Annotated in this window: 163 protein-coding genes and 2 tRNA genes (1 of these 165 running past the window's edge); 81 read left to right on the top strand and 84 right to left on the bottom strand. The window is 65.8% G+C overall.

Annotated elements, in window-relative coordinates; all coding sequences use genetic code 11:
• Nucleotides 1–17: 17 nt before the first annotated feature.
• Complete coding sequence (gene rpsT / locus BXU08_RS19415) at nucleotides 18–281, bottom strand: 30S ribosomal protein S20 (protein ID WP_077511832.1); 264 nt, start codon at nucleotides 279–281, stop codon at nucleotides 18–20.
• A gap of 91 nt (nucleotides 282–372) precedes the next feature.
• Complete coding sequence (gene mutM / locus BXU08_RS19410; protein WP_077511831.1) at nucleotides 373–1,182, bottom strand: bifunctional DNA-formamidopyrimidine glycosylase/DNA-(apurinic or apyrimidinic site) lyase; 810 nt, start codon at nucleotides 1,180–1,182, stop codon at nucleotides 373–375.
• Nucleotides 1,183–1,227: 45 nt separating this feature from the next.
• On the opposite strand from mutM, the gene BXU08_RS19405 reads away from it, so the two are divergent.
• The gene (locus BXU08_RS19405; RefSeq protein ID WP_077511829.1) at nucleotides 1,228–1,959 is read left to right on the top strand and encodes a class I SAM-dependent methyltransferase; all 732 of its coding nucleotides are present in this window, start codon (nucleotides 1,228–1,230) and stop codon (nucleotides 1,957–1,959) included.
• Nucleotides 1,960–2,092: 133 nt separating this feature from the next.
• Entirely contained in the window at nucleotides 2,093–3,628 is a 1,536-nt protein-coding gene (gene ubiB, locus BXU08_RS19400) for a 2-polyprenylphenol 6-hydroxylase (protein WP_077511827.1), read from the top strand.
• Nucleotides 3,629–3,658: 30 nt separating this feature from the next.
• Here ubiB and BXU08_RS19395 read toward each other — a convergent pair whose 3' ends face one another.
• From BXU08_RS19395 to BXU08_RS19385, 3 genes are read right to left on the bottom strand one after another with little or no spacing between them, the layout of a single operon-like run.
• Complete coding sequence (locus tag BXU08_RS19395; RefSeq protein ID WP_077511825.1) at nucleotides 3,659–4,696, bottom strand: sensor histidine kinase; 1,038 nt, start codon at nucleotides 4,694–4,696, stop codon at nucleotides 3,659–3,661.
• Nucleotides 4,693–5,142 carry a response regulator gene (locus tag BXU08_RS19390; RefSeq protein WP_077511823.1) on the bottom strand — a complete coding sequence of 150 codons (450 nt, stop codon included), beginning with the start codon at nucleotides 5,140–5,142 and terminating at the stop codon, nucleotides 4,693–4,695. The genes BXU08_RS19395 and BXU08_RS19390 overlap by 4 nt, the downstream gene beginning before the upstream one ends.
• A complete protein-coding gene (locus BXU08_RS19385; protein ID WP_077511821.1) occupies nucleotides 5,139–6,626 on the bottom strand; it encodes an ATP-binding protein in 1,488 nt (495 codons plus the stop codon). The genes BXU08_RS19390 and BXU08_RS19385 overlap by 4 nt, the downstream gene beginning before the upstream one ends.
• A gap of 101 nt (nucleotides 6,627–6,727) precedes the next feature.
• Here BXU08_RS19385 and BXU08_RS19380 point away from each other — a divergent pair, with 101 nt between their 5' ends.
• The 5 genes from BXU08_RS19380 (at nucleotide 6,728) to BXU08_RS19360 (ending at nucleotide 11,575) form a co-directional block, all read left to right on the top strand.
• Nucleotides 6,728–7,843, top strand: a complete 1,116-nt coding sequence (locus BXU08_RS19380) for a hypothetical protein (protein ID WP_077511819.1) — start codon at nucleotides 6,728–6,730, stop codon at nucleotides 7,841–7,843.
• Nucleotides 7,840–9,063, top strand: coding sequence for a bifunctional phosphopantothenoylcysteine decarboxylase/phosphopantothenate--cysteine ligase CoaBC (gene coaBC / locus BXU08_RS19375; RefSeq protein ID WP_077511817.1), 1,224 nt, complete (start codon nucleotides 7,840–7,842; stop codon nucleotides 9,061–9,063). The genes BXU08_RS19380 and coaBC overlap by 4 nt, the downstream gene beginning before the upstream one ends.
• A gap of 1 nt (nucleotide 9,064) precedes the next feature.
• Nucleotides 9,065–9,514, top strand: a complete 450-nt coding sequence (gene dut, locus BXU08_RS19370; protein ID WP_077511815.1) for a dUTP diphosphatase — start codon at nucleotides 9,065–9,067, stop codon at nucleotides 9,512–9,514.
• Nucleotides 9,511–10,314, top strand: a complete 804-nt coding sequence (locus BXU08_RS19365; RefSeq protein ID WP_077511813.1) for a HesA/MoeB/ThiF family protein — start codon at nucleotides 9,511–9,513, stop codon at nucleotides 10,312–10,314. Before dut ends, BXU08_RS19365 begins: the two co-directional genes overlap by 4 nt.
• 250 nt (nucleotides 10,315–10,564) lie before the next feature.
• On the top strand, nucleotides 10,565–11,575 hold the full coding sequence (locus BXU08_RS19360; RefSeq protein WP_077511811.1) for an NAD-dependent epimerase/dehydratase family protein: 1,011 nt from the start codon (nucleotides 10,565–10,567) through the stop codon (nucleotides 11,573–11,575).
• Nucleotides 11,576–11,596: 21 nt separating this feature from the next.
• Here the strand turns inward: BXU08_RS19360 and BXU08_RS19355 are convergent, their stop codons facing one another.
• Nucleotides 11,597–11,857, bottom strand: a complete 261-nt coding sequence (locus BXU08_RS19355; RefSeq protein WP_077511809.1) for a hypothetical protein — start codon at nucleotides 11,855–11,857, stop codon at nucleotides 11,597–11,599.
• Nucleotides 11,858–11,940: 83 nt separating this feature from the next.
• Between BXU08_RS19355 and msrB the strand changes: the two genes are divergently transcribed.
• Entirely contained in the window at nucleotides 11,941–12,390 is a 450-nt protein-coding gene (msrB, locus tag BXU08_RS19350) for a peptide-methionine (R)-S-oxide reductase MsrB (protein ID WP_077511807.1), read from the top strand.
• A gap of 183 nt (nucleotides 12,391–12,573) precedes the next feature.
• Here the strand turns inward: msrB and galU are convergent, their stop codons facing one another.
• On the bottom strand, nucleotides 12,574–13,434 hold the full coding sequence (gene galU, locus BXU08_RS19345) for a UTP--glucose-1-phosphate uridylyltransferase GalU (RefSeq protein WP_077511805.1): 861 nt from the start codon (nucleotides 13,432–13,434) through the stop codon (nucleotides 12,574–12,576).
• A gap of 103 nt (nucleotides 13,435–13,537) precedes the next feature.
• On the opposite strand from galU, the gene wecB reads away from it, so the two are divergent.
• Together wecB and wecC are read left to right on the top strand one after the other, a co-directional pair.
• Nucleotides 13,538–14,668 carry a non-hydrolyzing UDP-N-acetylglucosamine 2-epimerase gene (gene wecB / locus BXU08_RS19340; RefSeq protein ID WP_077511803.1) on the top strand — a complete coding sequence of 377 codons (1,131 nt, stop codon included), beginning with the start codon at nucleotides 13,538–13,540 and terminating at the stop codon, nucleotides 14,666–14,668.
• Nucleotides 14,652–15,947 (top strand): UDP-N-acetyl-D-mannosamine dehydrogenase, encoded by a 1,296-nt coding sequence (gene wecC, locus BXU08_RS19335; RefSeq protein ID WP_077511801.1) that lies wholly within the window; start codon nucleotides 14,652–14,654, stop codon nucleotides 15,945–15,947. Before wecB ends, wecC begins: the two co-directional genes overlap by 17 nt.
• A 9-nt stretch (nucleotides 15,948–15,956) precedes the next feature.
• On the opposite strand, the gene BXU08_RS19330 is transcribed toward wecC, so the two are convergent.
• The gene (locus BXU08_RS19330) at nucleotides 15,957–17,234 is read right to left on the bottom strand and encodes a M48 family metallopeptidase (protein ID WP_150125590.1); all 1,278 of its coding nucleotides are present in this window, start codon (nucleotides 17,232–17,234) and stop codon (nucleotides 15,957–15,959) included.
• Nucleotides 17,235–17,384: 150 nt separating this feature from the next.
• On the opposite strand from BXU08_RS19330, the gene BXU08_RS19325 reads away from it, so the two are divergent.
• The 6 genes from BXU08_RS19325 to BXU08_RS19300 all read left to right on the top strand — a co-directional run bounded on the left by BXU08_RS19325 (nucleotide 17,385) and on the right by BXU08_RS19300 (nucleotide 24,329).
• Nucleotides 17,385–17,567, top strand: coding sequence for a hypothetical protein (locus tag BXU08_RS19325; RefSeq protein WP_150125589.1), 183 nt, complete (start codon nucleotides 17,385–17,387; stop codon nucleotides 17,565–17,567).
• Nucleotides 17,568–17,889: 322 nt separating this feature from the next.
• Entirely contained in the window at nucleotides 17,890–18,648 is a 759-nt protein-coding gene (locus BXU08_RS19320) for a metallophosphoesterase family protein (RefSeq protein WP_253190449.1), read from the top strand.
• 161 nt (nucleotides 18,649–18,809) lie between these two features.
• Nucleotides 18,810–19,508 carry a polysaccharide biosynthesis/export family protein gene (locus tag BXU08_RS19315; RefSeq protein ID WP_171982582.1) on the top strand — a complete coding sequence of 233 codons (699 nt, stop codon included), beginning with the start codon at nucleotides 18,810–18,812 and terminating at the stop codon, nucleotides 19,506–19,508.
• Nucleotides 19,509–19,547: 39 nt separating this feature from the next.
• Nucleotides 19,548–21,743, top strand: coding sequence for a polysaccharide biosynthesis tyrosine autokinase (locus BXU08_RS19310; RefSeq protein WP_077511791.1), 2,196 nt, complete (start codon nucleotides 19,548–19,550; stop codon nucleotides 21,741–21,743).
• Nucleotides 21,727–22,968 (top strand): hypothetical protein, encoded by a 1,242-nt coding sequence (locus BXU08_RS19305; RefSeq protein WP_077511789.1) that lies wholly within the window; start codon nucleotides 21,727–21,729, stop codon nucleotides 22,966–22,968. Before BXU08_RS19310 ends, BXU08_RS19305 begins: the two co-directional genes overlap by 17 nt.
• Nucleotides 22,860–24,329: an O-antigen ligase family protein gene (locus BXU08_RS19300; RefSeq protein ID WP_171982581.1), complete on the top strand. Its 1,470-nt coding sequence runs from the start codon at nucleotides 22,860–22,862 to the stop codon at nucleotides 24,327–24,329. The genes BXU08_RS19305 and BXU08_RS19300 overlap by 109 nt, the downstream gene beginning before the upstream one ends.
• Here BXU08_RS19300 and BXU08_RS19295 read toward each other — a convergent pair whose 3' ends face one another.
• Complete coding sequence (locus BXU08_RS19295; RefSeq protein WP_077511785.1) at nucleotides 24,330–25,445, bottom strand: glycosyltransferase family 4 protein; 1,116 nt, start codon at nucleotides 25,443–25,445, stop codon at nucleotides 24,330–24,332. It abuts the gene before it with no gap.
• Nucleotides 25,446–25,595: 150 nt separating this feature from the next.
• Between BXU08_RS19295 and BXU08_RS19290 the strand changes: the two genes are divergently transcribed.
• The 3 genes from BXU08_RS19290 (at nucleotide 25,596) to BXU08_RS19280 (ending at nucleotide 28,324) form a co-directional block, all read left to right on the top strand.
• Complete coding sequence (locus BXU08_RS19290) at nucleotides 25,596–26,648, top strand: EpsG family protein (protein ID WP_077511783.1); 1,053 nt, start codon at nucleotides 25,596–25,598, stop codon at nucleotides 26,646–26,648.
• 117 nt (nucleotides 26,649–26,765) lie between these two features.
• Nucleotides 26,766–27,749, top strand: coding sequence for a Gfo/Idh/MocA family protein (locus BXU08_RS19285; RefSeq protein WP_077511781.1), 984 nt, complete (start codon nucleotides 26,766–26,768; stop codon nucleotides 27,747–27,749).
• Nucleotides 27,746–28,324, top strand: a complete 579-nt coding sequence (locus BXU08_RS19280; protein ID WP_077511779.1) for an acyltransferase — start codon at nucleotides 27,746–27,748, stop codon at nucleotides 28,322–28,324. The genes BXU08_RS19285 and BXU08_RS19280 overlap by 4 nt, the downstream gene beginning before the upstream one ends.
• Before the next feature lie 71 nt (nucleotides 28,325–28,395).
• Here BXU08_RS19280 and BXU08_RS20490 read toward each other — a convergent pair whose 3' ends face one another.
• Entirely contained in the window at nucleotides 28,396–28,974 is a 579-nt protein-coding gene (locus tag BXU08_RS20490; protein WP_171982580.1) for a serine O-acetyltransferase, read from the bottom strand.
• Nucleotides 28,975–29,148: 174 nt separating this feature from the next.
• Here BXU08_RS20490 and hisH point away from each other — a divergent pair, with 174 nt between their 5' ends.
• The 3 genes from hisH to BXU08_RS19260 are packed head-to-tail and all read left to right on the top strand — an operon-like array spanning nucleotide 29,149 to nucleotide 31,672.
• Nucleotides 29,149–29,766, top strand: coding sequence for an imidazole glycerol phosphate synthase subunit HisH (gene hisH, locus BXU08_RS19270; RefSeq protein ID WP_077511775.1), 618 nt, complete (start codon nucleotides 29,149–29,151; stop codon nucleotides 29,764–29,766).
• Nucleotides 29,760–30,533 carry an AglZ/HisF2 family acetamidino modification protein gene (locus BXU08_RS19265; RefSeq protein ID WP_077511773.1) on the top strand — a complete coding sequence of 258 codons (774 nt, stop codon included), beginning with the start codon at nucleotides 29,760–29,762 and terminating at the stop codon, nucleotides 30,531–30,533. Before hisH ends, BXU08_RS19265 begins: the two co-directional genes overlap by 7 nt.
• Nucleotides 30,530–31,672, top strand: a complete 1,143-nt coding sequence (locus BXU08_RS19260; RefSeq protein WP_150125587.1) for an N-acetyl sugar amidotransferase — start codon at nucleotides 30,530–30,532, stop codon at nucleotides 31,670–31,672. Before BXU08_RS19265 ends, BXU08_RS19260 begins: the two co-directional genes overlap by 4 nt.
• A 38-nt stretch (nucleotides 31,673–31,710) precedes the next feature.
• On the opposite strand, the gene BXU08_RS19255 is transcribed toward BXU08_RS19260, so the two are convergent.
• Nucleotides 31,711–32,964, bottom strand: a complete 1,254-nt coding sequence (locus BXU08_RS19255) for an oligosaccharide flippase family protein (RefSeq protein WP_077511769.1) — start codon at nucleotides 32,962–32,964, stop codon at nucleotides 31,711–31,713.
• A 45-nt stretch (nucleotides 32,965–33,009) separates the two neighbouring features.
• Nucleotides 33,010–34,008, bottom strand: a complete 999-nt coding sequence (locus BXU08_RS19250) for an NAD-dependent epimerase/dehydratase family protein (protein WP_171982579.1) — start codon at nucleotides 34,006–34,008, stop codon at nucleotides 33,010–33,012.
• Nucleotides 34,009–34,248: 240 nt separating this feature from the next.
• Here BXU08_RS19250 and BXU08_RS19245 point away from each other — a divergent pair, with 240 nt between their 5' ends.
• Complete coding sequence (locus tag BXU08_RS19245; protein ID WP_171982578.1) at nucleotides 34,249–35,490, top strand: glycosyltransferase; 1,242 nt, start codon at nucleotides 34,249–34,251, stop codon at nucleotides 35,488–35,490.
• On the opposite strand, the gene BXU08_RS19240 is transcribed toward BXU08_RS19245, so the two are convergent.
• From BXU08_RS19240 to BXU08_RS19220, 5 genes are all read right to left on the bottom strand, one after another.
• Nucleotides 35,483–37,276 carry a glycosyl hydrolase family 28-related protein gene (locus BXU08_RS19240; RefSeq protein WP_077511763.1) on the bottom strand — a complete coding sequence of 598 codons (1,794 nt, stop codon included), beginning with the start codon at nucleotides 37,274–37,276 and terminating at the stop codon, nucleotides 35,483–35,485. The genes BXU08_RS19245 and BXU08_RS19240 overlap by 8 nt on opposite strands.
• A gap of 134 nt (nucleotides 37,277–37,410) precedes the next feature.
• Nucleotides 37,411–38,547, bottom strand: coding sequence for a glycosyltransferase (locus BXU08_RS19235; protein WP_077511761.1), 1,137 nt, complete (start codon nucleotides 38,545–38,547; stop codon nucleotides 37,411–37,413).
• A gap of 50 nt (nucleotides 38,548–38,597) precedes the next feature.
• Nucleotides 38,598–39,557, bottom strand: a complete 960-nt coding sequence (locus BXU08_RS19230) for a Gfo/Idh/MocA family protein (protein WP_077511759.1) — start codon at nucleotides 39,555–39,557, stop codon at nucleotides 38,598–38,600.
• Nucleotides 39,554–40,057: an acyltransferase gene (locus BXU08_RS19225; protein ID WP_077511757.1), complete on the bottom strand. Its 504-nt coding sequence runs from the start codon at nucleotides 40,055–40,057 to the stop codon at nucleotides 39,554–39,556. The genes BXU08_RS19230 and BXU08_RS19225 overlap by 4 nt, the downstream gene beginning before the upstream one ends.
• 4 nt (nucleotides 40,058–40,061) lie before the next feature.
• The gene (locus BXU08_RS19220) at nucleotides 40,062–41,234 is read right to left on the bottom strand and encodes a DegT/DnrJ/EryC1/StrS aminotransferase family protein (RefSeq protein ID WP_077511755.1); all 1,173 of its coding nucleotides are present in this window, start codon (nucleotides 41,232–41,234) and stop codon (nucleotides 40,062–40,064) included.
• A 209-nt stretch (nucleotides 41,235–41,443) separates the two neighbouring features.
• On the opposite strand from BXU08_RS19220, the gene asnB reads away from it, so the two are divergent.
• Entirely contained in the window at nucleotides 41,444–43,453 is a 2,010-nt protein-coding gene (gene asnB / locus BXU08_RS19215) for an asparagine synthase (glutamine-hydrolyzing) (RefSeq protein WP_077511753.1), read from the top strand.
• A gap of 9 nt (nucleotides 43,454–43,462) precedes the next feature.
• Here asnB and BXU08_RS19210 read toward each other — a convergent pair whose 3' ends face one another.
• The 5 genes from BXU08_RS19210 to rpsU all read right to left on the bottom strand — a co-directional run bounded on the left by BXU08_RS19210 (nucleotide 43,463) and on the right by rpsU (nucleotide 48,961).
• Nucleotides 43,463–45,007, bottom strand: coding sequence for a hypothetical protein (locus BXU08_RS19210; protein WP_150125586.1), 1,545 nt, complete (start codon nucleotides 45,005–45,007; stop codon nucleotides 43,463–43,465).
• A gap of 17 nt (nucleotides 45,008–45,024) precedes the next feature.
• The gene (locus tag BXU08_RS19205) at nucleotides 45,025–46,305 is read right to left on the bottom strand and encodes a nucleotide sugar dehydrogenase (protein WP_077511749.1); all 1,281 of its coding nucleotides are present in this window, start codon (nucleotides 46,303–46,305) and stop codon (nucleotides 45,025–45,027) included.
• A 154-nt stretch (nucleotides 46,306–46,459) separates the two neighbouring features.
• The gene (locus BXU08_RS19200; protein ID WP_150125585.1) at nucleotides 46,460–47,764 is read right to left on the bottom strand and encodes a sugar transferase; all 1,305 of its coding nucleotides are present in this window, start codon (nucleotides 47,762–47,764) and stop codon (nucleotides 46,460–46,462) included.
• A 271-nt stretch (nucleotides 47,765–48,035) separates the two neighbouring features.
• Nucleotides 48,036–48,677, bottom strand: a complete 642-nt coding sequence (locus tag BXU08_RS19195) for an FKBP-type peptidyl-prolyl cis-trans isomerase (RefSeq protein ID WP_077511745.1) — start codon at nucleotides 48,675–48,677, stop codon at nucleotides 48,036–48,038.
• Between the two features lie 77 nt (nucleotides 48,678–48,754).
• Nucleotides 48,755–48,961 carry a 30S ribosomal protein S21 gene (gene rpsU, locus BXU08_RS19190; protein WP_019368605.1) on the bottom strand — a complete coding sequence of 69 codons (207 nt, stop codon included), beginning with the start codon at nucleotides 48,959–48,961 and terminating at the stop codon, nucleotides 48,755–48,757.
• A gap of 239 nt (nucleotides 48,962–49,200) precedes the next feature.
• On the opposite strand from rpsU, the gene BXU08_RS19185 reads away from it, so the two are divergent.
• The 4 genes from BXU08_RS19185 (at nucleotide 49,201) to BXU08_RS19170 (ending at nucleotide 53,681) form a co-directional block, all read left to right on the top strand.
• Nucleotides 49,201–49,938 carry a response regulator gene (locus tag BXU08_RS19185; RefSeq protein WP_077512657.1) on the top strand — a complete coding sequence of 246 codons (738 nt, stop codon included), beginning with the start codon at nucleotides 49,201–49,203 and terminating at the stop codon, nucleotides 49,936–49,938.
• Nucleotides 49,939–49,948: 10 nt separating this feature from the next.
• On the top strand, nucleotides 49,949–51,214 hold the full coding sequence (locus BXU08_RS19180; RefSeq protein ID WP_253190447.1) for an ATP-binding protein: 1,266 nt from the start codon (nucleotides 49,949–49,951) through the stop codon (nucleotides 51,212–51,214).
• 120 nt (nucleotides 51,215–51,334) lie between these two features.
• Nucleotides 51,335–52,237 (top strand): intradiol ring-cleavage dioxygenase, encoded by a 903-nt coding sequence (locus BXU08_RS19175; RefSeq protein WP_077511743.1) that lies wholly within the window; start codon nucleotides 51,335–51,337, stop codon nucleotides 52,235–52,237.
• A gap of 157 nt (nucleotides 52,238–52,394) precedes the next feature.
• Complete coding sequence (locus BXU08_RS19170; RefSeq protein WP_077511741.1) at nucleotides 52,395–53,681, top strand: MFS transporter; 1,287 nt, start codon at nucleotides 52,395–52,397, stop codon at nucleotides 53,679–53,681.
• 319 nt (nucleotides 53,682–54,000) lie between these two features.
• On the opposite strand, the gene BXU08_RS19165 is transcribed toward BXU08_RS19170, so the two are convergent.
• The 3 genes from BXU08_RS19165 to BXU08_RS19155 all read right to left on the bottom strand — a co-directional run bounded on the left by BXU08_RS19165 (nucleotide 54,001) and on the right by BXU08_RS19155 (nucleotide 58,192).
• Nucleotides 54,001–54,390 (bottom strand): response regulator, encoded by a 390-nt coding sequence (locus BXU08_RS19165; RefSeq protein ID WP_077511739.1) that lies wholly within the window; start codon nucleotides 54,388–54,390, stop codon nucleotides 54,001–54,003.
• Between the two features lie 68 nt (nucleotides 54,391–54,458).
• Complete coding sequence (locus BXU08_RS19160) at nucleotides 54,459–56,912, bottom strand: ATP-binding protein (RefSeq protein ID WP_150125584.1); 2,454 nt, start codon at nucleotides 56,910–56,912, stop codon at nucleotides 54,459–54,461.
• Complete coding sequence (locus tag BXU08_RS19155; protein ID WP_077512651.1) at nucleotides 56,909–58,192, bottom strand: bifunctional diguanylate cyclase/phosphodiesterase; 1,284 nt, start codon at nucleotides 58,190–58,192, stop codon at nucleotides 56,909–56,911. Before BXU08_RS19155 ends, BXU08_RS19160 begins: the two co-directional genes overlap by 4 nt.
• A 599-nt stretch (nucleotides 58,193–58,791) precedes the next feature.
• Between BXU08_RS19155 and BXU08_RS19150 the strand changes: the two genes are divergently transcribed.
• Entirely contained in the window at nucleotides 58,792–60,108 is a 1,317-nt protein-coding gene (locus BXU08_RS19150; RefSeq protein WP_077511738.1) for a UDP-glucose/GDP-mannose dehydrogenase family protein, read from the top strand.
• A 3-nt stretch (nucleotides 60,109–60,111) separates the two neighbouring features.
• On the opposite strand, the gene rfbB is transcribed toward BXU08_RS19150, so the two are convergent.
• Both rfbB and rfbA read right to left on the bottom strand, forming a co-directional pair.
• Nucleotides 60,112–61,173, bottom strand: coding sequence for a dTDP-glucose 4,6-dehydratase (gene rfbB / locus BXU08_RS19145; RefSeq protein WP_077511736.1), 1,062 nt, complete (start codon nucleotides 61,171–61,173; stop codon nucleotides 60,112–60,114).
• Nucleotides 61,170–62,051 carry a glucose-1-phosphate thymidylyltransferase RfbA gene (rfbA, locus tag BXU08_RS19140; RefSeq protein WP_077512648.1) on the bottom strand — a complete coding sequence of 294 codons (882 nt, stop codon included), beginning with the start codon at nucleotides 62,049–62,051 and terminating at the stop codon, nucleotides 61,170–61,172. The genes rfbB and rfbA overlap by 4 nt, the downstream gene beginning before the upstream one ends.
• A 186-nt stretch (nucleotides 62,052–62,237) precedes the next feature.
• Here rfbA and cysD point away from each other — a divergent pair, with 186 nt between their 5' ends.
• From cysD to BXU08_RS19120, 4 genes are all read left to right on the top strand, one after another.
• Nucleotides 62,238–63,137: a sulfate adenylyltransferase subunit CysD gene (gene cysD, locus BXU08_RS19135; protein ID WP_216352947.1), complete on the top strand. Its 900-nt coding sequence runs from the start codon at nucleotides 62,238–62,240 to the stop codon at nucleotides 63,135–63,137.
• Nucleotides 63,137–65,050: a sulfate adenylyltransferase subunit CysN gene (cysN, locus tag BXU08_RS19130; RefSeq protein ID WP_077511732.1), complete on the top strand. Its 1,914-nt coding sequence runs from the start codon at nucleotides 63,137–63,139 to the stop codon at nucleotides 65,048–65,050. Before cysD ends, cysN begins: the two co-directional genes overlap by 1 nt.
• Nucleotides 65,047–65,766, top strand: a complete 720-nt coding sequence (locus tag BXU08_RS19125; RefSeq protein WP_077511730.1) for a 3'(2'),5'-bisphosphate nucleotidase CysQ — start codon at nucleotides 65,047–65,049, stop codon at nucleotides 65,764–65,766. Before cysN ends, BXU08_RS19125 begins: the two co-directional genes overlap by 4 nt.
• A gap of 321 nt (nucleotides 65,767–66,087) precedes the next feature.
• Complete coding sequence (locus tag BXU08_RS19120) at nucleotides 66,088–67,227, top strand: SET domain-containing protein (RefSeq protein WP_077511728.1); 1,140 nt, start codon at nucleotides 66,088–66,090, stop codon at nucleotides 67,225–67,227.
• A gap of 88 nt (nucleotides 67,228–67,315) precedes the next feature.
• Here BXU08_RS19120 and BXU08_RS19115 read toward each other — a convergent pair whose 3' ends face one another.
• Both BXU08_RS19115 and BXU08_RS19110 read right to left on the bottom strand, forming a co-directional pair.
• The gene (locus tag BXU08_RS19115; RefSeq protein ID WP_077511726.1) at nucleotides 67,316–69,154 is read right to left on the bottom strand and encodes a CHASE4 domain-containing protein; all 1,839 of its coding nucleotides are present in this window, start codon (nucleotides 69,152–69,154) and stop codon (nucleotides 67,316–67,318) included.
• Nucleotides 69,154–71,025, bottom strand: a complete 1,872-nt coding sequence (locus BXU08_RS19110; protein WP_253190446.1) for a bifunctional diguanylate cyclase/phosphodiesterase — start codon at nucleotides 71,023–71,025, stop codon at nucleotides 69,154–69,156. The genes BXU08_RS19115 and BXU08_RS19110 overlap by 1 nt, the downstream gene beginning before the upstream one ends.
• 351 nt (nucleotides 71,026–71,376) lie before the next feature.
• Between BXU08_RS19110 and BXU08_RS19105 the strand changes: the two genes are divergently transcribed.
• The 3 genes from BXU08_RS19105 (at nucleotide 71,377) to BXU08_RS19095 (ending at nucleotide 74,819) form a co-directional block, all read left to right on the top strand.
• Nucleotides 71,377–72,249, top strand: coding sequence for a CoA ester lyase (locus BXU08_RS19105; RefSeq protein WP_077511724.1), 873 nt, complete (start codon nucleotides 71,377–71,379; stop codon nucleotides 72,247–72,249).
• Between the two features lie 72 nt (nucleotides 72,250–72,321).
• Entirely contained in the window at nucleotides 72,322–74,469 is a 2,148-nt protein-coding gene (locus BXU08_RS19100; RefSeq protein WP_077511722.1) for a PAS domain S-box protein, read from the top strand.
• Complete coding sequence (locus tag BXU08_RS19095; RefSeq protein WP_077511720.1) at nucleotides 74,466–74,819, top strand: response regulator; 354 nt, start codon at nucleotides 74,466–74,468, stop codon at nucleotides 74,817–74,819. The genes BXU08_RS19100 and BXU08_RS19095 overlap by 4 nt, the downstream gene beginning before the upstream one ends.
• A gap of 574 nt (nucleotides 74,820–75,393) precedes the next feature.
• On the opposite strand, the gene glmS is transcribed toward BXU08_RS19095, so the two are convergent.
• Genes glmS through glmU form a run of 3 tightly spaced genes read right to left on the bottom strand, consistent with a single transcriptional unit; the run spans nucleotide 75,394 to nucleotide 79,018 of the window.
• Nucleotides 75,394–77,217: a glutamine--fructose-6-phosphate transaminase (isomerizing) gene (glmS, locus tag BXU08_RS19085; protein ID WP_077511716.1), complete on the bottom strand. Its 1,824-nt coding sequence runs from the start codon at nucleotides 77,215–77,217 to the stop codon at nucleotides 75,394–75,396.
• Nucleotides 77,218–77,246: 29 nt separating this feature from the next.
• Nucleotides 77,247–77,660, bottom strand: a complete 414-nt coding sequence (locus BXU08_RS19080) for a hypothetical protein (protein ID WP_077511714.1) — start codon at nucleotides 77,658–77,660, stop codon at nucleotides 77,247–77,249.
• Nucleotides 77,657–79,018, bottom strand: a complete 1,362-nt coding sequence (gene glmU, locus BXU08_RS19075; protein ID WP_077511712.1) for a bifunctional UDP-N-acetylglucosamine diphosphorylase/glucosamine-1-phosphate N-acetyltransferase GlmU — start codon at nucleotides 79,016–79,018, stop codon at nucleotides 77,657–77,659. The genes BXU08_RS19080 and glmU overlap by 4 nt, the downstream gene beginning before the upstream one ends.
• 74 nt (nucleotides 79,019–79,092) lie before the next feature.
• Between glmU and BXU08_RS19070 the strand changes: the two genes are divergently transcribed.
• From BXU08_RS19070 to BXU08_RS19060, 3 genes are all read left to right on the top strand, one after another.
• Nucleotides 79,093–79,770: an HAD-IA family hydrolase gene (locus tag BXU08_RS19070; RefSeq protein WP_077511710.1), complete on the top strand. Its 678-nt coding sequence runs from the start codon at nucleotides 79,093–79,095 to the stop codon at nucleotides 79,768–79,770.
• Nucleotides 79,767–80,345 carry a manganese efflux pump MntP family protein gene (locus BXU08_RS19065; RefSeq protein WP_216352886.1) on the top strand — a complete coding sequence of 193 codons (579 nt, stop codon included), beginning with the start codon at nucleotides 79,767–79,769 and terminating at the stop codon, nucleotides 80,343–80,345. The genes BXU08_RS19070 and BXU08_RS19065 overlap by 4 nt, the downstream gene beginning before the upstream one ends.
• A 112-nt stretch (nucleotides 80,346–80,457) precedes the next feature.
• Nucleotides 80,458–80,883 carry a GAF domain-containing protein gene (locus BXU08_RS19060; RefSeq protein ID WP_171982577.1) on the top strand — a complete coding sequence of 142 codons (426 nt, stop codon included), beginning with the start codon at nucleotides 80,458–80,460 and terminating at the stop codon, nucleotides 80,881–80,883.
• 17 nt (nucleotides 80,884–80,900) lie between these two features.
• On the opposite strand, the gene BXU08_RS19055 is transcribed toward BXU08_RS19060, so the two are convergent.
• The 5 genes from BXU08_RS19055 to BXU08_RS19035 all read right to left on the bottom strand — a co-directional run bounded on the left by BXU08_RS19055 (nucleotide 80,901) and on the right by BXU08_RS19035 (nucleotide 84,480).
• Nucleotides 80,901–81,215 (bottom strand): hypothetical protein, encoded by a 315-nt coding sequence (locus BXU08_RS19055; RefSeq protein ID WP_150125581.1) that lies wholly within the window; start codon nucleotides 81,213–81,215, stop codon nucleotides 80,901–80,903.
• Nucleotides 81,216–81,578: 363 nt separating this feature from the next.
• Nucleotides 81,579–82,592, bottom strand: a complete 1,014-nt coding sequence (locus BXU08_RS19050; RefSeq protein ID WP_077511706.1) for a nucleotidyltransferase family protein — start codon at nucleotides 82,590–82,592, stop codon at nucleotides 81,579–81,581.
• On the bottom strand, nucleotides 82,577–83,437 hold the full coding sequence (locus tag BXU08_RS19045) for an HprK-related kinase A (protein WP_077511704.1): 861 nt from the start codon (nucleotides 83,435–83,437) through the stop codon (nucleotides 82,577–82,579). The genes BXU08_RS19050 and BXU08_RS19045 overlap by 16 nt, the downstream gene beginning before the upstream one ends.
• Nucleotides 83,434–83,703: an HPr-rel-A system PqqD family peptide chaperone gene (locus BXU08_RS19040; protein WP_077511702.1), complete on the bottom strand. Its 270-nt coding sequence runs from the start codon at nucleotides 83,701–83,703 to the stop codon at nucleotides 83,434–83,436. Before BXU08_RS19040 ends, BXU08_RS19045 begins: the two co-directional genes overlap by 4 nt.
• Before the next feature lie 387 nt (nucleotides 83,704–84,090).
• Nucleotides 84,091–84,480 (bottom strand): hypothetical protein, encoded by a 390-nt coding sequence (locus tag BXU08_RS19035; protein WP_077511700.1) that lies wholly within the window; start codon nucleotides 84,478–84,480, stop codon nucleotides 84,091–84,093.
• A 62-nt stretch (nucleotides 84,481–84,542) separates the two neighbouring features.
• On the opposite strand from BXU08_RS19035, the gene BXU08_RS19030 reads away from it, so the two are divergent.
• The 10 genes from BXU08_RS19030 (at nucleotide 84,543) to BXU08_RS18985 (ending at nucleotide 94,429) form a co-directional block, all read left to right on the top strand.
• On the top strand, nucleotides 84,543–85,745 hold the full coding sequence (locus BXU08_RS19030; protein WP_077511698.1) for an ATP-binding protein: 1,203 nt from the start codon (nucleotides 84,543–84,545) through the stop codon (nucleotides 85,743–85,745).
• 87 nt (nucleotides 85,746–85,832) lie between these two features.
• The gene (locus BXU08_RS19025; RefSeq protein WP_376787765.1) at nucleotides 85,833–86,852 is read left to right on the top strand and encodes a substrate-binding domain-containing protein; all 1,020 of its coding nucleotides are present in this window, start codon (nucleotides 85,833–85,835) and stop codon (nucleotides 86,850–86,852) included.
• Nucleotides 86,852–88,228, top strand: coding sequence for a phosphate ABC transporter permease subunit PstC (pstC, locus tag BXU08_RS19020; RefSeq protein WP_077511696.1), 1,377 nt, complete (start codon nucleotides 86,852–86,854; stop codon nucleotides 88,226–88,228). Before BXU08_RS19025 ends, pstC begins: the two co-directional genes overlap by 1 nt.
• Nucleotides 88,221–89,516, top strand: a complete 1,296-nt coding sequence (gene pstA / locus BXU08_RS19015; protein ID WP_077511694.1) for a phosphate ABC transporter permease PstA — start codon at nucleotides 88,221–88,223, stop codon at nucleotides 89,514–89,516. Before pstC ends, pstA begins: the two co-directional genes overlap by 8 nt.
• A complete protein-coding gene (gene pstB, locus BXU08_RS19010) occupies nucleotides 89,516–90,283 on the top strand; it encodes a phosphate ABC transporter ATP-binding protein PstB (protein ID WP_077511692.1) in 768 nt (255 codons plus the stop codon). Before pstA ends, pstB begins: the two co-directional genes overlap by 1 nt.
• Nucleotides 90,283–90,972, top strand: coding sequence for a phosphate signaling complex protein PhoU (gene phoU, locus BXU08_RS19005; RefSeq protein WP_077511690.1), 690 nt, complete (start codon nucleotides 90,283–90,285; stop codon nucleotides 90,970–90,972). The genes pstB and phoU overlap by 1 nt, the downstream gene beginning before the upstream one ends.
• Before the next feature lie 10 nt (nucleotides 90,973–90,982).
• Nucleotides 90,983–91,675 (top strand): phosphate regulon transcriptional regulator PhoB, encoded by a 693-nt coding sequence (phoB, locus tag BXU08_RS19000; protein WP_077511688.1) that lies wholly within the window; start codon nucleotides 90,983–90,985, stop codon nucleotides 91,673–91,675.
• A 77-nt stretch (nucleotides 91,676–91,752) separates the two neighbouring features.
• Nucleotides 91,753–92,139 (top strand): hypothetical protein, encoded by a 387-nt coding sequence (locus tag BXU08_RS19655; protein WP_150125580.1) that lies wholly within the window; start codon nucleotides 91,753–91,755, stop codon nucleotides 92,137–92,139.
• A 209-nt stretch (nucleotides 92,140–92,348) separates the two neighbouring features.
• Nucleotides 92,349–93,236, top strand: a complete 888-nt coding sequence (locus tag BXU08_RS18990) for an SDR family NAD(P)-dependent oxidoreductase (protein ID WP_077511684.1) — start codon at nucleotides 92,349–92,351, stop codon at nucleotides 93,234–93,236.
• A 71-nt stretch (nucleotides 93,237–93,307) separates the two neighbouring features.
• Complete coding sequence (locus BXU08_RS18985) at nucleotides 93,308–94,429, top strand: hypothetical protein (protein WP_077511682.1); 1,122 nt, start codon at nucleotides 93,308–93,310, stop codon at nucleotides 94,427–94,429.
• Between the two features lie 50 nt (nucleotides 94,430–94,479).
• Here BXU08_RS18985 and BXU08_RS18980 read toward each other — a convergent pair whose 3' ends face one another.
• From BXU08_RS18980 to epsC, 3 genes are all read right to left on the bottom strand, one after another.
• Nucleotides 94,480–94,842, bottom strand: a complete 363-nt coding sequence (locus BXU08_RS18980) for an ethanolamine utilization protein (protein ID WP_077511680.1) — start codon at nucleotides 94,840–94,842, stop codon at nucleotides 94,480–94,482.
• A gap of 113 nt (nucleotides 94,843–94,955) precedes the next feature.
• On the bottom strand, nucleotides 94,956–95,294 hold the full coding sequence (locus tag BXU08_RS18975) for a DUF2794 domain-containing protein (RefSeq protein ID WP_077511678.1): 339 nt from the start codon (nucleotides 95,292–95,294) through the stop codon (nucleotides 94,956–94,958).
• A complete protein-coding gene (epsC, locus tag BXU08_RS18970; RefSeq protein WP_077511676.1) occupies nucleotides 95,294–95,983 on the bottom strand; it encodes a serine O-acetyltransferase EpsC in 690 nt (229 codons plus the stop codon). Before epsC ends, BXU08_RS18975 begins: the two co-directional genes overlap by 1 nt.
• Before the next feature lie 156 nt (nucleotides 95,984–96,139).
• Here epsC and BXU08_RS18965 point away from each other — a divergent pair, with 156 nt between their 5' ends.
• The 4 genes from BXU08_RS18965 (at nucleotide 96,140) to BXU08_RS18950 (ending at nucleotide 100,524) form a co-directional block, all read left to right on the top strand.
• A complete protein-coding gene (locus tag BXU08_RS18965) occupies nucleotides 96,140–96,898 on the top strand; it encodes a sulfite exporter TauE/SafE family protein (RefSeq protein WP_077511674.1) in 759 nt (252 codons plus the stop codon).
• Nucleotides 96,899–97,158: 260 nt separating this feature from the next.
• On the top strand, nucleotides 97,159–97,722 hold the full coding sequence (ahpC, locus tag BXU08_RS18960; RefSeq protein WP_077511672.1) for an alkyl hydroperoxide reductase subunit C: 564 nt from the start codon (nucleotides 97,159–97,161) through the stop codon (nucleotides 97,720–97,722).
• A gap of 118 nt (nucleotides 97,723–97,840) precedes the next feature.
• Nucleotides 97,841–99,421, top strand: coding sequence for an alkyl hydroperoxide reductase subunit F (ahpF, locus tag BXU08_RS18955; RefSeq protein ID WP_077511670.1), 1,581 nt, complete (start codon nucleotides 97,841–97,843; stop codon nucleotides 99,419–99,421).
• Between the two features lie 203 nt (nucleotides 99,422–99,624).
• Nucleotides 99,625–100,524 (top strand): hydrogen peroxide-inducible genes activator, encoded by a 900-nt coding sequence (locus tag BXU08_RS18950; protein WP_077511668.1) that lies wholly within the window; start codon nucleotides 99,625–99,627, stop codon nucleotides 100,522–100,524.
• Nucleotide 100,525: 1 nt separating this feature from the next.
• On the opposite strand, the gene BXU08_RS18945 is transcribed toward BXU08_RS18950, so the two are convergent.
• From BXU08_RS18945 to pgsA, 3 genes are read right to left on the bottom strand one after another with little or no spacing between them, the layout of a single operon-like run.
• Nucleotides 100,526–100,972, bottom strand: coding sequence for a molybdenum cofactor biosynthesis protein MoaE (locus BXU08_RS18945; RefSeq protein ID WP_077511666.1), 447 nt, complete (start codon nucleotides 100,970–100,972; stop codon nucleotides 100,526–100,528).
• Nucleotides 100,969–101,220 carry a molybdopterin converting factor subunit 1 gene (moaD, locus tag BXU08_RS18940; RefSeq protein ID WP_077511664.1) on the bottom strand — a complete coding sequence of 84 codons (252 nt, stop codon included), beginning with the start codon at nucleotides 101,218–101,220 and terminating at the stop codon, nucleotides 100,969–100,971. Before moaD ends, BXU08_RS18945 begins: the two co-directional genes overlap by 4 nt.
• Nucleotides 101,220–101,774: a CDP-diacylglycerol--glycerol-3-phosphate 3-phosphatidyltransferase gene (gene pgsA / locus BXU08_RS18935; RefSeq protein WP_077511663.1), complete on the bottom strand. Its 555-nt coding sequence runs from the start codon at nucleotides 101,772–101,774 to the stop codon at nucleotides 101,220–101,222. Before pgsA ends, moaD begins: the two co-directional genes overlap by 1 nt.
• A gap of 152 nt (nucleotides 101,775–101,926) precedes the next feature.
• Between pgsA and BXU08_RS18930 the strand changes: the two genes are divergently transcribed.
• Nucleotides 101,927–103,219, top strand: coding sequence for an MFS transporter (locus BXU08_RS18930; protein ID WP_077511661.1), 1,293 nt, complete (start codon nucleotides 101,927–101,929; stop codon nucleotides 103,217–103,219).
• 32 nt (nucleotides 103,220–103,251) lie between these two features.
• Here the strand turns inward: BXU08_RS18930 and BXU08_RS20105 are convergent, their stop codons facing one another.
• The 6 genes from BXU08_RS20105 to BXU08_RS18905 all read right to left on the bottom strand — a co-directional run bounded on the left by BXU08_RS20105 (nucleotide 103,252) and on the right by BXU08_RS18905 (nucleotide 108,939).
• Entirely contained in the window at nucleotides 103,252–103,419 is a 168-nt protein-coding gene (locus BXU08_RS20105; RefSeq protein WP_171982576.1) for a hypothetical protein, read from the bottom strand.
• Nucleotides 103,420–103,524: 105 nt separating this feature from the next.
• Nucleotides 103,525–104,529: a LacI family DNA-binding transcriptional regulator gene (locus tag BXU08_RS18925; RefSeq protein WP_077511659.1), complete on the bottom strand. Its 1,005-nt coding sequence runs from the start codon at nucleotides 104,527–104,529 to the stop codon at nucleotides 103,525–103,527.
• A 121-nt stretch (nucleotides 104,530–104,650) separates the two neighbouring features.
• Nucleotides 104,651–105,052, bottom strand: a complete 402-nt coding sequence (locus tag BXU08_RS18920) for a DUF3325 family protein (protein WP_253190445.1) — start codon at nucleotides 105,050–105,052, stop codon at nucleotides 104,651–104,653.
• Nucleotides 104,992–106,485: a PepSY domain-containing protein gene (locus BXU08_RS18915; protein ID WP_077511656.1), complete on the bottom strand. Its 1,494-nt coding sequence runs from the start codon at nucleotides 106,483–106,485 to the stop codon at nucleotides 104,992–104,994. Before BXU08_RS18915 ends, BXU08_RS18920 begins: the two co-directional genes overlap by 61 nt.
• Nucleotides 106,482–106,787 (bottom strand): ketohydroxyglutarate aldolase, encoded by a 306-nt coding sequence (locus tag BXU08_RS18910; RefSeq protein WP_077511654.1) that lies wholly within the window; start codon nucleotides 106,785–106,787, stop codon nucleotides 106,482–106,484. Before BXU08_RS18910 ends, BXU08_RS18915 begins: the two co-directional genes overlap by 4 nt.
• Before the next feature lie 10 nt (nucleotides 106,788–106,797).
• Nucleotides 106,798–108,939: a TonB-dependent siderophore receptor gene (locus BXU08_RS18905; RefSeq protein ID WP_253190444.1), complete on the bottom strand. Its 2,142-nt coding sequence runs from the start codon at nucleotides 108,937–108,939 to the stop codon at nucleotides 106,798–106,800.
• A gap of 371 nt (nucleotides 108,940–109,310) precedes the next feature.
• On the opposite strand from BXU08_RS18905, the gene BXU08_RS18900 reads away from it, so the two are divergent.
• Nucleotides 109,311–109,802 (top strand): MucR family transcriptional regulator, encoded by a 492-nt coding sequence (locus tag BXU08_RS18900; RefSeq protein ID WP_077511653.1) that lies wholly within the window; start codon nucleotides 109,311–109,313, stop codon nucleotides 109,800–109,802.
• Nucleotides 109,803–109,850: 48 nt separating this feature from the next.
• Here BXU08_RS18900 and BXU08_RS18895 read toward each other — a convergent pair whose 3' ends face one another.
• Both BXU08_RS18895 and BXU08_RS19650 read right to left on the bottom strand, forming a co-directional pair.
• Nucleotides 109,851–110,186, bottom strand: a complete 336-nt coding sequence (locus BXU08_RS18895) for a hypothetical protein (RefSeq protein WP_077511651.1) — start codon at nucleotides 110,184–110,186, stop codon at nucleotides 109,851–109,853.
• A gap of 184 nt (nucleotides 110,187–110,370) precedes the next feature.
• The gene (locus BXU08_RS19650) at nucleotides 110,371–110,520 is read right to left on the bottom strand and encodes a hypothetical protein (RefSeq protein WP_171982575.1); all 150 of its coding nucleotides are present in this window, start codon (nucleotides 110,518–110,520) and stop codon (nucleotides 110,371–110,373) included.
• A 280-nt stretch (nucleotides 110,521–110,800) separates the two neighbouring features.
• Between BXU08_RS19650 and BXU08_RS18890 the strand changes: the two genes are divergently transcribed.
• The gene (locus BXU08_RS18890; RefSeq protein WP_077511649.1) at nucleotides 110,801–111,076 is read left to right on the top strand and encodes a DUF1488 family protein; all 276 of its coding nucleotides are present in this window, start codon (nucleotides 110,801–110,803) and stop codon (nucleotides 111,074–111,076) included.
• Nucleotides 111,077–111,726: 650 nt separating this feature from the next.
• Here BXU08_RS18890 and BXU08_RS18880 read toward each other — a convergent pair.
• A tRNA-Ala gene (locus tag BXU08_RS18880) sits at nucleotides 111,727–111,802 on the bottom strand.
• An 87-nt stretch (nucleotides 111,803–111,889) separates the two neighbouring features.
• Nucleotides 111,890–112,210 carry a TIGR02300 family protein gene (locus BXU08_RS18875; protein ID WP_077511645.1) on the bottom strand — a complete coding sequence of 107 codons (321 nt, stop codon included), beginning with the start codon at nucleotides 112,208–112,210 and terminating at the stop codon, nucleotides 111,890–111,892.
• A gap of 101 nt (nucleotides 112,211–112,311) precedes the next feature.
• Here BXU08_RS18875 and aroA point away from each other — a divergent pair, with 101 nt between their 5' ends.
• The 7 genes from aroA (at nucleotide 112,312) to BXU08_RS18840 (ending at nucleotide 118,850) form a co-directional block, all read left to right on the top strand.
• The gene (gene aroA / locus BXU08_RS18870) at nucleotides 112,312–113,637 is read left to right on the top strand and encodes a 3-phosphoshikimate 1-carboxyvinyltransferase (protein WP_077511643.1); all 1,326 of its coding nucleotides are present in this window, start codon (nucleotides 112,312–112,314) and stop codon (nucleotides 113,635–113,637) included.
• 9 nt (nucleotides 113,638–113,646) lie between these two features.
• A complete protein-coding gene (cmk, locus tag BXU08_RS18865) occupies nucleotides 113,647–114,270 on the top strand; it encodes a (d)CMP kinase (RefSeq protein ID WP_077512634.1) in 624 nt (207 codons plus the stop codon).
• A 253-nt stretch (nucleotides 114,271–114,523) separates the two neighbouring features.
• A complete protein-coding gene (rpsA, locus tag BXU08_RS18860) occupies nucleotides 114,524–116,236 on the top strand; it encodes a 30S ribosomal protein S1 (RefSeq protein WP_077511641.1) in 1,713 nt (570 codons plus the stop codon).
• 169 nt (nucleotides 116,237–116,405) lie between these two features.
• Nucleotides 116,406–116,684, top strand: a complete 279-nt coding sequence (locus BXU08_RS18855) for an integration host factor subunit beta (RefSeq protein WP_077511639.1) — start codon at nucleotides 116,406–116,408, stop codon at nucleotides 116,682–116,684.
• Nucleotides 116,685–116,762: 78 nt separating this feature from the next.
• Nucleotides 116,763–116,849, top strand: a tRNA-Leu gene (locus BXU08_RS18850).
• A gap of 103 nt (nucleotides 116,850–116,952) precedes the next feature.
• Nucleotides 116,953–118,416, top strand: coding sequence for an ABC transporter substrate-binding protein (locus BXU08_RS18845; RefSeq protein ID WP_077511637.1), 1,464 nt, complete (start codon nucleotides 116,953–116,955; stop codon nucleotides 118,414–118,416).
• Between the two features lie 23 nt (nucleotides 118,417–118,439).
• Nucleotides 118,440–118,850 (top strand): DUF4112 domain-containing protein, encoded by a 411-nt coding sequence (locus BXU08_RS18840; protein ID WP_077511635.1) that lies wholly within the window; start codon nucleotides 118,440–118,442, stop codon nucleotides 118,848–118,850.
• A gap of 178 nt (nucleotides 118,851–119,028) precedes the next feature.
• Here BXU08_RS18840 and nadC read toward each other — a convergent pair whose 3' ends face one another.
• Complete coding sequence (gene nadC, locus BXU08_RS18835; RefSeq protein WP_077511633.1) at nucleotides 119,029–119,874, bottom strand: carboxylating nicotinate-nucleotide diphosphorylase; 846 nt, start codon at nucleotides 119,872–119,874, stop codon at nucleotides 119,029–119,031.
• A 242-nt stretch (nucleotides 119,875–120,116) separates the two neighbouring features.
• Here nadC and dinB point away from each other — a divergent pair, with 242 nt between their 5' ends.
• The 3 genes from dinB (at nucleotide 120,117) to map (ending at nucleotide 122,454) form a co-directional block, all read left to right on the top strand.
• The gene (dinB, locus tag BXU08_RS18830; RefSeq protein WP_077511631.1) at nucleotides 120,117–121,223 is read left to right on the top strand and encodes a DNA polymerase IV; all 1,107 of its coding nucleotides are present in this window, start codon (nucleotides 120,117–120,119) and stop codon (nucleotides 121,221–121,223) included.
• A gap of 234 nt (nucleotides 121,224–121,457) precedes the next feature.
• Nucleotides 121,458–121,682 (top strand): ParD-like family protein, encoded by a 225-nt coding sequence (locus BXU08_RS18825; protein WP_077511630.1) that lies wholly within the window; start codon nucleotides 121,458–121,460, stop codon nucleotides 121,680–121,682.
• Complete coding sequence (map, locus tag BXU08_RS18820) at nucleotides 121,666–122,454, top strand: type I methionyl aminopeptidase (RefSeq protein ID WP_077511628.1); 789 nt, start codon at nucleotides 121,666–121,668, stop codon at nucleotides 122,452–122,454. Before BXU08_RS18825 ends, map begins: the two co-directional genes overlap by 17 nt.
• A gap of 10 nt (nucleotides 122,455–122,464) precedes the next feature.
• On the opposite strand, the gene nadA is transcribed toward map, so the two are convergent.
• From nadA to BXU08_RS18720, 20 genes are all read right to left on the bottom strand, one after another.
• On the bottom strand, nucleotides 122,465–123,493 hold the full coding sequence (nadA, locus tag BXU08_RS18815; protein ID WP_077511626.1) for a quinolinate synthase NadA: 1,029 nt from the start codon (nucleotides 123,491–123,493) through the stop codon (nucleotides 122,465–122,467).
• Nucleotides 123,494–123,539: 46 nt separating this feature from the next.
• Complete coding sequence (locus BXU08_RS18810; protein ID WP_253190443.1) at nucleotides 123,540–124,328, bottom strand: hypothetical protein; 789 nt, start codon at nucleotides 124,326–124,328, stop codon at nucleotides 123,540–123,542.
• Nucleotides 124,329–124,385: 57 nt separating this feature from the next.
• The gene (locus tag BXU08_RS18805) at nucleotides 124,386–125,084 is read right to left on the bottom strand and encodes a DUF4230 domain-containing protein (RefSeq protein WP_077511624.1); all 699 of its coding nucleotides are present in this window, start codon (nucleotides 125,082–125,084) and stop codon (nucleotides 124,386–124,388) included.
• Complete coding sequence (locus BXU08_RS18800; RefSeq protein WP_077511622.1) at nucleotides 125,066–125,923, bottom strand: MBL fold metallo-hydrolase; 858 nt, start codon at nucleotides 125,921–125,923, stop codon at nucleotides 125,066–125,068. The genes BXU08_RS18805 and BXU08_RS18800 overlap by 19 nt, the downstream gene beginning before the upstream one ends.
• A gap of 280 nt (nucleotides 125,924–126,203) precedes the next feature.
• On the bottom strand, nucleotides 126,204–127,691 hold the full coding sequence (locus tag BXU08_RS18795) for a M56 family metallopeptidase (RefSeq protein ID WP_077511620.1): 1,488 nt from the start codon (nucleotides 127,689–127,691) through the stop codon (nucleotides 126,204–126,206).
• Entirely contained in the window at nucleotides 127,688–128,056 is a 369-nt protein-coding gene (locus BXU08_RS18790; protein WP_077511618.1) for a BlaI/MecI/CopY family transcriptional regulator, read from the bottom strand. The genes BXU08_RS18795 and BXU08_RS18790 overlap by 4 nt, the downstream gene beginning before the upstream one ends.
• A gap of 565 nt (nucleotides 128,057–128,621) precedes the next feature.
• On the bottom strand, nucleotides 128,622–128,954 hold the full coding sequence (gene grxD, locus BXU08_RS18785) for a Grx4 family monothiol glutaredoxin (RefSeq protein WP_077511616.1): 333 nt from the start codon (nucleotides 128,952–128,954) through the stop codon (nucleotides 128,622–128,624).
• Nucleotides 128,955–128,958: 4 nt separating this feature from the next.
• Entirely contained in the window at nucleotides 128,959–129,198 is a 240-nt protein-coding gene (locus tag BXU08_RS18780) for a BolA family protein (protein ID WP_077511614.1), read from the bottom strand.
• 1 nt (nucleotide 129,199) lies between these two features.
• Entirely contained in the window at nucleotides 129,200–129,523 is a 324-nt protein-coding gene (locus tag BXU08_RS18775; RefSeq protein ID WP_077511612.1) for a DUF1476 domain-containing protein, read from the bottom strand.
• 173 nt (nucleotides 129,524–129,696) lie between these two features.
• Nucleotides 129,697–130,692: an NADPH:quinone oxidoreductase family protein gene (locus BXU08_RS18770; RefSeq protein WP_077511610.1), complete on the bottom strand. Its 996-nt coding sequence runs from the start codon at nucleotides 130,690–130,692 to the stop codon at nucleotides 129,697–129,699.
• A complete protein-coding gene (gene leuD, locus BXU08_RS18765) occupies nucleotides 130,655–131,284 on the bottom strand; it encodes a 3-isopropylmalate dehydratase small subunit (protein ID WP_077511608.1) in 630 nt (209 codons plus the stop codon). Before leuD ends, BXU08_RS18770 begins: the two co-directional genes overlap by 38 nt.
• Before the next feature lie 171 nt (nucleotides 131,285–131,455).
• The gene (leuC, locus tag BXU08_RS18760) at nucleotides 131,456–132,898 is read right to left on the bottom strand and encodes a 3-isopropylmalate dehydratase large subunit (protein WP_077511606.1); all 1,443 of its coding nucleotides are present in this window, start codon (nucleotides 132,896–132,898) and stop codon (nucleotides 131,456–131,458) included.
• Between the two features lie 66 nt (nucleotides 132,899–132,964).
• Nucleotides 132,965–133,804 carry a cytochrome c gene (locus BXU08_RS18755; RefSeq protein WP_077511604.1) on the bottom strand — a complete coding sequence of 280 codons (840 nt, stop codon included), beginning with the start codon at nucleotides 133,802–133,804 and terminating at the stop codon, nucleotides 132,965–132,967.
• A 58-nt stretch (nucleotides 133,805–133,862) separates the two neighbouring features.
• On the bottom strand, nucleotides 133,863–134,825 hold the full coding sequence (locus tag BXU08_RS18750) for an NAD(P)-dependent oxidoreductase (protein ID WP_077511602.1): 963 nt from the start codon (nucleotides 134,823–134,825) through the stop codon (nucleotides 133,863–133,865).
• 61 nt (nucleotides 134,826–134,886) lie between these two features.
• A complete protein-coding gene (locus BXU08_RS18745; protein ID WP_077511600.1) occupies nucleotides 134,887–135,567 on the bottom strand; it encodes a hypothetical protein in 681 nt (226 codons plus the stop codon).
• Between the two features lie 31 nt (nucleotides 135,568–135,598).
• On the bottom strand, nucleotides 135,599–136,486 hold the full coding sequence (locus BXU08_RS18740) for an alpha/beta hydrolase (protein WP_077511598.1): 888 nt from the start codon (nucleotides 136,484–136,486) through the stop codon (nucleotides 135,599–135,601).
• On the bottom strand, nucleotides 136,486–137,121 hold the full coding sequence (locus BXU08_RS18735; RefSeq protein ID WP_077511596.1) for a 3-oxoacid CoA-transferase subunit B: 636 nt from the start codon (nucleotides 137,119–137,121) through the stop codon (nucleotides 136,486–136,488). Before BXU08_RS18735 ends, BXU08_RS18740 begins: the two co-directional genes overlap by 1 nt.
• Before the next feature lie 16 nt (nucleotides 137,122–137,137).
• A complete protein-coding gene (locus BXU08_RS18730; RefSeq protein WP_077511594.1) occupies nucleotides 137,138–137,569 on the bottom strand; it encodes a hypothetical protein in 432 nt (143 codons plus the stop codon).
• Nucleotides 137,566–138,588 carry an HAD family acid phosphatase gene (locus tag BXU08_RS18725; RefSeq protein WP_253190442.1) on the bottom strand — a complete coding sequence of 341 codons (1,023 nt, stop codon included), beginning with the start codon at nucleotides 138,586–138,588 and terminating at the stop codon, nucleotides 137,566–137,568. Before BXU08_RS18725 ends, BXU08_RS18730 begins: the two co-directional genes overlap by 4 nt.
• Nucleotides 138,585–139,304, bottom strand: a complete 720-nt coding sequence (locus BXU08_RS18720; protein WP_077511592.1) for a CoA transferase subunit A — start codon at nucleotides 139,302–139,304, stop codon at nucleotides 138,585–138,587. Before BXU08_RS18720 ends, BXU08_RS18725 begins: the two co-directional genes overlap by 4 nt.
• Nucleotides 139,305–139,463: 159 nt before the next feature.
• Between BXU08_RS18720 and BXU08_RS18715 the strand changes: the two genes are divergently transcribed.
• Entirely contained in the window at nucleotides 139,464–141,116 is a 1,653-nt protein-coding gene (locus tag BXU08_RS18715) for a thiamine pyrophosphate-binding protein (protein WP_077511590.1), read from the top strand.
• Nucleotides 141,117–141,156: 40 nt separating this feature from the next.
• Entirely contained in the window at nucleotides 141,157–141,399 is a 243-nt protein-coding gene (locus BXU08_RS18710; RefSeq protein WP_077511588.1) for a hypothetical protein, read from the top strand.
• Between the two features lie 59 nt (nucleotides 141,400–141,458).
• Here the strand turns inward: BXU08_RS18710 and BXU08_RS18705 are convergent, their stop codons facing one another.
• Nucleotides 141,459–141,629 (bottom strand): CsbD family protein, encoded by a 171-nt coding sequence (locus BXU08_RS18705; protein ID WP_077511586.1) that lies wholly within the window; start codon nucleotides 141,627–141,629, stop codon nucleotides 141,459–141,461.
• A 92-nt stretch (nucleotides 141,630–141,721) separates the two neighbouring features.
• Here BXU08_RS18705 and BXU08_RS18700 point away from each other — a divergent pair, with 92 nt between their 5' ends.
• Entirely contained in the window at nucleotides 141,722–142,318 is a 597-nt protein-coding gene (locus tag BXU08_RS18700) for a class I SAM-dependent methyltransferase (protein ID WP_077511584.1), read from the top strand.
• Nucleotides 142,319–142,444: 126 nt separating this feature from the next.
• Here BXU08_RS18700 and thiS read toward each other — a convergent pair whose 3' ends face one another.
• Nucleotides 142,445–143,452, bottom strand: a complete 1,008-nt coding sequence (gene thiS / locus BXU08_RS18695; protein WP_077511582.1) for a sulfur carrier protein ThiS — start codon at nucleotides 143,450–143,452, stop codon at nucleotides 142,445–142,447.
• 42 nt (nucleotides 143,453–143,494) lie between these two features.
• Nucleotides 143,495–144,055, bottom strand: coding sequence for a hypothetical protein (locus tag BXU08_RS18690; RefSeq protein WP_077511580.1), 561 nt, complete (start codon nucleotides 144,053–144,055; stop codon nucleotides 143,495–143,497).
• A gap of 128 nt (nucleotides 144,056–144,183) precedes the next feature.
• Between BXU08_RS18690 and aroQ the strand changes: the two genes are divergently transcribed.
• The 12 genes from aroQ (at nucleotide 144,184) to bfr (ending at nucleotide 155,846) form a co-directional block, all read left to right on the top strand.
• Nucleotides 144,184–144,618 carry a type II 3-dehydroquinate dehydratase gene (aroQ, locus tag BXU08_RS18685; protein ID WP_077511578.1) on the top strand — a complete coding sequence of 145 codons (435 nt, stop codon included), beginning with the start codon at nucleotides 144,184–144,186 and terminating at the stop codon, nucleotides 144,616–144,618.
• A gap of 35 nt (nucleotides 144,619–144,653) precedes the next feature.
• Nucleotides 144,654–145,121, top strand: a complete 468-nt coding sequence (accB, locus tag BXU08_RS18680) for an acetyl-CoA carboxylase biotin carboxyl carrier protein (RefSeq protein ID WP_077511576.1) — start codon at nucleotides 144,654–144,656, stop codon at nucleotides 145,119–145,121.
• Nucleotides 145,122–145,123: 2 nt separating this feature from the next.
• Nucleotides 145,124–146,476, top strand: coding sequence for an acetyl-CoA carboxylase biotin carboxylase subunit (gene accC, locus BXU08_RS18675; RefSeq protein ID WP_077511574.1), 1,353 nt, complete (start codon nucleotides 145,124–145,126; stop codon nucleotides 146,474–146,476).
• A gap of 99 nt (nucleotides 146,477–146,575) precedes the next feature.
• Entirely contained in the window at nucleotides 146,576–148,507 is a 1,932-nt protein-coding gene (locus BXU08_RS18670; protein WP_077511572.1) for a S9 family peptidase, read from the top strand.
• Nucleotides 148,508–148,518: 11 nt separating this feature from the next.
• Nucleotides 148,519–148,857, top strand: coding sequence for an arsenate reductase (glutaredoxin) (arsC, locus tag BXU08_RS18665; RefSeq protein WP_077511570.1), 339 nt, complete (start codon nucleotides 148,519–148,521; stop codon nucleotides 148,855–148,857).
• Nucleotides 148,858–148,924: 67 nt separating this feature from the next.
• Nucleotides 148,925–150,328, top strand: a complete 1,404-nt coding sequence (locus tag BXU08_RS18660; RefSeq protein WP_077512628.1) for a phospholipase D-like domain-containing protein — start codon at nucleotides 148,925–148,927, stop codon at nucleotides 150,326–150,328.
• A 51-nt stretch (nucleotides 150,329–150,379) separates the two neighbouring features.
• A complete protein-coding gene (gene purL, locus BXU08_RS18655; protein ID WP_077511568.1) occupies nucleotides 150,380–152,599 on the top strand; it encodes a phosphoribosylformylglycinamidine synthase subunit PurL in 2,220 nt (739 codons plus the stop codon).
• Nucleotides 152,600–152,661: 62 nt separating this feature from the next.
• Nucleotides 152,662–153,087: a DUF3052 family protein gene (locus BXU08_RS18650; protein WP_077511566.1), complete on the top strand. Its 426-nt coding sequence runs from the start codon at nucleotides 152,662–152,664 to the stop codon at nucleotides 153,085–153,087.
• A 37-nt stretch (nucleotides 153,088–153,124) separates the two neighbouring features.
• Nucleotides 153,125–153,799, top strand: a complete 675-nt coding sequence (locus BXU08_RS18645; protein WP_077511564.1) for a nitroreductase family protein — start codon at nucleotides 153,125–153,127, stop codon at nucleotides 153,797–153,799.
• 8 nt (nucleotides 153,800–153,807) lie between these two features.
• Nucleotides 153,808–155,025 (top strand): DUF418 domain-containing protein, encoded by a 1,218-nt coding sequence (locus BXU08_RS18640; protein WP_077511562.1) that lies wholly within the window; start codon nucleotides 153,808–153,810, stop codon nucleotides 155,023–155,025.
• A gap of 76 nt (nucleotides 155,026–155,101) precedes the next feature.
• Nucleotides 155,102–155,272 carry a bacterioferritin-associated ferredoxin gene (locus tag BXU08_RS18635; RefSeq protein WP_077511560.1) on the top strand — a complete coding sequence of 57 codons (171 nt, stop codon included), beginning with the start codon at nucleotides 155,102–155,104 and terminating at the stop codon, nucleotides 155,270–155,272.
• 91 nt (nucleotides 155,273–155,363) lie between these two features.
• The gene (bfr, locus tag BXU08_RS18630; RefSeq protein ID WP_077512626.1) at nucleotides 155,364–155,846 is read left to right on the top strand and encodes a bacterioferritin; all 483 of its coding nucleotides are present in this window, start codon (nucleotides 155,364–155,366) and stop codon (nucleotides 155,844–155,846) included.
• Nucleotides 155,847–155,947: 101 nt separating this feature from the next.
• Here bfr and BXU08_RS18625 read toward each other — a convergent pair whose 3' ends face one another.
• From BXU08_RS18625 to BXU08_RS18595, 7 genes are all read right to left on the bottom strand, one after another.
• Entirely contained in the window at nucleotides 155,948–156,370 is a 423-nt protein-coding gene (locus tag BXU08_RS18625) for an Hpt domain-containing protein (protein WP_077511558.1), read from the bottom strand.
• Nucleotides 156,371–156,463: 93 nt separating this feature from the next.
• A complete protein-coding gene (der, locus tag BXU08_RS18620; protein ID WP_077511556.1) occupies nucleotides 156,464–157,837 on the bottom strand; it encodes a ribosome biogenesis GTPase Der in 1,374 nt (457 codons plus the stop codon).
• Nucleotides 157,838–158,005: 168 nt separating this feature from the next.
• Complete coding sequence (locus BXU08_RS18615; protein ID WP_077511554.1) at nucleotides 158,006–159,328, bottom strand: PQQ-like beta-propeller repeat protein; 1,323 nt, start codon at nucleotides 159,326–159,328, stop codon at nucleotides 158,006–158,008.
• Complete coding sequence (locus tag BXU08_RS18610) at nucleotides 159,325–160,035, bottom strand: tetratricopeptide repeat protein (protein WP_077511552.1); 711 nt, start codon at nucleotides 160,033–160,035, stop codon at nucleotides 159,325–159,327. The genes BXU08_RS18615 and BXU08_RS18610 overlap by 4 nt, the downstream gene beginning before the upstream one ends.
• A 78-nt stretch (nucleotides 160,036–160,113) precedes the next feature.
• Nucleotides 160,114–160,971 (bottom strand): 3-methyl-2-oxobutanoate hydroxymethyltransferase, encoded by an 858-nt coding sequence (gene panB, locus BXU08_RS18605; RefSeq protein ID WP_077511550.1) that lies wholly within the window; start codon nucleotides 160,969–160,971, stop codon nucleotides 160,114–160,116.
• A gap of 48 nt (nucleotides 160,972–161,019) precedes the next feature.
• Complete coding sequence (locus BXU08_RS18600) at nucleotides 161,020–161,460, bottom strand: hypothetical protein (protein ID WP_253190441.1); 441 nt, start codon at nucleotides 161,458–161,460, stop codon at nucleotides 161,020–161,022.
• Nucleotides 161,461–161,530: 70 nt separating this feature from the next.
• Nucleotides 161,531–161,760 carry the 3' portion of an ArsC family reductase gene (locus BXU08_RS18595; RefSeq protein WP_077511548.1) on the bottom strand. 118 nt of this gene lie beyond the right edge of the window, so 230 of the gene's 348 nt are visible here — the last part of the coding sequence; its start codon lies beyond the right edge, outside the window; the stop codon is at nucleotides 161,531–161,533.

Genomic DNA, 161,760 nt, shown 5'->3' with positions numbered 1-161,760 from the left:
TTACGGAAATGTGACGATTATGCCAGCGCTTGGACGCGCTTGTTGAGGCGCGAGAACTTGCGGCCGGCAGTATTCTTGTGGAGCACGCCCTTGGCGACGCCGCGCGCGAGCTCGGGCTGCGCAGCGGCGAGCGCGGCGGTTGCCGCGACCTTGTCGCCCGATTCGAGCGCCGACTCGACCTTCTTGATGAAGGTCCGGATACGGCTGACGCGCGTACCGTTGATTTCCGCACGGCGGTCGTTCCGCCGGATACGCTTCTTCGCTTGCGGCGTATTCGCCATGCCGTCTCGTTCCTGCTCAATTGGAGGGGCATGGGAACGGGCCCACGCCGGGAAAGGCGAGCCCCTTAACGTCTGGGGCGATTCGGGTCAATCATTTCTGGCATCTCGGACACCAGAAGGTCGATCGGCCGCTGTCGACGCGTCGTTCGACGAGGCCACCGCATGCGCAGGGCTCGCCTTCACGGCCATATACACGCCATTCCTTGGCGAAATAGCCAAGTTCGCCATCCGGCCGCGCATAATCCCGCAGCGTCGAGCCGCCGGCGCGAATCGCCGCCTCCAGCACTTCGCGAACCGCATCGACCAGCTTGGCCAGCCGCGCCCTGGTGATCGTCCCCGCCGCGCGGGTCGGGGCGATTCGCGCGAGGAACAGCGCCTCGCACACATAGATGTTGCCCAGCCCCGCCACCACGCGCTGGTCGAGCAGCAGCGCCTTCACCGGCGCGATTCGGTCCTTGAACACCCTGGCCAGATGCGCAGCGTCGAAATTGGGGCCGAGCGGCTCGGGGCCCAGCGCCTTGAACGCCGGCCATTCGTCGAGCGCCTCGGTCGGCACCAGGTCGATCGAACCGAATCGCCGCGCGTCGTTGAGCGCCAGCCGATGCTTGGCGGTCTCGATGACGAAATGATCGTGCTTGCCCAGTTCCTCGGGGTCGATCCGCCACCGCCCCGACATGCCGAGATGGAACACCATCGTGTCGCCGCGATCGGTCTCGATCAGCCCGTATTTGGCGCGCCGGCCGAGGCCCGTGACGGTGGCGCCGGTCAGCCGCTGGCCTAGGTCCTGCGGGAAGGGCCGGCGCAGGTCGCCGCGCCGCAAGGTCACGCGCTCGATCCGCGCACCCTCCAGCACCGGCGCGAGGCCACGGACGGTCGTCTCGACTTCGGGAAGCTCTGGCATGGCAAACCCCTAGCCGCGCTCCCCTGCCCCCGCTAGAGCGCACCCATGTCCGACACCGTCTCCTTCGGCTACGAAGACGTCGCCCCCGAGGAAAAGACCGCCCGCGTCCGCGAGGTCTTCTCCAACGTCGCCGCCAAATACGACCTGATGAACGACGCGATGTCGGGCGGGCTGCATCGGCTGTGGAAGGACTTGTTCGTCCGCCGCGTGAAGCCACGCGCCGGCGAGCATATCCTCGACATGGCCGGCGGCACCGGCGACATCGCCTTCCGCATGGCGCCTTCGGGCGCGCAGATCACCGTCGCCGACATCAATCCCGAGATGCTGGCGGTCGGCGTCGAGCGCGCCGCGGAGCGCGGCATCGACGGTCTGGTGTGGAGCGAGGCGAACGCCGAGACGCTGATATGGCCCGACAAGTTCTTCGACGCCTATACGATCGCCTTCGGCATCCGGAACGTCACCGACATCCCCAAGGCGCTCCGCGAGGCACACCGCGTATTGAAGCGCGGCGGCCGCTTCTACGTGCTCGAATTCTCGACCACCGAATGGCCCGGCTTCGGCCAGGTCTATGACGCCTATTCGCACCACCTCGTCCCCAAGCTCGGCCAGCTGCTCGCAGGCGACGCCGATTCGTATCGCTATCTGATCGAATCGATCCGCCGCTTCCCGCCGATGCCCGAATTCGAGGCAATGATCCGCGATGCCGGCTTCACCCAGACCAAGGTCGAGCCGCTGCTCGGCGGGCTTGTCGCGATCCATAGCGGCTGGAAGATTTGATGGCTTCTCTTCTGCTAAAGCTCCTCCCCTTCAGGGGAGGGGGTTGGGGGTGTGGCCCGTCCATCTCACCAGCCCATCGCACGTTGAAGGGCCCTACCCCAACCCCCTCCCCTGAAGGGCAGGGGCTAGAATAGTGACCGCCTCGCCCGTCCACCTCTGGCGCCTGCTCAAATGGGGCCGCATCCTCGCGCGTCACGGCGCGCTGCGCGGGATCGAGCGCGATCCCAATACGCCCAGGCCCGTCCGCCGCATCGCTCGTCTCGCCCGCTTCGGCGCGCGCGTGCCCGCCCAGCCGCGCTATGCCGACGCCTTCCAGGCGATCGGCCCCGCCGCGATCAAGCTCGGCCAGACTTTAGCCACCCGCCCCGATCTGGTCGGCGAGGAAGCCGCGAACGACTTGCTGCGTCTTCAGGATGCACTTCCCCCCCTGCCGTTCGCCGTGATCCGCCAACGGATCGAAGCCTCCTATGGCCGCCCGCTGGAGACGTTCTTCGCCAGCATCGAGGAAGCCCCGGTCGGCGCCGCCTCGATCGCGCAGGTCCACCGCGCGGTCACCACCGATGGTCGCCAGGTTGCAGTCAAGGTGCTCCGCCCCGGCATCGAGACCGAATTTGCCCGCGCGATCGAGACCTATGAATGGGCCGCGGCCCAGGTCGAGGGCATGGGCGGCGAAGCTGCACGTCTGCGCCCCCGCCTGATCATCGAGCATTTCAAGCGCTGGACCGCGCGCGAACTCGATTTCCGCCGCGAAGCCGCCTCGGCCTCCGAGCTTGCCGAGGGCATGACCGCCGAGCCCGATTTCTATGTGCCCGAGATCGACTGGCAGCGGACCACCGGCAAGGTCCTCGTCCTCGAATGGCTCGACGGCATCAAGCTGTCGGACCGCGGCGCGCTGATCGCTGCGGGGCACGATACCACTGCGCTCGCCGGAAAGCTGATCCGCGCCTTCCTGCGTCAGGCGATCGCCGAGGGCTTCTTCCACGCCGATATGCATCAGGGGAATCTCTTCGCGCTCCCCGACGGCCGCATCGCCGCGATCGATTTCGGCATCATGGGCCGGATCGACCGCCGTGCGCGGGTGTGGCTGGCGGAAATCCTCTACGGCCTGATCACCGGCAACTACAAGCGCGTGGCGGAAATCCATTTCGAGGCGGGCTATGTCCCCGCGCACCACAATGTCGCCGAGTTCGCCACCGCCCTGCGCGCCGTCGGCGAGCCGATGCGCGGCCAGCCGGTCAAGGACATGAGCGTCGGCGCGATGCTCGACGGGCTGTTCAACATCACCCGCGACTTCGACATGCAGACGCAACCCCATCTGCTTCTCCTCCAGAAGACGATGGTGATGGTCGAAGGCGTCGCGCGCGGTCTCGATCCCGAGATCAATCTCTGGGAGACTTCCGGCCCGTTCGTCGGCGAATGGATCCGCACCGAGCTCGGTCCAGAGGCCGCGGTCGCCGACCGGATCATCACCGACCTGCGCACGCTGGCGCGCCTGCCCCAGCTGATCCGCAACATCGAGCTGCGCTATCCTACACCCGGCGGTGCGCCCCCTACCCCGCCGCTGCGCGAGATCGAAGTCGTCCGCGTCGGCGGCGGCTGGCGCTATGCCGCGGTGGCGGTGCTGGCCGCGGCGGCGAGCGCGGCGGCGATGTGGATGGCGTTTCTCTAAACTCCCTCCCGTGCAGGGAAGGCAAGGAGCTCAGTACGGCACGCGCAGCGTCGTACGGACCCCGGCATGCGCGGGATCGAACTCGATCTTGGCCTGGAGGCTGCTCGCCATCGCGCGCACCAGCTTGGTGCCGAGCCCGGTGCCCTGGATGCGGCCGTCCTTGGGCATGCCGATCCCGTCGTCCTCGACGCTCAGATGGAAATGCGCGTCCGACGCGTGCGACAGATGGATGCGCACTTCGCCGCTGCTCGCGGGCCCATACGCGTATTTGCAGGCGTTGGTGACGAGCTCGTTGACGATCACGCCCAGCGATACCGCGCGGTCGGTCTTGAGCTTGATCGGCTCGGCCGTCAGTCGCAGCGTCCGCGGCGATGCCGGCGTCGACCAGGTTTGTTCGAGCTCGGCGACCAGCGCGCGCAGATAATCGTCCATCGAGACGAACTCGACATCGCCCGAGGTGTAGAGCCGGCGGTGCACCTGCGCGATCGCCTGGATACGCTGTTGGGTCTCGAGCAGCGCGCCCTTCGCAACCGTGTCGGAGAGGACCGAAGCCTGCATATGGACGAACGCCGAGACCAGCTGGAGGCTGTTCGAGACGCGGTGATTGACTTCGCCGAGCAGCGCTTCGAGCCGCGCGTTGCTGGCGCGCAATTCCTCTTCCACGGCTTCCTTGGCGCTACGCAGCCGCACCTTGTCGAGCGCCTGGTGGAAGCTGCTCGCCAGCAGGTCGAAGAAATCGTCGCCCACCGATTTGACGACATAATCGACCGCGCCGGCCTTCAGCGCCGCGACCGCGATCCGCGTCTCGTCCGATCCGGTGACATACACCACCGGCGGACAATTGGGCAGCGCGTGCAGCAGGTTGAGCGTCGCCAGCCCGTCCTGCCCGGGCATATAATGATCGATCGCGACCAGGTCGTAGCTGCCGGCGCGCACCATCTCGACGCCCTCGGCACCGCTCGCGGCAAGGCTCACAGCAAAGCCGCGGCGAGTCAGCGCGCGCTGGGCCAGCCGCCTCAGCCCCTCGTCATCGTCAACATACAGGATATGGGCGGATGCCGTGGTCAATCGGCCTCCGCGACGTCGGGCACCTGGATTACCGACAGGAACAGGCCGAGCTGACGGATCGCGTCGGCGAAATTCTCGTAGTTCACCGGCTTGGTGATGTAGACGTTGCAGCCCAGGTCATAGCAGCGCTCGATCTCGACCTTGTCGTCGGTCGTGGTCAGCACCACCACCGGCGTCCGCTTGAGCGGGCTGCCTTCCTTCTTGATGCGCGCCAGGATGTCGGTGCCGCTCATGTCGGGAAGGTTGAGATCGAGCAGGATCAGCGCCGGGCCGTTCTGCGCGGGCCCCTCGGGCGAATCGTACAGATAGTTCAGCGCCGAGGTGCCGTCGGTGAAATGGCGGATGAGGTTCGAGATGCCCGCGCGACGGATGTTCTTCTCGATCAGACGGGCATGGCCCTCGTCGTCCTCGATCATCACGATGTTAACGGGTTGATGATTCGTCATTTTAAGTCCCCCGGTCTCAAGACCCGCGGCATCGAAAGCCTGAAGGTGGAGCCGCGGTCAAGCTCTGATCGTACTTCGATGAGGCCGCCCAGCCGATAGGCGAGCGCGCGGACATGGGCCAGGCCGATGCCCTCGCCGGGCTGGTCCTGCATGCCCGATCGGCGGAACAGGTCGAAGATGCGCTCGTGATCGCGCGGATCGACGCCGCGGCCATTGTCGGTGACTTCCAGGATGACGCGCTCGCGCTCGACATGGCCGCGCACCTGGATCAGCCCCGGCCGGCCGGGCTGGAGATATTTGACGGCATTCTCGATCAGGTTCGACAGGATCTGCTCGACGGCCAGTCGGTCGCTCTCGATCTTGGGCAGCGGATCGGCGCGAACCTCGGCCCCGGCATCGCTAACCCGGTGCTGCAGGCTGTCGATGATCGATTGCACCAGCCCGTTGGTATCGATCGGTTCGATCGCCAGCGTGCGCCGCCCCTCGCGAGACAGCCGCAGGATCGCGTTGATCAGCCGGTCCATCTTCTGTGTCGAGGTGCGGATGAATCCGATCGCCTCGGGAAGGTCCTCGCGCACCGCCAGCCGCACCGGTTCCTCGACCAGCTCGGGCGCGCGTTCCTCGACCTTGTCGAGATAAGTCGACACCGTCTTGCGTGCCGCGTCCAGCTCGGCGGTGAACCCCATCACGTTGACCAGCGGCGAACGCAGATCGTGCGAGACGATATAGGCGAAGCGCTGGATCTCCTCGTTGGCGCGCTGCAGCTCGGACGTCCGCTCGTCGACCATCTCCTCCAGCCCCTCGTTGAGCCGGCGCAGCTCGACGCGCGAGGCGGCGAGATCGCGAGTGTAGCGCAGCATCAGCGACAAGGTCAGCGCCGCGACCAGGATCACCAGCGCGCCCGCCAGCGCAAGGATCAGATAGAAGACGCGCTGCGAATAGGCCTGGTCGGCCTGCCGGTCGGCCAGCAACTGGCGCTCGGTGGCGCCCATCGCCTCGGATGTCGTCCGGATCTGCCGGATCAGCAGGATCGCAGGATCATCCTCCAGCTTGCCCGCGCGGATCGCGGGTGCGCCTTCCAGCATCGCCGGCTGGCGATAGATTTGCTGCTTGGCGAGCAACGTCTCCAGCGCACGCACGCGTTGCTGCTGTAGCGGATTGTCGCGCGTCCGCCCGTCGATATCGCGCAGCGCCGCCGCCGCGACGTCCGCCGACTCCTGCATGCGCTGGCGGAACAGCGGACCACCGCCGAGCAGCACGCCGCGTCGCGCCGTCTCGGTGCGCTCGTTCGCGCTGGCAAAGGCGCCGAGCCGCGATTCCAGGTCGAGCGTATGTTCGACCCAGCGGGCATTGTCCTGATTGCGCATCTGCACCCAGGCGGTCGCGATCCCCGCGCCGATCAAAGCGAGGAAGCCGATCGCGACGAGCGCGATCACGCGGCGGGCAAAACTCGGCTGGAGCTTTTCGAGCGATCGGTTGGGCATCGCATGCGTCTCTAGGGGGCCCGTGCGATAGCCACAATGGCCGTGACGACGCGGCACGCCCCTCGACACCGAAGCCGCCGCGCGTGTAGTTCCCCGCCTGCATGGCGCGTTCCCCGTCCCTATGGCTCTCCGCCCCCAGCCGTTTCGCCGGGATCGGCAAGACGCGCGGGCGGGTCGTGCTCGCCGGGCTCGCGCTGCTGCTGCTCGCCTGCCTGACCGTGCTCGCCGTGCCCGATCCGGCCGCCGTCGCCACCGGTCCCGCCACCAGCCAGTCCGACCAGACCGATCTGATGGTCTATGAAAAGATCGTCGCGGGGGTGAAGGGCGGCGGCGACTATTACACCGTCGCCACCGATGCGCTGCGCGCCGGCGGCTACCCGCTACGCCCCTTCCTCACGGTGCGGATGCCCTCGCTCGCCGTGGTGCAGGCCGCGCTGCCGCCCTGGGGCCCTGCGGCATTGCTCTATCTGCTCGCCGCCTATGTCGGCATGGTCTGGGGACTGCGCCTCGGCGACGTGCTGCCCCGCGCGCTGCCGCGCCTCGCTGCCTTGCTGCTGCTGATCGGCTCGATGCTCGCCTTTCTTCAGGCCGAGCTCGTCGCCTTCCACGAGATCTGGGCGGGGCTGCTGATTGCCCTCTCGCTCGGGCTGCGCCGGCCCGGCCGCTGGATGGAATCGGTGGCGTTCGGGCTCGTCGCGATGCTGATCCGCGAGACCGCCGCGCTCTATGTGCTGGTCATGCTGGCGATGGCGTGGCGCGAAGGCGCGCGGCGCGAGGCGCTGGGCTGGCTCACTGCGCTTGTCCTGTTCGCCGCTGCGCTCGCCGCGCATGCCCATGCCGTCAGCGGGATGACGGGCCCGCTCGACGCCGCATCGCCGGGCTGGAGCGGGCTGCTCGGCTTCGGCTTCTTCGTGAAGGCGCTGAGCCTCGCCACCGCGCTCCAGCTCCTGCCGGTCGCCGCGGCGGCGATGATCGTCGGGCTGGCGCTGTTCGGCTGGGCGGCGTGGGACGATCCGCTGGGCCTGCGCATGGTCGCGCTGCTCGCCGCCTATGCCGCGCTGATCGGCATCTTCGCGCGCAGCGACACCTTCTACTGGGCGCTGATGGTGGCGCCGGTGTTCCTCGCCGGGCTCGTCTTCGTGCCCGATGGCCTGCGCGACCTGCTCCGTCCGAACCTCGACAGGCGCCGCATCACCGTGACAAGGGTAGCCCGATGAAGCGCATCCTGCTGATCGTCGGCGGCGGCATCGCCGCGTACAAGGCCTGCGAGCTGGTCCGGCTGTGCCGCAAGGCCGGGATCGGCGTGAAAGTCGTCCTCACCGAAGGCGGCAGCCATTTCGTCACGCCGATGACGCTCGCCGCGCTGTCGGAGAACCAGGTCTATACGACGCTCTGGGATCTCAAGGACGAGGCCGAGATGGGGCATATCCAGCTCAGCCGCGAAGCCGACCTCGTCGTCGTCGCCCCCGCCACTGCCGATCTCCTCGCCAAGATGGCCGCCGGCCTCGCCGACGATCTCGCGACCACGTTGCTCCTCGCCACCGACAAGCCCGTCCTCGCCGCGCCGGCGATGAACGTCCGGATGTGGGGCCACGCCGCCACGCGCCGCAACGTCGCCCGGCTGCGCGCCGACGGCGTGACAGTGCTCGAGCCCGACGAAGGCCCGATGGCCTGCGGCGAATACGGCCCCGGCCGCCTGCCCGAGCCCGAAGCGATCCTCGCGGCGATCCAGGGCGCGCTCTCCGCATCCGTTCGCGCTGAGCCTGTCGAAACGCAAACGGGCGGATTGAGCGGCCGACACATCCTCGTCACCGCAGGCCCCACTCACGAGCCGATCGACCCGGTCCGCTACATCGCCAACCGCTCCTCGGGCCGCCAGGGCTATGCCCTTGCCGAGGCGCTTGCCGGTTTGGGTGCGCGCGTCACGCTGGTCAGCGGCCCGGTCACGCTGCCCACGCCCGCCGGCGTCACGCGAATCGATGTCGAAACCGCGCAGGACATGGCCAACGCCGTCGCATCCGCGCTCCCCGCCGATGCCGCGGTAATGGTCGCCGCGGTCGGCGACTGGCGTGCCGAAGCCGCCGCGCAGAAGCTCAAAAAGGGCGAAGCGCCGCCGTCGCTCCAACTTTCTGAAAACCCCGACATCCTCGCGCTGCTCGCCCACAGCCCGCACCGCCCGGCGCTGGTGGTCGGCTTCGCCGCCGAGACCGAGCGCGTCCTCGATCACGCTACTGCCAAGCGCATTCGCAAGGGCGCCGACTGGATCGTCGCCAATGACGTGTCGGGAGACGTGATGGGCGGCGACGCCAACACCGTCCACCTCGTCACCGCCGACGGCGTCGAGAGCTGGGAGCGCCTGCCCAAGCCGGAGGTCGCTCGCCGCCTGGCCGGGCGCATCGCCGACGCGCTCCGCAATTCCTCTCCCCCGAAAGGCTGAAATGCTCTCCCCGATCCGCATCCAGATCCAGCGCCTCCCACATGGCGAGGATCTCCCCCTCCCCGCTTACGCCACGCAGGGTGCCGCGGGCATGGACGTCGTCGCGGCGGAGGATCTGACCCTTGCCCCCGGCGCGCGCCACGCCGTCGCCACCGGCTTCGCGATGGCGATTCCCGAGGGCTATGAGGTCCAGGTCCGGCCGCGTTCGGGCCTCGCGCTCAAGCATGGCGTGACTTGCCTCAACACCCCCGGCACGATCGACAGCGACTATCGCGGCGAAGTGAAGGTGATCCTCGCCAATCTCGGCGACACGCCTTTCCCGATCGCCCGTGGCGACCGCATCGCCCAGCTCGTCCCCGCCCCCGTCCAGCGCGCCGAACTCGCCGAAGTCGAGACGCTCGACGAGACCGCGCGCGGCGCCGGCGGTTTCGGCTCCACCGGAACGCGATGAGCCTCAGCGACGCCCAGCTCGACCGCTATGCCCGGCACATCGTGCTGCGCGAAGTCGGCGGGTCGGGCCAGGCCAGGCTGCTCGCCAGCCACGTCCTGCTGATCGGCGCAGGCGGGATCGGCTCGCCGGCGATCCAGTATCTCGCCGCCGCGGGTGTCGGGCGGATCAGCGTGATCGACGATGACGATGTCGCGCTGTCGAATCTCCAGCGCCAGACGCTCTACGGCACCGACCAGATCGGCATGCCCAAGGTAGATGCAGCGGCGCAGGCGGTCGCCCGGCTCAACCCCGATGTCCGCTTCGAAGCGATCGGCGAGCGCATCGGCCCGGCCAATGCCGCACCGTTGCTGCACGATCTCCAGCCCGACGCGATCCTCGATGGGTCGGACAATTTCGCCACGCGCCTCGGGGTCGCCGACGCCGCGCTCGCCGCGCGCATTCCGCTCGTCTCGGCGGCAGTGGCGGAATTCGAAGGCCAGCTCGGCACCTTCCGCGGCTGGGAAAGCGGCAAGCCCTGCTATCGCTGCTTCGTTGGCGCCGATCCCGAACGCCCAGAGGCTACCTGCGCCGAACAGGGCGTGCTCGGCGCGCTCACTGGAGTGATGGGAAGCCTCGCCGCACTCGAAGCCATCCGCGCCTGCGCGCCGTTCGGCGAGGACAGTGCGGGCAAGCTGCTGCTCGTCGATGCGCTGTCACTGCGCTTCCGCAGCCTGATCCTGCCAAAGGATCCCGGCTGCCCCGCATGTGGCGGTCTTCAGGCCGTTTCGAGCGGCACCATCGACCAGCCGTCAAAGGCATAAGCCTTGGGCTCATCGGCGAATTGCTCGGTCGGTACTGTGTCGGGCTCGCGGACATAATCGTCCACCAGATCCCCAATCCTCTCCGGCTCTTCCACGGCCGCTACTCCCTCAGTCGAGGCGATATCTTAGCGCATGTTTAACCATGGTGCGAGTCCGTGGCGGACCGGTTCGTCTTGACATGCCGATGCTGAGCCGCTGGTAGCCTTTCTCCGTTACCGCCCTGCATCGGGCACGATCGGACAGGAGCGATATGGCGAGCAACGGCAAGCGGGTTCTGGTCACGGGCTCGGCGGGATTCATCGGTTTCCACACCTGCAGCAAGCTGCTCCAGCAGGGCGCCACGGTGCTCGGCGTCGACAATTTCTCGGCCTATTACGATGTCGCGCTCAAGGAAGCGCGCACCGACATCCTCGGCAATCACGCCGACTATTCGCTCGCTCGCGTGTCGATCGAGGACCAGGATGCGCTCGGCGCGGCCTGGACCGACTTCAAGCCCGACACGGTGATCCATCTCGCCGCGCAGGCCGGCGTGCGCTATTCGATCGACGAGCCCGCCAGCTATATCAGCACCAACCTGGTCGGCACCCACAACATCCTCGAACTCGCACGGCACAATCCGGTCAAGCACCTGCTCGCCGCTTCGACCAGCTCGGTCTACGGCGCCAACACCCAGATGCCGTTCGAGGAAACCCAGCGCACCCAGACCCCGCTGAGCCTCTATGCCGCGACCAAGGGCGCGACCGAGCTGATGGGCCACAGCTACAGCCACTTGTTCGGCACGCCGATGACCTTTTTCCGCTTCTTCACGGTCTATGGCCCGTGGGGACGCCCCGACATGGCGCTGTTCAAGTTCACCAAGGCGATCCTCGCGGGCGAACCGATCGACGTCTACAACAACGGCAACATGGTGCGCGACTTCACGTACATCGACGATCTCGCCGAATCGATCGTCCGCCTCACCGATGCGATCCCCGGCCGCGAGCCGGTCGAGGGTGACAGCCTGTCCCCGGTCGCGCCGTTCCGCAGCGTCAACATCGGCAACGGCCAGCCGACTCCGCTGATGGACTATATCGGCGCGCTCGAATCCGCATTGAACAGGAGGGCAATCAAGAACCTCCTCCCAATGCAGCAGGGCGACGTTCCCGCTACCGAAGCCTCCTCCGCGCTGCTCAAGCGCCTCACCGGCTATGCGCCCTCGACTACGCCATCCGACGGCGTCGCGCGCTTCGTCGATTGGTATCTGGAGCATTATAAGGCCTGACCTGAAAGCCCGGCCCGATCCTCAGCCGGGCGTTTCGACCAGCTCGACGATCTCGAAATCATAGCGCTCCCAGCCGCGCTGTTTCGCCGCGTCGGCGGTGGCGGCCTTCTTGCCTGTCGCCTCGCGCAGCGATTTGGCGTGCCCCCAGAACACCTCGGTCTTCCCGCCGCCCAGATGCGCGACGATGCGCCAGTAATGCGTGAACGGCGCCGCGGTCGGCCCGATCGTCTTGACGTAGCCGTCCGACAAGGTCGCGGTGAGGATGCGTTTCTTCTTCGCCATGCCCGTGCCGATAGCCGATCGCGACGCGCCTGTGGAACCCGCGGCCCGGCATCCCCACATAGCTGCGCGAAACGGAGATCCGCATGACCCAATATCGCAAGACCGACGAAGCGCTCGCCGCCCTTTCGCCCGAGGAATTCTTCGTGACGCAGAAAAGCGGCACCGAACGTCCCGGCACCGGCAAATACCTGAACAACAAGGAGCCGGGCATCTACGTCGATATCGTCTCGGGCGAGCCGCTGTTCGCCTCGGCCGACAAATATGAGTCGGGCTGCGGCTGGCCGAGCTTCACCAAGCCGATCGAGCCCGCCAACGTCGCCGAACTGCGCGACGTCACCCACGGCATGGTCCGCACCGAAGTCCGCTCGGCCAACGGCGACAGCCATCTCGGCCATGTCTTCGACGATGGCCCGCGCGATCGCGGCGGCCTGCGCTATTGCATCAATTCGGCGTCACTGCGCTTCGTGCCGCGCGCCGAGATGGAGGCGCAGGGCTATGGCGCCTATCTCGACCAGGTCGAGCAGCCTGGCTGAACCATGTTCCAATGTAGGATTTGGTCTGCTTAGCTTGAGCGGCCGGTGCCCCCGGCCGCTCTTTGCATCGTCTACTTTGCGCGTGTGCCCACTATCGCCGAACGGCGTACGCACGACCCGCGTTTAGCGCTGGTTGACCGTCGCCACTCGCGCGAAATAGTCAACTTCGTCAACTTCGCCGCCTCAGCGCGTTGCGATGAACGCCCGCACCGCCGGCCCGATGTCCGCCCGCTCCAGCGCCACCGCGATGTTCGCCTGGATGAACCCGGCCTTGTCGCCGCAATCATAGCGCGTCCCGGCAAAGGTCACTCCATGGAAGGGCTGGTCGCCGATCATCCGCGACATCGCGTCGGTCAGCTGGATCTCGCCTCCTGCGCCCTTTTCCTGACTCTCCAGCACGCCCATCACTTCGGGCTGGAGGATATAGCGCCCGATCACCGACAGGTTCGACGGCGCGGTGCCGGCTGCCGGTTTTTCGACCAACCCTTTGACTTCGGTCAGCGCCCCGTCGCGCCCGCCGGGCGTGATGATGCCATAGCGATGCGTCTGGTCGTCGGGGACCTCCTCGGCACAGATCAGGTTTCCGCCGACCCTGTTATACGCGTCGACCATCTGCCTGAGACAGCCGGGTTTCCCGACCATGAAATCATCGGCAAGCAGCACCGCGAAGGGCTCGTCGCCGACGATGTCGCGGGCACACCACACGGCGTGGCCGAGGCCCATCGGCTCCTGCTGGCGGACATAGGCGACTGCGCCCGGCTTCAACCGCGTCGCGTCGAGCACGTCGAGCGACTTGCCCCGCAACGACATCGTCTTCTCGAGCTCATATGCGATGTCGAAATGGTCCTCGATCGCACTCTTGCCGCGGCCGGTGACGAAGATCATCTGCTCGATCCCGGCCTCGATTGCTTCATCGACGGCGTACTGGATCAGCGGCCGATCCACGACCGGCAGCATTTCCTTGGGCATCGCCTTGGTTGCGGGCAGGAAGCGGGTGCCAAGGCCACCGACGGGGAATACGGCCTTACGCAGGGGCTTGATCATGAAACTCTCCTCGGCCGCGGCCTTGCCCGTTCCAAAAGGCCCGATCAAGCATCGGCCCGCGCGCTTATATCGGTCTTAAGCCTCGGGCGCTAAGCAGTGCGCCATGTCTGCACCCAAGGTCCTCATCGTGTTCGGCACCCGTCCCGAAGCGATTAAGCTTTTCCCGGTCGTCCAGGCGCTTCAGGCGCATGGCGGGCTCCAGGTTCGTACCTGCGTCACCGCACAGCATCGCGGGCTGCTCGATCAGGTGCTGGCAATCGCAGGGATCGTTCCTGACGTCGATCTCGACGTGATGACGCCGGGCCAGTCGCTCGATGAACTCACGGCGCGGCTGCTCACCGGGCTCGGCAGGGTGCTCGATGCCGAGAAGCCCGATCGGGTCCTGGTCCAGGGCGATACGGCCACCGCGATGGTCGGAGCGCTCGCGGCCTATTACCGGAAGGTGCCGGTCGGCCATGTCGAGGCCGGGCTGCGCTCCGGCGACATCTACCAGCCCTGGCCGGAGGAAGTGAACCGCCGCATCGTCGCCCCGATCGCCGACCAGCATTTCGCCCCTACCGAGACCGCTGCCGATGCGCTGCGCCGCGAGAATATCGATACTGCGACGATCCACGTCACTGGCAACACGGTGATCGATGCGCTCCACGCCACCCGGGAGCGGATCGCCGCGGATACGTCGCTCGCCGCGGGCCTCGACCCGATTGCCGAGCGGTTCGCCGGCAAGCGGCTGATACTCGTCACAACGCATCGCCGCGAGAATTTCGGCGATGGCATGGCCGGGATCGCCGGCGCGATCGCCCGGATCGCCGACCGGTCCGACACTGCGGTGCTCTTCCCGATGCACCCCAATCCCAATGTCGTGTCGGTGATGGACCGCGTGCTCGGCGACCGGCCCAACATCTGCCGCATCGACCCGCTCGATTACCCCCATTTCATCCGCGCGCTGGGCATGGCTGAAATCGTCCTCAGCGATTCGGGCGGCGTGCAGGAAGAAGCCCCCGCCCTCGGCAAGCCGGTGCTGGTGATGCGCGAGACTACGGAGCGCCCCGAAGGCGTCGCGGCTGGCACCGCAAAGCTGGTCGGCACCGATCCCGACCGGATCGTTTCCGAAATCTCAACCCTCCTCGACGTACCCCATGCCTATTCTGCCATGGCACGCGCCCACAATCCGTTCGGCGACGGCCATGCAGCAGAGCGGATTGCAGGGATCGTCGCACATGGTTTCGGACTCTGAGCTCAAGGTCGCCGTTCTCGGCCTCGGCTATATCGGCCTTCCCACCGCCGCGGTGATCGCGCGCACCGGCGCCCGGGTGCTGGGCGTCGACGTCCATGAGCACGTCGTCGAGACCGTCAATTCGGGCAAGGTCCATATCGAGGAGATCGACCTCGACGGCCTCGTCTCGGGCGTGGTGGCACGCGGCAATCTGCGCGCCTCGCTGCATATCGAACCTTCGGATGTGTTCGTCATTGCCGTGCCGACGCCGTTCCGTGAGAATCATGCGCCCGACATCGGCTATGTCCTCAAGGCCGCGACCACCGTCGCGGTGGTGCTCAAGGCCGGCGACGTCGTCATCCTCGAATCGACTTCGCCCGTTGGCACTACCGAGAAGGTCGCCGCGCTGCTCGCACAGCTCAGACCCGATCTGAAGATCCCCGGCCACTGCACTGGCAGCGCGGACGTCGCCATCGCCTATTGCCCCGAGCGGGTGCTGCCCGGCCGCATCCTCGTCGAGCTGATCGACAATGACCGCGTCATCGGCGGCATCACCCCACGCTGCGCACGCAAGGCACTGCAATTCTATCGCCGATTCGTCCGCGGCGCCTGCGTCACCACCACTGCCAAGGCGGCCGAGATGACCAAACTCGCCGAGAACGCGTTCCGCGACGTCAACATCGCCTTTGCCAACGAGCTGTCGCTGGTCGCCGATCACATGGGCGTCGATGTGTGGGAAGTCATCCGGCTCGCCAACCGCCATCCGCGCGTCAACATCCTGTCGCCGGGCCCAGGCGTCGGCGGGCATTGTATCGCGGTGGACCCGTGGTTCCTGGTCAGCGCCGCGCCCGAGCAGACCCCGCTGATCCGCACCGCCCGCGAAGTGAACGACGGCAAGGTCGATCATGTCATCGCCCAGGCATCAGCGATGGTCGAGGCCGACCCCGCGGCGCGGGTCGCTTGTCTGGGCCTCGCCTTCAAGGCCAATATCGACGATTTCCGCGAGAGCCCGGCGCTCAAGATCGCAGTTGCGCTCGCGAATCGGTTCGGCGAGCGCGTACAGATCGTCGAGCCCTATGCCGATGCCCTGCCCGCATGCTTCGACGGCACCGGCGCGACGCTCATCGATGTCGATTCGGCGATCGAAACCTGTGCCAGCTTCGTGGTGCTGGTCGATCACGACGTGTTCCGCTCGATCCCGCTCGACGAGCGCGCCGAAAAGCAGGTCTATGATACGCGCGGCATATGGCCCGATCAGCCCGCGCCTGGCCGTAGCGAAGCGCTGCGACTCGCGAGCTGAGCCTTCACCTCAACGATTGCGGATGAGAAGCGACTGCCAGTCGCCGGTCAGCGGCTGGTCGCGCTCGGCCAGCCAGGACGGAATGACCGGACGCGCCGGCAACGTCTCGAGTTTGGCGATCTCGGCTTCGAGCGTCGCCACCCGGTCGCGCCAGTGCGGATGGGATCGACTGCGGAAGATGCCCCCCGCCTTGCTTGGCCCGAAGCTGCGCCAGAATGCGATCGACGCACCCGGAGAGTAACCCGCGTTCGCCAAGAGATAGACCGACAGAAGATCGGCGCGAATCTCGGTCTCCCGAAAATACTTCACGTTGGCGCCGAACCCTGAGAGCATTCCGAAATCCACGCCGCGCGCCTCCAGCCGCTCGCGGTGACGCAGGATGTTGTGTGAAAATTCGTGCGCCACGGCGGCCGCGACCTGCTCGCCGGTATAGGCTTCGAGGAACTTCGAGCTGACCTGGACCATCGTGCCGTCGGCGGAGGCGCTATAGTTTTGCGCGAGCCTTAGCTCGAACCGGGTACGGCATGCCGGAACCGGCCGGATGGTCAGCGTGACCGGTGATCCCGCGCGAATCGCTTGGACTTCGATCGGCTGGCCCTGGGGCAAGCCCGCGATAGCCAATTGGGCGGCGACGAGTCGCTGGGTCGTGCCGCTCTTCCCCTGGATCGCCGCGATATCGACCGAACCGACGCGAACCAGCGAATCGTCTGCGCGCAATCCCGCCTGCTCGGCCGGGCTGCCGGGGAGCACGCCTTCGATCCCCACCGGCGTCGCGAACTGGAAATGCGCCCGCGCCGCGTCGCGCGATGCCTGGTCGAATTGGTCGAGCGTATGGAGCTGAAAGCCGATTCCGGGCTCCAAACGGTCGCATAGCGGCGCATTGGCGACTGCCAGCCGCCAGCCGATCAGGGCGAGATCGAGGTCCGCCTTCCGAACCGCCTCGAAAACCTCGGCGCTCTGATTCGCCTCCGCCCGTGCGGCAATCGAACCGAAAAACAGCGGGATACTCGCCGCTACGCCTGCGAATCCCCGACAATATCGAATCGCGCGCCGGAGAAATCGAACCATGGCTTCTTTAGCCACGCCCGCCGGGCATTCACAATGTGGCAGGATGGGACGACAATCGTCTGCGCGTGGTCCTTGTGGCCCGAACCGCATGGGACTACCGTCCATTAACCCCTTGGCACTAATGCTGCAGCGCGTTATGAAAATGCGTGCGCTCGCAGCACGGGTCCACGTTGTGAGCAAAGAGTTCGGATATACCGGACCAGTGTTGCGTTCGAGCAACGGCAACGCTAAGTTGTCGTGAGCTTGAATTTTGAGGTGTTGCCGTGGGCGGACTCCTATGTCATAGGGTCGCCTGACGAGAGCACCGGAGCTCGAAGAGGGAGTAAAATAATGTTGTCTAAGCTTCTTACGGCGGCTGCAGTCATTACGATGGCAGCTACCCCGGTTGTGGCGGCTCCGGCCTCCAAGCTTTCGCTTTCGCGCGCCGCTACGGTGAGCGAGAATGACAGCGAGCTGGCGCCGGCCGTGATCATCGGTGTCCTTGCGACCGTCGCCATCATCGGCGGCGCAGTTGCACTCGCCAACAACGATGACGATCCCGAAAGCCCGTAAGCCTTCGGTATTTGAGTTTTGGATGGCGGCCTAACGGCCGCCATTTTTTTTGCCCGACGCGGGAACGTCGACTTCCCCGCGCATCGGGACGCTGCATTGCAGCCGCCCGGCCTTCTGACACGTCCGGCAACGCGATTTCCTACGGTCGCCTTGATCGGCCAAAGCCGGAGCGTCCTCCGTCCCCAAGGTCGCCGATCTCGGGATGGCAGCCCAATCCACACTCTCGGCGTTATTGACTTGCCGGGGATTGCGCACATTGGCAGATGGACGCGGAATAGGTCGATTTGGAATTGTCAGAAGCATGAGTTTGTGGGGGAAATTTGTGTCTGCGCTTGGCGGACCCCCCGCCCCGTCCGGACCCGCCGGCGCACGGGCCTACGCGATCGGCGACATCCACGGGCGCCTCGACCTGCTCCGCGAACTGACTGCGAAAATCGAAGCCGATCTGGCAGCGCGCCCGGTTGATCGCAACTACATCATCTTCCTCGGCGACTTCATCGATCGCGGACCGGACTCGGCCGCTGTCATCGAATTCCTGCGAAACTATCGTGGCCGCGGCAGCCGAATGGTTTTCCTCGCCGGCAACCACGAGGAATTCTTCCTCCGCGTCCTCAACGGCGAAACCGGAATTCTCGACAACTGGCTGGAATATGGCGGCCGCGAATGCGTCCGGAGCTATGGGTTGTCCCCCGATCGGCTGACGACTTTGGAAGAGCAGGATGCGCTTGAAACTCTTCGCGGCGCGATCCCGTCAGATCATCTGAAGTTTCTGAACGAGCTTTCCGATACGTTTCGTTTTGGCGACTACCTATTCGTGCACGCCGGAATACGTCCCGGGGTTGCGCTTGAAGATCAGAGCCGCCGCGACCTCCGATGGATTCGCGAGCCGTTTCTGAGCGATTCCATCGATCATGGCTTTGTCGTCGTTCATGGCCACACGATCGTAGAAAAGATTGTCGAGCGTAGAAATAGAATCGCGATCGATACCGGCGCTTACCGAACGGGCGTGCTCACATGCCTCGTTATCGATGCTGCCGAGAAGACATATCTTGGCACTTCGGGTGACAATATTTCGGCATAGCGCGATTTCAGCGCCACTGGCGCCATCCCGCGTCGAATGATTTGTGAGCGCTGTGGCAGCTAGTTTGCACCCCTTGCGCGTGAATAGGATTCGGTCCTATGGGCGGGGGAAATGAACATCCCGCGAGGCGGGCGACCACGGTCGATGGAGCATTCAATTTCATGAGCGTTCGAGCAGCCAAACCGGTCGCGATGATTGCATGCGTGCTTTTCAGTGCGCTGCTGGCGGGGTGCAACACCCGCGGCGGGCCCGTGCCCTATGACGTCGCCGATTTCGGCCCTCCCGATCAGCCCAAGATGTCGACGGGCGCCGATTATCGCCTCTCTGCAGGCGACACGCTTTCGATCATCGTGTTCCGCGTGGAAGAGCTTTCGCGGGACTATCAGGTCGATCCGGTCGGCAATATCGCGATCCCGCTGATCGGCGCGGTTCCCGTGGCCGGGCACACGACCGCGGAGATCAAGCAGACCGTCGTCGCCAAGTTGAACGAGCGCTATTTGCGCGATCCGGACGTGACTGTCGTGGTCAAGGAGGCCGCGGCACGCGTCGTGACGATCGACGGGTCGGTCAAACTGCCCGGCGCATATCCTGCGACGGGCGACCTCACGCTGCTCAAGGCCGTCGCGCTGGCGCGGGGCGTCGATAAGGACGCCAATCCCAAGCGCGTGGCGATTTTCCGCACCGTCGAAGGCAAGCGGATGGCGGCAGCGTTCGACCTCACCATGATTCGCCGCGGTGAAGCAGCGGATCCGCAAGTGTTCAGCGGCGACATCGTCGTGGTCGACGGATCGGGCTCGCAATCGGTGTTCCGCGATCTTCTCGCCACGCTGCCGGTCGTCGCCCTTTTCCGGCCCTTTTAATCATCGCCGACGCAGAAGTTCTGGGGACATATAGTAGCAATGGGTAAGAACGATCTGGAGCCCCGGGGTGTGGCGGCGGTCTGGCCGCTAACGCAGCAGCCCCGCAACCAGGACGCGCTGCTCGGCCTCAACCGGACCGAGGGCTCGGATCTGAACCTGGCCGCGCTGTGGCGGATCGCCTGGACGTGGCGCTGGCTGCTCCTTGGCGCCGTTGCGGCCGGAATAGCCGGCGGTGTGATCTTCACGCTGCTGACGACGCCGCTGTACCGGTCCGAAGCGGTGATCGAGATCAACCCGCCTTCGGTGGAGGTGATGGACGGCGGCAAGGCTGGCCCGGTTGCGCAGAACGATCAGGCTTTCGTGCAGACGCAAAGCGGCCTCCTTCGCAGCCGGTCGCTTGCCGCACGCGTGGTTCAGGATCTCAATCTCGCCTCCAACGAAGCGCTGGTGCCAGACCCGAATGCCGATCGCGCAACGCGTCAGCGTATCGCCACCAACCTGCTCAATGCCAATCTGAAGGTTGAATCGGACGAGCGCAGCCGGTTGATCAAGATTTCCTATTCGTCGGCAGATCCGCAGCTCGCCGCGAAGATCGTGAACGGTTTCGCCGACAGCTACATCCGCACCAGCCTCGAGCGGCGCTACCAGGCATCGTCCTATGCGCGCGATTTCCTGCAGAAGCAGATCGGCACCGTGCGCCGCGAGCTGGAGACGTCGGAGCGCCAACTCGTTGCCTATGCGCAGCAGCAGGGCATCATCCGCACCGGCGCCGGAGAAAGTGCAACGAGCGACACCGCCTCGCTCACGGGGACATCGCTGGTCGAGCTGAACAAGGCGCTCGCGGATGCGGAGACCAAGCGTATCGCCGCCGAACAGGCCTATCGGGAATCGACTGCCTCGAGCGCGACCGTCGAGATTTCCGAACGTACCGCCGACCTTCGTAACCAGCGTGCGAAGCTCGAAAGCGACTATCGCGAGAAGGCCACGATCTTCCGGCCGGATTACCCCGAGCTGCAAAGCCTGAAGGCCCGCATCACTGCGATCGACGAAGCGATCCGCACCGAGGCGGGAAGCGTGCGCGCCGGCCAGTCCGGCACACGCCGCGCCGATTATCAGGCCGCATTGTCGACCGAGAACACGCTTCGCTCGCGCGTCGAACAGCTCCGTGGTCAGGTCCTCGACCTTCGCGGCCGCAGCATTCAATATACGATCCTGCAGCGCGACGTAGACACCAACCGTTCGCTCTACGAAGCACTTCTGCAGCGCTACAAGGAAATCGGCGTCGCCGGCGGCGTCGGCGTCAGCAATGCCTCCGTGGTCGACAGGGGCGATGTTCCCTCGTCGCCGTACAAGCCGAATCTCATGGTCAATCTGCTGCTGGGCATGCTCATCGGCGCCGGTATCGGCCTGGGCACGGCGTTGGCGGTGGAGTTCATCAACGATACCATCAAGACGCCCGACGATGTCCGCGACGATCTGGAACTCGCCTTCCTCGGCGGGATCCCGGTATCCAAGGGCAAGCGCCCAACCGAGGCCCTGCGCGAAGCGAATTCGCCGATTTCGGAAGCGTATTTCTCTGCCGCGATGTCGCTCCAGTTCACTACGGACGGCGGAGTCCCGCGCGTCCTGCTCGTGACGAGTACCCGCCCGGCAGAGGGTAAATCGACCTCGACCTGGGCGCTCGCCCAGCATTTCGCCCGGTTGGGTCGTCGGGTGCTGCTCATCGATGCGGACATGCGCAAACCGGCATTCGTAACGGGACGCGAGAAGGAAGATGGTCTTTCCAACCTGTTGACGACCCACGATCTTCTCAACAACCACGTCCAGCAGACGGACGTCGAGGGCCTCTGGCTGCTGCCCTGCGGCCCGATCCCGCCGAACCCGGCCGAACTGCTGTCGTCACCGCGACTGCGCGCCATCCTGGCCGAAGCCACGAGCGCTTTCGATATGGTCGTGATCGACGGCCCGCCGATCCTCGGGCTTGCGGACTCCCCCCTGCTTTCGACGGTCTGCCAGGCGACGCTGATGGTTGTGGAAGCTGGGAAGACGCGGACGCGGGCAGCTGTCGAAGCGCTGAATCGCATCCGTTCGTCGGGCGGCAATGTGGTCGGCGCACTGCTCACCCGCTATCGCCATGAGGCGACGGGCTATGGCTATAATTACGAAGCCTATAGCTATCGCTCGGTCGAAAATCGCAACCGCGAGATTCGCGCAATCGGTGGCCGTGCGGAGTAAGTCCGGGCGGCGACTCCGTATCGAGTGGCCTGCAGTCGCGCGCCACGCGGTCGCGATCGCGGCGACGCTCGGTCTCGCGGCAATCGTCATCAAGGTCGATGCACCCGACGCGCTCTCGGCCCATAAGGCAGCGCTCGCCGCGATCGCGCCGGACAGTCCCGACCGCGCATTCGAGGCCGCCGGCGCGGAAATCGCCACCGGCGCGAAAAGCGTTCCTGCGGCGTCCCTGGCCCGCGTCAAGGACGCGGCCTCCGATGCTCCGCTATCGGCCGAGCCCTATTTCGTAACCGGCGTCGATGCCCTCTACCGCGGACAGGCGGCGAAGGGACAGGCGCTGCTGACGGAAGCGCGCCGCCGCAATCCGCGGCATCGCCTGGCACGCCTGTTCCTGCTCCAGGAAGACTTGCGCGCGATGCGGGTGCTCGAAGCTACCCGCGAGCTGAAGGTCCTGACTCGGCTGGTCCCTCAGGTCACCACGCTGATCGTGCCCGAACTGGCCAAGCTTGCCGTTGATCCGCGGACGCGCTCCGCCGTGGCCGGCGCCCTGCGCGGCGATCCGCTCCTGAACCATGTTCTGCAGCAGCTTGCCCAGAGCGGCGCCGAGCCCGGCGTAGTCCTCGAACTCGCGCGCGGCGCGCCGCCTCCCCGCGGACAGGACGATCCGGATTGGCGCAATGCGCTCGTTGCGCAGTTCGTCGAGCGCAAGCGATATGGCGAAGCATTCCGGCTATGGGCCGAGTTCAACAAGGCACCCGCGATGCCCGCCGGGCAACTGGTCTTCAATCCGCGCTTCGAGCGACGTCCGGAGCCTGCCCCGTTCAACTGGCTGTTGTCGGCGAACAGCGTCGGTGCCGCGGAAACGCAGCGCGCGGGAGGCTTAACCGTCGAATATTTCGGCCGGGAATCGGGCGACCTGACGTCGCAGCTCCTGCTGCTCGCACCCGGCCGCTACCGGATGCAGTTCAAGGTCGAAGGCAATGCCGACGGTCAGGGCAGTCTGCTGCTCTGGTCGGTATCCTGTGCCGGCGGCGGCGCGCGTCTGGCCGAGGCGCCGCTCAAAGGCGTCACCTACACGACTGAAACCAGGGCGTTCGACTTCACGGTGCCCGCTCAGGATTGCGGCGCGCAGATGCTTCGTCTCGAAGGCCGCGCCGGCGAATTCCCGGCGACGCAAGCCGTCACCATTCCGGCCCTCGCGCTGCGTCGTCTCGAAAGCACGCACTGATTATGCGTCAACTCTCCGTCCCCGCCTATCTGATGGCCTGCCTGCTGCTGGGAGGCGCGAGCGCCGCCGGCTACATGGCCAATCTGACGCTGCAGTTGGCTGCGATTCTCGTCCTTTACATCGCCCTGTTCTGGCGCCGGCGCGGCCCGATCTCGCCGCCAAGCCGGCAGCTCCTGGTCCTCGCGGCCCTTTTCGTGGGGCTTTTTCTGATCCAGATCGTGCCGCTGCCGCCGGCGCTTTGGACGTCGCTGCCGGGCCGCGAACCGATCCTGCGCGGCTTCGAGCTTCTCGGCGTGCCTGCGCCGTGGCTGCCGATCTCGCTAAATGCCCAGCATACGCTGGCATCGCTGTTCTGGATGCTGCCGGCGCTGGCGGTGCTGCTGGGGATCACATTGCTGGGCGGATACAAGGCCAGCTATCTTGCCTGGACGATATTGGCCGTGGCGGCAGTCTCCGTCGCAGTCGGCGGGATTCAGGTCGCGGGCGGCGAAAACAGCCCCTGGTATTTGTATCAGATCACCAACCGCGGCGTGGCGGTGGGCTTCTTTTCGAACGCCAACCACCTTGCCACGATGCTGCTGGCCGCCATTCCCCTGCTCACCGCCGTCGTCCTGTCCGAGCGCGGCCGGGGGAAGAACACTGCGCGAAGCTCGGGCATCGCTGTGATCGGTGCCGCGGTCTTCCTCGTCATCGCGCTCGGCCTGATCCTGAACCGCTCGCTCGCCGGATGGGGCCTTGCCCTTCCGGTACTCGGCGCGAGCCTCCTCCTGTTCCTCAGCCATCGCCGCAAGCTGCCGAAATGGGCGCTGGGCGGAGCCGCGATCGCGGCGGTCGGCGGCGTCGCGCTGGTGCTGACGGCGCCGCTCGGCAATAACCTGACTACGGACGAGGCGCGCACCAGTTCGACGTCACGCTACGCCTCGTTCGGCCGGACGCTGTCGGCGACCCCTGAATATCTTCCGACGGGCTCAGGAATCGGGACATTCGTCGACGTGTATCGCAGCCGCGAAGATCCGTCGCAGATCACCCGCTTCTACATGAACCACGCGCACAGCGACTTGCTGGAAGTTCTCCTGGAGACCGGCCTTTTCGGCGCGGCGCTGCTGCTGCTGTTCCTGATCTGGTGGACGCGGCGGGTCTTCGCGATCTGGCACGACGCGGAATCGGATTCGTTCACCAAGGCTGCTACAATCGTCTCCGCGACGGTGATGGCACACAGCCTGGTCGATTATCCGCTGCGCACCGTCGCGATCTCGGCGATTTTCGCGATGTCGATCGCGCTCATGGCCGAACCCCGCGCGCACTCGCGGCGATCGAAGGCAAAGACCGAATCCGATGTCCGCCATCTTTCGGCGGACTGATCAGATTTCCTGCAACGCCTCTAGGTAGCGGGTGACGACGATCCGTTCGTCGAACTCCTGCTCGGCTTTCTCACGGCTTCGGCGGCCCATCGCCGCGCGCGCATCGGCAGGCAGTTCGAGCAATGCCGTCATGCGCTCGGCGAGCGCGGCGGGGTCGCGCGGCGGGACGAGGAAACCATTGGCGCCGTCCTCCACGATCTCGCGGCAGCCCGGAACGTTCGAGGCGATCAGCGGCAGGCCGGCCGCTGCCGCCTCGAGCAGCGAGCGTGGCGTCCCCTCGGGATAGAAGGTGGGGAGAACGACGCAATCGGCGGCCGTGAGGAATGGCCGGACATCATCTGCACCGCCGGGGAACTCGATCGCGCCGCTGCGCTCCCATTCGCGAAGCGTCTCCAGCGTGATCGCACCCCTGCCCTCCTGGATCAGTCCGAGCAGTTGCACGCGCGTGTTCGGGTAACGGGACTTCACGATACGCGCCGCTTCGACGAGGTCGGCAACGCCTTTGGAATGGAGCAACCGACCGACGAAGAGGAAGGTGACGCCCTGCTCCGCCGATACCGTGCGCGCAGAGGGTTGGAACCGGCTGAGATCGACGCCTGATCCGGGAAGCAACCGGGTGCGTTCGGCGCGGACGATCTCCTTCTCGACGAACAGCGCTCGGTCGTCCGGGTTCTGGAAGAATATCACGGTCGCCCGGTCGAGCGCTAAGCGATATAGACCGCGAACGAGGCGGTTGATCAGCCCGCTGGCGAGAAATGTCTCGCCCAGTCCGGCGATGTTGTTGATCGTCGGCGTGCCCCGCAACCGGGCGGCGAGCGATCCGAAGACATTGGGCTTGATCGTGTAGCCCAGAAACGCCGCTGGGCGTAGTTTGCCCAGCAGGCGATAATAGTCGACGAACAACCGCAGATCGCGCAACACCGAGGTTCCGCGCGGATCCATTTCGATCGGGAAATACTCGATCCCGAACTCGGCAAGCCGATCGGAATATTCGTCCCGGGGGGCGATGGCGACGACCCGGTAGCCGGCCGCCTGAAGGCCGCGAACCAGCCCGAGCCGGAAGTTCAGGATATTCCACGACCCATTGATGGAAATTACGACGGTTTTATCGGCCATTTGCCCTCGCGCATTGGTCGGGGGGCATTATACATCCCCAACGGCATCGGGAAGCCCGCAACGCTTGCGTTGCCGGGTGGGTGAAGCTACCCGGCAGCGGGGCCAGCTCTTCCGCCTGGCGGGAAAACGCTACCCAGCGACGGAGACTCTGTGTTCCCTTATTGGCTGTTGTTTGCGGTGTTCGCGCTGGGCGCAGTGTCGTACAGCCTGAAGGGGCGCGACCAAAACAGGCCCTCGCCGCTTTTGCTCGCTGCCGCCGTGCTCATCGTGCTTGCCATCGGCCTGCGCCTGCGTGTCGGCGCCGACTGGCAGAATTACGTCGTAATCTTCGATTATGTGGGCGGGATGTCGTTCGGAGAGGCGATGGCGCTTCAGGATCCGGCGTACATGGCGCTCAATACGCTCGCCCATTACCTGAATGTCGACATCTGGCTGGTCAATCTGATCTGCGCGATGATCTTCACCTGGGGGCTTGTGGTGTTCGCGCAGCAACAGCCCAATCCCTGGCTCACCATCGCGGTTGGCGTCCCCTATCTGATCATCGTCGTCGCCATGGGATACACCCGGCAGGCGACCGCGATCGGGCTGGTCATGGCCGCGCTGATGCGGTTCGAGCAGGGCCGCTATGTCCGTTTCCTGTTCCTGTTCATCCTGGCGGCGGCGTTCCACAAGAGCGCCGTGCTGATCATGCCGCTGATCGTCGGCGCATCGATCCGACACCGCTTCGTGATCTACTCGATTGGCGCGGTCCTCGCTGGGTTGCTGTTCTTCCTGTTTCTCGAGACCTTCCTCGCTTCGATGTTCGCCAACTACTTCGATGCGGAGCGCAGCTCGCAAGGCGCTGGCATCCGAATCGCGATGAACATCCTGCCCGCCATATTGTATCTGGTAGCGCAGGACCGCTTTGCGGTGTCGGAGCAGGAAAAGCGGATCTGGCGCAACTTCGCCTATGCTTCGCTCGCCTGCTTCGTCGGGCTTCTCGTGATGTCCTCCTCGACGGTAGTCGATCGTTTCGCGCTCTATCTGATCCCGTTGCAGTTGTTCGTGCTGGGCCGCCTGCCTTATGCCTATCCCGCCCGCAGCATGCGGAACGGTCAGCTGGTCGCCTTCGTGCTGGTATACTCGGCATCAGTGCAGGTGATCTGGCTGATTTTCGCGCAACATGCGGAATATTGGCTGCCCTATCGCAATTACCTGCTCTGACGTTGCGGACATCGATGACGCTGCGCGGTTGCACTTCACCGACCAATGCCCTACCCCATCGCCGGGGGCTCCATGGGGCCATAAAATTTCACCAAGTGTCTGAAATGCGAGGATATAATGTCGTCTGACGTTCGGAACTTTGCGCTCATCGGCGCCGCCGGTTATATCGCGCCGCGCCACATGGCCGCGATCAAGGCGACCGGAAACCGGATCGTCGCCGCGATGGACCCGAACGACTCCGTCGGCATCATCGATAGCCATTTTCCTGAAAGCGCGTTCTTCGTCGAATTCGAGCGCTTCGACCGCCACATCGACAAGCTGCGCCGCAAGGACGACGGCCGCAAGGTCGAGTTCGTCTCGATCTGCTCACCCAACTATCTGCACGATTCGCACATCCGCTTCGCGCTGCGCGCCGGCGCCGACGCGATTTGCGAGAAACCGCTGGTCGTCAATCCCTGGAACGCCGAGGCGCTTCAGGACATCGAGCGCGAGAGCGGTCACAAGGTTCACACCATCCTGCAGCTGCGCCTGCACCCGAGCATCATTGCGCTGCGACAGCGCGTGGCGGACGCCGTGGCTGCCGACCCCAATGCGATGTTCGACATTGACCTGACCTACATTACCAGCCGCGGCGCCTGGTATTTCGCGTCGTGGAAAGGCGAGGATACCAAGTCTGGGGGCATCGCCGCGAATATCGGCGTCCACTTCTTCGACATGCTGCTCTGGGTCTTTGGTCCTGCGATCGAGAACAACGTTCATCTGCTGACCTGGGACGTCGGCAGCGGCGTGATCCGCTTCAAGAACGCGAATGTCCGCTGGTTCCTGTCGGTGAATGCCGAGTATCTTCCCGAGGCGGTGCAGGCGAAGGGCCAGCGCACTTATCGCAGCATCACCATGGACGGCGGCGAGATCGAGTTCTCGGAAGGGTTCACCGACCTTCACACCGACAGCTATCGCCACATCCTGAACGGCGGCGGCTTCGGGTTGGACGACGCGCTGCCGGCAATCCGGCTGGTGCATGAGATCCGTACGGCGCCGCAACTCAAGTTCGCCAGTTCGACGCATCCGCTGGCCGGCATCGCGAGACGCGCCGCCGGATGAGCTACACCAAGCACGATAGCGCGATCGTCGATGATGGCGCCCAGATCGGCGACGGCTCGCGGGTCTGGCATTTCGTCCATGTCTGCGCCGGCGCCCGGATTGGTGCGGGCGTATCGCTGGGGCAGAATGTGTTCGTCGGGAACGACGTAGTGATCGGCGACGGCTGCAAGGTGCAGAACAACGTCTCGGTCTATGATGGCGTGCGGCTGGCTGAGGGCGTGTTCTGCGGTCCGAGCATGGTCTTCACCAATGTCTACAACCCGCGCTCGCTGATCGTCCGCAAGGATGAATACCGGCAGACCCAGGTCGGGCGTGGCGCCACGCTGGGCGCCAATTGCACCGTCGTGTGCGGCGTGACGATCGGCGAATTCGCCTTCGTCGCGGCGGGCGCGGTGGTCAATCGCGATGTCAAGCCGTTCGCGCTCATCGCGGGCGTGCCGGGCCATCAGATCGGCTGGATGAGTCGCCATGGCGAGCGGCTGGCGCTGCCCGTGCAGGGAAGCGGCAACGAGACCTGTCCTCACACCGGCGACGTCTATCAACTTACCGACGGCATGCTGACGCTGGCTGCCTAGACCTCCCCTTTCCAGCACTTACTGCCAGCGCTTGACCGACCCGCCCGTCGCCAGGGCGGACGAGCTTGGCGCTAGGCGCCCTTCAGCACGCGTTCCCCTGCCCCGCCTTGGGCGATCACCTTGGCGGGCACCCCCGCCAGTGTCAGCCCGGGCTCCTCGAACGATCTGGTGACGACGGCGTTGGCGCCGATCACGCAATTGTCGCCGATCCGGATCGGACCATAGAGCTTCGCGCCGGGGCCGATATAGACGTTGTCGCCGATTCGCGGCGAGTATTTGTGCTCTTCGCCCGGCTCCACGAACTGCGCCGCACCGCCGATATGCGCACCCATGTGGATCCGGCAATTCTTGCCGATCCGCGTGGTCGGATCGATCACCAGCAGACCGTAATGGACGATCGCCACCCCCGGTCCGAAGATGTTCGGGCCGAGGCTGAACCCCAGCCGCACCGACATCCGCCGGAACAGCAGCAGGAACGGGATGCGGACCAACGCGGGCTTTCCGGTGTTGAGCAGATACTCATAGACCCGCATCGCCAGCGTGAAGCGCGCCACCGGATCGAGCAACAAGGTGCGCGCGCCGGGCCGCACGCCCATGCTGGCGAAATCGGCGCAGATATAGGCTTTCAGGCTCGCCCGGCTGTCGATCACTTCCAAACCTTTCCTGCTCCAGATGGCGCCGGCAACCCGTAAGGATCGCGAGCCCGTCTGGCCAGTCGCAACCCGGGGGTTGGCGGCTCGGCAGCGACCAGCTAAGCGACATGCCATGCATCGCTTGCCAAGCGCCCGCGCGGGCGGGAAGACCCTCTTTTGGAGCCTTCTCCAATGGACGTGACTATTGTCGATTGCGGGATCGGCAACATCAAGTCGGTCCAGCGCATGTTCCAGGCAGCCGACGGCAGCGCGGACATCGTCAGCGACCCCGCGGCGCTGCACGACTGCAAGCGCGTGGTTATCCCCGGCGTCGGCGCCTTCGACGCGGGGATGGCGAAGCTCAACCAGGGCTGGATCGAGCCGCTCAACCGGCTCGCGCTGGAGCGCAAGATCCCTATTCTCGGCATCTGCCTGGGCATGCAACTCCTGTGCCGCCGCAGTGAAGAGGGCGTGACGCCGGGACTGGGCTGGATCGAGGCCGATGTAATCAAGATCGACACCGGCGGGCATCGCGAGCTGAAGATCCCGCACATGGGCTGGTCGGTGGTGACTGCCGCCAGGCCAAACCCGTTAATCTCCTCGGACGAAGGCGAGCAGCGTTTCTATCACGTCCACAAATACCGCGCCGTCTGCGATAGTGCCGAAAACGTGCTCGCCACCGCCGACTATGGCACGACCTTCACTACCGCCGTCCACCGCGACAACATCTACGGGGTCCAGTTCCACCCCGAGAAGAGCCATCGTTTCGGGCTGGCGCTGATGCGGCGTTTCCTGGCGATGCCATGCTGACTCATCGCGTCATTCCCTGCTTGCTGCTCAGCGAAAGCCGGGGCGGCCTCGTAAAGACGATGAAGTTCGGCAAGCCGAAATATGTCGGCGACCCGATCAACGCCGTGAAAATCTTCAACGAGAAGGAAGTCGACGAGCTGATGATACTCGACATCGACGCTACGCGGGAGAACCGCGGGCCCGATTTCGATCTCATCGAACAGCTTGCGAGCGAATGCTTCATGCCGCTCTGCTATGGCGGCGGCATCCGCACCGCCGAGGAGGCGCTGAAGCTGTTCAGCCTCGGCGTCGAGAAGGTCTCGCTGCAGAGCGCCGTCGCGCGCAACCCGGGAATCGTGCGCGAAATCGCCGATCATGCCGGGGAACAGGCGGTGGTGGTCTCGATCGACGTAAAGCGCGGCTGGCTGGGCAAGCTGCAGGCGTTCAGCGCCACCGGGGTAAAGCCGGGTCAGAGCGACTGGCGCCAGGCCGTGCGCGACGCCGTCGCCAATGGTGCTGGCGAGATCCTGCTCAATGCCGTGGATCGCGACGGGACGCTTGCCGGGCCCGACCTGGAGCTGATCCGCGAGGCGAGCCAGATCGCGGACGTGCCGCTGGTGGCGGTCGGCGGCATTTCGTCACTGGCCGATATCAAGGCTGCCACCGACGCCGGCGCCAGTGCGGTTGCCGCGGGCGCATATTTCGTATTTCAGGGCCCGCACCGCGCCGTGCTCATCACCTATCCCCAATATGACCAACTACGCGCGCTTTGGAGTGATGCCGAGTGATACCCAACGTCCAGACCTGCTCGCGGTGCATCATGGACACCACCGCGCCGGACATCGTTTTCGATGAGCAGGGCATCTGCAACTATTGCTCGGATTTCCTGCGCAAGAAGGAAAAGCACCTTCCCTTCGACGAGAATGAGCGGCTGCGGCGGCTCAACGGCCTCGTCGCAATGGTCAAGGAAGCGGGCAAGGGCAAGAAATACGACTGCATCGTCGGGCTTTCGGGCGGCGTCGATTCGAGCTGGTCGCTGGTTCAGGCAGTGCGTCTCGGGCTGCGACCGCTGGCAGTCCACATGGACAGCGGATGGAATTCGGAGCTGGCGCAGAACAACATCGCCAATCTCGTGCGCGGCCTCAACGTCGATCTCTACACCCATGTCATCGACTGGCCCGAGATCCGCGGGCTGATGGAGGCTTTCTTCGCCTCCGACGTGATCGATGTCGAAGTGCTCTACGACAATGCGATGCTCGCGGTGAACTATCAGCAGGCGGCTAGGCACGGCCTGAAATATATCCTCGCCGGCACCAACATCGCCACCGAGGGTGTCGACATCCCCTCGACGTGGAATTGGCACAAGGCGGACAAGCGCAACATCATCGGCATCTCCAAGCGATTCGGCGGGCCCCGGCTGAAGTCGTTCCCGTCGCTAAGCACGCTGGACATGGTCCGCTACATCGGCGTGAATCGGATCAAATGGGTCTCGTTCCTCGACTATCTCGATTACCGCAAGAGCGATGCGCTGGAGGTTCTGCAGCGCGACTTTGGCTACAAGCCCTATGCCCATAAACACTATGAGTCGGTGTTCACGCGCTTCTACCAGGGCTATCTGCAGCCCTATAAGTTCGGCGTCGACAAGCGGAAACCGCACCTCTCCAGCCTGATCATGACCGGCGAAATGACGCGCGACGAGGCGCTCGAGCGCGCTGCCGGCATCGCCTATCCAAGCGAGAAGGATATGGAGGCGGATCGCCTCTACTTCATCAAGAAGATGGGCTGGTCCGAGGAGAAGTTCGCGGACTATATCGCGCGCCCGGAAAGACCCCATACCGACTATCCGTCAGAGGCGGCGTTCTTCCAGAAGCTGCTGGCGCTGTATCGCCGCATGAACCTCAAGGTCGGCCGTCTGGTCTGGAAATGATCGGGCCGGTCAGCCGGGAGCGCCGGCGGCCTAACGAGCTATAGCGCGACGACTTTGGGATGCGCGCCGCGGCGCGCCGCCCAGACGAGCCACAGCGTGAAGCCGACATATTCAACGAACAATAGCCCCGCGGTCAGCGTCAGGAAGGGGTATAGATCCAGATCGGCGAGCCGCGCGATGACGAATGCAGCGCCCAGCGCCGCGCAATTGGCGACATTGTGGATCAGCAGCCAATGCGCCTTGCGCAGCACGAAGACCGAAGTTGCGATCGACAGGCACAGGCTGCGCGCCGCCAGCATCGGCGCAAGGATGACGAGGATGTCCGCCGCTGGCTCCCACGACTTTCCGAGATAGATCGAGATGAATGGGCGGGCGAGCAGCCAGACGCCGACCACCACGCCGATCGAAAGCAGCCCGGAGGTCAGCAGATTGAACTTCATCTCGGGCCAGAAATGCCCGCGCTCCTCCTGCGCCCGCGCAGCTTTCTGGAAGAAAACCTGGCTCAGCGCGTCATTGAACAACTGGAGCGGCAGAATCGCGATGCGGTTGCCCAGCGAATAAAGGCCGACCACGTTCGCGCCGAACAGCCCGAGCAGCAGGAAGGTGAGCAGGTTGAGCGACACTGCCGCGATGAAGGTGCTGGGAATGTCGATCGCGACCTGGCGCTGATAGCGGCGGAACATCGCGCGCATCTGCGCCACGCGCGGCCGCTTGGGGGGCACATGCCGCCAGATCGCCCATGCGAGCAGCAGCGCCTGCGCCGCGAAGCCCAAGGTGAATCCGATGATGAGCGACAGGGGATGCCGCCAGACCAGTGCCAGACCGATCTGGATGGCGACGGTGCTGCCGGTACGCAGGAGCATCGACGCCGAATTGCTCCGATAGCCGTCGTGCCGCATGAGATAGAGCGCAGCGGCGGCGCAGAAGCCGGTGAGGAACACGCACAAGCCGAGCAGTGCCGGGATCACCGGCTGGACTTGGGCACCGGTCACGACCCAGTAGAGCGCGGAGCCGACTGCTGACAGCGCGCCCATTGCTGCGGCGATGGCGATGCATAGCCATAGGATAGCGAACCGCCCGGCTCTCGGCGCAGTCGGCACCGCCAGGTCGAAGCGGCCGCATGCGATCGCGCCCGGAATCGCCGAGACCGCGACGAACATCGCGAAGACACCGAAATCCGCGGGCGTGTAGAGCCGCGCCAGAAAGGGATAGCTCGCGAGGTTGACGAGCTGCGCCGCGGCCGTTCCGGAGAACAGCACCATGAAGTGGCGTAGATACTGGCGCCGGTCCATCAGCGCGCCTTGCGCTGTTGCTGACGGTGGCCGCCGAGCGGCTGGTTAGGCGGCAACACCCGTCGGCTCCGCCTTGCCGAGGAAGGCATCGACATCGGCGAGCGCAGTCTTGAGCGTGCCCCAGAAATCGGCTTCGAACTCGATGCCCAGGTCTTCGCGGATCGCAGCGTTCGAAACATCGAACTCCATGATGTCGCCGATCAGCGGCTCGCCATGTTCGACTTCAAGCTTGCCGGCCGGATCGAGGATCTCGAGCATGCCCTTGGCGAGTTCGTTGATCGTCACGCGGATACCCGAAGCGGCGTTATAGGCCCGGCCCGTCGCCTGCGGATCGGTCGCGGCGCGCAGATTGGCTTCAACGAGATCCTTCACCCAGGTGAACGACCGAACCTGCTCGCCATGACCGAACACGATCGGGTTCTCACCCTGCGTGATGCGGCGCAGGAAGATCGAGACCACCCCGCCGAACTCGTTCGATTCCTGGCGCGGGCCATAGACGTGGAAATAGCGCAGGATCGTCGTGTCGAGCCCGTAGAGCTTATGGAAGACGTCGACGTAACGCTCACCGGCGAGCTTGGAGACGCCGTAATAGGACACCGGCTCGAACGGATGCGCCTCGGTCGTCGGGAAAATCTGCGGCTCGCCATAGACCGATCCGGTCGATGCCTGGACGAACTTACGGACACCATGCTTCATCGACATCTTGAGCAGGTTGAGCGCGCCGCCCGCATTGACCTCCAGATCGCGGTGCGGGTTGATCAGGCAGATATTCTTCTTCGACGCCGCATTGTGGAAGACCGTATCGACACCCTCGAACGCCGCATCCATCGCCGGACCGTCGTCGCAAATGTCGAGCTCTACGAAGCGGAAGTTGGGGCGGTTCGACTTGCCTTCGAGATGCGCAACATTGCCGCGCTTGCCCGCGGAAAGATCGTCGAGGCAGATCACTTCGGCACCGACGTCGAGCAGCGCTTCGCACAGATGCGACCCGATGAACCCGGCCCCGCCCGTGACGATGACCTTGCGGCCTGCCAGCTGCGACACGACGCTTTCCACCACCACGATCCCCCAAAATTGTCTGGATACGGGCCCGGCGGGCCCAAGTGAGGCGGCTGTAGCGGCACGCGTGGCGAACGGTCAATGCAATAAGGATCGTTGCCCTGCCTCTGGCGCAACCCTAAGGGGCGGCACTGCAAAACGGGGTGGCAGCGCATGGAAGGCTCGCAAGAACAACCGCAAGCTGGGGTATCGGCGGGATATGACAGCGCTGGTCCACGGCCTGCGATGCTCGTGCTCGACGCATCCTATACGCTGGAGATGATCCGCGAGCGCGGTCTCAAGGATTCGGTAACATGCCGCGATCTGGACGGGTTCTTCCGCCATGTCTGGAGCGTTCATCCCTTCGCGACGCTGCTCACTTCGGAAAAATGGACGCCGAAGTTCGGCAAGCCGGTGTGGCACGAGCTTGCGCCGCGGCACACCTTCATCGAGGGCAAAGTCGGGCGGCTCGCTGCGTTGGCCCGCTTCTTCCCGATAAATTTCGTACTGAGCCAGCTCGGGCTGTTCTTCACGCTGCTTCGCCTGATCCGGCGCGAGAAGATCCGCGTCATCCGGGTCGGCGATCCGCTCTATCTCGGACTGTTCGGCCTCGCTCTCGCGCGGCTGAGCGGCATCCCCATGCTGATCCGCGTCAACGGCAACAACGACAAGGTCCGTGAAAGCACCGGCCAGCCGCTCTATCCCAAACTGTTCGGCACGGCGGCGCGCGAGAAGAAGGTCGAGCATTTCGTTTTCCCGCGCGCGGACTTGGTTGCCGCGCCGAACCAGGACAATGTCGACTTCTCGATCGCTAACGGCGCGCGGCCCGATCGCGTGACGATCTTCCGCTATGGCAATTTGCTGGCCGAAGCGCATCTCCAGCCGCCAGAGGCGCGCGGCTGCGATGCGGCGCTCTTCGCCGCGCTGGGCGTGACGCTGGGCGCGTATCTGCTGTGCGTCGGCCGGCTCCAGGCAGTGAAATTCCCCGACGATGCAGTTCGGGTTCTCGCCGAGCTGGTGCGGCGCGGACACGACCTCAAGCTGGTGATGGCCGGCGATGGGCCGATGCGCGACGAGCTTGCCGAACTGGCGGTTGCGGAAGGCGTCGGCGATCGCGTCGTCTTCGCCGGAAACCAGAACCAGCATGCCTTGTCCCAGCTCAATCCGCACGCGGCGGCGGTCATTTCGCCCCTCACCGGCCGTGCGCTATCCGAATCCGCACTGGGTGCGGCACCGATCGTCGCTTATGATCTGGATTGGCAGGCCGATCTCATCCAGACGGGCGAGACCGGTGAGCTGGTGCCCTTCCGCGATTGCACCAGGCTCGCCGATGGCGCCGAGCGCCTGATCCGTGACCGGCACTATGCGGAGGCGATGGGCAAGGCGGCCCGGGCCCGCGCACTTGAGATCCTGGATCCCGAGGCGCTCAACCAGCACGAGCGCGACGAATATGCCAAGCTGATGGGCCCACGCAGCCGGATCAGGTGAATGCCACCGCGTGCATGCTGAAATTGCACCGGGCCGCCTGGATGATGACCGACGGATCGCCGGACACTCCCAGCCAGACCTCGAAATAATCCCCCGGCACTGCCGAGATCGGCCCGGCCGTATAGCACAGCCCTTGCGACAGGGTGCCGTTCGATACGTTGGACGACAATACCTTGTTGCCGTTCTTGACGATGCTCATCTGCACCGACGCAGTCGTCACCATGTCCTGAACGAAGGTGTTGGCGTTGATCATTACTTTGCCGACGCCGTTCCGGACAGTCAGCCTTGTGGGTTTGGTCGGGTCGAAATAGCCGTCGGTGTCGTAATCAGCCGCATCCCAGGCGAAGGGCAAGCCGGCCGAGAGATCGGCGCCGGTACGGTTGGCGGTGACCACCAGATTGGCGGCGGAGAACGTTGCATTCGGCCCGTCTGGAACCTGCCGGGTGTCCGGCGTCTTGATCAGGACGCTGCCGGCAGAGACACTCGTCCAGAAGCGTTGTGCGTCGCCATGAGCCTCCAGACTCCCGCCGGACCAGCGCAGGTCGCTGTTGCCGGTGGCGACGATACCATAGGCGGCGACGCCAACCCCCTGCGCACGTCCGATCGACTTGCAATTGGTGAAGTTCATCGTCGCGCCCGACCAGTTCGAGCCGACCAAGCCGCCGTCGAACACGCACTGGACTGCGCTCCCCTCGACCAATGTCATGTCCGTGCTGGCGGCACCCCCCGCCGAGACGAAGCGGCTCGCCAGCAACTGCAGGTTGGTAGTTCGCGCGACGCCGCTCTGAACGAGCGCGGGCACGTTTCCGAGCATCTGGATAGTGCAGCCGATGATCCGGATATTGTCCATCGGGCCACTGGCATCGGCGATCAACTCGACTCCGGCAAAGGCGTTTCCGTACGCCGTACATGACAGATATGTGATGTTGCGTGACCGAGTGAGCGGATGGAAATAGGTGCCGATCAGGTCGCCATCGCCGTCACGCGCATGGCAGTTCACCAGCAGGACGCCGTCCGACGCGGTCTGTTCGAAGGCAATCTGGCAATTGTAGCTCCAGCAGTCGCGGAACGTGCCGGAAGCGTAGAAGAACCCGCCCGGATCCCCTTGGGCAAAATGCCCGTAGCCGGTGCAGTTGCGCGAGATTGTCCGCTCGACAAGGAAACTGGTGCCGCGCAACTGCAGGCCGGTGAGCCGGATGGTGCCCCCGCCCCTGACTTTCCCGCCATCGACCGCGAGATCTGAGACGACGACGGCGGTCGTCGCTGAGGCGCCATAGACGAGGCTATTGGTCGCAATGCCGCTGTCGAAACCGTCGAGCGCGACGAGCGATGTCAGGTTCCAGCCCGCGCCGCGCAGCGTCTTGCCGCTCTGCAGGACGATCGAGGACAGCAGACCGTAGGTGCCGGGCGGCAGCAGGACGACACCGTAATCGGAGTCGGCGAGTGCGGCGTTGATCGCCGGCGCAGCGTCTACCGCCGGATCGGTCGGCAGGCCGGGCGGGATGATGCCGAGGACGGCCAGTGGCGCAGTCGCGTCATCGACATAGTGTCTGGTGGCCGCATCGGCCGCGGCGGTCGGCGCGCCGAGGCCGGTGGCGCGGAAGCCGCCCAGATCGAGATCGGCGAGCATGCCGGCCTGACCATCGCGCGTCAGGCAATCGCTCAAAGCGCCCGCCACATCCAGGATGGTGGCGTTGTAGTCGAGCGCGGGTATCGGCAGCAGCGGATCGGCCGGAAACACGGGTGGGCCGGGCGGCGCATAGGTCCCTGAACCGTCGAATGGCATGCGCTGCTCCCCCTTTTGTAAGCCGCGAGACTTCCCTCGAAATGCACCAGGACCGCTGCCGGAAAATAGCGGGCAGCCCATGCCTCCGGATGGGAATATACCGGGTCTTCGCCCTGCTTCGATGGTCGAACGGCCTAGTCGATCACGGCCCGTGCCCGCGCGTACAAGTCTTCGTAAGCGTGCATCATATGGGCAGCGCTATGATGCGCAAGGACGTGCGCCTTCTGTCGCTGGCCGGTTGCCGCCCGGTCCGCACCGTCGCGGAGCAGGCGCGCCGCTTCCGCGCCAACCTGCGTCGGATCGGGGTCGGACCAGATCCAATCTCCGGGCGCGCGCCGATAGTCGGCAAGCGCCTGAACCGCGATCACCGGAACCCCCGCGGCAGCCGCCTCGAGCCCGGCAATGCCTGTGATCGGGCCGACATTCATGCTCACATAGACGTCCATCAACGCGAGCGCGAACCGCGGCTCGACCACCAGCCCCGGTAAATGCAGCCGGGCGCCAAGGCCGGCCGCGTCGCCCGCCGCGCGCACCTCTTCCAGCATCGAGCCGCTGCCGCCCATCAGGAAGTGGACATCGTCGCCGAGCAATCGCGCGGCCTCCGCGAACGCGGCGACGGTCGCCAGCGGATTGCGCTCGGGCAGGATGCGGCCGATCGTCCCGACGATCCATCGCGCCGACTCGGGCACACCGATCTGTTGACGATATGCCGCCACCGCGGCCGTATCCGGCACCGAACCGCTGATCGCGACGCCGTTGGGAATGATCGCAATCGGCAATGCTGGATTCCGTTCGGCGAAACGGGACCAATGCGAATCCTGCGCCATCAGCGCAAAACCGTCGCGCCCGCGGGCAAGCGCGGTCGTCAGCGCGAGTTGCCGCCACTTTATCGGCATGCCCACCCCGTGGAACGTCTCGACGACGACCGGCCGCGACGAACCGCTAAGCCGCCGCAGCCACCCGATGCCGGTGCCGAGGATTGCCGCGAGCGTCAGATGGCAATGCACCACGTCCTGCTCGCGAAGCCAGCGCCAGTTCCCCGCCAGCCAGACAGGCAGGCGTCCATACCGTGCCAGCTTCGAGAACGACTGGCTGATGAAGCGAATCCGCACGTCGGGCCGCAGCATCGCCTGCCCCAGCTCGGGCGCTACCGGCGCACCGAGCACCACCGTCACGTCATGGCCGGCCGCTGCTGCCTCGTTCGCCAGATCGATCAGCACACGCTCGGCGCCGCCCTTGGTGAGCGCGGGGATGATATGCGTGATCTTCATCGCCCCGCGCTCCGCTCAGACAAAAGTGACCGCTGCGCGCGCTGGGGTGGTCACGCAATAGTGCCCAATATGGCCTTCAGCACCTGATCGCAGACCACCATGGCGTCGACACCCTCGCGTGCGCCGGCGGCAGCGGCCACGGGATTTCCGCGGCAGGAGCCGAGAAACGCCTGGAGTTCGAGCTGGAGCGCCTCGCGCGGCTGGACCTCGATCTTTTCCTCGACCGCCATGATCCGGTACGGCTCGCCGGGACGCTGCTCGACTTCCGACTGGCGGCTCAGCGTGATCTCCTTGCGGAGCAGCTCGCAGTCGATGAACATGTCCTTGCAGGTCGCCTGGATGCTGCGCATCTTCTTGTCGGTGATGCGGCTGGCCTGGATTCGCGAGAAACGGCCATTCTCGTGGGTAAGCAACGCCGCTGCATAGTCGATCATCGGCCCCTCGGCGACACCGTGCGCTGACACCGCGATGGCAGGCCCGTTGAGATAGAGCGCCAGATCAATGTCGTGGATCATCAGATCGGTGACCACATCGACATCGGTAATGCGCGCGCTGAGCTTGTTGGTGCGCACGAAATCCACGCTGACAACTTGCTCGGAACGGTCGAGCAGACGCTTCATCTGATCGACCGCGGGATTGAAGCGCTCGATCAGCCCGACCTGGAAGTTGATCGAGCGGTCCTCGACGAACTCGCGGATCGCGAGGGACGACGACAGCGCGTCGGTGACGGGCTTCTCGACGAAGATGTTGGAAACATGTTCGGCGGCACGGCGGATATAGGCTTCATGCGTCGTCGTCGGGCTGGCGATGACGACGGCTTCGACGTCAGCGAGGGCGCGGTCGAGATCCTCGACCGCGGGCACATTGGCCGCTTCGCCGAGCCGCCGCGCATTCTCCACGTCGATGTCGTAGACGAAGCGCAGGTCCGCCCCCGCCAGAAGCGAGAGGACGCGCAGATGGTTCTGGCCCATCCGGCCCAGACCAATGATGCCGATGCGGACGGGAGTCATGGACGTTCCTCGAGACGGTTGCCGGCTTCGTCGACATAGCCGACGCACCGCGCGGGGTTGCCCATCATCAGTGCATGGGGTTCGACATCCTTGGTCACCACCGATCCGGCCGCGATCATCGCATATTCACCGATCACCGTGCCGCAGACGATCGTGGCGTTGGCGCCGATGCTGGCGCCGCGCCGAACCAGGGTCGGCGTGATCTTCCATTCCGGATTGTTGGCGCGCGGCACCTTGTCGTTGGTGAAGCTGGCGTTGGGGCCGACGAACACATCGTCCTCGATCGTCACGCCATCATAGACCGACACCGAATTCTGCACCTTGCAGCCGTCGCCGATGCTGACGGCATGATCGATATAGACATCCTTCGACAGGATGCAGTTGCGGCCGATCTTCGCCCCTTCGCGAATCTGGACGTTGATCCAGACCTTGGTGCCCTCGCCGATCTCGGCGCGGGCGTCGACGTTCGCAGTTGGGTGGATGAACACGTTGTCGGCCACGCGATCAGCCCTTCAATGCTTCGACGATCTCGTCGATCTGCGTGTCGGGGAGATACGGGTGCATCGGCAGGCTGAAGACGCGGTTGCCCAGCATCTCCGAAACCGGGAAGTCGCCTTCCGCATAGCCAAGATAGGCGAACGCCTGCTGCACGTGCAGCGCCTTGGGGTAATAGATCGCCGTCGGGATGCCCTTGGCCGACAAACGGCTCTGGAATTCGCTGCGCGCGGCATCGTCGGCGGCAATGACGGTGTATTGCGCCCAGGCGCTGACGAGATGCTCCGGCACCGCGGGAGCGACGAGATCTAGCCCGCTCGCCGCAATCGCGCGACGATAGCTTGCGGCGACGCGCTGACGCTGCTCCATCTCGTCGTCGAATATGTCGAGCTTGACCTGCAGAACGCCGGCCTGGATCGCATCCAGCCGGCCGGTGATGCCCAGGCGGACATTATCGTACTTGTCCGAACCCTGGCCATGGACTCGGATCGACTTCAGCAGATCGGCGAACGCCGGATCATTGGTGAAGATCGCGCCGCCGTCGCCATAGCAACCCAGCGGCTTGGCGGGGAAGAACGACGTGCAGCCTATCTCGGCGAGCCCACCTGCGCGGCTGTTGTTGGCGCTGGCGCCGAAGCTCTGCGCCGCATCCTCGATCACGAACAGATCGTTCGCATCGGCGATCGCGTTGATCGCCGAATAATCGGCAGGCAGGCCGAACAGGTCGACGGCGATGATCCCGCGCGGCTTGAGGCTCGCGATCTGTTCGTCCGAGAGACGCGGCAGCGGGTGGATCGAACGGTCGCCGGCGGCAAGCGCCTTGACTGCACGGTCAAGCGCACCGGTATCGATGTTGAAGGTGTCGGCTTCGATATCGACGAACACCGGCGTCGCGCCGACGGTCGCGATCGCTTCGGCGCTCGCCATGAAGGTGAAGGGCACGGTGAACACCGCGTCGCCCGGGCCGACGCCCTTCGCCATCAGCGCCATGACCAGCGCATCGGTGCCCGACGCACACGACACGCAGTGCTTCACGCCGACATAGCTTGCCAGCCGCTCTTCGAGCTTCGCCACTTCGGGGCCGAGGATGAAGGTGCCGCTGCGCATGATGCGCAGCACTGACTGCTCCACCTCATCCTGAATTCGCGAATATTGCGCCTGCAAGTCGATGAACGAAATCATGTCGGGGCTCTCATTTTCGTTGTGAGGGTCGCGCCACGGACGGGCGCGACTTGTCCGCGCGGCGCGCCGTAGCACGCACCCGCAACGAAAGAAAAGCCTCGGCGCCCGAACATTCATGGCCATCCACGCCACTGGCGTCCGCAGTCCCGCAGCGTTATCGCGATGGTGAACGACGGCCTGCGCCGTGGGTGCGTCTGGGAGTGAATGCGATGTGCGGAATTGCAGGCCTGCTTCAGCGGAGCGCCATAGCGCCCGGGATCCTGAGCAGCATGGGCAACGCCATCGCGCATCGCGGCCCGGACGATCAAGGAATCTGGCAGGACGACGATGCCGGAATCGGCCTCTCGCACCGGCGCCTGTCGATCGTGGACCTGTCGCCGGCGGGACACCAGCCGATGGAAGGCGCCGGTGGACGCTTTGTGATCGTCTACAATGGCGAGATATACAATCATCGCGAACTTCGCGCTGCGATCGACGCGAGCGCGAATGCGGGTGGCGGATCGGTCCAGTGGCGCGGAGAAAGCGACACCGAGGTGCTGCTCGAAGGCATCGCCCGCTGGGGCCTTGAGGAAACGCTGCGGCGCTCGGTGGGGATGTTCAGTCTTGCACTATGGGACCGCAAGGAGCGGATGCTGCATCTGGCGCGCGATCGGTTCGGCGAGAAGCCGCTCTATTACGGCTGGGTCGGCGGCGGCTTCGCCTTTGCGTCGGAGCTCAAGGCACTGCGCGCCATTCCAGGCTTCGACAATGCAGTCAGCCGCCACGCGCTCGGCCAACTCGCCTCGCGCGCGTTCGTACCCGCGCCGCTCAGCATCTACGAAGGCATCTTCAAGCTCTTGCCGGGTCATGTGCTGTCGCTCGGTGCCGCAAGCCTGTCGCGAGCATCGGCCACGCCGCCGATCGCCGGAACGCGCGAGGACGGGATGCTGCTCACGCCCTTCTGGTCCTATCATGACGTCGTCGATGCCGGCCTTCGCGATCCGTTCGCCAGCGAGGAGGATGCACTCGAAGCGCTGGAATCCGCGCTTGCCGACTCGATCCGCGGCCAGGCAGTCGCCGACGTGCCGGTCGGCGCGTTCCTGTCCGGCGGGATCGATTCCTCGACCGTGGTGGCACTCTACCGCAAATACACCACCGGCACGGTTCGCACCTTCTCCATCGGTTTCGAGGAGGCGGGCTTCAACGAAGCCGACCACGCGGCCATCGTCGCCGCGCATTTCGGCACCGAGCATCACGAGCATTATGTCTCGGTCGCAGCGGCGCAGGAGATCATCCCGCAACTGCCCCGGATCTATGACGAGCCCTTTGCCGACGCATCGCAGATCCCGACCCGCATCCTCAGCGGCTTCGCACGCCAATCGGTGACGGTGGCGCTGTCGGGCGACGGCGGCGACGAATTGTTCGGGGGCTATAACCGTCATGCCGCCGTTCCCCGGGCCTGGGGCATCGCGAAACGTGTGCCGCAGCCTTTGCGCAGGGTGATGGGGGGCGGCGTCGAGTTGCTGCCCGCGGCGATGTGGAACCGGCTGGCCCAATCGGTGCCCGGATGGGGCCGGCCGGAGGTTGGCGCCAAGCTGCACAAAGCCGCCCGGATGATGGCGCGCTCGAACGGCTTTGCCGACGCCTATGCCTCGTTCCTCGATCAATGGGATGGCGAACCATCGCCGATCCTCGACGCGGACGGAGCGCCCGCCCGATCCGGCATCGGCGCGGGGTGGCCGGATCCGGTGCGGGCAATGTACCTCGATGCGGTCAGCTATCTGCCCGACGACGTGATGTGCAAGGTCGATCGGGCGGCGATGGCAGTCAGCCTGGAGACACGCGCGCCCTTCCTCGATCATCGCGTCGCCGAAGTCGCCGCCCGCATCCCGATCGCAATGAACATTGCCGACGGCACGGGGAAGCGCGTGCTGCGCAATCTTCTGTTCCGTCAGGCGCCGCAGGCCCTGTTCGACCGGCCGAAGGCGGGGTTCGCAGTTCCGGTAGGCGAATGGATCAAGGGACCGTTGCGCGACTGGGCGGAATCGCTGCTCGACCCCCGGCGGCTTGCCGAACAGGGTCTGGTGGACGCGCACCGGGTGCGGGGCCGCTGGGCGCAGCATTTGAGCGGCCAGCGCAATTCGGAACAGGCGATCTGGACGATGCTGATGCTGCAGGCCTGGATCGACGCGCAGGAAACCGGGCTCGACGAGGCACCCGTATTGGGAGCCGCCGCCTGATCGGCTGCGCTACCCCTTTGCGGGCGGGCAGCGCGTGCAGGTTGCGGGATATTGTGTCGTCTTGCCGTTGCGGGTGAGGGTCCACGCGGCGGTTGCGTGACCGGCGTCGCGCGTGCCGGCGGCACCGCCCGGCAACGCCAGAATGCGCCCGCCCTGCTCGACGAAGCGGCATGCCCCCTGGAATCGGCCGTAAAGCGCGATCTCGCCCCGCGTCGCGCGGATCGTGACTCCGTCCAGCAGCATCTGATCATAATTGGCGTTCGCGCCGCCCGCGGCCGCAGCCTGGCGAATCTCCCCGCCGATGATCCGCACGCCCTTCACGCCGTCGGGGATGATGAACCCGCTCGGACTGTACGGTGTCGTGCCTCTCGGCGCTTCGGCGGGATCGTTGGTGAGCAGGCAATGGTCGAACAGCTCTCCCTGCGGTCCGCCCTGCAAATTCGTCACGGCGCCGACAAGCACGGTCCGCACGAACCGGACGTCCTTCGCGCCCGAGCTGTAATAGGACCAGGTGGTCGTGCCCACCAGCCGGCACTCCGTGAGCGTGATGTCGCTGACTTTGCCGCCCCCGTGGAGCAGCGCTGGGCCGGCATTGTCGGTCATTTCACAGCGTAGGAACCGCGTGCCACGAACCAGCTTGCCGCCTTCGGCCTCCAGATCGACGCCCGCGCCCGGCGGGCTGACGACGGCGGTATTGCGGCGCGTCCGGCGGAACTTGGTGTCTTCGAAATAATGCCCGATGCCGCCGACGATGCTCATCGCCTGCCTGCCGTTTTCATAGAAGTCGCACCCGGTGGTGCCCGATCCCGACGCCGGAGTCTGCGGCGTGCCGGGATCGTCGACCATGATGCCGTCGAGGGGATGCTGGAAGGCGCGGACGTTGACGACCCGCCAGCGGCCGCTGTTGTTGCGAAAGACGAGCCCGCACCCGGGGAGCTGGGTTCCGGCGTCGCCCCAGCCGCCGCCCAGCCGGGCGCGGCCGATATTGCCATCCAGCGTCAGATTCTCGATCAGAACCGTCCCCGAACATCCCTCCACATCGATCATCGCGCGATAGGCGGCCGCCGCCTCCGGTCCGTAGAACGGCAATTTGTTGCGCGTCGGCCGACCATCGCGCCCGAAGGTCCCGAAGCGATAGCCGGGCATCGCACGCAGCGTGGCGCCGTTCCCTTGCAGCACGACTGCGCCGCGACAGCCGCGGAGTTTGAGGACGTCGACGGGCAAGAAGGTATAGCCGCTCGGCTTGGGGTCATCGGGCTGGCTCTGGCCGCCGACGACATAGACTGCGCCCTTGCGCAACGCGATGCTGCCGCCCCCGGCCGCATTGATCGCTGCGGACAGCGCGCCGAACGCCGCCGTGTCGTTGGTCTGGCCATCGCCTTTCGCGCCGAACTGCTCGGGTGTCAGCTGGGATCCGGTTTCAGGCGAGCTGGCCAGGAGTTCCCGGACGCCGACCAGCGCCGCAGCGGCGCCGACGGCAAGTCCGCCCGCAAGCACCTGTCGGCGAACCGGCGACGATCGTCCCGCTGATACTCGCCGCCTGCCGTCAACCATCGTCACACGCTCCCGTGTCAGAGCGTCCAGCGCCTGACGTTCGTTCCAAAGTCCCGGCCGGCATAGAGGTTCTTGAGGTCGGCGAGGAGCCCGCCGGTATCGACCAGCGACGCGACGTCGGCATCGGCCAGCGCGCGATAGGCATCATGCGCGACCGCGACGACGACGAGATCGTAGCGCGCCGACAGCGCGGCGTCGTCGAGCGCCAGACCATATTCGTGGTTCGCATCGCCCGCGTCGGCCAGCGGATCGTGAACCGCCACGTCGTAGCCGAAGTGCCGAAGCCGGGCGATCACATCGACGACGCGGCTGTTGCGCAGATCGGGGACGTTCTCCTTGAAGGTCAGGCCCATCACCAACGCCCTGCCCGCCTTGCCGTCACGGCGCGCGTGGAGTTCGTCGGCGATCCACTCGCCCATGCCGTCGTTGGTCGAGCGGCCGGCGAGGATCACGCGGGGCTCGTGCCCAAGCTCCTGCGCGCGGTGGCTCAGATAATAGGGATCGACGCCGATACAGTGGCCACCGACCAGGCCCGGCTGGAACGGCAGGAAGTTCCACTTGGTCCCGGCCGCAGCCAGGACATCCCAGATCGAAATGTCCATCTTCGCGAAGATCTGGGTGATCTCGTTCATGAACGCGATGTTGATGTCGCGCTGGGCGTTCTCGATCACCTTCGCGGCCTCTGCCGTCTTGATCGAAGTGGCGATGTGGATGCCGCCGCTCGTGACCGCGCCATAGATCTGGGCAAGCTGCTCGGTGATCGCGGGATTCTCCCCGGCGACGACCTTGGTGATCCGATCGACGGTGTGTTCGCGGTCGCCGGGATTGATGCGCTCGGGCGAATAGCCGAGGAAGAAATGCCGTCCGCGCTGCAGCCCGGACACTTCCTCGATCAATGGCCCGCAAATCGATTCGGTGACGCCGGGATAGACAGTGGATTCGTAGACCACGACCGCCGGCCGTTCGGCGTCGATCAAACCGCCCACCATCCGGCTCGCGCCGACGATGGGCCGCAGATCGGGCTGGTTCTTGTCATCGACCGGCGTCGGCACGGTGACGATGTAATAGTCGGCGCCACGGCAATCGTTCGCGTCGCTGGTAAATGCGATTACCGCCCCGCGGAGCACGTCTTCGGTGACTTCGTCGGTCCGGTCGATATGCGACTTGAGTTCGTCGATGCGCTGGCCGTTGATATCCAGGCCGGTAACACGAAAGCGGCGCGCCAGCGCCAGCGCCAGCGGCAAACCGACATATCCCAGCCCCACCACTACGATATGCGCGTCGTCACGAATTGTCATGCAAGCCTCACTCGCCCTCCCGGCTGGAGCCGAGCGCAAAAGGAGACCGGGGCCCGAAAGTCAAGGCTAACCCCGGCGAAGGAAGGAAACCGCTGCGTTCGCGATGGCCGTCAGCTGCAACGAGATGCAGCACCGCGCGCCATGGAGGCCGCCATCACTTCGAGCCGAACCCATTGAGAATGACGCCGATTGTCCGGAACGCGATCAGTGTGTCGAGCCAGGCGGAGAAGTGTTTGATGTAGTAGAAGTCATAGTGAAGCTTGAGATGTGCTTCGTGCAGTTCAGCGACATGCCCCTGATTGACCTGCGCCCAGCCGGTGATGCCGGGGCGGACGATGTGGCGATAGCTGTAAAACGGCAGCTCGCTTTCATACCATTGCGACAGCGGGATCGCCTCCGGCCGCGGGCCGATCAGGCTCATCTCGCCGCGCAGGACGTTGAACAGCTGCGGCAGCTCGTCCATCCGCGAACGCCGCAGGAAACGACCCAGCCGGGTGATGCGGTGATCCTCCGCCATCGTGATCGCATCGTTACGCGCCTCGTCGCCGTCATGCGCGATCTCGCGATGCGTCATCGTGCGGAACTTGTAGACGTGGAACGGCCGCGCACGATGGCCCATCCGCACTTGGCGGAAGAGCACCGGGCCTGGCGAGTCGAACCGGATCAGCACCGCGACCAGCAGCATCGGCAGCGCCACCAGCGGCAGTGCCAGCAACGTGAACAGGATGTCGCTGCCCCGCTTGATCTTGCGATAGGCCAGGTTGGGCAACAGCGATCCGAAGCTGTTTTCCGACAGATGCTCGATCTCTACCCTGCCGGTCAGCGATTCGCGCAGCTGCTTGGTGTGATAGACCGGACGGCCGGCGATCGCTGCTTCGGCGAGCATCCGCTCCCATTCGGGGTCGAGATCGCAGCGCAGGTCGGCCACGATCGCGCCGTGCCGATCCCCCTCGGGCAGCGTCGGTTCACTGAGGACGATCCACTCATAGGCGGGCGCGTCCTCGACGATCTGGGTCTGCCCGAACGGCACCACATAGAAATGGTGCCGGCCGAAGCGCTGCGTGAGCTGCGTGGCGATGAACGAGAAGATGATGGTCGCGACATAGCCGGCGCTCAACATCGCGCCGCTGTATGACAGGCGCAGTCCGAGCAGCACTACCACCGCGATGCCGTAGGTCACCGAAAAGGCAGGAATGATATAGGCGAAATCGTTGGTGCCCGGATAGGACGTCACCTTCCGGAAGATGAGCAGCGCAGTCACCGCAGAGAGAAGCGACGCGATTTCGCTGTTCCACAGGATGCTGAGCCGGTTGGGCAACTGGCCCTGAACGACCAGCGCGACGCAAAGCGGGATCACCGCGGACGCGATCAGGATGCCGAGGCCCTGGAAGGTCAGCGACGTGACGAAACGTCGGGTTACTGGAGAAGATCTTTCCCGCGGCAGGGACATGGAAACCATGGCCTCAGCGCTTCCGCACGGCCGGGCCGGCACTGGCTGCGCCACCCGCGCTCGGCAAAACGATATGTAGCATGGCCACTCCCCACCGGCATGGCATCCTGCACATGCCTGCGCTCCGGCGAGCGCGTCTCTAGGCCGCGTCTTAGATCAAGTCCAACGCACGAACCATGGTTTCTGTGTAATCGAGAGGCGCCGGCACCGCGGCGACTCGCGCCGTTACGAACTGCGCAGAAGAGCGGGTGGCCGGACCTTCCTGGGACCAGCGCGCATCTTACTGCCCCGGCATGCCCTGCGGCGGCGGGCCGCCCGCGCCCGGAGGTGGACCACCGGCACCACCGCCCTGCTGTTGCTGCATCATCTGCTGCATCATCATCTGCTGCACGACGGCGGCGGGAAGGATGCGCTCGGGGCTGACGGTGAAGACGAGCATCGCGTCGGCGGGCACGCGCTCCGGATCGGGGCTCTGCATGCCCGGAGCGCCATAAGCGAGGTTTGCCGGGATCCACAGGCGGTACTTGCCGCCCTTCTGCATCAGCTTCAGGCCTTCGAGAAAGCCGGGAATCGCGCTGCCCTGCTGGATCGGGAACGGCACCGGGCGCTCGCTCTTGTCGAACACGCGGCCGTCGCGGAAGCGCCCCTCGTAATTGGCGACGACGTAATCGCCCTCGCCCGCGGTCGCGCCTTCGCCGGCCTCGAGCACCTGGTATTGCAGACCCGACGCCGTGGTCTTTACCCCGGCGCGGCCCTGGTTCCAGGCGAGATACTGCGTGTCGGTGCCCTTGGCGGCGACCTGCTCGCGCGTGCCAAGCCAGGCGAGGCCGGCGGCCAGCGCAATCGCCAGCAACACGCCGATCCACAGCCACACCTTATAGGCGCGCTTGACGGGCTGGAGCGGAACGGCGGTCACGGACATCTGTCAGGCTCCAGCAGGCACGCGGAAAGTCACACCAAGGTCACACTAAGCGCGCCCAGGCGCGCCTCGCAAAGACCTTACCGTGCGCTGTCGCGCTCGACGCGCTTGCGCTCAAGCTTGCGCGCGCGGCGGACGGCAGCGGCACGCTCGCGGGCGCGCTTCTCGCTGGGCTTCTCGTAGTGACGACGAAGCTTCATCTCGCGATACACGCCCTCACGCTGCAGCTTCTTCTTGAGCGCCCGCAGCGCCTGGTCGACATTGTTGTCGCGAACGATGATTTGCATAAGGCCGTACAGCTCCGATCTCGATACAATAGAATAGGGTTCGCCGGAGCATAGGCTACGGCGTTATCGGGGCCACCTATCAGCGGGAATCCGATTTTTCAAGGTCCGAAGCGGCATCCGGACGAGAATCCGGGACCGGCACCCCAAGCCGCTGTGGCAATCCGGCAACAGCGCGGCCACATTACACCACATTGCAGGCCTGCAACGCAGCCGATAGGTTCGCATGCCATTTGGCCGGGATGCAGCTAGCTTACGCCTTGGACCTGGAAACCCGCCTGCTCATCGTCGACGACGATCCCGGAATCCGCGAGCTCACCGCGGGGTTCCTCTCGCAGCACGGCTATGTCGTCGATACCGCCGCCGGCGGCGCGGAGATGCGCGAGGCGATGGCCGCGCACGATTATGCGCTGGTCGTGCTCGATCTGATGATGCCGGGCGAGGACGGGCTGACCATCCTGCGATCGATGGACCGCGAATCGGGACCCGCGGTGATCCTCCATTCGGTGATCGGCGAGGATGTCGACCGGATCGTCGGACTCGAGATGGGTGCTGACGATTATGTCGCCAAGCCCGCCAATCCGCGCGAATTGCTGGCGCGGATCCGTTCGGTGCTCCGGCGCAGCGGCGGCGGGGAGAAGGCCGCGGCCAAGGCACCCGAGCGCCAGTTCCTGCGCTTCGCCGGCTGGCGGCTCGATCCGGTGGCGCGGCAGCTCTATGATCCCGACAACGTCATCATCAATCTGTCCGACGGCGAGTTCCGCCTGCTGCTCGCGCTGGTCGAGCGGCCCCGCCGCGTGATGACGCGCGACATGCTGCTCGATCTTTCGCGCGGGCCGATGTCCGAGCATTTCGACCGCGCGATCGACGTCCAGATGAGCCGGCTGCGCAAGAAGCTCGCCCGGGCGGGGCGCGAAGAGCTGATCCGCACGATCCGCAACGAAGGCTATATGTTCGTGGCCGAAGTGACGAGCAAGTGAGGCGGGGGACGTGAGGCGCGCCCGGTCGATCGTCGTCCCCATCGTGCTGCTGGTGATCGCCGCGGCGCTGATCGCGACCACGGTGCAGTTCACGTCGATGTTCAGCGGCCCGCCGCCCTGGTTCCGGCCAACACCGATCGCGCGCGTCGCGGAAGCGCTCCGCACCGGTCAAGTGCCCGACAACAGCCGCGGCATCGAAGTCACTCGCACCAGCGAGGACCGGTTCGGGCGAAGCGAGGAACAGCCCTCCCCGGATCGCGACGCCGCGATCGCCAGACTGATCCCCGCGCCGGGCGCCCGGGTGCTGGGCCTCTACGAATTCCCTCCGCACGATCCCGACAGCGACATTCGCGGGAGCTTCACGGTGGGGCTGCAGGACGGCGACGGCTGGATCCTGGTTTCGACGTCCCCGCCGCCCACCTTCACCAGCTGGCATTTGCGGCGGCTGGCCGGGATGCTGGTCACGCTGGCGATATTGTCGGTGCTTGCCTGGCTGGTCGCCGGTCGGATCTCGCGGCCGATCAGGAAGCTGGCCGATGCGGCGACGCGGGCACGGCTCGGCGCGCGGCCGGCAATCCCGCATGGTGGCCCGCGCGAAGTGCGCGAGCTCGCCGAGGCGGTCGAGGCGATGCAGGACCGCATCCTCCAGCAGGCCGAAGGGCGCACCGCGATGCTGGCGGCGATCGCGCACGACCTCGGCACGCCGCTGTCGCGGATCGCCTTCTGGGTAGAACAACTGCCCGAGGAAGCGCGCAACCGCGCCGCGGCCGATATCGACGAAATGCGCGCGATGCTGGGCGCGGTGCTGCGCTTCACTCGCGACGACCGCAGCCGCGCGCCGCACGAACGGCTCGATCTGGGCAGCCTGATCGAAAGCCTGGGCGATGATCTCGCCGCGGCGGGGACGCCGGTCGAAGTCGATCTTGGCCCGCGGGTAGTGGTCGAGGGCGATCCGGTGGCGCTGCGCCGGTTGTTCACCAATCTGGTCGAGAATGCCGTGCGCTATGGTGACCAGGCGCGGCTATGCTGGTCACAGAGCGCGGGCTGGGCCGAAGTGCTGGTCGAGGACGAAGGGCCGGGCTTCCCGGCAGGCCGCGCCGAGGCCTTGTTCGCGCCGTTCGTGCGCGGCGAGGCCTCCCGCAACCGGGCGACCGGGGGGACCGGACTGGGCCTCGCGATCGTGCGATCGATCGCCGAGGCGCATGGCGGCGAAGTGCGACTGGAAAATCGCGAGGCCGGGGGCGGACGCGTGCGGGTCAGGCTGCCGGCGGAATAACTCCAATGCCTCCCCGGGCGAGGGAGGAATTGAGATGCACTGAAACATTTGGCGATCCGCCGAAATCGCACCGTGCGGTGACCGCTGCATTCCTGCAATCGACCAAGCGGGAGCGCATCATTGCAGCACGACCTTCACGATCATGACCTCGGCCTTGCCCACGACCTGCAGGTCATCAATGCGCTGGCCAGCCGCCGCCGGGCGCTGCGCTGGTTCGCCGGCGCGGGCGCAGGCGCATTGCTGACTGCCTGCGACGGCAGCGGATCGAGTTCCGGGGCGATTGTCTCGCCGACGCCTACGCCTTCGCCGGGCGCCACTGCGACGCCGACGCCGGGTGCGACCGCCACGCCCATACCGACCACGGGCTGCGTCGCCGATCCCAGCGAGACCAACGGCCCCTACCCCGCCGACGGCACCAACAGCTCGACCGGGCTCACGTCGAACGCGCTGACCGCCGCCAATGTCGTGCGCAGCGATTTGCGGTCCAGCTTCATCGGCAGCTCGACTGCGGTTGCGGGCGGCGTGCAGGTGACGCTCACGCTGACCGTGGTGAACGTCAATGCGAGCTGCGCGCCGCTGGCGGGCTATGCGGTGTATCTGTGGCACTGCGACCGCGACGGCAAATACTCGCTCTACGACTTGCCCAACGAAAGCTACCTCCGCGGCGTGGGGGTGACCGACGCCAACGGCCAGGTAAGCTTCACCACCATCTTCCCCGGCTGCTATGCCGGGCGCTGGCCGCACATCCATTTCGAAGTTTTTTCGAGCCTGAGCAATGCGACGAGCGGCCGCTATGCGGCGCTGGTGTCGCAGCTGGCGATGCCCGCGGCGGCGTGCGCCGAGGTCTATAACAGCGCCAGCGGCTACAGCAGCAGCGTACGCAATTATGCGGGCGTGTCGCTGAGCGGCGACAATGTGTTCGGCGACAATTCGAGCGCGCAGGTGGCGCAGCAGACCCCGGCGATGAGCGGCAGCGCCGCGGCGGGGTATAGCGCCACCGCGGTAATCGGCTTGGCGCGGTAGGCGGCCGCCTTCGCGGAGCACCGGGAACAAGGTTCAAGATCTCCACGGGGTGGAGCGGCTGGCAGCCCCGCGCCGGCCGAGGTGTCCCCGCCTGCCGAAGTGGGTTTTCCCTCTGTACCACTTTCCGGCAGGCGGGGCGCCGCTATAGTGCGCCGCGATGGCATCCCCCGCACCTGCCCGCCCGCACCGGCTTCGTTCGATCCTCGGGGGGTCGGCGGGCAATCTCGTCGAATGGTATGACTGGTACGCCTATTCGGCGTTCACGCTCTATTTCGCACCACACTTCTTCCCCAAGGGAGACCAGACTGCGCAGTTGCTGAACGCCGCCGCAGTGTTCGCGGTCGGCTTCCTGATGCGGCCGATCGGCGGCTGGCTGATGGGAGTCTATGGCGATCGCCATGGGCGCAAGGCCGGGCTGACGCTTTCGGTGACGCTGATGTGCGCAGGCTCGCTGATCATTGCGGTGACGCCGGGGTACGAGACGATCGGCGCGGCGGCGCCGGTACTGCTGGTGGTCGCGCGGTTGCTCCAGGGGCTGTCGGTCGGCGGCGAATATGGCGCGAGCGCGACCTATCTGTCCGAAATGGCAGGGAAGAAGCATCGCGGCTTCTTCTCCAGCTTCCAGTACGTCACGCTGATCTCGGGGCAGCTGGTGGCGCTGCTCGTGCTGCTGGTGCTGCAGGCGACGCTGAGCGAAGCCGATCTCGATGCCTGGGGCTGGCGGATCCCGTTTGCGATCGGCGGCGCGCTGGCGGTGGTGGTGTTCTGGCTGCGGCGCCGGCTGGCCGAGACCGAGAGCTTCGAGAACGCCAAGGCATCGGGCGGACGCAGCGGCTTCTGGGCGCTGGTCACGCAGCATCCGCGCGAGGCGGCAGTGGTGATGCTGCTGACCGCAGGGGGCACGCTCGCCTTCTACGCCTATTCGATCTACCTCCAGAAATTCCTGGTCAACACCTCGGGCTTCGACCGCGCGACTGCGTCGCAGATCAATGCAGCGGCACTGTTCGGCTTCATGCTGATCCAGCCGCTGGCGGGCGCGCTGTCCGACCGGATCGGGCGCAAGCCGCTGATGGTGGGATTTGGGGTGCTCGGGGTGCTGCTCACCTGGCCGATCTTCACCACGCTGGAGAGCGTGCGCAGTCCGTTTGCGGCGTTCCTGCTCATGCTCGGCGCGCTGGTGATCGTCACCGGCTATACCTCGATCAACGCCGTGGTGAAGGCCGAGCTGTTTCCCGCACACATCCGCACGCTGGGGGTGGCGCTGCCCTATGCGCTGGCCAATGCGCTGTTCGGCGGCACCGCCGAATATATCGCCTTGTGGTTCAAGGATGCCGGCTGGGAACGCGGCTTCTACTGGTACGTCACCGGAATGATCGGGATTTCACTGATAACCTATCTCAAGATGCGCGATACTGCGAAGCATTCGCGCATTCTCGAGGATTAGAGTCGCACTCAATTGGTTCGATCGGCTGCGGCTCTCGATGGCCATTTTTCCGGTGGCTTGGAGTCGTCCGGCTGCCGCCTACAAACGCTCGAAATGTAGGATTTCGCCTGCTGGGATCGACGCGGGGCATTGGCCCTTAGCTCTTTGACAGCGTCGATCCCGGCCGGAACGTAAAACGCGCGTTGGGCTCAGTCTTTGCGATTTTCCGCATCGTCTCGCCGCCGCTGGAACATGCGCGACAGTGTGACCTTTGGTGTCGCAACAAGCGCGCCATCCTAGCCCTCGCCTCGGCCAGCCAGCGCTTCCAATCGAGCCTGGCCTAGGCGAGAATTCCGCCGCCGCCGCGCGTCGCAAGCACCCGGCCGATCGAATCGAACAGCGCATCCATCGCTACTGGCTTGAACAGCACATCGTCGGCGCCGAGTCCGATGCACCGCTCGCGCAGGTCGATCGCGGTGTCGGCGGTGACGACAATGATCGGCAGCTCGGCTTTTTCGTCACCGCGCGCGCGAATTCGGCGGATCGTCTCGAAACCATCGGTGCCGGGCATGCGCAGATCGACGAGCACGACGTCGAAACTCTCGGCGTCAATCTTGGCGAGCCCCTCCTCCGCCCATGCCGCTTCGGCCATGGTCGCCCCGGCCACGTCGAGCATGTCCTTCACGACCCGACGGTTCATCGGATCGTCCTCGATGAAGAGGATGTTCATGGGGCGCCGCCGCACAGGACGGAGTGGAGGTTTGCGACCATTATTATCATATATAGTGTGCTATCGCGCTAAGCCGCCTGGGACACAAGACGGTCGCTGCCCGCCGCAGTCAAATTTTCTTCCGCACCCGGAACGATCGCCGCAATCAGCGCGGTGCCAGAGACCGGCTTTTCGACGATGCTGTCGATGCCCGTCGCCAGAAGCTGCGCTCGAATTTCAGAATCAGGCTTCATCCACAGGACCGCGCTGGTGCCCGATGCAATGGCCGCGGCGAGTGTCCTTAATGTTTCCATCGGGTCGCCCTCCCCTGCCTTGAGCGTCGCTTCGTCGACCAGCAGATGCGTTGCGCAGGTCTCCGCGAGCAATAGATGCGCCTCCTCGGCGCTGGCGGCGAAGCGCAGCGACGCGAGCCGCGGCTCGAGCAGCGTGCGGAGCATCGAGCGCGCGATCGGGTTGCGATCCAGGATCACCATCGCCGCGCCGCTGTTGACGATGCCGGACGATGCCTCGGTTGGCGCTTCGGCCAGGACCAGCGGCAGATCGACGATGAACGCAGTGCCCTGACCTTCGACGCTCTCGACGATGATCTCGCCGCCCAGTGCGCGGGCGAGGTTGCGGCAGATGGTGAGGCCGAGGCCGGTGCCGCCGAATTTGCGCGTGGTGCCCGCATCGACCTGGCGGAAGGATTCGAAGACCTCTTCGAACTTCTCAGGCGGAATGCCGATGCCGGTGTCGCTGACGATTAGCCGCAAACGGCGGGTATCGCCTTCGCCTTCGGCCACTGCACGCAGCGTGACCCCGCCGCGCTCGGTGAACTTGATCGCGTTGGACAGCAGGTTGAACACGATCTGGCGAAGCCGGCCCGCGTCGCTGACGATCCAGCCGGGCGCGTGGCTGAGTTCGAGGCGGAAGCTCAGCCCCTTGCTGCGCGCCTGCTCGTCCCACAGCCGCGTGACTTCGCGCAGCGTCGCGGTGAAATCCATCGGCGACGCATCGACGGTAAGGTTGCCCGTCTCCATCTTGGCGACGTCGAGAATGTCGTCGACGAGGCTGCGCATTGTCACGCCGGCGCCATGGACGATCCCGATGCGATCGCGCATCTCCGCAGCGAGCTTGGGGTCGGCCAGCATCACCTGGGTCATGCCGAGGATGCCGTTGAGCGGCGTCCGGATCTCGTGGCTGGTGGTGGCGAGGAATTCGGTCTTGGCCTTCAGCGCCTTTTCGAGCGCGACGTTGGTGTCGGCGAGGACGACATTGGTCGCGCGGACCTGGTTGCGGCTGCGGCGCAGTGTGATCAGCCCGAAGCTCAGCAGCGCGATGATGACGAGGGTCGCGCCGACGATGCCGAAGAACAAGGTGCGCTGGAACGCGGCGGTGCGGCGCGCCTCCTCGACCTTGAGCGTCTGGATACGGGTCTGCTGCTCGGCATAGTTGAAACGGGCCGCCATCAGCGCGGCGCCGGTGGACGTGGCGACCTTGAAGGTGTCTTCGTCGAGACGCTTCATTGCTTCGAGATGCTTGAGCGCCAGGCGCGTCGCGCCGGCATCGCGCAAAATCTCATACGCATAGAAGTGGGAAACCCGGAAATCGCCGGTGGTCTCCGACAGATTCAGGTCAGCGAAACACTCTTCGATCAGGCGCACCGCCTTGGCCTTGTCGCCGCGATCGGCCGCCAGCCGCGCTGCGGTGGCGAGCAGATGGCGCCTGAGGAGATCGGCGTCGGCATCCTCGACCAGCTTGAACCCGCGTGCGAGCGTTCGATCCGCCGCATCGAAACGCTTCAGATCGACTTGGTTGCGCGCAAGGTTGACGAGAATGCGCGCTTCCAGCAGCGGCTTGTCGAGTTGCCGGGCGATCGATAGCGCGGCCTCGTATTCCCGCTCGGCTTCGGCGCTTCCCCCAAGCCTCGCCAGAACGTTGCCGCGACTATTATGCAGCGAGAGAGATAGCGCCGGATCACCATCATATATCTCGGCGGCTTGCCGATAATATTGCTGGGCGCGATTGTCGTCGTTCGCGACGCTGTAGAGCGCGCCGATGTTCTGAAGCGCGATGGCCTGGCTGCGAGGCTCCTTCACCGCCCCGAAAATCCGGAACGCTTCCTGATAATTCTGCAGCGCCTTCACTGCGTCATTGTCCTGCATGTGCAGCGCGCCTTGCGACATCAGCAAGTCGCCGCGCAGCTTGATCGGCTCGGCTATTGCGCCGACCAGACGCAGACCTTCGTCGAGGAGTGGCTTGGCGCGTTCCGGCGCGCTGTTTCGCAGATGCGCCTCTGCGCCGAGCCAGCGGGCAGTGGCGAGCGCCAGCGCGCGCTGGCGCGAGTCCGAGACGCGGCGGGCGAGCGCATCGATCAGGGCGACATGGCGCAGCGTCTGCGCCTGATCGGCCATCATGCTGCTCTTGGCCGCGTCGATCTGCGCCTGGAGCGGTTTGGGAAAGTCCGCCTCGCCGGCTAGCGCGGGGTTGCTGACCACCAATGCGAGGGCCAGACTCAGCCGGCGCAGCGGCGCGCGCCTCACGCGCGCTTCCAGAAGCTTTCGGGCCGGATAAACGACTGCACATTAGCCGAGTTTGCGAGATGCGCTTCGTCGGCGAGATATTTGCGGAACGCATCGAAGCCGAGCGGTCGCGAAAGCAGGAAGCCCTGCACCATATCGCAGCCCATCACACTGAGCAGTGCGAGCGCCGATGGCGTCTCGACGCCTTCGGCAGTGACTTCCATTTCGAGCGCATGGGCAAGATCGATCGTCGAGCGGACGATCAGCGGATCGCGATTGCTGCTGGTCAGCTGCATCACGAACATCTTGTCGATCTTGAGCTCGTTTGCGGGCAACCGCTTGAGATAGGCGAGCGAGGAGAGCCCCGCGCCGTAATCATCGATCGCGAGCTTGACGCCGATATCGGCGAAGGTCTGAAGATGCCGGATGGCGCTGTCGGGATCGCGTATGACTGCGGTCTCGGTGATCTCGAAGCCCAGCTTGGCGCCGCTGACCGCGACGATCGCGCAAGCCTCCCGCACAAAATCGGCATCGGCCAACAGCATGCCGGAAATGTTGAGGAACAAGGTCAGATCATGGCCCTCGGCGGCGAGTTGCCGCTGGTCCGCGATCACCTGACGCAGCGTCCACATCGTCAGCGCGCCGATCTCGCCTGCTTCCTCGGCGACCGAGATGAAGTCGCCGGGCAGGATGAGGCCACGCTGCGGATGCTGCCAGCGGACCAGCGCCTCGGCGCTGGCGATCTCCTGCCGACGGACATGGACCTTGGGCTGATATTGCAGGAACATCTCGCCATTGGCGATCGCGCGGGGAAGCTCGCGCATCAGCGTCAGGCGATCGAAGGCGAGGTCCTCGCGCGAGAGATCGACCATTACGAGCTTCTTCTCGATGCGCGCCTGATCGAGCGCGGATTCCGCCGCCTCGGTCAGCCGGACATCGTCGCAATCCTCGTTGGGCGCTGCGGCGACGCCGAACTGCATCTGGAGCTGGTACGGCTCGCCATCGAGGTCGAAGGGACGGGCAAGTGCCTTGCGCAGCCGCTCGATATCCGCGGCGGCAGCCTCGGGCGCTTCGCGCTCGAAGCCGATCTCGATCAGCGCGCGGCCGGCGGTGAGGATCCGGACGTCGGGAAGCAGCTCGGCGATTCGCGCTGCGACGTCGAGAACCAGCGCGTCGGCACGCGGCCGGCCGAGGTGACGGCGCAGCGTGGCGAAGTTCAAAATCTCACATTGGGACAGGATGCGCCAATAGCCGGTTCGCGCGCGCACCGACTTTTCGCTGGGAGACCAAGGCTGGGACATTCGTCCCGCTTTGGCGGCCGTGACCTCGTCGGGGTCGCGCACGCAGACGTCGGCCATCGCCTGCGAACACGCTTTCGCAGCAATTCCATTGGTTTCCACGGGGACCGCGACCGCATGCGATGCGGCATCCCCCCTGGGCACCGAAGGCTCAGACCCTGCCGACATAGCCCCTGTCCTAGGGCTCGACCTTTGAAGGAACGGTTAAGCCGGCGTGTCCGCGATACCGTTGTCAGCCACGCGGCCTCCGGAGAAATCCTGATTGCGAAATCGTTAATCTCCCCTTAACCACTTGGACCGCGCAGCATTGCGCGCCGATGGGAGATCAATGATGTTCGCGTTTGACCTTCTTTTCCGCGAAAAGGGCACCGGCGAAGAAATTCGTCCGTTCTGACCTGATCGTCACTTCCGGGCCGGCGGTGAGGCTCCTTCATCTGTGAAGGCGCGCTGACCGGCCCGGACGACTATTGCGAAGCGGCTGGCGATCCAGCCGCTTTTTTTGTGCCCGAAACCCGGCGAACGATGTTGACGCTGCGCCTACACTTGCCCTGCGCCGCCGGTCCGGTAAGGGCCGGTGATCTTCACTCCCAAGGGGATTTACGTTGCGCATCGCGATGATCGGCACAGGCTATGTGGGCCTGGTTTCCGGCGCCTGCTTCTCGGACTTCGGCCATGACGTCGTCTGCGTCGACAAGGATGCACGCAAGATCGAGTTGCTCCACCAGAATGTAATGCCGATCTACGAGCCCGGCCTTGCCGAGCTGGTCGCATCGAACGTCAAGGCGGGCCGGCTGACATTCACCACCGACCTGGCTGAAGGCATCAAGGATGCCGATGCGGTGTTCATCGCCGTCGGCACGCCCAGCCGGCGCGGCGACGGGCATGCCGACCTCTCCTATGTCTATGCCGCCGCGCGCGAGATCGGTGAGAACCTCAACCGGCCCAGCGTGATCGTCACCAAGTCGACCGTGCCGGTGGGCACCGGTGACGAAGTCGAGCGGATCATCGCCGAAGTAGCACCTGGCAGCGGCGCCAAGGTGGTCTCGAACCCCGAATTCCTGCGCGAGGGTGCGGCGATCGAGGACTTCAAGCGCCCCGACCGCGTCGTTGTCGGCACCGACGACGAAGACGCACGTCAGGTGATGCGCGACATCTACCGCCCGCTGTCGCTCAACCAGAGCGCGCCGTTGCTGTTCACGGGGCGCCGCACCTCCGAGTTGATCAAATACGCTGCGAACGCGTTCCTGGCGGTCAAGATCACCTTTATCAACGAGATCGCTGATCTGTGCGAGACCGTCGGCGCTGACGTTCAGGAAGTGTCGCGCGGGATAGGCATGGACAACCGCATCGGTGGCAAGTTCCTCCACGCTGGCCCGGGCTATGGCGGCTCTTGCTTCCCCAAGGATACGCTGGCGCTGCTCAAGACCGCGGCGGACAACGAGACGCCGCTCCGCATCGTCGAGGCGACGGTGCAGGTCAACGACGCCCGCAAGCGGGCGATGGGCCGGAAAGTCATTAAGGCAATGGGCGGCGACGCGTACGGCAAGACCATCGCGGTGCTCGGCTTGACCTTCAAGCCCAACACCGACGACATGCGCGACGCGCCGAGCCTGTCGGTGATCGCGGCGCTGCAGGACGCCGGCGCCAGCGTACGCGCCTATGATCCCGAAGGCGTCGAACAGGCGCGGCCGATGCTGCCCGGAGTCGAGTTCTGCCCAAGCCCCTATGCTGCGGCGGAGGGCGCCGACGCGCTGGTGATCGTCACCGAATGGGACGAGTTCAGGGCGCTGGATCTGAAACGCATCGCGAGCATGCTGAAAGAGCCGCTGCTGGTCGACCTGCGCAACATCTATCCGCCGGCGGAAGCCGAACGCGCCGGGCTCAGGCTTGTGGGCGTGGGCAAGCCCAGCCCCGACTGACGCTCAGGCGACCTTGCCCAGCCGTTCGCCGGCATAGGACGAGGCGCGGATCGGCTCCCACCACCAGCGATTGGCGAGATACCAGTCGATGGTGTGCGCGAGTCCGCTCTCGAAGGTCTCGCGCGATCGCCAGCCGAGCGCGGTCTCGGTCTTCGATGGATCGATCGCATAGCGGCGATCATGGCCGGGGCGATCGGCGACGAATTCGACCAGCGACCGCCGCGGTGCGCCGCCCGACAGCGGCGCGCGCATGTCGAGCAGGTCGCAGATCGTCTCCACGACATTGAGGTTGGTGCGCTCGGCACGGCCGCCGATCAGATAGGTCTCGGCGACCTTGCCGCGGGTGAGGATCGCTTCGAGCGCTTCGGCATGGTCTTCGACGAACAGCCAGTCGCGGACATTGGCGCCGCGGCCATAGACCGGCAGCCTGCGGCCCTCGAGCGCGTTGAGGATGGTCAACGGGATCAGCTTCTCGGGGAAGTGATAGGGCCCGTAATTGTTCGAACAGTTCGACAGCACGACCGGCAGGCCATAGGTCTCGTGCCAGGCGCGGACGAAATGGTCCGAGGCGGCCTTGGAGGCCGAATAGGGCGAGGACGGCGCGTAGGGCGTGGCCTCGGTGAACACGCCGCTATCGAAGGGCAGGTCGCCGAACACTTCGTCGGTCGAGACGTGGTGGAAGCGGAAGGACTCGCGCGCACGCGCCGGCAGCGTGCGCCAATGTGCGAGCGCCGCGTCGAGCAGGCGGACGGTGCCGAGCACATTGGTCTCGACGAACGCCGCGGGGGAATCGATCGAGCGATCGACATGGCTCTCCGCGGCCAAGTGCATGATGCCCTGGAGCTGCTCGTCGCGGAGCAGGCGCAGCACGGTCTCGGTGTCGGCGATGTCGGCGTGGACGAAGCGAAAATTGGGTGCGGCCTCGACGTCGCGCAGCGACTCGCGGTTGCCGGCATAGGTCAGCTTGTCGAGGCAGACGACATGCCAACCCTGCGCGACCAGCCGGCGGCACACCGCCGAGCCGATGAACCCGGCGCCGCCGGTGACGAGGACGCGGCGGATCATGCGGCGTCCTGCACGCAGCGGCGGAGGTAATCGGCATAACCGGTCTTGCCCATCTGCGTGGCGCGGGTGAGCATCGCGTCGGCATCGAGATAGCCGAGATCGAAGGCGATCTCCTCGGGGCAGGCGATCTTGATGCCCTGACGATGCTCGATCGTGCGGACGAAGGCGCCCGCTTCGTGCAGGCTGTCATGCGTGCCGGTATCAAGCCAGGCATAGCCGCGGCCAAGACGGTTCACGGTCAAGTCGCCGCGATCGAGATAGGCGCGGATCACGTCGGTGATCTCGAGTTCGCCGCGTGGAGAAGGCTCCAGCGTGCGCGCGATCGCCGTAACGTCACGGTCGAAGAAATAGAGGCCGGTGACTGCCCAGCGCGAGGCGGGGTTGGCGGGCTTTTCGACGATGCTGGCGGCGCGGCCGCTATCGGGATCGAAGGCGACTACGCCGTAGCGCTCGGGATCCTCGACCTGATAGGCGAACACTGTCGCACCGCCAGCCGCTGCCGCAGTCGCAGCCATATGGCCCTTGGCGCCGAGTGCATCGCCATGGAAGATATTGTCGCCCAGGATCAGCGCGGCGGGGCCGCCGGCCAGGAACTCCTCGCCGATCAGGAAGGCCTGGGCCAGCCCCTGCGGCTCGGGCTGGACGGCATATTCGAGGTTGATCCCGAACGCGGCGCCGGTGCCGAGCAGCGCCTGGAACATCGGCAAATCGCGCGGCGTCGAGATGATGAGGATGTCGCGGATGCCGGCAAGCATCAGCACCGAGAGCGGATAATAGATCATCGGCTTGTCGAATATCGGGAGCAGCTGCTTTGAGATCGACAAGGTCGCCGGATAGAGCCGCGTGCCCGATCCGCCGGCGAGGATGATGCCCTTCACGCCGTGCGGCTCGGGCCTGCGGTCGCCGCTGCGGCGGAAATGGCCTGACAATTTTTCTTCTCCGCTCCGAATTAGGAACGCCTCGCAATCGAGGCTCCCTCCCCCCTAGATCGAAGCTGTCAAATAGCGGCAGAAGGTTCACGAAGCTTTAGCCGCGCCAAAGTGCCATCGGGATTCGACTTGTCTTTGCCATCTCTCACGCATCTCCAGCGCCTTGAGGCCGAGAGCATCCACATCCTGCGCGAAGTCGTCGCGGAGGCCGAACGGCCGGTGATGCTCTATTCGATCGGCAAGGACAGCGCGGTGATGCTGCATCTTGCCAAGAAGGCTTTCTATCCCGCGCCGCCGCCCTTTCCGCTGCTCCATGTCGATACGACGTGGAAGTTCCAGGCGATGTACGACTTGCGCGACAAGGCCGCCAAGGCCGCGGGGATGGAATTGCTCGTCCACAAGAACCCCGACGCGGAGCGCCAAGGGATCAATCCGTTCGATCATGGCAGCTTGCACACCGATCTCTGGAAGACCGAAGGACTCAAGCAAGCACTTGATTTATATGGATTCGACGCGGCGTTCGGGGGGGCGCGGCGCGACGAGGAGAAGAGCCGGGCGAAGGAGCGCGTGTTCAGTTTCCGTACCGCCTCGCACCGCTGGGACCCCAAAAACCAGCGGCCTGAATTGTGGCATCTCTACAATGCGCGCAAGGCCAAGGGCGAGAGCATGCGGGTGTTCCCGATCTCCAACTGGACCGAGCTCGACATCTGGCAATATATCCGCGCCGAAGACATTGAAATCGTTCCGCTTTATTTCGCGGCGCCGCGCCCGACGGTGGAGCGCGACGGGATGCTGCTGATGGTCGATGACGACCGCTTCCGGCTGAAGCCCGGCGAAGTGCCGGTCGAAAGATCGGTGCGATTCCGGACACTTGGCTGCTATCCCTTAACCGGCGCGGTCGAAAGCGAGGCAGCGACGCTGGAAGAAGTCATCCAGGAAATGCTGCTCACCACCACGTCAGAACGCCAGGGCCGCGCGATAGATCACGACCAAGCGGCGAGCATGGAGAAGAAGAAACAGGAGGGCTATTTCTGATGACCTCCTATCGCCCCGACGCCCTGATCGCGTCCGATATCTCAACTTATTTGACGCTCCACGAAAACAAATCGCTACTACGCTTCATCACTTGTGGAAGCGTGGACGATGGAAAGTCCACGCTGATCGGACGATTGCTCTACGATTCGAAGCAGATATTCGAGGATCAGCTCTCTGCTCTCGAATCCGACAGCAAGCGCGTCGGAACGCAGGGGCAGGAGATCGATTTCGCGCTGCTCGTCGATGGACTTGCCGCCGAGCGCGAACAGGGCATCACTATTGATGTAGCCTATCGCTTTTTCGCGACCGAAAAACGCAAGTTCATCGTCGCCGACACGCCTGGGCATGAGCAATATACCCGCAACATGGTCACTGGCGCATCGACGGCTGATCTTGCGGTAATTCTGATCGATGCGCGCAAAGGGGTGCTTACCCAGACGCGGCGGCATTCGTATCTGGTCCACTTGCTGGGGATCAAGCACATCGTGCTTGCGGTGAACAAGATGGATCTGGTGGGTTATGACCAGGGCATCTATGAATCCATCATCGCCGACTATCGCGCCTTCGCGAAATCGATTGGAATTCAGTCGCTTACGCCGATCCCGATCTCGGGATTCAAGGGCGACAACATAGCGGCGGTTTCCAACAACATGGCCTGGTATGACGGGCCGGCACTGCTGCCCCTCATGGAACAAGTAGACGTCGAAGTTGACACCGACCGGGCCAAGCCATTCCGGCTTCCCGTCCAATGGGTCAACAGGCCGAACCTCGATTTTCGCGGCTTCGCCGGATTGATCGCGAGCGGCACGGTCAAACCCGGTGACGAAGTGCGAATCCTGCCCTCGGGGCGGACGACGACCGTGGCGCGGATCGTCGCGATGGGGGGCGACCGCGACGCGGCCGGCGCGGGCGAGTCGATCACGCTGACGCTGGCCGACGAAGTCGACTGCTCGCGCGGCGACGTGATCGCCGCGGCCGATGCGCCGCCGCAGGTCGCCGACCAGTTCAAGGCGACGATCGTGTGGATGGACCAGGCCGACCTGCTGCCCGGCCGCGCATACTGGCTCAAGCTGGGCACCCAGACCGTCAGCGTCACCGTACGCGAACCCGAGCATGCGATCGACATCAACACGCTCGCGCACGTCTCGGCACGGACGCTCAAGCTCAACGACATCGGCGTCGCCGAGATCGCGGCGGACCGCGGGATCGTGTTCGAGCCCTATGCCGAGAGCCATGATCTCGGCGGGTTCATCCTGATCGACAAGGCATCGAACGCCACCGTCGCCGCGGGCATGCTGCACCATGCGCTGCGCCGCGCGCAGAACGTTCATTGGCAGGCGATGGAGATCACGCGCGAGGCGCACGCCGCGCAGAAGGGCCAGCGCGCGCGGCTGCTGTGGTTCACCGGGCTATCGGGATCTGGCAAGTCGACCATCGCCAACCTGGTCGAGAAGAAGCTGCACGCGATGGGCAAGCACAGCTTCCTGCTGGACGGCGACAATATCCGCCACGGGCTCAACCGCGACCTGGGCTTCAGCGATGCCGACAGAGTCGAGAATATCCGCCGCGTCGGCGAAGTCGCCAAGCTGATGACCGATGCGGGGCTGATCGTGCTGACCGCGTTCATCTCGCCCTTCCGCGCCGAGCGGGAGATGGTCCGCGCGATGCTGCCCGAGGGCGATTTCTTCGAGATCTTCATCGACACGCCGATCGCGGAGGCCGAGCGGCGCGACCCCAAGGGGCTCTACAAAAAGGCGCGCGCGGGCGAGATCGCCAACTTCACCGGGATTTCGAGCCCGTACGAAGCGCCCGAAGGCCCCGAGATCCGCGTCGATACGACCCGCGAGACCCCCGAGGAGGCAGCCGAACGGATCGTAGAGACGATCATGGGCACCTGGAGCCCGGTGATTTGACCGACGCCGAACTCGCGCGCGACATCGCCGCCGAGGCGGGGGCGCTGCTGCTGCGTATCCAGGCGGAGTGCGCCGGGGGCGATCGCGGCGACCGCGAGGCCAATGCGATGATCCTCGCCTGGCTGGAAACCGCGCGGCCCGACGATGCGATCCTTTCCGAAGAGAGCGCCGACGATCTGGCACGGCTGACACGCAGCCGGGTGTGGATCGTCGATCCGCTCGACGGGACCCGCGAATTCGCCGAGCGGCGCGACGACTGGGCGGTGCATGTCGCGCTGGCTGTGGACGGGCGTGCGGAAGTCGGCGCGGTCGCGCTGCCGAAGCTGGGGCTGACCTTGTCGAGCGACGCCCCTCCCGCCTTGCGCGATCCGCAGTATCCGCCGCGGATGCTGGTGAGCCGGACGCGCGCGAGCGCCTTGTGCACCGATGTCGCGGGGCGGATCGGCGCCGTCTCAGTCGGCATGGGCTCGGCGGGCGCCAAGGCAATGGCGGTAGTGCGCGGCGAGGCTGAGATCTACCTCCACACCGGCGGGCAGCACCAATGGGACAATTGCGCGCCGGTCGCGGTGGCGCTGGCGGCAGGGCTGCATGCGTCGCGGATCGACGGGTCGCCGATCGTGTACAACCAGCGCGAGACGAGCATTCCGGATCTGCTGATCTGCCGGAAGGAATGGGCGGATGTCGTGCTGGATGCAGTTAAGGGATGTGGGGGCTAGAGCTCTCCAACTCCGTTCGTTTCGAGCATAGTCGAGAGATGGCTGGTTCCTGAACTATGTTTCTCGACTTCGCTCGAAACGAACGGAGGAGACGTGCCCTCCTAACTTCGTCACCCCGGCCTTGTGCCGGGGTCCACTGTGCGGCTTGCGAGACCCCATCGCCTCTAGCTTCTAGATTTGGGCCTAGTGGACCCCGGCACAAGGCCGGGGTGACGGGTTCGAGTAAGTGAGGTGTTAGCCGCGACTCGCGGAATCACCGCGAGTCGCGCGTGGACGTGAGTCGTTGCGCATGGTAAACGTCCCGTCAGGGAGGGGCGTGCATTGGGGCTCGACATCTGGTTCGTGCTGGCGATCGGGCTGAGCTTTGCGGGCTATGCCGTGTACCTGTTCGGGCTGCGCCGCCACACCGTCCAGCCCAACCGCGCTTCCTGGCTGATCTGGGCCGCGGCGACGTCACTCGAAGCGCTGACCTATGCCGCAGTGAACCCCGGCGCGCCGCAGGCCTGGGTGTTCCTGGTTTCGGCAGTCGCGTGCATTGCCGTGACGCTCGCCATCTGGCGCCGATCGGCCTGGGCACCGCCCTCGCCCGCCGAAAGCTTCTGCATGGCCGTGTCGCTGACCGCGCTGGTGCTGTGGCTCGTGTTCCGCGAGGCGTTCTGGGCGCACATGCTGGTGGTGGTCGCGGTGCCGGTGAGCTTCTGGCCGACCTGGGCGAGCGTGTGGGCGGACCGCGCGCGCGAACGCTCGCCGGCCTGGGGGCTGTGGACCTTCGGCGACCTGGCGACGCTGCTCATCGCCGTCCGCGGGCCGCAGCTGGGGATGGCCGAGCTCGGCTATATCGTCGTCGAGCTGCTGTGCCATGCCAGCGTGTGGTTCCTGATCGGGCTGGCGACGATCAATCCGCTGCGCTCGCTGGGCGTTCGCCGCGGCGGTTTGCGCGTATTCGAACGCTACCGGCCTTCGAACAACCTCTTCAAGGTGGGTGACAACCATCTGGGCAAGGCGGTTTTCGCAGCTTCGGGCTTCGCCGAAGGTGATGTCCTGCTCGAATTCACCGGGCGGCGGCTGCATGCTGACCAGGTGCCGAGCCGGATGCACGGGACCAGCGACCGCTTCGTCCAAGTGACGCCGGACCAGTATATGGGGCCATCGGGGCAGCTCGACGATCTGGTCAATCACAGCTGCGCGCCGAATGCCGGGCTGCGCTTCACCGATAGCGGGGTATTCCTCATCGCGGCGCGCGCGATCGAGGCGGGCGAGGAAATCTGCTGGGATTATTCGACGACGCTGCGCGCATCGAACTGGCGGATGCTCTGCCAGTGCAAGGCGCCCGAGTGCCGGCGGGTGATCGGGGACTTCGAAACGCTGGATGGCGAGCGGCAGGCGTGGTTCCGGGCACGGAATCTCGTGGCGCCATATTTGCAGCGGGAGGATGTGGCAGAGGCGCGGGCGGTGGGATGACCGTGTTCCGGTGAAGATAGGAGCATCTGCCAGGCCGAATCCGTTGAAGTTGGTGTATCTAAGCCCCTCCCCTTCAGGGAAGGGGCTTTCAGGCCGCCAGGTCCTCCGCTGCCGCTGCGGCACCCAGCGTCAGCACCGCGCGCGCGCCCATCCCCGCCCCGTCGCTCTGCAATTCCAGCGCGCCTTCCATCGCGAGCATCGAATTGGCGCACCAATGCAGCCCCAGCCCGCCCGATTTGTGCGCTCGGGTCGAGAAGCCGCGCTGGAACAGCGTCGGCGCGCGGGCGGGATCGAAGCCTTCGCCGTCGTCGCGGATGACGATCTCGGTTCGGTCTCCGCGCTGCTGGACCGCGACGGCGATGCTGCCGCCGCCCCTGCCCGTCGCGGCGATCGCCTCGGCCGCATTGGCGAAGAGATTGCCGATGACCTGGCTGAGGATCACGCGGTTGGCGAGCACCAGATGCGGCCGGGACGGGAAGCTGAACGCAATCGAATTCTCGCCCGAATAGCGGGCGATCGTGGCATTCTGGGCAACGATGTCGCTAACGTCGCAGGTGGCGAGCGCCGGACGCTCGTTCGCCACTTCCTGCTGCTCGCCGATGATCTCGAGGACGTGGCGCAGCGCGACGCGGCCGACGCCAAGCTGCTCGCGGCGATCGGCGCGCTCCTGCTCGACTGCCTCGAATGCGGCGGCGAGGAAGGCCAGCAGCTTGTCGCGGCGTGCAGGCGGCAAGGCCAAGTCGGCGAGTTCGGCGAGCGCCCGATCGATCGTCGCGCGATCGACGGCGGCGGGGCGGTCCAGCCCCTGGCTCATCACCGTCGTCACGGGGTTCAGCGCGTTGCGGACATTGTGCATCACCGCGACTGCGCTTTCGCTGCGGCCCAGCGTGAAGCTCTGGACCTCGATCTGCTCGCGCAGGTCCTTCAGCTGACGGAGCATCGAATTGAAGCTGGTGACGAGGCTGCCGATCTCGTCGTCGCGCGGGTGATCGGTGAGCAGCCCGAGATCGCCCGAGGTGCGGACCACGCCCATGTGGCGCTCGACGCGGTGGAGCGGCTGGAGCACCAGCCGGCTGATCATCCGGCGCAGCACGAGCAGCACGACCGCGAGCAGCAGCGACGACGCCAGTACCGCGAGGATCAGCATGCGCTTGCCCAGCGTCGAGAGGTCGCGTGGGACGGAATAGGCTGCAGCGGCCACAGCGTGGCCGTCGGGACCGGGCACCGGCACGGCGATACGCGTGCGCGACGGCGCGGAGGTGACGGTGACCGCATCGGCAGGCGCGGCGAGGCTCGCCTGAAGCTGTAGCAGGCTGCTCAGCTGCGCGGCGGTGACGGTGCGCGCCATCAGCACATAGCCGCGTGGGAGCCCGCTGCCGTCGCTGCGGCGGACCCGGGCGATGCCGACCGCGGCGAGGCTGTCGCCGAGGCGAAGGTAGAAGCCGGCCGAGCTGCGGCCATGGAGCGCCTTGTCCGGATCGAGCTTGCGGATCGCGTCGACCAGCGCGGCGCGCATCGGCGGGACATCGGTTTCGCGCGCAGTATCGATCCAGCGCGCGATCACCACCGATCGGTCAGGCCGGACATAGGCCATGCCGTTGACGTCGAGATTGACCATCGCGAGCGTCGAGAAGCTCTCTTCCTCGAAGGCGCGACCTGGCGCGGCCATATAGTCCCAGGAGGCGTTCCAGTCGCCATAGTCGCGCACGGCATTCTCGACCTTGGCGGCGAGATCCTCGACCACGGCCTGGGTGCGCGCGACATGCGCGGCGATCGAATCGCGTTCGAGCCGGTTGAAATTGGGGGTGATGACGGTGGCGAGGAGCAGCGTCAGCGCCGTTGCGCCGAGCAGCCCCACTCCGGTCAATATCACGACGAGCTTGGCGCCGAGCGACCGCGGCAGGCGCAGGCGCGCCACGAAGGGCATCAGCCGTGGGTCCCGTTGCCTGCAATCTCGGGCTCGGCTTCGATATCGATAGCCGCATGCGGGGCGAGGCTGCCCTTTTCGGCGAGCACCAGTGCATCTTCGACGTCGATGGGGCGCGACAGATAATAGCCCTGCATGTGGCTGCAGCCGGCAAGGCGCAGCGCCTGGAGCTGGGTCCTGGTCTCGACGCCCTCGGCGACGACTTCCATGCCGAGCGCGCGGCCGAGATGGATCACCGAATGGACGATCGCGGCGCTTTCGCGCTCGCGGCCCATCCCGTCGACGAAGCTGCGGTCGATCTTGAGGCAATCCAATGCGAAGCGGCGGATGTTGTAGAGCGAGGAATAGCCGGTGCCGAAATCGTCGAGCGCGATGCGGAAGCCCATCTGGCGCAGCTTGAACAGGATTTCCGCCGCGCGCTCGACATTGTCGAAGATCGCGGTTTCGGTGATCTCGATCTGGAAGCGGCCGGGCTCGACGCCGGCGCTGGCGACGCGCTCGACGACATGCGCCACGAAATTGTGCCGGCGGAACTGGCGCGGGCTGAAATTGACCGAGACATATTGGCCGGGCCAGGTCTTGAGCGCGCGGATCGCCTCGTCGATCACCCAGTCGCCAAGCTCGTGGATCAGGTTCGATTCCTCGGCGATCGGAATGAACATCCCCGGCGGGACCATGCCATATTCGGGGCTGCACCAGCGGATCAGCGCTTCGAACCCGGTGATGTCGAGGTCGCGACCGACGATCGGCTGGAAGACCAGCTTGAGTTCGCCCTTGGCGATCGCCTCGGACAGTCCGCTTTCGATCTGGCGGCGGAAGCGGATCGATTCGTCCATGCTCTCGTCGAACACGCACACGCAGCCGCGGCCGCGGCGCTTGGCCTCGTTGAGCGCGAGATCGGCGCGGCGCATCCCGTCGATCGGATCGCCGATGCTGCCGGGCTCGACGACGATCAGCCCGATCGAGGCGCCGCCCTGCACCGAATGGCCGAACACCTTGAAGCTGGTGCTGACGGCCTTGAGCAGGCGTTCGCACTGCATCACCGCGGCGTCCTCGCCCTCGACCGGCATCAGCATGGCGAATTCGTCGCCGCCCAGCCGCGCGACGAAGCCGCCCTGGGGAATTGCGTTCTGGAGGATCTCGCAGACCATGCGGATGAGCTCGTCGCCGGCGAGATGGCCGAGCGTGTCGTTGACCAGCTTGAAGCGATCGAGGTCCATCATCGCCATCGCGAAACAGGTGTCGCCCTTCACCGACTGGCCGAGCGCGTGGAGGAAGGCGAGGCGATTGGGCGCGTCGGTCAGAGAATCATGGTTGGCCATGTGGATGGCGCGGGATTCGTTGGCGGCGAGCTCGAGCTTCTGCTCCTCGAGCAGGGCAATCGCGTTCTTGAGGTCGATATCGATCGTCCAGCGCTGGGCGAGCGCAGTGGCGGTCTGGACGATCTCCTCGGCCTGGAAGGGCTTGGCTATGTAGAAGATCTTGTCGGCGGGGCCGGCGGCGCGGCTGATTTCGAGCGGCGAATGATCCGAATAGCCGGTGACGATGACGAGGTTGATGTCGGGATCGAGCGCACGGATGCGGCGCGCGGTCTCCTTGCCGTCGATGCCCGGGGGCATGCGGACGTCGATGAACGCGACGGCATAGCGATCGCCGCTGGCCAGCGACGCCTCCACCGCGGCGACGGCGTCGAGGCCCTGCATGTAGTGATCGCATTCGAAGCGGGTCACCGGCTCGGCAGGTGCTTCGTCGTCGCCGAACAGCTCGGCGGCCATCGCGCCCAGCGCTTCGGCACTGCCGCAGGTCGCGGCGAAGCACTGGCGATAGGAATCGTGCATCGCCGGCTCGTCGTCCACGATCAATATGCGCACGATGTCCAATCCCCCCAAATCGTTCGAACAAGGTAAGCGGACAGCGTTAACGGTGCGTAAAACCGCGCCAAGGTGCAAGTATAACCGCGCGATGCGATGCTTAACGCGCGGTACAAACCCCTAACGGATTTCTCCCGGGCGGACGCGCGGATCGAGCCGGCGTAGAGAAGATGTGCGGACGCCGCCGTCTCCCAAGGCTCCGCCAGTATCGCGTGCCGTCCTCCCCCCGGAGCGGCACTGCCCGGGAGCAAGCCGAAGCCGTTGGCCTCCTCCCCAACGGTTTCGGCTTGAGCTCGCGGTTTACCCGCGCCGCGCCGCGCTCTAGGTCTCTGGGCTCAACCCGGAGGAACCATGGCCGACCCGCTCATTGCACGCTCGCTGCTGTTCGCCCCCGGCGATTCCGAGCGCAAGCTGGCCAAGGCCGGCGCCAGCGAAGCCGATCTCGTGCTGCTCGACCTCGAGGATGCCGTCGCCCCGGCCAACAAGGCGACGGCACGCGCGCTGGTCGCCGAGCATCTGCGCAGCGCCCCGCGCGCGCAGCCGCAATGGGTGCGGATCAATCCCCTCGACACCGACCATGCGCTTGCCGACCTTGCCGCAGTGGTGCCGGGCTGTCCCGACGGGATCATGCTGCCCAAGGCCACCCGCGCCGAGGCCGAGCGGCTCGACCATTATCTGAGCGCGCTGGAAGCCGCCGCCGGCCACAAGGTCGGCGCGATCCGAGTGATCGTCGTCGCGACCGAGACCGCACCGGCACTGTTCGGGCTCGGCGACTATGCCGGCTGCCCGCGGCTCGCCGCGCTCACCTGGGGCGCGGAGGACAGCGCCACCGCGCTCGGCGCGACCGACAATCGCGACGAGACCGGCGAATATGACTTCCCCTATCAGCTGTTCCGCGCGCTGTGCCTCGCCGGATCGGCCGCCGCGAACGTGACGCCGATCGAGACGATCCATGGCGATTTCCGTGACCTGGACGGCCTTGCCAAGGTCGCCGCCAAGGCGCGCCGTGCGGGCTTTCGCGGGATGATGGCAATCCACCCCGATCAGGTGCCGGTGATCAACCGCGCCTTCTCGCCCTCCGACGCCGAAATCGCGCGCGCGCAGGCGATCGTCGCGGCGTTCGCGGCGAACCCGGGCGCGGGCACGATCGGGCTGGACGGGGCAATGCTCGACATGCCGCACCTCAAGCGCGCCCAGGCCGTGCTGGCGATGCCGCAGGGATGACGCGTTTCGGTTGATTATCCGCGTGTTGCATATAGAAATGCGTGGGAAGCAGTCGGGGATGCGTACCAGGTAATGACCCAGACCGAGACCGGGCACGAACCGCTGCCGGTTGGCGAGGACGAGTTCCGCATGATCGCGGACAGCACGCCGGTGGCAGTGTGGGTGACCCGGCTCGATCGCACGCGAAGCTTCGTCAACCGGGCCTATGTCGATTTTCTTGGCGTGCCCTATGACGAGGCGCTCGCCTTCGACTGGCGCGCGATCATCCATCCCGACGATGTCGGCCGGCTGGTCGCGGAATCGATCGCCGGCGAGGCCACCCTCGCCGCCTTCGATCTGGAAGGCCGCTATCGCAACGCGCAAGGGCAATGGCGCTGGCTGCGATCGACATCGTCGCCGCGGCGCGACGCGCAGGGCCGGCACATCGGCTTTATCGGGGTCGCGCACGACGTCACCGAAGCGAAAAAGGCCGAACTCTCGCTCCGCGACAGCGAGGCGCAGCTCTCCGCCTTCATCGCCCAATCGACCGCAGGCTTCGCGCAAGTCGATCTCGAAGGGCGCTTCACGCTGGTCAACGACCGGTTCTGCGAGATCGCCGGCTGGCCCAAGGAGGAGCTGATGGCGATGCGGATGCTCGACATCACCCATCCCGACGACCGCAGCCGCAATCGGCCACTGTTCGACCGCGCGGTGGCGGAGGGCACGCCCTACACCCATGAAAAGCGCTATATCCGCAAGGACGGCGGAATGGTGTGGGTCAACAATTCGGTGTCGGTGATCCGGCGGCCGGATGGCGAGCCGTTCGGCGTGCTGGCCGTGACGCTGGACGTCACCGAGCGCCGCGAGGCCGAGGCCAGGCTGCGCAGGAGCGAGGAGAGCCTGCGCCTGGCGACAGAGAGCGCGGGGATGGCGACGTGGGAGCTCGACTTGGAGACGATGGAAGGCGAATGGTCGCCCAATCGCTTCGACTTGCTCGGCATTCCGCGGCGGACCGACGGCCGAGGCAGCTTCCGCGAATGGATCGAGCAGGTCCATCCCGACGACCGCGACGGCGTGCGCGAGGTGACGCACCATTGTTTCGAGACCGGCGCGCCCTACACGATCGAATATCGCCTGTGCCGCGCGGACAATCGCGAGGAGCGCTGGCTGCAGAGCCATGGCAGCCGGATCGACTATGCCGATGATCGCCCCAGCCGCTTCGTCGGCGTCTCGTTCGACATCACCGGCCGCAAGCGCGCCGAAGCCGAGCTGCGCGAGAGCGAGGCGCGGTTCCGGACGATCTTCGAACAGGCCAATGATTTCCTGATCACCACCACACTGGACCAGAAGATCACGTCGGTGAACCCGGCGGTGCTCGCAGCTCTCGGCTATCCCGAGGAACAGGTGGTCGGCGCGTCGATCGGGGACTTCATGGACTCCGACCAGCTGGCGCTGAGCATGGAGGCGTTCGACCAGAAATTGCGCGAGGGCGGGAGTACCCGGCTGACCGTGACCGTGCGCGCGCACGACCGGCGGCCGCTGACCTGGGAAATCAATTCGCGGCTGACCACCGATTCCGAAGGCAGGGCTACCGGGCTCCACGCGATCGGCCGCGACGTGACCGAGGCCAAGCGCGCCGAGACGCATCTGCGGCTGCTGGTCGACGAGCTCAACCACCGCGTCAAGAACACGCTGGCGATCGTCCAGGGCGTCGCACAGCAGAGCTTCAAGGGCGCGACCGACCCGGTGGCCGCGCGCAAGGCGTTCGAAGGCAGGCTGGCGGCGCTTTCGGAAGCGCACAACCTGCTGACCCGAGAGCATTGGGGCGCGGTGTCGATGTCGCAAATCATCGGCGACGCCGTCGCGCCGCACGGCGGCGATGCCGGACGGTTCGAACTCGTGGGCCCCGACCTGCCGATCCTGCCCAAGACCGCGATCAGCCTGGCGCTGGCGATCCACGAGCTTGCCACCAACGCAGTCAAGCACGGCGCGCTGTCGGTGGCGGAGGGCCGCGTGGCGATCCGCTGGGCGCGCGCGCAGGACGATCGCCGGGCGCGGCTGTCGCTGGAGTGGCAGGAGCGCGGCGGTCCGGAGGTAGTGACGCCGGCGCGGCGCGGGTTCGGCACGCGAATGATCGAACGCGGGCTCGCCGCCGAGCTGAGCGGGACAGTGAAGATCGAGTTTCGGCGCGAAGGGCTGGTATGCATGGTCGATGCGCCGCTGCCGGAGGGCGCCGAATGAGTGGCTATGCGGGACTGCGCGTGCTCGTCGTCGAGGACGAACCGGTGGTGGCGATGTGTCTGGAGGACATATTGGAAGCGCTCGATTGCGAAACGGTCGGCCCTGCCGGCCGGCTTGCCGACGGACTGGCGCTTGCCGAGACCGAGAATTTCGGCGCGGCGATCCTCGACATCAACCTGGCGGGCGAGCGCAGCATCCCAATTGCCGAGATGCTGCAACGGCGCGGCGTACCGTTCGCCTTCGCCAGTGGCTATGGCGCGGTGCCCGAGGGCTTCGAAAGCGTGGCGCTGATCGAGAAGCCGTATCGCGAAGCCGATATCGACGCGGCATTGCGGGCGCTGCTGGGGTAGGCCGTGGGTGCGTACGGAACGGCCGGGAGTGGGTGGTTAGCGGTCGTTCGTATTTGGGTGAGGAGCGCATTTCACGTTAGAGATGAGCCGCTCCAATCTCTTGATTTTGACAAAGACGAATTGGCTCCCTTCCCACGGCTGCATGTGCGACGGTGTCCGCGGAGCAAGGAACCCCTGTCCGATGATGTGGAAGCAAGTCGTTTCATTGGTGCGGAGCCGCATAGCCTCAACTACGGGTGCAATGTAGATCTTTTGCCACTTCTCCTCTCGTATCTGGAAGCTCATGACTTTTAGACCTGAACCTCTATCAGGTATAAAGTTCGGATACTCCCAATGCGCGTCCAATAAACCACGAACCCATCGCAACTTATTAGCATCAACTGAGCCCTGCTGCGCAGAAGGAGAAGGTACGATTGTTACGATGGCGCACAAGCCGAGCATGATGAGCTTGATCATTGAGGCAGACTAATACGAATCCGCATATGTCCGCAATTGAGGCGTTAGCGGACTGACCTATAATGATTCTACGACTGCTCTTCGACAAACTCACGGCAAACGGGGTGCGCGCAGTTCGCTACTCCACCGTCACCGATTTCGCGAGATTGCGCGGCTGATCGACGTCGGTGCCCTTGGCGACCGCGACGTGATAGGCCAGCAGCTGCACCGGCACTGCATAGACGAGCGGCGCGATGAGCGGGTGGACGCTGGGCATCTCGATCGTCGCGATTGCGTCCTCGCCGGCCTGGGCCAGTCCTTCGGCGTCGGAGATCAGCACCACGCGGGCGCCGCGCGCCTTGGCTTCCTGCATGTTCGACACGGTCTTGTCGAACAGCGGGCCCGAGGGCGCGAGAACGATCAGTGGCACGGTGTCGTCGATCAGCGCGATCGGGCCGTGCTTCATCTCGCCCGAGGCATAGCCTTCGGCGTGGATGTAGCTGATCTCCTTCAATTTGAGCGCGCCTTCCAGTGCGAGCGGGTAATCCGGGCCGCGGCCGAGATACAGCACGTCGCGGGCGGCGGCGATCGTGTGCGCCATCGCCTGGATCTCCTCGTCATGCGCGAGCGCGGCGTTGATCGCGGCGGGCGCCTCGATCAAATGGCGGACGATTTCGCGTTCGGCTTCTTCCCCGAGCTTGCCCTTGGCGCGGGCAAGATTGACGGCGAGCGCGGCCATCACCGAAAGCTGGCAGGTGAACGCCTTGGTCGAGGCGACGCCGATCTCGGGACCGGCATGAGTCGAGAGCAGCAGATCGACTTCGCGCGCCATCGAACTGGTCGGCACGTTGATGATGCCGGCGGTGGTGACGCCGTTGGCCTTCATGTGGCGAAGCGCCGCGAGCGTGTCGGCAGTCTCGCCCGACTGGCTGACGACGACGCCGAGCGTGTTGGGCAGCAGGACCGGATCGCGGTAGCGGAATTCGGAGGCGACATCGACTTCGACCGGCAGGCGGGCGAACTGCTCGATCCAGTATTTGCCGATCATGCCGACATAGGAGGCAGTGCCGCAGGCGACGATCGCGACGCGCTCGATGCTGCTGAGGTCGAAGCTCATGTCGGGGAGCGCGACCTTTTGCTCGACCGGGCGGATATACGAGGCGAGGGTCTGCGCGACGACCACCGGCTGCTCGTAGATTTCCTTGAGCATGAAGTGGCGGTGGTTGCCCTTGTCGATCAGCGCCGCGGAGACGCCCGATGCAACGATCGGTCGGGTGACGGGATGGTTGTCGCGATCGAAGATCTCGATTTTCTCGCGAGTGATCACGGCCCAGTCGCCTTCGTCGAGATAGGCGATGCGCTGGGTGAGCCCGGCAAGCGCGTGGGCGTCCGAGCCGAGATAATTCTCGCCCTCGCCATAGCCGACGGTCAGCGGCGCGCCGAGGCGGGCGCAGATCAGCAGGTCGGGCTCGTTGCGGAACAGGAAGGCGACCGCGAACGCGCCGTGGAGCTGGGGCAGCACTGCGGCCACCGCCTGGCGCGGGGCCTTGCCGCGTTCGAGCTCGCGGCTGACGAGATGCGCGACGACTTCGGTGTCGGTCTGGCTCTTGAACTCGCGGCCTTCGGCGATCAGTTCGTCGCGGAGCGGCTTGAAGTTCTCGATGATGCCGTTGTGGACGATCGAGACGTCGCCGACGATGTGCGGGTGGGCATTGTCCTCGGTCGGCGCGCCATGCGTCGCCCAGCGGGTGTGGGCGATGCCGATCGTGCCGGGAAGCGGGCTCTCGGCGAGGCGCTTGCCGAGATTGACGAGCTTGCCCTCGGCACGGCGGCGATCGATCTCGCCGTCGTGCAGGGTGGCGATGCCGGCCGAGTCATAGCCGCGATATTCGAGGCGCTTGAGGCCTTCGAACAGCCGGTCGGCGACGCTCTGCGTACCGACGATTCCAACGATTCCGCACATGTTGCTTCGAGTTCCTCAGGGGCCGGCGATCAGCCGGTGATTTCGATCTGGTTGCCGCGATCGGCGTCGATCCGGGTCTGGTAATAGGTGGTGCCGTCGCGCCGGGGGATCGGCACGCGCTTGGCGACGCCGGTCACGCGGATGCGCTTGCCGGCGAGCAACTCGCGCGGTTCGCCGCCGAGCCGGGTCTTGAGCTCGGCGATGGCGCCTGGCTTCAATTCGACCGTGAGATTGGCCGGGTCGCGATAATCGGCGTTCGAATTGAGATAGACGGCGAAACCGGACTCACCCACCGAGCCGACCTGGAATTCGAACACGCCTTCGACGTCGCCCTTGACCGCCGCGGCGATTGCCTGGGCGGGATCGAGCGGCGGCCTGGACTGTGCCGCGGCGGGCGATGCGACGAGCAGCGCCAGCGCCGCCAATTCGAGAAACTGCTTCATTTCGACGAACCTCCGCGTTTGCGCTCCGCCATTTTGATGCGGAACGCATGTCCCCAGCCCGGCTTCACTTCCTGGCGTGCGCGAGCCAGGCCGAGCGCGCCGGGCTCGACGTCGCGCGTTACCACCGATCCGGCGGCGACAGTGGCATCCTTGCCGATCGATACCGGCGCCACCAGCGCGCTGTTCGATCCGACGAACGCGCCTTCGCCGATGTTCGTACGGTATTTGAAGAAGCCGTCGTAATTGCAGGTGATAGTGCCCGCGCCGATATTGGCCCCTGCCCCCACTTCGGCGTCGCCGAGATAAGTCAGGTGGTTGGCCTTGGCGCCCTTGCCCAGCACTGCCTTCTTGATCTCGACGAAATTACCGACCTTGGCATCCTCGCCGAGCACCGTGCCGGGGCGCAGCCGGGCATAGGGGCCGACGACGGCGCCGCTGGCGATCTGCGCGCCTTCGATATGGCTGAAGGCGTGGATGGTGACCTTGTCGGCGACTTCGACGCCGGGGCCGAAGAACACATTGGGCTCGACCAGCACGTCGCGGCCGAGCCGGGTATCGTGCGCGAACCACACCGTCTCGGGTGCGATCAGCGTGGCGCCGTCGGCCATTGCCTTTGCGCGACGCGCGTGCTGCCATTCGGCTTCGAGCGCGGCGAGCTCGCTGCGGCTGTTGACCCCGGTGACTTCGTACGCGTCGGTCTCGATCACTGCCGAGTGGCGGCCTGCCGCGGCGGCGAGCATCACGATGTCGGGTAGGTAGTATTCGCCTGCGGCATTGGCGTTGGTGACCTCGGCGAGCAGCGCGAACAGGTCCGTCCCGGCGACTGCCATCAGGCCGGAGTTGCACAAGGTCTCGGCGCGCTCCTCGGCGCTGGCGTCCTTGAACTCGACCATCTTGACGATGTGACCCTGCCCGTCGGCGATGACGCGGCCATAGGCGCCGGGATCGTCGGGGCGGAAGCCGAGCACCACCGCGGCGGGGGCATCGGCACCGTGGAGCCGTTCGAGCATCCGCCGCATCGTCGCGGTCGAGACCAGCGGGACGTCGCCATAGAGGATCAGCACGTCGCCATCGAAGCCGGCAAGCGACTCCTCGGCCATGCGCACGGCGTGGCCGGTGCCGAGCTGCTCGGCCTGGTGCGCGGTGTCGGCGCCGTGCGGCGCGACCGCGGCCTCGACCTGCTCGCGCCCTGCCCCGACCACCACGACCGTGCGCGCTGGATTAAGCGCGGCGACGCTGTCGATCAGATGCAGCAGCATCGGCCGCCCGGCGATCGGGTGGAGCACCTTGTGCGTATCGGATTTCATCCGCGTACCCTTGCCCGCGGCAAGGATGATCGCGGCTATCAGCGCTGTCATGAAAACCCTCCGGTCCAATCCCCTGCCATGACAAGCTTGCCAATTCCATAGCGATACTGGCAGTCGCCGCGGCAATGACCGACTTCCCTTTCGACATTGTCGGATTCGACCTCGACGGCACGCTGTTCGACACCAGCGCGGACCTGACCGACGCAGTCAACCACGCGCTGGGGCTGCTGGGGCGCCCGCCGCTCACCATTGCCGCAGTCAAGCCGATGATCGGTCGCGGCGGGAAATACATGCTCCAGCAGGGGCTGGAGGCGTCGGGCGGATGCGATCCTGAGGTGCTGGAGCGCAGCTATCCTGAGCTGCTCGCTTTCTATGGCGACAACCTGACGCGGGGTACGCGCGCCTTTCCGGGCCTCAGCGCGGCGATGGATGCACTCGAAGCGCGCGGGGTGACGCTCGCGATCGTCACCAACAAGTCCGAGAGCCTGGCCGTGAAGCTGGTCGCCGAACTGGCGCTGGGCCATCGCTTCGCCTGCGTGATCGGTGGCGACACGATGGGCCCGGACGGCCGCAAGCCTTCCCCCGCGGGCATCCGCGAGATGATCCGGCGCTGCGGCGGCGGACGCGCGGCGTTCATCGGCGATTCGATCTTCGATATCGAAGCGGCGAAGAGTGCGGGCGTGGCTGCGATCGCCGTCAGTTTCGGCTTCCTGATGCAGCCCGTGGAAGAACTCGGCGCCGACGCGGTGATCGATCATTTCGACGAATTGGTGCCCGCGCTCGAAGCGCTGGGTGCGGCATGACCGACGGCGCGATGCTTCCGCTCTTCTCGCTGCTCGCGCTCGCGCTGGGGCTGGCGATGGACGCGTTCGCGGTATCGGTGGCGCAGGGGGCATCGACTCGATCGACTACCACCGGCACGCTGCGGATCGCTGCGGCGTTCGGGCTGGCGCAGGGACTGATGCCGCTGCTCGGCTGGGCATTGGGCGCGGCGTTCGAAGGCGCGATCCGCGATATCGACCATTGGATCGCCTTCGTCCTGCTGGGGCTGCTCGGCGCCAAGATGCTGCGCGAAGGCCTGATCGGTGCGGATGCGACGCCGGCCCCGGCCCTGCTCGGCTGGGCATTGCTGGGTGCGGCCGTCGCCACCAGCGTCGATGCCGCGGCGGCGGGGATCACGCTGCCGGTGATCGGCGCGCCCATCGCGATCGCCTGCGGCGTGATCGGGCTGGTCACCGCCTTGCTGTGCGTTGCGGGAATCCGCATCGGCGCGGCCTATGGCGCGCGGCTGGGCAAGATCGCCGAGATCACCGGCGGCACCGTGCTGATCCTGATCGGGCTCAAGATCCTGATCCAGCATCTGTTCTTCGGCGGCTGACCCCCCGCCCGCTCGGTGGTTTACCGGATTATCCGGGCGCTTGCATTTGCGGCACAACACGCAGAGCATACGCAAAGGGGAACAGAGCGTGGGTCGCTTCGGGGGGATGTTGTTGAGGGGGCGTGAACCGGCCTCGCAGGGGGCTGCAGACGATCTGAGTCCGGGCGGGCGCATCGCCGCTGCAAAGCTGGCCGAACTGGTGCAGCTCACGCTGGTCTCCGACGCGGCGATCATCGACTTGCGGCCTTATGCCGAGCGCCGGCGCGCGATCGGCGCGGCCGAACGGCTGGAAACCGCCGGTATCCTGATTTCGGGCGGCGAGGCCGAATTTTCCGAGAGGCTGCTCTGGCAGCTCGCCGATCCGATCGACGCCAGCGCGAGCGGCTTCCAATCCTATGCCGGCGTTCCGCTGCACGATGCCGATGGCGCGCCGCTGGGCCGCATCGTCGCGCTCCAGCGCAGGCAGCGCGCGTTCGACGGGCATGATCTCAAGATCCTGCGCACCGTCGCGGACATTGTGGCGGATTTGATCGGCTAGGGTCGCGAACCCACGGCTCAGCCGGCCAATTGGCGGATAATCGGCGGCGCTTCGGCGAACCTTGCGCCGAGTAGCGCCCGGCCCCGTGCAGTGAGTGCGGCGTCGATCGCCTGGGGGCCGCTCGTGCCGACGACGAACGCCTCGTAGCTGATCATCCCGGCGTCGTTGAGATCCTGAACCGTCCGGATGAAATCGATCTCGCGATTGGGAGACAGCTGCATCCCGACATCGGCGGGGCGGAGCGTCACGACGATGGGCCAGCTCAGCCAGAGCGCATCTACGATCGTCCTGGCGTCGGCGCCGTCAAAAGCCTCAGCGGATTCCTCGATCACAACAAGCCTCACTGCCTTGGATTACCTCGTCTAGCGCGCCCCCTTGCTCTGTCCCGTCGTTCCCCGGTGACGATTAACTTTTGTCTAAGAGAGGTTAACAAACCCCTAATTTTTCCGGTCTGCGCCGTCCTTTTCGTGTAGCGCGCCGGCGAAACTCGTCTCGGTTGCAATCATCACCCGCGGCTCGCGACACCATCCCCGAATAGCGCCACGACAAACAGGCATCTATGCCCACGTATCTGCCAATTCAATTGCAAATCTAACGCTATCACATAGTTTCTAGCAATATACCGCCGGCTTAAAATGTTGATTCAATCAATGTATTCTGAAGCAAATGCCGCGGACGGTAGATTAATCATTTAACTAGATCGCCGCCTTCCGCCACTTGGTCCACAAGTGGCGTGCCAGCATCGCTGGCGGCATCCGGATCGCATGGCTGCGCAAGTAGAAAGCCAGCCGCGTCAGCCTGCGCATCGGTCTGCCCCAGGCATCGCGGGCGAGGATGCGGCGGGCAACCAGCCGATCGGCGCCGTCCCAGCCGCGCCAGTCGGCGGGTATCGCGGTGCCGTATAGGCGATGTGCCTGGCGCACCGCGCGTTTCACTGCCGCGGTCAGGCCGTGCCGTGCGGCGCGTTCGTCCAATCCGGCAATGCCGCCCTCGCCAATCAGGCAATGGATGTCCCACAGGTTGCGCATCGCGCCGGCTAGATCGCCGTCGGCGAACAGGTGCGCGGCGGCGTGGACGATCCTGTCGGCCGGGCTGAGGACGCGCAGCCCGTTCTCCAGCACGATGCTGTCGGCGATCAGCGCATCGGCATCGGGCGTAATCCGCGCAGTGAGCGGCAGGATGGTATGGTGGACGTCGATCATCCGATCGCGCTCGCGGTGGATCAGCGGCGGCAGCTCGTGCATCCAGCGGCGATAATAGAGGTCGTCATAGGGATCGGGCTTCACCCATTCCCATCCCGCCGCGAGCAGCAGGGCTTCGGCCTCGTCGAGCCGGTCGCGCGGCACGAGGATATCGAGATCGCCAATCGACCGGCCGATGCCTGCCGATAGACCCGCCGCGACGTAGGCCGTGCCCTTTAGCAGCACTATCGGCATGCCAGTGGGTGCAAGCGCGCGGCGCGCCATCTCGGCCTCCCACAGCGCGGCGGCGCGACCCTGCGCAGCCGAGGCGCGGGCATCCGCCAGGATGCGCGCGGCCGCCGGCGGCACGTCCAGCCCTTCGAGGCGGTGCGCGAGCGTGCCGATCAGCTGCTCGGCGCGGGCGATGGCAAGCAGCGCGGTCCAGCCTTCGGCGTCGAGAAGCGCGATGGTGCCCGGATCGCGCAGTGCGTCGGCGAGGATGCGCCCGTCGGTCACGCCGCGTCCCATAGCCGCTCGACCTGGGCGAGCGCCGTTGCCGTGTCGGGATAATCAAGCGCGCGCGCGGGGACCGACCGGACCAGCCCGGTGAGCGCATCGAAGCCGCGTTCGGCGAGCGCGACATAGTTGGTCGATGCCTGGGTCAGCCGGACGAAGGTCTCGCTGGGCAGTACCTCGCGCTCGGCCGCGGCGAAGCCGTAGCTCGGGAACAGGATCAGCCGGGGTGCGGCCGGTTCGGACATCCGCGCGATCGCGCGGGCATCGGGGACGAGATGGCGGATATCGCCCTTGGGCGTGCCGCGGAGCAGCGGGCCGAAGCGCGCATCGGGCAGCGTGCGTTCCATCACTCCGATCGCCTGGTTCTTGAGGCTGATCAGGCGTGGAAAGCCGTGAATCAACCCGGTCGCGGGATCGAGCAGCGCGAATTCGTCGCCCATCAGCCGCCAGCCGCGTGCCATCAGCAGCGCGGCGAGGGTCGACTTGCCCGCTCCCGAATGCCCGGTCATCAGCAGCGCCTGGCCGTCGCGCTCGACCGCGGAGGCGTGGAGCAGCAGATAGCGCCGCTGGCCGAGCGCCATCTGCAGGTTCATCCCCATCTCCGCGGCGAGCAGCCCCTGTGCGAGCGGCAGCGGCGCGGCGTCGGGGATGACGAAGTCGCCGCCGATATGCACCGAGGGCCGCAGCACGCGGCGCCATGGGCGCGCGGCAAAGAGATGGACGTTGAAGTCCGGGATGCTGTCCTCGGGCTTTGGATACTCGCGATACAGGTCGTTCAGCGCGGCGATCGGCGCGCGCCAATCGCTGCCGACGCGGAAGCCTATGGGTCCGATGCGGAGAGTGGTGGCGTGCCTCACAGCCGCTCGACCAGCCCGACCGCGGTGAGTTCGTCGAGCCGCGCGACGAGCGCCGCCGGATCGGCATCGGTGAGATCGAAGGCTTCGCCGAGCCGGGCGAGCAGATCGGATACCGGCAGCGGCCCGGCCGCCAGAGCCTCCAGAATCTCTGGCACCGGACTATCGACGATATGGGTGATGCCCGAGGCGCGGTGATAGACCAAGGTCAACGCATCGAGCGGCACGATGCGGAGCGTTTCGGGGGCTGCGGCCTTGTAGCGCGTCACGGGTGCGGGACTTCGTTGTCGTCACGCGAAGGCGCGACGGCGCGAAGAAGGAAGAGGTTCGCGCAGAGGCGCAGAGGCGCAGAGGGCACGTCGCTCGCGGCAAACATAGTGGCCGCGTCAGCGGCAGGAAATCCGACACGCTCGTATTGAAAGGCGTCGCTGGAGCGACGCGAACGGGTCTCTGCGCCTCTGCGCCTCTGCGCGAACCGCTTCTTCCTGTTCTTCGCGCCCTCGCGGCTTCGCGTGAAAATCTCTGATCCGGACGCGCGATAGAAAGTCACGCCCGCCCCCGTTCGTGCTGCGCCTGTCGAAGCATCGCTTTGCTTCTTACCCGGGGGTTTGGACAAGGAACGGCCCTTCGACAAGCTCAGGGCGAATTGCGCTGGTTTACCCGCGCGGCATCTGCAGCGAGGCGAAGCACGTGAAGCCGCTGGTGCCCGACTGCAGGCGGCGGATGTAATTGGTGTAGGCGCGGCTGCGCTCGTAATCGGTGCCCGGGAGTTGGCCGCCCGAGAGCGCGCGCTTGACGTCCTCGGCCTTGAACGCCGTGCCGGGGGGCGGAAACGCGCCCGGCGTGCCGGCGGGCACCAATGTGCCGTCGGCCGCGACATAGCTGCCGGCGCGGGCCTGATCGGGGACCTGGATCTCGCAATTCATCACCGACGCGCTGGTCTGCGCGAGCGCGGGGCGGATCGAGACGATCGCCGACGCCCCGGCCGCGCCGAGCATCAATGCACGACGGCGCGAGGCGACGGGTCCGGAGGGTTGGTCGGCCATGATGCCTTGTCATGCGCCCACGCGGCTTTCGCAATCGTAAATCCGCGCCTAGAACGGGACATATGCATTCGTTTCTCGGGGTACGGACGGCGCTGGCGCTCGTCGTGGCGGCGATCGCCGCAGGCGCAAGCCTGCTGCTCAACGGCGATGCGCAGGCGAGCCTGATCGTATTGGTGTGCGCCACCGCGGCAGTGCTGATCGCGGCAAGCGGCGGCGACGCCCCCCCCGCCCCGCCTGCATCCGCCGCGTGGTCGGCCGAAAGCGAACCCGCGATCGCCGACGTGATCGAGGCGATCGCCGAGCCGCTGCTGGTGATCGCCCACAACCGCGTCGAGGCCGCCAACCACGGCGCGCGCGAACTGCTCGGCGAACATGTGCTGGGCGAGGACGTCCGCGTCGCGATACGCCACCCCGCCGCGGCCGAACGGCTGATGCGCACCGACGACAGCGATGCCGGTGCTCCGATTCACCTGGTCGGGCTCGGCACGCGCGACCAGCGCTGGGAGATGCGCGTCCACCGGCTGGGCGACGGGCGCCGCGTCGTCCATCTGGTCGATCGCACCGGCAGCTATGCCGCCGAGCGGATGCGCGTCGATTTCGTCGCCAATGCCAGCCACGAGCTGCGCACCCCGCTCGCGTCGATGCTCGGCTATGTCGAGACGCTGCGCGAGGATGCCGGCGACGATCCCGAAACGCGCGGCCGCTTCCTCAAGATCGTGTTCGGCGAGGCGCAGCGGATGCAGCGGCTGATCGAGGACCTGATTTCGCTGAGCCGGATCGAAGCCGAGAAATACCGCATTCCCGACAAGGCAGTCGACCTGGCCGAGCTGACCCAGCAAGTCACGGTCGAGCTTTCGGGCAGCCCGCGCGCCGCCGACCTCGTCACCCAGATCGCCGATGTCGCGCCGGTCGCGGGCGATCCGACCCAGCTCAGCCAGCTGCTCCACAATGTCATCGGCAATGCGATGAAATATGGCCGCGAGGGCACGCCGGTGACGGTGACGCTCCAGCCCGAAGGCGAGGCGATGGTGCGCCTGACCGTTTCCGACGAAGGCGAAGGCATCCCGGCGCAGCATCTGCCGCGGCTGACCGAGCGCTTCTATCGCGTCGATTCGGGGCGCAGCCGGTCGCTGGGCGGCACCGGGCTGGGCCTGGCGATCGTCAAGCACATCGTCGAGCGGCACCGCGGCCGGCTCGATATTACCAGCATCGTCGGCAAGGGCACCACGGTGACGATGCTGCTCCCGGTCCGCCGAGTGTCATAAAGGCGTAACCGGACTGAAAGAGAGGCGGCTTGCGTGCCGTTGCGCACGACTCGGGGTAATGCGGGAGTTCGCGACATTTTCGGCAGGTTGGCCCTGATTGCAGCGGCGGCGCTCACGCTCGCCGGCTGCGACAGCAACACGGCGCGCGAGATCCGCGTCGTGGGCTCGTCGACGGTGTATCCGTTCACCACCGCCGTCGCCGAGACCTTCGTCAACCAGGGCGGCGGGCGCAAGGCGCCGGTGGTCGAATCGATCGGCAGCGGCGCGGGACTGAAGCGCTTCTGCGACGGGGTGGGCTGGGAATATCCCGACATCGCCAATTCCAGCCGGCGCATCAAGAAATCCGAATATGCGCTGTGCCAGAAGAACGGCGTCGGCGAGATCATGGAAGTCCAGATCGGCGTCGACGGCGTCGCACTGGCCGAGGCGAATAACGGCCCGCGGCTGACGCTGAGCAAACGCGACGTCTATCTGGCGCTCGCTGCAAATCCGAACGGCAAGCCCAACACGGCGCGGACCTGGCGCGACGTCAATCCGGCGCTCCCTGCCCTCCCGATCCAGGTGATGGGCCCGCCGGCGACCAGCGGCACGCGCGACGCGCTGGTCGAGCTGGTGATGGAGCCGGGCTGCGCCGCGGCGGATCCGCAGGTCAAGGCGCTCAAGGCCGCCAAGGACACCGCGCCGTACGACAGCCGCTGCAAGCGCATCCGCGACGACGGGCCCTATATCGACAAGGGCGAGAACGACAATCTGATCGTCCAGGGCCTTGCCGCGAACCCCAATGCGCTCGGCGTGTTCGGCTATTCGTATCTCGAGGAGAATATCGATCGGCTGCACGGCGTGCCGATCGACGGCATCGCGCCGAGCTATGCCAGCATCGCCGACGGGTCCTACCCCGGCGCGCGGGCGCTGTTCCTCTACGTCAAGAAGCGCCATCTGCGCGCGGTGCCCGGGCTCAGCGATTTCCTCGCGCTCTATGCGTCGATGTGGGAGCCCAAGGGCAAGCTCACCCAGCGCGGGCTGATCGCCGCACCCGACGCGTTGCGCGCGCATTCGGCGCAGGTGGTGGCGCAGCGCACCGCGCTCGATCCGGCGGGGCTGCACTGATGAACGGCTTCGCGCTCGTCTTCCTGATCGCCGGGCTCGGGCTGATCGGCTGGCTGACCGCGCGCGCGCGCGCCAACCGGTTCGACCGCGGCGGCGCCAAGCGGCTCCATTCGCTGCCCGGCCAGCACGGCATGTACGTCGCGATGTGGACGGTATTGCCGGCGCTGCTGTTCGTCGCGGGCTGGAACGCGATCAGCCCCGGGCTGGTCAAGGAAGCGGTGCTAGAGCATCCTGCCGCGGCGCAGCTCCCTACGTTCGAATTCGAGCGCAATGCGCTGCTCGCCGAGGCCAAGCGCGTCGCGCATGAGGACGGCGCGACGGCGTTCGATCCGGTCGCCGAGCAATTGGTCGCGCCCACCCGCGCGGCGCAGTCGCGTTATGGCTGGATGGGCACCGGCGTTGCGATCCTGCTCGCCTTTGCCGGCGCGGCGTTCGCCTTCACCCGCGTCCGCCCGAACTTCCAGGCGCGGACCCAGGCCGAGCGCGGGGTGATGGTGCTGCTGCTGGTCGCCTCGCTGATCGCGATCCTGACGACTCTGGGCATCTTTCTGTCGCTGCTGTGGGAGTCGCTGCGCTTCTTCCAGCACGTGCCGATCACCGACTTCCTGCTCGGCACGCATTGGAGCCCGCAGGTCATCGACGCCGCCGATCCCGGAAAGTCGCTCGGCGCAGTGCCGCTGTTCTGGGGCACCTTCTTCATCGGCGCAGTGATCGCGATGATCGTAGCGATCCCGTTCGGGCTGATGAGCGCGATCTACCTCACCCAATATGCCGCACCGACGGTGCGTAAGTGGATGAAGCCGACGCTCGAGATGCTCGCGGGCGTGCCGACCGTGGTCTATGGCTATTTCGCCGCGCTTACCGTCGCGCCGGCAGTGCGCGACCTCGCAGTGTCCTTCGGCTACACCTACGCTTCCTCCGAAAGCGCCCTCGCCGCGGGCCTCGTCATGGGGGTGATGATCATCCCGTTCGTGTCGTCGATGGCCGACGATTCGATCGCCGCGGTGCCCACCGCGATGCGCGACGGCAGCCTGGCGATGGGCGCGACGACCAGCGAGACGATTTCGCGCGTGCTGATCCCTGCAGCTTTGCCGGGCGTGGTTGCAGGCGTGCTGCTCGCGGTCAGCCGCGCGATCGGCGAGACGATGATCGTGGTGATGGCTGCCTCGGGCGCGGCCAACATCACGCTCAACCCGTTCGAGAGCGCGACCACCGTCACCAAGCAGATCGTCGACCTGCTCACCGGCGAAAGCGAGTTCGACAGCCCCAAGACGCTCGCGGCGTTCGCGCTGGGGTTGACCTTGTTCGTGATCACGCTGCTGCTCAACATCGTCGCGCTGCGCGTCGTGAAGAAATACCGGGAAGCCTATGAATAGCGCCGGCCCTTCCAAGCGCGCGCCGACCGACTGGAACGCGGCGCCGATGCAGAAGCGCATCCGCCGACGCTATGCCCGCGAGCGGCGCTTCCGCTTCTTCGGGCTGGCGGCAGTGACGCTGTCGGCGGCGTTCCTCGCCTTCCTGCTGATCACGATGGTCGCCAATGGCTGGCGCGGCTTCACCCGTACCGACGTGGCGCTACCGATCGACTTCCCGGCTTCCGGGCTGGTGGTCGAGCGCGCCCAGCTCAAGACGCCCGGCGCCGATCTGGCGCTGGCCGGCGCGGGGCTGGAGAATATCGTCAAGGGCGCCGCGGCGACGGCGTTCGGTGCCGGCGGCGAGGATTTCGTCTCCGAGAATGCCTGGCTGCGCGTCCGCGAGGCGATCAAGCGCGACCCGACGACCCTCGACCGCAAGCTCGTCATCGACGTGCCCGCCTCCACCGGGATCGACCAGGCGGTACGCGGCGACGGCAATGCCGAAATCAAGGCGGCAGTGGCGCGGCTGGAGCAGGCCGGCGTGCTCTCGCGTCACTTCAACATGGATTTCCTGCACCAGTCGGATTCCACCGATCCGGTCGCGGTCGGCATCTGGGGGGCGCTAAAAGGATCACTGCTGACGATGGCGGTGACCTTCCTGATCGCCTTCCCCGTCGGCGTGCTCTCGGCGATCTATCTCGAGGAATACGCTCCGCGGAACCGCTGGACCGACCTGATCGAGGTCTCGATCAACAACTTGGCCGCGGTGCCCTCGATCATCTTCGGCCTGCTCGGGCTCGCGGTTTTCCTGGGTAGCTGGAGCCTGTTCGGCTACCAGTTCGGTCCGCTGCTGCCGCGATCGGCAGCTTTGGTCGGCGGGCTCACGCTGGCGCTGATGATCATGCCCGTTATCGTCATTGCGAGCCGCAACGCGATCAAGGCTGTCCCCCCGTCGATCCGCGATGCCGCGCTCGGCATCGGCGCGAGCCCGATCCAGGTGGTGTTCCACCACGTACTGCCTCTCGCCATGCCCGGCATCCTGACCGGCACGATCATCGGCATGGCGCGCGCGCTGGGCGAGACCGCGCCGCTCCTCTTGATCGGGATGCGCGCGTTCATCGTCACCCCGCCGGGCGGCTTCACCGATCCCGCCACGGTGCTGCCGGTGCAGATCTTTTTGTGGTCCGACGAAGTCAGCCGTGGCTTCGTCGAGAAGACCAGCGCCGCGATCATCGTGCTGCTGGTGTTCCTGCTCGCCATGAACGGCCTGGCCATCTATCTTCGCAACAAATTCGAGACCCGCTGGTGATGACGGAAACAGCTCACAAGATGTCCGCGCGCGGCGTCAGCGTCTTCTACGGCGACAAGCAGGCCGTGAAGGACGTGTCGATCGACATCGACATGGACAAGGTAACCGCGTTCATCGGCCCCTCGGGCTGCGGCAAATCGACCTTCCTGCGCACGCTCAACCGCATGAACGACACGATCGCCTCGGCGCGGGTCACTGGCGAGATCATGCTCGATGGCGAGAACATCTATTCCAATGCAATGGACGTGGTGCAGCTCCGCGCGCGCGTCGGCATGGTGTTTCAGAAGCCCAATCCGTTCCCCAAGTCGATCTACGAGAATGTCGCGTACGGCCCGCGGATCCACGGGCTGGCGCCGTCCAAGAGCGATCTCGACGCGATCGTCGAGCGCTCCTTGAAGCGTGCGGGGCTTTGGGAGGAAGTGAGGGACCGGCTTCAGGATAGCGGCACGGCGCTTTCGGGGGGCCAGCAGCAGCGGCTGTGCATCGCGCGCGCGATCGCAGTCGATCCCGAAGTGATCCTGATGGACGAGCCGGCCTCGGCGCTCGATCCGATCGCTACCGCCAAGATCGAGGAACTGATCCACGAGCTGCGCGGGCGCTATGCCATCGCGATCGTCACCCACAACATGCAGCAGGCGGCGCGAGTCAGCCAGCGCACGGCCTTCTTCCACCTCGGCACGCTGGTGGAATATGGTGATACCGACCAGATCTTCACGACACCGCATGAAGAACGCACGAAAGATTACATTACCGGAAGGTACGGCTGATGGGCACGGGCCAGGAACATACCGTCAAGGCGTTCGACCAGGACATCAAGCAGCTTCGCGCGCTGATCAGCCAGATGGGCGGATTGGCCGAGCAGGCAATCCACGACGCGATGAAGGCGCTCCAGCGCGGCGACACCGCACTCGCCGACGAAGTCCGCAAGAAGGACAAGGCGATCGACGCCATCGAAGGCGAGGTCGAGAAGCTCGTCGTCCGGGTGATCGCGTTGCGGGCGCCGATGGCCGACGATCTGCGGGAGGTGATCGCCGCGCTCAAGATCGCCGCGGTGGTCGAGCGGATCGGCGACTATGCCAAGAACATCGCCAAGCGCGTGCCGCTGATCCACACCGCCGGCGAGGATCGGATCGAGGCGCTGTCGCTGCTCCCCGCAATGGCGCAGATGGCGAGCGACATGGTCCATGACGTGCTCGACGCCTTCGCCTCGCGCGATGCCGCGGTCGCCGCAGAAATCTGCGTGCGCGACACGGCACTCGACGATTTCTACGATTCGATCTTCCGCACGCTCGTGACCTTCATGGTCGAGAATCCGCGGACGGTGAGCCAGGTTGCGCATCTGCTGTTCGTCGCCAAGAATATCGAGCGCATCGGCGATCACGCGACCAACGTCGCCGAGATGGTCTATTTCGCCGCCACCGGCCGCTATCTGGCCGACGAAGCGGCAACGGCATAAGGACGCGTACATGGCCCGGGTAAAGATGCTCCTTGTCGAGGACGACGCCGCGATCGCCGAGCTGGTAACCTGGCACTTCAAGCGCGAGGATTACGAGGTCAAGCACACACCCGACGGCGAGGAAGCCTTGCTGCTCGCCAAGGAAGCGACGCCCGACATCGTCCTGCTCGACTGGATGGTCGAAGGGCTTTCGGGGATCGAAGTGTGCCGGCGCCTGCGCCGCATGCCCGAGACCGCCAACATCCCGATCATCATGCTGACCGCGCGCGGCGAGGAAGAGGATCGCGTGCGCGGGCTCGAGACCGGCGCGGACGATTATGTCACCAAGCCGTTCAGCCCGCGCGAGCTCGTCGCCCGCGTGGGCGCGGTGCTGCGGCGCGTACGGCCGGCGCTGGCAGGCGAGGCGCTGAACTATTCGGACATCGAGATGGACACGGTGGGGCACAAGGTGCGCCGCGGCGGCCAGGTCGTCTCGCTGGGGCCGACCGAGTTCCGCCTGCTCAAGCACTTCCTCGAGCATCCGGGCTGGGTGTTCTCGCGCGAGCGGCTGCTCGACGCGGTGTGGGGGCATGACAGCGACATCGAATCGCGGACGGTGGACGTGCACATCCGGCGGCTCCGCAAGGCGATCAATCATGGCGACCGGCCGGACATCATCCGGACCGTCCGTTCGGCAGGCTATGCCCTGGACGCGGGGAACTGAGGAGCGATTCGGGTTTCTCCTGCGTTGAAGGTCCGGGACGCGCAGGCTGCGTCCGTGAATTATTCAGGAGAAGCTTGATGAAGCTTATCGCATTGGCGGCTCTCGCCGCACTCGGCGGCACGGCCGTCGCCCAGGAAACCCCGCAACAGACTCCGCCCGCGACGATGCCGGCGCCGGATACCCCGGCGACCACGACGCCCGACGCGAACACGCCGCCGTCGGATCCGACGACCGGAACGACCGGCTCGGGAACCACCAGCCTTGCGCCGACGCCCGATGCGGCGGCTCCCGATGCTGCCATGGCCCCGCCAGCGGCTCCAGCCCCTGAACCGGCAGCGCCTGCTCCGGCTGCGGCGCCCGCTCCCGAAGCCGCTGCTGCGCCGGCCCCGACGGCCGCGCCGAACGCCTATCCGCTCTGCTCGAAGACCGTGACGGACCAGTGCCGCCAGCGTGGCGGCCGCTAAGCCGCTTGGTTCGATGAAGCGCTCCACCGGCGGTGGGGCGCTTCCGCGCGCGAAAGCTGATTTCGCGTCAGCGCGACGCGAAGCCAGGCTCGCTTCACGCGTATCGCTCGCTACGCGATGCCCTTCGACAGGCTCAAGGCGAACCGGGGGTTAAGTTGGTCCGTAATTCGCTCTAGGACCAGTCGAAAGATATTCTGGAGAGCGCTTCGATGACCATCCGTTTCGACAATCGCGTCGCCATCGTCACCGGTGCTGGCGGCGGCCTGGGCCGCGCCTATGCGCTCGAACTGGCGCGGCGCGGGGCGAAAGTCGTAGTCAACGACCTGGGCGGCGCGCGCGACGGCACCGGCCATTCGGACGCCGCTCTCCAGGTGGTCGAGGAGATCGAGGCTGCGGGCGGCGAGGCATTCTCGAACGGCGGCAGCGTCACCGAATATGACCAGATGGTCGCGATGGTCGAAGCCGCCAAGGCGCGCTGGGGCCGTATCGACATCCTGATCAACAATGCCGGCGTGCTGCGCGACAAGAGCTTCGCCAAGATGGAGCCGGAGGATTTCCGCTTCGTCATCGACGTCCATCTCAACGGGTCCGCGAACTGCACCAAGGCCGTGTGGGATACGATGCGCGAGGCGAATTACGGGCGCATCCTGATGACCGCCTCGTCCACCGGGCTGTTCGGCAATTTCGGGCAGGCCAATTACGGTGCCGCCAAGCTCGGGCTCGCCGGGCTGACCAAGACGCTGCACCTCGAAGGCGCTAAATACGGGATCAAGGTCAACACGATCGCCCCGGTGGCAGGCACGCGGATGACTGAGGACATCTTCCCAGAGGCGGCGTTCAAGGCGTTCGCGCCCGAGAACGTCGCCCCGGCCGCGCTTTTCCTCGTTTCCGACGATGCGCCGACCAACATGATCGTCGGCGCGGGCGCGGGCGTGGTCCAGGCAGCCTATGTCACGCTGACGCCAGGCGCGAAGCTGACCGAGGCGACCCCGGAGGCGGTCGCCGCGCAATGGGCGGAGATCATCGATCGCAAGGGCGAGATCGTTCCCAATTCGGGCGCCGAGCAGACCATGTCGATCATGTCGAGGCTGCAATAGCCGAGGCGTAGCACCGTATTGTTTCACTAATACACATGTGGTAGGCAGGCCTCACAACAGGAGGATTGCCCATGTACAGCGAAAGCGACCTGGCAGGCGCAGTGGAGGCGGGAGCGCTCTCCCCTCAAGCAGCGGCTGCCCTTAGAAACCATGTCGCCGCGAGCCGATCGACGCCCACCGTCGATGAAGAGAGCTTTCGGCTGCTCAGCGGCTTCAACGACATCTTCGTCGGGATCGCATCGATCCTGATCCTCGTCGCGGTCGGCTGGATCGGCTTCTATATCGGCGGCAAGATGGTCGGGCTCGACGGCAATGAAGGGCCGCGCCAGGTCGGAGTCGCAATCGCGTTCGGGGGCTTCGCGGTGTCGATCACCAGCTGGCTGCTTGCCGAATATTTCACGCGTCAGCGGCGCATGGCGCTTCCGAGCATCCTGTTGCTGCTCGGTTTTGCGGGCGGTTTCTTCGTCGGCTTCGGCGCGATCTGGGGCGCCAATGGCCCGTGGCTCGCCGAGCAACTGGGCCTCACCACCGAATTGCAGCACCGCCAGCTGGCCGGCGCAATCGGCGTGATTACCGGCGTGGTCACCGCGGGCGCGGCGTTCCTGCACTGGCGGCGCTTCATGGTCCCGATCACCGTTGCGGTGGGCGCGCTCGCGCTTGTCGCGGTCGCGGTCGGCGCGATCACTGCCTTCGTCCCCGCCTCGCAGGAAACGCTCAACCCGATGCTGCTGGTCGCCGGCGTGCTGGTCTTCGTCTTCGCGATGCGCTGGGACATTTCGGACCGCGAGCGCCGCACCCGCCGCTCGGACGTCGCCTTCTGGCTCCACCTCGCCGCCGCGCCGCTGATCGCGCATCCGGTGTTCCATATGCTCGGGGTGTTCGACGGCGATATCGGCGCGCCGATGGCAGCGGTGGTGATCGCGCTGTATGTCGCCTTCGCGGCAGTGGCGCTGGCAGTCGATCGCCGCGCGCTGCTCGTCTCCAGCCTCGTCTATGTGCTGTGGGCGATGTACGCGCTGTTCGAGCAAAGCGGCGCAGTCGAGCTCGCCGCGGCGCTCACCGCGCTGGTGATCGGATCGGCGCTGCTCACGCTCTCGGCCTTCTGGCAGCCGATGCGCCGCAGCGTGATTGGCCTGCTCGGCACCGAGCTGGAAGGCCGGTTGCCGCCGACGCAGCAGATGGCGATCGCCTGAAGCCAGCGCAGGTCCTAGAGAAAGGGCCCGGGAGGTTTCCCGGGCCTTTTCTATTTGCCGCTTTCGCTCGTTGGATCCTGCCAGTGCGGATAGGTGACATAGGCCGTGACTGCACCCTGCTCGTGCGAGCGGATCGTGACGGACTGGCCCTTGGGCATGTACACGATCTCGCCCGGCCCCGCGGCAACCGTGCCAGCCGCGCTCGAGACCGACAATCGCCCTTCCAGCACGATCATCACGTCATCGACCGCGAGAACCTCGTCGATGCTCTGATGGGGTCCGTACCGGCCGTAGCCAATGGTAATCGGGCCGCCATGACGCTGGTCGATCACATTTCCCGCGAAAACATCGCCATCCTGCCCGGGCGAGCGCTCGAACGAAGCGTCGGCGAAAGCGAATTTGCGAACCTTCATGCGAATCTCCACCGGCGCCGGAGCTAGCCGGCATTGCGGCGATCGACGCTCGAAGCCGGCATTGGTTCAATGACGTTCAGACAAAGCAGGCAGCGCATATAACGCTCAGCGTTTCATTCCCCGACCAGCTTCATCAGCCGCCGCTCGACCGGGGCCAGTACCGGGCCGAGCTCGTGACCGCGCTTGAGGATCATGCCGCTCTCGTTGACCAGCGCCCACATGCCCTGGCGATTGCGAAGCGCGGGACGCTTCTCGATGCGGTATTCGGGGCGCTCGGCGGCCCGGCGGAAGGCGGCGAAGATCGCGGCGTCGTTGTCGAACTGGATGGCGTAGTCTTTCCAGTGTCCGGCGGCGACCATCCGGCCGTAGAGATCGAGGATGCGCGTCAGTTCGAGGCGCTCGAAGCCGACCTGCGACGGGCGGCCGATCGGGAGCGGGGTGACGGTTCCCATCAGGCCCGGTCGCGGCGTCCCGTATCGCCTTCGCCTGCCTCGATCATCGCGTCGAGGCGCTTGCGCAGCGTCTCGAGCTCGCAGCGCATGATCTCCAGCTTCTGCGTCGCGGGGTCGAACGTCTCGCTGCACGGCGTGCCATAGGGGACGAAGTCCTTCTGCCAGGTCTCGGCTTCGACCAAGGTCGGCTTGGCCGGGATGCCGACCATCACCGCACCTTCGGGCACATCGCGAGTGACCACGGCGTTGGCGCCGATCCGCGAGCGTTCGCCGACGGTGATCGGGCCGAGCACCTGGGCGCCCGAGCCGATGATCACGCCGTCGAGGATCGTCGGGTGGCGCTTGCCCGCGACGCCGTTGTCGGGGCTGGTGCCGCCCAGCGTCACGCATTGGTACATGGTGACGTTGTCGCCGATCTGCGCGGTCTCGCCGATCACCACGAAGCCATGGTCGATGAAGAAGTTGCGGCCGATCTTGGCGCCCGGATGGATGTCGATCGCCGTCATCCAGCGCGACCAGTGATTGACTGCGCGGGCGAGGAAGAACCAGCCGTTGTTGAACAGCCGGTGCGCGATCCTGTGATAGAAAACCGCCCACACGCCCGGATAGAGCAGGATTTCGGCACGGCTGCGCGGCGCGGGATCGCGCGCATGGATCGAATCGAGATAGGCCTTCAGACGACGGAACATGGCCGGGTTCCCCTTTGCCGGGTTCATTTAATGCACCCGCCGCCCGATTTCCAGAACGGCCCCGCTTCCGGCTTGTCCCGTCTAAACACGATGTATCTTGTGGGAATTCGGCTGGCGCGGCATTCCTGCCGGTCCAACGGCATTAACGGGGCGCGGATGATCTTCGGAATTGACCTCACGGCACTGCTTCCGTTCATCGCCGTGGGCTTTGCCGCACAGATGGTCGACGGCGCGCTGGGCATGGCGTTCGGCGTCATTTCCAACACGCTGTTGCTGAGCATGGGCGTGCCGCCGGCGATGGCATCGGCGGGGGTCCATACCGTCGAGAGCTTCACCACCGCGGTTTCGGGGATCAGCCACACGATCCACAAGAACGTGAACTGGAAGCTGTTCCTGCGCATCGCGGTGCCCGGGGTGATCGGCGGCGCGCTGGGCGCCTATGTGCTGTCCAACATCCATGCGGCGACGGCCAAGCCGTTCATCCTCGCCTATCTGACTGCGATCGGCGTGTACCTGCTGTGGCGCAGCCGGCACTACCCGCCGACCGAGCGCAGCCCCAAGGTGGTCGAGCCGCTCGGCCTCGTCGGCGGCTTCCTCGACGCCGCTGGCGGCGGCGGCTGGGGTCCGGTGGTGACGTCGAACCTGCTCGTCCAGGGTTCGAGCCCGCGGATGACGATCGGCACGGTCAACACCGCCGAGTTCTTCGTGACCACCACGATCTCGGCGACCTTCATCACCCAGCTCGGACTGGAAGCCTTTACGATCGCGACGATCGGGCTGCTGATCGGCGGCGTGGTCGCCGCGCCGTTCGGTGCGCTGCTCGCCAAGCGAGTCGAGCCCAAGACGCTGATGCTGATGGTCGGCATCGTGCTGACGCTGACCAGCGTCTATAATCTCTACCTCGCGCTGCGGTAAGAAACGCTGCGGCAACGCAGCACATGCGGTCTGCTTTCCCGCTATTCCGGCGGAAGCCGAGATTCTGAGGCCGAGCGCGATGATCCCCAGCCGGCCTGAGATCGCGACTTTCGCGAGATTACGAGATGTTGGCTTGATCGATCAATAATCAGCCATTGATCGCTCCACTCGATCAACGCGAGCGAAGCTTCCCATTAGCATTGCGTCGCAGCGCGCCTATATCCCGCATTGCAACACAACGCCTTTGGAGGAAAATTCGCATGGCGCTCATCGGAAGCACGATCAAGCCGTTCACGGCGCAGGCCTATAAGGACGGCAAGTTCGTTCAGGTCACCGACGCCGACACGCGCGGCAAGTGGGCGGTGTTCTTCTTCTATCCGGCCGACTTCACCTTCGTGTGCCCGACCGAGCTGGAAGACCTGGCCGACATCTACCCGACTCTCCAGAAGATGGGCGTCGAGGTCTATTCGGTGTCGACCGACACGCATTTCAGCCACAAGGCCTGGCACGACACCTCGCCGGCGATCGGCAAGATCAACTACTATATGCTCGGCGACCAGAGCCATGCGCTCAGCACCAATTTCGACGTGCTGCGTGAAGGTCAGGGCCTGGCGGACCGCGGCACCTTCGTCGTCGATCCCGAGGGCGTGATCCAGCTGGTGGAGATCACCAGCGAAGGCGTCGGCCGCAACGCCGCCGAGCTTCTGCGCAAGATCAAGGCCGCGCAGTATATCGCCGCGCATCCGGGCGAAGTCTGCCCCGCGAAGTGGGAAGAGGGCGAAGAGACGCTCGCGCCTTCGCTCGACCTCGTCGGCAAGATCTAAAAGCTAAGGCGCCTCCTCCCCTCCCCCTGTGGGAGGCGCCGATTCGGCCCGGGGTGGACCACCATCCCGGGCCGTTTTCTTCTCATCCCCGTGTTCCAGTTTCTTCGGAGTTCCCCCGATGCTCGACGCCAATCTGACGCAGCAGCTCAAGACCTATCTGGTCAACATCAAGCAGCCGATCGAGCTGGTCGCCAGCCTGGGCGACGATGCCAAGTCAGGCGAGCTCGAGCGGCTGCTCAACGACATCGCCGCACTCTCCGACGACATCACGGTCGTGCGCAAGGACGATGCCCGCAAGCCCAGCTTCATGATCCGCCGCACCGGCACCGATATCGGCGTGCGCTTCGCGGGGCTGCCAATGGGGCATGAATTTACCAGCCTTGTGCTCGCGCTGCTGCAGGTTGGCGGGCACCCGTCGCGCGCGACGCAGGAGCTGATCGACCAGGTCAAGGACCTCGACGGCGATTACGCGTTCGAGACCTATTTCTCGCTGTCGTGCCAGAACTGCCCCGATGTGGTCCAAGCGCTCAATTTGATGGCGGTGCTCAATCCGCGCATCAAGCACGTCGCGATCGACGGCGCGCTGTTCAAGGACGAAGTCGACAGCCGGAAGGTGATGGCTGTGCCGACGGTGTTCCTCAACGGCGAGCCGTTCGGGCAGGGCCGGATGGAACTCGAGCAGATCGTCGCGAAGATCGACAGCGGCGCCGAGGCGCGCGCGGCCGAGAAGATCAAGACCAAGGATGCATTCGACGTATTGGTGGTCGGCGGCGGGCCCGCGGGGGCAGCGTCGGCGATCTATGCGGCGCGCAAGGGTATCCGCGTGGGCGTGGCGGCCGAGCGTTTCGGCGGGCAGGTGCTCGACACGATGGCGATCGAGAACTTCATCTCGGTGCCCCACACCGAGGGCCCCAAGCTCGCCGCGCATCTGGAGCAGCACGTCAAGGACTATGACGTCGACATCATGAACCTGCAGCGGGCCGAGAAATTGATCCCGGCGCGGACCGAGGGCGGACTGCACGAAGTTGTGCTGGCCAATGGCGCGAGCCTCAAGGCGCGGACGCTGATCCTGTCGACCGGGGCGCGCTGGCGGCAGATGGGAGTTCCGGGCGAGGATCAGTATCGCAACAAGGGCGTGGCCTATTGCCCGCATTGCGACGGCCCGCTGTTCAAGGGCAAGCGCGTCGCGGTGATTGGCGGCGGCAATTCGGGTGTGGAAGCCGCGATCGATCTTGCCGGGATCGTCGCGCACGTCACGCTGATCGAATATGACAGCGACCTGCGCGCCGACGCAGTGCTCCAGCGCAAGCTGGCGACCTTGCCCAACGTCAAGGTGATCACGTCGGCACTGACCACCGAAGTGCGCGGCGATGGCGAGAAGGTGTCCGGGCTGGTCTACAAGGACCGCAACCATGGCACCGAGCATCAGATCGAACTGGAAGGCATCTTCGTCCAGATCGGGCTGGTGCCGAATACCGAATGGCTCAAGGATTCGGTCGCGCTGTCGAACCGCGGCGAAATCGAGATCGATGCGCGGGGGGAGACTTCGCAGCGGGGTATTTTCGCCGCGGGCGATGCTACGACGGTGCCGTACAAGCAGATCGTGATTGCGATGGGTGCAGGCTCGACCGCGGCGCTGTCGGCGTTCGACTACCTGATCCGGTTGCCCGAGGACGTGCTGGTCGAAGCCGCGGCGTGACCCGATTGGGGAGGCGTTGCGTGCGCTTCCCCTTTTCGTCACCCCGGCCTCGCCGGGGTCCACCCAGCCTAGCTGGTTGGCCTCGAACCGCTTGCCCTTCCTTCGCCCCCCGGTGGACCCCGGCACGAGGCCGGGGTGACGCTGTGGGTAGCGTGATCGCCGCCATCACTCTATATCGTAAACTCAATCGATAGAGACGATCAGTGGCCGCAACCTACCTTCCGACGCTCAAGCAGCTCCAATATCTCGTCGCGCTGAACGATTCCGGGCATTTCGGCCGCGCGGCGGAGGCATGCTTCGTCACCCAGTCGACCCTCTCCGCCGGTATCCGCGAGCTTGAGACGCTGATCGGCGTGGTCTTGGTCGAGCGTACCCGCCGGGTAGTGCGCTTCACACCGTTGGGCGAGCGGATCGTCGACAAGGCGCGCCGCGTGTTGCGCGAGGCAGACGAGCTCGGCGATCTGGCCCGCGCCGCCGGACGGCCGCTTTCGGGCGAGATGCGGATGAGCGTGATTCCGACGATCGCGCCGTTCCTGCTGCCGCGCATCCTGCCGCGGCTGCGCCGAGAATATCCCGAGTTGAAACTGTTCCTGCGCGAGGAGACCAGCGGGCAGGCGTGCGAGCAGCTCAACCATGGCCGCACCGATTGCGTGCTGCTCGCGCTGCCCTTCGCATGTGGCGAAGTCGAGGCGGCGCCGTTGTTCGAGGATCGGCTGTTCGTCGCCTTTCCCGAAGGCGAGATGGATCCGACCCCGACGATCCGCCCCGCCGATATCGACCCGAATCGACTGCTGATGCTCGAAGACGGGCATTGCCTGAAGGATCATGCGCTTGCGGCGTGCAACCGCCCCGAGCTGCGCGCCGAAGCGACGATGCTCGGCACTTCGCTGCACACGATGGTGCAGATGGTCGATAACGGCCTGGGGGTGACGATGCTGCCGCAGATGGCGATCGATGCGGGCATTCTCGACCATACCCATGTTACGGCACGGCCGCTGGATGCCGAGAATGCGTCGCGGCAGATTGCCCTGGTGTGGCGCAAGGCTTCTCCGCGCGAGCGCGACTTTCGGCTGCTGGCGCAGGTGCTCGCCGAAACCGCCTGAGCTAGTCGACCGCGTCCCAGCGCGCCGCGGCGGTGGCGTCGCTTGCGCGAGCTTCAACCCAACGCGTGTCGTCGCCCAGTCGTTCGCGCTTCCAGAATGGCGCGTCGGTCTTGAGCCGGTCGATCAGCCAGGCGCAGGCCTCCAGCGCTTCGCGGCGGTGATGCGCGGCAGTGCCGACGAAGACGATGCGCTCGCCAGGGAGCATCACACCGACGCGGTGGACCATCGTCACGCCGAGCAGCGCCCAGCGTTCGGTCGCGGTCTCGGCGAGCGCGATCAGCGCCTGTTCGGTCATGCCGGGATAATGTTCGAGCTCTAGCGCCGTGACGCCGTCGTCGCCGCGCACCACGCCGGTGAAGGTGGCGACGCCCCCTGCCCCGCGTTCCTCCAGCGCGGCCAGTTCGATCGCCAGCTCGATCGGCGCGGGATCGACGGAAACCCGGATCATCCGCCGGTGACCGGGGGGAAGATCGCCACTTCGCGCGCGGCGCCGAGCGGCGCATCGAGCGGCACGAACTTCTGGTCGATCGCGGCGCGCAGCCTGGTCGGTTCGCGCATCGCCTCGGCATGGCCGGGGCTGAGCGTTGCGAGCCAGTCGATGAGGTCGGCGACGTTCACTACCGCCGCGGGCGGGTCACGCTGCTCCTGCCCGGCGCCGATGCGCTCGCGCACCCAGGCGAAGTAGAGCAGGTCCATCAAGTGTCCATGTGCTTGAGACCGACGCGCAGATAGTCCCAGCCGGTGATCGCAGTGAGCACCGCAGCGCTCCACAAGGTGACCAGCCCCAGCAGCGCCACCCACGGATATTGCGGTACGGACTGTCCCAGGATCAACGCGCCGAATGCGACGAGCTGGAACGTGGTCTTCCACTTGGCGAGCTGGGAGACCGGAATCGACACCTGGAGCTGGGCGAGGAATTCGCGCAGGCCCGATACGGTGATCTCGCGCAGCAGGATGATCAGCGCGGCGATCAAGTGGAAATCGGCGACCACGCCCTTGCCCACCAGCATCAGGATCACCGCGGCGATCATGATCTTGTCGGCGATCGGATCAAGGAACACGCCGAGCTTCGAGACAGTGCCCTGCGCGCGCGCGAGATAGCCGTCGAAATAGTCGGTGATGCCCATCAGGCAGTAGATCGCAAAGGCGATGGCGTAGCCGGTCCGCCATTCCGGCCACCACAGGAACGCCGCGAGCAGCGGCACGGTGACGATCCTGGACAGCGTCAGGATATTGGGAAGCGTCAGCATGGCACTCCTCCTAGCATTGCTCGTGCCGCTGCCGAAACCGTCTTCATCATTCAGGTGGGACGCACATGGCGGTTGATACGTTCCGTGTGGCTCGGCTATGCGGGCCCGTCGTTTGGCGGGCTTGCCCCCGCGCTTCGAGGACATGGTACGATATGATCGGTGCGCTCGGGTTGATGAAGGAGCGCCGCTTCCTGCCGTTGTTCGTCACGCAGTTCCTCGGCGCGTTCAACGACAATCTCTTCAAGAACGCGATGATCTTCTTCGCGACCTACCAGATCTACAATTCGGTCGAGGCGGAGACGCAGTTCAGCGCGATCGCGACCGGCCTGTTCATCCTGCCCTTCTTCCTGTTCTCCGCGCTCGCCGGTCAACTTGCCGACAGCTACGACAAGGCGCGGATCATGCGGATCATCAAGGCGGCCGAAGTGCTGATCATGCTGGTCGGCGCGCTGGGCATCTTCATCAAGAGCCTGCCGCTGATGCTGGTCGCGCTGGTCGGCATGGGCGTGCACTCGACCTTTTTCGGACCGATCAAATATGCAGTGCTGCCCCAGCATCTCAACGAGGACGAAGTGCTGGGCGGCACCGGGATGGTCGAGGCCGGCACGTATATCGCGATCCTGTGCGGCACGATCGCGGGCGGGCTGATCAGCCCCAATGTCGCGGCGTTCGCGGTGGTCGGCGTCGCGCTGACCGGCTGGTTCGCCTCGCTCAAGATCCCGCCGGCACCGCCGCTCACGACGCTCAAGCTCGACTATAACATCTTCCGCGCATCGGCCCGGCTGATCGGCGCGACGATGCACATCCCGCGGCTTTATCTCGCGATCGTCTCGATCAGCGTGTTCTGGACCATCGCGGCGATCCTGGGGGTGCTGTTCCCGCCGCTCGTCAAGAACGTGTTCCACGCCCAGAAGGACGTGGCGAGCGTGTTCCTCGCGATCTTCTCGGTCGGGATCGCGATCGGATCGATCATCATCAACCGGATGCTCAAGGGGCATGTCTCGGCGAAATACGCACCGGCCTCGGTGCTGGCGATGTCGGTGTTCGTGATCGACTTCTTCTTCGCGGCGACCTTTTTCCCGGTAGGCGACGGCGCGCTGCTCAAGACCGCTGATTTCCTGGCACTGCCCGATGCGTGGCGGGTGTTGGTCGACCTGGGCATGATCGCGATCACCGGCGGCATGTTCGTAGTGCCGCTCTATGCGTTCCTGACCACGACGGTCGACAAGTCGCAGACCTCGCGCACCGTCGCGGCGAACAATATCGTCAATTCAGGCGCGATGGTGGCGGGATCCGTAGGCATCCTGGGCTTCACCCATATCCCCGGCGTGGAAGTGGTCCACGCGATCTGGATCGTGTTCCTGCTGTGCCTTGCCTCCGCCTATTGCGCATGGCGGCTCTACAAGGCCGAGGACCTGCCCCACGGGCTCGATCCGATTCCGTGAAAGCCTCCTCCCCGCTCGCAGGGAGGGGAATCTCAGACGATGAAGGTGTAGAAGCAGACGAAGAACGCGCTGAAGCTCACCATGAAGAGCTTCCAGTCGCTATCGTCGCTGACCTTGCGTTCGATCGCCACGACGCGGCGCATCTGCGCCCGGAACGGGTGGCGGCGGGCATGGCCCTCGGCGATGAGACGAGTCTGCATGGCGCAAGTTAACGACTTGTTTACTTTTATTGCCAGCACAGAAAATGGTTAACGCGCGTCTTTGCGCGGGACGGTTTTTGTGCGGAACCAAAACGCCTTTGGAGGTTAACGCGGCGCCGGGCCGGTGGTGGAGCGGACCATCAGCTTGTGCTCCAGCGTGACCTGCGGCCCTGCCTCGGGCGAAAGCAGCAGATCGGCCGCGGAATAGGCCAGTTCGCGAACGGGCTGGCGCATCGTGGTGAGCGGCGGCCACACCGCCTTGGCGAGGTCCGAATCGTCGAAGCCGACGATCGAGAGCGCGCCGGGAATGTCGATATCGCTCTCATGCGCGACTGCGAGCACGCCCGCCGCCATATCGTCATTGCCCGCGAAGATCGCGGTCGGGCGCGGGCTGCGTTCGAGTAGCTTTCGCGCCGCCTCGCCGCCCGAAGTGAAGCTGTTCTCGCCCGCCGCGACCAGATCCTCGTCGAAGGCGATCCCGTGCGCTTCGAGCGCCTCGCGATAGCCCTGGAGACGCTCCCAAGTGGAGACGTGGCTCTCGAGCCCGCGGATGAAGCCGATCGAGCGGTGACCAAGCCCGATCAGATGTTCGGTGACTTCGCGCGCGGCGGCGACGTCATCGATCATCGCGCCCATGCCGGCATCCTTGCGCGCGCCGGGCGCAATGCGGACATAGGGAAGTCCGCGCCGGTCGAGTTCGTCGAGCAGCGCGGTCATCTCGGTCACCGGTGGCGACAGGATCACGCCGTCCAGATGCGCCTCGTCGATCAGCGCCATCACGTTCGAGACCAGATCGGGTGACTGGCTGTCGATCGGCTGGAGGAGCAGCCGATAGCCGAGCTCGCTGCAGCGCTGCTGCGCGCCGATCTGGATGTGATAGACATAATAGGGGCTGGGATTGTCGTAGAGCAACGCCACCTGGAACGAGCGGCGGCCAGCGAGCGTCCGCGCGGCGTGGCTCGGGCGGAAGTTCAGCCGGGCGACGACTTCCTCGACGCGGCGGCGCGTCTCCTCGCTGACATGCTTCTCGTTATTGAGCACGCGGCTGACGGTCTTGAACGACACGCCAGCAATCTTCGAGACTTCCTTGATCGTCGGACGACCGGACATCGCGCACCCCCAGCCGACGCACGAAAGGCGCGGCCCTGCACCCGGCATATTTGACAGCGCTGCCATCGTGCAAGCCAAGATATTTCACGTGTGGACGCGGTTTTGATGCCGCGGAGTCGTATCAGAGGGCGGCGCTGGCCCCCGCCAGCGTCATGCCCAGACCGACGACCGCCAGACCGGCGGCCAGAACGACGCCTGTCCGCGCCAGCACCGGGGCGAAGGTCAGGCTCAATACCACTATGCCTGCAACCAGCGGCGCGAGGCCGAGCCAGGCGACCAACGCCCGCGACCAATCGGCCGAGAGCAGCGTCAGCGCCAGCGAGAGGACGACGAGGATCCAGCCGGCACGCGGCAGGCGCGCGGCGATAGTGGGCCGGTGCCAGCCGCCGAGCAGCGCGGGCGCGTGGCGCGACATTCCCGCTGCCAGCGCGAACATGCCGAGATAGAACAGGCCGGCGACGATCACGCCGGCGCTCTCGACCGGCGGGCCGGTGCGACAGGTGCAGGTCGGACTTGCCGCCACGCCAAGGCGGCGAACGCCGCGGCGGTGGCGAGCAGCGTGAGATTGCCGATGACGATCACCGGGGCGCCCTGCCCCCACGGCGCCAGCAGCGGCGCGACGACGGACCCAATCGCCACCAGCCCGAGCAGCAATGGCCAGGCCAGCGCCGGACGCAGCACGGCGCCGACGAGGAGCGCGGCAGCAGCCGTCCACAGCGCAATCGATACTTCGGTCGCCGAACGGTCCGCCATGCCCAGCGGCAACAGGCGATTGGCGAGCAGATAGGCGACGCAGCCGAGCGGCACGCCGGCCAGCACCCCGGCGTTGAGCCGTTCGAGGATGCGGTTGGCCAGCGACAATGGTGCGCGCTCGCGGCGCTTGACGATCCACTGCACCAGCCCGGAGGCGATCGCCAGCGTCAGCATCGCGCCGCCGAGGAAATAGAGCCAGCGCGTCAGCGATGGCGCGAAGCGGCCCATGTGGAGGCCGTACAGGACATTGTAGGTCTGGATCGCGGGCCGCGCTTCGGTCCATTGAGCCAACACCTTCCCGGTGACGCCGTCGAAGCTGATTTCGGCGGGAGTATAGCCGATCGCATCGGATTCGGCCCGGAACACCGTGACCACTGCACCCGCATCGCCAGGGTTGAGGACATAGACACGGCCGATCGCGCCGCCATCGAAGCGGCGCTGCGCCTCGCGCAGCATCGGGGCGAGCGGCGCGAGCGGTGCCCTGGCGCCGGTCGCGGCACGCTGGGTGATGCCGGGAATCATTTCGGCGTACATCGGCGCGACGTCGTCGCCATAGGCCGCAGTAATCCCCCAGGGCATGCTGAGCGATCCCAGCGTCACCAGCCCGGTGAACGTGATCATCAAGTGGAAGGGCAGCGCGAGCACCCCGAGCGCATTGTGCCCGTCGAGCCAGGAACGCTGGCCCTTGCGCGTGCGGAAAGTGAAGAAGTCGCGGAAGATGCGGCGATGGGCAATGATTCCGGTGACCAGTGCGGTCAGCATCACCGCCGCGGCAAGCGACGCGAGCAGCCGACCCCAGGGAAAGGGCAGTTCGAGCTCGAAATGGAGACGGTAGAAGAACTCGCCGCCCAGCGTCTCCCGGGCGACCGGGGCACCGGTCACGGGATCGAGCGCACGCGCGAGAAACGCGCCGCCGGTGTCGTACGCTGCCTCGACAGTGTTCATCCGGGCATCGGGCGCAGCGAAATACCAGCCGGTGGAATCGGGGGCGTTCCGCGTGAGCCAGCGACCGGCTGCGGCGATCGCCTCGGCAGGGTCGGCAGTGGCAGTTGCCTCCGGACGCATCCATTCGCCGATCTCGGGCTTGAATACGCTGAGCGTGCCGGCGAGGCACATTACGAAAAGCACCCAGCCGAGCAGCAGCCCGGTCCAGCCGTGCAGCCACGCCATCACTTGTCGGGTGCCGTCGCGGACCGTGCTCATGCCGGCTGCCCCGCCAGCCAGGCAATACCGGTGAGAAGCAATGCCACCGCGACTATGCCGGCGGCGGCGCGCCACGGTCCCGCGGCAAGGAAGGCCCAGATCGTCACACCCGGCGCGATCAGGAAAGCGAGCAAGGTCGCCAGCGTCACGGCCTCGACCCGCGGCATCGGCAGCGTGCGGGCGAGCGCTGCGGCGAACAGCGCGGCGACGACATAGGCACCCGCCGTGCCCAGCACGACGCGCGCCGCGACGTTCGCGCCGTAGCGCCAGCCCTGTCGTTGTGCGCGCGCGCTGCCCGTCACCCGATGCAGCTCAATATGCGAAGCTGAGCGAGAGCATCGCGCTGCGCGGTGCGGCGTAGAACGCCTGGCCCCACATCAGGCTGGCGAGATATTTGTGATTGGTGACGTTGCGGACATTGGCAGTCGCGCGCACGCGATCGAACAACCGGATACCTGCCATCAGATCGACCACTGCATAGCTGTCCTGCTTGAGGATGACGTCGCCGGTGATCACGCCATAATCCTGAACGCCGGCGTCTGCATAGCTGATCGCGCTCTGCCAGCGCAGCTGCGCGCCGAGCTTGAGGTCGTTGAGGGTCGGCTCGGACCAAGTGCTGGCGAGCTTGAGCGTGCGCCGCGGGATCCACGTCCGCGCGCGGTTGCCCGCCTCGTCCTCGAGCTTGAGGCCGGTATAGCCGCCGCTCAAGCTCCATTTGTCGGTAACCTTGCCGGCAAGCTCGATCTCGAAGCCCTTCGACGTGGTGTCCACCGCGTCGTAATAGCTGTCGCCGGCTTGTCCGGCCTCGCCCGGCCCGAACACGCCCGCAAATGCTGCAAGCCCCTTCTGCTTGGCGCGAAACAGCGACGCGGTGGCATAGAGGCGTTCGCCGAACCAGGTGCTCTTGATGCCGCCTTCCAGGCTGCTGCCCTGGGCCGGATCGAGCTTGGTGTTGCCGAAGCTCACTTCGACCTGCGGATTGAAGATGTCCGTGTAGCTCGCATAGAGCGAGACATTGGGGGTCACGTCGAAGATCGCGCCGACATAGGGGCTGACCTTGCTGTCCTTGCGCGACTGATCGGTGCCGTAGGACTGGCCGGTGGATTTGATCCACATCGCACTGCCGCCGACCACGGCCTTGAGATTATCGGCAAGGTTGAGGTGCGCGGCGCCGTATGCCCGGGTGAGGCGGTCGGTGTACTCCGCGGCGAGATATTCATTACCATAGGCCGGCTCGGGGATCAGGCCCTTGTCCCAGTCCTGCACTGCCGGATAGCCGATGACGTCGGCAGAGAAATCCTCATATTCGAGCGCATCCGAGCGCGCAGTCGAAACGCCAAAGGCGAGTTCGTGCTCGCGGCCGAACAGCTTGACCGGGCCCGAGGCGTAGAAGTCGCCTAGATACTGGTCGTAGATCGAGGGATAGATGCCCGACATCCCGCCGACGCCGAGGCCGGTCGCCTTGTCGGGATAGCCATAGGCGTAGAGCAGCTTCGATTCTTCCTCGAAGCGCTTGTAGGTGAGGATGCCCTTGACCGACCAGCCGCCGGCAAAGGTGTAGCTCAGCTCGCCGAAGACGCTCTGGTCCTTGACGTTCCAATAGGTCCAGTCGGCCGACGTCGAAGCGGAAACCGGCAAGTCGATGCGCGTGCCGTCGCTATAGGTGAGCGGCAATGCGCCCCACAGCACGCCATCGGCCTGGTTGTCCTGCTGGGTATAGCCTGCGGTGAGCTTGAGCTGCGGCGTGACATTCCAACTGGCGATGAGGCCATAAACGTCGCGATTGACGTGGTTGTAGTCCAGCCAGGAATCGCGTTCCTCGTGCGCGTAGATCAGGCGTGCGCCCGCGGTGGCGCCGAGCGGGACCGACAGGTCGCCCTCGACTCGCCATTTGTCCCACGAACCGCCCTGCACCGCGGCACTGGCCTGAAGGCTGTCGGTCGGACGCTTGCGGATATAGTTGATCGTCGCCGACGGATTGCCGATGCCGGTCATGATCGCATTGGCGCCGCGCACCGTTTCGACGCGATCGAACAGCGCCGTGTCGAGTTCGCCGAACTGGATGCCCCAGAACAGCGGCAGGCCGATGCCGTCGACCTGGAAGTTCGAGACATCGAAGCCGCGCGAATTGAAATAGGTGCGGTCGGTCTCGACGCGCTCGACATTGATGCCGACGACCTGGTCGAGCAGGTCGTTGATGTTGGTGAGCGCGAAGTCCTCGATCCGCTGGCGGTCGAGGATGGTGACCGACTGGGGCGTTTCCTTCGGCGTAAGCGAGAGCCCGGTCGCCGAGCTCGACTGCTCAGCGATTATGCCGGTGACCACGATCTCGCTCTTCGACTGATCCTGATCCTCCGCCGTGACGGGGCCATCGGCGGCGAATACCGGGGCGGGCATCACGGCGATCAAACTGCTCGCCAGGAGGGCATGGCGCAGGACCGGCTTCATCTTCATTCCTTTTCCCCGACAAATGTCGAGCGCGCCCTTAGGATTGTCACTAATGCTAGTCAATTGCATTAGCAGTCGCGCTAGCAGGTAGGCATTCTCTGTCCCGCAGGCGGCGTTCGCCGCTCGGTGACCCGGACTGGGTGGCTGAGGTAAGAATTGCGCAGACTATCGGGTGAATTCATAGGGATACGGATTGGGCACACCAGTCGTTTCAGGACTGTCACAGTCCAAAATCAAGCAAGTTCTATATCGTGGGCCAACAATGCTTGCGCCTAAGACACAAAACTGAAGTGGATGAGTAGACAACTTCGAAACTTTGCGTATGGACAGCACACGGCATCCAAGAATGCCGTGTAATCCAATGATAAGGAGTCGCCATGTCGGACCAGGACAGCCTGAACGCAGTCGAACTTGCAACCGAGCTGACGATTGCTTGGCTCAGCAATCAGAATAATCGGGTGACCGCGGAGGATGTACCGACATTTCTGCGCACGATGCACGCGACGGTAACTGAGCTGGGCAGCGGCGCGGCGGCGGGAGCGGCAACGGAAGACTCCGCGCCCGTGCAGGAATTCACGCCGGCAGTTTCGGTGCGCAAGTCGCTCGCTTCGAAGGATCACATCCTTTCGATGATCGACGGCAAGCCCTACCGGACCTTGCGCCGTCATCTCTCGACCCACGGCATGACGCCCGAGGATTATCGGCGCCGGTACAATCTCAAAGCCGATTATCCGATGGTCGCCGAAAGCTATTCGGAGCAGCGCCGCGCTATGGCCAAGAAGATCGGCCTGGGCGCCAAGGGCCGCGCTGCCCGCTCGCAGACCGCCCCTGCCGCGCCGGCCGCGCGCGGCCGCGGCAAGTCCGCCTGAACCAACAGGGTGCTGCGCGGTCAGCCGCGCGGCACCCGGCAAGGCGCATCAGCTGTCGGATCGCGCATAGGGCGGGGAATCGAGGCGCGCGCGCCGGACCCGCAGGCCGATGAAGAGCACGGTCGGCCAGAACACGGTGTTGAGCACATCGCCCAGCGTGTCGGGCATAACCCGGCCATGCGCGAAATAATCCATGATCTCATTCGCCAGTTCGGCAAGATAGACCGCGAGCAGCGGCCAAGGTGTCGCAAGCGAACGGCCGCTGATCACCCGCACCGTCAACAGCACTGCCATGCCGGCATGGATGTGGAGAACGGTATCCGGCGCGCCGGTGCCGTCACCGATCCACACGATGAGGCGGGCATAGAGATCTGCAGGGTTCATCGTGGAGCCCTACGCCAGTGTCGCCCCCCGGCGCCAGCACGCGAGCGAATCCCACCGGTTGAGAATCCAGGCACGCTATCGATGAATTTGCCAGTCCGGCACTGAGCTGGAATCCTGCTCCTTCTGCCCGACGCCAAGGCCAGCGGTTTCACGGCCGGAATAACCCAGGAAGAAGAGGAGAGCCTCAGATGGCGCATCTGAAAATGGTGCCGCCGGCCTTGGCGATGGTGATGCGGCGCATGAAACCATGCCATTTCACCGTGCACGGCACGCGCAGTGCTTTCGAGACTGCATGGGCGACGTGACCGACCACGCCGAAAATATAATCGAGCACGCACTGGCGCACGAGGTGGGAGTTCGACGACCCGCGCTTACCGGCGAAAGGATGCATTCGAGAAGCGGAAGGCGGTCATGGCTGACTGGGCCGAGTACCTCTTCTCAGCTGCGGGCCATGGGTGCGCAGAAATGAGTCTCGATCGCATCGCGGCTTGATCCTCCGAGCGCCCTCACCGGGAATAAACGCTTTGGTGGCACCCTTACGATGCGAACGCTCGGAACCGACGCTCTCTCGTGGGGTTCGGACTGCCAAGCCCCAGGCAAAGGAAATGATCTGAATGTCCGCCCAGCAACTCGAAATCGATAACTCCACCGTGTTCGACAATCTCGACGAGCGTCAGGTGGAGTTCGACGGCGAAGTTGATGGCGAGGAATATCAGTTCGCGGTTTTATACAGCGTTCTCGAAGCACTCACCGGAGACCAGCCTGACGGCGATGCTGAGAGCAGCTTCCGACAGCACATCGACACCATTCGCGAAGCGGGCCTTTCGGCGCTGTCGAACGGTCCGGATCGTCCCCTCATCGTGATCAGCGAAAGCGATCTCGACCGGTAGTGAAGCCCCCTCATGGTCCGCGGACCTCGTGCGAGGAACGAGTCTCGCCGGGCGTGAGTCCAGATGCCATGGTAGGTAATCGATGACGCGCTCTGGCGGCGCGTCCAGGAACGTTTGGCGACCGTCAGAAGCAGTCGCCCCGAGCGCCAGCGCTGGCCGAAGCATCTGCTCTCGGGCCTCGGCATATGTGGGGTCTGCGGCGCCTCCTGGACCAAATGCTCGAGCGACTATTGGGGCTGCAGCCTGTTTCGAAACGGGCGCAACTGCACCAACAACCGAATGATCGGCACCGGGCGCTAGCGCAGCATCCGCTGATCGAAAGCGGCAATGGCGTCGCCTTCGAAGGTGCGGCCTTCCAGGAGATGATCTTGTTTATCGAAGATCTTCCCCGGTAGGCAGTGGGAGCGCAGGCCGGTGATAGTCGCTGCGCTTGATCGCTGGTCATAGTGAGATCAAGGATGGGAGTTGCTCCCTACCCAATGATTCCGGCGCTAGGCCAATGACCGGCAGTTTGGCGGCGAATCACCTTTCGCGACGACGCCGAAACGCGGCTTCACACGGCATTGCCGGGAGCCGACACAGAAAATAATTCTGCAGAAATTAGGATAGAGTGATTTCGTTGGAAATTATCCAACGAAATCAAGGGGGAATGGTGGAGCCGAGGGGGATCGAACCCCTGACCTCTGCAATGCCATTGCAGCGCTCTCCCAGCTGAGCTACGGCCCCAAACCCCGGGAAGACGGGCCCATTAGAAGGGCCCCGCGGGTTTGGCAAGGACGCTTTTCGCATACGCCCCTGCCATTCCGAATTTTCTTACTGTTCGTCTTCGTCCTTGCCGGTCTCGACGCCGAGATCGTCGTCGCCGCCTAGATCGACGTCGTCGTCCGGCGAGGGCTCTTCGTCCTCGGCGATGTCCAGATCCTCGTCGCCCAGGTCCGAATCGACAGCCTCCGCCTTGGCGGGGCTGGCCTTGACCGCTTCGAACGGCAGCGGCTGCTTCGACTTCAGGATCGGCTCAGGCTCCCAAGAGAAGGAGCAGCTGATGCAGGTGACCGGCTCGTCCTTGGTCAGATCGTAGAAGCGAGTCCCGCACTTCGGGCACGCGCGCTTGGTGCCCCATTCCGGCTTCACCATGTGTTGCCTCTTGCCTTTCAAAATATCTTGGATTTCGGGTGTGCCCCGGAAAGTGGTGGGCGCCTTGCCATGACGCAAGGCGGCTGTCAAAGCCGCGCGCAATGTCGCACGCCGAGCCCCGCCCCCTCACCCTCTCCGCGCGCGGTCCGCTGCGCGGCACCGTCACTGTCCCCGGCGACAAGTCGATCAGCCATCGCGCGCTGATGTTTTCGGCGCTGGCGGTAGGCGAAAGCCGGATCGAGGGACTGCTCGAGGGCGAAGACGTACTGGCAACTGCCGCGGCGATGCGCGCGATGGGCGCGCAGATCGAGCGTGGGGGCGACGGCGTATGGCGCGTTCACGGCGTCGGGGTAGGCGGCCTGCTCCAGCCGACAAGCGCGCTCGACATGGGCAATTCGGGAACCTCGACGCGCCTGCTGATGGGACTCGTCGCCAGCCACCCGATCACTGCGACCTTCACCGGCGACGCTTCGCTGTCGGGCCGCCCGATGGGGCGCGTCATCGAGCCGCTGTCGAGGATGGGCGCCGATATCACGTCATCGCCAGGCGGCCAGCTGCCGCTGATGGTGCGCGGGATCAATCCGGCGGTGCCGATGGAATACACCCTCCCCGTCGCCTCGGCGCAGGTGAAGTCGGCGGTGCTGCTTGCCGGGCTCAACACGCCGGGGATCACCCGCGTGATCGAGCCGGTGCCGACGCGCGATCACAGCGAGCGCATGCTGCGCGGGTTTGGTGCCGAGCTGACCGTCGAGGACAGGCCGAACGGCAAGATCATCTCGATCACCGGCGAGGCCGAGCTCAAGCCGCAGCACCTCATTGTGCCTGGCGACCCCTCGTCCGCCGGCTTCTGGATGGTGGCCGGGTCGATCGTGCCGGGCTCGGAGATACTGATCCGCAATGTCTGCATGAACCCGACCCGGACCGGACTGATCACTGCGCTCAAGCTGATGGGCGCCGACATCGCCGAGATCGACGCGCGCGACGTCGGCGGCGAGGCGGTCGCCGATCTGCGCGTGCGGCACGCACTGCTCAAGGCGATCGAAGTCCCTCCCGAACTCGCGCCTAGCATGATCGACGAATATCCGATCCTGTTCGTCGCGGCAGCGTTCGCCCAGGGCCGCACCGTTGCCCGCGGCGCACACGAGCTGCGCGTCAAGGAATCGGACCGGATCGACGCGATGCGCACCGCGCTCGAAGCCGCGGGCGTGCATACCGAGGAGTATGAGGACGGGCTCGCGATCCAGGGCTCGGGTGGCGAACTCCTGCCCGGCAACGCTCAGGTGGCCTCGAAGCTCGACCACCGCATCGCGATGAGCATGACCGTCGCCGCGCTCGGCGCACGCGGTCCGGTGACGATCGACGATGTCGGGCCGGTCGCGACCAGCTATCCCGATTTCTTCCAGACCCTCGAGGCACTTGGGCAATAAGTGAATAGCATGATCATCGCCGTCGACGGACCTGCGGCTTCGGGCAAGGGCACCATCGCCCGTGCGCTCGCGCGGCATTATGGAATGCCGCACCTCGATACCGGGCTGCTCTATCGCGCCGTCGCCGCGACGGTGCTGCGCGAGGCGCTGGACCCGGCAATAGAGGCCGACGCGGTCGCCGCCTGCAGTTTCGAGGACAGCCTGCTCGACGACGCCTGGCTGCGGACGGACGAGGTCGGCAAGACGGCTTCGGTAGTATCTGCGCATCCGCTGGTGCGCGCGGCCCTGCTCCAGCGCCAGCGCAAGTTCGCGCAGCAGGCCGGCGGCGCCGTGCTCGACGGCCGCGACATCGGCACGGTGATCGCGCCCGACGCGCAGGTGAAGCTGTTCGTCAAGGCGACGCCGACGATCCGCGCGCAGCGACGCCATCTGGAACTGCGCAAACAGGGCGCCAATGTGAGCCTCGACAAGGTGCTCACAGACATCCGCGCCCGCGACGAGCGCGACTCGCAGCGCCTGTCCGCGCCGATGCGCCAGGCCGAGGACGCCGTGGTGCTGGACACCAGCTTCCTGTCGATCGACGCCGCAATCCAGCGCGCGATCGCGCTGGTCGAGGAACGTGCCAAGGGCTGACTGCCCTCGCCTTGCCTCGCGAGCGCGGTTCGGCTATGGGCCGCGCGTCCTGCGGGCATAGTCTCGCGGAGGTATGGCGCGCAGACCCGAGTCTCGCGCGCCCTTTTCGCAGCCAAAGCGTCTAGCGCCTCCGCATTCTTCTTGTCCGCCGGATGCCGCGACCGGCATTCGGCCGCCGTGGCAATTTCGGCCTCCAAGACCGCTGGATTCAACCAGCCGGCCGGAAAAAACGTGAAGTAGGAACTGAAACTCTATGGCCACTACGGCAAACCCCAGCCGCGACGATTTCGCGGCGCTCCTCGAACAAACTCTCGGCGGCGCAGAAAGCTTTGAAGGCCGCGTCGTCATCGGCACCGTCACCGGCATCGAGAATGATCTCGCCGTGATCGACGTGGGCCTCAAGTCCGAAGGCCGCGTGCCGTTGCGCGAATTCGCGGCGCCGGGCCAGAAGGCGGACCTCAAGGTCGGTGACGAGGTGCAGGTCTATGTGGACCGCGTCGAGAACGCCAACGGCGAAGCGATGCTCAGCCGCGACCGCGCCCGCCGCGAAGCCGCATGGGACAATCTCGAAACCGAATTCGCCAAGACCGCACGCGTCGAGGGCGTCATCTTCGGCCGCGTCAAGGGCGGCTTCACCGTCGACCTTTCGGGCGCGGTGGCCTTCCTCCCCGGTTCGCAGGTCGATATCCGTCCGGTGCGCGACGTCACGCCGCTGATGGACATCCCCCAGCCCTTCCAGATCCTCAAGATGGACCGCAAGCGCGGCAACATCGTCGTGTCGCGTCGCGCAGTGCTCGAGGAAACCCGCGCCGAGCAGCGCTCGGGCCTGATCCAGTCGCTGGCCGAGGGCCAGGTGATCGACGGCGTCGTCAAGAACATCACCGATTACGGTGCGTTCGTGGATCTCGGCGGCATCGACGGCCTGCTCCATGTCACCGACCTCAGCTACAAGCGCGTCAACCATCCGAGCGAAGTGCTCAACATCGGTGACACGGTGAAGGTGCAGATCATCCGCATCAACCGCGACACGCAGCGCATCAGCCTCGGCATGAAGCAGCTCGAGAGCGATCCGTGGGATGGCGCCGCCGCCAAGTATCCGGTCGGCGAGAAGCTCACCGGCCGTGTGACCAACATCACCGAATATGGTGCGTTCGTCGAACTCGAAGCCGGCATCGAAGGCCTGGTTCACGTCTCGGAGATGAGCTGGACCAAGAAGAACGTCCATCCGGGCAAGATCGTCTCGACGTCGCAGGAAGTCGATGTGGTCGTTCTCGAGGTCGATGCCGAAAAGCGTCGCATCTCGCTGGGCCTCAAGCAGGCGCAGAACAACCCGTGGGAGGCCTTCGCGGCTGCCCATCCGGTCGGCACCGAAGTCGAAGGCGAAGTCAAGAACGCTACCGAGTTCGGCCTGTTCATCGGTCTCGACAACGACGTCGACGGCATGGTCCACATGTCGGACATCGCCTGGGGCATTTCGGGCGAGGACGCGCTCAACCTGCATCGCAAGGGCGAGACCGTTAAGGCGATCGTGCTCGCGATCGAGCCCGACAAGGAGCGCATCAGCCTCGGCATGAAGCAGCTCGAGCGTGGCGGTCCTTCGGCAGCGGTCGCCGCGACCGGCGGCGACAAGCTCAACAAGAACGCAATCGTCACCGTGACGGTTCTCGAAGTCCGCGACGCGGGCCTTGAGGTTCAGGTTGGCGAGGACGGCGCAACCGGCTTCATCAAGCGCACCGATCTCGGCCGCGACCGCGACGAGCAGCGCCCGGAGCGTTTCCAGGTGGCGCAGAAGTTCGACGCGATGGTCACCGGCTTCGATCGTTCGAAGAAGCCGACCTTCTCGGTCAAGGCGATGCAGATCGCCGAAGAGAAGCAGGCCGTTCAGCAATACGGCTCGTCCGATTCGGGCGCGTCGCTGGGCGACATTCTCGGCGAGGCCCTCAAGGCCCGCAACGAGAAGAACTGATCCGGTTGGGGGAAGCGGTTTGCCGCTTCCCCCTTTCGGCCTCAAAAAAACCCTGAACTGTTAATCTTCGCCTTGATGCAGGTTGCATTAGGGCGCTAGAGCAAACCCCGTTGGGGATTTTGCCGCGCCGGACACACCGCCCGTCTGCGCGCGCCAAGGGAGGGTGCGGATGATCCGTTCGGAACTCGTGCAAATGCTGGTCGACGACAATCCCGGCCTTTCGGCACGGGAAGTCGAGAAGATCGTCTCGGTATTCTTCGATGAAATCGTTGCCCGGCTGACCGAGGACGGTCGAGTCGAGCTGCGCGGCTTCGGCGCGTTCTCCACCCGCGCACGCGATGGCCGCACCGGCCGCAACCCGCGCACCGGCGAGACCGTGGACGTCGCAGCCAAGCGCGTCCCCTATTTCAAGCCCGGCAAGGAAATGCGCGTCCGCCTCAACGTCTGAGCGAGACCGCCTTTAAAACGCGAAGAGGCCGGAACCGCTTGACGGTTCCGGCCTCTTCGCGTTTTGCAGGTCACTCGTGCGGACGTGGCGGAACCGGTAGACGCCGGAGACTTAAAATCTTCTGCCCCTCGGGGCGTGCGGGTTCGAGTCCCGCCGTCCGCACCAGCCCCTGCCGATCCTCGCTGCCGCGACGGCTGACCAGGATTGGGGTTGGCAGCGCGCGGTGCGGACCATACACCCGCCTCGTCTCCCACGAGCGGATGCCCCGATGCAGCGATCGACTCTTCCTGTGATTCTGCTTGGCCTTGCGCTGGCGATGGGAGGATGCGGCAGCGGACAGCGCAAGGACGATGCGCCGGTAGTGGTGAGTGCGATCGGCGGCGAGGCCAAGGCAGCCGATCCGGGCGCCGGGCCGCTGGATACCGCGCAGCGCGTGCTGATGGGCGCGACCGCGCAGGGGCTGGTGCGGTTCGACGCGGCGGGCCAGATCGAGCCGGCGCTGGCGGAGCGCTGGATCGTCATCGACGATGGCCGCAGCTACATCTTCCGGCTGCGCGAAGCCTATTGGCCCGACGGCGCGCCGGTCACCGCAGCACAGGTGGTGCGCGTGCTGCGCCGGGCCGCCGCGCCGGGCAGCCGCAACGCGCTGGCGCCGTTCCTCGCAGTGATCGACGAGATCGTCGAGATGACCCCGACGGTGATCGAAGTGCGCCTGCGGCGCCCCCGGCCCGATCTGCTCAAGCTGTTCGCCCAGCCGGAACTCGCGGTGTTCCGCACCGGCACGCTGGACGGCAGCGGCCCGTTCCTCGCCCAGCCGATGGCGCGCGGGGTGCTGCTGCGCCCTGCCCCCGATCCGAGCCGCAGCCGCGACACGGGAGCGCCCGAGCCCGAGGAAACCGTTCATCTGCTCGGCGAACGGGCTGCACTGGCGCTGGCGCGGTTCAAGGCACGCGAATCCGACCTGATCCTCGGCGGGAGCTTCGTCGACTGGCCGCTGGTCGCGCCCGCCGAACTGGCGCCCGCCAATATCCGCCTCGACCAGCCGCTGGGGCTGTTCGGGCTGGCGGTGGTCGATCGGGAGGGCTTCCTCGCCGAGCCGGCCAACCGCGCTGCGATTGCGATGGCGATCGACCGCGGGGCGCTGACCCGGGCGGTGCGACCCGATTGGATGCCGCTGGAGACCTTGCTTCCCAGCCAGCTCGACTCCGCAGCATCACCGGCGCTGCCGGGCTGGGCGGCGCTGACGCTGGACGCGCGCCGCGAGGCGGCAAGGGCAAGGGTGCAAACGTGGCGGCGAGCACATGCAGAACCGCTGACGCTGCGCATCGCGCTGCCCGCCGGGCCCGGGGCAACGCTGGTCTGGGCGCATCTGGCCGAAGCGATGCTGTGGATCGGCGTGGAGCCCAGACGCGTGGGACCGGGCGACGCGGCCGATCTGCGGCTGATCGACGCAGTCGCGCCCTATGACAGCGGCCGCTGGTTCGTGCAGACTGCATGCGTCGCCTGTTCGGAGCAGGCCATGGCGCTGATCGCAGCGGGCCGCGAGGCGCCCGACCTGCCCGAACGCGCGCGGCGCATTGCCGAGGCCGATGCGGCGCTGACCGCCGACGCGGCGTATATCCCGCTTGCCCAGCCGCTGCGCTGGTCTCTGGTCGCGCTGCGGCTGGAGGCGTGGCAGCGGAACACGCGGGCATGGCACCCGTTGAACCATCTGCGAAACGAAGCGGAGTAAATCGGGTGGCCAAGGCGGAGCGAATGGCAACGGGATTCGGCGCGGCGGCGAAGAACCTGCCGCTGGGCAAGGATCCCGCGCACGTCCGGCGGCGGATCGAGGCGATGGAGCATCTGCTGGAGCGCAGCTTCACCATTCCCGGCACCCGCTTTCCGGTCGGCCTCGACGTGGTACTCGATCTCGTCCCCGGCATCGGCACGACGGTCGCCGCGGCGATGGGCGCGTATATGGCGTGGGAGGCGCGCAACCTCGGCATGTCGAAGACCCAGGTCGCGCGGATGGCAGGCAATGTCGGGTTCGACTGGATGCTGGGGATGATCCCCTGGGTTGGCGCGATCCCGGATCTTTTCTTCCGGTCGAACACCCGCAACCTGCGCATCATCAAGAAGCATCTCGACAAGCATCACCCGGCTAGCGTGACGATCGAGCAATAGGATTTGGCCGGGACATTTTTATGGTTTTTACGGTGAACCGGCAATTAGATTACATCGCCGCGTAATTTTCGAAAAGCCAAGGCCAAGCCATGTTCGACGGATTCAAAGAGCGGGGAGCCGTTCGTCCGATACTCCACAACCGCAGCACAGCAGGCGAAATCCTACATTACAAGCCGGCTCAGGCGGCCGTGAAGTCGAGCCCGATATCGGCGGCGGGGGCGGACTGGGTGAGACGACCGACGCTGACATAAGTAACGCCGGTGGCCGCGATCGCGCCGATCGTGTCGAGACGGACACCGCCTGAAGCTTCGGTCGGCACGCGGCCGGCGACCAGCGCGACGGCCCCGCGCAGCATTTCCGGAGCCATGTTGTCGAGCAGCAGATGCGTCGCGCCGGCGTCGAGCGCAGGCGCGATCTGGTCGATCCGGTCGACTTCGACGATGATGCTGGCGATGCCCGCGGCGACGGCGCGGCGCACCGCTTCGCCGATCGAACCGGCGACGCCGACATGGTTGTCCTTGATCATCGCCGCGTCCCACAGCCCCATGCGGTGGTTCTGCGCGCCGCCCATACGCGTGGCGTATTTCTCGAGCACGCGCAGGCCGGGGATGGTCTTTCGCGTGTCGAGCAGCTTGGCGCCGGTGCCCTGGATGGCATCGACATAGGATCGGGTGAGCGTGGCGATGCCCGAGAGGTGCTGGACGGTGTTGAGCGCCGAACGCTCGGCAGTGAGCATCGCGCGAGCCTTGCCGCGCAGGCGGAGGAGGTCAGTGCCGGCCGGGACGCTCTGCCCATCCTCGACCAGCCGCTCGATCTCGGCCTCGGGGTCGAGCGCGCGGAAGAATGCTTCGGCGATCGGAAGTCCGGCGACGGTTATCGCGTCGCGGCTGTCCATCGTGCCTTCGAACACCGCGTCGGCGGGAATCACCGCGGCGGAGGTGATGTCGCCGGTGTCGCCGAGATCTTCGGCGAGCGTGGCGCGCACGAAGGCAGCGAGGTCGAAATGGTCGAGGGTGAAGGGCATGGGGGTGCTGTATCGCGAGATGGGCGCGGTTGGAACGGGGCGTTCGGTATCGCGTCACAATCTATCGTCCCGCGCCTCGCCCGCCCCGTTCGTGCTGAGCTTGTCGAGGCACCATTCTTTCGGGAGTGGAGAACGGTGCTGCGACACGCGCATGGCAAACAGGGATGGGATGGATCAGCCTAACCAAGGTCCGGCCAACCTAAACCGTTCCCCTATTGTTCGAACGGCGCTAGACGGGCTGCGTGAGCGATGCACCCGTCCGGAAGATCATCCATATCGACATGGACGCCTTCTTCGCGTCGGTGGAGCAGCGCGATGCGCCCGACTTGCGCGGGCGGCCGGTGGCGGTGGGCTATGCGGCGGCGCGCGGCGTAGTGGCGGCGGCAAGCTATGAGGCGCGGACCTTCGGAGTGCGATCGGCGCTGCCTTCTGTAACGGCGCTGCGGCGCTGCCCCGAACTGGTGTTCGTGCCGCCGCGATTCGAGGTCTACAAATCGGTGTCGCGGCAGATCCACGCGATTTTCGCCGACTATACCGAGCTGATCCAGCCGTTGTCGCTCGACGAAGCCTATCTCGACGTCACTGCCGACCGGCGCGGGCTGGAGACCGCCTGGGCGACTGCGAAGGCGATCCGCGCGCGGATATTGGAGGAGACCGGACTGACGGCCTCCGCGGGGATTTCGTACAACAAGTTCCTTGCCAAGCTTGCCTCGGACCAGCGCAAGCCCAATGGGCAGTTCGCCGTGACGCCCGAGATGGGCGCGGCGTGGGTGGAAACGCTGCCGGTGTCGCGCTTCCATGGCGTGGGGCCAGTGACTGCGGCCAAGATGAAGCGGCTGGGGATCGAGACCGGCGCGGATCTGCGCGACAAGTCGCTCGACTTCCTGCGCCAGCATTTCGGCAGCTCGGCCGAATGGTATCACGCCATCGCGCGGGGACAGGACGAGCGGCCGGTGAACCCGTCGCGCGAGCGCAAATCCTCGGGCTCGGAAACCACGTTCGACCGCGATCTGACCGAGCCGGGCGAGATCGAGGCAGGCGTGCTGCGCATGGCCGATGATGTCTGGGGCTGGTGCGACAAGGCGCAGGCATTCGGGCGGACGGTGACGGTGAAGGTCAAGTTCGCCGACTTCAAGCAGATCACCCGGAGCAAGAGCTTCGCGGGCGTGGTGCGCAGCCACGAGGCGCTGCGCGCGGCGAGCCGCGAGCTGATCGGACTGGTGCTGCCGCCGGAAAAGGGCATCCGGCTGGTCGGCGTCACGGTTTCGAACTTCGAGGTGGAGGCGGCCGAGACGGGGGCGCTGCCGCTGTTCGGGGCGGGAGGCGATCAATTGGCAGGGCGGCTTTAGCGTCCCCGTTGCGCTGGCCGGGGGTGATCGAGCCGGGCGGGAGAACCTGATGGTCAACTTCGCCGCCACGGCGGACGACGCCGGCGTCAACGAAGGTTGTCTGGAGAGCGGAAGGTCATGGACGCCGTTGCGAAAAGCCCGGGAAGATAGCGTAGTGCCGACCTTTGCGGCCTCTTGGCGTCCCCGCAGGCAGTGCCTATACGATCCATATACGAATCATATGGCAGGGCTGCGATGGGCATCGTGAATATTGAGGACGACCTGCACGAGCAGGTGCGCCGGGCGAGCAGAGTTTCGCTTCGTTCGATCAATGCGCAGGCGGCGTATTGGATCAAGATCGGCATGCTGTGCGAGGTCAATCCGACGCTCAGCTTCACCGAGATCGTCGCGCGCGAGCATCGGAGCGCAGGCGTTTCGGCACAGCCGCTGGAAATCGTGAAGCATGACGAAGCAGCCTGAAGAACTGGCGCTGATGGCCAAATCCGGCCGGCTGCTGGCATCGGTGTTCGAGATGCTGGACCGGACCACGCTCGCCGGCATGTCGACGCTTGAGATCGATACGCTGGTCGAGCGGTTCATCGTCGACGATCTAGAGGCGCGGCCGGCTAGCAAGGGCCAATATGACTATGGCTTCGTGCTCAATTCCTCCGTGAACCAGGTGGTCTGCCACGGCGTGCCCTCGGCGTCGGACGTGCTTCGCGACGGCGACATCGTCAATCTCGACATCACGCTGGAGAAGAACGGTTATATCGCCGATTCGAGCAAGACCTACCTCGTCGGCGATGTTGATCCGGCGGCCAGGCGGCTGGTTCGGACGACGTACGAAGCTTTGTGGCTGGGCATCGGCGCGGTCCGTCCGGGCGCGCGGCTGGGGGATATCGGCTTCGCGATCGAGCGCCACGCCAAGCGCAACGGCTATTCAGTGGTGCGCGAATATTGCGGCCACGGCATCGGCCGCGAGATGCACGAGGAGCCGCAGGTCCTCCACTTCGGCAAGCCGGGGACCGGCATGGTCCTGCGCGAAGGCATGACCTTCACGATCGAGCCGATGCTCAATCGCGGCCGGCGCAGCGTACAAACCGAGGACGATGGCTGGACCGTGGTGACGCGCGACGGTTCGCTGTCCGCGCAGTTCGAGCACACCGTCGCGGTCACCGCTTCCGGGGTGTCGGTGCTGACGCTGCGCGCCGACGAAGCCGGCATGCCGGCCAGGATGAAGATCGCGGCCTGAACGGCGGCGCTCAGTCGCCCTTCCGGGGATCCCCGCCGACTGCCGGCACCGGGCCGAGATCGCCCTGTCCCACGCTGGCACTGGCCATTTCGAGCATGCGGTCGAGGCTCTGTTTGGCCTTGAGGCGCATGCCTTCCTCGATCTCGATCCGCGGCTTCAGGTCGCGCAGGGCGAGGTAGAGCTTCTCCATGTTGTTGAGCGCCATATACGGGCAGATGTTGCAGTTGCAGTTGCCGTCGGCGCCGGGGGCACCGATGAAAGTCTTCTCGGGCAGCGCCTTTTCCATCTGGTGGATGATGTGCGGCTCGGTGGCGACAATCAGCGTGTCGCCGGGGAAGCTCTTGGCAAAATCGAGGATGCCGCGCGTCGAGCCGACATAATCGGCATGGTCGAGAATGTGCGGCGGGCATTCGGGGTGCGCGGCGATGGGGGCATCGGGATAGCGCGCCTCGAGCTTGAGCAGTTCGGTTTCCGAGAACGCCTCGTGGACGATGCATACGCCCGGCCAGAGCAGCATCTCGCGACCGAGCGTGCGCGTGAGATAGCCGCCGAGATTGCGATCGGGGCCGAAGATGATCTTCTGGTCGAGCGGAATCTGGCTGAGGATCTTCTCGGCGCTGGAACTGGTGACGATGATGTCGCTGAGCGCTTTCACTTCGACCGAGCAGTTGATGTAGGTCAGCGCGATGTGATCGGGATGCTGCGCGCGGAAGGCGGCGAACTGATCGGGCGGGCAGCTGTCCTCCAGACTGCACCCGGCGTTCATGTCGGGAAGCACGACGATCTTCTCGGGCGAGAGGATCTTGGCGGTCTCGGCCATGAAGCGGACGCCGCAGAATGCGATGACGTCGGCATCGGTCTCGGCGGCCTTGCGCGAGAGATCGAGGCTGTCGCCGACGAAGTCCGCAATGTCCTGAAGCTCGGGCTTCTGGTAATAATGGGCGAGGATGACGGCGTTGCGCTCCTTGCGCAGCCGATCGATCTCGGCGCGAAGGTCGAGCCCGGCGAGGGTGCCGCCGATGCCGTTGCGTGCGTCCATGTGTCCGTGAGCCCTTCCGAAAGCGGTACGGGCCCCAAATGGCGCCCTAGCGCCCGGTGATCAAGGGACCAGCGGGCGGCGGCGGAAACTCGAGCGGCGGAACGTCGGCACCGGGCGTGCCTGCGGTGGCAGCGGCGTAGAGCGCGACGCCCAGCGCGCTATGGGTGACGAGGGTCATTGCGGCCTGGACTGCGGCGATCGTGCCGGCGCCCCACCACAAGGCTGGATGGACGTGGCCGCGACGGCGCAGGTCGGCGATCATCGCGATTCCCGGCCAGATCATCACGGCGGCGAATACGCCCCACTCGGCATAGGGGATCATCAGCGGCATCGGCAGCAACCGGCCGAACGCCGGCCCGGTGAGCGTCGCCATCGCGCAGAACAGCAGCCGCCGATGCCATTCGGTACGCTTGCGCAGCAGGATCGCCGCGGCGACCAGCCCGCCGAAGCAAAGGATCGCAAGGCCGTTCATCACGAGGAAATAGGCGGGGAGGAAGAAGAAGGGCGTGGCGCCGTTCCGCGCCATCGTCACGGTGGTGTAGATGCCGACGACGATCATCGCGCTCGCCCAGCCCGCGCCGAGCCAGCCGAGCCGGCGATGCAGCGCGATCGAACCGCGGGTGACCAGGACGTTCTGGGTGACGTAGAGCGCAACCCAGCCGAAGAATATGAAGGCGTGGAGGTGCACGAGCGGCGGCGCGGCGAAGGTCGAGCGGCCCATCGCCAGCTGCAGCGAGAAGCCGGCGACGATGGTCAGCGCCATCGCCACTGCCATTGTCAGGAAAAAACGATCGTCGCTGCCATATCCCGGGCGCGGTCCCGCCAGTGTCGCCATGTGCCATCCCCTTCACATTCACGAAGGGAGAACGCTAACCGAGGCCAGCGCGGCGAGCTACCATTTATTGGCGAGTACATCCTCGGGGCGCCGTGAGCGGTCCCAATCCTCGGTCGGGCGCTCGTCGGGGAAGAACACCGCGACCTTGGCGTCGAGCCCCGCGGCCTTGAGCGGCATCGCGAAGCTGCGTTCGATCGCGCGGCGAGTGGCGTCCTTGGCGAGCTTGACCGGCATGGGGCTGCGGGCCTGGTTGATGAGTTCCTGCTGGCCGGCCTTGCGGTTGGCGGCGTCGAGTTGCTTCTCGACATCGGTGAAGCGCATCAGCATGCCGCCTTGCGAATATTCGCGGATGCCATCGAGATCGACGTCTGGGCCGATCACTTCGAGCGGCGGCAGGATGATCGTCAGGCGCTTATTGGCTGCATCCCAGGCGAGGCTCTTCTGCTGGAGCTTGGCGAGATCGACTTCGTAGCGGACCATGCCGGGCATGATCAGCGTCTTCTCGGCAGTCATGCCAAGGCGGCTCTGGCGCGAGGTGACCACCGCGACATAGCGCGCGGCGAAGGTGGACAGGCGGTTCTGCTCGCGCAGCCCTTGCAGGCTGGCCTGGGCGACGGTGACCGGGTCGGGGCCGCGGAACTGGCTCTTCATCGTGTCGCCGAGGAACCAGAAGCCGGCGAGGATCGCGACGACGACCGCGGCGAGCAGCGCCCCGAACTTTAGGCAACCCCAGCGCATCATGCCGCGAGCTTCCATGCGTCGCCCTCCCCCTGGACGAGGCCGCGGGCGCGCAGGTCGAGCAGATGGGCGAGCACAGAACGGCCGGCGGCGCCGGTGAGGCGCGGATCGAGGCCGACATACATGCGCGCGACCATCGCAGGGACGGCGCCGATGTCCTCGCGGAGCAGGCGGAGGATCTGGCCCTCGCGCTGCTTGCGATGGCCCAGCAGGCCGCGGACAAAGCGGCGGGGGTTCTCGATCGCGTCGCCATGCGCGGGGTAATAGATGCGGTCTTCGCGGGCCATGAGCTTGTGGAGGCTGGCCATGTACGCGGCCATGTCGCCATCCGGAGGCGCGACGACGGTGGTGGACCAGCCCATGACATGGTCGCCGGTGAACAGCGCGCCGGCCTCGGGAAGCGCGAAGGCGAGGTGGTTCGAGGTGTGGCCGGGCGTGGCGATCGCGGTGAGCGTCCAGCCGGTGCCGGTGATGCTCTCGCCGTCGGTGAGGATGCGATCGGGAGTATAGGCCGTGTCGAACGCGGCATCGGCGCGCGGGCCGGCGTCGTTCAGGGTCAGCGGCGCGCAGCCGATGATCGGCGCGCCGGTCGCGGCCTTGAGCGGCGCGGCGGCGGGGCTGTGGTCGCGGTGGGTGTGGGTGCAAAGGATCGCGACGACGCGGCGCCCGGCGATGGCTGCGACCAGCGCGTCGAGGTGCGCGGGATCGTCGGGGCCCGGATCGATCACGGCGAGATCGGTGGTGCCGACCAGATAGGCCTGGGTGCCGGTATAAGTGAAGGGAGACGGATTGGGGGCGAGGACGCGCGTGACAAGCGGCTCGACCGCGAGCGCGACGCCAGTGGGAGCCTCGATCATGCAGGGGATGTGGCGGGTGGCAGGGGTTTAGACAAGGCCAAGCCTGTTCGCCGCAATCCTCCCCCCTGCCAGGGGAAGGTATCAGGCGCGGCGTGACGGAGCGGAGGAAGCAAAGCGGCTTGTTCGTCGCCTACCTCCCCCCTCCGTCGCCTTCGGCGCTACCTCCCCCAGGCGGGGGAGGATACTCGAATAAGAAACGGGGCCGGCTACGAAGGAGTTGAGCCGGCCCCGCCGTTGAAGGGTTTCCGCGGGGCTATTGCGGAAATCCCCTCCCCTCTCGTCAGTCCTGATCGCGCTGCTTGTCGATCTCGGCCATAGCCTCGTCGATGCCCTTGAGCGCCTTGGCGCGCTCTTCGCCGGTGATTTTCGGTTCGTTCTCGATCGAGCGGCGTGCCATGCGCAGGCCCATACGGGCGCTCTCCATACCCATTGCCTTGTGGCGAAGCGCGATGCGCGCGCCATCGGCTGCAGCCATCTCGATCCGATCGGTGCAGATGATCATGATCTTCTTGCCGTTGTCGGTGCGGTGCTCGACGGTGGGCCTGGGCCCCATGCCGCACTTGCCGTCGCGGACCTCGGGGATCGATGCGCGGATCGCCTCGACATCGGGCATTGCCACTTCATCCTTGCTGCCGTCGACCATCTTGCGAATGCGCTTGCCGTCCTTGTCATCGCTGATGCGATAGACGTGGCGCTCGATCTTGTGCGGGCCATCGACGGCGGCGGGTGGCTCGGGCGCTTCGGGTGCCTCGGGGGCTTCCACCGCGGCGGGCGCGGCCGGCGGCGCGGGCATTTCCTGGCCCAACGCCACGCCGGTAACGGTCTCGACCTTGCTCTTGAGCGTCTCCGCCGCCTGGGTGCCAGAAGCGGTGAACCCCAGCGCGGCGACCGAGAGCGCACCGATGCCGATCAGGCCGGTGGCAGCGCGGGTGGGGGAAAATTGCCGGGTCTTCGAAAGCATGCGTAACCTCCCTTTGACTTCGTTGATCGTGTGCAAGTGACAGGCCGCCGAGACCGCACCCCCATGCGCGGACTTGACGATCGCACGGCCATAGGCATGGCGCAGTGCCTGGGCGCGGCCGGCGAGCACGAGGGCGTCGCAAGCCATTTCCTGATCGGCGCGGAAGGCGCGGAAGGCCCGCCAGGCGATCGGATTGAACCAGTGGAGCGCGAGGACGATCAGCGCGACCCAGTTCGCGATCAAGTCGCCGCGAATGTGGTGGCCGAGCTCGTGGGCGAGCGCGAGATCGCGCTCCTGCTCGTCATAGCGCTCCGAGAAATCGCGCGGGAACGCGACATATTTGCGAAAGACGCCGAAGGCCAAAGGGCCGTGCGCGGCGTCGGTCTCGATCACGCGGACCTTGCCCTGCGCAACCGTCCGGTCGATGCGCGCGCGGCGCAGCAGATTGGCGGTGTAGCGACCGTGCGCGATAAGGTGATAGGCGAGGAATGCCGCAGCGCCGAGCGCCCAGGCCAGCAATACCACCATCCATAGCCCGAAGCTGGCTTCGGCGCCGGCCGAAGGTGCCGCGCCGAGCGGCTCGACGATATAGATCGCGACGATGTCGCTCGCCGCGGCGACCGGGGCCGCCGCCTGCTCGTGCCAGCTTTGCGGGAGCGGCGGGAGGAGCAGGCGCGCCACCGGCAGCAGCCACAACGCATAGGCCATGTGCGGCCCGAACGTTTTCCGCACCGGCGCACGGACCGCCAGCACGAGCAGCATCAGCAGCGTGGTGGCGACGAAGGTCTCGAGTGCCCAGCCGATCATGACTTCAGCTCCTTCAGCAGCGCTTCGATCTCGGCGATGTCCTGGTCGGTGATCGCGTCGCGCTCGGCGAGATGTGCGACCAGGGGCGTGAGCTTGCCGCCGAACAGCCGGTCCATGAAGCGGCGCGATTCGCCGCCGACATAGTCCACGCGATCGACCAGCGGCCGGTAGCGATAGCGGCGACCGTCTTCCTCATGGGCGATGACGCTCTTGGCGAGCAGGCGCCCGAGCAGCGTCTTGACGGTGTTCGCACTCCAGTCCCGCTCGGCGGGCACACGCTCGGCCACTTCCTGCGCCGTGAGCGGCGACTCCTCCCAGAGCACTTCCATCACGGCATGTTCGGCGTCGCTGATCCGTTCGGTCATGAGTCCCTCTTTCGACTACTTGTGTAATCGTCTCGATTACGTCTGTAGTCAATGGGGTGAACGCTGGATGAATGGATTCTGACAGCGGCTACGGTGACCGCAGCCACCGGGGCCCTGCCTGTCGGGGAAATTTACAGGCGTGCGGTGGTGAATTGTGACGTTAACCACTGAAGGCATTGGAAAACCGCGGTTGGCGGAAACTGGCACGGCGAGTGCAAAGTATAGCGCACCCGAGCGTTTTGACGCTTCATTCCAGGGTGGGTCGACCGCTTACTTACCGGTCTCGCGTCGACCCACCCGACCCGGGTTTCCCCACATCGATGCGCGACTCGGCGGGTTCGAGCGATTTCGTGATTCAGCGAAGGCTGGAGCGTTGGCCGGCGTCCTACCCATTTGCCAGGTTCGGCCTTCGTCGGAACACCGATGGGCCTCATACACACGTCACCCCGGCCTTGTGCCGGGGTCCACCGGGAGGCCGGGCGACCAGCAGGAGCCTCCTGCTTTTCCATCGCGGCGCGGTGGACCCCGGCACAAGGCCGGGGTGACGACTTTAGGATATCAGGCTTCAGCCCTGCGCGGCGACGCCCTTGTCGGCCATCAGCTGGGCGAGTTCGCCGCTCTCGTACATCTCCATCATGATGTCCGATCCGCCGACGAATTCGCCCTTCACATAAAGCTGGGGGATCGTCGGCCAGTCCGAGAACGCCTTGATGCCCTGGCGCACGCCCTGGTCCTGGAGCACGTCGACGCTCTCGAATTCGACGCCGAGATGGTTGAGGATGGCAATCGCCCGGCTGGAAAAGCCGCATTGCGGGAAGAGCGGGCTGCCCTTCATGAAAAGGAGCACGGGGCTGGCGTCCACCAGACCCTGGATGCGGTCCTGAACTTCGTCGGTCACTATATTACTCCTCGGCTGGCGCTTCGGTGGTCAGCTGGAGCGCGTGAAGCACGCCGCCCATGCGCCCGCCGAGCGCTGCATAAACCGCCTGGTGCTGGCGCACGCGCGGCATCCCCTTGAACATGGGGGCGACGACGCGTGCTGCATAGTGGTCGCCGTCGCCGGCGAGATCGGTGATCTCGACGCGGGCATCGGGGATGCCCGCGCGGATCAGTTCCTCGATCTCGGCCGCGGCCATCGCCATGTTACTTCGATTCCATCAGCTGGCGACGCGCCTCGACGGTCTGCTCCGAAATCGCCTGGCGGATCGTCGCATCGTCGACTTCGACACCCGCGGCGAGCAGGTCGCCCAGCAGCTTGCGGATCACGTCCTCGTCGCCGGCTTCCTCGAAATCGGCCTGGACGACGGCCTTGGCATAGGCGTCGGTCTCTTCGGGCGTGAGGTTCATCTTGGCGGCCGCCCACTGACCGAGCAGACGGTTGCGCCGCGCCGAGACGCGGAACGCCATGTCCTCGTCACGGGCGTATTTCGCCTCGAATGCGCGCTCGCGATCGTCGAATGTGGTCATGTGGTGCTGCCCTTTGATGTCGGTTTGTGCCGAGATAGGAGGGGTGGAAGGGCAAGGCAACTCTCTAAGCCCCTCCCCTTCAGGGGAGGGGTTGGGGTGGGGCAGCGCGGCGGGCCTTGGGCTCGGTGAGACGGACAGGCCCCACCCCCCACCCCTCCCCTGAAGGGCAGGGGCTAAATGGTCACCACCAGTTTGCCGATCGCCTGACGCGCGGCCATCTTGGCGATGGCCTTGCCGCCATCCTCGAGCGCGAAGGTTTCGGTTACGCGGGGGGCGATCTTGCCTTCGCTCCACAGCTTGAACAGATGCTCGACATGCGCCTGGTTGGCCTGCGGGTCGCGTGCGGCGAAGGCGCCCCAGAACACGCCGCAGACGTCGCAGCTCTTGAGCAAGGTGAGGTTGAGCGGCAGCTTGGGGATGCCGGCGGGGAAGCCGACCACCAGATAGCGCCCTTCCCAGCCGATCGCGCGCAGAGCGGGCTCGGCATAGTCGCCGCCGACGGGATCGTAGACGACGTCCGCGCCCTTGGGACCGACTGCGGCCTTGAACGCCTCACTGAGCGCCTTGGACTGCTCCTTGTCGAACGGCGCGCTTGGATAGACCAGCGTTTCGTCGGCGCCGGCGGCGCGCGCGGCCTCGGCCTTTTCCTCGGAGGAAACCGCGGCGACGACGCGGGCGCCGAACGCCTTGCCGAGCTCGATCGCGGCGAGGCCGACGCCACCGGCCGCGCCGAGGATGAGCAGCGTCTCTCCGGCCTTCAGATGGCCGCGGTCGAGCAATGCGTGGATCGTGGTGGCGTAGGTGAGCAGCAGCGCCGCGCCTTCCTCGAAGCTGCGGCCTTCGGGGAGCGGATAGAGCCGCGCGGCATCGACTGCGACTTTCTCGACCAGCCCGCCATTGCCGATCACGCCAAGGACGCGATCGCCGGGCGCGAAGCGGGTTACGCCCTCACCCACCGCCTCGACGAGGCCGGCGATTTCGCCGCCCGGCGCGAAGGGGCGCGGCGGCTTGAACTGGTATTTGTCCTCGATGATCAGGACGTCGGGATAGTTGATCGCGCACGCCCGGACCGCGACGACGACCTGGCCCTTGTCCGGCACCGGATCGGGTAGTTCGGATACGCTTAGAGTTTCAGGTCCGCCCGGCGCCTGCGACAGAAGTGCCTTCATTGCCTGCTCCCACTGTGATCCAGGGGCGCAAAGAGGCGACACCGGATTCGTATTTCGAAATCTCGGTATCTTTTGCCAGTGTCATGCCGATCTCGTCCAGTCCTTCCAGCAGGCACTGGCGGCGGAAGGCGTCGAGCTCGAAGGGAAAGCGGTCCTGAAAGGGGGTGGTGACGGTCATCGTCTCCAGATCGACGGTGACTTCATTGTCACGGGCGACTTCGACGAGACGGTCGATCGCTTCCTGCGGGAGCACCACCGGGACGATGCCGTTCTTGAAGGCGTTGCCCGAGAAGATGTCCGAGAAGCTGGGTGCGATCACTGCCTTGATGCCCAGATCGGCGAGCGCCCAGGCGGCGTGCTCGCGGCTCGATCCGCAGCCGAAATTGTCGCCGGCGATGAGCACCGGCGCACCGGCATAGCGCGGATCATCGAAGATGTTGCCGGGCTGGGCGCGGACGGTCTCGAACGCGCCCTTGCCGAGGCCCTCACGCGTCGTGGTCTTGAGCCAGTGCGCAGGGATGATGATGTCGGTGTCGATATTCTTGGCGCCCCATGGGTAGGCGCGCCCCTCGACCTGGCGAACGGGTTCCATCAATGGCTACTCCGGAAAATCGACGGGCCCACGCCGCCGGGGATCAGCTCGGGTCGGGCGGCACCTGCGTCGAGGACGGCTTGTAATGGGCCGATGCATAGGCTGCGGCGAGGCCGCTCAGCACCGTTCCGACGATCAACATGACCAACGCCCGCTTCATACGCACTCCCCTCACGCATCCGCCGACATCAGCTCCCTGACATCGGTGAGGCGCCCCGTGACCGCCGCCGCCGCCGCCATGGCGGGGGAAAGCAGATGGGTTCGCGCGCCCGGACCCTGCCTGCCTACGAAATTTCGATTCGAGGTGGAAGCACAACGTTCGCCGGCGGGGACCTTGTCCGGATTCATCGCGAGGCACATCGAACAGCCGGGCTCGCGCCATTCGAAGCCGGCTTCGGTGAAGATGCGGTCGAGCCCTTCGGCCTCCGCCTGAAGCTTGACCAGCCCCGAGCCCGGGACGATCAGCGCCTGGCGGATGCGATCGGCGACGTGGCGGCCCTTCACCACCGCGGCAGCGGCGCGCAGATCCTCGATGCGGCTGTTGGTGCAGCTGCCGATGAAGACATGCTCGATCGGGATGTCCTGCATCGCGGTGCCCGCCGCCAGACCCATATAGTCGAGCGACTTCTGCGCGGCGACGCGCTTCGAGGGATCGGCAAAGCTCTCCGGATCGGGGATCGCGCCGGTGATCGACACGACGTCCTCTGGGCTGGTGCCCCAGGTGAGCGACGGCGCGATGTCGCCGGCGTGGAGCAGGACGGTCTTGTCGTAGCGTGCGCCGGGATCGGTGGGGAGCGTGCGCCAATAGGCGACGGCGTTGTCCCAGTCGGCGCCCTTGGGCGCGAGCGGTCGGCCCTTGAGATAGGCGAAGGTGGTTTCATCGGGCGCGATCAGGCCCGAGCGCGCGCCGCCCTCGATCGACATGTTCGACACGGTCAGCCGGCCCTCGACCGACATTGCGCGGATCACTTCGCCGGTGAATTCGATGACATAGCCGGTGCCGCCGGCGGCGCCGATCTTGCCGATGATTGCGAGGACGACATCCTTGGGGCTGACTCCGAAACCGAGGCTGCCATCGACGCGGATCTCGAGCGTCTTCGATTGCTGCAACAGGAGCGTCTGGGTGGCGAGGACGTGCTCGACTTCGGAAGTGCCGATGCCGAACGCCAGCGCGCCCAAAGCGCCGTGCGCCGAAGTATGGCTGTCGCCGCAGACCAGCGTGGTGCCGGGGAGCGTGAAGCCCTGTTCGGGGCCAACGACATGAACGATCCCCTGCCGCGCATCGAGCGCGTCGATATAGGGGACGCCGAATTCGGCGACGTTGGTGCGCAGCGCGGAAAGCTGGCCGGCGCTGGCGGGATCGGCGATCGGCAGCGCATGGCCGGCGGCATTGACGCGCGCGGTGGTGGGAAGGTTATGGTCAGGCACCGCGAGGGTAAGATCCGGGCGGCGCACGGGGCGGCCCGCGGCGCGCAGACCGGAAAAGGCCTGGGGGCTGGTGACTTCGTGGACGAGGTGCCGATCGATATAGATCAGGCAGGTGCCGTCGTCGCGGCGCTCGACGACATGGTCCGCCCAGATCTTCTCGTACAGCGTGAGGGGTTTGCTGGCCATCCGGGCGATCTAGGCCAATCTTGCGTCAGGGCAACCCGCTACGCAATTTTACCATATCAAGCCAAGCTATTGCGCGGGCGCGCGTTCGGCCTCCCCCCTCAGATAGGCCTGAAGCGCATCGATCTCGGGATCGGTGAGCACGAAGAAGCTCTGACGCGCGACTTCGCTCATCAGCCCGTGATCGGGCTTGGTGCCGACGCCGGTGCGCAGCAGTTTCCTGAGCAGCGCCGGGTCATAGGCGGCGACCATCGGCGCGAGCGCGGGAACCCGGGTGTTGCCGTCTTCCATCATGTTGTCCTGGTGGAGCTTGTGGCAGGCGAGGCAGGCGATGTCGGCGACATAGCGGCCCATATCGGCGGGACGCGTCGGCTGGGAGAGCTTTGCCGACGTCGCCATCGGCGGGAGCTTGCCCGTTAGGATCAGCGCGCGCCCAACCGGCCCATAGGACATGGTGGCCTGCGAATCGCCCGGCCCCGGCTTGAGCGTGCGGATCCAGGCGACGATGCGGCCGACATCCTGATCGGAGAGATGGCCGAGCGCTGCGGCGGGCATGATGAACAGCGACGACCCGTCCTTGTGCACGCCGTGCCGGATGGCGCGGACGAGCTCGGCATCGGTCATCGTTGCGGCAATTTTCGCCAGCGGCGGCGGGGCGATGCGGCCGAGCATCGGATCTTCGAACAGGATCTTACCCTCGCCATTAGCGCCATGACAATCGCGGCAATTGGCGATGCGGGCGACGCGCGCGCCCTCGGCGATCGAGGCGGCATCCTTGGGGATCGCGACGTCCGTCATCGGAACGATATGGCCTTGCCGGATCACCCATTGCGATCCCGCATAGACGATAACCAGCACGGCCATGACCAGACCGGCGAGTGCCGCCAGTCCGCGGATGATCCAGCGCATATTCCCCCCAAGACCAGACACTTGTTACGCCGACAATGCGCATTGCGCATCGTTGATGTCATGCAGTGTCCGGCACTTCCTTGGGCGAGACATAGGATGGATCATGCGCAAAAGGCAGCGCGTCACCACGCCGGATGGCATCGAGTACCGAACCAAAATCCGTCTCGCAGCGGAAGCCCAAGACTTGCTCTGCAAGCGCGGCGTCATAGATGCGCCCAATCGACTTGGGCAGTTCCCAGCCTTTTGCAGCGTATAACGCAGCTGCATCGGAGAAATGCCGCACGATTACTTGCATCGCATCCCCTTTAATTTCCTCGCATTCGTCACGACGAAACGGAGTCGGCGCGGATATGATGAAGCAGCCGAAGCCGATATCGGGCGCGCGTGCCAGCGCCGCAATGTGCGCGCGGGCGGCATCCTCCACCGTCAGGCGGCGGTGGAGCAGTTCGTTGGCCTTCATGTTCTCGCCCGACAGCGTGCGGTGGGTGTCGTCCTCCTCGGGAAAGAAACGGCTGGTGCGCAGCACGACGCAGTTGAGGCCGTTCTCGAGATGCGCGAGGCGGCAGAGCTGCTCGGCGGCGAGCTTGGTGACGCCGTAGATGTTGCGCGGCTCCAGCGGACCGCTGGTCTCGTCGAGCCAGACGGCATGATCGGCCAGCTCGTTGCGGATCGCAGTGGAGATCATGAGCGACGTGGTCGAAGTGAAGACGAAGCGGTCATGCCTGGCGGCGGTGGCGGCTTCGAGCAGGTTGAGCGTGCCGGTTACGTTGACGTCGATGAACGCCTGCGCGGGATAGCGGACGATGTCGGGTTTATGCAGCGCGCCGCCATGGATCACCGCCTCGATCCCGTGTTCGGCGAAGACGCGGTCGACCAATGCACGGTCGGCGACCGAGCCGACGATCCGGGTGTCTACGCCCGGGGCGACATCGAGGCCGATCACGTCGTCGCCGCGGGCGCGCAGCATCGGCGCAAGGAAGCGGCCGAGCCAGCCGGAAGAGCCTGTCAGAAGGATACGCATCGGGAGTGGATAGCGGATGCGTGAGCGGCGCTAAAGCCCCAGCCCTTCGGGAAGGGTTCGCTTAACCCAGCGCCGGAAGCGGCGATGCGAGCCGGGTGGCCGGATCGTGCACATCGGGCCAATCCTCGCGACGCTGCAACCACGGGTTCAGGAACAGCGCGGGGAGCTTGAGGAACAGCAGCTCCGAATGGATGAAGGTGTCGATGCCGCGCTCCCACCATTTCGGGTCGCGCTTGCCATTGGCCCTGAGCCAGCCGTCATAGGGCGCCCAATGGCTCGGCTCGTCCTTTTCGATGATCCGGAAGATCTTCATCAGCACCTTGTCGCCAGTGACCAGCGAGTGGCGGAGCAGGATATCGACCTGCTTGTGGCCGCGCTGCTCGGTGAGGGAGATGACGCGGCACAGCTTCTCGAATTCGTCGTCGCTGGCGATGATCGCCTGTGTATCGAGATCGTCGATCGTGCGGCGGAATACGATCTCGACGAAGCGATCGATATGGCCGCAGGTCCGGCCGACCTGCAGCGGCATCTTGCCCTGCAGCTCGAACCAGCGCTTGAACATGAGATAGTGTTTGCGTTCGTCGGCGCGATGCTTTTCGATCGCGGCGATCAGCGCGGCGTCGTCCGGCGACCGCGCGCGTACGGCCTCCAGCACGCGATCGATGCTCGTGTAGCCGCGATGCTCGTTGTAGATGTAGATCGAGCCCAGCAGGTCGAGATAGCGGCGGCGGAACCAGCCCATGCGGGGAGGCTAGGCCTCGCCCGGGCGAGTGTCAACGCGGCGCCAGCGCACCGTTGAGGAAGGCGACGCTGTCGGCGAGCGTCGGCGCCTTGCCGCGGAACGGCACGGACAACGCCATTACGACTTCTTCATGGGTGATGCGTGGATAGTTGCGCAGCGTCACCGGCGCGCCGAGCGCCTGCAGCCGCGCGGCCAGGTTTATCGCGTTGTGCGGGCGCACTACGGTGTCGCCGCCCGAAGTCACCAGCAGCAAAGGCGGTGCATCGGCGCGGGCGAAATGGAGCGGCTGGGTCATCGCCGGATCGGCGACGCCATGCATCGCGTCGATCGCGCGCTTCGAAGTGAAGGGATAGAAATCATAGGGGCCGGACAGCCCCACCCCTGCCCGGACGATGGCCGGATCGACGCCTTCCGCCGCCAGCCAGCGCGGGTCGAGCGCGAGCATCGCGACGGTGTAGGCGCCCGCCGAATGGCCGGCGAGTGCGATGCGGGCGGGGTCGCCGCCGAACTCGGCGATGTGGTCGCGCGTCCATTTGACTGCCTGTGCGCCGTCCTGGAGGAAGGCGGGGAAGCGAATGCCCGGCACCTTGCGGTAATCGGGCACCACTACGACGTAACCGGCCCTGGCGAAAGCGCGGGCGGCGAAGGCATAGGCGCGGCGATCGCCCTTCACCCAGCCGCCGCCATACCAGAAGATCAGCACTGGCCGCGTGCCGCGAACCTCGCCGGACGGTCGCCATATGTCGAGCGTCTGGCCCTGCGTGCCGAACGGGATCGCGCTTCCGGGCCTGGCTGCGCCGCTGCCGCCGCCCAGCGCGCCGTCGGCAAGCGAGAGCAGCGCCGGCGGCGACGTGAATGCGATCATCACGCCGAGCCCTGCGGCCACTATCAGCGCGGCCAGTCCGGCCCGGCGCCACATCAGGATTGATAGGCCGCGGTGGTCTTCTCCGCCACGTCCGCGGCAGTCACGCCGGGGGCGAGCTCGATCAGTTTGAACGGGCTGTCATGATCGGGACGCTGAAACACCGCGAGATCGGTGATGATCATGTCGACCACGTTCTTGCCGGTGAGCGGCAGCGTGCATTCGGGGATGAACTTGGGATCGCCGGCCTTGGAGTTGTGCTCCATCACCACGATGATCTTCTTGACCCCCGCGACGAGGTCCATGGCGCCGCCCATCCCCTTGATCATCTTGCCCGGGATCATCCAGTTGGCGATGTCGCCGGTCGCGCTGACTTCCATCGCGCCGAGCACGGTCAGGTCGATATGCCCGCCGCGGATCATCGCGAAGCTGTCCGATGACGAGAAATAGACCGAGCTGGGCAGCTCGCTGATCGTCTGCTTGCCGGCGTTGATCAAATCGGGGTCTTCTTCGCCTTCGAACGGGAACGGTCCGATGCCGAGCATGCCGTTCTCCGACTGGAGCGTGACCTCGACGCCGTCGGGAATGTGATTGGCCACCAGCGTCGGGATGCCGATGCCGAGATTGACGTAGAAGCCGTCCTGCAGCTCCTTTGCCGCGCGCGCGGCCATTTCGTCACGGGTCCAGGGCATTATCGTAGGTCTCCAATCACAAATCGTTCCAGCCGCGCCACAGGCCGATCGCATGCACCAGTCCCATTGCCAGCACGATGCCGGCAGACACGAGCGCGAAGGTCTGGGAAAGGTCGGGCCGGCCCAGCATCTCTGGCCGGAACAGCATCCCCCGCAGCAGATACACCGCCGTGATCGCGATAAGTCCGAGCCGCAGTAGCGGCAGGCGGCGGATGAGACCCGCCCCGGCCAAGGCATAGGCGGCCCAGACCAGCAGCAGCGCCGCGATCGCGACCGTCGCCGCCACCGGCTGCCACCTGCCGAGCTCGACACCGCGCACCACCTGCGGCGGCGCGCCAAGCGCGCGGAACCAGGCGCTGCCGCCGGCGATGCAGGCGAGATGGGCGATCGCCGCGAGCGCGCTGGCGAGACCACCGGCCAGCAGCCAGGGATTGCGCCCCCAGCTCATCGCGGCGGTGCGCCCGGATCGGTCCAGCGCATGTCGGGCGGGAAGATGTCGTCGACGCCGCCCTTCAGCCCGGTACCGTAGACCGGGTTGGGCAGCATGAACCAGCCGGCACCCCAGAGCGGCGCGAGCAACGTACCCTCGACGCTGTTGCGACGGGCGAGCACGGGGGCGTCGGGAGTGTTGAACAAGTCGCTGAAGTCGCCGAGCTGATCGCCGGCCATCGCGACGATGCAGAAGCGCTGGGCGATCTTCTGGCGCCGGGCGTCCTTGCCGCTGGTCTCGCCTTCGCCGCGCAGCCACAGCGTGTCGAACAGCGCCGCGGGGCCAAGGCCCGCATGGTCGAGCGCGGCGGCGGTCTGCGCAGCGGTCGCGGCCGAGCGATTGGAATTGAAGATCACGGTGAAGCCTTCGCGGCGCGCGGCGGCGAGCGCCTCGGCAGCGCCGGGGACGGCCGCGACCTTGTCCGCGCCGGTCTGCTCCCAGCGGGCCCAGCGGGCTGCATCATAGCTGCCGCCGCGGGCGGCCTCGTCGCGTTCATAGCCCAGGTTGAGCAGCGCGGTTTCGTCGATATCGAGCACCACTGCGAGCGGGCGCTTTCCGCAGGGCTCGAACTGGGGATTGTCAAGCGTCGAGCCTGGCGTGAGCACGACCGAACGGATCTTCGCCTTGTCGCGGCGATAGCCGATCTCGACCTTCAGATAATTCCACATCGCCTGATAGGCCTGGATGCTGAGCGCCGCCGCCTCGCCCGATCCATAGAGATATTGCATCCCGGCGGGAGCGCCGCCCGATGGCGGCAGCGCGACCGGCGCCTGCACCTTGGGCGCTGGGAGCGCCTCGATCGGCTTCGGCGCGGGCTGACGCGCCCGCTTGCGCTTCAGCGGGCGATCCTGCGCCGATTTGTATACGCCCGCACCGGCCGCGATCGGAGCCGCGATCACCGCCGCGACGCAGCCCGAGAGCAACGTCGCCACGCCCGTCGCAAGCGCCAGCCGGGCCGGGAGCCGCGTGGCGGTCATGCCGCCTCCGCGGACTCGGGGCGGGCGCGAACGGTGCGGAATTCGATCTTCTTGTCATAGGGCGCGCCGACGATCAGCCGCTTCACATAGATGCCGGGCAAGTGGATCTGATCGGGATCGAGGCTGCCGACCGGCACCACTTCCTCGACTTCGGCGACGCAGACCTTGCCCGCGGTCGCCATCGGCTGGTTGAAGTTGCGCGCGGTTTTGCGGAAGATCAGGTTGCCGCTCTCGTCGGCCTTCCAGCCCTTGATGATCGAAAGGTCGCTGCGGATGCCGCGCTCGAGGATATATTCCTCTCCGTCGAACACCTTCATTTCCTTGCCCTCGGCTACCTGGGTGCCGACGCCGGTCCTGGTGTAGAAGCCGGGGATGCCCGCGCCCCCTGCCCGGCAGCGCTCGGCGAGCGTGCCCTGGGGGCAGAATTCGACTTCGAGCTCGCCGCTCAGATATTGCCGCTCGAACTCCTTGTTTTCGCCGACATAGGAGGAGATCATCTTCTTGACCTGGCGGCTGCGCAGCAGCTTGCCGAGGCCCTCATTGTCGATCCCGGCATTGTTCGAGGCGATGGTGAGGTCCTTGACGCCCGCGGCCTGGATCGCGTCGATCAGCCGCTCGGGGATGCCGGACAGGCCGAAACCGCCGGCACACAGCGTCATGCCGTCGAACAGCAGCCCTTCCAGCGCTGCCTCGGCGTTGGGGTAGAGCTTCTTCATGGCGCGATTCTCTCCTGACCTGTGCGCGGCGATAATCCGGGGCTTGGCAAGCGGTCAAGCAAACCTGAACCGGGTTTCAACTCGGCTATTCCAGCGCGGTATGGGCACCGCATCGAAGGGGGGTTACGCGAAGCCGGCGAGCCGGGCTAGGAAAGCCGCATGACCGCCAAACGAACCGGGGGCAGGATCCTCGTCGACAATCTGGTCGCGCAAGGCTGCGACCGGATCTTCCATGTACCGGGCGAGAGCTTCCTCGCCGTCCTCGACGCGCTGCACGACACGCCTGAAGTGGATCTCGTCACTTGCCGGCAGGAAGGCGGGGTCGGGTTCATGGCGTGCGCCGACGGGGCGATGACCGGGCGGCCGGGGGTGGCCTTCGTCACGCGCGGGCCGGGGGCGACCAATGCCAGCATCGGGGTCCACGTCGCTATGCAGGATTCGCAGCCGATGATCCTGTTCATCGGCGATGTCGACCGCGGCATGCGGGACCGCGAAGGGTTTCAGGAAGTCGACTTTCCGGCCTTTTTCGGTCCGCTCGCCAAATGGGCGACGCGGATCGAGGATGCGGCGCGGATCCCGGAATATGTCGCGCGGGCGTGGAACGTGGCGATGAACGGCCGGCCGGGCCCGGTAGTGATCGCGCTGCCCGAGGACATGCTGTGCGATATGGTCGAGGCGGTGGACCGCCCGCCGCTGCCGCGCGTCGGCCAGGCGCCTGACCGGCATGCAATGCAGGCGATGACCGGATTGATCCAGCAGGCCGAGCGGCCGATCGCGATCGTCGGCGGCGCGGGCTGGACGCCTGCCGCGGGCGCGGCCTTCGCTACCTTCGCCGAGCGGATCGGCCTGCCCGTGGCCAGCGCGTTCCGGCGGCAGGACACGCTTCCCGCCGGATCGACGGCGTTCGCAGGCAATCTCGGCTATGGGCCCAACCCCAAGCTGGTCTCGCGGATCAAGGGCGCCGACCTGATCCTCGCGGTCGGCGCGCGGCTGGGCGAGGCGACCACCGACGGCTATGCGCTGATCACGCCGGAGCATCCGGGGCAGACGCTGATCCACGTCCATCCCGACCCAAATGAATTGGGCCGGGTCTATCGCGCCGACGTCGCGATCTGCGCCGACATGGCGAGCTTCGCAGCGGCTGCCAGCCATGAGAATATCGGCGCGGTGCGCGGTGGCGCAGCGCGCGAAGCGCATGCCGAATGGCTCGACTGGTCGACCCCCAAGCCCCGCGACGGCGTGGCGCTCGACCTGGGCCAGTGCGTCGCGGCGATGCGCGAGGCGATGCCGGCGGATACGATCATCTGCAACGGCGCGGGCAATTTCTCGGGCTGGTGGCATCGCTATTGGCGCTACGGGACCCAGCCCTCGCAGCTGGCGCCGACCGCCGGGGCGATGGGCTATGGCGTGCCGGCCGCCGTCGCCGCCAAGCTGCGCGCGCCCGAACGGCAGGTGGTCGCGCTGGCGGGCGACGGCGACTTCATGATGAACGGCCAGGAGCTGGCGACTGCGGTCCAGCACGGTGCCGACATCCTGGTGCTGGTGATCGACAACGGCGCATACGGCACGATCCGGATGCACCAGGAGCGCGAATATCCGGCGCGGCTTTCGGGCACGAAGCTGCACAATCCGGATTTCGCCGCGCTCGGCCGGGCCTATGGCTGTTGGGCGGAGACGGTGGAGACTACCGCGCAATTCGCACCGGCGCTGGGGCGCGCGCTGGCACGAACCGGCGTGCGGCTGCTCCACCTCAAGACCGATGTGGAAATCATCACGCCGGGCACGACAATCAGCGCGATCCGCGACCGCTGAACGGCTCCCGATCCTCTATAATGGAGGCAAGGAGACGGTCATGGGTTGGAAGACGGCACATATCGGCAGGGAGGGCGACCAGCAGCTCGCGTTCTCGGGTGCTCGGGTGTGGCAGCAGGAATGGCGCTGGCTCGGCAGCAAGACCGTGAACCTGCCCAATCCGCTCGATCCCTCGCAGATGCAGTCGTACATGGTCTGCGAAATCGGCACGTCGCACCGTCCGGTCCGCTTCGCCGCGAGCAAACTGCCCAGCGGCCTCTGGTCGTTCTACGTTCCCGATTGAACGAAGATAGGGCGGCCTCTCGCGAGACCGCCCATTCGTTCAGTGGTCAGGCGCCGGCGTCAGATATCGTCGCCGAGCGCGCCCTTGACCTTGCCGGCCAGCTGCTGGCCCTTGCCCTTGAGCTCCTGCGCGGCGCCTTCGTCGCGGGTCTCCGGGTTGTTGCTCTCCTGCTTGATCTTGCCTGCCGCCTCGTTGAGGTTGCCCTTGATCTTGTCGACGAGTTCACCCATGATTTCAAACTCCTAGCCGCGAACCGGCGCGTGACTGCGCCTTGTACTAGCGTGCACCCCAACAACGGTTCACGGCAGGCGGGGTTCCTGAAATGCCCGACCGGATTGCAGAACATTATGAGCGACACGCGCACGCGTTCGACGCGTCGCGGCGCAAGGACCTTGTCGAAAAGGGCTGGCTGGACCGTTTCCTGCTCGGCGTTCCCAAGGGCGGGCAGGTCCTCGACCTGGGCTGCGGCGCAGGCGAGCCGATCGCGCGCTATCTGATCGACCGCAACCGGGAATTGACCGGCATCGACGCCTCCGAACGGATGATTACACTCGCGCGAACGCGGTTCGGGCGGCATCGCTGGATCTGCGCCGACATGCGCGGCGTCGAAGTTGAGGGACCGTTCCACGGGGTGATCGCGTGGGACAGCATCTTCCACCTGCGGCCCGAGGAGCAGGCCGAAATGGTGGTCAAGGTCGCGAGACTGCTCGCGCCCGACGGCGCCTTCCTGTTCAACACCGGCGCGGCACGCGACGAGACGATGGGCTGCCAGTTCGGCGAGGAACTCTACCACGCCAGTCTGGCGCCCGCAGAGTATCGCGCACTGTTCGCCGAGCACGGGCTGATCGAAGTGGCGTTCGTGCCCAACGACGAGGCAACCGGCGGGCGGGCGATCTGGCTGGCGCGCAAGCGGCGATGAGGTGGTTGGGTGATTGACGCTGTCCCCGGCGAAGGCCGGGGCCAGTTGCGACGGCGCTCGAGAGGACAGCCTGCATTGCCGGGTCCGCCGAGCGATCGCCCAGCCGCACCCAATCGGGTGGTGACCCTAGATCAATCCCGCCAGTGGGCTCGACGGATCGGCATAGCGGCGCTTGCCCATGCGCCCGGCGCGGTACGACAGCCTCCCCGCCTCTACCGCCGCCTTCATCGCCGCGGCCATCAGGATCGGATCCTTGGCTTCGGCGATCGCGGTGTTCATCAGCACGCCGTCGCAGCCGAGCTCCATCGCCACGGCCGCGTCCGACGCCGAGCCGACGCCGGCATCGACCAGCACCGGCACCTTGGCGCCCTCGACGATCAGGCGGATCGTCACCTGGTTCTGGATGCCGAGCCCCGAGCCGATCGGTGCGCCGAGCGGCATGATCGCCACTGCGCCGACATTTTCCAGGCGCTTCGCCGCGATTGGATCGTCGACGCAATAGACCATCGGCTTGAAGCCTTCGTTGGCGAGAATCTCGGTGGCGCGCAGCGTTTCGACCATGTCGGGATAGAGCGTCCGCGCCTCGCCGAGGACTTCGAGCTTGACCAGTTCCCAGCCGCCGGCCTCGCGCGCCAGCCGCAGCGTGCGGATCGCGCTCTCCGCGTCGAAGCAGCCCGCGGTGTTGGGGAGATAGGTGATCTTCTTGGGGTCGATATAGTCGGTGAGCATCGGCGCGCCCGGATCGGAGACGTTGACCCGGCGCACTGCCACGGTGACGATCTCGGCACCGCTGGCGGCTACCGCCGCGGCGTTCTGCTCGAAATCCTTGTACTTGCCGGTGCCGACAATGAGGCGCGAGCGGAAGGTCTTCCCCGCGACGCTCCAGCTGTCGTCCTCGATCGGGCGGGCATGATCGCCGCCGCCGACGAAATGGACGATTTCGAGCTCGTCGCCGTCATGCACGATCACTTCGCCCAAGGTCGAGCGCGGCACCACTTCGAGATTGCGCTCGACGGCGATCTTCTCGGGCACCAGCCCGAGCTGTTCGGCAAGCTGGATGATGGTGAGACCCGCGGTGACCCGCTTGTGCTCACCGTTCACTACAATGCTGACCGTACCGTCCGTGTGCGCCATCACTATCTCCTGGGGGGGCACTTAGGCGCGGGCCCAGCTTTGTCAAAGGTCTCCGGCGGCCACCACTGCATTTGTCCAGAGGAGTACCCGGCGGTTTTCGCCGACCGTGGACTCGGTGGCCTGCTCCTCGACGCACAATACACGCCTGCACGTCGCGGCGTCGAAGCGCGAAACCATGCGCGGCGCGAAGAAAGCACAGGTGCGGGGGCCGCCTTTCCCGTCCAACGACTCGACGAGCATGGCGCCGCGCTGCCCGTCAGGATATTTGCGCGGGAAGACCCTGCGCATCATCCGTTCGGGCGGAATGGCGAGCTTCGACGACCCATCCGAGAACTGCACCATCGCCGCGCGCTGCTTCCACTTGATCGTGGCGGACGATCCCTGCGGAGGCAGCACCTCCGAGGGGACCTCGACGCCCTTCGACGCCACTAGCAGACAAGCCATGCCGTCGATCAGCTCCGAGCCCGATGATTCGATCGTGTCGCAGGCCCGGCTGACGCCGCTCGCGTCGATAGTCAGCTCAACCAGCACCGCCCGGATATCGACCGGCTGCGATGGCGCCGGGGCAGAGAGCGCCAGCGGCGCGAGGAAGGACAGAAACATGGCGAGGCTCCCGAATTCGGCCACACCGTCTTCGCTCAGCCAGCCTTAACAGCGGGTTCGCGGCACTTTGCGCTGAGCGTAACGAACCGCTATGGGCACATATTCACTCTAGCAGCGGACCGTCAGCCTTGGCCGATACGATCTACGTTCTCAACGGCCCCAACCTCAACCTGCTGGGGCTGCGCGAGCCGGAGATCTATGGCTCGGACACGCTCGACGACATTGCGGGGCAGATGGAAGATCGCGCCAAGGAGCTCGATCTCGAAATCGACCTGCGCCAGTCGAACCATGAGGGGCATCTCATCGACTGGCTGCACGAGGCGCAGGCCCGGGGCGCCAAGGCTGTCATTCTCAATCCGGGCGGGTACACGCACACTTCGATCGCGTTGCATGATGCCGTGAAGAGCATCACGACGCCGGTGATCGAGGTCCATCTTTCCAACCCGCATGCGCGCGAGGACTTCCGGCACACGTCGTTCGTCGGTCGCGCCGCACGCGGAACCATCGCGGGCTTCGGAGCGCTGTCGTACATGCTTGCGCTTGAAGCCGCGGCGCGTCTCTGACATGAGCGCGCGCTTTCATCGGATGAAGGGTCGCAATGGCCGAAGATAAGAAAACCGGGGCGATGCACGTCGATATCGAGCTGGTCCGCCAGCTCGCCGCCGTGCTCGACGAGACGCAGCTTACCGAAATCGAAGTCGAGGACGGCGAACGCCGCGTGCGCGTCGCGCGCACCGTGATCGCCGCGCCGACGGTGCACATGGCGCCCGCCATGGCCACCGCGCCGACGCCGCTCGCAGCGCCTGCGGCGATCGAGGCGCCCACCGCCGCGGCGAACGCAGTCAAGTCGCCGATGGTCGGCACTGCCTATCTCAAGCCCAATCCCGAGGCGAAGGTGTTCGTGTCGGTGGGCGACAAGGTGGCCGCGGGCGATACGCTGCTGATTATCGAGGCGATGAAGGTGATGAACCCGATCCAGGCGCCCGCCGCGGGCACGGTCAAGGCCATCCTCATCGAGAATGGCCAGCCGGTGGAATTCGATCAGCCGCTCGTGGTCGTCGAATAACAATGCCCGAGATCAAGAAGCTGCTGATCGCCAATCGCGGCGAGATCGCGCTCCGCATCCATCGTGCCTGCCACGAGATGGGGATCAAGACGGTCGCGGTGCACTCGACGGCCGATAGCGACGCGATGCATGTACGGCTGGCAGACGAGGCGATCTGCATCGGGCCGCCGGCGGCGACCGACAGCTATCTCAACATCCCTAACATCATCTCGGCGGCCGAGATCTCGGGCGCGGACGCGATCCACCCGGGCTATGGCTTCCTCTCGGAGAACGCCCAGTTCGCCGAGATCGTCGAGGCGCACGGGATCATCTTCGTCGGGCCCAAGCCCGAGCATATCCGCACGATGGGCGACAAGATCGAAGCCAAGCGCACCGCGGGCGCGCTGGGCCTGCCGCTCGTCCCCGGTTCGGACGGCGCGATCAGCGACCTGGCCGAGGCCAAGGCGATCGCGGCCAAGGCCGGCTATCCGGTGATCATCAAGGCGGCGTCGGGCGGCGGCGGGCGGGGCATGAAGGTCTGCACGTCCGAGGACCAGCTCGAGACGCTGATGCAACAGGCGGGCAGCGAGGCGAAGGCCGCGTTCGGCGACGCCACGGTCTATCTCGAAAAATATCTCGGCAATCCGCGCCACATCGAGATCCAGGTGTTCGGCGACGGCAACGGCAACGCCGTCCATCTCGGCGAGCGCGACTGCAGCCTCCAGCGCCGCCACCAGAAGGTGCTCGAGGAAGCCCCCTCCCCCGTGCTCGGCGAGGCCGATCGCGCGCGGATCGGCGGCGTCTGCGCCAAGGCGATGGCCGATATGGGCTATCGCGGCGCGGGGACGATCGAGTTCCTGTGGGAGAATGGCGAGTTCTACTTCATCGAGATGAATACCCGCCTGCAGGTCGAGCATCCGGTGACCGAGATGATCACCGGGCTCGATCTCGTCCGTGAGCAGATCCGTGTCGCCGAGGGGCATGGCCTGTCGTGCACGCAGGACAAGATCCAGTTCCACGGCCATGCGATCGAATGCCGGATCAACGCCGAGGATCCGCGGACCTTTGCGCCCTCGCCGGGAACGGTGAAGCAGTTCCATGCCCCCGGGGGCATGCACGTCCGCGTCGATAGCGGGCTCTACACCGGCTACCGGGTGCCGCCCTATTACGACAGCATGATCGCCAAGCTGATCGTCTATGGCTCGACTCGCGAGCGCTGCCTGATGCGGCTGCGCCGCGCGCTGGAGGAGTTCGTGGTCGAGGGGATGAAAACGACGATTCCCCTGCACCAGGCGCTGCTCGACGATCCGGAGTTCCAGCGGGGCGACTATACGATCAAGTGGCTCGAGGAGTGGCTGGCCAAGCAGCCCGGCTGACCTCTTTCTAGCCCCTCCCCTTCAAGGGAGGGGCTTTTGATCCCGCTTCCCCCTCCTTCTTCAGTCTGGCAGGATTGTCCGGTCAACGGGGGAATTCAAATGAAGCGCCTGCTCGCAACCACTGCCCTTGCCTTCGTCCTTGCCACGCCGGCCGCGGCGCAAGTCAAGACGCCCGATCGTCCGCTCACCGATCCGAAGTCCGTCGATTCCCCCGCGAATCCGCAGGCGCGCAGCGTGCCGATCGCGGATATCGGGGCGTCGCGCAGCCTGGGCAGCACCGCGTGGAGCACCGACGGCAAGTATATCTTCGTCGCGACAAATCTGTCGGGCCGCACCAATATCTGGCGCACCGAGGCCGCGGGCAGCTGGCCGGTACAGCTGACTCAGTCGGACGATGGCCAAAGCGGTCTCGCCGCCTCGGCGGATGGCAAATATCTCTATTTCCGTCAGGATGTCGGCGGGAACGAATATCACGACATTTATCGCGTGCCCGTAGGCGGCGGCGCAGTCGAGAACCTGACCAATTCGCCTGATGTGCGCGAGGAATCGCTGCTCGTCGGGCCGAGCGGCGGGCTGGTGGCGCTGTCGACCAAGCTGAGGTCCGAGGGCCAGACCAACGTCGCGGTGATGGATGCGAGCGGCAAGGTCCGCGCGCTGACCAAGGAAGCCGATCCGCAATATGGCTGGAGCCCGGTGGCCTGGATCGAGGGCGGCAAGGCGCTGATCGCCAACCGCGACCGAGTCGATTCGAAGGTCGGCGAAGTCTGGCGGATCGACGTCGCCAGCGGTGCGGCGACCAAGCTGATCGGCAAGGCCGACACCGTTTATGGCGCGGCCGATGCCAGCCCCGATGGCAAATGGCTTGCGGTCAGCACCGACGACGGCACCGGCCAGCTCCATGCCGGGCTGTACGACACCGCGACCAAGGCCTGGAAATGGCTCAAGCCGACGCCATGGGAGCAGACCGCGACCTTGTTCAGCCGTGACGGCAAGGCGCTGATCGTTACTACCAACGCCGATGCGCGCACCAGGCTGTACCGCTACGACCTGGCAAGCGGCGCAGAGACCGCGCTGCCGATCCCGGCGGGGCTCAACTATCTGGTCGGCAACGATCCACGCTCGCCCGACGGCAAGACGCTGATGGTCAGCCATTCGGGCGCCGATTCGCCGACCAACCTTTATCTCTACGACGTGGCCAGCGGCACCTCGCGGCCGGCGACCCAGCTGGCGCTCGCCAGCCTGCTGCCCGAGGCTTTGCCCAAGTCGCAGGTGGTGACGTACAAGAGCTTCGACGGGACGCTGATCAGCGCAGTCGTGACGATGCCGGCGAACCTTAAGCGCGATGCGGCCAACCCGGCGATCGTGCTGCCGCATGGCGGGCCGACCGGACAGACGCAGGACGGATACAGCCGCTACGCGACGGCCTTCGCCAGCCGCGGCTATGTCGTAATCCAGCCCAATTTCCGCGGCTCGACGGGCTATGGCAAGGCGTTCCAGGCGGCGAACTTCAAAGATCTCGGCGGCGGCGACCTCAAGGACACGATCGCGGCGAAGAAGTTCCTCGTCGATACCGGCTATGTCGATGCCAAGCGCGTCGGCATCTTCGGCGGGAGCTATGGCGGGTTCATGACCCTGATGGCGATCGGCCGCGCGCCCGACGAGTTCGCCGCGGCGGTCCAATGGTTCGGAATCATCAACTGGCGGACGATGTACCGCGACCAGGACGAGCTGCTGAAGGCGTACCAGCGCGGGCTGCTCGGCACGCCGGAGAGCGACCCCAAGGTCTATGACGCCGCCTCGCCGCTGACGTACATCAAGAACGCCAAGGCGCCGTTGCTGACGATCCAGGGTGAGAACGACATCCGCGTCCCCAAGGGGCAGGCACAGGAAGTCCATGACATCCTCAAGGCCAAGGGCAATGTCGTCGAGACGATCTATTACCCCGCCGAGGGCCATGGCTTCCAGAAGCGCGAGAACCAGCTCGACTCGCTCAACCGGACGGTGGCGTGGTTCGACAAATATCTGAAGTGATCGGAGTGTCAGTGAGAGCCGTCATCTACCACAACCCGCGCTGTTCCAAGTCGCGCGAGGCATTGGCGATCCTGAGCGCGGCGCCGGGCGTCGAAGTCGAGATCGTGGAGTATCTGAAGAACCCGCCGTCGCGCGACGAACTGGCCCAGCTCTATGCGCGGGCGGGGATGACCGCGCGCGAGGGGCTGCGCGTCGCCGAGGACGCCGCCAAGCCGCTCAAGGACGCCGACGACGACACGATCCTCGACGCGATGGTGGCGAACCCGATCCTGATCGAACGGCCGCTTGTGGCGACCGACAAGGGGGTGCGGCTGGGCCGGCCGCCGGAGAAGGTCGGCGAGATCCTGTGACGAAGCCCGCGTGAACAAGGTCATTCGGCCGGGCGCAAATGCCTGGCGAGTCGAGCATGCCGAACGGATGTCGGTCATCGTCGATGCGGAGGATTATTTCCGCGCCGCGCGCGACGCGATGCTCAAGGCGCGCCACCAGATCCTGCTGATCGGCTGGGACTTCGACGCGCGCATCCGACTGGCCGATCCGCCCGAGGAAGCGCCCGACGCGCCCGGGCAGGTCGGCGCGTTCATCACCTGGCTGGCGCGGCGCAACCCCGCGCTCGACATTCATCTGCTGCGCTGGGACATTGGCGGGCTCAAGTCGATCCTCCACGCCCGCACGCTGGCGACGATCACGCGCTGGACGCTCCACCCGCGGATCCATCCCAAGCTCGACAGCAACCACCCGCCCGCCGCTTCGCACCACCAGAAAATCGTCGTCATCGACGATTGCCTGGCATTCTGCGGCGGCATCGACATGACCCGCGGACGCTGGGACACCCGCGCGCATCGCGACGACGAGCCTCACCGGGTCGATCCCGACGGATCGCGCTACATGCCGTGGCATGATGCGACGACGGCGCTGCAAGGGCCGATCGCACGGGCACTCGGCGAACTCTGCCGCGAACGCTGGGCGCTTGCCGGCGGCAAGCCGATCGCCCCGCCGCCGCCCAGCGACGCCTGCTGGCCGGAATGCCTGACGCCGCACTTCACCGACGTGCCCGCTGCGATTTCGCGCACCCAGCCCGAGACCGATCGCGTCGATGCAGTCCACGAGATCGAGCAACTCTATCTCGACCTGATCGCGCGGGCGCGGCGAACGATCTATGCCGAGAGCCAGTATTTCGCCTCGCGCCGGATCGCCGAGGCGATCGCCCGCCGGCTCGACGAGGAAGACGGCCCCGAGATAGTCATCGTCAACCCGCAGGCCGCCGATGGCTGGCTCGAGCAAGTGGCGATGGACACCGCCCGCGCCCGGCTGGTCGAGGCGCTGCGCCGCCGCGACAGGCATAGCCGACTGCGGATCTATCATCCGTTCACCGCCGCGGGCGAGGCGATCTACGTCCATGCCAAGGTGTTCGTGGTCGACGACACGGCGCTGCGCGTGGGCTCGTCGAACTTCAACAACCGCTCGCTGCGGCTCGACACCGAATGCGACGTTACGATCGAATGCGCCGAGCTCGGCGACCTGGTTTGCACGCAGATCGCCGCGATCCGCGACGATCTGCTCGCCGAGCATCTCGGCTGCACGCCGGAAGAGATTACTCGCATGATCGCCGACCAGGGATCGCTGATCGGCGCGATCGAACTGCTCCGCCACCGCGACGGCCGCTCGCTGCGCCCGTATGAGACGCCTGACCTAGACGCAGTGACCGTCTGGCTGGCCGATAACGAAGTGCTCGATCCGGAGAACCCGGAGGATCTGTTCGAGCCGATGAGCAACGGCGGGCTGTTCCGCCGGCTGCGCAAGCCGTGGAGGAAAGCATGAGAGCGCATCTGCCTAGGTGACGCGACGGACAGGCCTCGCTAAGGGCACCGCATGACTCAGATCACGCCCGAGATCGTCGCCGAGCACGGCCTGTCCCCCGAGGAATATGAGCGCGTCCTGCACGCGATGGGGCGCGAGCCCAATCTGACCGAGCTGGGCATTTTCTCGGTCATGTGGTCCGAGCATTGCAGCTACAAATCGAGCCGCATCCATCTGAAGAAGCTGCCGACCGAAGGCCCGCAAGTGATCTGCGGCCCCGGCGAGAATGCGGGCGTGGTCGATATCGGCGACGGGCAGGCGGCGATCTTCAAGATGGAGAGCCATAACCATCCGAGCTACATCGAGCCCTATCAGGGCGCGGCAACCGGCGTGGGCGGCATCCTGCGCGACGTGTTCACGATGGGCGCGCGGCCGGTGGCCAACCTGAACGCGCTGCGTTTCGGCCGGCCCGATCATCCCAAGATGCGCCATCTGATCGCCGGCGTGGTCCACGGCATCGGCGGTTATGGCAATTGCGTCGGCGTGCCGACCGTCGGAGGCGAAGTGAACTTCCACCCGGCCTATGACGGCAACATCCTGGTCAACGCGATGACCGTCGGCGTCGCGCAGACCGACAAGATCTTCTATTCGGCCGCCTCGGGCATCGGCAATTCGATCGTCTATGTCGGCTCGAAGACCGGCCGCGACGGCATCCACGGCGCGACGATGGCCTCGGCCGACTTCGGCGAGGATTCGGATGAGAAGCGTCCCACCGTCCAGGTTGGCGATCCCTTTACCGAGAAGCTGTTGATCGAGGCCTGCCTCGAGCTGATGGCGTCCGACGCAATCGTCGCGATCCAGGACATGGGCGCCGCGGGGCTGACTTCGTCGTCGGTCGAGATGGCGAGCAAGGGCGGCGTCGGCATCGAGCTGGTAATGGACGACGTTCCCCAGCGCGAGACCGGCATGACGCCGTACGAGATGATGCTGAGCGAGAGCCAGGAGCGGATGCTCATGGTGCTCAAGCCCGGCCGCGAGGATTTCGCCGAGGCGATCTTCCGGAAGTGGGAGCTCGATTTCGCCGTGATCGGGCATGTCACCGACACCGGCCGGATGGTGCTCAAGTGGAAGGGCGATACGGTAGCCGATATTCCGCTCGCCCCGCTGGCGGACGAAGCGCCGCTCTACGATCGCCCGCATGTGCCGACGCCCAAGCGCGCGGCGCTGACCGACGTGCCCGAGAGCGCCGATCCGGCGGCCGATCTGATCAAGCTGATGGGTTCGCCCGACATCGCCAGCCGCCGCTGGATCTGGGAACAATATGACCACATGGTCGGCGCCGACACCGTCCAGCGCCCGGGCGGCGACGCCGCGGTGGTGCGCGTCCACGGCACGCAGAAGGGCCTGGCGATCACCACCGATTGCACGCCGCGCTATTGCTTTGCCGACCCCGTAGAGGGCGGCAAGCAGGCAGTCGCCGAGGCGTGGCGCAACCTGACGTCGGTCGGCGCCAATCCGCTCGCAGTGACCAACTGCCTCAACTTCGCCAACCCGCAGCGCCCCGAGATCATGGGCCAGATCGTCGGCTGCCTCGAAGGCATGAGCGAAGCGTGCGTCGCGCTCGACTTCCCGATCGTCTCGGGCAATGTCAGCCTCTACAATGAGAGCAAGGCGACCGGCGGCGGATCGGCGATCCTTCCCACGCCGGCGATCGGCGGGCTCGGGCTGCTCGCCGACTGGTCGAAGAGCTGCACCATCGCCTTCAAGGGCGTGGGTGACACGATCCTCGCGATCGGCGAGCGCGGCGGCGATCTGGGCCAGTCGATCTGGCTGCGCGAGATCCATGGCCGCGAGGACGGCCCCCCGCCCACGGTCGATCTAGCTGCAGAGCGCCGCACCGGCGACTTCATCCGAGAGCAGATCCAGAACGGCGCGATCACTGCGTGCCACGATGTGTCGGACGGCGGCCTCGCGGTCGCGCTGGCCGAGATGGCGCTGGCATCGAATATCGGCGTGCTGATGACCGAGCCGCAGCCCTTCGGCATCGCCGGATCGCTGTTCGGCGAAGATCAGGGCCTCTACCTCGTTACCGTGTGCGATTCGTGCCTCGCCGACTTCATGGTCGCTGCACACAAGGCCGACGTCCCCGCCGACCCGCTGGGCCGCACGATCAAGGACCGGATGATCTTCGAACTCGACGAGGGCGACTGGACGGTCAGCCTCGCCGATCTGCGCACGGCGCACGAAGGGTTCTTCCCTGCGCTGATGGGTGAAGACGCCGCGCTGGCCTGAGCCGCGTGGGGGCTTCCCCATGCGGTGATTGCCTCTAAGGTGCGTGCTCGGAGGGCACGCCCATGACCGCAGGCTATTCTGACACGCCGCTCGCCGACAAACTGGGGCTCAAGCGCGGCATGCGCTGCTGGTTCCACAACATGCCCGACAGCGTGCGCGCCGAGATCGATCCCGAAGGCGCCGAGGTCGAAGAGCAGCCCACCGCGTCGGACGGGCTGCAATGCGTTCACCTGTTCGTCACCGAACGCGCCAGGCTGGAGCGCGAGCTTGCCGCGGTGCAGCCGCTGCTGATTCCCAATGGCTTCATCTGGGTTTCGTGGCCGAAAAAGGCGGCGAAGGTCGAAACCGACGTTACGGAAGACGTGATCCGCGAAGTCGCATTCCCGCGCGGGCTGGTCGATATCAAGGTATGTGCGGTCGACGCGACATGGTCCGGGCTCAAACTAGTGATACGAAAGGATAATCATATGCCTCCGGAAAACAGCTGACTGGATTTCCAGCGCGCATTTGTGCACGATCCTGAATATGCCGCATCGTGAGGCGCTGCCGTGGCAGCCATATCCGCATCTGACCGATAGCGAACGCGTCACACGCGCGCGGTCGTTTCGCGACGCCATGGCCTCGCGGCGCAGCTGCCGGATGTTCAGCGAAGACCCGGTGCCGCGCGACGTGATCGAAGCGGCGCTGGCTGCAGCCGGATCGGCACCCAGCGGCGCCAACCGCCAGCCCTGGCACTTCTCGGTCGTCTCCTCGATCGAGGCGAAGTGCGCGATCCGCGTCGCCGCCGAAGAGGAAGAACGCGCCTTTTACAACGGCCGCGCCGGCAGCGAGTGGCTCGACGCCTTGTCGCCACTCGGCACCGGCGCCGACAAGCCGTTTCTCGAGATCGCGCCCTGGCTGATCGTCGTCTTCGCGCAGCGCCGCGGCGGACCCGATCCCGACAATCTCAAGCAGAATTACTATGTCACCGAGAGCGTCGGCATTGCCTGCGGATTGCTGCTCGCGACGCTGCACCAGGCCGGCGTTGCGACATTGGTCCACACGCCCAGCCCGATGCGCTTCCTCAACCGCATCTGCCGCCGACCCGATCACGAAAAGCCGGCAATGGTGATCGTCGCGGGCCATCCGGGCGAGGACGCGACCATCCCCGCGCACGCGCTCGAAAAGAAGTCGCTGGAGCAGATCGCCAGCTGGCTGTAGCCAGCCGCATGGATGTGAGCCCGCCGACCGACGGCAATGCGCGCCTTGCCGCGCTCGATATCGTCCGCGGAGTCGCGGTGCTTGGCATTTTGCTGCTCAACATCGTCAGCTTCGGCATGCCCGAGGCGGCGTATGTCACGCCGCGCGCCTATGGCGGCTGGCACGGCGCCGACCTCGTCGCGTGGCTGGTGAACTTCGTGCTGTTCGACGGCAAGATGCGCGGGCTGTTCTCGTTCCTGTTCGGCGCGTCGATGCTGCTCGTCGCCGAACGCGCCGAGGCCAATAGCCAAAGTGCGTCGTCGGTGCATTATCGCCGGATGCTGTGGCTGCTGGCGTTCGGGTGCGCGCATTTGTGGCTGGTCTGGAAGGGCGACATCCTGACGCATTACGCGCTGCTAGGCATGCTCGCCTTCGGCCTGCGCGACTTGCCGGTGCCGCGGATGCTGGTGCTGGGCGGGATGCTGATTGCGGCGACCACGACGCTGTTCGCGGTGGTGCCCCTCGCCGTGCAAAGCCAGGAAGGTACGGAGGCATTCTCGTCGATCCTGGGCGTGCCTCCCGCCGCCGAGATCGGGCGCGAGCTGGCGCTGTATCGCGGCGACTATGCCGGCATCCTGCGCGAGCGCTTTGCGGAGAATGCCACCTCGCCGCTGCTGATGTTGTGGTTCTACGGCCCGGAGACGCTGGCCTATATGCTGTTCGGCATGGCGGCCCTGCGCAGCGGCATGCTCCGCGGGGAATGGCCGCGCGAGCGCTACCGGCGCTGGCTGGCCCTATGCTGGGGCATCGCTCTGCCGATCGAACTGGCGATCGCGGCATGGCTGGTAGCCTCGCAGTTCGGGGTGTTTCCCGTTGCGCTCGGCGCGCTGACCCTGGTCGTGCCGATTCGCCCGTTGATGATCGCCGGCTGGATCTGCCTGATCCTGCTGCTCGCGCGTCCCGGCGGCGCGCTGACGACCAGGCTCGGCGCAGCGGGGCGGATGGCGTTCACCAATTATCTCGCCACCAGCCTGATCTGCACGACGCTGTTCTACGGCTATGGGCTAGGCTGGTTTGGCCACTTGTCGCGCTGGCAGCTCTACCTCGTCGTCGCGGCGATCTGGGCGGGGATGCTGCTCTGGTCGAGGCCGTGGCTCGCCCGCTTTCGATTCGGGCCGTTCGAGTGGCTTTGGCGCAGTCTGGCACGCGGACGCCGGCAGCCACTCCGCGGCTCCGCCTCTGTATAACTGCGAATGCCTCGCAATACCCTTGCGAATCGCTCTCAGTAGCCGTACATCCCTCAAATCGTAGCGTGAGGGTCCGATGGTCGTCTGCGTTTGCAATGCAATCCGTGAGCATGATGTGCGCGCCGCGGCGCGTAACGGCGCGACGAGTGCGTGCCAGGCCTATCGTGCGCTTGGACGCAGCCCGAAATGCGGGCAATGCGTTCCGTTCGCGCGTGAGATTATCAATAACGAGCGTGCGGCTGCGTAACGTTATCAATTAAAAAACCGCGGATTTCTGCGGTTTTCTGCGCTCTGTTTTAGCGCTATGGCCTCCCTATCAAGCATAGGGAATGACTGCCATGAAGGGCGACGCAAAAGTCCTCGAATATCTCAACGAGGTGCTCCGCAACGAGCTGACCGCGATCAACCAATATTGGCTGCATTACCGGCTGCTCGACAATTGGGGCGTCAAGAAGCTCGCCGAGCATGAGCGCCACGAATCGATCGACGAGATGAAGCACGCCGACAAGGTGGCGGAGCGCATTCTGTTCCTCGAAGGCCTGCCGAATTTCCAGCTGCTCGGCCGGCTACGCATCGGCGAGACCGTCGAGGAGATTCTTCGCGCCGACCTGGCGGTGGAAGTCGAGGCCGTCGCCGTGCTACGCGACGCGATCGCGCATTGCGAGACGGTGCGCGACTATGTCAGCCGCGACCTGTTCCGCTGGATCCTCGAGAGCGAGGAAGAGCATATCGACACGCTCGAGCGCCAGTTCGACATGATCGCGCGGATGGGGCTGGAGAATTACATCCAGCTCAACAGCAAGCCCGAAGAAGTGAGCTAGGATCTCTGTTCTCCTGCGAAAGCAGGAGCCTGGAGCCACGAACGATGCACTTGCGGCGCCGGGCTCCTGATTTCGCAGGAGCACGGGGCTTTAACGTCGGTTCAGAGAACCGGGCGGCGTCCGAACGCGGCTACCGGCTTGCGCGCGACTAGGGGGTTGGCTTCGCGTTCGAGCAAGTCGAGCGTGGTCTCGAACAGCGGGCGCAGCTTGACAACGTGCTCCAGCGCCTCGGTGGGCGTTTCGCGGCGCTCGATGCAGCCCCGGGCGATCATCTCGATCGTCTCTGCGATATCGGACAGCGGATCGGCGCCGAACTGACGCGCCTCGCCCTTGAGCGTGTGTGCGGGGATCACCATCGCCGTGGCGTTCTGGCTGCGCATCGCATCTTCGATCCGATCGACCGACTTGATGCCGTCCTCGCGGAAATAGCCGAGAATGCGCACGAAGTTTGCGCCCAGTTCGGAGCGGGCCTGCTGGAAGCTTTCCCAGTTCACCAACGAATCATTGCCGATCGTCACATCCATACCCCGACTGCGTACCCCCCGATGGTACCGAAGCGATGATAGGTCTGGAATGTAAACAGGCCGTTGATGCTGCCCGTGGTGACGCTACGGAAGCTACTTCTTGTCGTGGTCGAACGGGTTCTTGGACGCGCGCAGCGTGAGCCGCACCGGCACCGCGCCGAAATCGAATTCCTTGCGCAGGCTGTTGATCAGATAGCGCTGATAGCTGACCGGCAGCAGATCGACGCGCGTGCCGAACAGGATGAAGCTGGGCGGGCGCGACTTGTTCTGGGTGACGTAGCGCGGCTTGATCCGCTTGCCGCCGGGCGCAGGCGGCGGATTGGCTTCGATCGCGCGTTCGAACCAGCGATTGAGCTGGCCGGTCGATACGCGACGCGACCAGGCATCGCGAGTCTCGAAGGCGACCTTCATCAGCATGTCGAGGCCCTTGCCGGTCGCCGCCGAGACAGTGAGCAGCGGCACGCCCTTGACCTGCGCCAGTCCCTCGTCGAGGGCGCCCTTGACGCCGTTGAACAAGCTGGAGGCGTTCTCCGCCACATCCCATTTGTTGAGCGCGATGACGAGCGCACGGCCTTCCTGGAGCGCACGATCCGCGATCTTGAGGTCCTGGACCTCCAGCCCGCGGGTGGCGTCGAGCAGCAGCACCACGACCTCGGCAAAGTCGATCGCGCGCATCGCGTCCATCACCGAGAGCTTTTCGAGCTTCTCCTCGATCTTGGCACGCTTGCGCATGCCGGCGGTGTCGATCAGGCGGACCGCCCGGAGATTGCCTTCCGCATCGGGCCATTCCCAGTCGATCGCGATCGAATCGCGGGTGATCCCCGCCTCCGGGCCGGTGATCATCCGGTCTTCGCCGAGCAGCTTGTTGACCAATGTCGACTTGCCCGCATTGGGGCGGCCGACGATCGCTAGCTTGAGCGGGGCATCGGGCGATTCGGGATCTTCGGCCTCGTCCTGGTCGTCCTCGTCACGCTCGACATGCGGAAGCAGCGCCTCGAACAGGTCGGCGACGCCTTCGCCATGCTCGGCCGAGAAGGGGATCGGATCGCCGAGACCCAGTGCCATCGCCTCCAGGATCCCAGCCTCGCCGGCGCGGCCTTCCGCCTTGTTCGCCATCAGCACGACCGGACGATCGGTGCTGCGCAGCCAGCGGGCGATTTCCTCGTCGAGCGGAGTCACGCCGGCGCGGGCATCGATCAGGAACAGCGAGACATCGGCGTCGCGCACAGCCGCCTCGGTCTGCGCGCGCATCCGGCCGGGGAGCGTCGCGACGTCCTTGTCCTCATAGCCCGCGGTATCCATCACCCGGAATTCGAGCCCGAGCAGGTTCGCGTCGCCTTCGCGGCGATCGCGCGTCACGCCGGGCTGGTCGTCGACCAGCGCAAGCCGCTTGCCGACCAGCCGGTTGAACAGCGTCGACTTGCCGACATTCGGGCGTCCGATGATGGCGACGATGGGAAGGGGCATGTTCTAACTCACTCCCCTTCCTGCTGGCAGGGAGGGGCTGGGGGTGGGTGCGCGCGTCTGCGCGCCTAATAGACTCAACGGGCGGCATAAACAAAGTAACGGGCGGGGCATCGAGCCCCACCCGTTACTAACCCACCCTAGCCCCTTCCTGTCAGGAAGGGGAACAGATCAGCGGTACGCGCTCAACCGGCCCTTGTCGTCGAGGACGTAGAGCGTGTTGTTCGCTACCGTGAGCGGAAGCGTGATCGATTCCTTGACGTCCATCGTCGAGGTAATGCTGCCATCGGCCGGCGAGGCGAAGACGATCTCGCCCTCGCTGTTGCCGAGCACCAGACGGCCGCCTGCCAGCACCGGACCGACCCAGGCGATCGGCCCCTTGGACTTCTTCTCGTTCTTGAAGCGGCGCAGCTGCGAGATCCAGCGGATCTTGCCGGTGCCGCGCGCGATCGCGAGCAGCCGGGCGTCGTCGGTCACGACGAACAGCCATTCGCCCGCCGCCCAAGGCGTCGAGATGCCGGCGATGGTCTGTTCCCACAGCGGATTACCGCTGGCGATGTCCATCGCGACCATGCGGCCGCCCTGCCCGATCGCATAGACGCGGCCCTGGTCGATCACCGGCTCGGCATCGATATCGGACAGCGACGAGACCGAGGTCGACATCGAGGTGCGCGAAAGCACCACGTCCCACAGCGAACGGCCATTTTCGTAGCGATAGGCATTAAGCTCGCCCGACGAGAAGCCTGCGACCACGGTGCCCTGCGCCGACGCCGGAGCGGCGACGCCGAACACGCCCTGCGATTCGAGGCTGGCCGAGACCGTCCAGCCGATCTCGCCGGTGTCCTGCGACAGCGCGAACAACTGATTGTCCTGCGTTACGACATAGGCGTTGCCGTTGGCCAGCGTCGGCGCGCCGCGCAGCGGACCGCCCGGACGCTTGCGCCAGAGCACGGTGCCGTCGGCGGTGTTGAGCGCAACCACGTCGCCAAGACCGTTGCTCGCGAACGCGCGCTCGCCCTCGACGCTGACACCGCCGCCGAAGCGCGCGCCCTTGTTGCCTTCTTCGTTATAGGTGTTGGCGCGCCACAGTTCCGCGCCGGTATCCGCCGCCATCGCATGAACGACACCGCCGGTGTCGATCACATAGAGCTTGTTCTCGGACACCACCGGGGAAGCCGCCATGCGCTCCTTCTTGGAAGGCTTGGCGACGTCCTTCGACCAGATCCGCGTCGGGCTGGCGCCCAGCGCGAGATGGCCCATCGACTTGGCCGCGTTGCCGCCGGGCTGACGCCAGCCGTCATTGGCCGCCGCTTCGGGCAGCAGCACCTCGACGCCGGTGAGCGTCTTGTCGGCAACGACGTCGCTTTCCGAGACCAGGATCGGCACGCGCTCGCCGAGCACGGGGGTTTTCTTGCCGCCGCCTTTGAAGACTCCGCAGCCACTCACCATCGCAAGCGCCGCGAGAGCGGCAGCCACCCTCACCTTGTTATTCATTTAGCCTTGGTTTCCTTCGACTGATCGATGGCATCGACACCGAGTACGCCCGCCAGCTGAACCGCGCGTTGACGGATCGATTCGGGCACCTTCTCGCCACCCTGTGCGATCTGCCCATAGAGGCGGCCGGCCTCGGCGCGGTTGCCCGCCTTAAGATAGGCCGCGGCGACGAGCTCGCCGGCAGTGCCGAGCCATGGCGAATTGGGATTGGTCAGCCCCTTGAGGCGATCGATCACGGCCTGGGGCTTGAGGGTGTCATATTCGGCGACGGTCTGGCGGACCAGCCCGAGGTCGCGGAAAGGCTGCTCGTACTTCGCATTGCCCGCGACCTGGGCGAACTTGGCTGCGGCGCCCTTCGCATCGTTTTTCTGGAGCAGCAGATTGCCCTCGGCGATCTGCGCCATCGCGGCATAGCCTTCGCCGCTGGAAGCCGCGACCTTGCCGAGCTCGGGCAGCGCCTTGTCGGCTTGGTTCGCCTCGACCAGACGCATCGCGGCGTCATATTGCTCGCCCTGCGTGCCGGCGCGGCTATCGCGGTGGTGCTGCCAATAGAGCCAGCCGCCCAGCGCGACCAGCGCCACCACCACGGCGACGAGGATCCAGCGGCCATAGCTGCGCAGGATTCCCATCGCCTGATCGCGGCGATATTCCTCATCGACTTCGCGCAGAAAGGCTTCGTCAGTGGTAGCGGAGGGAGGAAGCGCCAAGAGTGACTCCATGGGGTGTGCTGCGGGCGCGGACCTTAGCCGCGGGCACCGCCTAGGGGAAGCATGCTCGCTAGCGGCTCAAGTGCGCGCCGGATAGACCTGTTCGGCGCCCGGAAAGTCCCGCGCCCGGACTTGCGCGGCATAGGTCTCAACCGCGGCGGAAATGCGGCCAGCAAGGTCGTCATAGCGCTTCACGAAGCGCGGCGTGCGCTCGAACAGGCCGAGCATGTCCTCGGTCACGAGCACCTGGCCGTCGCACTGCGCCGACGCGCCGATGCCGATCACCGGAACCGACACCGCGGCGGTGACTTCGTTGGCAAGTCCTTCGACGATCCCCTCGGCCACCATGCCGAATGCGCCGGCGTCGGCAATTGCCCGTGCATCGTCGAGGATGCTGGCGTGCTCGGCATTGCTGCGGCCGCGCGCGCCATAGCCGCCGAGCGCATTCACCGCCTGGGGCGTGAGCCCGATATGCCCCATTACCGGAATGCCGCGACGCGTGAGGAACTCGACCACCGGCGCCATCGCGGTGCCGCCTTCGAGCTTAACGCCGGCGGCGCCGGTTTCGGCGAGCACGCGCGCGGCCGATTCGAAGGCGCGCTCGGGGCTCGCCTCATAGCTGCCGAATGGCATGTCGACGATTACCACCGAATGATAGCTGCCGCGGACCACTGCGGCACCGTGGGCGATCATCATGTCCAGCGTCACCGGCAGCGTCGATGGCAGGCCGTAGATCACCTGTCCCAAGCTGTCGCCGACCAGCAGCACGTCGCAATGCGGATCGAGCAGCTGTGCCATCCGCGTGGTGTAGGCAGTGAGCATCACCACCGGCTCCTTGCCCTTGCGATTGCGGATCGCAGGCACGGTGAGCCGCTTCATCGGGGCGGGCGTGGGATTGGCGCGGCTGGTGCCGGTGTCGAGCGTGTAGGTGGACATGGGGGCTGCTCTAGTCGCTCGCGCACGGCCGCGCCAGCGAGTGGGCGGTCAGGAAAGCCAGCCGCGGCGCGCGGCAAGCTTCGCGAGCCAGATCTGGAATACCGCGACCGCCGCGATGAACAGCGGGAAGGGCAGCGTGGCGCCCAGGCTCTTGTGCGCCAGCATGTCCGTGCCGAGGAAGACATATCCGAACTGGACGACCACCGCGATCAGCGAGACGATATAGAACAGCTGGGCGAAGCGCGAGCGGAGCAGCAGCGCGATCGAGCCGAGTACCCCTCCCCCGACCGCGGCGGCGTAAACCGGATTGAACCAGACCGGCAGCGCTGCATAATAAGCGCGGTCCCAATCGGTGGCGGCGGGATCGACTGCGGGCCCCAGCGTGACGTGCATGTAGAAGGCGGCGCATCCCAGCAGCCCCCACAGCAGCAGAACCACTGCCACGATCACGAACCAACCCGGCTGCCGCTGCTTAAGATAGGTTGCCACGCATCCCTCCCCGCCTGCAATTTTCTGCAAGCGAGAACGTAACGGAAATCAAACGACCCCGCTACGGCTTTCAGAGCAGCGCGCGGGCATAGCGATCGGACGCGAAGCCGATCAGCACCCCGCCGGGATATTCTAGCACCGGGCGCTTGATCATCGAGGGCTGCGCCAGCATCAGCGCTATCGCTTTCTCGGCGTCCAGGCCCTGTTTGTCCGCATCGGGAAGCCTGCGGAAGGTGGTACCGGCGCGGTTGAGCACGGTCTCCCAGCCCTCGGCCTCGATCCAGCGCGCGAGCCGGGCGG

Source organism: Sphingomonas sp. LM7 (assembly GCF_002002925.1).
In the GTDB taxonomy this organism is placed as follows: Bacteria; Pseudomonadota; Alphaproteobacteria; order Sphingomonadales; family Sphingomonadaceae; genus Sphingomonas.
Note: the sequence above shows the minus strand (reverse complement) of the source record. Positions and strands in the feature narration are given on the sequence as shown.

Excerpts from the sequence above, each read along its gene's own strand:
- BXU08_RS18900 (WP_077511653.1), top strand. The coding sequence starts at position 109,311 with ATGTCGGACCAGGACAGCCTGAACGCAGTCGAACTTGCAACCGAGCTG.
- leuC (WP_077511606.1), bottom strand. The coding sequence starts at position 132,898 with ATGGCCAGCAAACCCCTCACGCTGTACGAGAAGATCTGGGCGGACCAT.
- BXU08_RS18895 (WP_077511651.1), bottom strand. The coding sequence starts at position 110,186 with ATGAACCCTGCAGATCTCTATGCCCGCCTCATCGTGTGGATCGGTGAC.
- BXU08_RS19105 (WP_077511724.1), top strand. The coding sequence starts at position 71,377 with ATGGCCGACCCGCTCATTGCACGCTCGCTGCTGTTCGCCCCCGGCGAT.
- epsC (WP_077511676.1), bottom strand. The coding sequence starts at position 95,983 with ATGTTCCGTCGTCTGAAGGCCTATCTCGATTCGATCCATGCGCGCGAT.
- BXU08_RS19195 (WP_077511745.1), bottom strand. The coding sequence starts at position 48,677 with ATGTCCGTGACCGCCGTTCCGCTCCAGCCCGTCAAGCGCGCCTATAAG.
- leuD (WP_077511608.1), bottom strand. The coding sequence starts at position 131,284 with ATGGAACCCGTTCGCCAGGTCGAGGGGCGCGCCTACCCATGGGGCGCC.
- der (WP_077511556.1), bottom strand. The coding sequence starts at position 157,837 with ATGCCCCTTCCCATCGTCGCCATCATCGGACGCCCGAATGTCGGCAAG.
- BXU08_RS18890 (WP_077511649.1), top strand. The coding sequence starts at position 110,801 with ATGTCCGCCCAGCAACTCGAAATCGATAACTCCACCGTGTTCGACAAT.
- BXU08_RS19095 (WP_077511720.1), top strand. The coding sequence starts at position 74,466 with ATGAGTGGCTATGCGGGACTGCGCGTGCTCGTCGTCGAGGACGAACCG.
- BXU08_RS18750 (WP_077511602.1), bottom strand. The coding sequence starts at position 134,825 with ATGCGTATCCTTCTGACAGGCTCTTCCGGCTGGCTCGGCCGCTTCCTT.
- BXU08_RS20105 (WP_171982576.1), bottom strand. The coding sequence starts at position 103,419 with ATGCAGACTCGTCTCATCGCCGAGGGCCATGCCCGCCGCCACCCGTTC.
- BXU08_RS19245 (WP_171982578.1), top strand. The coding sequence starts at position 34,249 with ATGCTCGTGCTCGACGCATCCTATACGCTGGAGATGATCCGCGAGCGC.
- BXU08_RS18810 (WP_253190443.1), bottom strand. The coding sequence starts at position 124,328 with ATGGCGACACTGGCGGGACCGCGCCCGGGATATGGCAGCGACGATCGT.
- nadA (WP_077511626.1), bottom strand. The coding sequence starts at position 123,493 with ATGGACGCACGCAACGGCATCGGCGGCACCCTCGCCGGGCTCGACCTT.
- pstA (WP_077511694.1), top strand. The coding sequence starts at position 88,221 with ATGAATAGCGCCGGCCCTTCCAAGCGCGCGCCGACCGACTGGAACGCG.
- ahpF (WP_077511670.1), top strand. The coding sequence starts at position 97,841 with ATGCTCGACGCCAATCTGACGCAGCAGCTCAAGACCTATCTGGTCAAC.
- BXU08_RS19380 (WP_077511819.1), top strand. The coding sequence starts at position 6,728 with ATGGCGCGTTCCCCGTCCCTATGGCTCTCCGCCCCCAGCCGTTTCGCC.
- accC (WP_077511574.1), top strand. The coding sequence starts at position 145,124 with ATGCCCGAGATCAAGAAGCTGCTGATCGCCAATCGCGGCGAGATCGCG.
- BXU08_RS19325 (WP_150125589.1), top strand. The coding sequence starts at position 17,385 with ATGGCAGCTACCCCGGTTGTGGCGGCTCCGGCCTCCAAGCTTTCGCTT.
- BXU08_RS19210 (WP_150125586.1), bottom strand. The coding sequence starts at position 45,007 with ATGGTTGACGGCAGGCGGCGAGTATCAGCGGGACGATCGTCGCCGGTT.
- BXU08_RS18740 (WP_077511598.1), bottom strand. The coding sequence starts at position 136,486 with ATGTGGCGCCGGGCCGGACTGGCCGCGCTGATAGTGGCCGCAGGGCTC.
- map (WP_077511628.1), top strand. The coding sequence starts at position 121,666 with ATGACGAAGCAGCCTGAAGAACTGGCGCTGATGGCCAAATCCGGCCGG.
- BXU08_RS19295 (WP_077511785.1), bottom strand. The coding sequence starts at position 25,445 with ATGGCCGATAAAACCGTCGTAATTTCCATCAATGGGTCGTGGAATATC.
- BXU08_RS18625 (WP_077511558.1), bottom strand. The coding sequence starts at position 156,370 with ATGGATGTGACGATCGGCAATGATTCGTTGGTGAACTGGGAAAGCTTC.
- phoB (WP_077511688.1), top strand. The coding sequence starts at position 90,983 with ATGGCCCGGGTAAAGATGCTCCTTGTCGAGGACGACGCCGCGATCGCC.
- BXU08_RS19200 (WP_150125585.1), bottom strand. The coding sequence starts at position 47,764 with ATGGTTTCCATGTCCCTGCCGCGGGAAAGATCTTCTCCAGTAACCCGA.
- BXU08_RS18800 (WP_077511622.1), bottom strand. The coding sequence starts at position 125,923 with ATGATCGAGGCTCCCACTGGCGTCGCGCTCGCGGTCGAGCCGCTTGTC.
- BXU08_RS19220 (WP_077511755.1), bottom strand. The coding sequence starts at position 41,234 with ATGATTTCGTTCATCGACTTGCAGGCGCAATATTCGCGAATTCAGGAT.
- BXU08_RS18925 (WP_077511659.1), bottom strand. The coding sequence starts at position 104,529 with ATGTCCGGTCGTCCGACGATCAAGGAAGTCTCGAAGATTGCTGGCGTG.
- BXU08_RS19185 (WP_077512657.1), top strand. The coding sequence starts at position 49,201 with ATGCAGCTAGCTTACGCCTTGGACCTGGAAACCCGCCTGCTCATCGTC.
- galU (WP_077511805.1), bottom strand. The coding sequence starts at position 13,434 with ATGATCAAGCCCCTGCGTAAGGCCGTATTCCCCGTCGGTGGCCTTGGC.
- mutM (WP_077511831.1), bottom strand. The coding sequence starts at position 1,182 with ATGCCAGAGCTTCCCGAAGTCGAGACGACCGTCCGTGGCCTCGCGCCG.
- BXU08_RS18795 (WP_077511620.1), bottom strand. The coding sequence starts at position 127,691 with ATGATCGGCTGGGCACTCGAGACCTTCGTCGCCACCACGCTGCTGATG.
- cysN (WP_077511732.1), top strand. The coding sequence starts at position 63,137 with ATGACCTCCTATCGCCCCGACGCCCTGATCGCGTCCGATATCTCAACT.
- BXU08_RS18730 (WP_077511594.1), bottom strand. The coding sequence starts at position 137,569 with ATGAGCTGGGGGCGCAATCCCTGGCTGCTGGCCGGTGGTCTCGCCAGC.
- BXU08_RS18840 (WP_077511635.1), top strand. The coding sequence starts at position 118,440 with ATGGCAACGGGATTCGGCGCGGCGGCGAAGAACCTGCCGCTGGGCAAG.
- dut (WP_077511815.1), top strand. The coding sequence starts at position 9,065 with ATGCTCTCCCCGATCCGCATCCAGATCCAGCGCCTCCCACATGGCGAG.
- panB (WP_077511550.1), bottom strand. The coding sequence starts at position 160,971 with ATGTCCACCTACACGCTCGACACCGGCACCAGCCGCGCCAATCCCACG.
- BXU08_RS19240 (WP_077511763.1), bottom strand. The coding sequence starts at position 37,276 with ATGCCATTCGACGGTTCAGGGACCTATGCGCCGCCCGGCCCACCCGTG.
- BXU08_RS18875 (WP_077511645.1), bottom strand. The coding sequence starts at position 112,210 with ATGGTGAAGCCGGAATGGGGCACCAAGCGCGCGTGCCCGAAGTGCGGG.
- BXU08_RS19355 (WP_077511809.1), bottom strand. The coding sequence starts at position 11,857 with ATGGCGAAGAAGAAACGCATCCTCACCGCGACCTTGTCGGACGGCTAC.
- BXU08_RS18615 (WP_077511554.1), bottom strand. The coding sequence starts at position 159,328 with ATGAATAACAAGGTGAGGGTGGCTGCCGCTCTCGCGGCGCTTGCGATG.
- BXU08_RS18640 (WP_077511562.1), top strand. The coding sequence starts at position 153,808 with ATGGATGTGAGCCCGCCGACCGACGGCAATGCGCGCCTTGCCGCGCTC.
- BXU08_RS19255 (WP_077511769.1), bottom strand. The coding sequence starts at position 32,964 with ATGGACCGGCGCCAGTATCTACGCCACTTCATGGTGCTGTTCTCCGGA.
- cmk (WP_077512634.1), top strand. The coding sequence starts at position 113,647 with ATGATCATCGCCGTCGACGGACCTGCGGCTTCGGGCAAGGGCACCATC.
- asnB (WP_077511753.1), top strand. The coding sequence starts at position 41,444 with ATGTGCGGAATTGCAGGCCTGCTTCAGCGGAGCGCCATAGCGCCCGGG.
- BXU08_RS19310 (WP_077511791.1), top strand. The coding sequence starts at position 19,548 with ATGGGTAAGAACGATCTGGAGCCCCGGGGTGTGGCGGCGGTCTGGCCG.
- BXU08_RS18725 (WP_253190442.1), bottom strand. The coding sequence starts at position 138,588 with ATGACCGCCACGCGGCTCCCGGCCCGGCTGGCGCTTGCGACGGGCGTG.
- BXU08_RS18980 (WP_077511680.1), bottom strand. The coding sequence starts at position 94,842 with ATGAAGGTTCGCAAATTCGCTTTCGCCGACGCTTCGTTCGAGCGCTCG.
- BXU08_RS19405 (WP_077511829.1), top strand. The coding sequence starts at position 1,228 with ATGTCCGACACCGTCTCCTTCGGCTACGAAGACGTCGCCCCCGAGGAA.
- BXU08_RS18720 (WP_077511592.1), bottom strand. The coding sequence starts at position 139,304 with ATGAAGAAGCTCTACCCCAACGCCGAGGCAGCGCTGGAAGGGCTGCTG.
- BXU08_RS19035 (WP_077511700.1), bottom strand. The coding sequence starts at position 84,480 with ATGGCCGACCAACCCTCCGGACCCGTCGCCTCGCGCCGTCGTGCATTG.
- msrB (WP_077511807.1), top strand. The coding sequence starts at position 11,941 with ATGACCCAATATCGCAAGACCGACGAAGCGCTCGCCGCCCTTTCGCCC.
- BXU08_RS19265 (WP_077511773.1), top strand. The coding sequence starts at position 29,760 with ATGCTGACTCATCGCGTCATTCCCTGCTTGCTGCTCAGCGAAAGCCGG.
- BXU08_RS19155 (WP_077512651.1), bottom strand. The coding sequence starts at position 58,192 with ATGTCCCAGCCTTGGTCTCCCAGCGAAAAGTCGGTGCGCGCGCGAACC.
- BXU08_RS18845 (WP_077511637.1), top strand. The coding sequence starts at position 116,953 with ATGCAGCGATCGACTCTTCCTGTGATTCTGCTTGGCCTTGCGCTGGCG.
- glmS (WP_077511716.1), bottom strand. The coding sequence starts at position 77,217 with ATGTGCGGAATCGTTGGAATCGTCGGTACGCAGAGCGTCGCCGACCGG.
- BXU08_RS18700 (WP_077511584.1), top strand. The coding sequence starts at position 141,722 with ATGCCCGACCGGATTGCAGAACATTATGAGCGACACGCGCACGCGTTC.
- BXU08_RS18905 (WP_253190444.1), bottom strand. The coding sequence starts at position 108,939 with ATGAAGATGAAGCCGGTCCTGCGCCATGCCCTCCTGGCGAGCAGTTTG.
- BXU08_RS18990 (WP_077511684.1), top strand. The coding sequence starts at position 92,349 with ATGACCATCCGTTTCGACAATCGCGTCGCCATCGTCACCGGTGCTGGC.
- BXU08_RS18775 (WP_077511612.1), bottom strand. The coding sequence starts at position 129,523 with ATGACCACATTCGACGATCGCGAGCGCGCATTCGAGGCGAAATACGCC.
- BXU08_RS18705 (WP_077511586.1), bottom strand. The coding sequence starts at position 141,629 with ATGGGTGAACTCGTCGACAAGATCAAGGGCAACCTCAACGAGGCGGCA.
- hisH (WP_077511775.1), top strand. The coding sequence starts at position 29,149 with ATGGACGTGACTATTGTCGATTGCGGGATCGGCAACATCAAGTCGGTC.
- BXU08_RS18945 (WP_077511666.1), bottom strand. The coding sequence starts at position 100,972 with ATGATCCGGGTTTCCGTCGATCCCGCGCCGATCGAGCTGGCGATCGAA.
- BXU08_RS19360 (WP_077511811.1), top strand. The coding sequence starts at position 10,565 with ATGGCGAGCAACGGCAAGCGGGTTCTGGTCACGGGCTCGGCGGGATTC.
- BXU08_RS19365 (WP_077511813.1), top strand. The coding sequence starts at position 9,511 with ATGAGCCTCAGCGACGCCCAGCTCGACCGCTATGCCCGGCACATCGTG.
- BXU08_RS19230 (WP_077511759.1), bottom strand. The coding sequence starts at position 39,557 with ATGACTCCCGTCCGCATCGGCATCATTGGTCTGGGCCGGATGGGCCAG.
- wecC (WP_077511801.1), top strand. The coding sequence starts at position 14,652 with ATGGTTTCGGACTCTGAGCTCAAGGTCGCCGTTCTCGGCCTCGGCTAT.
- BXU08_RS19390 (WP_077511823.1), bottom strand. The coding sequence starts at position 5,142 with ATGACGAATCATCAACCCGTTAACATCGTGATGATCGAGGACGACGAG.
- BXU08_RS18780 (WP_077511614.1), bottom strand. The coding sequence starts at position 129,198 with ATGGCGATGGCCGCGGCCGAGATCGAGGAACTGATCCGCGCGGGCATC.
- BXU08_RS18745 (WP_077511600.1), bottom strand. The coding sequence starts at position 135,567 with ATGGGCTGGTTCCGCCGCCGCTATCTCGACCTGCTGGGCTCGATCTAC.
- BXU08_RS19385 (WP_077511821.1), bottom strand. The coding sequence starts at position 6,626 with ATGCCCAACCGATCGCTCGAAAAGCTCCAGCCGAGTTTTGCCCGCCGC.
- wecB (WP_077511803.1), top strand. The coding sequence starts at position 13,538 with ATGTCTGCACCCAAGGTCCTCATCGTGTTCGGCACCCGTCCCGAAGCG.
- BXU08_RS19100 (WP_077511722.1), top strand. The coding sequence starts at position 72,322 with ATGACCCAGACCGAGACCGGGCACGAACCGCTGCCGGTTGGCGAGGAC.
- BXU08_RS19165 (WP_077511739.1), bottom strand. The coding sequence starts at position 54,390 with ATGAACATCCTCTTCATCGAGGACGATCCGATGAACCGTCGGGTCGTG.
- BXU08_RS18635 (WP_077511560.1), top strand. The coding sequence starts at position 155,102 with ATGGTCGTCTGCGTTTGCAATGCAATCCGTGAGCATGATGTGCGCGCC.
- BXU08_RS19655 (WP_150125580.1), top strand. The coding sequence starts at position 91,753 with ATGAAGCTTATCGCATTGGCGGCTCTCGCCGCACTCGGCGGCACGGCC.
- pstC (WP_077511696.1), top strand. The coding sequence starts at position 86,852 with ATGAACGGCTTCGCGCTCGTCTTCCTGATCGCCGGGCTCGGGCTGATC.
- BXU08_RS18930 (WP_077511661.1), top strand. The coding sequence starts at position 101,927 with ATGATCGGTGCGCTCGGGTTGATGAAGGAGCGCCGCTTCCTGCCGTTG.
- ahpC (WP_077511672.1), top strand. The coding sequence starts at position 97,159 with ATGGCGCTCATCGGAAGCACGATCAAGCCGTTCACGGCGCAGGCCTAT.
- BXU08_RS18735 (WP_077511596.1), bottom strand. The coding sequence starts at position 137,121 with ATGCCCTGGACCCGTGACGAAATGGCCGCGCGCGCGGCAAAGGAGCTG.
- BXU08_RS18805 (WP_077511624.1), bottom strand. The coding sequence starts at position 125,084 with ATGGAAGCTCGCGGCATGATGCGCTGGGGTTGCCTAAAGTTCGGGGCG.
- BXU08_RS18690 (WP_077511580.1), bottom strand. The coding sequence starts at position 144,055 with ATGTTTCTGTCCTTCCTCGCGCCGCTGGCGCTCTCTGCCCCGGCGCCA.
- BXU08_RS18825 (WP_077511630.1), top strand. The coding sequence starts at position 121,458 with ATGGGCATCGTGAATATTGAGGACGACCTGCACGAGCAGGTGCGCCGG.
- BXU08_RS19205 (WP_077511749.1), bottom strand. The coding sequence starts at position 46,305 with ATGACAATTCGTGACGACGCGCATATCGTAGTGGTGGGGCTGGGATAT.
- BXU08_RS19050 (WP_077511706.1), bottom strand. The coding sequence starts at position 82,592 with ATGGGACGCGGCGTGACCGACGGGCGCATCCTCGCCGACGCACTGCGC.
- BXU08_RS18715 (WP_077511590.1), top strand. The coding sequence starts at position 139,464 with ATGACCGCCAAACGAACCGGGGGCAGGATCCTCGTCGACAATCTGGTC.
- BXU08_RS18855 (WP_077511639.1), top strand. The coding sequence starts at position 116,406 with ATGATCCGTTCGGAACTCGTGCAAATGCTGGTCGACGACAATCCCGGC.
- rfbB (WP_077511736.1), bottom strand. The coding sequence starts at position 61,173 with ATGATCCGCCGCGTCCTCGTCACCGGCGGCGCCGGGTTCATCGGCTCG.
- BXU08_RS19030 (WP_077511698.1), top strand. The coding sequence starts at position 84,543 with ATGCATTCGTTTCTCGGGGTACGGACGGCGCTGGCGCTCGTCGTGGCG.
- BXU08_RS19235 (WP_077511761.1), bottom strand. The coding sequence starts at position 38,547 with ATGAAGATCACGCATATCATCCCCGCGCTCACCAAGGGCGGCGCCGAG.
- bfr (WP_077512626.1), top strand. The coding sequence starts at position 155,364 with ATGAAGGGCGACGCAAAAGTCCTCGAATATCTCAACGAGGTGCTCCGC.
- glmU (WP_077511712.1), bottom strand. The coding sequence starts at position 79,018 with ATGACAGCGCTGATAGCCGCGATCATCCTTGCCGCGGGCAAGGGTACG.
- coaBC (WP_077511817.1), top strand. The coding sequence starts at position 7,840 with ATGAAGCGCATCCTGCTGATCGTCGGCGGCGGCATCGCCGCGTACAAG.
- moaD (WP_077511664.1), bottom strand. The coding sequence starts at position 101,220 with ATGGACCTGCTCTACTTCGCCTGGGTGCGCGAGCGCATCGGCGCCGGG.
- phoU (WP_077511690.1), top strand. The coding sequence starts at position 90,283 with ATGGGCACGGGCCAGGAACATACCGTCAAGGCGTTCGACCAGGACATC.
- BXU08_RS19285 (WP_077511781.1), top strand. The coding sequence starts at position 26,766 with ATGTCGTCTGACGTTCGGAACTTTGCGCTCATCGGCGCCGCCGGTTAT.
- BXU08_RS18975 (WP_077511678.1), bottom strand. The coding sequence starts at position 95,294 with ATGGGAACCGTCACCCCGCTCCCGATCGGCCGCCCGTCGCAGGTCGGC.
- BXU08_RS18985 (WP_077511682.1), top strand. The coding sequence starts at position 93,308 with ATGTACAGCGAAAGCGACCTGGCAGGCGCAGTGGAGGCGGGAGCGCTC.
- BXU08_RS18915 (WP_077511656.1), bottom strand. The coding sequence starts at position 106,485 with ATGAGCACGGTCCGCGACGGCACCCGACAAGTGATGGCGTGGCTGCAC.
- BXU08_RS18710 (WP_077511588.1), top strand. The coding sequence starts at position 141,157 with ATGGGTTGGAAGACGGCACATATCGGCAGGGAGGGCGACCAGCAGCTC.
- BXU08_RS18965 (WP_077511674.1), top strand. The coding sequence starts at position 96,140 with ATGATCTTCGGAATTGACCTCACGGCACTGCTTCCGTTCATCGCCGTG.
- pgsA (WP_077511663.1), bottom strand. The coding sequence starts at position 101,774 with ATGCTGACGCTTCCCAATATCCTGACGCTGTCCAGGATCGTCACCGTG.
- BXU08_RS19315 (WP_171982582.1), top strand. The coding sequence starts at position 18,810 with ATGAGCGTTCGAGCAGCCAAACCGGTCGCGATGATTGCATGCGTGCTT.
- pstB (WP_077511692.1), top strand. The coding sequence starts at position 89,516 with ATGACGGAAACAGCTCACAAGATGTCCGCGCGCGGCGTCAGCGTCTTC.
- accB (WP_077511576.1), top strand. The coding sequence starts at position 144,654 with ATGGCCGAAGATAAGAAAACCGGGGCGATGCACGTCGATATCGAGCTG.
- nadC (WP_077511633.1), bottom strand. The coding sequence starts at position 119,874 with ATGCCCTTCACCCTCGACCATTTCGACCTCGCTGCCTTCGTGCGCGCC.
- BXU08_RS18650 (WP_077511566.1), top strand. The coding sequence starts at position 152,662 with ATGACCGCAGGCTATTCTGACACGCCGCTCGCCGACAAACTGGGGCTC.
- thiS (WP_077511582.1), bottom strand. The coding sequence starts at position 143,452 with ATGGCGCACACGGACGGTACGGTCAGCATTGTAGTGAACGGTGAGCAC.
- BXU08_RS18770 (WP_077511610.1), bottom strand. The coding sequence starts at position 130,692 with ATGAAGGCACTTCTGTCGCAGGCGCCGGGCGGACCTGAAACTCTAAGC.
- rpsU (WP_019368605.1), bottom strand. The coding sequence starts at position 48,961 with ATGCAAATCATCGTTCGCGACAACAATGTCGACCAGGCGCTGCGGGCG.
- BXU08_RS18645 (WP_077511564.1), top strand. The coding sequence starts at position 153,125 with ATGCCGCATCGTGAGGCGCTGCCGTGGCAGCCATATCCGCATCTGACC.
- BXU08_RS19115 (WP_077511726.1), bottom strand. The coding sequence starts at position 69,154 with ATGCCCTTCGTGGCGCGCCTGCGCCTGCCGCGGTCGCTCGGCGCCAAG.
- rpsT (WP_077511832.1), bottom strand. The coding sequence starts at position 281 with ATGGCGAATACGCCGCAAGCGAAGAAGCGTATCCGGCGGAACGACCGC.
- BXU08_RS18670 (WP_077511572.1), top strand. The coding sequence starts at position 146,576 with ATGAAGCGCCTGCTCGCAACCACTGCCCTTGCCTTCGTCCTTGCCACG.
- BXU08_RS18660 (WP_077512628.1), top strand. The coding sequence starts at position 148,925 with ATGTCGGTCATCGTCGATGCGGAGGATTATTTCCGCGCCGCGCGCGAC.
- BXU08_RS19065 (WP_216352886.1), top strand. The coding sequence starts at position 79,767 with ATGACCGACGGCGCGATGCTTCCGCTCTTCTCGCTGCTCGCGCTCGCG.
- BXU08_RS19080 (WP_077511714.1), bottom strand. The coding sequence starts at position 77,660 with ATGAAGCAGTTTCTCGAATTGGCGGCGCTGGCGCTGCTCGTCGCATCG.
- aroA (WP_077511643.1), top strand. The coding sequence starts at position 112,312 with ATGTCGCACGCCGAGCCCCGCCCCCTCACCCTCTCCGCGCGCGGTCCG.
- purL (WP_077511568.1), top strand. The coding sequence starts at position 150,380 with ATGACTCAGATCACGCCCGAGATCGTCGCCGAGCACGGCCTGTCCCCC.
- BXU08_RS18755 (WP_077511604.1), bottom strand. The coding sequence starts at position 133,804 with ATGCGCTGGATCATCCGCGGACTGGCGGCACTCGCCGGTCTGGTCATG.
- BXU08_RS19170 (WP_077511741.1), top strand. The coding sequence starts at position 52,395 with ATGGCATCCCCCGCACCTGCCCGCCCGCACCGGCTTCGTTCGATCCTC.
- rpsA (WP_077511641.1), top strand. The coding sequence starts at position 114,524 with ATGGCCACTACGGCAAACCCCAGCCGCGACGATTTCGCGGCGCTCCTC.
- BXU08_RS19070 (WP_077511710.1), top strand. The coding sequence starts at position 79,093 with ATGACCGACTTCCCTTTCGACATTGTCGGATTCGACCTCGACGGCACG.
- BXU08_RS18790 (WP_077511618.1), bottom strand. The coding sequence starts at position 128,056 with ATGACCGAACGGATCAGCGACGCCGAACATGCCGTGATGGAAGTGCTC.
- BXU08_RS19280 (WP_077511779.1), top strand. The coding sequence starts at position 27,746 with ATGAGCTACACCAAGCACGATAGCGCGATCGTCGATGATGGCGCCCAG.